This window comes from Pseudomonas sp. RG1, assembly GCF_025910115.1.
GTDB lineage: Bacteria > Pseudomonadota > Gammaproteobacteria > Pseudomonadales > Pseudomonadaceae > Aquipseudomonas > Aquipseudomonas atacamensis.
This window is the reverse complement of record NZ_JAPCIK010000012.1, coordinates 1-183,349: the sequence shown is the minus strand read 5'-3', so window position 1 is coordinate 183,349 and position 183,349 is coordinate 1. Positions and strand designations below refer to the sequence as shown.

Genomic DNA, 183,349 nt, shown 5'->3' with positions numbered 1-183,349 from the left:
CAGGAAGCCTTGCAGACCCCATTAGCTTGACCATAAAAAAGACAATCGGAGACACGCCATCATGGCTTTGGATTTATTCGTCGTACTCATTTATGCCGCTGCGATGCTGATTCTCGGCTACTACGGCATGCGCAAGGCCAAGACCCACGAAGACTATCTGGTTGCCGGGCGTAATCTGGGGCCGTCGCTGTACATGGGCACCATGGCGGCGACCGTTCTCGGCGGCGCGTCCACCGTCGGCACCGTGCGTCTGGGTTACGTGCATGGCATCTCCGGATTCTGGCTGTGCGCGGCACTGGGCTGCGGCATCGTCGCGCTGAACCTGTTCCTCGCCAAGCCCTTGCTGAAACTCAAGGTATTCACCGTCACCCAGGTCCTGGAGAAGCGCTACAACCCGATGGCGCGCACCGCCAGTGCGACGATCATGCTCGCTTACGCGCTGATGATCGGCGTGACCTCGATTCTGGCGATCGGCACCGTGCTGCAAGTGTTGTTCGGTCTGCCCTTCTGGATTTCCGTACTGCTGGGCGGCGGTATCGTGGTGACTTATTCAACGATCGGCGGCATGTGGTCGCTGACCCTGACGGACATCGTCCAGTTCGGCATCCAGACAGTGGGCCTGATGTTCGTGTTGTTGCCGATCTGCCTGTACCGCGTAGGCGGCTGGGATCAATTGGTCGCGCAACTGCCGGCGGCCAGCTTCAACTTCACCAGCATCGGCTGGGACACGATCATTACCTACTTCATGATCTACTTTTTCGGCATCCTGATCGGCCAGGACATCTGGCAGCGGGTGTTCACCGCCAAAAGCGAAAAAGTCGCCAAGTACGCCGGCACCTCGGCCGGGATCTACTGCATCATTTACGGTCTGGTCTGCGCCTTGATCGGCATGGCTGCGCATGTACTGATTCCGGATCTGGACAACGTCAACAACGCTTTTGCCGCCATCGTCAAAGTCTCGCTGCCTGACGGCATCCGTGGCCTGGTGATCGCTGCCGCACTGGCGGCGATGATGTCCACCGCCAGCGCCGGCCTGCTCGCCGCGTCCACCACCCTGACCGAAGACCTGCTGCCGAAACTGCGCGGCGGCAAACAATCCAACGTCGCGGTCAGCCGTCTGTTTACGCTGCTGACGGGGATCGCGGTGTTGGGCATTGCTCTGGTCGTCAATGACGTTATCAGCGCGCTGACCCTGGCTTACAACCTCTTGGTCGGCGGCATGCTGATTCCGCTGATGGGCGCGATTTTCTGGAAGCGTGCGACTACCGCCGGGGCGATCAGCGCGATGACGCTGGGCTTTATCACGGCGCTGGTGTTCATGGTCAAGGACGGCATGGACGCGAACTCGCCGATCTATTACAGCCTGGGTGTCAGCCTGGTGAGCTTTGTACTGGTCAGCCTGTTCTCGCCGCGCCCGGCGACCGTGGCAACGGCGGTGTGAATCGACTGTAACGAGGTGATGTTTTCTTCAGCGGGTGTGGCGTCGGTGGCCACACCCGTTTTTTTCGCTTGGCGATAAGCAAAAGATCGCAGCCTTCGGCAGCTCCTACACTTTGTAGAAACTGCCGACGGCTGCGATCTTGAAATCTCTGATCGCAGATATTAACGGCGACGTGGCTGGCGTCGGCGCTGTTCGTCGTCCGTGCGAATCGGTACCGGTTGCAGAGGCGGTTCGATCAAACCGAGGGCAACTCCCAAATCGTGCAGCCAGTTCTGGATTTTCTCTTTCATCGTCATGCCCCCTTCAGGGTGGTGCTGAGCGGCCGGAATTCTGAGGCCGCTTCGCACTGATAATAGTCCGAAGTCCTACGCAATGCTCGGCCAAATCCGCAATGATCTGTTACTGAATTGAACAGAATCTGTTGCGATTGGTTCACGCGGTTTCCCGCACTTCATGCAAAGCCACGGGATAGACCGCTTGCTGCACGTCGATCCAGGCATTCAGGTTGGCCCCGGCCATACCCTTGCGCCACATGAGCCATGTTGTCGCACCCGCGAACGGCTCGGCCAACGGATGCACGGCGACGCTTTCGCGACCCGGCAGGCTGGCCAGCATCGACTCGGCCATCAACGCCACACCACTGCCGGCAATCACACAGGCGAGCATGCCCTGATACGACTCAATCTCCATCGGCCGGCCCATCGCCGCGTGGTAGTGAGAGAACCACGCTTCCAGACGCATGCGATATGAACAGCCCTGGCGAAAAGTGAACACCGAGCGCCCTTCCACGTCCCGCGCGGTGCGTACTGGCGGATGGTCGATTTCAGTGATCAGCACCAGCCGCTCCTCGCACAGCGGCACGCCATCGAGCCCGGCCAGCTCCAACGGTCCGTCGACCAACGCCGCGTCGAGGCGGCCGGTGAGCAACCCTTCGAGCAATTCCCCGGTCGGTGCCGATTGCACCTGCAAATTCACTGTCGGGTATTGCTTGTGATACCGCGCCAGCAGCGCCGGCAGATGGATCGCCGCCGTGCTGTACATGGTGCCCAGCACGAAGTCGCCGACCGGTTGCCCGCCCATCACCGCCGCACTGGCCTGATCGCGCAGAGCGAAAAGTTTGCCGGTGTAGTCGAGCAGCACCTTGCCCGCCGGCGACAGCTGCAAGCGCTGCCGTTCGCGGACGAACAGTTCGACACCCAACTGCTCTTCGAGCTGTTTAAGCCGCGTCGACAGATTTGATGGCACCCGATGCAAGCGCTCGGCGGCGCGGGTGATCGAGCCTTCCTCGGCGACCGCCTGGAATATCCGCAGTTGGCTGAATTCCACTATCTTCTCCTGAACAGAACAAGTTACTCACTATTATTCAATTTTAAAGAAAGTCAATCGATCCTAGCCTGACGGTCATTGCTGCTTTGAAGGAAGCCCGACCATGTCGCCGCTGATACGTTTATCCGCCTGTTTCGTTGCCCTGATGATGGCCATGGGCATTGGCCGTTTCGCCCTGACACCTCAGATGCCCCACCTGCTCAGCGAAGGGCAGATCGACCTCACCGCCGCCGGGCTGATCGCGGCGGCCAACTACTTCGGCTATCTGCTCGGTGCTGTGGACGCGATGTTCGCCCAGCGGCCACAGCAGGTGCAGCGTCGCCTGCATGGCGGGCTGTGGCTGTGCGTGCTGCTGACACTGGCGTCGTTCTGGGCCAACGGTTTCTGGTCGCACCTGCTGCTGCGCTTTGGCACCGGGGTAGCGAGTGCCTGGGTGCTGGTGATGATCACTTCACTCGGTCAGCCGCTGGCGGCGGCAGCGGGTCGCCCGCGCTGGGGTGCTCTGGTTTTTGCCGGGCCGGGTCTGGGGATTTTTCTCACAGGCTTGCTGGCGCTGGTCTCACACCGCTTGCAGCAGACATCGGCAACCCTGTGGCTGATTTACGCAGCCGCCGCGTTGCTGATGATGCTCGGCGTCTGGCGGTTGTTACCGCAGCCCACGGTGGTAGCGAGGCCAGCAACAACCCATGTGAACCCAGCGAATCGCGGCATTGCCCGGCTGGCGCTGGTATATGCGCTGTACGGCATCGGCTACATCATTCCGGCAACGTTCCTGTCGCAGATGGCCAATGCGCAGTTTCATGGCCAGTGGCAGGCGGATCTGTTCTGGCCGTGTTTTGGCCTCGGCGCGGCGATCGGTGTGTGGTTGGTGAGTCTGCGCCGGCATGATCCCGAGACCACGCGGCACTGGCTGATGGCGACGTTGTGGCTGCAAGCGGCCGGAGTGTTCGCCTGTCTGCTGGGCAGCGGCGTCGGCCTGGCGCTGGGGGTGATCCTCTGCGGCACACCGTTTCTGGCGTGCATGCAACTGGTCATGCAGCGTTCGCGAGAGCTGGCGCCCCACGCCACTCAGCGCAACGCCGGGATGCTCACGGCGTGCTTCGCTGTCGGCCAGCTGAGCGGCCCGCTGCTGGCGGCGCTGAGCAGCCATTTCAGCGGCGGCTTGCAGCCGGCGCTGCTGATCGCCGGTGCCGGCCTGTTGCTGGCCGGCGCGCTGGCGATGCAGGCCAGGGCTACTGGCCCAGCGCCTTGCGCAAACGCCGACGCAGCCACTGTTCGGCGCTGACGAAAGTGATGCCGAGCAGCACCAGCACGGCGCCGATGACGAAGTTCAGGCTCAACTGTTCGCCGAGCAGCAGCACGCCGAAGGTCACGCCGAACAACGGCGTCATGAACGAGAACACCGCAAGGTTGGCCGCCAGATAACGGCGCAGCAGCCAGAACCACACCAGGTAGCTGAAGAACGACACCACCAGCCCTTGGAACAGCACACTGGCCACCGCCACGGTAGTCAGGCTGACGTGGGTGATCTGGCCGCTGAACAACGCGATCAACAGCAGACCGATGAAACCGACCAGCAACTGATAGAACAGGGTCAATGTCACCGGCGCTTCCGACAGTCGCGAGGCGCGCACCACCACGGTGGTCGCGCCCCAACAGGCGCCGGCCAATACGCCGAAGGCATCGCCCAGCAGCATGCGCCGATCAAGGTTGTCCCACGACACACCACCGGCGAAGGCAATCGCGATGCCGATGAACGCCAGCAGAATCCCCAGCCATTGCAACGGGCGCAACCGCTCGCTGGCCAGCAGGAAATGCACGCCGAGTGCGGTGAAGATCGGCGCGGTATACAAGAACACCGACATATGCGCGGCGGTAGTCAGTTGCAGGCCTTCGGCGATGAACAGAAATTCCAGACCAAACAGCGCACCGGCCAGCAAGCCGCCGCGCCAGGTGCTGCCGACCTGATCCCAACCGCCCTTCCAGCAGATCAGCAAACCGACCAGCAAGGCAGAAATCCCCGAGCGCCCCGCCGCTTGCATCACTGGCGCGATGTCCGTTGCCGCCCATTTGATCAGGACTTGCTGCACACCCCAGATCAGGCACAGGCCGATCATCACTTGCAGGGCAAAACCGTCGGCATTGCGCCGCTCGGCACTCACCGCAACACCTCGAACACACACAACATGGCAGGCCATCCAATGGTCAGAAAACAGTGTCGGGGATTATCAATCAGTCGCGCGGAAAAAGCCGTCTGGAAAAGACATTAAGTTGGTCAGTGGCGTCAGCGCTGAATGGTTGACGGCTGCGCCGTCATTCGCGAGCAGGCTCGCTCCCACAGAGGGTTCGGTGAACACGTGGGAGCGAGCCTGCTCGCGAAGAGACCAGCATTGCCAACACAACTGCCGGATCAGCTCAGGCAAACCGCTTCGCCACCAAATAGCCCACCGTGCAAGCAACCGCCGTCGCCACTGTCCCCCACGCCCAGTCCATCAAACTCACCTGCACCGACCAGTCGCGCAAGGTCGCCCAATTGGTCAGGTCATAAGTGCCGTAGGCCACCAGCCCCAACAGCGCACCCAGCTTCGCCGCCCTCTGCCAGCTCAGCGCCGGCAACACGACAAACACCACGCAGCCAATAACGTACAGGCAATAAAAAACCGCTGCGGGCAACAGCAGCGGTTTTTCCAGCATCAGCGAACCGAGCAGTTCGCGATAGGTCGGCGCCATCAGCAGCCCGAGCCAGATGCCGTCGAGCAGCAGAAACGTCAGCAGCGTTGCGACGTAAGCGATCAGCGCCTTTTTCATCGATCCAACCTCTTGTGTGGCCTGCAACATGGGCCACTCAAGGCTCAGGTTAGTTCAATGCGATCGGCGTGAATGACGATCTTGCCTTCCTTGTACAGCGAACCGATGGCTTTCTTGAAGTTGCCCTTGCTGACGCCGAACAGGCTGCTGATCAGTGCCGGATCACTCTTGTCACTGACCGCCAGGGTGCCGTCGTTTTCGCGCAACTTGCCGAGGATCTTCGAACTCAGACTGCTCGCCGCTTCCTGACCAACCGGTTGCAGGCTCAGGCTGATCTTGCCGTCGGCGCGCACTTCCTTGATGAAGCCTTTCTCGCGCATGCCCGAACGCATGAACTTGAAGATCTCGTTCTTGTGAATCAGGCCCCAGTGCTTGTTGTTGATGATCGCCTTGAAGCCCATGTCGGTGGCTTCGGCTACCAGCAGATCAACTTCCTGGCCCGGGCTGTAGGTGGCCGGGGTCTTGTCCAGGTAACGATCGAGGCGCGCGGTGGCGGTGATGCGGCGCGTGTGTTTGTCGAGGTAGACGTGCACCACGCAGTATTCGCCGGCAGTCATCTGGCGCTTTTCTTCCGAGTACGGCAGCAGCAGATCTTTCGGCAGGCCCCAGTCGAGGAACACGCCGATGCTGTTGACTTCAACCACTTTCAGACTGGCAAATTCGCCGACCTGAACTTTCGGTTTTTCCGTGGTGGCGAGAAGTTTGTCTTCGCTGTCCAGATAGATGAATACGTTGAGCCAGTCTTCATCTTCGCTGGGAATATCTTTGGGGATATAACGGTTGGGCAAAAGAATTTCGCCATCGGCACCGCCGTCCAGATATAAACCGAAGTTAGTGTGTTTAACCACTTGCAAACTGTTGTAACGCCCGACTAAAGCCATTTCCGAAACCCTCAATACGTGGGCGGCATTCTACCCGTTTTTGCCGCCAACGTCGGGCGCCAGATCCTCGCAGCGGAAAATCTGCGTCAACCTGTCGATTTTGCTTGATCACTGCCCTACGGGGTGCCGCTCGTCAGTCCGGTCCGACGCTTCAAAGCCGCGCTGATTTGCCTCACTTCAATTAAATGTTCTCATTTAAAACAGCAGGTTAGCTGCTTATTACGAGTGAGCGGCCGGTAATAATGCAGCGTTACGGTTGGATAATCCGGGGGATATTTACCAAGCTATTGTCAAGTTATTCCTGTACGATGCCTGGCCGAGTTACTTTTCTAAAGGTTAATGGCCGCCATGCGTGTAAAAGCATCCACCAGCAAAGCAAAGCCAGCTCCAGCCGTTGAAACCAGCGAATCGATCAACGATCAGATCGCAGCATTCCTCAAGTCCGGCGGCGAGATCCAGCAAATTGCCAAAGGCGTCAGCGGCCAGACATTCGGCCCGTCCAAGCAGATCAGCCTGGGCAAGAAGTAATACCGGTTTCACCCCGTCCAGAGGCGCTTTGAGCTTCGAAGCGCCTGGACTGGCACCGTGCAACACCCCTTCGCTTTAAACAAAAATTCCCGAAAATCGACGAACGGCCATCAATGCCGGGCATTCGTCGGTATCCTTGCACGCGTCTAGATCAAGCGTTTCAGCAGGCCTTTGCCCTGCGCTCGCGGTTCATGGAGTGACGCATGCGCCCATTTCCCTGTTTATTGTTCGTCAGCCTGCTGTCAGGCGCGACCGCGCACGCGCAGGTTTTTCAGGGTGAACTGGGTGACTTCGATCTCAAGCTCGGCACTACGCCCAGCCGCAGCATGGCCCAGGGCCTGGTGAAACCGGCGGCGGTCGGCTCGTTCCACGGTGGCCTTGATCTGAGCCACGACAGCGGCGTGTATTTCGGCCAGTACGCGCCGAGCATGGGCATCAGCCCGGGCAAGAACCTCGAGATCGATTCCTATGTCGGCTTCAAGCAGCCGTTCGATCAGGTGCTCGGCTATGAAGTCGGGATGATCCATTACAGCTACCCACGCGTGGACACCCTCGACAGCCAGGAGCTGTTTGGTGGCCTGACTCTGCTCGGCAGTCGCTTCGGCATTGCCCTGAGCAACGACCCGGATAAACAGAACAACACCTTGTTTGCCGACCTCACTGGCAATCAGCCGTTCGGCATTGGCGTGAGCATGAAATACACCACGCACCAGTTGAATACACCGGCGGCGGTGGACGGTGGCTATATCAGCAGTTTCACTGATTGGTCGGTGAAACTGTCGCGGCCGTTCATGGGCGTCGATCTTGATCTGATCTACAGCGACTCCAGCCTCAGCGGCAGTGATTGCTCGGCCTATTCCGGGCACAACAGCGAGTGCGACGGCCTCGTCACCCTCAAGGCTGTACGCACGTTCTATTGATCGGCTGAACTGCCGCGCGCATCCTGCATCACATAAGAATCAGATTTCCGACGCCAGGCTCTCGCAAGGATTTGCCCATGTCTCGCTGGTTCAAACAGATTGCCGCCCTGCTGATCTTCACCCTCGCCCTCGGCGCTTGCAGCCGCGTGGGCCTGGCCTACCGCAACCTCGACGTAATCATCCCGTGGTCGCTGAGCGACTACGTGGACATGAACGGCGAACAGAAAGACTGGTTCAATGAACGCCTCAAGGAACATCTGAGCTGGCACTGCACCACGCAGTTACCGGGTTACCTCGACTGGCTGGACCGTCTGCAGGCCATGGTCGAGAGCAATCAGGTCAGCGACGCCGCGCTGCAGGAGCGCACTGCCGAAGCCAAGCAGGCCATCGCCGATACCGCCCGGGAAATCACCCCTTCGGCCATCGAGCTGCTGCAAGGCCTGGACGATAAACAGGTGGCAGAAATGAACGACGCGTTTGCCAAGGATTTGCGCAAACGTCAGCAGGAATACGTGAAACCGCCGCTAGCCCAGCAGATCAAGGAACGCGGCAAGCGCATGGAAAAACGCTTGAACGACTGGCTGGGTCCGCTCAGTGACACGCAGAAACAACGCGTTGTGGCTTGGACCAATGCCTTGGGCGACCAGAACACCCAATGGATCGCCAACCGCGCGCACTGGCAGCAACAGTTCAGCGCCGCCGTTGCGCAACGCCAAAGCCCCGAATTCCCACAACGCATCGAGACACTTCTGGTCAATCGCGAGCGCTTGTGGACAGCGGACTACCGCAAGGCCTACGCCAACACCGAAGCCCAGGCGCGCTCGCTGTTTGTCGACTTGATGGCCGAGAGCACGCCGCAACAGCGTCAGCGTTTGTTGAAGAAAATCGAGGGAGTGCGCAAGGACTTCAATGACCTCAAGTGCCTGAAGGCCGCGCAGAAACCTTGAAATCACTGGAATCCAATGTGGGAGCGAGCCTGCTCGCGAAAGCGGAATATCAGACAGATCAGATGTCACTGACAGACCGTATTCGCGAGCAGGCTTGCTCCCACAGGGGATTTCACTGGCTCAGGCGATTTGGGCTTTTGAGGCGACCTCATCAAACGTCACCTCGTTCAGCGCATCCTCCTGCTCATCCAGCACCTGACGCGGATGGTCGTTGCCGGGGATGCTGCTGTCGATCAGGCTCAGCAGGCTGGAGCCGCGCGGGGTCAGAATGAAGTTGTTGCCAGTACTGCCCTCGTGATCCGGCCGCGGCTCGATGAATCCGCGCTCCAGCAACATCTTTTCATAATCACAGGCCAGGGTTTTCAAGTGATCGAGATTGTCGATCGGCTCGCCGGCGCTGGCTTTCTCGGCCGCGTGGTCTTCGGCATACGCGCGGGGAGCGAAGCTGTGGCCAGCGCTGTTCTGCACTTCATGCAGCAAACGTTCAATCAAATCCCAGTTATAAGTCGTCATCCTGATCCAACCTCCGGTGCGGGTGATTTTGTGCCGCTTTCAAGGTTGTGACCGAAGCGCTGCGCAGCCGTTCAGCAGTATTTCCGGACCCGACCGACCGGCGGCTGTCGATTCCCTCTCACGATGAACGACTAGGCTGAAACAGCCGGTTCAACCCGCAGGAGACATCGTCATGAACGTTACAAACCATCCGGTGGTATCACGCGAAGAATGGCTCGCCGCCCGTCAGCAGCATCTGGCCCACGAAAAAGCCTTCACCCGAGACCGCGATCGCCTCAGCGCCGAGCGCCGCGCCCTGCCGTGGGTGAAAGTCGACAAGGACTATCATTTTCAAGGGCCGAACGGCGAGCTCAAGCTCAACGACCTGTTTGGCAACAACAGCCAGTTGATCATCTACCATTTCATGTTCGCCAAAGGCTGGGAGCAAGGCTGCCAGGGCTGCTCGTTCCTCAGCGACCACATCGACGGCGCGAACCAGCACCTGACCCATCACGACGTCGCGGTGGTTGCAGTTTCCCATGCGCCATTCAACGAGTTTCAGGACTTCAAAAAGCGGATGGGCTGGAAGTTCGGCTGGGTTTCGTCAGAAGGTTGCGATTTCAATTACGACTTCGGCGTCTGCGCCCGGGCTGAAGACGTGGCCGAGGGCAAGGCTACCTACAACTACGAAAAAACCGACAGCGCCGAGGAAGAAATGCCGGGGCTGAGCGTGTTCTATCGTAATGACGAAGGCGAGATTTTTCACACCTATTCCACATACGCGCGCGGTCTGGACATGCTGGTTGGCGCTTACCACTATCTGGATCTGACGCCCAAGGGCAGGAATGAAGACGAGATCATGGAATGGGTTCGGCATCATGATCGGTATGAAGGCGGCAACCAATCAGACTGCTGCCATCGTCAGTAATCGACAGGGCAGCCGCAACCGGAAGTACCCGGGCTGAGCCCGAGTACTACTACAGGCGACGGTGTCATTGCCTGGCTTCCCGCTTGGTCTGTTCAATCAATGGCCGATACTGGTCATATAGCGCACCATAGTTGACAACCAATGCCGGGGGCATGGTGCCGAGGTTTTCAATCAGCGTCATATCCATGCCACCTTTGGCAATGATCAGCTTATCCATCCAAGTATCATGCAAGGTGGCAAAGGCATTCATCCCCGGTACCGAGTTGGCAATATTACTGATCAAAGTGCCGTGGCAGACAGCCAGCAACGATGCACACTCTTTATTCAGACCAATATTCTTGCCCTCGACCCATTCGCCATTGATCCATTCGCGAGGCACCAGACCATCTTCAAGCTGCGTGAATTCCGGGCCACCTGGGCGATCTTCGCCTGGGCGGATGTCCGGTCCACGACCGGTCCAGTACGCATAGATTTCTGCCAGCGCCCCCGTGCCGGCAATGGTCAGCCAAGACTTGTCGCTGCCGTCGCCAGTCAGCAGCCCCTTGAGTGCGGTATTGACCGCATAAGCCTTGAGTCGCTCGGTGACACTTTGAGTGATCAGGTTGCCCTGCGGCCCGACCACTTTCCCCCAAGTGTTGGTATAGGAACCGGCGCCGGCAATGATCGCCGCCGTGACATAACTCTTGATGTTTTCTTCCGAAAGCACGTCTTTGAGTGTGTCAGCGAGATTGCCCTTGTTGTTGATGGCGCTGACCGCCGCCGTACTGGCCATTGAGGTAATCACCGCAGTCAAGGCAACGTTGCCAACGCCGGCAGCGGTGGTCGCTGTCGCTGCCGCGAAGGTCGATCCGGTACCGGACGCCAGAGTGCCGCCGACTGCCGCGCTCGCTGCGCCCGCCGTCAACACCGTAACAATGATCGCCACGGCAATCGCGGCGCCCATGCCCATGCCGGAACTTTCGTAATCCCACTGGTCATGCACTTCCTTGATCATGCGCCAGTCGATGTCGCCGCGGTTCTGCATGTCCTTGAGCCATGCCAGTTGCGGGTCAGCCTTGACCATCGCATCGATGCTATCGGCCACGGTTTTCTGGGTGACTTCCTTGACGTCGATACGAATGTCGCCGGCCGCCTTGATAACGATGTCACCGGCCGCCAGCAAATGACTCTGGCGAATACTTTCATCGGTCTGCCCGGCGCCTTTGGCCGAGGTCCAGGCCAGACTGCTCTTGCTTTTCTCGTGGCTCTCCTTTTTCAGGTCGGTGACACTCTCGAAGCTCAGGTCACCGCCGCTGCTGATGGTCAGGTCCTTGCCAGCCTTCAGGCTGGCTGCCTGATAGAGCTGATCACCGCCACTGGCGATCGTCAGATCGCCGCCACTGCTGATTTCACTGCCGATGTGGGTAACCGTGGTCACCTCGTCACGCCGGGTTTCCTTGCGTCCCAAACTGCCTTTTTTCTTTTTGTCGTACAGCGAATAGTCATAATCCTCGGCAGCCAGCACGTTGATGTCGTTGCCGGCGAACAGATAGGCTTCGTCGCCTGCGGTGATCCGGCTCGACACCACGGTCAGGTCTTTACCTGAGGTGAACCCGGCCTTGCCACCGGCACTGATTGAACTGGCAATCTGATCGATGTGGTCTTCCTGCGCGGTGACCTTTTTCGATTTGTAATAGGAGTGGGATTCCTCTTCGGCCGAGGCGATCAACAGATCACGGTCGGCGCTCATGCCGATATCACGCTGGGCGCTGATCTGACTGCCAATCACCGACAGATCCCGACCGGCATTGACCGTCAAATCCCGACCGGCCGTTGCAGTCGAACCGACCTGGTGAACGCTGCTGGTAGTGGCGCCGGTAAACGCGGAGTTGTTGCTTTGCGCCGATACGATGCTCGCGTCGCGTCCCGCCTCGATCACGGTATCGCGCCCACTGGTCAGGGCGCTGCCGGTACTGATGAAGTCGCGGCCGGCACTGGCTTTCAGATCATTGCTGGCCTCGATGCGCGATGCATTGTCGAGGTACTCACTATGCTGCGAGTAGCCCTGTGAGGCAAAACCGCTGCTGGTCACCGTGCGCTCGTTGATTATGTCGCCCTTGACCGCGACCAGATTGACATCGCGCCCGGTGATGATGCCGCCCGATTGGTTGACGATGCTGTTACCAGCCAGTAAATCGAGACGGTTGCCCGCCTCGATCAGGCCGCTGTTGACCAAGTCATTGCCAGCGGCTGCGGTCAGGTTATTACTGGCACGCAGGGTGCCGGTGTTATGCAGATCCTCGCCGGCAATCAGTTTCACGTTGGTGCCCTGGATCAACGCGCCATTGGGCGCCAGGCGATTATTGGCCTGCGCCAGATAGAGCACCGGCACCAGCACTTTCTCGCCATTCACTTCGTGTTCTTCGAGCCAGACGATGTCGTGGGTCAGCGCCGCCACCTGCTCGGCGGTGAGTGTCACCCCGACCGACAGATTGAGCTGATCCTTACTGGCAATGGCATTGTTCATCAGGTACTTGAACAAGCCTTCATCGGAAGTCTGACCATCGATGAATCGCTGCCCGGTGCGCTCGACCACCGCCTGCTGGATCAAGCGCTGTTCGTACAAACCATCGCCCAGGCGCTTGGCACTCTGGTCGGGATCGTAACCGAGGTTGGCCAGCAGATAATCGGAACTCATGAACTGCTTAAGCTCGGTCAGGACCGGGTTGGTTTCAATCAGATACTTATGCGCGTTCGAAGGGGCCCGGGTATCGGGCAACCCCTGAACCCGGGCCAGTGTCTGGCTGGCGTTGTCCTTGAGCGAAGTGCTCGGTGTGCCGCCCGACGGGCCGCCGCCGAACTGAACGCTGGTATCAATGGCGCTCTGGCCGCTGCTCGGATCTGCGCTTTTACGATCGACTGTGCTCAGTTGCCGATCAGTCACGCCGACCGGGTTGATCGCGTCGAACGTCAGTGTCCGTCCGCCGCCCGGCACATCAACCTGACGCAGAGTCTGCGTGACCGAGGCGCCGCCAATCGTCCAGTTCTGCGAACCACCGGGCAGCGGCGCCGCGCTTTCTGAACTGGCACCTTGACCGCTCAAGCGGAACAGGCCGTTCTGCCCGCTCGGCAATGCGAACCCGGGGGAGGCCAACGGGTTGACTTGTTGCTGCGCCAGGTCTGGCGGCAACTGGCGGTTGAGGCTGATAACGGTAGGTTTGGCCCCACCCCCCGCGCGCGTGTCGGCTGTCTTTCCCGGGCCTGCCGCGGTTGCACTGAACGACTTCAGCTCGCCATTACTGATGTTGTTGGTCGCGTTGATCGCTACGTTGCCACCGGCCTGCACAATCGCCGGGACGTAGGTCTTGCCCGCCGACTCGGTAATGACCGTCTGGAACGGCGTGGCGTTGATGATTTCCGCCGGCGCCTGCACGCGAACACCCGAAGCATATTGGGAGGCTCCGAAGACGATATCGCCGCCACCCCACACATCATTCGAATACGTGCCGATGTACTGTGTCCGGATTTCCCCAACATGCGGGTTGTTTCTGATCCAGGGTGTCACTTGGGACTCTACGCCACCGGCCGTCCAGAAACGGATGTCCTTGTTGTAGCCCGCGTCATTGTGGCTGTTGTAATTGACGATCTGATCCCACAACTCGGGCTTGGGCGCGCTGTTGGTGATGTACTTGAGCGACGAATAGCTGCCCAGCGAACTTCCGGAGTTGTTGAACGTATCGACATTGATGGTGATGTCGGACGACGCGGACACCGTGGAGTTGGAGTTGATGAATTCTGACCCGGTGACGCTCAGGTTACGTCCGGCGGTGATGCTGGATGCATCGGCATCCCCCGAGACTGTGACGTTGAACGTTTGCTGCCAGACCAGGTGTGAATCAACGTCCTCCATGTGCTTGGGCCGGGCTGAATCACAGTTGAAGCAGCGCACACCGATGGACGAAGAATCGCCCTCGGTGGTGGTGACGCTGAAGTTTTCCATCTTGTTGTTGACGACTGCCGACTTCAGCGACATGTCGCCGGTGGACTCGATGCGCCCGGACAGGTTGTCAACCCGGCCTGCACGGTCGGCGCCGTTGTAACCCAGTACATTGATGTCACCCAGGCTGTAGAGGTCGCTGTAGGTGTTGGTCAGGGTGCCGACCTGCAGATTCATATGACCACCGCTGAACAGCAGTGAACCCTGATTGACGCGGATGCGGTTGTTGCTCAGGTTCTGCGCGTTGATCAACATGTTTTTGGCACTGGCCAGGGTGCCGAGATTAATGACCGTACCGGCTCTGATTTCCATTGCATCGGCGGAGGTGAGCCGGCCCATATTGGTCAACGGGCCGCCCACATTGAGCTTGGTCAAACCGCCTCCAGCCACACTGGCAGCCTCGTTGACAGTCAGTTGCGCCGCGCCAAGCGTCAGGTCACCTACGCTTGAAACCCGGCCATTGCCGCCGTAACTGCCGGTCAGTTGCACATCCAGCGTGCCGTCACTGGCGATCAAGCCGTCGTTGTTCCAGTTGCCACCGCGCCCTTGCAGGTGCGTGGATGCCAATATCTGACCACTGGCAGTCTGGCTGAAATTGTTGACGTTCACGTTCAGCCGGCCTGCCTGAATCACGCTGGAGTTGCTCCAGCTATCAGCATTGAGTGTGAGCCCGCCGCGGGTGACGATGCTGCCGCCTGCGCCGGTGACATTGGCTGTGGAAATGTCAAACGTGCCCTCGCCCAGATGCAGCAGTTGCCCGCCGCTGTTCTGAAAGCTGCCGACGGCCAGCGTCAAATCGGTGTTGCCGGTTTCCACTACGCCGTTGCGATTGTCTAGCAGTCCGCCAATCTGGAACACGGTTTTGCCGCTGTTGCTCAGCGAGCGCAGCTTGCCGGTCTGGTTATCCAGACTGGCCGCCTGGACTGTCAGGATGGTGTCACTTTCGATGACACCGCCGCGGTTGTTCAAATCGTTGAGCAGAGCCAGATCGATACGATTAGCAGCGATTTGACCGACACTGTTGTCCAGTCGGCTACCACTCACGCTGAGCAGGTTTTTTGCGTAAATACCGCCGTTGCTGTTATCCATCGCCGCCGTGGTAATGCTCAAATCCGCGGCCTGCGCCGAAATCCGCCCGCCGCTGTTGCTCAACCCGGCCAGTGCGGTGAGTTTGAGGCCCTGCGCCTGAATGATGCCGCCCTGCCGGTTGTTATTCAGGTCGACGCCGTTGCGCAGGACGCCAACAGTGCGTGCTTCCAACAGGCCTTTTATGCTCGCCAGCACGCCGCCACGGTTGTCAATGCTGGCCGCGTTGACACTGACAGCGCCGGTTTCAGCAATGATTCTGCCGCTCTGGTTATCGAGGTCGGCGATGACATCAAGCGTCAAACCGTTCTGGCTCTGGATCGCGCCTTTGGCGTTGCTCAGACTGTTGGCCTTGAGTACCAGGCCGGCGGTCTGGCTGTAGATCAAGCCATCGGCATGATTGAGCACCGCCCCACTGGCACTGATGGTCAGATCGCCGCTGGCGGCAAGGGTGCCCTTGTCGCTGTTGTCCAGCGACTGCGTCTGCAGGTCCAGCGTGCTCTGGCTGATCAGTTGACCGTTGCGGTTGCCCAGATCGGTAACGCCTTTGATGCTCAAAGGCCCCGCGCCGGCCAGTTTGCCGGCGCTGTTGTTCAGTTGTCCGGAAAGCTTGAGGTTGATCGCCGCATCACTGACGATCTGCCCGCTACGGTTGTCCAGCCCTGTCGCGCTGACCTCGATCGCCTGTTGCGCATTGACCGTACCGCCGACGTTACTCAGTGCACCACTGTTGATATTCAGTGTCGCGCCGCTGTCGATCAGACCGCCCTGAGCGTTACTCAGCGTTCCATCCACTGCCAGTGTCTGGCCCTCGCCACTGCTGATAATGCCTTTGTCGCTATTGTCCAGACTGCCGGCCGAAACGTTCAGCGTGCCATGACTGACCAGCGCGCCAGAACCGCTGTTGAGCAGTTCGCCCTGCAGTGCCACGCGCACATTGCCGTTGCGACTGGAGAGCGTGCCACCGGCGCGGTTATCGAGGCTGGCACCTTTGACGATCAGACCTTCCCAACCTGAAATCAGGCCGTTGCGGTTGACCAGAGCCGTACCGTCGACGGTCAGTTTCTGGCTGCTGATCAATTTGCCAGCGTTGTTGATCACGGTCCGTGCAACCACGTCGAATCCGAGGCTGCTGGAGATTTCGCCACTGTCGTTATTGAGATCACGCAGACGTTCAAGGGTCAGCAAGCCGTTGGCTGTGAGCAAACCGTTGCGGTTGTCGAGGTCACCACCGGCCAGGTTCACCGTGACGGCCTTTTCCCCCAGCAGCCGGCCGCTATTCTGGGTCAACGCGTTCAGCGCGAGATGGATATCGTCCTTGGCCGACACCTCGCCGCCGTTGCTGGAATCCAGAGTGGTTCCGGTCAGTGACAAAGTCCCCCGGCTGTTGATCAAACCGTTGTTACGGTTGTTCATCGCCATGGCATTTAACTTGATGGCGTCCACCGCCAATATCATCCCGCCATCATTATTCAAATCGCCGCTGCTGATGTGCAGCGCCGTATCGGCGTTGATCACGCCACTGGCATCGTTGCGCAACATGCCGTCGACGGCCAGATCAAAATTGCCTCGGCTATCCAGGCTGCCACCGCTGTTGTTCAAACTGCCGCTGCGCACGTCAATCGACGTCGCACCGATGACGCCTTTGACGTTATTCAGCGCATTGGCAATGCGTAACGTCAGACCCTGGCTGCTTAACAGCTTGCCGTTGCTGTTATCCAGACTTTGCGCAGTCAAGGTGAAGGCTTGTTTGCTGGAAATCTCGCCCCCCTGATTAATGACGCCGTTCAGTTGTTTGAGCAGCAAGGCACCGGGCGCGTTGATAAAGCCATTCTGGTTGTTCAACTGGCCATTGTTCATGTCCAGGCTCAGACTGGTTTTGCTGAACAATTGGCCGCCCTGCTGGTCAAGGCCGGTCACCGATGCGGTCAGCGCATCTTCGCTGCCGATACGTCCTCGGTCACCGTTATTGACCAGAGTGGCCTGCAGATCCAGCGTGCTGGCGCTGTTGAGTTGCCCGGACTGACTATTGTCAAACATTCCGGTGTTGACCGTCACCGCGCCCTTGGCGCTGATCGTGCCGTTGTGACTGTTATCCAGACGGGTACTGGCGAGCTTGAGCGCGCCATCGGTCACCAGTGAACCGCCCTGATTATCGACCGCGGCCTGACTGTCGAGCGTCAGATCTTCAGCGCTCGACAAACTGCCCTGGGTGTTGCTCAGTTGCGCCGTTTTGACCGTCAACTGGCGTTCGCTGCTGACCTTGCCGTGGCTGTTGTCGAATGCACCGCTCAGATCCAGGTGCGCCTGCTGCAGGCTGAACAGATTGCCACCGCTGTTATCCAGCACGCGTCCGTGCAAATCGAGCAGGGATCGGGAATTGATCAGACCGCTGTTGCGATTGCGCAGCTGATCGATTGTCAGCGTGAGCGCCTGACCCGAGAAAATCTGTCCGGCATCGCTGTTGTCGACTTTGTCGGCGGCAATCGCCACGGTCGAGTGGCTGGTGATTTCGCCTCCACGATTATCTATATCGCCGCTATTGATAGTCAGGGCCTGCGTGGCCCCCAAAAGACCACCCAGGCGATTATCGAGTGTTTCGGCGGTCAGACCGAGGACGCCGGTGGCAATCAGCTGGCCTTTCTGGTTATTCAGGCTCTTTGCGTTGACGGTGGCATCGGACTTGCCGGCGATGTTGCCACTGGCGTTATCCAGAGTCTGCGCAGTAAGCGTGAGTTGTCCGTCGGCAATGACTGTACCGAGCTGGTTGGCAAGGGTTTTGTCGGTGACCAGCAACAACTCGCCGCGACTGCTGATCAAGCCTTCGTGGTTGTCGAGACTGTCGCTATGACTGTCCAGTGATGCACCGGCCATAATGCCTTTGATGTTGTTCAGCGCTTGCTCGATCCGCAGGGTCAGATCCCGCTGGCTGAGCAGTTTGCCACTGCTGTTATCGAGGTCATGCGCTGCCAGCGTGAAGGCTTGCTGACTGGAAATTTCACCGCCCTGGTTGTTCACGCCGTTGAGGTTTTTCAGCAACAACGCACCGGGTGCGTTGATCAGACCTTTCTGGTTGTTCAACTGGCCGTGGTTCAGATCAAGGGTCAGATCGGCCTTGCTGAACAGTTCACCGCCCTGCTGATCCAGCCCGCTGACAGACATCGTCAAGGCCTGCTGGCTGGCGATTCGTCCTGAGCCGTTGTTGACCTGTTTGGCCTTGATATCCAGCGCAGCACCACTGATCATCTGACCGCTATGGCTGTTATCGAAGTCGCCGCTGTCAAGTCGGGCGCCTGCCTTGCTGGAGATCAAACCTTTCTGGCTGTTATCGAGACGGTCGCTTTTGAGGGTCAAAGTACTGTCAGTGCTGATCGAACCCGCTTGATTGAGCAGATCGCCACGACTGTGCAACAGCAGCTCACCGGCACTGCCCAGACTCCCGGCACTGTTGTCGATACGACCGGCACGAATGGTCAGTGCACCCTCGCTGCTGACGAGGCCCTGGACGTTGAGCAAGGCTTCGTCAAGTGCAATGTCCAAGCCGTTGAGACTGTCAAAATTGCCGTTGCTGTTATCCAGCACGCGGCCCTTCAGCGTCGCCGCCCCTTTGACACTGATCAAGCCTTGGTTCTGGTTGTTGACGGAAGCGACTGCCAGCGTCAGGTTCTTGCCAGCGAGCACCTTGCCGGCGTCGGCGTTGTTCAGATGCTGTCCGGTGATGGTCAATGACTCGCTGGCAGAGAACTCCCCGGCGCGGTTGTCGATCTCTTCGACATTCACCGTCAATGCTTTCGTGGTTCCCACCAACCCGTTGTTGCGGTTATCGAGGGTCTTGCCGGTGAGGCTCAGGTTGCCCTGCGCCACCAGTGCACCGCCCTGCTGTTGCAAAAGACCAATCGTGGCGAGCAGATCACCCTGACTGGAAATACGCCCCAGCGCGTTTTGCACCTCGGCAATCGTGAGCGTGACCGGGCCGACAGCACTGATCAGGCCGCCGCTGTTATCCAGACGTATGCCGGAGTAAGCGATCGCGGCCTTGCCGCTGACCTTGCCTTTGTCGCGGTTGTCGAACTGACCGACACTCAGCGTCACTTGCTGATCAGCCTGAATCGTTCCGACGCGGTTATCCGCCGAATCACTGCGCAGTGCCAAGGTGGTTTTGCCAATGACTTTGCCATCGCGGTTGTCGAGACTACCGGTCTGCGCATCGATGGCGCCTTTGGCAGTAATCTCGCCCTTGTTACGGTTGTCGAGCAATCCGCTGACACGCACGCTCAACCCACCATCGCTGACCAGCGCACCGGCATCTCGGTTATCCAGACTGGCTGCGCTGAAACTCACCCACTTTGCGGAACCGAGCACGCCGTCTCGGTTGTCCATGGCACCGCTGAGGTCGATATCCAGACCCAGATCGCCAAGAACTTGACCGCTGCGGTTGTTCGCCGAACCGGCGTTGAGCCGAGTGGTACCGCTGCTGGCAATCTCGCCGTTACTGTTGTTCAGTGCTGCCGCCGTGATGACGGTGGTTTGCCCACTGAGGCGGCCACCCTGGTTGTTCAGGCTCTGCGCGGCGCTCACCGTCAGGTTACGGCTGGCGGTCAGACTTTTACCGGTGTTGTCGAGGGTCTTTGCGATGAGGCTCAGATCACCAGTTGTGTTACGGCTGCCATCGGCGTTGACACCGGCTTCGATGGCACCGGTGTTGGTCAGTTGGCCGCCGGCGCTGAGGGAGACGTTGTCGCGGGCCGCGAGGGTCTGGCGGTTGGTCAGATTGTCTTGGGTTTGCATGTTGGCGCTGGTGCCGGCGTAAACCGGGCCGCGGGCATCGAGACTGGCGGCTTTGACGTTGACCGCGCCCGTCGCGGACGTATCGGCCAGACTCAACTGACCGTTGGCATCGAGCTGAATATCACCGCCACTGGCGATGAGTTTGCCATCGAGTTTCACCCCGACCCCGGCCTCGGTGCCGACCAGTTTGATCGCCCCGGCGTACATGCCACCGAGTGCCGCAGAGTCGATGGCCAGTTGCGGCTGGGCGCTGCCATCGTCGGCGCGGGCGGTGGCGTCGAGGGTTTGTGCGTTGACGTCGTTGCGCCCGGCAACAATCGTCAAATTCTGTGCCTGAAGTTGCGCGTTGATCTTTGCGCTGCGGGTGATGATTTCGAAATGATCAACGTTGCTCGCATTAAGCCCGGTACCTTCGATGACCACAGAACCTTGATCAACCTGAAAGCGATCCAGCCGACCGTTCTCGAGTACCGGCTTACCAGTGGTCAACGTCACCCGTGGTGCGTTGATAAACCCGCAGCCGTTGCAGGTGATGCCGTACGGGTTGGCGACGATGACCCGCGCTGCCTGCCCCGCCACTTCGGTGTAGCCGCGCAATTGGCTCGGGTTGCCACTGATGACCTCGTTGAGAATCGCCTGCGCCGAACCGCTGCTCTTCAGGTTAGGGTTGCCGATGATGTGCCCGCCCAGTTGGGTGGCGGAAGTCTGTGTCGAGCCGTTGTTGAGGATGACGCCCTGGGCCCCAACGTTGTAATCATGAAACTGGTTGTGCGACAGACCGCTGGCATTGGGCGTGGCAATGTTGATGATCGGCACGCCGTTACCGGCGCGATCCAAAGACGTATTCGGGTTGGCCACTACAATGCCGTCGGCCTGTGCCCACATCGGTTGCCAGAACATGACGTTGGCCAGCAGGAACGCAAGCCCGCGCTTGGGAATCCCGCAGAAATGCGCGCCGTCTTGGAGGGCGTCGCGGCGTGGTTGCACGATAGAGGAGTGGTGGCGGACATCCATGTTGTGGGTCTCATGCAGCGGATTGATCGGCAAAATCGACAGACAAAACGATCCATACCCGGCCATAAATGAACCGGCCGGTAACAACGCATGACAAATTGGGGAGGGTTCGCCTTGGTCAGAACGTCCAAGGCTAGCGAAAACGAACGCAGAATTAGTCTGCGACAAATGCTTTCAGTCCCTCGAAAACACACACTGACATCAATGTGACACCCTGATAGTAGAGTGCCATCATTCTGACGTCAACAAGTCACCAACACGCTTTTTTCAATAACGCTCTAGGACGCGGCTTTTCGCTTGATCGCGGTATTTTTCTGAAGATCACCACTATTTGGTGACACGATTTAATCGTCAAACGTTTCAACAAGGAACTTTTCCGGTGCTTCAGACCTCAACCGTTCAACCCGCCTTAACCGGAACTGAGGCCTGCCCATGAAAACCCTGATCAAGCTGTCCCTCGCCGCCACCCTTGCCTGCGCCCTGCCCGTCTGGGCCTGCACGCCGGAAGAGGCGACGATCAAACGCGAACAACTGGCCAAGGAAGTCTCCAAGCTCACCGAGCAGAATCCGGAAAAGGCCAAGGAGATCAACGCCGAGTTGCAGAAAATGGATCTGGGCACGGCCAGCGCGGATCTGCCGGACAAGTGCCAGTTGATCGATCAGCGTTTGAAGGAACTGGGTTCGGCTGAGAAAAAGGCCGACAGTTGAGGCGAAAAAAAACCGGACAATGTCCGGTTTTTTTATGCGCGGTCTAAAGCTTACTCAGCCGCAGGTTCAGCTGGCTTGCGACGCTTGAGCGGGGCCATGCCGTCGCTGCTCACCAGAGAATCCGGCTTCGGACGGTTGACGCTCTTGCGCTTGGTTGGTGTCTTGGCGGCGGTTTTTTTCTTGTCGCCCTTGGCGTCGGTCTTTTTCTTCTTCACACCAACCGCTTTACCCGAAGCCTTGACCTTTTTAGGGCCGCCGTAGGTGCCTTTGACTTCCTTGATGGTGCGGCGCTCGAAGCTCTGCTTCAGGTAGCGCTCGATGCTCGACATCAGGTTCCAGTCGCCGTGGCAGATCAGCGAGATCGCCAGACCATCGTTGCCGGCGCGGCCGGTACGACCGATGCGGTGTACGTATTCGTCGCCGCTGCGTGGCATGTCGAAGTTGATCACCAGATCCAGACCGTCGACGTCCAGACCACGGGCCGCAACGTCGGTCGCGACGAGGATCTTCACACCGCCCTGCTTCAGACGATCGATCGCCAGTTTGCGATCCTTCTGGTCTTTCTCGCCGTGCAGCACGAACGCTTTGTATTCCTGAGCCACGAGGCGGCCGTAGATGCGGTCGGCCATGGCGCGGGTGTTGGTGAAGACGATGGCCTTCTGGTAGGTCTCGTTGGCCAGCAGCCAGTTCACAATCTGCTCTTTGTGCTGATTGTGGTCGGCGGTGATGATTTGCTGACGAGTCGTCGAGTTGAGCTGGCTGACGGCGTTGAGCTGCAAGTGCTCAGGGTTGTTCAGGACCTTGCCGATCATTTCGCGCAGGCCGGAACCGCCGGTGGTGGCGGAGAACAGCATGGTCTGCTGACGGTTCGGGCACTCGTCGACCAGACGCTGCACGTCCTCGGCGAAACCCATGTCGAGCATGCGGTCGGCTTCGTCGAGCACCAGCACTTCGACTTCTTTCAGGTCGAGGTTGCCGGCATTGAGTTGCTCGATCATCCGCCCCGGGGTGCCAATGAGGATGTCCGGCACTTTGCGCAACATGGCGGCCTGGACTTTGAAGTCTTCGCCGCCAGTGATCAGGCCAGACTTGATGAAGGTGAACTGCGAGAAGCGTTCGACTTCCTTCAAGGTCTGCTGGGCCAGTTCACGGGTCGGCAGCAGGATCAGCGTCTTGATGCTGACGCGGATCTTCGCCGGGCCGATCAGGCGATTGAGGATCGGCAGGACGAAAGCGGCGGTTTTGCCGCTACCGGTTTGCGCCGTCACCCGCAGATCACGCCCCTGGAGCGCCAGCGGGATGGCCGCGGCTTGCACTGGCGTTGGCTCGACAAATTTCAGCTCGGCCACGGCTTTGAGCAGGCGTTCGTGCAGGGCGAATTGGGAAAACACGGGTGCTACCTCGAAGATATGCAAAAAAACAGCTGCATAGGTTACCGGTTTCGAGCGCTCAGGCCGAGTTTCTTTGTGCAAACGCCGACAATCAGTGGTTTTTTGTTGCCCGATTTGTCACTCGCTGCAATACACAGCGTCTTAAATGCTCTAATCGGCCCTCGCGTCTTACAGAAGAAACGTTTCGCTTATGGATATCAAACAGCTCTGGCTCAAAGCCCAAGGCCTCTGGGGCACGCTCGAAGAGCACCCACTTCTGCAATCGGGACTGGCGCTGCTGGTGCTGCTGGTCATTGCGCTGGTGCTCGGACGGGTGGCGCGTTACCTGATCCTGCACGCCAGCCGCATGCTCGGCCGCCAACCGGCGCTGCACTGGATCAATGATTTCCGCCACAACAAGGTGTTTCAGCGTCTGGCGCAGATGACGCCGTCGCTGGTGATCCAGTTCGGCCTGCACCTGGTGCCGGAGCTGAGCAAAACCGCGATGAATTTTCTCGGCAACGTCGCGCTGGCGTTCACCATCCTGTTCCTGCTGCTGGCGGTCAGCGCCCTGCTCAACGCCCTACTCGACATCTACGCGCGCACCGAGCATGCGCGTACACGCTCGATCAAAGGCTACGTGCAACTGGCGAAAATGGTTTTGTACGTGTTCGGCGCGATCATCATCGTCGCCACCCTGATCGACCGCTCGCCGCTGTTGCTGCTGTCGGGTCTGGGTGCGATGTCGGCGGTGATTCTGTTGGTTTACAAGGACACACTGCTGTCGTTCGTCGCCAGCGTGCAGCTGACCAGCAACGACATGCTGCGGGTCGGCGACTGGATCGAAATGCCACAAGTCGGCGCCGATGGCGACGTGGTCGACATCACGTTGCACACGGTCAAAGTGCAGAACTTTGATAAAACCATCGTCTCGATCCCGACCTGGCGGCTGATGTCCGAGTCGTTCAAGAACTGGCGCGGCATGCAGCAGTCCGGCGGTCGGCGGATCAAGCGGAGCCTGTTCATCGATGCCAGCGGCGTGCGCTTCATCCGCGACGACGAGGAAGAAAAGCTCTCGCAGGTGCACCTGCTGACCGACTACATGGGCCGCAAGAAAGCCGAGCTCAAGGCCTGGAATGAGGCCCAGGGCAATGTCGCGGCGATGTCGGCCAACCGCCGCCGCATGACCAACATCGGCACCTTCCGCGCCTATGCGCTGGCGTATCTGAAGAGCCACCCGGAGATTCAGCCGAACATGACCTGCATGGTCCGGCAGATGCAGACCACCGCGCAGGGCATTCCGCTGGAAATCTACTGCTTCACCCGCACCACGGTGTGGGCCGATTACGAGCGGATTCAGGGGGATATTTTCGATTACCTGCTGGCGGTGTTGCCGGAGTTTGGTCTGAGCCTTTATCAGCAGCCGAGTGGCGGGGATTTGCGTGCGGGGTTGCTGCCGGCGGTGCTGGGCTCGGCGAGTATTCCGGAGCCGGAAAAACACCTGATGTAACCCAAAGATCCAATGTGGGAGCGAGCCTGCTCGCTCCCACAAGGGTTATGCGGCGGCCGGGGATTTACGGATGCCCAACCGGCTGATCCACACCGCTGCCAGAATCACACCCCCACCAAGGAACAACCGCCCCAGTTCCTCATGCTGATTCCAGATCAGCAGATTCAACAACAATCCCACCGGCACATGCAGGTTGTTCATCACCGCCAGGGTGCCGCCGTTGACCATGCACGCGCCCTTGTTCCACCAGTACAGACCCAATGCGGTCGAGACCAGACCGAGAAACAGCAACACGCCCCATTGCAGCGGCGCTTCCGGTAGAAAGTTCGACTTGCCGAACAACAGGAACGCTGGCAGCACAACCGCCAATGCACCGAGGTAGAAATAACCGAAGCGACGGTAATGCGGCAGGTCACTCGGATGCTTCGCCACCAGATGCTTGTACAACACTTGCCCGGCGGCATAAGTGAAGTTGGCCAGTTGCAGCAGCAGGAAGCCCATGAAAAAGTCGGGACTGATGCTGTCGAAGCGAATCACCGCCGCACCGCCCACGGCCACCAGCGCAGCAACCAATGCCCACGGATTAAAGCGGCGGTTCAGCGCGTCTTCGATCAACGTCACGTGCAGCGGCGTGAGAATGGTGAACAGCAACACCTCCGGCACCGTCAGCACACGGAAGCTCAGGTAAAGGCAGACGTAAGTCACACCGAACTGCAACGCGCCGATCAGCAACATGCCACGCATGAACGCCGGCTCCACCGAACGCCAGCGCGTCAACGGAATAAACACCAATCCGGCCAGCACCACACGCACCAGCACCGCAAAGTAACTGTCGACATGCCCGGCCAGGTATTCGCCGATCAGACTGAAGGAAAACGCCTGGATCAGCGTCACGAAAAGTAGATAGCCCATGTTCGCCTCGAAAATCGAATGGCGGCGACGATAGCGGGTTTTGCGCCAGACCGCGAACCCTCGAACAACACAAATCCCTGTGGGAGCGGGCTTGCCCGCGATGAGAGAGGGTCAGGCAAGTATTTGTCGACTGACACTCCGCCATCGCGGGCAATCCCGCTCCCACAGGGACTTATGTGAAATTCGGATGTGCAGTGTTCAGAAAAATCGCAGACAAAAAAAAGCCCGATCTCGCTAAAGCGTTCAATCGGGCTACAGCACTCAGGAGCAAAAGTGCAAAGGGAGGTTCGATGCGCGTGGAACCTTGAAGGGGTTGCGCCAGGTCACTAGACCATCCAGCGATTATCTGGCGATTAACCGATCATGCGACCTGAGACAATTTGGCGTTGGCCTGATTCAGGCCCTTCTCCTGGAAGTCACCGCCCAGGTTCATGCCCTCAGCATGGATAAAGGTCACGTCGTTGATCCCGATGAAACCCATCACCTGACGCAGGTACGGTTCCTGATGATCCGCCGGGCCACCGGCATACACACCACCGCGAGCAGTCAGGACAAAGGCGCGCTTGCCGTTGAGCAGACCTTGCGGACCGGTTTCGGTGTACTTGAAGGTCACCCCGGCGCGCAGCACATGATCGAGCCAGGCCTTAAGCGTGCTCGGGATCGCAAAGTTGTACATCGGTGCGGCCATCACCAGCACGTCGGCGGCAAGCAGTTCATCAGTCAATTGGTTGGAACGATCCAGCGACGCCTGTTCGCTGTCGTTGCGCTGCTCGGCGGGCTTCATCCAGCCGCCCAGCAAGTTGGCGTCCAGATGCGACACCGGGTTCGCGGCGAGGTCACGCACGGTGATCTGATCGGCAGGGTGCGCGGCTTTCCACTGAGCGATGAAGGTCTGGGTCAATTGACGGGAAACCGAGTCTTGCTGGCGGGCACTGCTTTCGATGATCAGAACGCGGGACATGGTGTGTAGCCTCCATCCGAATATGTTGTAAGTCGATGGAGTGAAGGTTAAACAGAGTCGAATCGATGAAAAAGCGCAAATATCCGCTGTAATCAATCGATAAATTCGTTTATAAGCTAGACCCATATCCCCTGTGGGAGCGAGCCTGCTCGCGAAAGCGGAATGTCAGTCACATCATCTTTGGATGACACTCCGTCTTCGCGAGCAGGCTCGCTCCCACAGGGAAATAGCGCTATTTCGGGGTGCAGGTCAGTTTGATGCGCAGCTTGATGATCTCGCGGGTGAACTTGGCCGTGGCGTTTTTATGCTTGCCGGCCGGCACATCGATGCTGCGCGTGCGTGGTGCTTCCGGGCCGTTGCTGAACACCGCACGGCAGGTCGCGTCGACATCACCGTAGTTGGCCACGCGGATCGAGCCGATGTCGTTGTCCGTGTCATAAGTCTCGTAGTCGATCTTCATGCCGTTGAGATCCTTTTGCACATCGATCGGATAGGCAAACGCGGTCAACGGCAGCAGCGCCAGCACCACACAACAGAATTTTTTCATTCGGCAGTCTCCATGAGGGACGGCCAGCTTAGGACAAGAGGAGCTATTGATGAAAGCGCCCCGCGTGACCCTTGATCAATGGCGAACGTTGCAGGCCGTGGTCGACCACGGCGGATTCGCCCAGGCCGCCGAGGCCCTGCACCGTTCGCAATCGTCGGTGAGCTACACCGTCGCCCGCATGCAGGATCAGCTCGGTGTCCCATTGCTACGCATCGACGGGCGCAAAGCCGTGCTCACCGAGGCCGGCGGCGTATTGCTGCGCCGTTCGCGGCAATTGGTCAAACAGGCCAGCCAACTGGAAGACCTCGCCCATCACATGGAGCAAGGCTGGGAAGCGGAAGTGCGGCTGGTGGTCGATGCGGCCTACCCGAGCGCGCGGATCGTCCGCGCCCTGACCGCGTTCATGCCGCAGAGTCGCGGCTGCCGCGTGCGACTGCGCGAGGAAGTGTTGTCGGGCGTCGAGGAAGTGCTGCTCGAAGGCGTGGCGGATCTGGCGATCACCGGCCTGAGCATTCCCGGCTACCTGGGTGCGGAATTGAGTGATGTCGAGTTCGTCGCCGTCGCCCACCCTGATCATCCGCTGCATCGGCTCAACCGCGAGCTGAGCTTTCAGGATCTGGAAACCCAGATGCAAGTGGTGATCCGCGACTCCGGCCGCCAGCAGCCGCGCGATGTCGGCTGGCTCGGCGCCGAACAGCGCTGGACCGTCGGCAGCCTCGCCACCGCCGCGACCTTTGTCAGCAGCGGCCTGGGCTTTGCCTGGCTACCGCGGCACATGATCGACCGCGAACTCAAGGATGGTTCGCTCAAGCTGCTACCGTTGGACCGAGGCGGCAGCCGTAATTCGAGTTTCTATCTGTATTCGAACAAGGACAAACCCCTGGGCCCGGCCACGCAAATCCTTATCGAATTGTTGCGCACCTTCGACACCTTGCCGCTGGACGCACCGTTTGCCGCACCTGAACAAGCCTGACACGGAGTTCACCGATGGCGTATTTCGAGCACGAAGGTTGCAACCTGCACTACGAGGAATATGGCCACGGTGCGCCGTTGCTGCTGGTTCACGGGCTCGGCTCGAGCACCCTGGACTGGGAAATGCAGATCCCCGCGCTGGCCGCGCACTACCGGGTGATCGTCCCGGACATTCGCGGCCACGGGCGCTCGGACAAACCCCGCGAGCGCTACAGCATCGCCGCATTCAGCGCGGATCTGCTGGCCTTGATCGAACACCTGCGCCTCGGCCCGGTGCACTACGTCGGGCTGTCGATGGGCGGGATGATCGGCTTTCAGCTGGCCGTCGATCAGCCGCAAGCGCTCAAGAGCCTGACCATCGTCAACAGCGCACCACAGGTCAAATTGCGCAGCCGCGATGATTATTGGCAGTGGTTCAAACGCTGGAGCCTGATGCGCTTGCTCAGCCTGGAAACCATCGGCAAAGCCCTCGGCAGCAAACTTTTCCCCAAGCCGGAACAGGCCGATCTGCGACGGAAAATGGCCGAACGCTGGGCAAAAAACGACAAACGTGCTTATCTCGCCAGCTTCGATGCGATCGTGGGCTGGGGCGTTCAGGAACGACTTTCCCGGGTGTCCTGTCCAACGCTCGTCATCAGCGCCGACCGTGACTACACACCGGTGGCGTTAAAGGAAACCTATGTAAAACTGCTGCCGGATGCGCGGCTGGTGGTCATTGACGACTCGCGCCATGCCACCCCGCTCGATCAACCCGAACGCTTCAATCACACGCTGCTGGATTTTCTCGCCACAGCCGACCTTCACTCTCAGGATCACTGACCCATGCTGAAAAAACTCGCCCTCGCCGCCGGCTCCGTACTGTTTGCCGCCAACCTGATGGCTGCTACCCCGGCCAAGGCGCCCCACGTGCTGCTGGACACCACCAACGGCCAGATCGAAATCGAACTGGACCCGGTCAAGGCACCGATCAGCACGAAGAACTTCCTTGAATACGTCGACAGCGGCTTCTACAACAACACCATTTTCCACCGCGTGATCCCGGGCTTCATGGCTCAGGGCGGCGGCTTCACCCAGCAGATGCAACAGAAAGAAACCAAGGCGCCGATCAAGAACGAGGCCAGCAATGGCCTGCACAACGTTCGTGGCACCCTGTCGATGGCGCGTACTTCCAACCCTGATTCGGCGACCAGCCAGTTCTTCATCAACGTCGCCGACAACGCGTTCCTCGACCCGGGTCGCGACGCCGGTTACGCGGTGTTTGCCAAAGTGGTCAAGGGCATGGACGTCGTGGACATCATCGTCAACTCGCAGACCACCACCAAACAAGGCATGCAGAACGTGCCTGTCGACCCTGTGATCATCAAGTCGGCCAAGCGCATCGACTGAGTTTCGCCGGGCATATCGAGCGGCGCCGGGCTGAGCCTGCGCCGCTCGCACTGATAAAAGGAGAGCCCGAATTCCGGGCGGTTATCTGATGCTCTATCGCCGTTTCGAACAACTGATCGATATCTTCCGCGACGCCCCGACGGCGTCCCCGCCGGACCGCGTCTGGCCCTTCTACGTCTATTACCTGAAGCAGGTCTGGCCGAGTTTCGCTGCCCTGCTCGTGGTTGGCCTGTTCGCCGCGTTGATCGAAGTAGCGCTGTTCAGTTACCTGAGCCGCATCATCGATCTGGCCCAAGGCACGCCCAACCCGAATTTCTTCAGCGACCACGCCCTCGAATTGACCTGGATGCTGGTGGTCGCTCTGGTGCTGCGACCGATCTTCTTTGCCCTGCACGACCTGCTGGTGCATCAGACCCTGAGCCCGGGCATGACCAGCATGATCCGCTGGCAGAACCACAGCTACGTGCTCAAGCAGAGCCTGAATTTCTTCCAGAACGACTTCGCCGGGCGCATCGCCCAGCGCATCATGCAGACCGGCAACTCGCTGCGCGATTCTGCCGTGCAAGCGGTCGACGCGCTGTGGCACGTGGTGATCTATGCGATCAGTTCGCTGGTGCTGTTCGCCGAGGCCGACTGGCGCCTGATGATCCCGTTGCTGACCTGGATCGTCGCTTACATCGGCGCGCTGTATTACTTCGTGCCGCGCGTGAAAGAGCGTTCGGTGGAAGCCTCTGACGCGCGCTCGAAACTGATGGGGCGCATCGTCGATGGCTACACCAACATCGCCACGCTGAAATTGTTTGCCCACACCAACTTCGAACAGCACTACGCCAAGGAAGCCATCGAAGAACAGACCGTCAAAGCGCAAATGGCCGGTCGCGTGGTGACCAGCATGGACGTGGCGATTACTACCATGAACGGCCTGCTGATTGTCGGCACCACCGCGCTGGCATTGTGGCTGTGGACGCAGTCGCTGATCACCGTCGGCGCGATTGCCCTGGCCACCGGCCTGGTGATTCGTATCGTCAACATGTCCGGCTGGATCATGTGGGTGGTCACCGGCATTTTCGAAAACATCGGCATGGTCCAGGACGGTCTGCGCACCATCTCGCAACCGGTCAGCGTCACCGACCGCGAGCAGGCCAAACCGCTGGCCGTGGCCTCGGGCGAAGTGCGTTTCGAGCACGTGGATTTTCACTACGGCAAGAAGCGCGGGATCATCGGCGACCTCAATCTGACGATAAAACCGGGGGAGAAAATCGGCTTGATCGGCCCGTCCGGCGCCGGCAAATCGACCCTGGTCAACCTGTTGCTGCGCCTGTATGACGTCGAGGGCGGGCGCATCCTGATCGATGGGCAGAACATCGCCGAAGTCGGCCAGGAAAGCCTGCGCGCGCGGATCGGCATGATCACTCAGGACACCTCGCTGCTGCACCGCTCGATCCGCGACAACTTGCTTTACGGCAAACCGGATGCGACCGATGCCGAGCTGTGGGAGGCGGTGCACAAGGCTCGCGCTGACGAGTTCATTCCACTGCTGTCCGACGCTGAAGGCCGCAGCGGTTTCGATGCGCATGTCGGCGAGCGCGGGGTGAAATTGTCGGGCGGTCAGCGCCAGCGCATCGCGATTGCGCGGGTGCTGCTCAAGGACGCGCCGATCCTGATCATGGACGAAGCGACCTCGGCACTGGATTCGGAAGTCGAAGCAGCGATTCAGGAAAGCCTCGAGACCTTGATGCAGGGCAAAACCGTGATCGCCATCGCCCACCGTCTCTCGACCATCGCGCGCATGGACCGTCTGGTGGTGCTGGAAAACGGCAAGATCGCCGAGAGCGGCACCCACGCCGAACTGCTTGCGCATCGTGGTTTGTATGCACGGTTGTGGGCGCACCAGACCGGAGGGTTTGTCGGCATCGACTGATCGCGCGATATGATCGTTCCCACGCTCCGCGTGGGAATGCCTCAAGGGACGCTCCGCGTCCAGTGACGCGGAGCGTCACGGCCTGCATTCCCACGCAGAGCGTGGGAACGATCATGGTCAGGTTTGGCGATAGGGCAAAGCGGTGCGGGCCTCTTCGGCATAGGCCAGAACCCCGGCACGCTCTTGCTGGAGGAAATCCTTCACCGCCGCTTTCAGCCCCGGATGGCGCAGGTAATGCCAGGAATGGGTGATCACCGGTTCAAAGCCGCGAATCAACTTGTGCTCGCCCTGCGCCCCGGCATCGAAACGCTGGATGCCTTGAGCAATCGCGTAATCCATGCCCTGATAAAAACACGTCTCGAAATGCAGCCGATCAAACTCGGCCAGGCAGCCCCAATAACGCCCGTAGAAACTGTCGCCACCGACCAGACTGAACGCCATCGCCACCGGCCGGGAGCCCTGTTTGGCCAAGACCACGCGAATCGCTTCGGGCATGCGTTCGGCCAGCAGGCTGAAGAACTCCCGCGTCAGATATGGCGCCTGACGCCGCACCGCGTAGGTGTTGGCATAGCAGGCGTACACGAAATCCCACTGTGCCTCGTCCAGCTCACGCCCCTCCAGCCACTCGAACTCAAAGCCCTGCCCCGCCACCTGCTCGCGTTCCTTGCGCATCTGCTTGCGCTTGCGTGAGCTGAGGGCGTCGAGGAAGTCCTGAAAGTCGCGGTATTCACGGTTCTGCCAGTGATATTGACAGCCGATGCGCTGCAGCCAGCCCGGTTGCTCGGCCATCGCCGCATCAGTAAACGGATCGGTGAAATTGATGTGCGCGCTGGAGAGCTCTTCGATCTGCAAATAGCCGGGCAGACTTTTCAGCAGTTCGAAACCGTCCTCCACTGTTGCCGCCAGCAAGCGCGGGCCGCTGACCGGGCTGAACGGCACGGCAGTCAGGAGTTTGGGGTAGTAATCAATGCCGGCGCGGGCGCAGGCATCGGCCCAGCCGTGATCGAAGACGTACTCGCCGTAGGAATGCCACTTGCGATAACTGGGCAGTGCGGCGATCAGTCGATCATCTTCGATGTGCAGCAAATGCTCGGGCTGCCAGCCTGTATGCGGGCCGACACTGCCGCTGTCTTCCAGCGCGCTGAGGAAGGCGTGGCGCAGGAACGGCTGGTTGTCCGGCACCAGCGCATCCCAGCTTGCCGGGGCGATTTCTGACAGGTCTTGCAGGCGTTGCAACGGCATTCACTGGCACTCCACAGCTTGGCGACAAAGCCCGGCGAGTATCGCTGATCGCGACCCCGTTGCACACGCTCAATCGGCCGACAGCGCTCTAACTCGATAGTTCACGCCTGATCCGCATCGTCATCAACCTGCCATCACTGTGCCACCGCCCTGTCATAAACCATCGCGATACTGGCGCCTGTTTTTAGAGCGCCGGGTTCTAACCCGGACACAGTTTTCCGGCCTTCAGGCCGGTTGTGCCCAGGATGGTTCAGCCATCCCCTTCATCTTCGGAGATTGCTATGCGTCTTGCTTCCACGAAAACTGCAGCGGCCCTGTGCGGCGGCTTGTTGCTGGCCATGAGCGTTCCGGCCAGTGCTGCAGTCGACGCCAAACTGCTCGACATGCTCAAGGCCAACGGGTCGATTTCCCAGGCGCAGTACATCGAGCTGCAAACAGAACTGGCCAAGGATCAGAAGGCTCAGCAAATCGCCCAACAGGCGCAGCAGGAAACCAACGAACAAGTGGCGGCGGTCGCGAAGAAGACCAACGAACAGAGCCTGTTCGATCAGAAACTGGCCTGGGCGGCCAAGACCCAGTTCAAGGGCGACGTACGTATCCGTCAGGAAACCATCAAGATCGACGGCGAGCCGAACAACGGCGGCCGCGACAAGGACCGCCAGCGCATCCGTGCGCGTCTGGGCGCCTATACCGAGATCAACCCGCAAGTCGACACCGGTATCCGTATCGCCACCGGCGGCGGTGACGACGCGCGCTCGACCAACCAGGATCAGGACAACTACTTCGACAAGAAGCAGATCTGGCTCGACCTCGGCTACATCGACTATCACCCGGATCAGATCAAGAACCTGCACGTGATCGGCGGCAAGATGCTGCAACCTTGGGTGAGCATGGGCGACGTGATCTGGGACAGCGATATCAACCCGGAAGGTCTGGCCGTTACTTACAAATACCCACTGGGCGGCAGCGCCGAACTGTTCGGCAGCCTGGGTAACTACAACCTCAAGGACAACGTTGACGGCGACGGCGTGCAATTCCGCCACGACCTGCGCCTGACCGCTGGCCAATTGGGCAGCCGTTTCAACATCACTGACAACCTGAAGATGACCGTCGGCGGCAGCGTTTACGCTTACCAGAATGACGATGACAGCCGCTGCACCGGCACCTCGACGCCGTGCGCGCTGGCAGTCAACGGCAACTCGGCCGACAACGAATTCCGTCTGTATGAAGGGTTCAGCCAGATCGACATCGGCGGCTTGCCAATGCCGCTGTCGTTCTACGGCCAGTACGTGAAGAACAACGATGCCGTGACCGATCAGGACACCGCATGGTTGCTCGGCGCCAAGTCGAAAGTCTTCGGTTTCAACCTCGACTACAACTATCGCGACGTGCAGCGCAACGCCGTGGTCGGCGCCTTCACCGACTCCGACTTCGCCAACGGCACCACCGGTTCGCGCGGGCACAAGTTCAAGGTCGGTTACGACATCGACAAGAACTTCGCCGTCGGCGCCACGTACTTCCTGACCAAGGCCGACTTCGCCAGCCGCAGCCAGCGCGATGCAGATGCCAACACCCTGCAGCTGGATGCTGAAGCGAAGTTCTAAGAAAACAGCTACAAGCTTCGAGCGACAAGCTGCAAGTCACCGCTCCCCTTGCGACTTGTCGTTCGAAGCTGATGTCCTGCAGCCCGGTGCAATGCCAGCGATCCCCATCATCTGTTCGCTGACGCTGCCCCGGGCTGACTCTTTCAAGGACTGTCGTCGCGCCTCTGCGTCGCCAGACGCTCAGCCAAAGCATCCACTCCCTCTTCCGGTTGTTCCGGCAGCGCCTTCAGGGTTGCCTGCATCACGCGCATCTGCCGCATGAAGCGCCGGCAGTTGGGGCAGAACAACAGGTGATGACGCACCATCAGCGTCTCGCGAAAGCTCAGTTGGCCATCGAGATAATCGCTGGATCGTGCCACTTGCTCCTTGCAGGTCAACATTCTCCTGTCTCCTCAAAATGTTCCACGGTCGCGAAGACCTTCAAGCGTGCCCGGTGCAGCAGCACGCGGACATTGGAGAGCGAGATCTCCAGAAGATTACAGATTTCTTCCAGCTCCAGGCCCTGGCGTTCGCGCAACAGCAGGACACTGCTCTGCAACTCGGACAGACTCAGCAACGTGTGTTCGAGGCATTCGCGCAGTTCGTTCTCGGTGAGCAGCGCCTCTGGGGTGTCCTGATGCCAGGCAAATGGCGCGACCAGCCAATGACCGTCGCTCGAGGAAAATCGATCGTCACCGATGGTGCCGTGAGGTGATGGCAGGTCGTCGAGCAGGACTTCCCGGCGATTGAGCTTGTAGCGACTCTTGGCCGAATTGGCGGTAATGGTCAGCAACCAGGTTTTGAGGCTGGAGCGGCCTTCGAAACTGGCCAGATGGCGCACCACCGACAGCCAGGCATCCTGCACCACTTCCTCGACATGACGCTGGCCAACAATCGCGTAAGCCACCGCGCGCATGGCGCTCTGATAGGTGGTGACCAGTTCCTTGAAAGCCTTTTGCTCACCCGCCAGCAGGCGCGTGAGCAGTTGGGTGTCGTCAGCCGCCATCCATCAATCCCCTTGTCCGGACTTCGAAAATGAACGCGGCAGGTGTGCACCTGCCGCGACGTCCGAAAAATTACAGCGTTTCAGCCGCTTCGAATGTAGGAAAGATCGACGCGATTAAGGGGAAATTAACCTATATCAGCGCTTGCGCAGCAACACGCTACCGATCGAATAACCGGCACCAAACGAACTGAGCACCGCCAGCGAACCCGAGGCCAGATCATCCTGGTATTTGTGGAAGGCAATGACCGAACCGGCCGAGCTGGTGTTGGCGTAGCTGTCGAGAATCACCGGGGCTTCTTCTTCGGTGGCTTCGCGGCCGAGCAGCTTGCGCACGATCAGGTGATTCATGCTCAGGTTGGCCTGGTGCAGCCAGAAACGCTTCACGTCGCCGACGTTGAGCTGGTTCTCTTCCAGGTGCTCGCCAATCAGCTCGGCGACCATCGGGCAGACATCCTTGAACACCTTGCGGCCTTCCTGCACGAACAGCTTGTCGCGGGCACCGATGCCCTCTTCCGCCGCACGGTTGAGGAAGCCGAAGTTATTGCGGATGTTGTTGGAGAACTTGGTCAGCAGTTTGGTGCTGACCACGTCGAACTGGTACGGGGAGGTCGCCAGATCCGCGCGCTCGATGATCACCGCAGTCGCGGCATCACCGAAGATGAAATGGCTGTCGCGATCACGGAAGTTCAGGTGCCCGGTGCAGACCTCCGGGTTGACCATCAGGATCGCCCGCGCCTGGCCCAGTTGCACGCTGTTGGCGGCGGCCTGGATGCCGAAGGTGGCCGAAGAACACGCCACGTTCATGTCGAAACCGAAACCTTCAATGCCCAGCGCTTCCTGGACTTCGATGGCGATGGCCGGGTAGGCGCGTTGCAGGTTGGAGCAGGCGACGATCACGCCGTCGATGTCGGCGGCGGTTTTGCCGGCTCGTTGCAGGGCTTGTTCAGCCGCGCCAACCGCCATCTGGCAGAGCACCGACCATTCATCGTTGGAACGCTCGGGCAGGCGCGGGGCCATGCGTTGCGGATCGAGGATGCCGTCCTTGTCCATGACAAAGCGGCTCTTGATGCCAGAGGCTTTTTCGATGAACGCAGCGCTGGATTCAGTCAGGGCCTGGACTTCACCGCTGGCAATCGCCTCGGCGTTATCGGCGTTGAACTGGGCGACGTAGGTATTGAAAGACTGCACCAGCTCTTCGTTGGAGATGCTGTTGGCCGGTGTGTACAGGCCGGTGCCGCTGATGACGACGTTATGCATGGTCGTTTCTCTAATCTGTTCAGGCAGAAAGTGCTGGAACCGTCGTACCAACACGCAAAGGGTCTATTCCCATCCGGGGGACGCAAACCTGGCATCGTTTTATTCCGCAGCGCGACACGGCCGAAGGCTCTGGGTCGCGAAACGGCGGATTATGGTGGCGAAGTTTGCCATAAACCCGAGGTTTTGGCGCCTTTCTCCTGCTCAACTCGATCCCAGCAGGAGCTGCCGAAGGCTGCGATCTTTTGATGATCGTTCCCACGCTCCGCGTGGGAATGCAGCCCGTGACGCTCCGCGTCACTGGACGCGGAGCGTCCCCAGAGGCATTCCCACGCAGAGCGTGGGAACGATCGATGAACCGAGGTCGCAGGTTTTGGGGCGGCTTCGCCACCCAGCGGGGATAAATCCCCTCGCCACAAAGACCGCTTCCTCAGGGGGATTGTGTATGGCTGCAGGTCAGGGCTCGACCTGGCTCCACTGTTTGCTCAGGCGCTTGTCGGAGATCGGCACTTTCGTCCCCAACTGTTGAGCGAACAGCGACACGCGGTATTCCTCCAGCCACCAGCGGTACAACTCCAACTGCGGATCGCGCTTGCCTTCCTGCGCATGCTTGGCCGCGCGGGTCTGGTATTGCGCCCACAGGCCAGCGAGTTCGCCGCTCCAGACCCGATCTTTCTGCACCTGCGCACCGAGTTTCTCGAAACGCTGCTCGACCGCTTTCAGGTAACGCGGCAACTCTTTGAGCCACTGCATCGGCGTTTCGCGAACGAAACCCGGATAGACCAGATTGCCGATCTGTTGCTTGATGTCGTTGAGTGCCACCGCTTGCGCCAGATCGATCTTGCCCTTGAAGCGTTTTTGCAGACCGTGCCAGATCTTGAGAATTTCCAGAGTCAGCCGCGCAACCCGCTCGGCGTGCTCGGTCCAGTTGCCGCGTTTGCGTTCGGCCAATGCCGCCAACCCGGCGCCATCCCGGGGCAACGGGTCTTCACCTTCGAGAATGCAACTGTCGAGGCTGGCCAGCAGAATGTCTTCGACCAGCGCATCGACCCGGCCCAGTTCGCGATACAGCAAGCCCAGTTCAGTCTGCCCGGGCAACTTGCCCCGGAGGAATTTCGCCGGCTCGGCCAGTTGCTGCATGAGCAAACGCTGCAAGGCGCGACGATGCTGGAACTCGGCCTCGGCGGGGGTAGAGAAGCGTCCCTCCTTGACCGTGCCGCCCTCTTCCACCAGCGCCGGGTACACCGTCATCGACAACCCGGCGATCTTTTGCTGGGTCTTTTCTGCTACCGGCGCGAAGACTTTCGCCTCAACCGGTTGCTGACTTTTCGCACTCTGCGGCACCGCCAGCGCGGCCTGGCTGGCTTCGGCGAAGCGCGCGGTCAACTCAGCCAAATCGCGGCCTTCGCCAAGGAACTTGCCCTGGCCATCGACGATTTCCAGGTTCATGCGCAGATGGCTCTCAACCTGCTGCGCCGCTTCCGCCCACGCTTCATCGCTGACCCGCGCGCCGGTCATGCGCAGCAGCTCGCGACCGAGCGCTTGCGGCAGCGAACCTTCGGCGAAAGTCATGCGCTGCAACGCGGCCTTGATGAAGTCCGGCACTGGCACGAAGTTCTTGCGCAGGGCTTTCGGCAGGTTGCGCACGAGGGCAATGCACTTGGCCTCGATCAGCCCCGGCACCAGCCATTCCAGACGCTCCGGCGGCAACATCGGCAGCAGCGGCGCCGGCACGCGCAAGGTCACGCCGTCGCGCGGGTGATTGGGCTCGAAATGATAAGTCAGCGCCAGTTCCAGATCGCCAATGTGCAACGTATCCGGGTAATCACGGGCGGTGACTTCGCTGGCCTCGCGGGCCAACACGTCTTCTTCGCGCATGATCAGCAGTTGCGGATCTTTCTGGCTGTTGACTTTGTACCAACTGTCGAAGGTCGCGGTCTGGTGGATCTCCGCCGGCAGACGCGCATCGTAGAAGGCGTAGAGGGTTTCTTCGTCGGCGAGAATATCGCGACGGCGCGCCTTGGCCTCCAGTTCGTCGAGCTGCTCAAGCAGTTTCTGATTGGCGCTCAGGCATTTGGCCCGCGACTGAATCTCGCCGCGCACCAGACCTTCGCGGATAAACAGCTCACGGGATACCACCGGATCGACCGGGCCGTAATGCACCGGACGACGACCGACGACGATCAGGCCGAACAGGGTGATCTGCTCGTAGGCGACGACCTGGCCGCGCTTCTTTTCCCAATGCGGCTCGAAGTGGTTCTTCTTGATCAGGTGCCCGGCCAGCGGTTCGATCCAGTCGGCGTCGATCTTGGCGACCATGCGCGCGTAAAGCTTTGTGGTTTCCACCAGCTCAGCGGTCATCAGCCACTGCGGGCGCTTCTTGCCGATGCCCGACGACGGATGAATCCAGAAGCGCCGTTGGCGGGCGCCGAGGTAATCGCCGTCTTCGGTTTTCTGGCCGATCTGGCTGAGCAATCCGACCAGTACCGCTTTGTGCAGCTTCGGATAATCCGCCGGCTCTTTGTTCAGGCTCAGCTGCATGTCGCGGCAGATCAGACTTAACTGACGATGAGAATCACGCCACTCGCGCAGGCGCAGGTAATTGAGGAAATTCTTCCGGCACCAGTTGCGCAGCGGGTTGGCGGTCAGCGCTTGGCGTTGTTCTTCAAAACCACGCCACAAATTGACCAGCCCGGCGAAGTCGGAATCCGGATCCTTCCATTGCGCATGGGCCTGATCCGCCGCTTGCTGACGCTCCGGCGGACGCTCGCGCGGGTCCTGAATCGACATGGCGCTGGCGACAATCAGCACTTCCTGCAGACTGCCGAGCTTGGCCGCTTCCAGCAGCATGCGGCCCATGCGTGGGTCGACCGGCAAGCGCGCCAACTGGCGACCGAGCGGCGTCAGCTGACTGTTGCGATCCACCGCCGATAGCTCTTGCAGCAGGTTGAAACCGTCGCTGATCGCCTTGCCGTCCGGCGGCTCGATAAACGGGAACGCGGTGATTTCACCGAGGCGCAGATGGAGCATCTGCAAAATAACGGCGGCGAGGTTGGTGCGCAGAATTTCCGGATCGGTAAATTCCGGGCGCCCAAGGAAGTCCTCTTCGCTGTACAAACGCACGCAGATACCCGGCTCGACCCGGCCGCAACGACCTTTACGCTGATTGGCGCTGGCCTGGGAAATCGCTTCGATCGGCAAGCGCTGCACCTTGGCGCGGTAGCTGTAACGACTGATGCGCGCGGTGCCGCTGTCAATCACATAGCGAATGCCCGGCACGGTCAGCGAGGTCTCGGCGACGTTGGTCGCCAGCACCACGCGGCGGCCCGGATGCGACTGGAAAATCCGCTGCTGTTCAGCCGGCGACAGGCGCGCGTACAGCGGCAGGATTTCGGTGTGTTTGAGCTGGGCCTTGCGCAACATGTCGGCGGCGTCGCGAATCTCGCGCTCGCCGGGCAGGAACACCAGCACATCGCCGGGGCTGCGTCGTTCGCTGCGCTCGTAGGCGGCGATTTCGTCGAGAGTGGCGAGAATCGCCTGATCGACGGTCAGGTCGTCCTCGACCCGGTTGCCCTCTTCGTCCTGCTCCAGGGTCAGCGGCCGGTACCAGGTTTCCACAGGAAAAGTACGGCCCGACACTTCGACGATCGGCGCGTCATCGAAGTGCTTGGAGAAGCGCTCCAGATCGATGGTCGCCGAAGTAATGATGACCTTGAGGTCGGGACGGCGTGGCAGCAGGGTTTTCAGGTAGCCGAGGAGGAAATCGATGTTGAGGCTGCGTTCGTGGGCTTCGTCGACGATGATCGTGTCATAGCGTTCCAGATAACGATCGTTCTGGGTTTCCGCCAGCAGAATGCCGTCGGTCATCAGCTTGATCAGGGTGTTGGCATCGCTCTGATCCTCGAAGCGCACCTGATAGCCGACCAGCGCACCGAGCGGCGTGCCGAGCTCTTCGGCGACACGGCTGGCGACACTGCGCGCGGCGATCCGACGCGGCTGGGTATGGCCGATCAGACCGTGCTGGCCGCGACCGATTTCCAGGCAGATCTTCGGCAACTGGGTGGTTTTGCCCGAACCGGTTTCGCCGGCGATGATCAGCACCTGATGTTGCTCCAGGGCCTTTTTGATCTCGTCGCGCTTGGCCGCGATCGGCAAACTGTCGTCGTAACGAATCACCGGCAGGCTCGCGCGACGCGCCAGTACCTGATCACAGGACGCCTGCATCCGCACCACCCACTGGGCCAGTTTGGCTTCGTCGGGTTTCTTGCGCAGCTCAAGCAACTGCCGCCGCAGCCGGTGACGGTCGGCGAGCATGGCGTGATCAAGGTTTTTCAGCAGTTTGTCGATGGAGGGCGATTCGTCGGTCATCGGGTAGGCAATTCGGTCGTCTATTTATGCAGGGGGCGGATTGTCGCAGATTTGCGGCACCGAACACGACTGTGAGGTGCTCTTGTGGCGAGGGGATTTATCCCCGATCGGCTGCGCAGCAGTCGCCGACTGGATATCAACGTCGATCTGAAGCGTCTGAGTTGAATGGTTTTGGGGGTGCTTCGCACCCCATCGGGGATAAATCCCCTCGCCACAATGTATTCAGGGGGATTTATTCGTTATCGCGGCCCTTGCGCCGGTATGGGAAGACATCGATGACCTTCCCCGCCCGAATCGCCTCCTGCAAGCCCTTCCAGTAATCGGCGTTGTACAACTCGCCATGCAATTGATCGAACAATTTCCGCTGCCCGGCATCGGCAAACAGGAACGGCGGAAACTCCTCGGGAAACACGTCCAGCGGTCCGATCGAGTACCACGGCTCGGAGGCCATTTCATCCTCCGGCGTGCGCGGTTGCGGGATGTGGCGGAAGTTGGCTTCGGTCAGGAAGCAAATTTCGTCATAGTCGTAAAACACCACGCGCCCGTGACGGGTGACGCCGAAGTTTTTCAGCAGCATGTCGCCGGGAAAGATATTCGCCGCCGCCAATTGCTTGATCGCCAGTCCGTAATCTTCCAGCGCTTCGCGCACTTGCGCGTCGTTGGCGTTTTCCAGATACAGGTTGAGTGGGGTCATCCGGCGTTCGGTCCAGCAGTGGCGGATCAGCACGGTTTCGCCTTCGACCGAAACCGTCGACGGCGCCACCTCAAGCAGTTCTTCGAGGCACGCCGGATCGAACTTGCTCAGCGGAAAACGAAAGTCGGCAAATTCCTGGGTATCGGCCATGCGACCGACCCGATCGACGCTTTTCACCAGACGATACTTTTCGATCACCGTGGCGCGATCGACGTTCTTCGACGGTGAGAAACGGTCCTTGATGATTTTGAATACGGTGTTGAAACCCGGCAGGGTGAACACGCTCATGACCATGCCGCGCACGCCCGGGGCCATGATGAACTGATCGTCGGTGTTGGCCAGGTGATTGATCAGCGCGCGGTAAAACTCCGACTTGCCGTGCTTGTAGAAGCCGATCGAGGTGTACAACTCGGCGATGTGCTTGCCCGGCAGAATGCGTCGCAGAAAACCGATGAACTCCGCCGGCACCGGTACATCGACCATGAAATACGAACGGGTGAAAGAGAAGATGATCGACACATCGGCTTCGTCGGTGATCAACGCATCGATCTGAATGCCCCGACCTTCGCGGTGCAACAGCGGAATCACCAGCGGCCATTGCTCATCGCGGGTGTAAATGCGTCCGACCAGATACGCGCCTTTATTGCGGTAGAGCACCGAGGAAAATAGCTCGACGCTCAGCTCCGGGTCCTTGCACACCCAGTCCGGCAGGTTCTCGCGCAGTTGTGCTTCGAGCCGCAGCAGGTCGCCAGGCAAATCGGCGTAATCTTCGCTGAAGCGGTAGTCGGCGAAGATACTGGCGAGCATGGCGGACAACTGGCCCTGCGGCTTATAGATGCGGGTTTGCGCGGCGCGGGCACGGCGCAGGCTCGGGCGCGTGGTGTGGATGAACATGCAGCCGTCGCTGATCAGGTCGTGGCTGAACAGCCCGCAGAAAATCGAGTTGTACCAGGTTTCGGACAGCTCATCGTCGAAGCGCAGGTCGATCACACTGATGTAGGCGCTTTTCACCAGCGGCCAGCAGCTGACGTTCATCAGGGTTTCTTCGTCGAAATACTCGCGCAGGCGAGCGACGGTTTCGCCAACCTTTTCTTCGTACAGACTGATCCGCGCCGCCGAGGCGACCTGCGCCTCCTGCCAGCGCGCCTGTTCGAAGCGCTCGCGCGCGCCGTCGGTGATGCGGCGGAAATGCTCGCGGTAATCGTCGAAGCCGGCGAGGATCATCCGGGCGATCTCGGTGGCTGGCCATTGCTGCGACATAAATGAAACCTCGGCGGGAATTCGGTTGGTCTGAGCTTAGTCACGGAAGCGCTCGCAGGAAAAGCGCAATTTCTGCCAAAACCGATACGGGGTTGACCGTTGACGGGGTTTCTCGTGCCGATGCATCGGCAAGCAGAATTAAAAGCCCGAATAGCGGTTGCCATGATCCGGACGCTCGGCAACACTCTCGTCCCGATCAAGGAAGGAGCCCGCCGTGAGCCCTGTCGATATTTTCCGTATGTTGTCGCTGGCCGCTATCTGGGGCGCGAGTTTTCTGTTCATGCGCATCATTGCCCCGGTGATCGGCACGATCCCGACCGGGTTCTTTCGGGTGTCGATCGCGGCTGCCGGGCTGCTGGTGATCCTTGGGCTGATGCGCATCAGCTGGGATTTCAAGGGCAAGCTGAAGACCGTGATGCTGCTGGGCGTAATCAACTCGGGGATTCCAGCGACGCTGTATTCGGTTGCCGCCCAGGTATTGCCGGCGGGCTATTCGGCGATCTTCAACGCCACGACGCCGCTGATGGGCGTGTTGATTGGCGGTTTGTTCTTCAGCGAAAAGCTCACGGCGGCCAAGCTCAGCGGCGTGTTCCTCGGTCTGTTCGGCGTCGGTGTGCTGACGCGCGCCGGTCCCGTGGCCTTCGATCTGCAACTGCTGATGGGCGCGGTCGCCTGCCTGCTGGCGACCACTTGCTACGGCTTTGCCGGATTCCTCGCACGGCGCTGGCTGGATCACGCCGGTGGGCTGGACAGCCGTTTGTCGGCATTGGGCAGCATGCTCGGGGCGACGTTGTTTTTGCTGCCGCTGTTCGCCTACAGCACCATTACCGCGCCGCCGGTCAGCTGGGGCGGCTGGCATGTCTGGCTGTCGCTGCTCGGCTTGGGCCTGGGCTGCACGGCGTTTGCCTACATCATCTATTTCCGCCTGCTCAGCTCGATCGGCCCGGTGAAGTCGATGACCGTGACCTTCATGATCCCGCCGTTCGGCGTGTTGTGGGGGGCGTTGTTGCTGGATGAGCCGTTGTCGATGGCGCACATTTACGGCGGGGTGCTGATTGCGGCGGCGTTGTGGCTGGTGTTGAAGCCGGCGGTGGTGAAGCCTGCAAAGATGTCAGTCCGTTAGATTTACTGCCGCAGATATTCGCGAGCAGGCTCGCTCCCACAAGAGTACCCATTTCAATGTGGGAGCGAGCCTGCTCGCGAAGGCGATGGATCAACCACCGCCTGTTTTCTGCTAACTGCTTTTTCGGAACACAAACACCAATCCGACAATAATCAGCAGCATCCCCAGCACACTCAACGCCGCCAAGCGATTACCGAAAATAAGGTAATCCATCACCGCCGTCACCGCCGGCACCAGATAGAACAGGCTGGTGACATTCACCAGATTGCCCCGCGCGATCAGTCGATACAGCAACAGCGTCGCCAGCACTGAAACCACCAGGCCCATCCATAACACCGGGACGATGAAGCCCGCGCTGTGCTCGAAGTGAAACGGCTGGAACGGTACGAACACCCCGCACAGCAACAGCCCGGCCAGGTACTGCACTGGTAGCGTACCCAATGGATTTTCGGTGATGCGTTTTTGCATGATCGAGCCGAGCGTCATGCTCGCCAGCGCCAGCAAACCGAACAGCATGCCGGCCCAGGACATTCCAGCCAGACCGATCCCTTGATAAACCACCATGATCAGCCCGGCCAGGCCCAGCGCCAGGCCGAACAGGCGGCTCGCCGAACGCTGCCGTTCCATCAAGACCACGGTAAGGATCGGCTGAACGCCCATGATCGTCGCCATTACCCCCGGCGTGACTTTGCAATTCAGCGCCAGCAGATAAAAGATCTGATAGGCCCCGAGCAACACCAGTCCCGTGGCGATCGCGAACAGCATCGGCTTGCCACCCTTGGGCAGCTTCAATCTCAGCAGCGGCGCCAGCAAGACCAGCCCGCACAGGGCGATGGCGAAGCGAATCAGCAGAAAGGCAAAGGGCGAAGCATGGGCGAGGCCCCACTTGAAGAAAATCGCCCCGCTGCTCCACAGCAGAACGAACAGGCTCGTGGACGTCGCCGCGAGCGCGGATTGTTTCGAAAGGACAAACATGAATATCACCTGTAGTCAGGCAAGAAGCCAACTCAGCCGAAGCTGAAATTCAGTAGGTTGTTCTGGCGGGCGCAGGGGTCAGCAGAAACTGCCGATCAGCCCCGAACGCCAACGCCCGGCGGCGATACGACTGCGCACACCGGCGTGCTACTGACAGGTGGAGGGTAATGACTGATCTGCACAGGCTGCCGATTCCCGCACGGCACGACGCCAGCGTTGACCGCTGAATCGACTACCGCGTTGATGAGGGATGCAGGCATGAATGCTGATCTTTATTGAGGAAATGAACGCGCGAGCCAGGCGGCTCGCGGGCTGACTATAACCAGCCCGGGACATAGATTGCAATGACTTGGGCAATGGGCCGGTAGCGACAGTGCGGCGTCGGGTGATTAGGGTAAATGGCGGTGGCAACGGATTGTCAGGAGACATGGAATGCAAGAGATCACATGCCAAGGGAACGGACGTATTTGCGGTATCAGGTTTATCGGTCGGAGGCGAGGAAGCGGGCGGGTGTTGCGACTGCGCAGATGCGATGCATTTCGGGAGCCGACATGTCTGAAGTCCGCTTTGAGCCTATTGATGCTGAAGCACTCGCAGTTTATCAGTCTTGGGACGACCCGATTTTCTCGTGGGAAGACGTCGTCGTCTGGAAAGCTCGAGAACCTCTGTCTCTGGATATCGCAATCTGGTTTGAACAAGAGCTCTGCGGGCTATGCTTCGCAAATCCCAACAATAGCCGCCAGCGGATTCGCATCGTGCGACTGGAGGGCAAACCCGGAAAGGCTCACCCGCTGAAAAACCGAATAGCCGCTTTGGCATTGCTCGCCATCGACGAATTCGCCCGAATTATTGGCAGCCAAGTCATCGAAGTTCAGGAACCTATGCCGGGAGCCATTCCGGTTTATCAACAACTCGGCTTCACATTTGATGTGCAAGGTCGCCTTGTTCTACCAGTGGAGAGTAAAGTATCGTGACATCTGTTCATTTATTGACCATCGAGGGAGGGAGTATGCGCAAAGTCGTAAGAAAATCCCCAAGCAAGAAGGAATTGCGCGAGCCGGTGGAAAAGCTTGATCGACTGGAGTTATCCGCGAATCAGCGCCGTTTTCTGCAGGTCCTTGAAAACGGAACCGACGTGACCGAGCCCAACCTGCTCGCCGGCCGTCCTTGAACCCATCAATAAAAAACCGCTCCTGAGGAGCGGTTTTTTATTTCTGAGCCAGCGTCAACCAAACAACCAATACCCCAGCAACGTCAGCACCAACACCGCCAGCACCGGGCGCATTACCCTGTAGGCCTTGGGGTGCCGGCGCTTCCACTGCTTGACCACGCCGCTGAAACGGTCGCTGAAGTTCTTGCTCCAGGCATAAGCCTGGTTGATGCCTCCTACGCGTTCGTCATCCAGATTCTGCGGCGCGGTGGCGCGGCCGAGCCAGCCACTGATGAAGCGATTGATGCGGGTCATCAGGCCGTTGCTCAGCGGGCGTTCGATGTCACAGAACAGAATCACTCGAGTCTGAGCGGTTTCATTCTTGACCCAGTGCACGTAGGTCTCGTCGAACATCACGTCATCGCCGTCGCGCCAGGCGTAAACCTGACCGTCGACGAAGATCCGGCAGTCGTCGGAGTTGGGTGTCGACAGGCCGAGGTGATAACGCAGGGAGCCGGCGAACGGGTCACGGTGCGGATTGAGGTGACTGCCGCCCGGCAGCAGCGCGAACATCGCGCCCTTGACGTTGGGTATGGCACTGACCAGTGCCACGGTTTTCGGGCAAAGAGCTTGGGCCGATGGCAGCGGTTTGTCGTACCACTTCAGATAGAAACGCTTCCAGCCCTTCTTGAAGAACGAACCGAAACCGGCATCGTTGTTTTTCTCGGCGGCGCGAATGTAGCCTTCGTCGAACAGGTGCATAGCTTCGTCGCGAATGGTTTCCCAGTTGTCGCGCAGTACATCCAGCTCCGGAAACTTGCTGCGATCCAGATACGGTCTGGATGGCACTGCGGAAAACAGGTACATCAACGCGTTGTACGGAGCAAACAGTGCGGAGTGGTTGACGAACTGGCGCAATACCGGCAAACGCGCCTTGCCGCGCAAATGCACATAGAGCGTGCTGCCCAGAAACAGCAACAGCACAAACGCCTTGGCGGCAAACGAAACGGTCATCAACGACTCCTTGAATAAAGACAACGCTGCGCAATGCCCTTTTCCCGGCATGGCAGCCGGCCATGATAAACACTACCGGCTCCGGGAAAAACCCGCCTGACACAAGATTCAGTGTTAAGCATTACGCAACAAAGCCTTTATTAACATGCAGCGCCTGAACCCTGGCTGACTTGAATCAACAGGCTTACTGCTGGTTATCCTGCTCGGTAAACAGGTCACTGAACAGCATGCTCGACAGGTAACGCTCACCCGAATCCGGCAGCACCACGACGATGGTTTTACCCTGCATCTCTGGTTTCTCCGCCAGACGCACCGCCACCGCCATGGCAGCACCGCAGGAGATGCCGCACAAAATCCCCTCTTCCTGCATCAGGCGCAAAGCCATGGCCTTGGATTCTTCATCGGTCACCTGCTCGACGCGATCGACCATCGACAGATCAAGGTTCTTCGGCACAAAACCGGCGCCAATGCCCTGAATCTTGTGCGGGCTCGGCTTGATTTCGGCACCGGCCAACGCCTGCGTAATCACCGGCGAAGAAGCGGGCTCGACGGCCACCGACAGAATCGGTTTACCGGCGGTGTTCTTGATATACCGCGAGACACCGGTAATGGTTCCGCCGGTGCCGACGCCAGCCACCAGCACATCCACGGCACCGTCGGTGTCGTTCCAGATTTCCGGGCCGGTGGTCTTCTCATGAATCGCCGGGTTGGCCGGGTTATCGAACTGCGCCGGCATGAAGTATTTGTCGGCATCGCTGGCGACGATTTCCGTAGCTTTCTCGATGGCGCCCTTCATGCCCTTGGCCGGCTCGGTCAATACCAGTTCCGCGCCCAAGGCTTTCAGAACCTTGCGGCGTTCGATGCTCATCGATGCCGGCATGGTCAGCATCAATTTATAGCCACGCGCAGCGGCAACGAAGGCCAGACCGATACCGGTGTTACCGGAAGTCGGCTCGACAATGGTCATGCCCGGCTTGAGTCTGCCGCTGCTTTCGGCGTCCCAGATCATGTTGGCGCCGATTCGGCATTTGACCGAGTAACCGGGGTTGCGCCCCTCGATCTTGGCCAGGATCGTGACCCCGCGCGGCGCGATGCGGTTGATCTGGACCAGCGGCGTATTACCGATGGAATGGGCGTTGTCAGCGTAAATACGGCTCATGGCTGGGTCCTTATGCAGCGTTGAATTCAGCCTTCCAAGGTAAGCCCGTTGCCGATCACAGTCCAGTCGGGTCGAACGTCTGCAAACGCGCGGAGTCAATCGCTTTGAATCGTCAAGCCACACTCTTGAAGGAACAATGGCATGAAACGTCGTTACAGCTGGCCGCTCTGGACCCTGACGGGTGTCGTGGTGCTGCTGGTCGCCCTGCATTTCGCCCTGCCCTATCTGGTACGCGACTACCTCAATGAAAAACTTGCGGACATGGGCGATTACCGCGGCCAGATCACCGATGTCGACCTCGCGCTGTGGCGCGGCGCCTACAAAATCAACGGCCTGAAGATCGTCAAGGTCGACGGCAAAGTACCGGTGCCGTTCGTCGATGCGCCTTTGATCGACCTGTCGGTAAGCTGGCATTCACTGTGGTACGACCATGCCGTGGTCGCGCAGGTGCAATTTCTCAACCCCGAAATCAACTTTGTCGACGGCGGCCCCAACAAACAGAACTCGCAGACCGGTCAGGGCACCGACTGGCGTGAGCAGTTGGGCAAGCTGCTGCCGATCACCCTCGATGAAGTGCAGATCAACGACGGTCGTATCACCTTCCGCAACTTCAATTCCAAGCCGCCGGTGAACATGAACGCCAGCAACGTCAACGCCAGCATCTACAACCTGACCAATGTGGTCGACAAGGAAGGCAAACGCGACGCGCGCTTTGAAGGCAAGGCGTTGCTGCTAGGGCACGCGCCATTGGAAACCACCGCCACCTTCGATCCACTGAGCAACTTCGAAGACTTCGAATTCCGCCTGCGCGCCCGTGACATCGAGCTCAAACGCATGAACGACTTCGCCGCCGCCTACGGCAAATTCGATTTCAACGCCGGCCACGGCGATGTGGTTATCGAAGCCAAGGCAGAGAAAGCCCGACTCACCGGCTACATCAAACCCCTGCTGCGCGACGTCGACGTATTCAACTGGCAGCAAGACGTCGAAAACAAGAACAAAGGCCTGTTCCGCTCAATCTGGGAAGCGCTGGTCGGCGGCACCGAGACCGTGCTGAAAAACCAGAACAAAAACCAGTTCGCCACCCGCGTTGAACTCAGCGGCAATGTTCACCAGCAGAACGTCAACGCCTTTGAAGCGTTTTTGCAGATTTTGCGCAATGGCTTCATCCAGGCATTCAATGCGCGGTACGAACGGCCGAAGCCAGATGAGGATTAAGTTTTGCGGTTGACAAAATATTCGGCCACCCGCCGAGACTGAGTCAACATGTGACGCTCCATTCAGAGACTGAATAAGCCGTCTGCGTTCACAGTCGACCGGCGTGCGCGTTATAGTCGGGCATCCGATTATTTCGCCCCGCCCTGCCCGTAAGGTCAGCGTTACCGTTCGAGGATTTGCAGATGAAGTTCGAAGGCACCCAGGCCTACGTCGCCACCGATGACCTGAAGCTGGCGGTCAACGCCGCCATCACCCTGGAACGGCCGCTGCTGGTCAAGGGTGAACCGGGCACCGGCAAGACCATGCTCGCCGAGCAACTGGCCGAGTCGTTCGGTGCCAAGCTGATCACCTGGCATATCAAATCCACCACCAAGGCCCATCAGGGTCTGTACGAGTACGACGCGGTCAGCCGTTTGCGCGACTCGCAGCTGGGCAATGAAAAAGTCCACGATGTGCGCAATTACCTGAAGAAAGGCAAGCTTTGGGAAGCCTTCGAGTCCGAGGAGCGGGTGATTCTGCTGATCGACGAAATCGACAAGGCCGACATCGAGTTCCCTAATGACCTGTTGCAAGAACTCGACAAGATGGAGTTCTACGTTTACGAAATCGACGAGACCATCAAGGCCAAGAAACGCCCGATCATCATCATTACCTCCAACAACGAGAAAGAGCTGCCGGACGCCTTCCTGCGCCGCTGCTTCTTCCACTACATCGCTTTCCCCGACCGCACTACCCTGCAGAAAATCGTCGATGTGCATTACCCGGACATCAAGAAGGACCTGGTCAGCGAAGCGCTCGATGTGTTCTTCGACGTGCGCAAGGTACCGGGCCTGAAGAAAAAGCCTTCGACGTCCGAGCTGGTCGACTGGCTGAAGCTGTTGATGGCCGACAACATCGGCGAAGCGGTGCTGCGCGAGCGCGATCCGACCAAAGCCATTCCGCCACTGGCAGGTGCACTGGTGAAGAACGAACAGGACGTGCAACTGCTTGAGCGCCTGGCGTTCATGAGCCGGCGCGGCACCCGCTAAGAGGCCGCTGCCATGTTGCTCAACCTGTTCAACGAAATGCGTGCAGCCAAGGTACCGGTATCGGTGCGCGAGCTGCTCGACCTGATCAACGCGCTGAAACAGCGCGTGACCTTCGCCGACATGGACGAGTTCTATTATTTGTCGCGGGCGATTCTGGTGAAGGACGAGCGCCATTTCGACAAGTTCGACCGCGCGTTCGGTGCCTACTTCAATGGCCTGGAGAAACTCGACGATCACTTGCAGGCGCTGATTCCCGAGGACTGGCTGCGCAAGGAATTCGAGCGCTCGCTGAGCGACGAAGAACGCGCGCAGATCCAATCCCTTGGCGGGCTGGACAAGCTCATCGAAGAGTTCAAGAAGCGTCTGGAAGAACAGAAGGAACGCCACGCCGGCGGCAACAAGTGGATTGGCACCGGCGGCACCAGCCCGTTCGGCTCCGGCGGTTTCAACCCTGAAGGCATCCGGGTTGGCGACGCCGGCAAGCGTCAGGGCAAAGCGGTCAAGGTCTGGGATCAGCGCGAGTACAAGAACCTCGACGATTCGGTGGAACTGGGCACACGCAATATTAAGGTCGCCCTGCGTCGTCTGCGCAAGTTCGCCCGTCAGGGTGCGGCGGAAGAACTCGACATCGACGGCACCATCGACCACACCGCCAAGGACGCCGGCCTGCTGAACATCCAGATGCGCCCGGAACGGCGCAACACGGTGAAGCTGCTGCTGTTGTTCGACATCGGCGGCTCGATGGACGCGCACGTGAAAATCTGTGAGGAATTGTTCTCGGCCTGCAAGACCGAGTTCAAGCACCTGGAGTACTTCTACTTCCACAACTTCATCTATGAATCGGTGTGGAAAAACAACATGCGCCGCACTTCCGAGCGCACTTCGACCCAGGATCTGCTGCACAAGTACGGCGCCGACTACAAAGTGATCTTTATCGGTGACGCCGCGATGGCGCCCTACGAAATCACCCAGGCTGGCGGCAGCGTCGAGCACTGGAACGAAGAGCCGGGTTACGTGTGGATGCAGCGCTTCATGGAGAAATACAAGAAGCTCATCTGGATCAATCCGTATCCGAAGGACACGTGGGGCTATACCTCGTCGACCAACATCGTCCGCGATCTGATCGAGGATCAGATGTATCCGCTGACGCTGCGCGGGCTTGAAGAAGGGATGCGGTTTCTTTCCAAATGACGACCTGATCGTTCCCATGCTCCGCGTGGGAATGCATCAAGTCACGCTCTGCGTCACAGGGACGCGGAGCGTCCCGGGCTGCATTCCCACGCGGAGCGTGGGAACGATCAACATCTTCGCCAGCAGGCTTTTAGCGATCTTTGAAGCGCTGCAAATATTCGACATGCTCGCGGTGCGCGACGTCCTGCACCACCGGCCTTAACCTCACCTTCGCTCCCGGCAGGCACTGCGCCAATCGCGCCAGCGCCAGCGGTGTCAACGCACCCAGGCGCGGATAGCCACCAATGGTCTGGCGATCGTTGAGCAACACAATCGGCTGTCCGTCCGGCGGTACCTGCACTGCCCCCAACGGAATCCCTTCGGAAATCATCGGCGCGCCCTGATATTGCAACGCCGCGCCCAACAGGCGGATGCCCATGCGGTCGGCGCGACTGTCGATGGTCCAGGCGCTGTTGAACACATCGAACAGGCTCTGCCCGCTGAACTGGCCGATCTGAGCTCCGAGCACCAAGTCCAAAGGCGCATGCGTTTTGAAATCCGGCCGCAGCGCCGAAGGCATTTCGCGCACCGCTGACGCTTCGCCGCTGTAACCGAGCGCCGCCCCTTTGGCGAGCGGAAGGCCCATGCCATCAAGCCCGCCCAACTCTTCTCGCAGCACCGTGGCACTGCTGCCCAGCACCTTAGGCGCAGTAAACCCACCGGGCGCGGCCAGATATGCCCGTGCGCCAAGCAAAGGCTGGGTGAAGCGCAATGTCTGCCCTTTCGCCAACCGGAAACTGCGCCACGGCGCCAGCGGTTGGCCGTCGATCTGCGCGCCGAGATCCGCTCCTGCCAGCGCCAGCAGGCAATCCTCCTCAGCCACCACGGCAAACCCGCCGAGGGTGATTTCAACCACCGCCGCATCCAGTTCATTACCCAACAGCCAATTGGCCCAGCTCATCGAGCACCAATCCGCCGCGCCGCCCTGGGTCACGCCCAGATGTCGCACGCCAAACCGCCCGGCGTCCTGCAACAGGCACAGCGGCGTGCTGGCTTCGATCGTCAATCGACTCATGCCAGCGCCTCCAGTGGGGTGTCGTCGCCGTCCAAGCGTATGAATTCGGCGTGGTCGACCGCTTCGAAGCGCACCGTGTCGCCGGGTTGCATCAGGCTGTAGCCGTCGCGATGGCGATCGAAGAGTTTTGCCGGGGTGCGCCCGATCAGGTTCCAGCCACCGGGTGAGACCACCGGATACGCTGCGGTCTGCCGCTCGGCGATACCGACGCTGCCGGCGGCGACTTTCTTGCGCGGTGTGTTCAAGCGCGGCGCGGCGAGCATTTCTTCGACCAGGCCCATGAAGGCAAAACCCGGCGCAAAGCCAAGGGCGAACACCTGATATTCCCGTGCGCTGTGGCGACGAATCACCTCCTTCACCGCCAGCCCGCTGCGTTCGGCCAACAGGCTCAGTTCCGGGCCGACACTCAAGTCGTACCAGACCGGCAAGACGTGGCGCTGCCCACCGCTTCGCGCATTCCGCGTCAGATCGACCAGCGCTTCGGCGATCAATTCGCGCGCCTGCGCCGGACTCAACAGCGTCAGATCGTAATGCACCATCAACGTCGTATAGGACGGCACCAGATCGATCAGTTGTGCACCAAACGCCGTGCGCAAGCGCTCGCTGGCGGCGAGCATCCACGGCATGTTGGCTTCGGCGATTTCATCGAACAGACGCAGCATCAGGCAATCCAGCGCCACCACTTCAACCCGTGGATTCATGACGCACTCGACTGCTGCAAGGCCTGGCGAATGCGCTGCACGGCGGCCACGGAACTGGCGTTGTCGCCGTGGACGCACAAGGTGTTGGCGCGCAGGATCAAGGCGCTGCCATCGCTGGCGCTGAGTTCGCCGCCACGGGCGATGGTCAACGCTTGCTCGATGATTTTTTCGGCATCGTGATGCACGGCACCGGGCAATTGCCGGGAGACCAGCCGGCCGGCGCTGTCGTAGGCACGGTCGGCGAACGCTTCAAACCAAAGAGTTACGCCGTATTCATCGCCGATCTGCTGCGCGGCAGCGTTGTCTCGGGTCGCCATCAACATCAGCGGCAGGCTGCGGTCATACGCGGCCACAGCCTGCACCACCGCGCGCAACTGCGCCGGGTTGGCCATCATGTCGTTGTACATCGCGCCGTGGGGTTTGACGTAACTCACACGCCCGCCCTGCGCCTTGCAAATGCCGTCGAGGGCGCCGATCTGGTAATGCAGGATGTCCTGCAGCTCTTGCGCGGAATACGCCATGGAGCGTCGGCCGAATCCGACCAGATCCTGATAGGCCGGGTGCGCGCCAATCTGCACGCCGTGTTCGAGCGCCAGCGCCACGGTTTTGCGCATGGTGCTCGGGTCGCCGGCATGGAAACCACAGGCAACATTGGCGCAATCGATGAAGGGCATGACCTCGGCGTCCAGACCCATGGTCCAGCTGCCGAAGCTCTCGCCAATGTCGCAATTCAATAGCAGGCGGCTCACGGTGAACACTCCTGTAGCTGCTGGTCTTTTTATCTGTAGGAGACTTCTGCGCAGGGTATCAGTTACTGCGCGTCGAGTTGCTTGCCACGGGTTTCCGGCAGGCTCAGCGCCGCCAGAATCACCACGCCGTAAGAAACCGCCGCGAAGGCGCCGATGCCCATGCTCAGCGGCACTTTCTGGCTGAGCAGGCCGATCAGCAGCGGAAACAACGCCGCCAGTGCGCGGCCGATGTTGTAGCAGAAACCCTGACCCGAGCCGCGAATCCGCGTGGGGAACAATTCAGTCAGAAACGCGCCCATGCCGCTGAAAATCCCCGAAGCGAAGAAGCCCAGCGGAAAGCCCAGCCACAGCATCACGCCATTGCTGACCGGCATCTGCGTGTAGAGCAGAACGATGGTGAACGAGCCGACCGCGAACAAAATGAAGTTCTTTTTCCGCCCCAGCAGGTCGGTCAGATACGCGCTGATCACATAGCCGACGTAGGAACCGACGATTACCATCGCCAGATAACCGCCGGTGCCGAGCACGCTCAAACCGCGCTCGTTCTTGAGGAAAGTCGGCAGCCAGGAGGTAATCGCGTAGTAGCCGCCCAGCGCACCGGTGGTCAGCAAGGAAGCGCGAAACGTGGTGAAGAGCATTCCCGGTGCGAAGATCTCGTAGAACTTCGCCGGGTTCTCTGGTTTTTGTGCGGCTTTGGCTTCGCGATAAATCTCAGGATCTTTCACCAGGCGACGGACGAAAATCACGAATATCGCCGGCACGATGCCGAGGATGAACAGCGCGCGCCAGGCATCTTCCGCTGGCAATACCGAGAACAGCAACGCGTACAGAATCGCCGTCAGGCCCCAGCCCAACGCCCAACCGGATTGCACCATGCCCACCGCTTTGCCGCGATCCTTGGCGCGGATCACTTCACCGATCAACACCGCGCCGGCGGTCCATTCACCGCCGAAACCGAAGCCCATCAAGGTGCGGGCGATCAGCAATTGTTCGTAGTTTTGCGCGAAGCCGCAGAGGAAGGTGAAGAAGGCGAACCACAGCACCGTCAGTTGCAGGGTGCGCACGCGGCCGATGCGGTCGGAGAGGATCCCGGCGACCCAACCGCCGATCGCCGAAGCGATCAGGGTACTGGTGTGAATCAGCCCCGCTTCGCCCGTGGTGATGCCCCACATCGCGATCAGCGTCGGCACGACGAAGCTGAGCATCTGCGTGTCCATGCCGTCCAGACCGTAGCCGATCTTGCAGCTCCAGAACGTGCGGCGCTCCTGCTGGTTGATGTTGCGGTACCAGTCGAACGGCCCGGGCCGCGTCACAGGCTTGGATAACGGGAGGGTGTCGGGAGCACTCATGGCAAATCTCCGCAGGGCTTTTATTGGTCTTGTTCGAAGCTCCGACGACGCCTATCGTGGGAACCGGATGCGCCGATTTTTCGTCGCCCTGCCCTGCGCCGTCCAACGAATAAAAACCCGCCTTAGGCATAAGAAAAATTTGTCAGCCGAGCCTTGTCCATGAATCTGAAGTTTCTCGAGACCTTTGTCTGGGTCGCGCGCCTGAAGAGTTTTCGCCTGACCGCCGACAAGCTGTTCACCACCCAGGCGTCGATTTCCAGCCGCATTGCGGTGCTCGAAGGCGAGCTGGGCGTGAAGCTGTTTCTGCGCGATTCACGCGGCGTCAGCCTGACCCCGGAAGGCCTGAAAGTGCTCGATTACGCTGAACAGATGCTCGACACCATGGCGGCGCTGAAGCAGTCGATCGAGACCCGTTCGAGCAAGGTCGGGCGGGTGCGGATCGGCGTGATGGACACGGTGATTCATACATGGCTTAGCCCGCTGGTGGCGCAGATGACCGATCTGTACCCACGGGTGGAAATCGAATTGGTCGCGGATACGGCGCTGAACCTCTGCGATCAGCTGCAAAAAGGCTTTCTCGATCTGGTGTTGCAAACCGATCTGATCCGCCACGAAAGCGTGCGCAGCCTGGAGCTGGCCAGCCATCCGCTGGGCTGGATTGTCGCGAGCAATTCGATCTACAACCGCGACTACGCCGACCTCGCCGAACTGGCGCAGGAGCGGATCATCACCTATTCGAAAAACTCACGACCGCATCAGGATATCGTCGCCCTGATGCAGGCCAACGGCGTCATGGCGCCACGTTTGAATTGCGTGAATTCGGTGTCAGCGATCACCCGGTTATTGCGTGACGGCTTTGGTGTCGGCGCCCTGCCGCCGGTGCTGGTGGCCGAGGAGCTGGCGCGTGGCGAATTGATCTTGCTCGACATCGAGCAGCGGCCGGCGAATCTGCCGGTGGTGGTGTCGTGGCGGGTCGGGGTTGAGTGGGTCGAGGAGATTGTGACGTTGTGTCAGCAGGTGCTAGCGGGGTATGCGCACAAGGTCGGCAAGGACTGCATCACCCTCACTGGATGATTAGTGGCGAGGGGATTTATCCCCGCTCGGCTGCGCAGCAGTCGTGATTGCGGCCAACGCGGTCTTTCAGAGGTACCGCATTTGCAGGTTTTGGGGCTGCTGCGCAGCCCAACGGGGATAAATCCCCTCGCCACAGAACCCACTCACCACAGAACTCATTCACCACAGAGCCCACTCGCCACAGAATCCCCCATGCCATAAGGCCTCTGTTGCCAGAGGGGATTGAGCAGGTTTTACAAACCGCGGACGTCGCGATCTTCGATCGGTCGACTCTGGCGCAGGCGGCGGCCGCCGAGGACGACCCAGTCGATCAGGCGGAACAGGCATTCGACACCGAACGACAGCAGCAACGCGCCGCTCATGCCCCAGATCATCGCCTCTGGCGTCAGCAGGATCTGGTAGCTGTAGCCGTTCCATGTTTCCTTGCGAATGTCCGGATCAGCGGCCAGGACCACTTGCAGGAAGCGCACATACCACGGGCCTTGCATCGCCTGGAATTGCTTGTCCAGCGCGACCTGGCGGGTGAGCAAGGTGTTCAGGCTGTCGGCATCGCTGCGGAAAATCGGGTCTTCGCTGGCCCGGTAATGCGCGACCAGCGCCTGCATATCGCCTTTGAAAAACTGATCGGCGGTGCCTTGGAAACCACGCAGGCCGGTCTGCGCTTCGATCAGATGCGCTTCGACACGCTGGGCGTAATCGTTGATAAACCCCGGGACCTGGACACCGATCAACAGGCCCGCCGCAAACAACACCAGCCGTAGATAACTGAGCAACATGGGTGCAAATCCTTATTCGGTCTTGCCCTGGCTGACGCATTCGCCGCGTCGCCACAGGCTCCATTGGCCCGGTTCGTAGCGGGTCCAGGTTTCGTTTTCGGTCAAAGGCTCGGTGGCAATCACCGTGACCACGTCGTTGGGCGTGGTTTCGGCCTGAAAGTCGACAATCACATCGACATCCTTGAGCCGCGCCGGGCCGAACGGTGCGCGGCGGGTGATCTGAGCCAGTTTGGTCGAGCAGTAACAGAACAGCCAGTCACCGTCGCTGAGCAGGCAATTGAACACGCCTTTGCTGCGATATTCGGCGCACGCTGCGACCAGATCCGGCAGCAGCACTTCGATATCGACCGGCTCGGGGAAGGCTGCGCGTACCCGGTTGAGCAGGTCGCAGAATGCCGCTTCGCTGTCGGTATCGCCGACCGGGCGGTAGAAACTCTTGATCGCAGTGAAGTCGGCGAGCTGGCCGTTGTGCGCGAAACACCAGTTGCGCCCCCACAGTTCGCGGACGAACGGGTGGGTGTTGGACAGGCAGACCTTGCCGACGTTGGCCTGGCGGATGTGGCCGATGACCACTTCGCTCTTGATCGGATAACGCTGCACCAGGTTGGCCACTTCCGACTCGCTGCTCGCTGCCGGGTCCTGAAACAGACGCAAACCACGCCCTTCGTAGAAGGCAATGCCCCAGCCGTCGCGGTGCGGGCCGGTGCGTCCGCCGCGCTGCATCAGGCCGGTGAAGCTGAACACGATGTCAGTCGGCACGTTGGCACTCATGCCCAGTAATTCACACATGTGCGGACTCTCGGGTTACAGACGCGGCTCGACCCGCATGCGCTGCGGATTGTTCGGCACTGGCGGGCGGCCGTAGCGGTCATCACCGGCGCCGCCGAACGGTTGATCATCGTCGCGCTCTTCGGCACGGGCCGCGGCCTTGGCGGCCTCGGCGCGTTCACGCCGCGCTGTCGAGGCGCGCTCGATTGGCAGGCGGATCAAGACGAAAACCAGATACACCCCGAAGGCGATCATGCCGTACATGAACAGATCGGAAACCGCGCGCCAGGCGTTGTTGCCGACCTTGAACAGCATGTCCAGGGCGGTGATGGCGATGGCCGGTGCTACTTTGGCCTTCACCGGATCGACGATGGTCGGGCTGAACAGCAACACCGCCATCAGCACACGCAGCGGCTCGCGCAGCCAGCGCCACATCCAGGTGGTCAGGCGCATCCATACCAGCAGGCAGCCCACGGCGGCAAAGGCGTAAAGGCCCCAGGCGATCAGATAGTCGTTCTCGGTCATGGTGTCCATGGCAAGGCAGGCAAATAGGCGCTTATAGTAACGACTTTTCGCCCATGCGGCTTGTCCCAATACCAGACGGCCAGCAGCCGCCCCTGTGGGAGCGAGCCTGCTCGCGAAAGCGGTGTGTCATTGCAGCAAAAGTCATCTGCCAGGACGCCTTCGCGAGCAAGCTCGCTCCCACAGGGCTCTGCGGCGGTTTCAAAATACGCGAAACCTTTATCCGAATATTGTCCGAGAGCCTCCCATGCCCGAATCCGCCAATGTCATGACTGCCCCGATTGCCCAGCGGGCGCCCGGCGCCGACCCGTATGCCTGGCTGCAGGAGCGCGACACCGACGCGGTGCTCGACTACCTCAAGGCTGAAAACGCTTATCAGGAAGCGCAAACCGCCGATCAGGCCGAACTGCGTGAAAGCCTGTTCAATGAGATCAAGGGGCGGATTCTCGAGACCGATCTGTCCCTGCCCTCGCCTTGGGGCCCGTATCTGTATTACACGCGCACCACCGCCGGTGACGAATACGCCCGGCACTACCGCTGCCCGCGTCCTGCCGACGACAGCCTGACCCTCGATGAAAGCCGCGAACAATTGCTGCTCGACCCGAATGCGCTGGCCGATGGCGGCTTCTTCTCGCTCGGTGCGTTCAGCATCAGCCCCGATCACCAGCGCCTGGCCTACAGCGTCGATACTTCGGGCGACGAGGTCTACACGCTGTTCGTCAAAGAGCTGTCCAACGACAGGGTCAGCGAACTGGAATTCGGGGATTGCGACGGCAGCATGACCTGGGCCAACGACAGCCTGACCCTGTTTTTCGGCGTGCTCGACGACACCCATCGCCCGCATAAACTGTTCCGCTATCGCCTCGATGGCACTGCCGCTGAAGAGGTTTTTCACGAGCCGGATGGGCGGTTCTTCCTGCATTGCTACCGCGCCAGCTCCGAACAGCAGTTGCTGCTGTCGCTGGGCAGCAAGACCACCAGTGAAGTCTGGGCGCTGGACGCCAATCAGCCACATCTGCCATTCAGCTGCCTGGCGCCACGGGTCGAAGATCACGAATACGACGTCGACCACGGCCTGCTCGATGGCGTCTGGACCTGGTTTATCCGCACCAACCGCGACGGCATCAACTTCGCTCTGTATCAGGCCCCGGACACTGGCGTGCCGCCAAGCGAGGCCGACTGGCAGAACCTTATCCCGCACAACGAAGAAGTGATGCTCGACGGTGTCAGCCTCAACGCAGAGGCGATGACCTTGAGCCTGCGCGAAGGTGGTCTGCCGATCATCGAGGTTCACCCGCAGGGCCAGGCGTCGTATCGCGTGCAGTTGCCCGATGCGGCCTACAGTCTGCATGTGCAAAACAGCCTGGAATTCGAGAGCGATCGCATTCGCTTGCGCTACGAAGCGTTGAATCGCCCGGCCCAGGTGCGCCAGTTGATTCTTGCCAGCGGCGAACAAACGGTGCTCAAGGAAACCCCGGTACTCGGCCAATTTGATGCCGACGCCTATGTCAGCCAACGTCTATGGGCCACCGCCCCGGACGGCACGCAAGTGCCGATCAGTCTGGTGATGAAACGCGAGATGGTCGGTAAACCTGTGCCGCTGTATCTGTATGGTTACGGCGCTTACGGTTCCAGCCTCGACCCGTGGTTTTCCCACGCACGCCTGAGCCTGCTTGATCGTGGCATGGCCTTCGCCATCGCCCACGTGCGCGGCGGCGGTGAGCTGGGCGAAGCCTGGTATCGCGCCGGCAAGCAGGAGCACAAACACAACACCTTCAGCGACTTCATCGCCTGCGCCGAGTTTCTGATCCTCAACGGCATCACCACGGCGGAGAAACTGGCGATCAGCGGCGGCAGCGCCGGTGGCCTGCTGATCGGCGCGGTGCTCAACCAGCGCCCGGATCTGTTCGGCGTGGCGATTGCCGAAGTGCCGTTCGTTGACGTGCTCAACACCATGCTCGACCCCGAGCTGCCGCTGACCGTCACCGAATACGACGAATGGGGCAACCCGGAAGAACCGGACGTCTATGATCGGATCAAGGCTTACGCGCCGTACGAAAACGTCACCGCGCAGGCTTATCCGCCACTGCTGGTGATCGCCGGTTACAACGACAGCCGTGTGCAGTATTGGGAGGCGGCCAAGTGGGTGGCGAAATTGCGCGCGACCAAGACCGACGACAATGTGCTGCTGCTCAAGACTGAATTGGGTGCTGGGCATGGCGGCATGAGCGGGCGCTATCAGGGATTACGTGACGTAGCGCTCGAATATGCATTTGTGTTCAAGGTTTTGGGAATTGCCTGAGGAACTCTGTGGGTGGCTTGGGTCTTAACTGCAGACCCTTGTGGCGAGGGGATTTATCCCCGTTGGGCTGCGAAGCGGCCCCAAACCCTGCAAACTCAGTATTCCTGAAGCACCGAGTTGGCAGGATTTGCGACTGCTGCGCAGCCGAGCGGGGATAAATCCCCTCGCCACAAAAGCCCATTCCTACGGGATCCGTGTATAGCCTTGAAATGTGATAACAAAAAGACCGCATCGACATGTCTGAACCGACCTTTCTGAACAACGAAATTCGCGACTGGCTGATGGACTGTGGCCTGTTCGATCAATTGCAACTGGCCGACTTTGCGGCCGCTTCCGGTTACTTCAGCATCAGCACCGTGGCTGAGGGCGAGGCGATTTTTCGCGAGGGTGATGCCGGCAGTTTCATGTGCATCATCCACACCGGCCAGGTCGCCGTGCAGAAAACCGGCGCTGACGGCCAGGTGATCACCATGGCCACCCTGCGCAGCGGCCGGGCCTTCGGTGAAATGGCCGTGCTTGATGGCGAACGCCGTTCGGCCACGTGTATCGCGGCGAGCAATTGTCAGTTGCTCAACCTGGGCAAGGACTCGCTGGAGAAAATGCTCAACGACGCACCGAAAATCGCCGCAAAGATCATCCGCGCCCTCGCCGTCTCGCTGTCCAAACGCCTGCGCATGGCCGACGGCCAACTCGCCGCACAACAGGTTTAACCGCCGGGGGACTTGACCTTGTTGCCGTTCGGCTCGATGCCCGGCACCGGTTGATCCTTGCTCGGCGGGCTGGGCATTTCGATCGGTACCAGCGGCGGGCTGCCACTGCCGGCGCCCGACTTGGGCAGGGTGATCGGGGTGATCTGCGGATACGGCGTCGGCGTCGCAGTGCCGGGCGAACCGGGTTGCGGCGTCGGGCTGACCGGAACGCTCTGCTGGGCCTGCACCGCAGTAATCGCGAGCGCGGCCAGGGTAATGACCGTTAGAATGGTGCGCTTCATCAAGGGCTCCGTTTGGCCTTTAGTCTGTGCTCAGGCTACTCCCAACGCGCCTGCTTGCCTTCCCCCTTGTAGAGATTTCCATGAAACGTTTCGTTCTGCTCGACACCACCCCGATCCCTGAAAACGGCGGTGCCCTGTGCCTGTTCGAGTATGGCGAGGACTTCGTCATCAAAATCCAGGGCGGCGACGGCGGGCAGTTGATGAACACGCGCATGCACGGTTCAGAAGACGCACTGGCCGAGATTCCCTGCCGCAGGGTCGCCGGCCGGCCGAATTCGCGGGTGTTGATCGGCGGCCTGGGCATGGGTTTCACCCTCGCCTCGGCACTCAAGCATCTGGGCAAGTCCGCCGAGGTGGTGGTCGCTGAGCTGGTGCCCGGCGTGGTCGAGTGGAATCGCGGCCCGCTCGGGGAGAAATCCGGTCGGCCATTGCTCGATCCGCGAACGGTGATCCGCATGGAAGATGTGGCCAACGTGCTGCAAAGCGAGCCGAACGGTTTCGACGCGATCATGCTCGACGTCGACAACGGCCCTGAAGGTCTGACCCAGAAGGCCAACAGTTGGCTGTACTCCGCCGCTGGTCTGAATGCCTGCGCCAAGGCCCTGCGCCCCAAAGGCGTGCTCGCGGTGTGGTCGGCCAGCGCCGACCGGCAGTTTTCCGACAAATTGAAGAAGGCCGGTTTCAAGGCCGAAGAAGTCCAGGTCTTCGCCCACGGCAACAAGGGCACCCGCCACACGATCTGGATTGCCGAGAAGCTCAAGGGCTGAGCTAAACTCTGCGCATAACCGTCATCAGTCTTTCTGCAAAGGTGAACCCATGAGTTCGTCCACCCCCACCAACACGTCGAAGCTGGACCGCATCCTCGCCGACAACCAGCGCGACAAGGAAATGGGCTACCGCGACAAGGCCCTGAAGATGTACCCGCACGTCTGCGGCCGCTGCGCCCGTGAATTTTCCGGCAAGCGCCTGAGCGAACTGACCGTGCACCACCGCGACCACAACCATGACAACAACCCGCAGGACGGCTCGAACTGGGAGCTGTTGTGCCTGTATTGCCACGACAACGAACACTCGCGTTATACCGATCAGCAGTATTTCGGCGAAGGCTCGCTGAGCACACCAAAGATCGCCAAGGCCACGCATAATCCGTTTGCGGCCCTCGCTGGCTTGATGAAAAAAGAAGACTGAAGATCTTCATCGCCTGAGCTGGCCCTTTCGCGAGCAGGCTCGCTCCCACAGGGGATGTGGGAGCGAGCCTGCTCGCGAAAGCGGCCTGCCATACACCACAAGTCTCGAATCTGCCCGCCCTCCCCCAATCCCCGTATAATCGCGCTCTTTTTCTCGAAGGCACCCCGCTCGTGGCAGACAAACGGTACAGCTGCATTGGTTTGTATAACCCAAAATCACCGGAGAACGTCGGTTCGGTGATGCGCGCCGCAGGCTGTTACGGCGTGGCGTCGGTGTTCTACACCGGCAAGCGTTATGAACGCGCCGCCGACTTCGTCACCGACACCAAACGCGTGCACTACGACATCCCGCTGATCGGCATCGACGACCTGAAAAAAATCCTTCCGCTCAACTGCGTACCCGTGGCGGTGGAGCTGGTCGACGGCGCCCGGCCGCTGCCCGAATACACCCACCCCGACCGAGCCCTGTACATCTTCGGCCCCGAGGACGGTTCGCTGGATAAAGAGATTCGCGACTGGTGCGAAGACGTCGTGTACATCCCGACCACCGGCTGCATGAACCTCGCCGCCACCGTCAACGTCGTGCTCTACGACCGCATGGCCAAAGGCCTGAACACCCGCTCCGGGCCGAAATTCCGCTGAAGCGTCGCACATTCGATGGAACAAGCTGACCGCCCTGGCAGTCAGCTTATCTATCAATCGCACCCTGCCTGGAGATAGACCATGAGCGAGCTCAAACGCGTAGAACGCATCGAATCCACCCCGTTCCAGTCGCCTTCGCACAAGAACGTGCATGGCTGGGAGCGCGTCGGCTCGTTGACCGGCGGCGTGCTGATGGTCGGCAAGGGCCTGCGCCGTGGCGGCGTGTTCGGCCTGATTCAAGTGGCGCTCGGCGGCATGGCCGTGGCCCGTGGCATTACCGGGCACTGCTCGGCGAAAAGCCTGCTGGAAAAAGGCCGTCAGGACATGAGCAACGTGCGGGCGAAGATCGAACGCGCCGGGGAAGAGCTGAGCAAGCTGAAGACCAATGCCGAAGTGGCTACTGAAACAGCCACTGTGACCGGCAATGATTCGCTGACCTCGCCGAAGGCCGGGGTTTGATCCGGGATCTTCAACGCCGCTGATGGCCTCTTCGCTGGCAAGCCAGCTCCCACAGCAAACCTGTGGGAGCTTGCCAACGATTGCGATATACCTGAAGCGAGAAAATTTCAGCCCGCGCGAAAAATCAGATGATCTTCCCAGTCATCCTCCGGCACGCTGCCTTCGGCAAGCATGCGCCCGGACTGGGAAATCCGCTCATGGTGCACCGCATCGCGGTCGCCACACACCAGGTGATGCCATAACGGCAGATCCTTGCCCTCGCTGACCAGACGATAACCGCAGGTCGGCGGCAGCCATTTGAATTCTTCCGCCTGACCCGGCGTGAGCTGGATGCAGTCCGGGACAAACTTGATCCGGTTCGGATAATCGCTGCACTGGCAGGTTTTCAGATCCAGCAGTTTGCAGGCGATGCGCGTGTAATAGACGCTGTTGTCTTCTTCATCCTCGAGCTTTTGCAGGCAGCACAGACCGCAGCCGTCGCACAGCGATTCCCATTCCTCGTGATCGAGTTGATCGAGGGTTTTGCGTTTCCAGAACGGTTCGACTATGGCGGCCATGGCTCAAGCATCAACATCAAGGTGGTGAAAAGGCCGCCAGTCTAGTGCCAGCGGACGCAAGGGCCAAGCGCTGGCGACTGTCGGTAAATCCGCTTGTCAGCGCCAGCGCCGCCCGCTGAGCAAACTGGTGGCTGCACTTTGAAACCAATGTGAGAGCGAGCCTGCTCGCGAAAGCGCTGTGTCAGACACGCTGTTGTCGACTGACACGCCCTCTTCGCGAGCAGGCTCGCTCCCACAGTGAAGTCGGTGGAGAGTCAGTAACCGCGGGTGAAATCCACCTCGCCACGCAACGCTTCACCCGCCTCATACGCTTTCAGGTTCTGCACAAACAAATCCACCATCAGCGCCGGCGAAGTCGGTGCCGAGCTGTGCCCGGTCAGGAGCAAGCCCCACGCGGTCCAGAACGGATGGCGTTGCGGCAATGGTTCCTGACGACAGACGTCGATCACCGCGCCGGCCAGATGCCCTTCCTTCAAAGCTTCAACCAGATCAGCATCGACCACCGCGACACCGCGTCCAGCGTTGATGAACAGTCCGGTCGGTTTGAATTGCTTGAACAGCGCCGCGTCGTAGATATCGTGGGTGTGTTCGGTGTTCGGCAGCAGATTGACCACGTAATCCACCTCCCCCACCAATCGCGGAAGATCGGCCAGCGCGCCGACTTCGACAAACGGCGCCTGTTCGCGGGCGCTGCTGGCGATACCGTACAGCTCGACGCCGAACGGCCGCAGAAACTGCGCAACGCTCTGGCCGATGTCACCGGTGCCGACGATCAGCACCTTGCGCCCGACCAGACTCTGGCCGCTGCGGTTGTCCCACTTGCGCTCGACCTGACTGACCAGCCGCGCCAGCACTTCGCGTTCGTGGCCGAGGATGTAGGTCAGCACGTATTCGGCCATGACCTGACCGAAAATCCCCACGGCGCGGGTCAGGCGATAGTCGCGGCGCAGGCCGTCCGCGAGCAGCGGCGTGATGCCGGCCCAGGTCGATTGCAGCCATTGCGGTTGATGGCCCTGGCGCAGCAGGGTCGCGAGCAGATCCGGCTGGCCCAGCCACACCGGGCAATCGGCGGCCTGCCGCGCCAGTTCGGCGGAGTCGCCGCTGGTCAGGACTTCAAGCTCGGGCAGTGCCTGACGCAGCAGGCGGGCGTATATCGCGTGGTCGTGTTCAGCAATCAGAACGCGCATCTTCAAACCTTTCGCAAACCGTGCAGACAGCCGCCGGGTTGGGGCCGGCCATCGCGGTAAAAACAGTTCCAGGGTTAACCGAGGCCCAGGACAGGGCCTCGCGGGTCAGACCGGGTCGTTGCGTCGCAGCAACTCTTCGGGCAAGTGCTCGATGTACTCGTCCTCGGCCGGTGGCATCTGCAGGTGATAGCCCTGCTTGTCGAGGTTTTCCAGAACCACGGTGATGTCTTCGCTGGCCAGCTTGCGCTCGGGCGACAGCACCAGATCGAAGGAATGCTTCGCTTTGCCGAAAGCCGTCATCAGCGCATCCGGCACGCGCTCGAGCGCATCGCTCTTGAGCACGTAGAGATACATGCCGCTGCGCTTGGAGCTTTGGTAGATGGAGCAAATACGTTTCAAGGCTGTTCTCCGGCGGTGGCCAGGCTGTCGAGCAGCTTCTGGCCGAGCAATTCGCGGCGCCAGCCACGCAGCGAATCGGGCAATTGGTAAGGACCCTCGGGGAAGCCGCTTTTGACCAGGGCTTCGAGGGTTTTCTTGCGCAGCATCAGTTCCGGGGCAATACCCAGGCGTTCGGCCTCGGCCTGACCCAGCGCGCGCAGTTGTTTGATCAACGCAGCGGCTTCGATCGGCAACGGCTCGGGCACTGCCGGCGGCCATTGATCCGGCCCCACACTGCCAGAGCGCTTGATCAGATCAAGCAGAAACTGCCCGTCCTGACGTACGGTACGCGGGTGCATGTCTTCGATCTTGCCCAGCGCCGCGAGGTTATCCGGCTGCGTGCGGGCCAGGGGCCACAGCGAATGTTCCCGGACGATGCGGTTGCGCGGCAGGTCGCGGGCGCGGGCTTCTTTTTCGCGCCAGGCGCACAGTTCACGCAGCACGGCCAGTTGCGCACGGGACAGCTTCCACGCCAGTTTCGCCTCGCGATAGACCTCGTACGGATCGGTCTCGCGGCGCAGGTTGGCAACCAGTTCGGCGCCATCCTCCAGCACCCAGGCGAACTTGTCGGCGGACAGTTTGGGGCGTAACTCGACGAACACCTCGGCCAGATGCACGGCGTCTTCGGCGGCATAGCTGATCTGGGTTTCGGACAGCGGACGCTGCAACCAGTCGGAGCGGGTCTCGCCCTTGGGCAGGTCGATGCCGAGCACTTCCTGCACCAGTCGCGAATAGCCCATCGAAAAACCGAGGTTCAGGTAAGCGGCGGCCAGTTGCGTGTCGAACAACGGCGCCGGCAGGCTGCCGGTCAGGCGCAACAGCACTTCGAGGTCTTCGCTGCAGGCGTGCAGGACTTTGAGCACCGCCGGGTTTTCCAGCAACGCGGCCAGCGGTTGCCAGGCGTTGATGGTCAGCGGATCGATCAGGTAGGCGCGTTTGCCGTCACCGATCTGCAACAGGCCGGCAATCGGGTAGAAGGTGTCGACCCGCATGAATTCGGTGTCGAGGGCAACGAACGGCAGCTGCTGCCACTCGGCGCAAAACTGCGCGAGGCTTTCGTTGTCGCGAATCCAGTGAATATCGATAGCCACACGGCTCTCCCTTGAAGAATGGCGCGCAGTATATATCGCCACCGACGATTTACGCGCCTTTGAAGGGCAAGAGCTGTAAGGAAATGTCTTGCCTGTCAGCAAGAATAGTCTGACAGCAGAAACAGAAAGGCCCGTCGCATTGGCGCGACGGGCAGGAAACACTTCACTGCTTGGCCAACACGCCGTCGATCACCGCGCCGCGACAACCGGCAAACATGTCCAGCGCCGGCTGATACACGCTGCTGCGCACTTCCAGCAGGCCGAGCATCGAGTGAAACAGATTGTCCTGGCTCAGCGGTTTGTCCCGGCTCAGTTGCAGGCAATGGGTGTCGACCGAATAGGCCTTCTGATAGCTGTCAGAGAACCACGCCAGCATCGCTACATGCTTCTGTTGCTCGGGCGCCAGCATGTACGGCGTGCCGTGCAGAAACAGGTTGTACTCGCCCAGCGACTCGCCGTGGTCCGACAGATAGAGCATGGCGGTGTCGACTTTGTCCTGATTGCTGCGCAGCACATCGATCAGGCTCGCCAGCACATGGTCGGTGTAGAACAGCGTGTTGTCGTAACCGTTGACGATACTTTCGCGGCTGCAATTGTTCAGCGCGTTACTTTCACAGACCGGAGTGAAGTGTTCGTACTCCTTGGGATAACGCTTGAAGTAGTCCGGGCCATGACTGCCCATCTGGTGCAGAACCAGCACGGTATCCTTGTCCAGATGATCGATGAAACTTTGCAGGCCTTGCAGGAGAATTTCATCGCGACATTCGCTGTTGGCGCATAACGCAGGGTCCTGCAACTTGCTGACATCCTGCACCGTGACGCGGTCGCAAGTGCCTTTGCAGCCGGACTGGTTATCGCGCCAGATCACATCGATGCCGGCACGCTTGAGCACATCGAGCAAGCCTTCTTCATTCTTGGCCTTGCTGGCGTTGTAATCCTTGCGACCCATATTGGAGAACATGCACGGTACCGAAACTGCGGTTTCCGTGCCGCAGGAATGCACGTCAGTAAAAGCGATCAGGCCAGCCTCTTTGTCCAGTTGCGGGGTGGTGTCGCGGTCATAACCGAGAATGCCGAAGTTCTGCGCCCGCGCACTCTCCCCCACCACCAGCACCGTGAGGGATTTGCGTGGCTGTAGCTGCAGGTCGGGATTGCGCTGGGCATCTTCGCCGATCTTGATGAACGGCTGCTGCGCCGAGACCACTTGCTCTTGCAGATAGCCAATGGATGCGCCGATGTAATTGCTCGGCACCAGCATCAGGCGAATTTCGTGGTGATTGCGAAACAGCGACGACAAGCCTTGGTAGTTGGCCAATGCGACAACACCGATCACCGCCGCCGAGGCAACACTGACAATAACTTTGCTGAACAACTCACGATGCCAGCGGCGATAATTGACCGGTACTTTCCACAACAACAAACACGGCAAAATACCCAGCAAGAGAATATAAGCAAACAACTTCAACGAGAGCAGATCGCGCACTTCCGTGACGTTGGTCTCGGCAAAGTTGCGCAACATGCCGGCATCGATCATCACGCCATATTGGCTCATGAAATAAGCCACGCCGGCGCTGACTAAAAACAACAGGGTCAACAGTGGTTTAAGCAGTGGCCGGAAAGCGAATAACGTCAGCACGATATTGAACGCGGCAAAGATCATCACAGCGAAGGCCACGCGCATGGCGATGCCCTTGCCATCGGCGGCGGTGATCTCGAAGAAATGTTGCCAAAGCACCAGATTGAAACCGAGCAATAAAAAGGCGCTGGCAAACAACGTCACCCATTCCGGGCGCACGGCTTTTAACTTCAACATGATGAGTGACTGTTCCTGAAAGAAGAGCCTCGTCGATTGTGAAAATTTCATTCACCGAGGCATGCCAAACTTTAGGCAGCCATGGATCAATTTTTCGTGAAAAAGATGCTAATGATTAGTTGCCTCGGAGTACGAACGTGAAAGTTTGCGAGTATTTGAGAATGGTTCAGGTTTTATTCAGTTTCAGGCACTTCGCAATGTCCTCTGTGGGAGCGAGCCTGCTCGCGAAAGCGCAGTGTCAGCAAATGAATGTCTGTCTGGAGGAACGCATTCGCGAGCAGGCTCACTCCTACATCGGGACAGGGGTGTTATCGAGTTTTTAGGTCTGGCCCGGGGTTTTCTGATTTGCCGATGCGCGCGACGCGACGCCTAATCATCAGCCTCCCCACTCAAAGGCCTGCTGATGAATCACACCCGCCCCGCCGCTTGGCTGATGCTCGCGATCATCCTTGTCGCACTTAATCTGCGCCCCTCAATGGCAGCCATCGGGCCGCTGCTGTCGGCGATCCGTGGCGATATACCGTTGAGCTTCACGCTTGCCTCTCTGCTGACGATGCTGCCGGTGATGGCCATGGGACTGGCGATGTTTTTCGGCCTGAGCATCAGCCAGCGCCTGGGCGACCGACGCACGGTGCTGCTGTCGCTGTTGATCATCGGGCTGGCGAGCGTGTCACGGCTGTTTATCGATTCGGCGATCGAGCTGATCGTCAGCGCGATGCTGGCCGGCATTGGCATAGCCCTGATTCAGGCATTGATGCCGGCGCTGATCAAATCGCGCTTTGCTGACAACGTGGCGTTATGCATGGGCATCTATGTGACTTCGATCATGGGCGGCGCGGCGATTGCCGCCTCGTTCGCGCCGCTGGTGATGGTACAGGCCGGCAGTTGGCGCGTTGGGTTGGCCGTTTGGGCAGGGCTTGCGTTGCTCGCCTTATTGGTCTGGTGCTTGCAGCCCGCGCCAGCCATATCAAGGGTGACCCGGCGGGAGTCTTTCATCAGCCGCCCTCGCGCCTGGCTGCTGGCGATTTTCTTTGGCCTCGGTACGGCGTCCTACACCTGCGTCCTCGCCTGGCTCGCCCCGTATTACGTGGAAAAAGGCTGGAGTGAACAGAACGCCGGGCTGCTGTTGGGTTTTCTTACAGCGATGGAGGTCATTTCCGGCCTGGCAGTGCCGGCGATCGCCAATCGCAGCCGTGACCGGCGTGGGATATTGGCGGTTCTGCTGTTGCTGATCATCGGCGGTTTCTGCGGGCTGATACTCGTCCCGCAATATTTGGCCCTGCTGTGGCCTTGTCTGTTGGGCCTGGGGATTGGCGGTCTGTTTCCGATGAGCCTGATCGTAGCGCTTGATCACTGCGACGAGCCGCAGCGTGCCGGTGGCCTGACCGCGTTTGTACAGGGGATCGGTTATCTGATCGCCGGCCTCTCGCCGCTGTTGGCAGGGATGATTCGCGATCGGCTGGGCAATTTCGAAGGCGCGTGGTGGGCGTTGACGGCGGTGATGGTGATCATGCTGCTGATGGTGATGCGCTTCGACCCTCGCCACTACGCGCGCCACTTGCCTCGCCCGGGCTAGAGGCCTCTGGCCATCTTTTGCGCACGAGATTGGCAACGTCGTGTTGCTAAAAGTTTCTGTCCCACATGTGTCCGTGAAATGTCCTACAAGGGTTTCTCCTGGCACCATCGTTCCGTTAGGATCGTACGCACACGTTTGCGCGAATTCTGCGCAAGGGGGCACAGCGAGACGGAACTCATGCTGAACAGTAATTTGCTTCGCAAGCTCGACATGCAGGACTTGATGGTATTCGTCGCCGTGTACGAGCAGAGCAGTGTCACCGATGTCTCGGAAACCCTGTTCGTCAGCCAGTCCACCGTCAGTTATTGCCTGAAGAAACTGCGCACCAGTTTCGAAGACGAACTGTTCATCAACACCCGCACCGGCATGCGCCCGACCTACAAAGCCTGCAGCATGTACGGCCATGTGCAGAAAATCCTCGAAAGCATCAACCTCTGCCACGCCGGTGCCCCGGCCTTCGACCCGAGTCGGCAGGCGGTGACTTTCAACATTTGCGCACCGGAATACTTCGAGCAATTGATTCTGCCGCGACTGTTGAAGCGCTTCGACTTCGATGACTTGCCGGTGATGGTCAACATGCACAAGTTTGAAACCGACGTTCCGGCCGAAGAGTTGCGCGACGGCAGCCTCGACCTGGTGATCAGTTTCGGCCCGCACTTTCACCGCCAGCATGCAGATCTGAAATCACGGATGCTGCTGGAAGATGATCTGGTCTGCGTCTTCGACAAACGCGCCACGCCACTGGAGCCGCGCCTGAGCCTGCAAGCATTCACCGAACGTCGGCATGTGTTCCCGACGCCATGGACATCAAGCACCAACATGGTCGACGGCTGGTTGGCGCGGCAGGCGCAGAAACGTCAGATTGTCGCGCGCTCGAACAGCTACAGCGCCGCGTTGAAGATGATCACCGGCACCGATTTCATCCTCACCCTGCCCCGGCGTATCCAGCGTTTGCTGACCAACGATGCGGTGTTCAACCACTGCGAGGCACCCAATGGCTTGCCGGGTTTCACCCTCGACATGCAGTGGAGCCAGAACGCCGATCAGGACAGCGCCAACGTCTGGCTGCGCGAGCAGGTGATTCAGGTGTGCAGCGAGCTGGAAAACGCCTGAGCGTCAGACGCCGATCGCGGCTTTGCTGTAGGACTCGCGATCGATGTCGAGCAGTTCGACACACAGTTGCACTTCGAGCCCGGCCGGCCATTCGCAGAGTTCCTGCAACACCGCCAACAGGCTTTGCGAGAGCTGCTTCTTGATCTCCGCCGAGCGCCCGCTGAGCAAGGCCAGTTTCACATGGACGAAGGCGCGCTCGCCCTGCGCCGTGCCGACCTTGAAGTTGTCGATCTTGATCGCGCGGCTCTTGATGTCGAACTCCGCGCCGAACTGACCGGAACCAACGAGCGTGTTGTTGAGCCGGATCAGGGCGATGTCAGCGTTCAACTGCGTCAGGTTGGCGGTGTATTCCATGTGCAGATGTGGCATTGCGGATCTCCAGTCGGCGGATGCGGGGGCGTACATATAACACAATCACACAGCGTCATTTGTGGGAGCGAGCCTGCTCGCGAAAGCGTCCTTTCAGTTTGCACATCCGCGCCTGCCGAACGGCTTCGCGAGCAGGCTCGCTCCCACAGGGTTGTGTGGTGCTTGTCAGGACGGAATCAGCGGCCGTTCACTCATGAACGCTTCGAGCCGCGAGCGCAGCCAGCGTTCGGCCGGGTCGCTGTCGACGTGGCTTAGCCAGACCATCGACAGGTCCAATGTCGGCGTCTTGAACGGAAACGGTTCCTGGAACAGCGCCCCGGACGCCGCCATCGCCGCTGCGGTGTAATCCGGCAGGCTGGCGATCAGGTCGGTGCCGGCCAGCAACGCCGGCAGTGCGCTGTATTGCGGCACCGACAACACCACCTGCCGCGTGCGGCCCAGTTCCGCCAGCCACTCATCGGCGTAGCCACTGACATTGGCCGTGTGCGACACCAGCACATGCGGGCGAGCGCAATATTCGTCGAGGGTCAGCGGTGTAGCAGAGGCATCGGCGCGCAGGATGCTCGGCTGGATGTGCCGCAGCAGTTTGCGTTTGGCGTTGGCCGGCAGGCCCCGGGTCTGGCTGATGCCGACGGTGATATCGCCGGCGGCCAACAGGTCGGGAATGCGCCAGTAATCGACATGCTGCACCACGAACACCACGCTCGGTGCTTCCTGGCGCAGCGCGCGCAACAGCGGCGGCAGCAGGCCGAATTCGACGTCGTCGGACAGGCCGATGCGAAAGGTCATGGTGCTGGTGGCGGGATCGAAATCGCGGGTCAGGCTCAGCGCCGCCGACAGTGAATCCAGTGCCGGTTTGAGATGGCGGTAAATGTCTTCGGCGCGGGCCGTCGGTTCCATGCGATGGCCGACGCGGATGAAAAGCGGATCATTGAGCATCGTGCGCAAACGGTTGAGTGCCGAACTGATGGTCGGCTGGCCGAGGAACAGCTTCTCCGCCGCACGGGTCACGTTGCGTTCGAGCATCAGGGTCTCGAACACCACCATCAGGTTGATGTCGGCCTTGCGTAGTTCATTGCGGTTCATCCATTGCCCCTGCTCCCCGGAATTGCGGCAGTGTAGAAAGGCCTGGGACCCGACGTCCATCAGCGTTTACGCGATTTACTGCACACTCACGGATTCCACGCCCAGGCCCATAACGCGCGCGTCATCGCTCACTCCGAGACTGCGCGGGCTGACAGCGTCCGGCAAATGCAGCTCGAGTCTCACCGCGCCATCCTCCGGCAGGGTTTGCCTGACCTCTTCATTCAACGGAATTTCCAGCGAATTACCCTGGAAGGCAGTCAGCCGAGTCGACAAAACCTCAACACCGTTGAGCCTGACGACGACTCGCTGGGCGAGCGTTGGCGGCAAGACGAACGCCAACGCTTTGATCGAAATCGATTTCGCTTGCACTGGCACGCGCAGCGCGATTTCCGCATCATGGCCCTCACTCCAGGTACCCCACGCTTCCGGCGCTCCCCAGCCTTTGACCAATTGTCGGCTCTTGCGATCAAACATGTAGATGACGCCAGGCCTGATCAGCGCGATGGATGACAGCGCGCGCCCCTCATCGATCATCGGCGGACATTGCTGACAACGCTTCCAGCCTGGTGCAAGCACAACAAAGTCATCAACCCGGGTCAGCAGATCGCTATCGCTGTGAACGCTTTTGGCCGCCAGAGCCTGCGCTTCATCGTCCAGGATATATAGAGAATCGGCTTCGTACTCTCCGGTTTGCAGCCGATGCCGAGCCACGCGCTGCGCCTTGTCGAGCGCCGAAATGCTCATGCGCCCCATGTACACCGAGTCGGTTTTCAGTCCATGTGCTCCAGCGAAATCAGCGATCGCTTGCCAGCGTTCGGGCTGGTTTTGCGGCAGCAACCCGCGAACATTCCTGTAGTGGCCGGCCGCGCTGTTCCAGAAGGGGTCGCGCATCGGACTGACCCAGTCCGATGCGGGGGCTACCATCCTTGATGCGCGCAGCCCCGCCCAGCCGTTGTGCGTATCTGCCACCTGCACCACCAGCGCCAAGGCGAGTAACCCTATGGCAACTGGCGCGCGAAAGCCCCGCACAAGCAGGTACACGAGGAACAGTTCGATTGCATAAAAGACCGGCCAGAACATGCGCCCTGAAGCGCGAAAAATACTGGCCAGCCGCTCGATGAATGTCGGCAACGGATAGTTGAAAGTCTGCGTCCCAACACCGATGTGATGGGATAACGCGAACAGGGTCAGGCCGATCATTGCGAACACCAGCCACCACCGCTCGCCCAGCGCAGCCCTCGGCGAAATCCCGCCGCGCAACCCTGCCACCGCCGCCAGCGGTAACAGCATCAGCACACCGAGGCCGAAATAATTGAAGCCTTCATAATCGCCGCCGCCGGTGCGGATGTCCGGCAATACCTGCGACCAGCCATCCGAATCGAATGGCGCCAGCAGATTCATCCGGTAAAAACCGAACCCCCCACTGCCGGCGCCGTCGGCAATGCTGAAGTATCCGGCCTGCCAGCAACACACGCTGACCAGTGCGAACAGACCGCCGAACTCGATCAGCCCCTCACGGCGAGTCAATCGGTCAAAAATGACTTTGCCGAGCAGATCGGCAAACCAGATCAACGCCACCATGACCAACAGATACGCATGCACCAGCGCTGTCGCCGCCAACAGACTGCCCCAGGCCAATCGCCGTCGCTGCAGCGCCGGATGCAGCGCCAGATAAAGCGCCGCCAATATCAGAAAGTGGCCGGCAAGCGACAGGTGTCCTCCGGCGCGAACAAACATCGGCGGGGAAAATATCAACAACCCCGTAGCCAGTAGCCGGATGATTACGTTATCGGTGATCAAGCCGAGCAGTTTCCAGCCAAACCAGGCTTGCAGAACGAAGCAGACCAGCAACCACAAGCCAAAATACTGGAACGTCTCGGGCAGCCAGGCGTTGAATGGTTTGAACAGCAATGCCAGCAGCGGATTGGAGTCAGAAAAAATGACTGCGCTGCCCAATTCCATACCGTAGGACGGGTTGAGCCCTAGCGGAAAAGTCCACGGCGACTGGCGGAAAAACACCCAGCCCAGATAATGCGTCGCCGGATCGCCGCTGCTGAGCCAGGCGATGTTTTGCGGATCGAGCGCGCGCTGGCCAATCACCATGAAAAAGGCAAGCACGCCCAGCAGCAACGGTAGAAGCGCCAGCGCTGAAGATCTGTTCCAGGCCTTCATCGATACGTCCAGAAATTATGCAAAACGAAAGTAAATACCGGCACCGTCAGGGCCACGGCGCCGATCCCGAGCAGATAGTGCAACCCAGCCATTTGCGCCGCCCAGGCAACCAGCATCGCCAATAGAAAACCGCCCGCCGAGACCGACACAAAGCGCAGTAACGTGCGCCCGTGCAGGCGAGCTGAAAAGCTCCAGGTGGTGTTGATCACATAAGACACAACGGTCGCCACGGCAAAGGCGAAACCATTGGCCAGCGGCGGTTCGGGCGCGATGAAGCGGATGAACAGCACAGCCACCAGCGCATGCAGCGCAGTGACGAACAGCCCGGTCAGGGCAAAGCGCAGACCACGGCGGACCAACGCTGAACGATCACTGCCGATCACGGTTTCTGCGCCAGCACGAAGACGCTCAAACCGGCCAGCCGGTTTCTGCCCATCAACGGCAACTCCAGTCGGCACAGGGTCTTGAGCACGCTGTTGACCCACGGGTGATGACGCTTGAGTTGCGACTGTGGCTGTGCGATCGGCGAACCTTGAGGCATCAGGCGCAACGCAGCGGCTATAGGAAACACCGCACCGAAATAGTAGGCGCCGCGCTGCACGGTCAAACCGGCATCGCCCGCCAGGGTTTCGAATTGCGCGAGGGTGTAGCGGCGCTTGTGCTCGAGAAAATCATCATGACCGCTCCAGAGAAACTGGAACGCTGGCACCGTCATCAGAAAACGACTGCCCGAAGGCACTTTATCGACATAGCTTTTGAGCAGGCCGAGGTCGTCGTCGACATGCTCGAGCACGTCCATCAGTAACACCAGATCGGCATCGATGCTGTCGATGCTGCGTCGGTAATGCACCGGTTTGCCCGCGCTGGTGGCGCTCGAATCGGCGGGGTAACTGATGTCGACGCACCATGCCTCATGCGCGTCGGTGTGGGTCAGCAGATGGTGCGAGAAAAACCCCGAGCCGGCACCGACATCGAGTATTCGCCGAATCGGCATGTCACCCAGCAATCGCCGGGTCGCCGCCGCTTTGCAGCAGTAATACCAATGCTCATCGATACTGTCGCCGAGGATGTCGGTTTCCTTGAGATCCATCTGTCAGTCCTTGGGGTCGTAGACGCGACGCACCAGAAAAACCGGTCGGCGTTTGGATTCGATATAGGTGCGGCCAAGGTATTCGCCGAGTACGCCAATACCGATCAATTGCAAACCGCCAAGGAACGTGACCGCGACCATCAGCGAGGCATAACCGGGCAAGTCGACGCCGTGGATCAGTGTGCGCAGGACAATGAACATGGCGAACGCAAACGACACCAGCGAAACCGTCGCCCCCAGATAAGTCCAGACCCGCAGCGGCTCGGTGCTGAAACTGGTGATGCCCTCCAGAGCGAAAATCCACAGCCGCCAGCCATTGAATTTGCTTTGCCCGGCCACGCGCTCGGGGCGTTCGTAGTCGACATGAGTGGTGCGGAAACCGACCCAGGCGAACAGGCCTTTCATGAAGCGCCGCGACTCGGGCAGCGTCAGCAAGGCATCGACCACGCAGCGGTCCATCAGGCGGAAGTCGCCAACGTTCTCCGGCAACGGCTGTTCGGCGATGCGGTTGTGCAGGCGATAGAACCAGTGGGCCGAGGTCGACTTGGCCCACGTGTCGCTGCGGCGGCTGACGCGATGCCCCAGCACCACTTCGTAACCTTCGCGCCAGCGCTCGATCATTTGCAAGATGACCTCCGGCGGGTCCTGCAGATCGGCGTCGATCGGTACCACGATCTGCCCGCCGGCCATTTGCAGACCGGCCGACAACGCCGCTTCCTTACCAAAGTTTCGACTCAGGTCGACGATGCGCAGACGCGAGTCTTGCAGCTGCCGTTCAAGCAAGCGCTCAAGGGTCGTGTCGGTGCTGCCATCGTTTATGAAGACCAGTTCAAGATCGATCAGCGCCTGCGCCTGAAAGACCTCGTCGATGCGCGAAAGAAAGCTGTCGAGGCTGTCGGCCTCGTTGAAAACGGGGATCACCAGCGACAACGCCACCTGCCCGGCCTGTTGCGTTCCGTGCTCAGTCAAAGGAGTGCTCTTTTTATAGTTTGTCGGTCATCGAAAGTTTTTCGAGGCCATGAGCCGTCCCGTATTAAGCAGTAGCAGGCACGCACGTGCAAGCATGACACGGCGTCATATCGGCCAATTCGCCGGGCAGTCGCGGCGCTCTGGGCAGGGTCTTTCAGAAACATCCGCGAACGATTGGAAACAAATCCGCGATAGCCAAAAAAACACGCTGCGCTAGGCTTGCGTCGATGCGCCACACAGGTTGGCGCGCACATCCATCGCAGGGAGCGAACCCCATGTATTTCGAAATCTACCGACAAACCCGAGGCACCCCGAGCACTGGCAAAGGCCAATGGCGCTGGCGTCTGCGCGCGCGCAACCACGAGACCGTGGCCAGTGGCGAATCGTATGTGAACAAGGCTGATTGCCTGCATGTGATCAATCTGATCAAAGCCGTACAGGGCGAGACGCCGATCAAGGAAATTTGAGCGACGTCCTGTTCATCTGCAAAGCGGCACCGTCTGTCGCCCTTCAAAGGGTTTATTTGAATGCTTGTCAGCGGTGTTCATCAAAGGTGCATGTACTGCAATTTTTGCTGCCATGCACCCAAGGATTTCAGCCATGTCCCATGAGCACCGCTACCTCGTCAGTTTCATCGTCGACAACCAGCCGCAAAGCCGCACGCTGATCCACGATGGCGACACCCTTGATCCGGGTCTCGCTGAAACCCTGGTCAAGACCGCTTTCCCCGAATTGAAGACCGCTTCACTGAGCGACGTCCAGGTGCAGAAACGCACCAGGCCCGACGAAGGCGACAACGTCCCCGGCCACTATCAGCAGCCATGAGCTGATCCCGGGCCGCCACGATCCATCGATGCTGCGGAGGTTACGCGCCATGAAATCACTCGCCGCGATCTGCCTTGCGGTCTTGGCTATGAGCGTCCAGCCAGGCCATGCAGACACCATCGACGCCTTCATCGAAGAGGCGGCACAGCAAAGCCTGTTCCAGCACAACAGTTCGCGCATCGCTTTGGAAAAGGCAACCTTGCCCGAAGTCAAAGCGTTCGCCAGACAAATGATCGCCGACCATGAGCACTTCGATAAACAAATCAGGCAGCTGGGGCAAAGCCAGCATATGGTGGTTCCCGCCGAACCCTCGGTGGCATCCAAAGCCAAGCAGCTACGCCTTGAATCAAGGGATGACTCGTTCGACCGCATTTACATCGACAGCCAGGCCGAAACCCTTGAGCAAAAGCTGATGCTGTTCAAGAAAGAAGCGCTGTCATCACAAAATCCGCAGCTCAAGGCTTTCGCCCAATCCGCGTTGCCGGACATCGAGAAACAGGCAAAAACTGCCCGCGACCTGCAGGAAAAACTCAAGCCCTCCGCTGGCGCACTGAAACCCGTCAACCCCTGACCAACCGGGGGAACAATCAAAGCTGTAATAGAACCACGGCCACCAGTACGGCAATTACTGCCGATACCGCCAGCACTTGAGTCGAAGTCAAGGCCAGCGCCGCGTCCTTTGAGCGGCCGACAAATCGGCCACGGGTCTGATGCCGATCCGGCTGCGCTTCGAACAGGTTGTCCGGGTGCTCGTTGTCTTCAGGCTCATTGGTCTGCTGACCGGACCATGCACTTCGCGCCATCAAACGGTCGAGCAGACCGGGCATGACCGACTGGCCGACAATCGCTTTGATCGTCGACCACCCCAGCCACAACTCTCGCGGCGGATGCTTTACCACACTGAAGATCGCCCGTGCTGCCACGTCGGGGTCGTGAATCGGCGGCACCGGTTGGGGACGCTTGGGCAATTTGTTGCGTGCCCAATCGAACTGCGGGGTATTGATCGCCGGCAATTGCACCATGCACACGCGAATATGGCTGCGCTCATGCAGCAACTCACAGCGCAATGAATCAGTAAAACCGCGCACAGCGAACTTCGCCCCGCAATAGGCGGCCTGCAACGGAATGGCGCGATAGGCCAGTGCCGAGCCGACCTGGATGATCAGGCCCTTGTTGCGCGGACGCATCAACGACAGCGCCGCCAAGGTGCCATGAACCGTACCGAGATAGGTCACCTGAGTGACGCGCTCGATCTCGGCGGCGGACAATTGTTCTATCGGCGAGAGCACCGTGACCATCGCCGCGTTGACCCACACCGCCAGCGGCCCAAGCGTGGCTTCCAGTTGCTGCGCGGCCTCTTGCACGGCGAGCGCATCGGCGACATCGACGCTAACGGTTTCAACCTGAACGCCATACGCTTGCAGCTCTTCTTGCGTGGCGGCCAGTCCCGCCGGATCACGCGCCAACAGGCCGATACGGTAACCGCCAACGGCAAACCGGTGGGCCACCGCGCGACCCACGCCAGCACTGGCGCCGCTTATCACCACCAAAGGTTGCTCCTGCATGAACCGTTCTCCCTGATGCTCAGTCGATCGGCCCGATATTGATCATCAGGTCATCGCCCAGCCCTTGCACCTTGGCCAGTACGTCCACCGGCGTTTCGCTGGAAAAATGCACAACATAGCCCATGCCGCTGCCGTCCTCTTCGATTGCACTGACCCACGACTCCACCTCGTCAGCATCCAGCCCCAACGCCTGACCGAACTGGCGGTTGCGGTGATCGGAATCGGTTTCGTCCATCGGATAATCACTCATAGCAAACATCTCCTCGGGGATCGTCCCCTCACTGGTTGCTCAATGTGGTATTAAGGATGGACGCCGAACGTTCACTGACAGTTCGTTTTTTCAGCCGAGCATCGAGCGCAGCTTGCGCAGCAGATCCACCGGCGCGTAGGGCTTGGCGATCAATTCGAACTCATTGTCAGCCAGCTCATTGGGCGTCGACTCGTCCGCGCAGTAGCCGGTCGTCAGCAGGATCTGCATGGCCGGATAGCGCTGGCTGATTTCCCGCGCCAGTGCCAGCCCGTTCATCTCACCGGGCATGACCAGATCGGTGAAGACCAGCTCAAAGTCGCTAGTCTGCAACATCGCCAGTGCCTCGCTCGCGTCTGCAGCGATGGTGGTGCGGTAACCCTGTTCGGACAGTACGAAGCGCGCCAGTTCAGCAACTTCGGCGCGATCCTCGACGATCAGGATGCGCTCCGTGCCCTTGAGATTTTCTGCGGTTTCAGCGGAGCCAGGTGCCGATAGCTGACTGTCATCCGCCGGGAAGAACAGGCGCACCGTGGTGCCGAGCCCCGGTGTCGATTCGATTTTGACCACACCGCCGGATTGCTTGACGAAGCCGTAGACCATCGATAGCCCGAGGCCAGCGCCGCTTCCTTCCTCTTTCGTGGTGTAGAACGGCTCCATGACCTTGTCGAGATCGTCGGCGGCAATGCCCACGCCGTTATCGGCGATCGCGATGCAGACGTAACGCCCCGCCGCCAGTCCGCTCTGATGCGGATCGGTCGCGTCCGGGACAACGACGTTGCGCGTCTGCACGGTAATCCCTGGCTGCGGTTGCCCTTGCAGCGCATCGCGGGCATTGGACAGCAGATGATTCAGTGCCATCTCGGCCTGCGCCGGGTCGAGCCGGCAGTTCCACAAATCCTCGGCCAGTTCGAATCGCGGTTCCAGATCGGCGGATTCATGCGTCGGCAGCGTAGAGCGCTCAAGCAAGGCATTGAGATTGATCACCCGGCCTTCGAGCCGTTGTCGGCGGGAGAATGCCAGCAGATGCTGGGTCAGCAAACGTGCTTTTTCCGCCGCCGCGCGAGCGTGGCCGGCGCCGACCACGATGCGTTGCGGATCAATGCTCGGCCGCTTGGCGGTGTGCTGGATCAGCTCGATGTAGCCGATCATCACTTGCAACAGGTTGTTGAAATCGTGAGCGATGCCACCGGTCAACTGGCCCAGCGCTTCCATGTTCTCGCTGTAGCGCAAACCGTCCTCGGCGTCGCGTCGGCGGCTGACGTCCATTTGCGAGGCGAAGAAATACACCAGTTGCCCGCGCTCGTTGAATAGTGGCGCGATGAACAGCTCGTTCCAGAACGACGAGCCATCCTTGCGATAGTTGAGTACCTCCACGCAGGTTTCGTGTTGATGTTTGAGCGCTTGCTTGACCTGTTGCAAGACGGAACGATCAGTCTGCTCGCCTTGCAGAAACCTGCAGTTGCGCCCGAGCACCTCTTCCAGCTCGTAGCCGCTGAGTTCAAGAAACGCATTGTTGGCAAAAATGATGGGATCGTCGGGCTGCGCTGGATCGGTGACAATCATGGCCATGCGGCTGACCTGCACCGCCGCGAAAAACACATCTTTGCGTTCTTGCGAAAGGGTCGCCGCATCGGCGCGGTCGACGATCGGCCTGGATTTTCTGGGCAAGTTGACCTCCGCTAAGTGACTCCGTTTCGCTGTGACCATCATCAGCGAGCGAAGTGCCAAGGCCGGACACCGCAACGGCGGGTGTCCGATGAATCGCCCCGGTACTTCGATGGATCCGAATCGCCTCGCTGATTGTCGAAAGCTCACCGAGAACTGCACGCAAGATCTGAAATCCGATCCGCCAGGGAGAACCACCGTGGATTTGTTGTTTCTGGGCACGTCTGCCGGCGTGCCGACCCGCCAGCGCAACGTCAGCGCAACAGCATTGATCGCCTCTGCCGGCAAGGGCTGGTACCTGATCGATTGCGGTGAAGGCACCCAGCATCAGGTGCTGCGCACGCCGCTGTCACTGAGTGAATTGCGGGCGATTTTCATCACTCATGTGCACGCCGATCACTGCCTGGGCTTGCCGGGTCTGCTGGCGAGCACCGGCATGTCCGGACGCACGCGGCCGCTGGACATTATTCTGCCGGCGGCGCTGCAGCCGTGGCTGAGAATGAGCCTTGAGGTGACGCAATCGCATCTGCCCTTCGAGATCAACCTGCACGCTGTGGAAACGCTTACCGAATGGCGCAACCTCAACGTTCAGGTGCAGACCGTCGAGTTGTCCCACCGTGTGCCGTGTCATGGTTATGTCTTCACCGAGTCCGACCCGGAACCACGTCTCGACGTGCAGCGACTCGACGCTGAAGGCATCGAACGCGGCCCGCTCTGGGGTCAGTTGGCCCATGGTCAGGACGTGGAGGTTGACGGGCGGATGCTGCACGCTCGCGACTATCTGCTGAGCGCGCGACCTGATCGGCGCATCATCGTCTGCGGCGACAACGATCGGCCGGCACTGCTGGCAGAAGTGGCGCAATCGGCGGATGTGCTGGTGCATGAAGCGACATTCGTACAGGCAGCAATCGACCGCGCTCGTGCCAGTTACGGCCACAGTAGCGCCGCCGCTGTCGCCGGTTTCGCCGAATCCGCTGGGGTGCGCAATCTGGTGCTGACGCACTTTAGCGCGCGCTATCAGGCCAACCCGGCGCTGAGTCCATCCATCGAAGATGTGCGCAGTGAAGCGGCGGCGCTGTATAACGGCCAACTGATTCTGGCGCGGGATCTGCAGCGCTATCACTTGGACCGGCTAGGTCATTTGCAACCGGTGGAGATCGAGCGCAAGCCGCTGCAGATCGCACCGTAATTTGATAGCGCGTCCGCCCGTCTGACAGGCGGACGCCGGTGGCAAGGGTTACTTCTTGGCTTCTTTGTCCGGATCCGCCGAGCGTTCCAGAAACGCGTCGGTCAGTTGCGGCAAATGCTTGAGCAGCCATTCAGCCATGGCCACTTCCTGCGGCAGAATCTGTTCGCAGGCCTTCTGCGTCTGCGTGTCCCCCGCCGCTTTCGCCGCTGCGATCAGCACGGTATAGCTGGCGACCTCCATGTTTTCGAAAACGTAGCCGGCCATGGCGCCCTTGATCACTTCATCGCTCATCAAGGAGCCGCCAACAGCCTGACCGAACGCCATCAATTTGCCGCCCAGGTCTTTCATCGTCGAGGATTCACCGCCCAGACGTTGCAGGCATTCGTCGATGAGTTTCTGCTGGCCGAGGGTTTCTTCGATGTGCTGATCGATGCGCGCCTTGAGCTGCGGGTAATGTTCCAGACGCTTGGATTGTGCCTTGAGCATTTGCTCGGCCTGTTGCTCCATGGCATGGGCGTCACGCAGCCAGTCGAGCAGGTTTTCCTGTGGAGTAGCCATTGTCGAGTCCTCTTCTGGATGATTTCACAGTGATCAACCGGGGCGCGCCGCCTGATGTCCGGCGCGCCCCACGTGCCTTACAAACCAGGCTTGGCCTGCGCGCCGGAGCCCAGATCCGCACCGGTGACCGGCTCGCTGTTGGGGTCGGACATAGTGCGCATTTTCATGTTTTCCAGCAGCGCTTCGTCGGCGCTGTCCAGTTGCACGGTGGCCAGGCCATCGCCGCCGTCGACCGCCGGCGTTGGGCTTTCGACGAACTCCCAATCGTCGCCCTGATTCCACGGGCCGCGCATGCTTTCGGTACCTTGCGACATGTTGAAGAAGACGTTGGTGAACTCAGGCATGCCGGGCAGCTTGCCTTGCGGGAAGTTTGGCTGAATCGAATGCAGGGCTTTTTCGAACGACAACTGGTGGGCGATCTCACGGGTCATCAGAAAGCCCAGAGCCTCTTTCACGCCGGGGTCATCGGTCACGTTCATCAAGCGCTCATAGACGATCTTCGCCCGTGCCTCAGCAGCAATATTGGAGCGCATGTCGGCGGTCGGCTCACCGATGGTATCGACGTACGCCGCCGTCCAGGGCACACCGGCAGAGTTGGTCAGCGGCGAACCGGCACCGTAGAGCAGGCTGGTGATGTGCGAGTCATTGCCGTTGCCATTGAGCGAGCGATACAGCTCGCCCTCCTGCTCGACACCTTCCGCCATCCGGCCTTTCGCGCCCTTGTTGAGCATGACGATGATCGAGCCAATGATTTCCAGGTGGCTGAGTTCTTCAGTGGCGATATCCATCAGCAAGTCCTTGCGTCCCGGATCGTCCTCGGCCAGGGCTTGAGTGAAATAGCGCGAAGCCGCCGCCAGTTCACCTTGTGCGCCGCCAAACTGCTCGAGCAACAGATTGGCCAGCCCCGGATTGGGCTCGGCGACACGAACGGTGTATTGAAGTCGCTTGTTATGTAGAAACATGACAAATCTCCTCAGTCGGGTAAGCGTGGCAAGTTCTGGGTAAAAGTTTGCCTACCCTTTTGTGAAGCATTGTCGTTGCGGAAATTTCAAAAAATTTGCGGCGACAGGACAAATGGTTTGAACCGCGCCAACAAGCGAAACGGGGCTATACCGCTGGGGATATTCGCACTGGAATGCCCGGAACTTATTGCCGGAATCGAGTCTCCAGCGCGCGATTCGATTTCCAACGCCGCGATCACTAACGCAGCAAATGCACCACCAACCCAACCAACGCACAGCCCAGCAACACCTGAATCACTCCGCGCTTGAAGCGAAACAGCGCAATGGCCGCCGCAATGGCGATCAACGCCGAGGGCCAATCCAGGCTGCCGCTGAAGCCTTGCGGCCAGAGCACGTGGTAGCCGAAGAAACACGCCAGATTGAGAATCACCCCAACCACCGCAGCGGTGATCGCGGTCAGTGGGGCGGTGAATTTGAGTTCGTCGTGCGTCGACTCCACCAGCGGACCGCCGGCGAGGATGAACAGGAAGGAAGGCAGAAAGGTGAACCACGTCACCAGCGCGGCGGCGACCGCTCCGGCGAGGAACACCTGATCGGCGCCGAACACCTGCGACACATAAGCCCCGACAAAACCGACAAACGCCACCACCATGATCAGCGGCCCCGGTGTGGTTTCGCCCAGCGCCAAGCCGTCGATCATCTGCGTCGGGGTCAGCCAGCCGTAGTGCCCGACCGCACCTTGATAGACATAGGGCAGCACCGCATAAGCTCCACCGAAGGTGAGCAGCGCTGCCTTGGTGAAGAACCAGCTCATTTGCGTCAACGTGCCCTGCCAGCCGAATAGCGCGGTCAATACTCCCATCGGCAACGCCCAAAGCGCGGCACCGATCACGGCGATCAAGGCCAGTTTCGTCCAGCTGAAACGGGCATGGGCCGGGGTTGGCGTGTCGTCGTCGATCAACGCCGCGCCGAAAGACTTCTTCGCTGCGCTATGCCCGCCGGCCCTGAATTTCTCCGGCGCCAGGCGACCGCCGAAATAGCCAATCACCGCCGCGCCCAGCACGATCAACGGGAACGGCACATTGAACGCAAAAATCGCCGTAAACGACGCCGCCGCAATCGCCCACAGCCAATTGTTCTTCAGCGCCCGCGAACCGATGCGATGCGCCGCCTGCACGACGATGGCCGTCACCGCAGGCTTGATCCCGTAAAACAGCCCGGCGACCACCGGCACTTCACCGAAGGCGATATAGAGCCACGACAGGAAAATCAGGATGAACAGCGAAGGCAACACGAACAACGCCCCGGCCACAATCCCGCCCCAGCTCCGATGCATCAGCCAGCCAATGTAAGTCGCCAACTGCTGCGCCTCAGGCCCGGGCAGCAACATGCAATAGTTCAAGGCATGCAGAAAACGCCGCTCGGAAATCCAGCGCCGCCGCTCGACCAACTCCTGGTGCATGATCGAAATCTGCCCGGCCGGCCCGCCGAAACTGATAAAGCCCAGCTTCAACCAGAACCAGAACGCCACGCGCAGACTCACGGCCTGCGGCCTAACGTCGTCATCACTCACCAACGGCTGAACTTCACTCATCGAGCTGTTCCTTTTATGCAGTCGGCAGGTTGTACCCGAAAAGCGCAACGAACAAAACGCCAGAAACGAAAAAGCCCCCGTAATCAGCAATGATTACGGGGGCTTTGTCTTGTTCAATAATGGCGGAGAGATAGGGATTCGAACCCCTTCTGGAGTCTTTGTAGGCCGCTTTAGCCCACCAAAAACGGCGCTTTCGCCCTTCGCCGTTGGCGTACAGTGGGCTCAAGCGGCCTTCCATATGCCCTAATTTTGCCCTAAACAGGTATGACGGCTTTCGGCCATAAGCGGACCTTTAAGACTTGTGGCTTCTGGGCGAAGCCAGTCATTCGCATTCGCCAGAAATTGGTCGATCACACCCCGTCCCAGTTGCTTGCTATCTAAGTCTTGAAGGAGGCCAAATTCCTGCGCCTGTTAGATTCTGGAACCTTCGTTTTTCCGAGAATTCTTCCTGCATCCTTCGCAGGTGAAAGCCCAAATACCTTCGTATAGTCTCGACTAAACTGCGTTGGGCTTTCGTAGCCCACCTCGAAAGCTGCCGCCATGACGCTCTTGCCGCTGGCTACCATGAGCATCCGCGCCTGAAGTAAGCGCACTCGTTTTTGATACTGCAATGGACTCAACGTCGTCACCGCTTTGAAGTGGCGATGGAATGCCGAGACGCTCATTGCCGCTTTCTGAGCCAGGCTTTCCACCCTGATCGGCTCCGCAAAATCTCGACGGATCCATTGAATTGCTGTGTTCACTCTGGCCATGGCGGTATCGGGCGCTGCGATCTCTCGCAGCATCCAGCCGTGGGGGCCTTGCAGCACGCGAAACAGTATCTCGCGCTCATAAGCAGGAGCCAGCGCTGCGATAGCTTCCGGGTTGCCCATCAATCGCAACATGCGCACCCATGCGTCCATTAATTCGGTCGTAACGGCCGCCACTGAAAAGCCCGGGTCGCTTTCATGGCGGCCGACAGGTTTGGGCAGGTCAGCCAGCAAGGTTGATAACACGGTGGGATCAAGCGTGAGGCTCATGGCCAGATAGGGTTCGCCCGTTGCCGCAGGGTGCACCGTGCCCACCGCAGGCAACTGAATCGACATGACGAAATAGGTCGCCGGGTCGTATCGCAGCGTGCGGTCGCCCACGGTCATGGTTTTGCTGCCCTGCAGAATCACGTTGATCATCGGGTCATAGACTGCCGCCAGCATATGCTCAGGGATTTTGCCCTGAACCATAGCGACGCGGGGAATGCCCGTCTCTGTGCGCCGGTTTTCGGCCTTGGCGGCGAGGATGCGGAGTTCGTTCAGTTGTTCGTTCATGCTGGTCATGCTGGATGTAACAGCAGGAGCAGAGCAAGCAAAAAGTAGAAACAGGCAGATTTCGAGTAGGAACGGCTGCGCCCGCAATGACCAGCGCTCTTAATGTGGAGGCTCATTTAATTAGTCAAGGAACACGTCATGAGCGTTATCGTCATTACCGGAGGCAGTCGAGGGATTGGTGCAAGTGCAGCTGAACACGCCGCCCGGCGCGGTATGGGTGTCATCATTACGTATAACCAGCATCCCGACGAAGCGGATGATGTGGTGCGACGCATTGAACGAGCGGGCGCCAAGGGCGTTGCGCTTAATCTCGACGTGGCGGATGTGGGAAGTTTCAAAGGGTTCCGCGATGCCATCCTGTTAGTGCTCCGGGAGACATGGGGCACAAGCACCCTCTCAGGTTTAGTTAATAACGCCGGCTACGGCCTGTTCAACCCGCTGGCGTCGGTCAGCGAGGCTCAGTTTGATGGTCTGTTCAAAGTCCATCTGAAAGGCCCTTTCTTCCTGACGCAGACCTTGCTGCCATTACTGGAGGAGAACGCCAGCATCGTCAATCTGACCAGCGCTACTACACGCGTGGCCACCGCCGGGGTGGCGCCGTATGCGGCGTTCAAAGGTGGACTGGAAGTGCTCACGCGCTACATGGCCAAAGAGTTCAGTGATCGGCGCATACGTGTCAATGCGGTTTCACCTGGGGCGATTCGAACCGAGTTAGGTGGCGGGCTCAATGATGAGTTTGAAGCGATGCTGGCTGAGCAAACGGCGCTAGGCAGAGTCGGTGAGCCCGAAGATGTGGCCCGCGTCATTGCCATGTTGCTGTCCCAAGACGGGGCCTGGATCAATGCCCAGACCATCGAAGTCGCGGGCGGCTACATCATCTGAACGATCGGGAGACGTTGCCATGCTGGATCATATTTTTCTGTCTGTGAGTGACATTGAGCGCTCTATCCGTTTCTACGAAGCTACGTTGGCGCCGCTGGGTATCACCGCGCGCTTGGACTACGATGGCAAGGACGGTCCGCCTGGGCATCCGGACCTGAAAGGTTTCGGCGCCAAGGGCCGGATGTTTTTCTGGCTGCGTCAGGGTGAAGTCGAAGGCCGAGCGGTACATGTCGGTTTCGTCGCAGACAGTAAAGCTCAGGTTGCGGCGGCCTATGCGGCAGCGTTGGCTCAGGGCGCCGTTGATCAAGGCGCACCGGGGGCGCGTCTGCACTACGACCCCAACTACTACGCGGCCAATGTTCTGGATCCTGACGGATACAGCCTGGAATTCGTTTACAAGAACTGGCAGCACGCACAATGAAGAAATTGATGATTTATGGCGCAACCGGCTATGTCGGGCGCATGGCGACCGACTATGCAGTGGCGCAGGGACTGGACGTTGTCATCGCCGGGCGCAGCCACGACAAGCTGCGCGCTCTGGCTGCACAGTTGGACGTTCCTTATCGTGTGTTTTCCCCTCATGCCCCGACGACACAATGCCTGGAAGGCATTGGCGTGCTGGTGAACTTTGCCGGCCCCTTCGCGCGGACAGCTGACGCCTTGATGTGGCTCTGTATCAAGGCTGGAGTCGATTATCTGGATATCACGGCCGAGATCAACGTATATCGGTTGGCCGAGCAATTGGGCGATGAGGCGGTAGGGGCAAGGGTCATGCTCCTACCTGGCGTCGGTTGGGACGTAGTGCCGACCGACTGCCTGGCGGTGCATGTCGCTCGTCGGGTGAAATATCCGCAGTCGTTGAACATTGCACTACAGGTCGCGGGTTCCATGTCACGTGGGTCAGCACTGAGTGTTAGCGAAATTGTTGGAGCGGGGCTGCTGGCCCGGATTGATGGAGCGCTTCTTTCAACTCCCGATGCGCAACCGCGACACTTCGATTTTGGCGACGGCCAGGAGCTGTGCGTACCTTTGTCGTTCGGTGATCTGGTCACCGGCTGGCACTCCACCGGCATTCCCAATATTGCAATGTTTGTACATTTTTCCGGTGATCCATTACCTGACGGAGATCTTTCAAAAATTCCCGAGGGGCCGAACGCGCAACAGCGCGAAGCTCATCGCGCTCGGGCAGTGGCCGAGGTGACTGGCGCTGACGGCACTGTGGCACGTTCAGTGATCGAAACCGTCAACGGTTACACCTATACGCCGATTGCTGCCATGGAGGCGGCACGCCAAGTATTGAACGGCGTGCGACGACCGGGTTTTGAGACACCGGCAAAGCTGCTGGGGGGCTCATTCGCCGAGAGCATCGGCGGTACGACCATCACTGATTACTGATTGATCGGACGATAGTGCAGATGTTGTTTACTCAGGATTCCACTGCGCTGTCGTCTGCCTCGAACTCATGGGCAAGCAACCTGCCGGCAATCCGTGCGACGTTCACCAAGCGCTCGCTGGACATCCCACTGCATGCCGCTGCAGACAGCCCCCGCAGGGTGACCAGGATGTAGTCAGCCCGGGTCTGCGCAGCGTCCGGGCAGACTTGGTCCAGATACCGGCGGATCGCCTGGATTCCAGCGTCACCGAATTTCTCCGCCATGTTTCGAGCGACCGGATCGTCCGCACGCAGGCCTTCGGTGATCAGGCAACCACGCAAAGCGCTATCTCGCCCGTACTGCTGCGCAGCGGCAATCAGCAGCGAGGTTAGCGCTTCGGCGGGAGGTCGATCCGGTGCCAGCAGTCTGTCCATTGGCAGCGCGTTTTCTGCGGCATAGCGATGCATTGCTCGTTCGAACAATTCGGCCTTGCTTCCATAGGCGGCGTAAAAGCTCGGCGGCTTGATATTCATTGCCTCGGTCAGGTCGGTCAGGCTGACAGCGTCGTATCCACGCTGGTGAAACAGTGCTTGTGCGATGGCTATCCCTTGCTCCCGGTCAAAGGCGGAACGGCGCTGTCTAGGTTTTTCGTTCATAGCTATTTCTCTAGGTGATACGCCACTGTAGTGATCGCTACATGCAAGTTCAACCGCTTCGGTTGTGCCTTTTATTTAGTAGTCACTAAATAACTTGCAGAGGACACCCTCTTTATGTAGTGTTCACTACATATTCGACAATTGAGGTTCATCCCATGCAATTCCAAAACAAGGTTGTGCTGGTTACTGGCGGTTCTTCGGGCCTCGGCTTCGCAATCGCCGAAGCATTCGTCAGCCAGGGTGCGGATCTGATCATTACCGGGCGCCGCCAGCCTCAGCTAGACGAAGCAGCAAGTCGCCTCGGTGGGAATGTTTCTGCGGTGCGGACTAATATCTCGGACCCAGCCTCCCTAGGGGAACTGTTCAAGCATATCGGTGCGGTCCACGGTCGTATCGATGTATTGATCGCTAACGCCGGGATGGGTGAAATCGAGCCTCTAGGTGCAATCACCGACGCGGGCTTCGATCGGGTGTTCGCGACCAACGTCAAAGGCACCACCTTTACGGTTCAGGGGGCGTTACCGCTGATGAGCGAGGGGAGCAGCGTTGTCATTATCGGCTCGACTTCTTCGATCAACCCTGGACCTGGTATGAGCGTGTACGGAGCAACCAAGGCCGCACTCCGCGCGTTGGTGAGGAGCTGGATTCTCGACATCAAAGGATCGGGTGTACGCATTAACTTACTCAGCCCCGGGCCGGTGGACACCCCGTCCCTACGGGCCGTGCTTGGTGAAAACGCGCCACAGGTAATCGATTTGCTAAATGAGAAGAGCACCCTCGGCCGGATCGGCCAGGCACACGAGATCGGCCAAGCTGCGCTCTTTCTGGCGAGCGAGGCGTCGAGCTATGTCAATGGTGCCGAGCTGTTCGCCGACGGTGGAGCTTCTCAGGTTTGAACGCCCATGGATCGGTCGACTCGCCAAATGCTTACCTTCCGCTGAACGACGACAATGCCTTAACGGGCAATCCGCAACGGGAATATCATTTGTTTATAGCTGACGAGTGCAACCATCCTGCCGAGTGAATCGGGGATGCAAGGAGTTACCAAATGAGTAAGTTTGCTGGATCAGTAATCGATCATGTTGGCATTGGTGTCTCGGACATTTTGCGCGCTCGCGCCTTTTACGAGCGGTCGCTCGAGCCGTTAGGGATCACATTGCTAATGAGCATCGAGACGGACCATCCGCATTCGACGCCTCGCAGACTTGGGTTCGGCTCCGCAGGCAAGCCGTTCCTGTGGCTGCACGATGCACCAGTTCCCAGCTACGGGGCTCATATCGCGCTGATGGCGCAGAGTCATGGGGCCGTCGACGCATTCCATGCGGCTGCCATCGCCGTTGGCGGACAGGACAATGGCGCACCAGGGATCAGGCCTCAGTACCACTCCGATTATTACGCAGCCTATGTACTGGGCCCTGACGGAGTGAATCTGGAGTGTGTTTGCCAACTGACGCCTTAGGTGCCTGGGCTCTCATTAGGTATCTGTTGGGTGGCATTCTTCGTCAGCTTTTCAACCGCATCGAGCTGTTAGCCAAGGAGGTTTTCCCAGAATTGAATGTGTTCCTGTTTAGCTATGGAGCAATTCTTATAGCCGATAGCAGCGCCAACTCAAGATGTCTCGTGGCACGGCTGTAATGAGGCTCCTCCTCTGGCCTGTTGCTGTGGCTGCTCCTGGCCGAAAGCGGCCATTGGCGTAAGGCATTTGAGGTTATTAGAAGGGTTGGTTCAGGCCCATAGTGTTGTGAGTTCGAATCTCTCCTTCACCGCCATATTCAGTAAACGCAAGCCCCTGATTTTCCTAGAGAAAGTCGGGGGTTTGTGGTTTTTGGTGTCCGAAAAATGGGCATATGGGACAGATCTGGGACAGATGCGCCATTTCGGTGCGGAAATGAGCCTCTAGGATTGAGTGGCTGAGCTACGCTGTATTAGGGGCGCAAATCAGTCTTTCCGAATCTTTGATCCAAGGACGATCAGCATGCCAAATAATGCAGATTCCAATATCACCACTGCCGATGCGCTGACACTGTTGTTGCACAACCAGCATGCGCTGGGTGCGGCGATAGAAGAGATTACCCAGTGGATATCGGGAGCTGGTGCAGATGATGTTGCCGATAACGCAATCGTGGCCTTGGCAACGCTGGACACTAACGCAGCAGCGATCACAGACGCGATCATGCGGCTACGGAAGTCTTAAGGGGAGGTCTTGGCTGGCGGCGCGCGGGCTAAATGCAAGGTCAGCCCCACGAGCTTCAGTAGCGCAGCTCAGCGTACACCGTCGCAATCTAGACATGAATCCGGCTGGCCAGCTTTTCTGGCCTTAGAGTCACACTACGTGCTTACGTGACGACGTGAAATAAGCCGTTCCATCGCTGATCGCCGGGATGACCCCAGCGCACACTGCGTCGACGATGAGCTGTCGGGTAGCCTTCACGTCGAGCGTCTTTCCTACATTCTCTTGCATGAGTTGCCTGCTAATGAAATAGCGGCCACAGGCAGAACAGTCGATAACCTGCCAGTCTCCCACTTCATATTGAAGCTTTGCACTTTCCCAACAAATCCAGCACATACATTTCATAAATTGCCCTCCGTGACCAATGGATTGCACCAGAAAAAGGCTGGTTCAATTCAGAGGGGCGACTGGAATGACCGTCGGTCGGGTTGAAGTGCGCAAATGCGCGAGACACTAATTATGACCTATTGCGGCTATTGGCCACTAGTGGATAGAACGCCGCTTATGTTCAACAGGCCCCCACACCCGTGCCAGGTACGGGGGCCTTTTGTTGGTACCTCGGAAACCAGGCGTGCCAAGACTGGTCTACCATCCTCCTACCGCGTGGCTTGCTGCGGCCACTCATTATTTAAAGGATGCCCATGTGCGTTTATGAAGGTCTGGCCACTGTCACGGTGTTGGCCCGCTATCAAGGGCAGGAGCCGGCCGAGCTCACCAGTCTTGAATGCCCGGTGCGCCTCATTAACGTGGGCTCCGGTCGCGTCCGCGTTGAACTGCAGCATTACCTGCAGGGCCCCAAAGAGGCCAACGCGCTGCGGGTGATGCTGCCGCATGGAACCATGATGCAGGGGCTCATAATCGATGGGTCTAACGAACCGACTGGCGGCTGGCTGCTTATCGACGTCGAGCAGCACGACCTGGCGCTCGAGCAACCGGATACCCCGCATGGATGGCACTGGCAATGATTGACCACGACGAATTTTCCGCACTTAACCTGCCGCGTTCTGTGCACGCGCAAGCGCTGAAGTTGCTCGCTGGCATCGTCCAGGCAAGCACCTTGGCCGACACGCTGCACGCCGCCGACCGAGCCGAAGGTTTCACCCTGGGCATTGAAACGGTGAAAGCACTCAACCTCGGGGCCATCGAAGGGATGTACCTGATTTTCGACCGCGCTTTGCAGGCGCGTCAGCGGGAACTGAATAGATGATCGGCGAAGGCATTCATGAAGAGGTGCTGCGCGCCCTGGTCGAGCAACACGCGGTGCGCGAATGCCTTGTGACCAGGATCGATGGCGGCTCCGACTGGGGCCTGTCGATCCGCCTGGACGGCAGCGGCGCACGCTGGGTGCCGGTGCGCTCGCGGCGTGAGCGGCTGCGCACCTGGGCCAGCCTGACAGCGGTGGGCCGTTTCGCCGACAGCATCGGTCTCAAGGGTTTCACCGTGGAGTTATGAGCGGTTTTTGGCTGTGTAATCGGCCCATCGGTGGCAGCAAAGCGGACACCGAGAATCACTCACCTATGATCTGAGACATCGTCACCCTGCTGTCTTGCAATTCTTTCACCCGCAAATTCTCGCCGCAGTCTGGAACATTTGGCCGACGCTGTTGATCCACTCATAAAGACAGAGCGTACGAGTGACATGGATACCGTGAGAGATATCGTAGTGATCGGTGGATCGGAGGGCAGCTTCGGCCCTCTTCGTCAGATCCTTTCAGGATTGCCTGCAGACTTCCCTGCTACCGTATTGATCGTTGTGCACACAGGCTCCTCCAGCCCCAGATTGCTTGCATCGATATTCGATTCTTGGTCAGCCCTGCCCGTTGCCTACGCAGACGAAGGCGTCCGCGTCGAAGCGGGTCGTGTCTACGTGGCCCCGCCAGGACGACATCTTGAAGTGGTTGAACCGGGGCTTATGCATCTCAGTGATGGACCAAAACTGCATTTCTCCAAGCCTGTCGTGGATCGGTTGTTTGGCACTGCCGCGGCGGTGTTTGGAAGAAGAGTCATCAGCATGATCCTTTCCGGCAATGACGGAGACGGCGCCGCCGGGGCGGCCGCTGTGCGGGCGGCCGGTGGGGTGAGCCTGGTGCAAGACCCCGGCGATGCGCTGGTGTCCAGCATGCCGATCAGGGCAATTGAGAAAGATCATCCGAACAGCTTGGTTCGCACCGACGCGCTACTGGAAGCACTGATCCATTGCGTCACGCCTCTCGAACTGGAGCGAACGGCCGCGGGTGATAGAACTTCGTCTGTCGACTGCTGACTCGTCGCAATCTTGCTCACCGCGAACACTGACCTACCGATGGCGTTAATGATCGTCGGACAATTTCTCTGAATTTTCTTCACCGCGCAAAATCACTTATTCATGAGCAATAGGAGGTCTCGTGAAGCCAGCTGATTTGTACGTCATCGATTATCAACTCCACGGTGAGCCAAAAAGCTTCGTCATCAGAACGAAGCTGATGAACAACGCGGAGGCCTGGCAGTGGGCGAGCTGTGATGCGGGCCTTGCTCCGATACCCAAGCCGGGGCGTCCACCACTGAAGCGTTTTTCTAAACCGATGGCGGAGCGTTTCGGCGTGACCGACGTGAAATGGCGGGCGTCCGTCACAGTCGTCTGGGAGGAAGATCATGCGTAAATGATCGAAGTTGAGTTTGTCACTCAGCTACGGTGGTGATCCCGTCAGCCGCTCGGCCGTCGAGCACAGGCATCGGGTCGATCTGAATGCCTGGAAGGATGGAGACCCACGCGGCATAGGCTCGCTGCTGTCGAACCAACGCTTCTTCCCATCGACTGCCACTGACTTCGTGCGATACGACCAGCATCATGAGGTGATTGGTGGTTGCATCGAGGTCGAGCAACAAGTGATGGGCATTGAATCGAAAATCATCGGTCGAGAGCATGGAGTCACACTGTATGGATGGAGGAAGCACACATCTCTGCTCCCACATGACATCATTATGACACTATTCAAAATATACGACTGCTCGGACCGACAACCGGTTGCTAGGGTAACTGACTGTCAATCCAGCGTTCTGCGGCCGCCATCGCGTCAGCAAGTGCACAAGGATAATCCGGCCATGGTCCTGGCAGCTCGGCGACCGTGTCGGCGAGACCATGTACTCCGCTCTCCGCCAGCACATGCGCCGCTGTCGGCGATGGATCGTTTGGCCTATTCCAATCAAATTTTACGACCAGCTTATGGCCGCGATATTCATGCGTGATGGGAACGTCTAAGCCATGGGACATCTGTCGAACCCTTTGCCACTGATCAATGCCTTCGAGTTTTAACGCAATTGAGCCAGCAGCACTATCGTGGCGCTTCGCTATCGGAGCGGAGTGCGCCACCCCGCTCCGGACGGAGTAAGTAAGCCCGAGACTCCTCAAAACAAGCCGCCCAACGATTCTGGCGCCCAGTTCATGATCACCAGCTCACCGCTCACCTCGGCTTTGCCTTGCCGCTGGTTGGATGTGGTGTAGCGGATGTCCAGTGTCTCGAAGTGGAAACCGTCGAACACACGGCGGATGTCCGGATGGTCATTGATGCTGACCATCACCTTGCCTTTGCAGCGGCGCATGAAGTCGGCCATCCGCTCGTAGTTCTCGAACGGAAAGTCCACCCCATAACCCGCGGTCTGCCAGTAAGGCGGGTCCATGTAATGGAAGGTGTGAGCACGGTCATAGCGTTCTGCGCATTCAAGCCAGGGGAGGTTTTCGACGTAGGTGCCGGACAAGCGCTGCCACGCAGCCGAGAGGTTTTCCTCGATGCGCAACAGGTTGATGGCCGGGGCAGTGGTCGCCGTGCCGAACGTTTGACCCGAGACCTTGCCAGCAAAGGCATGGTGCTGCAGGTAAAAGAATCGGGCGGCGCGCTGGATGTCGGTGAGGGTTTCGGGGCGGGTCATTTTCTGCCATTCGAACACCTGTCGCGAACTGAGCGCCCATTTGAACTGGCGCACAAATTCTTCGAGGTGGTTCTGTACGACGCGGTAAAGCGTGACCAGGTCGCCGTTGATGTCGTTGAGGACTTCGACCGGCGATGGCTGGGGCTTCATGAAGTAGAGTGCGGCACCGCCGGCAAAGACTTCGACGTAGCATTCGTGTGGCGGAAAAAGCGGAATGAGGCGGTCGGCCAGGCGGCGCTTGCCGCCCATCCAAGGGATGATGGGTGTAGACATGAAAGCAAGACCTTTACTGTATGGATAAACAGGTGCTAGGCTCGCCGCGCTTTGTGCACGGAGCAAGAGCCTTGGCTGGACTTGCAGGGACAATCTGCAGGGACGGCGGTCGGTCTGGATGTTGACGCATACAGACCGGCCGCTCTTTTTTCACTTCGGTGTTGAGACTTCTTTGGCGTATGCCTGACAGGCCGCGAGGGCAATCAGCCCCCGGTCGCCGTCATCGGTGACGCCGATAATTCGTTGAGCATGCGCTGGGTCAAGTTCGGCTTTTGTGGGGCCATGAACCAGGCCGCCGGTGGCGGTGGTGGCTGACACCGATCTGTTGCCGGCGTCGGTGGTGGCGTCGAGTAGGACTGACAGGCGCAGATCAGCAGTGGCAAGGCGGTCGCGCAGGCGACCTTGATCACGTTGGGCATCACTCAAGGCTCGGTAATGGGTTTGTTCACTGGTGGCCAGGCGCTGCTCGAGCGCGAGGCGTTTGTCCTGTTCGGCACGCTGCTGTGCGGCCGAGGCCAGATTCAGTTGGTTGAGGGTTTCGGTGTGGAGTCGGGCCTGCTCTGCCAGCTGTTTACCGTAGCGCCAATCCTGTACTTGCCAGGTAATGGACGCAGAACCACTGACCAAGACGACCAGCAGCACACCTTTGGCCAGCAGCCGATACGGCGCCGGGATCAGTTCGCCGAGACGCATAGCACCGCCCTCGCCCGCCCCCACAACTCCAACCGATCCTGCAGGCCATTGAGACCGCCATTGATCCTGCGGGTGATCGTGTTGAATTCGTTTTGATCGGCCAGCGCGTTCAGCCCATTCACGGACCAGAACCACGCGGCCGACTCGGCGGCCCACTGCGGCAGCTCCAGCAGTTCAGGCGTGCGCAGCAATCGCTCGTCACCGAACAGCGCCAAGCTGCAGCGCAGATAATTGTCGTGGCCGGTGACCTGGATCAGACCGCGACCGCGGTAGCGCTGACCATCACCATCCGCTGACGGCGTATTGCCCAGTTTCGCAGCCAAGTTGCCGGTGTCGTATTTGCTCAGGTACTGCTCGCCGCCCAGTTCCCGGACGTACTGCAGCTGACCCGACTCGTGACCGACTTGCGCCAGGAACGCGGCTTGGCGTTTCGGCGTGTTGATCTGCCGATGGGCCATGGCTGCGTTGAGGGCGGAAACAAAAACGCCCGCTTGGCGGCGGGCGTTGGGCATGATGCTTTGCAGCTGTTGTTCAGTGATGGACATACAAACTCCAGACGTAAAAAAACCGCACTCAGGCGGCGATGGGATGCAACTACTGCTTCTCGATGTTCACTACCTTGAGGGGTGATTTCGGTCCTTTCTTTTTCTTGCCCTTGGATTTACCGGCTTTGCCGGCATTGCATTCGACCGTGGTGGACCAGCCGGACTGGGTGAATACCTGCTCGACCGAATCCGCCAGGTATTCACCATCAAGCCCGACCTTGAAACCCTGAGCGATGATGGGGCGCTCGGCGAAGATGTCCGTCCGGCCGGGCATCTCAAGCCGCACATCAGCGGTCGAGCGGTTGAACGCTGAAAGACGGGCCTTGGCCGCCGCTTCTGCAGCCGTTTTGTTCGGGTAGATATGGCGGTCGGTATGGACTGCCGGCAGGCCATCCGGTGCGTCATCGTTGTCGATAGTGACCACCGCGAGCATGCCGTTCTTTTTGTCCTGATGCTTGGTGGCCACCGCCTTGTGCGAGTTGCGATCGCCGAGACTGAATTGCCATCGGCTGAGGTCGCGTCGGGTCAGGGTAATGGCGCCGAACGCCTTGCCGCTGGCTGTCTGCCCACCCTGGCGTGGCATCACCAACAGCTTGCCGTCGGCGACCTTGGCCGTGCAGTCGTATTGTTTTGCCAGCCGGGTGATGAAATTGAAATCGGACTCGTTGAGCTGGTCGACCCGGGCGACCTTGGTGGACACCGGACACACCGGCGTCCAGCCATTACGCGCGGCCACGTCAGCCACGATCTTCGACAACGGCACGTCTTCCCAGCTTCCGCTGCGGATGGTCTTGCCGCTGCCACGCATGTCGCTGGCCTTGCCCTTGATCACGATCGTATCGGGTGGGCCTGACACCTCGACCGTGTCCACGGTATAGCTGCCCATGCGCGCCAAGGTCGTTTCGGCGTACCCCAGGTAAATCTCGATTGAGCTGCCGCGACGAGGCAATTGCACTTGCCCATCACGGTCGTCGATACGCAACTCAAACTCGTCGGACTCCATGCCCGGTTTGTCCGAGGTACGCAGTTGCAACAGCCGATCATTGATTTTTGCCGTGACGTCAGCCCCATCGGCGACGATTCGAAATACGGGTGTCATATATTTTTTCCATAAAAAAACCCGCCGAAGCGGGTTTTGAAGGGGTTGTAGCTGCAGGTGTAACAAGGGCTACACATCGACTATAGCTCATCAATTCCAAAGCGAGATGCCTTCTTCAGTTGGCATCGGCAGATCCGGCAGGACGATAATCACGCCCGACCGGAACGGCTGAGGCTCATCGGCCAGTCCCTGATTGGCATCGAGCACGGCCTCGACGCTGCCATTCAGATGGCCGTAAACGTTGTTGCAAATGACATCGAGCATGTCGCCGTCAGACGTCCTGCATGTCGTCGCCATAGCGTTCAAACTCCAAAGTAAAACCCTGTTTGCGCGCAATCCCGCCGTGCAGCAACGCGGACTGTTCCTCGTTGATGTTTTTCAGGCACCACGTCCCGATCACTTCGCCATACCCCGTGGTCAGGGTCAGCGGTTGCAGCCTGGCCCCGATGGAACGCAGCGTGTCGAGCTGCTTTAAACCGCCTTTGAAGCCCGGATAGATCGTGCCCTTGAGCGTCAACTTTTCATCGCCCATACCGATGGCCTGCTTCGCCGGCCGGCGCGTCAGCCGCTCCTGCGAAGCCCAGCGGAATTCGGTCGAACGGCTCAGCTCGTCGAAAGCTGCCGTGTCCAGGTTGAAGTAATACGGCTCAATTTTCGGTTCGCGCGGCTGAATGATCATCAAGTGCGGGAATGGCTTCACCGCCTCCGGCGCCGGCGTGGCCTCCCCGGCAAAGGAACTGGTGGGCACGATGTTGGCCAGCGACGGGCTGACCTTGCCGGCGACATTGTTGATCGCCGTAGCCGCCTTGCCCGCCTGTTCTTTCAACGTGCCCAGCCGATCCTGCACTTCAGCCGCCGCCCGGGTGGCACGGCCGTACACCGCCACCACCTGACCGACCTTGGCCTGAGCCGCGTCGACGCCACGCATCACCCGCTGAAGTTTGGCGCCGATGGCCGGACCAACAAACGGGATGTTCTCCAGCTCGGACGCAGCGCCAGTCAGTTCACGGATCGCGCCGTTGACCGGGGTCAGCATGCCGTCAGCACTGCGCCGCCCGGTTTCCGCAGCCTCTACCAGGTACTTCAGGCTCGATTGCATCTGCTCCATGTAAGCCATGAAACCTCCTTAGACATGGGGTTCGTCGTACAGCTTGGCGGCATTCTGCTTCGCAGCGCCTTCCATCATTCGCTGCATGTGCGGCATCAGATCCTGCGCCAAGGTTTGCGGGTCTTTGACGTCGCCCTGCACCGTGACCGGCATGTTCAGCGAGTACTGAAACTGCTGATCCACCTTGGCCGGCACCGGCTTCGCCGGCTCCTTGGGTTGAATGGCCAGCGCCGCCGACTTGAGCGGCGCCGTCACTGCCATCGAGCGCGCGACATCCCCCAACACCGGGCCTTGCTGCGCTGCTGCCGCCATCATGAGCGGCGTGGCTGGCACCGGCGCCTTTGCCGCTTGTTCGGGCTCTTCATCCTCACCGCCGAACAGCGACTTACCCAGCGACCCGCCCAGCGCCGCACCGCCCTGACTGCCCAGGTAAGCACCGATCATGCCGCCGATCGCGGTGCCGATGATCGGCACAACCGAACCGATGGCGGCGCCTGCTGCAGCACCGGCCATGGTGCCGGCCAGGTTGCCAGCGGCCGCACCGTAGCCCTCGGCTTTTTCGTCCTTGGTCTTGGCGTTTTGAAAGGTTTCAAAAGCCATCGCGCCGGACTCCAGCAGCGTGCCGCCAGGAATGACCTTAGCCGCCTTGCCGACCTTACCGACGGTTCCTGCGACGACGCCGAGTTTGGACAATGCCCCACTTGGAACGGACGGGACTGATGGCGATGGGAACGAAACAGGGGAACGAGGCACAGACGGGCGAGGACCTCTCGAACTCGGCAACGTCCGGCGCCGAGCGCTACGGCTTGATCCACGTCCGCGTCGGCGCGATTCGCCCGGCGCATCCACACCGCCACCCATAGCGCCGGCATTAACGACGAAAACCTTCTTTACGCCGTCGTTACTTGCACCACTTTCAGTACCAAGGCCACCGCCTATTGCCGCTTCCTTCACCCGTGAAACAACATCCAGGCCAGTCGCTACCAGATCAAGTTCTCCTGAGTTTTTATTTGGGGCTTCGCTCCCACTCCTGCCACCGCGCGACCCACGCGCAAGGTTTAGCAGCCCCCTGCTGATCTTGATCGTGCTGAAGATACCTTTTAAGGCGATCAGCCCCGCTCCGACCGTGGCGATACCGGCAACCACCCCGGGCGCGCTATCAGTCAGCGACGTAATGCCTTTAGTAACCTTGGTCAACGACTCGGCCACTGTGTCCGTCACCGGGCGCAGCGCATCACCGATGCTGCGCATGGCGTCATCCATCGACTGGGCCATTTCCGCCCATTTCTGCGATGACGACTCGCGCCGCTCGGCGAGGTTCTTGTCGAGGATCCCGGTGGCGTCACGCGAATCGTTTTTGAGCTGGCTGTACAGCGCCTTGTTCTGCATGTAGGCCGACAGTGCGGCCTTGACCTGCATGTCGGCGAACAGGTCGCCGGTGCGCAAGGATTCTTCCAGCGAGGCCATCATGGCCTTGGCCTTCTCCGGGTCGGCTTCCTTGCTGATTTTTGACGTGGCTTCGGCCATGGCCGCCGCACGCTTCGGATCGGTCGCCTGAATGTACTTCTGAGCCAGCGCCATACTGGTCTCAAGCGTCGACATACCGTTTTGCAAACCGGTCTGCATCGATCCCTTGTAATCGATCCCGGCTTTTTCGTAAGCCTTGACCGTATCGGTCGAACCGATTTTGCCCATCCAGTTTTTCAGGTTGTTGGCCGCTTCGTCTGAACTACCGGCCTGCTTCATCTGCACCTGCAACATGGCGCCCAATTGCGTCACTGCATCCAAGCCAGTGATGCCGTTGCTGGCCATGTTGGCCAACAGCTCCGGAAACCACTTGGCCATGTCGGCCGCTTCAAAGCTGCCCGCCTGCCCTTGGTAGGCGATCGCCTCCAGCGCCTGCTGCATCTGCTTGGGGTCGGTGATCTTGGCGTTCTGCCCCAGGGCGTTGATCATCTTCGCCGTGTCGACACCGCTGGATCCCTGCCCCACGACAAACTTGGCCGCGACAGGCGCGTACTCCAGCGCCTTGCTCAGATCCATGCCGGCGCCGACCAACTGATTGACCACGTCGGCCACATCGTTGCGTGCCATGCCGGTGTCGCGTGAAGTGTCGATGATCTTGCGCGACATCTCCTGTTCTTGCGGCTTGTTGGCAATGCCAGCCTTGATCGCGATGTCACGCACAATCGCGCCAAAATCAGCGCTGACCTTGGTCGGTACCGCCATGGCACCGACACCGACCACCGCCGCACCGACGGCGCCCTTCATGCCCTTTACGCCAGAATCGATTTGCTGATGCCCCTTGGCTTTCAGCTCGGCTTTGTTGGCCGTCTGTCCCATCGAGCGATAGGCTTTTTCCAGCCGGCCAACCTCGATCCCCTGCTTTTTCAGGCTGTCGAGGTTCGAGTTCAAACGGTTGAGTAATTTGGACGCACCAGCCGCGCCGGTGTCGTGAGCCTTTTTCCATTCTTCGCGCAGGCGGATGGTGTCGCCAATCGTGCGCTGCAGCACCCGCGCTTTGTTGCCTTCTGCCTCGAGGCGCTTGATGCGCCCGGTCACGTCCTTGAACGCGGCGCCGACCGTGGAACTGACGGCGCCGCCAATCACTAGCCCGAGGGCGAGCTTGTTTGCCATGTCATGGCCCCCATGTGCCCAGCACTACCGATGGCGGCTCAATCCGTGAGCCACCACACCATTTCCGCAAACGGCATCGACTGGATCTCGGCGGCGGAAAATCCGGTTTCCGCCGCCAGACGTTTCGCCGCCGACTTGATCACGCTGGGGTTAAAGCCCGTCGTCGTTGTCCATGCGAAAATAGCCGGCCTGCAAGCGGTTAAAATCCACCAGCTTCAGCCCCTCCAGATCCGCAACCGACGCGCCGGACAACGCAGCAAACAACACCAGCTCGCGCTGCTCATCATCGCCACCCACCTCACGGTTGGCCGCTCGCACGTCGCCCACGGTCGGTGAACGCAAGGCCAGCTTGTCGACGGTCACGCCGTTGATTTCGCTCGGGCACGACAGGGTTACCAGCACCTGATCGGTGGTCAGCGACAGCCATGCCGGCATCGAGTCCGAATAATCGGTTTTCGGTACCAGGTGCGAATACGCCGTTTGTACGCGGCGATAATCCGTCAGCTTGAGGCCTTCCAGATCCTTCAGTCCGACTTCGGCGAGACCGGCGAACAGCATCAGTTCACGCTGTTCATCATCACCGTTGGCAGCACGATCAGCCGCGCGCACTTCACGCACCGTCGGGTTACGCAGGTTCAACGTCTCGACGTCAATGCTATTGGCTTGGCTTGGGCGGGTCAGCGTTACGACGGCACCGGCTGCACTGAGCGACAGCCAGGCCGGCAGGTTTTTAGCGATTGCTTGAGTCATCTGGATCTATTCCTTACAGGCCGAGCGCGTTGCGCACTTCGAGCAGTTGGTCTTTGCCGTCGATCACCTGAATGCCGGCGACCATGTCGATCTCGTACATCAGGCGCCCGTCGATTTCGAGCTTGTAGTACGTGACCGCAACGGCGTGTTTGATCTCGGCCGCATCACCGGCTTTCCAGTCACCGAGATCGACCTCTTTGAGGCGACCACGCAGGGTGGCAACGACCGCTGTCACCGCGCCCTTTTGACCCTTGAAGGCACCTCGGAACGTGGCGTTAAACGCCGTGCCATCGGCCAGACCGAAGTATTTGAGCGACTCACGACGCACGCCTTTGGTGACAAACGAGGCTTCCATTTTCTCAAGCCCCTGATCCATCTCGATGGGGCCGGCCATGCCGCCGCCACGGTATTCGTCGGTCTTGGTGGTTAGCTTGGGCAACGTCAGGCTGGGCACGTCGCCGGAGAAGTTCACGCCGTCGACGAACAGGTTGGTGTTGTACAAAGTCTGAGGAATCATTGGTTACGCCCCCTTAGGCTGCTTCAAGCACTTCGGTCATCCATTGATCGGTGACTTCGAAAAGGAAATTCGGGTTTTCTGCCGGCGGCACGTCGGTGAAACGGATGCGCCAATACACCTTGCCCTGGGCGATCTGGCTGGCCGTGTTCAGTTCGGTGTCGGGGAACACTTCAAAGTTGATGATTGCGCCCTGAGCTTTCAGGTCGCGCATGAACGCATCCAGACCGTTGGTGACATCGGTCACGTAGGTCTTGGTGATCGAGCGGTCGACCGCCCATTTGTGCCCCGCCTGCACCGCGTCCATGAGGATGAACAACGTGCGAACGCGGGTAACGAATGCCCACTTCGGATCACTCGACAGCGTGCGGTTACCCCACAGTCGATAACCGTCGTCGCGAATGATCGTGGTGATATTGGCGTTGTTGAGCAGGTTGGCCCGGCAGGTCTCGTCGCCGTCCAGGTACTCGACCGCGCGACCGGTACCGGTGATGCCGGTCAACTCCTTGTTCGATGGCGAAGCCCAGAAGCCGTATTCAGCATCCGTCCAGGCAAACAGCCCCGCCGCCCAAGCCGAACCGGGCGCGTCGACGGTCTTGCTGGTGATGGTGTCCCAATACTTGACGCCCGGGTCGACCATGAACAGGTTGCGACTGCCGAAGTTATCGGCGTAGGCCATGGCGGCCTCGTCGGTCGTGCCCGGGCCGTCGATGATGCCAATGGCGCGCAGTTTCTGCGCCAAGCTATCGAGCGCCGTGGCCACCGCCTGCGTCGCGGTGTGACCCGGCGCGATCAACAAACGCGGCTGGGCGTTGAACAGGCTTTTACCGTCGAGCAGTGCCTGCAAGCCGGTGCGCTGACCCGAGGCCAGAACGCCGCCGATGATCGCCGAGGTCTGCAGCGCGGCGTCTTCCAGTTTGGGCACACCAATGGCGACGATCACCGCCTTGGCTTTGACGTAAATAGCCTGACAGGCCTTGGTGATCGCCGAATCTGCGCCGAAGGCGGCGATGGCTTCGCGCTCGGTGGTGATCAACTTCAGTTCGCCGGCCTTGGCCGTACCGCCGCCGAGGCCGCCCGGGGTGAAGGTGTCACACAGACCGATAATCGACGACGACGGCAGCGAGATGGTGCGTGCGCCAGTGTCGACCGACGTGGTCGTGACGCCGTGGAAAAAACTCATAAGGGTCAGTCTCCAGAAACTAAAAAGCCCCGCATTAGCGAGGCTGTGAGGGTGTTCGTGTAATGCGTAACGGAAAAGAAAACGCCCCGTCAGTGCGGGGCGTTTATTGCAGCTCTACCGGCTCAGGTGGTGAGGAATCCGGCCAGCCTTGCGTCAGCATGTCGTCGTGATACTCGCCGGCCTCAATCGCTCGCAAGAGCGTCAGCTCGCGGTCAAAACAGGCTTGAACGTGTGCTCGTACAGCCTTGGCGATGGTGATGATTTGCGCCGATCCGATTTCGACAAACCCGTCGACCGTTTTGAAGTTGCAGCGGTATTCGGGATCGAGGACGGCGGACAATCCCGTACTGGCAATCAACGCCTGGCTGTCACGGGTCGTTTCGATTTGCAGGCCATCTACGTTTACGCCAGTGGCCTCGCGAGCGAAACGCTCCTGAGCCACGATCGCCTTGTAATCTTTGGCGACCGGCTCAGGCTCTACCAGCAGCGGCATACCTTCGCCGCCCCAAGCGATTGATTTACCTTCCGAAAGCCCCCGCAACAGAGTTGCGTATTGGTCAGGCGTGATTTGCACGGCATCTTCGGGGATGTTGTTGTTCCCTGGCTGATGAAAAAAGCCGCCCACTGTAGGAGACACAAAAATTTTCATAGGTTACTTCCCGAACGATATCCAAACACAGTTGTACCCGCCCCCTGCCTTGGCAGCGGTAGAAGGGACATAGTGCGGAATCACAGCACCCGACAAACTGAGACCCGTGTAGGCGACAGCCATGCCACTGATAGAACCGGCAATCGACAGAATTTGAAAGTGCTGCGTGTTGTAGTTGGTCGGAAGAGTGATGACACAGTCACCGTTAGGACCAACCGTGTTAATCCCCCACTGAATAGTGAAGCCACCTAGCCAGCGTGGAAGTCGAATAAATCCATTCTGAGCGATGGTCATACCGTAGCCACCCAAAAGCTTTTTCGCGGTTACAAATTTAGTGTCATCGACACCGGCCTCTACCTCAGCCTGAGTTGCAACCTTAGCCGTGCCCAGCTTGACTTCCGTGGCCTGCGTGGCAAGAGCCGCGAGCGCGGCAATGTCGATATTTCCCTGATTGATTGGCGCGTTCCATGCCTTGATACACCACATTACCGCCAAGTTACGGCCGCGCGTTTCGTCAGCAGTTCGCGCCACCTTGGAGGCGTCAAAATTCATATTGATTACGCCGGATGAGGCAGTTCCGTTCGGAAGCTGCGTCCCGCCACTCGCCGTCGCAGTGAAAGCACCAAGCACCGTTCCTGTAGCCGCGAGCTGTACGCCGTTGTTAGCAGCATATTGGCCGGTAATGTTCTGCAAGGCATCAAGCTGACTACTACCGATTGCACGGCCAGCATCCACACCGCGGCCATGATCCCAGCCGCGCAGGAATTCGCCGCGCGACTCCGGCAGACGGAAATCGCCGGCGCCCTCGCCACCTTTGTTGAAGGCCGTACCGAGGAACGCCGCCAGATCTGGATAAACAGCAATGCTCTTAACGCTGCCATCAAGCTCCAGAAAACCCGGCGCCACCTTGTCCAGCGGAAATGCCACTGTCGCGCCGACCGGCAACGCCGAGGCTTGAGCAATCATCGCCTCGATTTCGGCCTTGGTGTAGCTGTCCTTGATACCCATGTCGGCGAGCGTTTCCGGGTTGTCACCCGACACGACAATACCGCGATCATTGACCTTGACCCGCGTGTATTCGCCCGGGACCTTGTTCTTCGGCAGCACTTCCAGAATGGCCGCGTCGACGTAGGCACGCGAGGCCAACACAATCGCCGGATCAATCTTGAGCTGAATGTTCCCGGTGCTGGTGACGATGAAGTTCATCCGCACGATTTGCGTGCGGCCTGAGCCTTGCGACAGCAGCGGCTTGAAGCTCGGCGCGCAGTTGGCCACCGCCACCAGATCGCCGTCGGCATCGTAGAGTCCGATTTCGCGGATCCACTTACCACCCTCGTCGGCCGGAATGATCTGCTCGGCGATGATCACCGCCGGGTTGACCGGGTCAATCTTCAGTTGGTTGAGCGGCTTGCGGCGCCACTCGTTGAGCAGCTTGGTTTGACTGGCCGACGGCACCGGATTGGGCGGATCGGCCAGCCCGTTCGGGTTGGCATCACCCACGCCCATTTGTGTGATCAGCCAGGGAATGCCGAGCGCGTCGGCGTTCGCCTGCTTGGCCATCCCCACATTCGTAAGGATCGCGAAAAACTGCGAGTTCGCATCAATCATAAATAAACGTCCAGGGTGTCTATGGTGTGTTCGCGGCCGACCGCGCCAAAGCTGCCAGTGACCTCAATGTCACGCATGACGGGCGGGTAAACGTCGATTTCGTCGCTTTCGTAGACAGACACGGCGATATTCAAATCGCCCTGAGTTTCAAGGCTGATCGCCAGCCCGGTCAGTTGCCGGGTGACGGGCTTGGCGTCGTCAATCAGGCGCTCAAGCTCCTGATACATTTCCTCTGTGATGCCGGTATCGAGAACCCCGACCTTCAGCGCGAAGGTGCCCGGCACGCCCTCGGGCACGGTCTGGAACCACTCAACAATCTCGATCAGGTAGCCGAGCGGCTCGACCACCCGGCGCAGCGCGCCAATGGTGCCTTTGTGCTTGTGGATGTAGTACGACGCCTTGATGGCCGCGCGTTTGGTCGCCTCAGTCCACCGGTAATCCCAGCGATCCACCGACCATGCCCATGCTAGGTGCGGCAGCAAATGCACCGGGCAGGTATCAGCGTTGTAGAGGTCGCGCAGAGGGACAATCGTTTTTTCGAAGAACGCAGCCTCCATGGCCCGTTCCAGTTGTGTGCTGTTGAGCGGCAGGAGACTTTTCATATCAGCTCGCCAGCCTCACGTTGTATCGCGTACAGAACGCCGCTTGCGCCTTGGTCGGGGCCAGATCCTGCCATCCGACCAACTCAACCCGGGCAACGCCTGCAACGTGCAACTGGGCGTCAACAGCGGAGCGGGCGACCTCGACGCCGAGCCGCTTGCGTGGATTGATCCAGGCTGCCAAGCGGCTTTTGGCCTCGGCCAGACTGGCATCCGCTTCCGGGCCGGCGCTGGCCATGTGCAAGATGGCATCAATCTCGTAACGGATCACCTCTGCGCTCTGCACAGTCACCCGATCACCCACCGGGCGCACGTCGTCGTCGTTCAGAGCAGCGGCTACAGCGGCCAGCAGCTCCGGCGGCGCTTCGCCTTCTCCGTCCAACCCCAGCACCGTGACCGTGACGTAACAGGGCGCCGGGCTTTCGGCCGTTGCATCAGCCACCAGCCCAGAGGCATTACGCGCATGCAGGATGTAGCTGTTACGCGGGCCGGCCGTGGTCAAGCCCTCATAGGCCAGTTGGATACGCTCGCGAAACGGGTCGTCGTCTTCCATGACCTTGGGCACCGGCGGCACCGCCAGCCGATCCTCGGCCTGAATGACCAGGCGCTGCAGATTGACGTTGGCCCCCAAGTGATCGAGGTCGCCGCGAATGGCGTGGGCCAACAACAGCGCCTTGCCAGCGTCATTGACTCGGGCACGGTTGCCGACCTTGTTGTAAGCCCCGACCTCAAGCACTTTGACCACTGGATCGCTTTCCAGCGCGGCCGTCCAGTTGCCGCCCATGTACCCGCGAAACACGCTCAGCCCGTCCTGATAAACCTCTTCGAAGTCCAGAGGCTCCAGCACCGTCGGCGCTGGCAGCGATGACAGATCTACGGCACTCATGCAGCCACCTCCAACGTGACGCTGTCGCCCAGGTACTTCCCGACGATTTGCAAATTGATTTGCCCGCCAATGATGGAAATGACGCGCACCTGATCCAACTTCAAACGCGGCTCCCAACGCCCGAGAGCGCGGGCAACCTCAGCCTGTACGGCACTTTTCCAGCCTTCGTTGATGGGTAAATCGACAAACCGCCGTAGCTTGCTGCCGTATTCCATACGGTGCCGGCGACTGCCCAGCGGCGTGCTCAAGATGTCGGCAATGGATTGCCGCAGGTGCTCGGTGCCGGATATGGGTAGGCCGGTGTGGCGATCCATTCCGATCATCGATGTCACTCCTTGAACGGCTCGTATTCGTCGCTGGCTTTCAGGAACTTGACCGCCTCGAGGTCGGAGGCTGGCACCAAGACCGTCGCCTTGTCGACCGGATAGGAACGGTCTGTGCCGGGCACGATCAACAGTCGCGACGTGTAGAGCTTGTCGCGATATTTCAAGAGTTCGGGCGATGAGAACGGTGAGGATGCAATTGCCAGTTCCGAGGACGCTTGCACCTCGGTGACGGTCGTATCGATCTTGGCCATGTATTTCTCCAGGCATGAAAAAGCCCGCGCTAGGCGGGCTGTCGTGAATCAATTAATGCGTGTGGTGATTACTGTTGCCGGTGGCGTCAATGATCGCGCCGGCGCTGGTGATGCCCTTGGTGACGTGTAGCGCTCCGTCGATCATCACCGCCGCTTTCAGATTGATGTTGCCGGTGGTCACGCTCACGGCGGCATCGGTTACGACTGCTTCGGTGCTGGCCACCTTGATGGTGACCGTGCCGCTGGGCAGGGTGATGGTGTAGCTCTTGGCCTGCCAGTCGTAGATCAGCGAGCCGCCATCATCGAAGCGCCAGACCTCGACATGGTCGCGGTTGTCGGGCGGCGGTCCAGCATTGCCATACAGGCCCGGGACAAACGTGCCTTGCGACACGTCACCGCTGGGACTGATCAAACTGCCCTGCTCGCCCAAAGACGGTGCCCGCCAGTGCCTGGCCTTGCCGGCTGCGATGCTGTGCCAGCGCACCCAAGCGCTGACCCAATCACTGCCGTCCGACACGCGACATACCGGCGGCGAAGCGGACAGATCCACCGCAACCACATAGCAAGCCTTTATCGCCCCCGCGATCATGCGGTCATGCTGGGCGCTTGCGTAACTCACGGCAAATCCTCGGGCTTGAATGGTCCGTCACCCGGCTCAACGTCAAACACCAACGTTCCCGGCGGTTCGTCCGGCCACGGCCATTGCTCAACGCCGAGATAAACCTGCTGAGTCCACTCCACCAGCCAAACGGTGTATCCATCCAGGTGCGGCTGGGTCCAGTCCTGCAGCGATTGCACAAACTCGGCGGGTTCAACTGCCAACCCCCACGTCTGCGCTCGCAGCAGCACCGCCAACTGCGTCGCTAACTGCACGGCCTGCTGATGATGATTCGGCTTGATCGGGTCGACGATGATGCGCGCCTCGAACTTGCAGACCAGCGAGGTTTCGCCGGTGCCGATATCGGTACCCGGCTCGATCTCGGCCACCTCCAGAAACACAGCTGGCAGCAACACGCGATCCTTAATGTCTGGCCAGGCTGTGACGGCTTGCACGCCAGCCAAGTGGGTACGCAGATGCTGTTCTACCGCCCGATAAAGCTGATCCAGGATGAACGGTTCTTCAGACATTGCCGATCCTCTTGAGGTATTTTTGCAGCTCAAAGTTGAACTCCTGCTTGAGGATCTCCAGCAGGCGCTCGTCCGCTTTTTTTACCCAGCTTTCGAAGTGCGGTCGGGCTTGTTCCAGCGACACTTTGGCCTTGGCCAGTGGGAAACGACTGCCGTTTTCGGCGACCCAACCCGAACTCGGCCCGCGACCAGGTGACACCGTGCTGTCGGGGTAGTCGTCCGCGTTGAAATGCTTGCTGGCCGTGCGGATCCAGATGTCGGGCTTGTTGCCGTAGACCTTCTTGAGGAAAGCCCCTTGGTAACGCCTCCCCGCTACTGACACGCCGCTGCCGCTTTGCCGCGCCCGGCCGATCCGGCTGGACTCGATGGCATTCAAACCGAACCACAGTTTGCCGCTCGCAGCCCCGCCGGAAACCGGATAGCTGCGCAACCGCTGGCGCACCGCCGCAACAGCGATGCGTTGTGACCGACTGACCGCTCGGGCGATGTGCGTGCGCAACCAGCCCAACGTCTTGTTGATCGCGCGCCGATGCGCCGCAGCAGCCGCTTTCGGCACCACCTTGGCAAAGTCCTGGAACGCCTGAAAGTCTGCGGCCGAGGACTGGATGGAGATCATCCCGCCCCCGGCCGAGGGTTTGAAATAGCTGCCGACACTCATGGGCGCAACCTCAGAATCAGAGCGACCAGGCCGTCACCGCTCGGTTCGAGCTGGATCAGATCGTAGTCACCGCCACCATCCAAGGCAGGCAAGTCAACGCTGACCAGCATGCCTTGCTGCAGACCTTGCGAATCGCTGACTCGGATCTCGAAACGCGGCTCGCGCAACCCGGTGTTGAGCTTGCCGAACTTGGGTTGCAGCCAAGGCGCGGCGAACATGCCGAACACTGGATCTTCACGACCCTCGATTCGCGCCGTATCGCCCAGCGTTTCGAACACCACAGCGTCGACCTCGGCGATCAGATCGCGAAAGCCCACGGTCAGAGTTCCAGCAGGACCTGCGCACGCGGTCGGGTGCACAGGTGCAGCGGGTTGGACTGGGCTTCACCGGCCATGCCTTTGTTGAAGGGCAGCGGCTCGATCATGCTGTAGTACGGGATGCCTTGGGTGTTGACCGTTTCCATGTAGTCAGCCGGCGCGAACACCGAGATGTACAGATCCGGCACGCCTTCCGGAACCAGCAACGCCTGATCGTCGTGGACGAAAGAGACACCAGCGACCTTGCCACGGTAGCGCTCCCAAGTAATGCCACCAAACTCGAAGCTTTCCCGTGCATCACCTCGCAGTGCTGCAGCTTGGAGCGTGCCTTCATAAGTTTTAACGACCGACTTGTGAACGATCAGCTTGTTCCAGAAGTTCTTGCCGCAGAAGGCGCGAGAACCGGTGCTGGTCACACTGCCGAGTGCGTCTTCCTGCATGTCCAGCGCTTCACCGCACTTGACCCGCAGTTCGGTACTGGCGTCAGCCAGCCCCATGGGCAACTTCTGACGCTGCACACCGAAGCGTTCATAGAGATCCAGCAGTACGGTTTTGCCATCGGCGTCGAGGATCTGGCCATTCAGTGCGCCCATACGCTGGAATTCGTGTGTGGCGTCCAACTGGCGCCGCGCCTTTGCCAGCCGCGCATTGACCACGTCCTGCACTGCCTGCAGTTCAGTGCGAGTGCCGAAGGCACGGATGCCTTGGATCTCGTCAGCCTTGATCGTGAAGCGCTCAGGCAGGTGCACAGTGTTGAACGGGATCAGGTTGCGCTTGCTGGCAGCAACCACCAAGCCAGAACCACCACGTTCACCAGCGGGCACCAGTGCAAGGGTGTCGCCGTCCTTTTCAATCTGCACGGTCAGCGTAGTAATGCCTTCCTCGCGGAACAGGCCCAGAGCGCTGATGCGCCCTGGCAGGTACGGTTGATCATTGAGTGCAGCGGTGAGCGAAGTAACGGTAAACGCTTCGTCGTCAAAAATGGCGATATCGGCCATGGGTACTCTCCAGAAACGAAAAATCCCGCACGCGGCGGGATGCAAAATAAAGAGGAAAATGCTTTAGCGGACGATCAGCGAATGTGCGGCCAAGGCTTTCTCGGCTGCCAGATCGAGGCCGGTCAGGTGGGCTTCGCTGACTTCGGCCAGCCGGACAACAGCGCGACCGCGACGCACCACGTCGGATTCGCCGAGCGGGCCGTAAAGAATGGCGACAGCGTTTTCTGTGCCGTCCTCTGCCGTTGGGTTGTACGGTGCGAATTCGCCGCTGGCAGTCACCAGCCCGAGAATTTGGCCCGGCCACAATGCTGGACCCGCAGCGACATTGATCGCTTCGCGCGAGATCGTGCCAGCGCCCTCGGACAGCAGGAATTCACCTGCGTGCATCGGTTCCTGTTTGATGGTCATGCTCGTGCTCCTTTCGCGCCGCGCGCGGTTCCAGTTTGAGCCGCTTGGCGAGCAGCCCAAATCGAGTTGGGGTCAGGTTGTTTGGCCAGCACCTTGGGCGCTGGGTCGTCCGCCAGAGGCAGACTATTGTCGATTTCAAAGCCCTTGCCGCTGGTGACAATCTTGTCGAAGAGACGCGCACGCACCGCGGCAGCGTCCAGCCCTGCCGCGACATACTCGGCGCTGAATTCAGGCAGACGCGCGGCCACGCAGAGGTCGTTCACCGCCTTGGCGCGTGCCAGGCCGGCGAGAACGATTTCCTCGCTTTCAAGCTGGGTGGACTTGAGCAGTGGCTCGATCAGGTTGCTGATGCCCGCCGCCGTGCAGCGCTGGGTGATCATCAATGCCAACTTGGCAGAGTCAACAACGGGCGGCACCAGAGGCGGCTCCACAGGTTCCAGTTCAGAATCCAGTTCAGGTGGTTCGTCGAGTTGCGCCACCAACTCAACCGGAGCGTGCTGGAACCGTTGCAGCACCGCGCCTTGACCCAGACAGGCTTTGACCTTGATGCCGTCTCCGACTTCGTCTGCAAGACCAAGAGCCACCGCTTCGTTAGCAGTCAGCCAGGTTTCAGCATCAACCATTCGCCGCAGTTCGACGTCATCGATGTCGGGCGCCTTGGCTTTATAGGCCGCAATGATCGCCTCCAAGGTTTGATCCAATACATCAGCGACCCGGCGGAAGTCCTCAGCGCCACCGCCTGCATACGTATATGGGTTGTGAATCATCAACATGGCGTTCGCCGCGATGACTACGCGGTGTGCACCGCATACGGCGACACTCGCGGCACTGGCAGCAAGCGCATCGATTCGTCCAGTGCAACGCTCGCCCAGACGCGACAGCGCGTTGTGCATGGCGAGACCGTCAAACAGGTCGCCGCCGATACTGTTGAACGCAGCGATCACCGGTGACACACCATCATCCATGGCGCGCAGATCCTGCACGAACTGATTGGCAGTGATGCCCCACGCGCCGATCTCGCCATAGACGAAAACCTCGATCACTCGCTCGGTGGCCTCTCCGCTGGACTGCAGGGCGTACCAGGTTTTGTCCTGAACCTCGACGCGCTTGCCGGCGCGATTGTAAATACGCGGTTTCGCGCTTTTGCTCATGGTTGCTCCTTGTCGTCGGTGTCTTCGACGGCATCAAGGGTGTTGTAGTTGAGGCCCAGTTTTGTGGCCCGTGCCAAATCGGCGGCGTTTTCCAGATCGACAGTCTCGGCGTCGTAGCCGGTGCGCAGCACCATCTCGCTGCGAGAGGAAAAGCCGGCCTGTACTTCCATCCGGCGTGCCTGCACGTCCTGCACTGGCTGGATGTAGGCCCAGCCTTGAGGCACCCAGCGAGTGCGCAGGTACTGGCGGCGTTTCTGTGCGTAATCGTCGAGCACCAGGACGCCAGACAGCACCGCCATATCCATCCACGCTGCCCGTACTGGGCGGCATAGTTGATGCACGTACACGCTGAATTGCAGTTGTTCCAGACGGCGTCGAAATTCGTTGAGCACCACCCGAAGAGCCCGGTCGTTGATACCGCGCATGTCGCCGGTGAGGATCTCGTAAGGCGTACCCGACCCCGCTGCAGCAGCCATCAGTTGCTGCCGCATGAAGTCCGGGTAGTTGTTGCCGGCGTCCGGTGGTTTGGAGAACTCAACCTCTTCGCCCGCGCCCAGTTCCTGCATGGTGCCGGGTTCGAGCGCGACCATCGGGGTGAAGCCGTCGCGATCCAGGTCGAGCGGCTGACCGGTCACCGGATCTCTGGGAAGTGGTCCCGAGTCCGGCGCCGGACGCTTGATGAAACCGGCGAACAGATTGGCCACCTCTTGGCGGAACAACACTGCGTCGTCGTAGTTGTCGAGACTGCGCAGGCGCTTGAGCACCGGCGACAATCGCGGCACACCGCGCAACTGGCCCGGCTCGACCGGTTCGAAGATGTGCAGCACCTGAGTCGCCGGCACGCGAACAAGCTGGTTGTACCCGGCGTTCAGCGAGGCCGCATCACGCGGATGCGACAAATACATCCAGTACGCCACACGCTTGCCGCCTGGGGTGAACTCGATACCGGCGCGGATCACGTTGCCGTTTTTGGTGGATTCGAATTTGTCGTGCGGCACAAATTCCGGTGCGAGGATCTGCAGCTGCAGCGGAACGGCCAAGCCTTCATCAAGCCCGCGCGGACGCAACCGTACGAAGCACTCGCCCGAGGTTTCAACCGTGCGTGCTACCAGCGCCTGCTGGCCATAGAAGTCGGTGCGATCATCCGCGTCCGACTCATCGACCCAATCCCCCCACAGCTCCTGCAGTAGCTTGCGCAAGGCATCGTCATCAGTCGTCGGCCGAGGGGTGATGCCCGTGCCGATCAGGTTACTGACACGCTTGTCGATGACATTGAAGGCATACGGGTCATTGCGAACCGCCGCCCGGGAGCGCGACCGCAGGTTACGCAGTGCCGGGGTGTTGATGCTGTTGATCCCGTTGTCGGGAGCGTCCCAGCCGGTGGAGCGGCGCCCTTCCCCAGCGCCCTCGTAGCTGGCCTTGATGTTGGACGGCAGGACAAATCCGTTACGGGTCAGCGTTGGGAAGTGTCGGGCCATCAGACCCCCTTCCCTGCATGGTACAGCCGGACCACGCGCGAACGTGGCCCGGCAGCGCTGGCAAGCGACGAGCGTATTTCTTCCCGCGCCTTGAGCAGCTCATCGACCGTGCGGTATTCCACGGTACGGTCGGTGTAGCGCACAGTTTTCTCACCGCGAGCAATGGCCGCCTCAACCGCGTCGAGGTGCTTTTTTGTAAAGGACATATCAGCGTCTCTTCAGATAGCCGCTGGCAGAGCTGCGGCGTTGAGGGGGTGGTGCTGCCGGTCGCGCTTGCGTAACCGGTGCAGCGGGTGGTGGTGCGGGCTGGGCTTGGCGTACAGCAGCAGGCGCCGGTGTTTGCTCAACGTCAAGTCGCTCACCCTGAACAGGCTTGATGTTCAAGGCGTCATCGAACAAACCGGACTGGGCCAGGGCTTGTCGCACCCGGTCCCAATCGTGTTCCTGGTAGCGGTTGATGCCGAGGTAATGCGCCATGGCGAGGCAGTACACCATTAAGTCGAGCGCTTCGTTGCGCTCTGCCTTGCCCTTCACCCATTCGATGCGCTTGTGGCCGCGCACGTAGCGCACAACTTTGCGTTCGGCGACGCACTGGGCGAAGAATTCGTCCGGCAGGTCGTTGGCAAAGTGCAGCGATCCCGGTCCGTCCGGGAATGGATAACGGTTGTAGATCCAGTCTTTAGCGGTGTCAGTGCCGACGAACCACAGCTCGGCACCGTTGCGTTCGGTCTGGCCCTTCCATGTCACGTCGACCATGGACGGGCGCTGTGCAATCACCGGCCTACCAGGCTTGCTTGCGCCCTTGATGGCGAAGATGTTGCGCCAGCGGCGAACGCGGCAGAACTGGTAAACCTCATCAGTGTGATGACCACCGGAGTCGACACCCACGGCGAGAATCGCCAGACCTACGCCGCAGGGATGCCGGTAACGGGCCTTGAGTTTCTCATCCAGCACCGCCCAGGTGCGTTCGTCTGCCGGGTCGCCCCAGATGATCTGGTGATCAACAACCCAGCGCTCCATGCCGACGCCGAAGCCCATCACCATCAATTCCAGACGGTTGGCCTGGACGTCGACGGCGCCGGTCAGCATCAGCACACCGACCGGCATCGAACCGAGGGTGTAGTTTTCCAGCCGCGCCCGAGCGATCAGCACTTCTGCTTTGGTCTGTTCGAGCGCACTGTCCCAAACCTTGGCCAGACGCGTGTTGTAGAACACCTGCATCAGGCTCGTATCACCTTGAGCCTGGGCTTTTTTGGCGTCCTCAAATTCGATGGCAAGCGAAGCCCAGTCCATCCACCCGGTCGGCGAGTACAGCGCGTTAAGATGAAAGCCAACGGTCTTGCCGTCGCCAGCCGCATGGGCGCGCCACTCGCCTCGGGCAAGCATGTCGCTCTTGTGGTGTTCCTCAATGAGCACGTCGCATTCAGGGGCAGCGCACTCGTAATGCACAGTGCTGAGGTCCTTGCTGTAATGCAGCCGCTCCCACTCCAGCACCTGCATGTGACCGCAGGTAGGGCATGGCACGTAGTAATAGCGCTGGTCGCTGGACTCGAACAGGTCAGCGATCCGCGAGGCGCCTTTGATCGTCGGCGAGCTGGAGAAGTAGATCTTGGCGTTGCGACCGAAGTTGGTCGCCCGCGTCTCTGCCAGCTTGATGGGGTCACCCTCTTGGCCTACGTCGTTCTCCCAGCGGTCGACTTCGTCGCCGTAGATATAACGCGCCGACAGCTCTGAAAGGTTGGCCGCAGAACCGGCGGTGGTGACGTACAGCGAGCCACCCTCGAACTCCTTGGTGTCCATCGTGTTGCGTGCGTCCCGCGAGCGGGTGGCCGCGACCCGCTCGCGCAGAACGGGAGTGGCCTTGATGGTCTTGCTGATTCGCCCCGAGACCCGCTTGGACAAGCCAAGGCTGGGGAGCAGCGCCAGGATGTTTGACGGCGCCATGTGGATCAGGCCACCCATCCAGTTCAGGGCGATCTGGGTTTTCATCAACTGCGAGGCCACCATGGTGATCACGCGTCTGCAAGGGTGAGCCGGCGACAGGCAGCGCATTGGCTCGCGGGCATAAGGTGTCCGTGAGGTACGGTACTGGCCGGGCTCAGGGGCACCGGTGTCACGCGGGATCCGCATGTACTCATCGGCCCATTCATCGATCCAGAGATCTGGGTCTGGGCGCAGTCCACGGAAATAAGCCTCACGGTACACCTCTGCACCGTCAGGAAATTCCGTGTGCATGGGTTCAGTCCGATGTCATGGCGTGTTCAAGGTCCGCTGCAGAGAGGCGCTCGGCTTCTTCCAGCGTTCGACGGAAGGTCGCCGTCAGGTGTTTTTCAATCAGCCACGGATCGGTCATGGCGGCTAGATCGTGGGACAGTTGCGGCAATGGTCCGAACAACTGATCACGCAGCAAGCGGCCCGCGTTGTAGGCGCCGACTGCGACCGCTTCCTTGGCAACCAGTGAGCCCTGCGCTTTGCCCAGCTCAATCTCGGCCAGCTTGGCCATGTTGTGCTCACGCAGGGCGCGGGCCTTTTGGAAGTCGGGCTGCTTGCCATCGCCAGTGAGAACCTGCGGCGGCGCAGCCGTAGAAGTCGGCTCGGTCTGGGTGGACAGTTGGCTGTAAACGTCACGCTGAATCCGGTCCTGCTGATGTCGTTCGGCGACGGCGACCTTGCTCGGGTCTGCGGTGTCGCGAATCAGCGCTTCGGTGGCATGTACATCAACCTGTTTGCCGTTGGGCGAAAGTACCAAACGGTTGTTATCTTTCAGCCAGGTGATGTAACTCGGCGACCTGCCGAGCCGGGCCGCGAAGGCACTCTTCGACAGGTAGGTTGGTTCTGTCATGAGCCCTCCTTTTTCAACGTATTTCAATGAATCCTTTCAAGATTTCAATGATTGAAATTTCAGTAAGCTGGGGAGCCTGCGGCTAACAGTTTCCCGCGGGTTTCCGACCCCGTACCCTCCGAATAACCCCAGGGTCCCCGGCGGTTTCAGGCTGGTCCGCTGCCATTCGGCGGGACATCGCACACGCCAAGCCGCTTGGCAGCCCAGCGTTCGTACAAGCCAATGGCAACATCTGCACCGGCCATTGCCGTGAGACAACCCAAGGCGCCCGCCGTCCAGAGCGACATACCCGCCGCGATCATCAGCATCATTGCCGAGACTCCGCAGACAATGCAGGCACCGGATCGAAGCGCAAGCCGACGCATCAGCGCCCAGCCACGGGCACCATCCTTGTCTGCTCGCCACATCTCACCGGATACGCCGCCGACCAGAGCCAGGACGATCACCAACCAGATCGGCATTTCTGCCAGCGCTTGCTGCTCATTTGTCATGTTGTGCCTCAAGTGAAGGAGCATGCCGAACACAAAAAAGAAAACCCCGCCGGAGGGCAGGGTTTTCAATGTCGCGGCATACGCCAGGACGAAGTGCACAGCACGTGCTCGGGGAAGCGCCAAGGCGCAGAATCCATATCGTGGGGACTTTTTACCCCCTGAGTACGGAACCGAAAAGGGGGCATTTTCGGTTATCCAACTTGACGCAACTTTGACGCAACTTTGAGGAGACTTTGAGGTAAAGCGCCCCGACCAACGGTCAGCCACTTACGTGCGTCCTTGCGCTCGGCCAGCACCTCAAAGAGTCGGACATGAAGGCGGTGCACAAGATCGTAGTAGGTTTGCTTCGCCTTTGAGACGTAACCAAGTTCATGCATCTGCGCCGCCCATGTCGGCGCAGGGTCAAAGCCATAACGCAAAACTGCCAACTGTTGCAGCCTCTCACCCCGACCATCTTGACGGGCAATCTCGGAAAGAGCGGCACCAACTTCCTGAGCAACTGCATCTGGACCTGCGCCACCGCCAAGAAGGATCCGTGATCCGGGCGTGCCGCGCGGCGCACAGCCGCCCCACTCCATGATCGTGGCCATCGGGCTGCCCATGCCACCAGCCTCACCGCCTTGTCGGCATTGCTCGCCCCAATGTTTCAGCAACAACTCCATTGACTCAATCACAGCCCTGCCCCCCGCAAAACCGAACCCAACACAGAAAAACCACAACCCGACACAAACCCAACACAAATAAATCCCTTTAAATCCAATGCTTTAATCGTACTTGAGTTGAGTGTGTTGGGTTTGTTGGGTTTATTAGTCTTCGCATAAGAAAAAAATCCTTCTATTGAATTCGATGCAAAGAACGTCATGCATGCGCGTGCGCGACACAAAACCCAACACACCCCACACAACACCCGCGAAGGCATGTGATTAGGGCACTCAAATTGTGTGGGGTATTCAAAATCAACCCGACACACACTCAACACACCCAACACACTTTTGAAAATAGTCATGCTGCAAGCGCCTTGATGTGATCCCAGCTGTCCACGTGCCAGCCCGCCAGCTTGGCCTTCGCCCGCCAGTTCTCCACCTGCTTGCCCAGCTCTGCCGCCTTGAGTGATGGGGGCGGGGAAGCATCCAGATCCACAGGAAAGAAAAACGCGCCGAAGCGACGGTTATTGCCGTCAGTCCAAGGTATCGCCCGCGTTTTATCCACTTCGGAACTGATAAATAGAGAGAACTTGGTCTGACTCATCACGTGCTCTTTGTTGCGCTGGCACCATTCGAGAAACAACGAATAGAGGTCGGTCGATAGACACGGTCCCCAAAGCCCATGCCCCAGCTCGCTGTACTTCCACAGATGCAAGAATGTTTGCCAGCCGGCCCGGCTCAAGGCCACCAAACGCTCACGCGCCTCGGTCGATGGCGGCCGCGTACGCTGGTTGAAGTCCCCTAGATCGACCGACAATAACCAACCGTAGAGCGCCGCCACCCCACCCTGCTCCAGTTCACGACCAATCGCCTTTTGCCTTGCGACTGGCAGGGTCTCCATAGGCCACATGACCAGCATTCGTCGATCACTGTCGCTGATTGGCCACGGAAGAATCTCGTTGCTGAGAAACACCGCGTTCATGTGGTTGGCTTCTTCCCAGCCATTAATGAATTTCGACTCCATCCGCACCGTTTTACCAGTGATCAAGTGCTTGATCTTGCCCACCTGGTTGTAACGTTGATCGCGACTGACGACCTCTTCAAATACCGACCACAATTTGCGGCTTTGCCACGCGTTGAAACTGCTTTCCAATTGCGTCTGACCAACAGTCGCCGCGTATTGGCCGTAAAGCATGCCGAGTGCGTCAGCGAACAAAAGGCTCTTGCCCGAACCTTCCATGATCGAATGCATCAACACAGCGGTATCCATCTTGGCGCCGAGGTGTTGCAGCGGATACGCCAGCCAGCGAGTTAGCCAATCGGTTGCAGCTTCATCGTGGTTACAAAGAAAAGAAATCAGCCAACGCAGGTTGGCACACGCTGCATCATCCCTGACTGGCTCAAGCGGCAACCCGTCAAAGGTATTGATGTACACCGCAGGATCCTTCGTCATGGTCGGATCAAACACGATGTGTTCAACATCGACGGTGCGGCGCTCACTGCTGTTCAACCACAGCGGGTAAGTGTCACCCAGCGCCATCTTCACCGCGCCCTCGGCTATACGCCGCTTCTTTTGCCGATCCCAAACGTCTTTGGTGCCATCGATGTAAACGTAGCGATCGGTTGGAGACATCCCGAATGCACCGCCTTTCTTCCCAGCCATGCGGCGCGCCTGCTCGATCTCGCGAACATGGTCGTCAGAAATCAGCCTCTTTCCGGTGTCGTCCAACCAGGCTTTGGCCAGAGGCTTGCCCACGCGAGCTTCGAAGGCGGACTTCTTCATTACCTTCGATTGGTCGCAGTCCCACACGTGCGTGGTGCCCTCGACCAACGCAAAACGACGCAGAATGTGATCCAACGTTATGACCTCCCCCGCCCCCCCGTCAGGAGCAGGAGCGGCCTCGCTGGACGGGCATGTTTCGTCGGAGATCGGCCCGCTCAATTCACCGGATGGGGTGGGGGGAAGATCATTCGGATCTGGACGGGCGGCGTATTGCATGCCCAACATTCGCGCAGCATCCCTCACAGCCTTCGACTGGTCGCCACCGTGCTCGAGTAAGCAGAACACTTCAAAGGCGTCGTTCTGATGCCCGTTCGCGAGAGGGTCAGCACCGTGGTGCGAATAAACCTTGTCCTCACTGATCGTCACCCCTGGCAGACCGGTGCTGCTTTGAGGGTACAGCCACTTATTGCCTCGCTTGATGTATCCATGGGCACGAAGAAGCTCCGCAACATCGTGACAACGGTTGAATTCATCAATTACCGAGGGCTGTTTGCCGCCACCGAGTGCAGGACGCTTTTGGGTTTTGACCGGTGGCTTTGGTGGCACAATCGCCCATGGACACGCAGCTTCAGCATCTCGCTTAAAAAACTCCCAATTCTGCCAAATGGTAAGCAGCTCGTTGGTCAGCCTCGGCAGCCCGTCAGTAGCATTTGGAGCGGTTTTCCAGATGTAAGGTTTGCCGGTACCGGGATGAATTGATGGTGGAAATACGTCTTGCACCAATCCCGCACGTAGTTCAAAGACCGTGAAACGTTTGAACGGCTCGGCTTCGGTTCGTGCAGCAGCTTCTGCGCCAAGATCACCCTGCTCTTTCGCAACCTTAGCCTTGTCCATCAACCGTTTGAAAATAGAACCGTCCGGGTCTTTTTCATTCGGCCATGAAAGTGAATGACGCGTGAGTTCGATGCCTTCCGGCACCTTGAACACCACCCGGAATCGCAGCGGATTCCCGACGATAGTCGGGAACACTACTGCCATCGCATCAAGGTCAAGGCCCAACAGTTCATACAGAACATGTCGCGTCCATTGAACGTCATCAACATCCAGTGAACAAACGCGGCTCGGCCCCAGCACGACGCCAAGGTTGTGATTTGGGTTTCGTTGCCAGAACGCCTCGGCCGTGTTGGCGTCGGTGATATAGCCTCCGGGCTTATTCCACCCTAGGCCTTTCGGAGCCTTTTCACCTGGATCAATCGATACGAGTGCCAAGTCAAAAGTACTGATGTAACGCTTTGCCCATGTAGCGATGGCTGTTCCTTTGCCCGACTCACTCATCGCCGGGCCTCCCGCAACTCCTGACAAGAGACACAGGTCTCGCAACCTTCAACCTTCTGCTGTCTAAGCAACGGGATTGGTTCGTCGCAGTCGTCACAGAACTGCGCGCTAACGCGGCTCGATGGCACGCGGCGACTGCGATGAATAGCAACATCAAGCAGGTATTGCGCCTGCTCGTTTGCGCGGTCGATATCATCAGGCATTGATGCGATCCTCCATCGCCTGACGAGCGCCCGCCATGATTCCAAGGACTTCGCGTATCACATCCATTCCGTGCTTTTCGAGATCCACGACTTCATGAAGCTCCCAGACGTTGTCCGCCGCTCCGTCGTGCATCTTGGCCACGAACTCACCGGTTTCCCCGAGTAGCTTACCAACCGCTTTCAAGGCATCACGGGTTGCCGGTACGGGCACGGGCCGGTACCAAACCGCACCTGCTGGACGCATCAATGCGTCCAGCAAGCGTGGATCAGCGGTCAGCCTGATCACTTCCTCAAGCTCATCTGGATTCAGCCAGCGGCGTTCTTCATCGAGCTTGAGTTTCTTCTGGAGCGTGTCGTTGTCCAACACCATGTCAAAGGCAAGGGCGGTGATTCCGCCCTTGTAGTCACGACCAGCGCGATAAATCGCTTGGCGTAGTGGCAGCACCGGACCAGCGTCCGGCAAAAGATCTGTGCGACTCATAACCGTAAATCCCCTGTTTACGGTGTAGCCATAGCTCAGGGTAAACCCTATCCTACGACTACGACCGATGTGCATGTGCTGTGTATCGTCGTAGCTGGGCTGGGGGATTTTTTGGTGAGAGGCCCCAGCTCAGCACCTTTTAAGCTGCTGACTTTAGATCGGCCGCTTCTTTCTCTTGGGTGTATAGGCATTCGATTGCCTTACCCGTTACGTACCGGACATCTGCTCCTTTCGCGGCGCGATTAATGGTCGGCTGTGTTGTTCCTACGCGATCTGCAATAACTCTCTGGGACAAACCAGACCGCAGCAGCTCCGCAAGCATTTCTTGGATAGTCATATCGTTCACCGATGCGCTTTCGCATTGGTCGCCACAATACACAAACGTATTGAATGATTCAATACACTCGGCGATACGTTTTTGAATCAAGGCAGAGAAAAAGTGATCGGAGACCGCATCGCCCAACGCATGCAGGAATTGGGACTGTCAGAAGGCGAACTCGGCCGGCGCTCCGGCGTTCCGCAACCGACGATTCATAGAATTGTGACGAACGCGGTAACCAGCCCACGCCATGAAAATATCGAAAAGATCAGCAAAGCTTTGAAGGTCAGTAGCAACTGGCTTTGGAAGGGAGGCGAACACAAAGACCCGATGATTGATCAGGGCGCGCCATCTGCGAATGAGACGAACGTTGAACCTGGGCCAGCTATTAAAGGCTACGTCCCTCTCATCTCATGGGTTCAGGCCGGCGCATGGTGTGAGATCGAAGACGTTAGGACCCTTGATGACGCAGAGATATGGCTGCCTTGCGCCGCTTCTCATAGCAGCCAAAGCTATGCCCTGCGAGTACGTGGTCTATCCATGTTCAATCAACATGAACGTCGATCCTTTCGAGACGGAGACATCATCTTTGTTGATCCCGCGAAAGACGCGGAAAATGGTTCTCTTGTGATTGCCAAACTCATGGATAGCCAAGAAGCGACCTTCAAACAATTGGTGATGGAGGGCAGCCGCCGGTTTCTGAAACCGCTGAATCCCGCATGGCCAGAGCCGATCATTGAGTTAGGGGCCGACGCAATCATTTGTGGCGTAGTATTTTCGAAGCTAGAAATTTTCTAATACATAACCCAAAAAAAGGCCCGCAGCGATGTGGGTTTTTTTTGCATCGTGAAAAATTCAATTCAAATACGTATTGACTGAATCAATACGTATTTGTATCGTTTGCACAGTAAATCTCTCACCAAAGAGTACGAACATGCAAACAACACAGCACAGCAACACTCGTTGCCCGGTGTACCTACACCCATCAGCTTGCACTAACCCAGAAGCCGTTAAAGAGATTCAAAAACGCACCGGCCTACTGGTAATCGTCGCTCCTGGCTCTCGCTTAGCACCGGCAAAAGTGAATGTCATCACTCACGAATGCGGACCGTTCGGGGGTGATGCAGCATGAAGCCTCTATTAATTGGTCTCGCTGGCGTCGCCCGCTCTGGTAAAGACACCGCCGCGCAGCATCTGGTAAGCCAGCATGGATTCCAGGCTTACGCGTTCGCTGACCCACTGCGTGACGGTCTGATGCACATCCTCAACTTGAGTCCTTGCGACTTCGACGGTGCGCAGAAGGAACTGCCGCTGCCATGGCTCGGCAAATCCCCTCGCCAGTTAATGCAATCACTTGGCACCGAGTGGGGTCGCAACAACGTGCATCCCGAACTCTGGCTGCTGCTTGCGGAACAGAACCTCGACCTACTCGCTCGCACCCACGACGAAACACGCGGCTTTGTCGTCAGCGACGTGCGGTTCGAAAACGAAGCGGACTTCATCCGTAAGCGTGGCGGCGTGGTGATTCACATGGAGCGGATAGCTGCTCTCACCGTCAACCAGCACAGCAGTGAAAACGGTGTCGTGCGCGCGCCGGGAGATATCTGGCTGCCGAATGATGGGCCGTTCGAAGAGTTGTTCACCAACCTAAACCATATTGTGGACACCCTGCACACCCGTGCTGCGGCGGCCTGAGGCAGCGTTATGACAAACCGCACCCTGGACGAATCCGCCGCATTGCTCGGACTCAAGCCCCGCGCCTTCCGCACCAGGTTGCGCGAGCTGGGCATTCTCAACAGCAGTGGCGATCTAGCCAGCCAGCACCGTGATCGCGGCTATCTGTATTCGGATCCGCGTAGCACCGTGATTCCGTCTCTCAACAAGTGCCGTCATTACTCCGTGGTGATGGTGAAGGAAGAAGGGATCGAATGGCTGGCCAAAAAGCTAGGAATCATCATTACCAAAAAGGACGCCGCTGCATGAAAACCAACAACCTCAATGCCTACACGCAAGCCCTCGGCGCCCTGAAGCTGATCCCGATCTACTTGAACTGCCCGGGGGTAGTCAGCCGCGCAACGCTCGTTGGCGCCTCGACGGAAGCCATCCAATTACTGGAAAGCATGCCCGTACTAAGCACCGAGCTGGCCGAGGTATTCCGCTGCGTCAACAACGTGATCCTTGACGGGCAAGTCGCCTACGTTACGCCGACTAACTCGCCTGAGTACCCATTCGGCGCGGTAGTGGCTGACGCCAAGGGCAACATTTGTGCGGCTGCAATGGGCAAAAGTAAGGAAGGCCTCGCCGAGCTGATTCGCCTCAAGTTGCTGCCCCCATCGGAGGGGTTCGGGGAGAACGCAGCGTGAACAACACACTTGAACAATTGCGACGTCAGTTCGCTACTCCATGCCCGACCTTGGGCGCTGTTCGGGAACAGTACTTCGCACACATTCGCACCGACCGCTACCTACTGGCCGAGATCAAGGCAGGTCGGATCGCGCTGGTCGTGAAGCGGCTGCACGGGTCGGCTCGCGCTCAACGAGTGGTGTACCTGCACGACCTGGCCGAGTTCCTCGACGCCCAAGCGGCGAAGCAAGCGGCTTGATTTCAACGGTCGCCTCTGCCGTCCAGAGGCCAACAAATCGCACATCAATAGGCACAGCACATGAAACCTACGGATACGGCCGAATTCATCGGCGAACTCAACGCAGGCGTCTTCGCCAATCAGATCGGTCACGCCCTTTCTGAAGTGGCATCGGGAGTTGTTGATAACGGCAAGGTCGGCTCGGTCACCCTGACCTTCACCTTGAAGCAGATCGCCAACAGTCATCAAGTTACCGTCAATCACAAGCTCGCCTACAAGGTGCCTACCAAACGCGGCAGCCGTACCGAGGACACCACCCTCGATACCCCGATGCACGTCAATGAGGGAGGTCGCCTGACTTTGTTCGCCGAAGCCCCCCGCGCCGGTCAGCTATTCAACCGCGACGACGCACCGATTCACGCGAAGTCCTAAACCGTTCGATTCCAAACCTCTCACCAAAGGAAGTCGATTCAATGGAAGCCAAAGCAATTCAATTGATTCAGGACACCGCCGTTCTGGCCTATGCCAAGCCGCTGGATACTTTCACCCCAGCGTTGGTATTGCCGTCTGACCAGAAGATCCACAGCATCGAGAAATTTCAAGCCGCTCGTAGCCGGTTCCGCGGCGCGCTCACTACCCACTCGCTGCTGGACTTCGGCAATTACGTAATGACGCAAAGTGCCGAGGTTGTAGCGTCTGGTTTTGTGGACGCCGAAGCAATGTCGTGCACAGTCATTTTCAACCTGGGCGACACCACGTCACCAGGGCACGGCGACTTCACCGCCACCTTGAACTTGAGAAAAACGGCTGCCTTCCGGGCGCTGGAACGTGCAGCCTCCATTCAGTTCGCGCAGAAAGAACTCAGCGACTGGATCGAGGATTGGGCATCGAATCTCCAAGCTCTCGCAGCCGATGACAGCCCCATCGATTTGCGTAAAGCCGCGAGCGCCATCCGCTCCATCAGCATCGAGCAAGCACGCAAGAGCGAACACATCGTCGGCGACCTAAGCGCCTCTCGTTCAGCGATGGACCAGATTGAGGCCAAGTCCTCAGAAGGGTTGCCTGCTGAATTCCTGTTCACCGTCGAGCCATATGAAGGGCTGAAAGTCCAGATCATCCGCCTGCGTGTAGCCGTTCTCACTGGCGGGGACAAACCCCTGCTACGCCTGCGCTGGATTGGAGAAGAACAGCTTCGCGAAGACTTGGCACAAGAGTTCAAGGAAGTCGTGCAGCACGAAGTCGGGGGCGGCGCGCAATTGACTATCGGCAATTTCAACTTGGGCTAACCACCCTTCCCCCCCCTCCGCCGGCCTCTCACCAAGTATCCCGGCGGAGGGATCTACTGAGGTACACAGCACATGACTGCAATTCAAATATACGCACTCATCTCCCTGGTCGTCTTAGCCGGCCTACTTGTCTGGGCCGGTTATTTCATTGGGCATAACGACGGTATGTCCGCAGGCATGAAAGAAAGCGATGCGATCCAGCGTGCCGAAAGCGCAAAGACCATTCGCGAATTGAAGGCTTCCCTTGACTTCATTAAGGCTGACCACGCCCGCCTCGCGCGATTCAGCAAGCTCCTTCAAGGAGGACTGGCCCTCGGCGAAACCGAACGTCAGGCGCTACTCGACATCGCCGAGAAGCTTCGGATTGCCGCCGAGACGTTTGCCGCCTTCCGCACAGGCAAAAAACTCGAAAGAGACACGATTGAGCTACGTGATAAAGCGCTTGCCATGGCAGCTCTTCTCGCTCCGGTGACTTCATGATAGCGCTCCGCCGAACGGTCCGAATTCGCCGAGGGCAAATGCCACCTCTCGACTTACAAACCATCTGCGACAAGTGCAACACCTCGCGGGCACATGGCAACCATCAACAATGCAGCAAGCAGCGCCAAGCCGAAGGTATCGCCCGGCGAGCAGCGGAGAAATCACAATGAGTGCAGCAGAAAAAATCGACTTCCACATCACACCCGGCGCCTGGTTCCGGCAAGACTTGCTGTACCCAGTTTTCGGCCTGAGCACCGAAGCAGTCCGCAAGTACCGCACCCGAGGCCTGTGGCTTGAAGGCAAACACTGGCGTTATGACCCGGCCAACGTAATCGTCTACAACCGCGCAGCCATTGAGCGCTGGATGGAAGGGAAACCATGATCGATAAGATGCCGACCGGCGTTGAGATGAACGGCAAGCAGTTGCGCATCTGGTTCATCTTCAACGGCCAACGGTGCCGGGAACCACTGGAAGGAATCTCAAAAGTAAACAAGGCCGCTATCGCTTATGCGGATAACAAGCGTCGGACCATCCTCGCTGAAATCAAAGAGGGTCGCTTCGACTACGCGGCACATTTTCCGAAATCGCCCAGGGCTGCAATGTTCACAGGCGCTGGCGGCCCTTCGCTAAAGCGTACAGTGAAGGAAGGTATTGATCGCTGGTTAGAGGTTCAGCGCGCGCTTAAAGCTTCAAGCACCGTCGTAAACTACGTGAGCAAAGCAGTACACGTAGAGAAGAAATTCGGTAAGCGTCGGATCGTCGATATCAGCAAGAGCGACATCGAGTTGTTTCAAGCGCAGCTGCTGAAGCAAGGCTTGGCTCCGAAGACAGTGAACGACATTTTCACTGTCGTTCGCGGAGTCTGGGCCGACGCATTCGGTGACGGAATACTAAAAGCCAACCCGCTCGACCGAATCAGCAACGTCGGGGCAGACGTCGACCTTGAGCATGCTGACCCCTTCAGTCGCACCGAGATCGAGTTGATTGGTAAAGCGGACCCCGGCCGGCGAGCTGATGCCCGAATGATTGAGTTCAACTGCTGGGCCGGTCTGTCTCTGTCCGAGCTTATCGGACTGGCTGTTGAAGACGTCGACCTCCAAGCCGGCCTGGTACACATCCGGCGGGCACTGGTCGTAGGAGAATTCAAAGTTCCCAAGGAACGCTCAAGGGTAAGAGTCGTTGAGCTGATAGACCCTGCCCTCGAACTTATGCGGGAGATTGTGGCTGCTGCCAAGGACGCACAAGCCGAAGAGATCACGGTTATCCAACGCGACAACATCACCTCCAAGAAAGTGAAAGTGAAGTTCCTTTTCCGTAGTTCCACCAGCGGCTTACTCTGGAGCGGCAAGACATTGAGCAACTGGTTCACCGCTCATCTCAAAAAGGCGGAAGTCCGTCATCGCGGGGCGAACCAATGTCGCCACACCTTTGCCAGCCAGATGCTTTCGAGCTACGTTCCGGTCGAATGGGTGGCTAGGCAGCTAGGGCACGCCGATACAACGATGGTACGAAAGCACTACGGGAGATGGATACCGAAGGACACGAAGAGCATGGCGGGTATCGTCTCGAAGATGTTGGGATTCAGAACAGATTGAACATAGGCCCGATATGGCCTGCGATAAATTGATGTAATGTTCTGATCTTCGAACGTTGCCAAGGATCGTCGCCATGAGTTCAAGTGAAAATGCTTTTTCTGAAACACACGTATCAGAAGCGTTGAACGATCTGAAAACTTTGGCGCTGAGGTTGCGGCAACTGATTACGACTCAACCTCCCAAGGATTTGCTGGGTTATATCTACGCAGGTCTACTATTTGGCGGAATCACGAGGTCTAACGAAGACGCACCAAACAAGACGGCAAAATCTTTAGCAAAGCTTAACGTTGATGAAGCCCAATTCCTTCTTGAATACGTTCATGCCGTGTTGGCTACGACTCCGCTGCAAGTCGATACCGCACTCAATGAGGCTATCTGCGCGGAGATCATTCTCGTCGCCGCGGAGCTGAGAATGGCATCAATGATCGCTACGATGCTGATCGCCTCGGAAACCTCCGAAACCGAGTATGGACCTGGAACGAAGGATCTCATGTTTCATGCCCTAACCACGTGGGTATTGATTCGAGGAGGACGCTACCAGGTATTGGAGGAAGAGTTTTTTAGCTTCGCCCTTGAACCACACAATGACGCCCTTCTACAGACCTATGGCGTAGGGGCTGACGAGGTAGCAATCGGCATACAAGAGCTAGCCAATTCAATACGCATGGGGCACGACAAGGCCGCTCGTGCAATTGAAAGCTCCATGAATAATGCACAACAGTTTGTGCAATCTCGCGGACAATCAATGGAAGAAGGCATGAAGCATTGGAGAGCCGAGCGTGCGGAAGAGGCCGACTCCGCCAGCGCTGCATTCGTTGATCTTTTTCAAGGGGGCATCTGCAACGCCCGGCAACATACCAAACTCCCGGATATTCTTTTAGATGATCTCTCATACGAGTTGGCTGAAGAAACAGAGTTCTATGCTCCTGGAGATTACTCAGGAACTCCATTTCGTACGCTGCCCGCACGCAAAAAACCGCTGATCAAATTAGATGGAGCTCATTACCTAACCGATCCAAGTTTTGCCCGTGATGCCGCGTACCGAGCGATTCTTTACAACCTTTTAGTTCGAGATCCCGGATATTCCGAAAAATTTAAACAAAACCAGAAGGAATGGAGTGAAAGCTCATTTGTAAAAATTTTTGGTCGCCAGCTAAAAGGCGCAAAAATTTTGAACGAGGTTTATTACCGTCGCAATGGTAAGTGGTTCGAAAACGACACCTTGGTCATGCTCGATGGAGTACTAGCTGTAATTGAGGCGAAGTCAGGCGCAGCCGCGACCATTGCTTCACCCGCCGAGAGTTTCGAGCGCCACGCAAGGGCAGTGCGTGACTTGGTCGTGAAAGCCTACGATCAATGTCAGCGGTTCATTGAGTACCTCGCTTCAGCGGACGAAGTGCCAATATACGAATTCAAGGATGGCCGGTACGAAGAGGTGGCTAGAATCCGTCTTGCCGACTACTGGCTAGTACTACCCATAGGATTGACAGTAGAGTCTTATTCGCCTTTCTCCACTGGCAGCAAACAGCTGACAGGGATAAGCCCCATTTTGGGCAAACATCCATTTATATCTGTAGCCATCGATGAGTTGCTCGTACTCAACCGTTTCCTTCCTGGTACCGGAGCGCTAATCCATTATTTAAGCATTCGTCAGGAAGCTGCAGGGATCAAAGAGGTATTCCTATTTGACGAATTCGATCATCTAGGGTCATACATTGAGAATAATCGCTTCTGCCAAACCGTGCGTCGACAACTGAAAGAAGGTGCAACCCTAATTACCATGGATGGTATGAGCTCCATTGTGGATGATTATTTCAGCACCCACGATTGGGAAAAAAAGCAGCCACCTAGACAAGATATTCCAGACGAACTCCAAAGGTTACTCGCAGCTCTAAATGTGACTCGAGCTTCTGGCTGGATTGAGGCTGATAACCGTCTGCGTGATTTTAGCTTTGAAGGTCGCACAAACTTGGCTCAGCAGCTTGAACCTTTGAGAAGGAGCCTTCGTCAGCATAAATACCGTTATTTTGCAGTACGCGTTGACGTGGGAATGCTGTTTTGGATGCATCGCAGTGGCGATACTCCTGACATCTCAGCCGCTCAGTTCAAAGCACAAGTCGCAGCCGAATCCCTCGATGTCGAGAAGGTCATGCTGATCGTTTTTGGAGTAAGTGATCAGGGCCAGTACTCCCATGCAACGACGTACTGGATTCAGCGTGAGCAGATGACTTCGGATGCAATAAAAGCGGACGCGGCAGCACTGAGCTGCCGGACTATTGAACTGACGACCTCATCGTCCGCGTTAGCTCAACGCCCGGCACGAACTCCGGGTCGCAATGAGCCCTGCTGGTGCGGCAGCGGAACAAAATTCAAGAAGTGCCACGGCCGTTAAACGGATGGCCTATAGCCGCCTGAGACGGCTTCACAGAAGCCTTTTATGCCCTAAATTTGCCCTAACCAAAACTTGATAAACGAAAAAGCCCCCGTAATCATCAATGATTACGGGGGCTTCGTCTTGTTCAATAATGGCGGAGAGATAGGGATTCGAACCCTAGGTACCGGTGAAGGTACAACGGATTTCGAATCCGTCCCATTCGGCCACTCTGGCATCTCTCCAACGGCGCGCATCATAACAACACTTTCGTTGGTTGCGAACCCCCCAAACGAAATTTTTTCCGTGCTATCAGATGCTTGCGTCGATTAAAGCGGTACGCCCAGACGAGCGGCGACTTCTTCGTAGGCTTCGATGACGTCACCGAGGCCCTGGCGGAAGCGGTCCTTGTCCATCTTCTTCTTGGTGTCCTTGTCCCACAGACGGCAGCCGTCCGGGCTGAACTCGTCGCCGAGGACGATGGAACCGTCGCTGAACACGCCGAACTCAAGCTTGAAGTCGACCAGCAGCAGGCCGGCGTCGTCGAACAGTTTGCTCAGGACTTCGTTGACCTTGAGCGACAGTTCCTTCATGCGCGCCAGTTGCTCGGCGGTGCCCCAACCGAACGCCACGACGTGGGATTCGTTGATGAACGGGTCGCCCTTGGCGTCGTCCTTCAAGAACAGTTCGAAGGTGTACGGGTTGAGCTTCATGCCCTCCTCGACGCCCAGACGCTTGACCAGGCTGCCGGCGGCGTAGTTACGCACGACGCATTCCACCGGGATCATGTCGAGCTTCTTCACCAGGCATTCGTTGTCGCCCAGCAGTTTGTCGAACTGGGTCGGCACGCCGGCCGCTTCGAGTTTCTGCATGATGAAGGCGTTGAACTTGTTGTTCACCATACCTTTGCGATCAAGCTGTTCGATGCGCTTGCCGTCGAACGCCGAAGTGTCGTTGCGAAACAGCAGGATCAAGCGGTCAGCGTCGTCGGTCTTGTAAACCGATTTGGCTTTGCCGCGGTAGAGTTCTTCACGTTTTTCCATGATGGGCTCCGCTTGCTAAGTAGGTGGGCTAGGCGATGTGGCGCCAGTCGAGCCCTGAATCTTGATCGGCCAGTTGCAGCCAGTCCGGGTCGCACCCGAGGGTGTCGACAAAACATTGCCGGGCCAGCTGCGGCAGGTTGTTCTTGCTGCTCAGATGGGCCAGCACCAGGTGTTGCAAACCCTGCCAGCCCAACTCGGCCACCAGGAATGCCGCCTGATGGTTGTTCAGATGTCCGCGTTCGCCGCCCACCCGTTGCTTGAGAAAGTACGGGTAGTGACCACGGGCCAGCATGTCGCGACAATGGTTCGACTCGATCATCAATGCATCGAGGTCCCGATAGCCATCCAGCACCCGCTCGCAGAACGATCCCAGGTCGGTCAACAGGCCGAAGCGCCGCTGTTCCTGATCGCTGAAGACGTACTGGGTCGGCTCCTGCGCGTCATGGGCCACGGCAATGACCCCGACGTTCAGTGCGCCGATCTGCAGTTGCTCGCCGCCGGCCAGAAAGCCTGCCGGTTCAAGCGGTTTGCGCATCCCGCGCAACGTGCCACGACTGAGGTAGACCGGCAGATTGTAGCGCCGAGACAGTAAACCCACGCCATGCACGTGGTCGGCATGTTCGTGGGTCACGAGTATCGCGCTCAGTTGCGCCGGGTGAACACCCAGGCGCAACAGACGTCTTTCGGTTTCCCGCAGGGAAAAACCACAATCCACCAGCACGTACGTATCAGCACTGGCGATCAGCGTGCCGTTCCCTTGGCTACCGCTGCCGAGAACGGCAAAACGCATATCGGATCAGCCCAGGTTGTCCTGAATCACGCTCAACACTTTACGCGCGACATCGGCCGGCGCGACGGTGTTGATGTTCTTTTCGACGGTGACCTGGATGTTCTCGCCCACCTTGCTCAGGCGAACCTGATAACGCTCGGCGCGGGCTTCGACTTCTTCCTTGCTCGGCGCACTGCGGAACAGGCTGCTGAAGAAGCCAGGCTTGTCGTCTTTCTTCTCGGCTTTTTCGGCCAGGTTGATGTAGTACAGGCCCAGGCTGCGGTTGATGTCTTCAACGCGCCATTCGCCCTGTTCCAGCGCACGGCCGACGCTCGACCAGGCGCGGTCCAGATCGGTACCGACGTTCAACACCGGGTTGCCGCTGCCGTCTTCGTTCAGGCTGACACGGCTCGGCGCGTCGAAATCACGCGAGGCCAGCATCGACACCGAACCGCCCTTCTCGGACGTGCGGCTCATGCTCGCGAGCATGTCGTCGACCAGCGCAGCGTCCAGGCCAGTGTTGACCGAACGGTTGGTAAAGGCCACGTCCGCCGTGCTGCCGGCAGGACGCTCGGCGCTGACCACGTAGATTTCACTGGTGTTGCGCTGCACGCCCGGCTCGATGCGCACACGCACGCGGGTTTCGCTGTCGCTGGCGATACCGGCCGCACTCAGGCGCTTGGCCATCGAAGCGGACAACTCGTCGGAGTGCTGCCAGGTGGTGGTGAACTCACCGGTCTGCGGACGCTGTTCATCCAGACGGAAACCGTTGTCCTGGAAGAACTGCAGCGCCACTGGCCAGACTTCGGCCGGCGGGTGCTGAGCCACGACCCAACGCGAATCACCGCTCTTCTGCAGCGAGTAATCGGTGGCATCGGCAACCGCCGAAAGCGGCTGAGGACGCGGCACGACGTATTCGCCCGTCGCGGTGTCATCGGCCACGTTGCGCGGGATCGGCAACAGCGGATCGAGGCGCTTGGCAGTGCTCACATCCGGTGGCAATTGCATCGGTGCAGTCTGTTGCGCTTGCAGGTAATCGCTTCCACGGTCGCGGAAATAACCTTCCGGCCCCCAGACCCATCCGCAGCCACTGGTGCTGGAGATAATCAAGGCAAGTGCGGAAAGTCCGGCCATTCGCTTCATGCGTTGTACTTCCTCAATTAAACCAGGACGTTGCACTGGCGCAGGGCCGAGCGCAGCGTTTCATGACAAGGGGTGCTCAGCCAGGTCAGTGGCAGGCGGATGCCTTCGTGCATCAGGCCCATTTCGACCAAAGCCCACTTCACCGGAATCGGGTTGGCTTCGATGAACAGGTCCTTGTGCAGCGGCATCAGTTTTTCGTTGATTGCGCGTGCGGTATCGGCGTCGCCCTTGAGCGCGGCCTCGCACAGGTCAGCCATTTCGCGCGGGGCGACGTTGGCGGTGACCGAAATGTTGCCTTTGCCGCCCAGCAGGATCAGCTCGACAGCGGTCGGATCATCGCCGGACAGCACGATGAAATCCTTGCTCACGCCATCGATGATCGCTTTGGCGCGCTTGAGGTCGCCGGTGGCTTCCTTGATGCCGATGATGTTCGGCACGGTGGACAGGCGAATCACCGTCTCGGCCTGCATGTCGCAGGAAGTGCGGCCGGGAACGTTGTAGAGAATCTGCGGAATGTCGACCGCTTCAGCGATGTGCTTGAAGTGCTGGTACAGGCCTTCCTGGGTCGGCTTGTTGTAATAAGGAACCACCAGCAGGCAGGCATCGGCGCCGGCGGCCTTGGCGTTGCGGGTCAGCTCGACGGCTTCGCGGGTCGAGTTGGCGCCGGTGCCGGCGATGACCGGAATGCGCCCGGCAACCTGTTTGACCACGGCTTTGATGACGGCGATGTGCTCTTCTACATCAAGGGTGGCCGACTCGCCGGTAGTACCGACGGCGACGATGGCATGGGTGCCGTTCTTGAGGTGGAAGTCCACGAGTTTGCTGAGGCTGTCCCAGTCAAGACGCCCTTGTGCATCCATGGGAGTGACCAGTGCCACCATACTGCCCGCAATCATGAAACCGCTCCTGCCGGAAAAAGAGAGCGGTAATGGTACTGGCGCCAAGATGCTTGCACAAGCGAAGTACTGCGCCGCCGCCATTCCCCTTGGCGCCGCTTTTCGCTACCCTTCAGACTTTGATCGGTACAGATCAGCTTGTACGCCGGGTTTCAGCCTCCCCTTTCGGCCTCCCAGGCCCCGTTCCTGCGTCGCATCGACGCGCTCCCGCACAGTGGAGCGAGCCGCGAACGCTGGTCGGGGCTCTTTATACGGACCGCCAGAACAGGCATGCCCGGCCACCAACGCCCGTCAACCTACCGACCGCTCATCGCTTTAGGAATGCTGCATGTCCACCCCCACAGTTCGCGAACAATTCCTTGTCATCAGTGCCCTCGGCGCCAACCCCATGGAGCTGACCAACGTCCTGTGCCGCGCCAGCCATGAAAACCGCTGCGCCGTCGTCACCTCTCGCCTGACCCGCCACGGCGAGTGCAGCGCCCTGGTGCTGGAAATTTCCGGCAGCTGGGACGCCCTCGCGCGCCTCGAAGGCAGCCTGCCATTGCTGGCCAAGCGTCACGCTTTCACCGTCAACGTGGTGCGCAGCGCCGCTCTGGAAAATCGCCCGCAGGCGCTGCCTTACGTGGCTTACGTCAGCTCGGCGTATCGCCCGGACATTATCAATGAGCTGTGCCAGTTCTTCATGGACCACAACGTCGAGCTGGAAAACCTCACCTGCGACACCTATCAGGCGCCCCAGACCGGCGGCACCATGCTCAACGCTACGTTCACCGTGACCCTGCCGGCCAACACCCAGATCAGCTGGCTGCGCGATCAGTTCCTCGATTTCGCCGATGCGATGAACCTGGATGCCCTGATCGAGCCTTGGCGCCCACAAAACCCAATGTAAGGAAGCTTTCATGGCCGTTGCCATCGACCAACCGGTTGCGGATTTCACCGCACCTGCGACCAGCGGGCAGACCGTCAGCCTGTCCGAACTCAAGGGCAAGCAAGTGGTGATCTACTTCTACCCGAAGGACAGCACCCCGGGCTGCACCACTCAGGGCCAGGGCTTTCGCGATCAATATGCGGCATTCAAGGCTGCCAACACCGAAGTCTTCGGCATTTCCCGCGACAGCTTGAAGTCGCACGAAAACTTCAAAGGCAAACAGGAATTTCCGTTCGAGCTGATCAGCGACAAGGACGAAGCGGTTTGCCAGTTGTTCGACGTGATCAAGCTGAAAAAGCTGTATGGCAAGGAATACCTGGGCGTTGATCGCAGCACTTTCCTGATTGATAAGGACGGTGTGCTGCGTCAGGAATGGCGTGGCGTGAAAGTGCCGGGGCATGTTGATGCCGTGCTGGCGGCGGCTGAGGCTCTGAATAAAGCCTGATGTTTTTGCTGCGTCTGTAAAGACGCCTTCGCGAGCAGGCTCGCTCCCACAATTGAAATCTAATCACCGTGGGAGCGAGCCTGCTCGCGAATAGCCTCTCTGTAAAATCCGGATCAACCGCTAAAGCAACGGCGCCACCACCGGCTCCTTGCGCGGCCACGCATCCAGCACTGCCTTGAACAGCGTCGCCAGCGGGATCGCGAAGAACACACCCCAGAATCCCCACAACCCGCCAAACAACAGCACCGCGCAGATGATTGCCACCGGATGTAGATTCACTGCTTCCGAAAACAGCAACGGCACCAGCACGTTGCCGTCCAGCGTCTGAATGATCCCGTAGACCGCCATCAGGTAGATGAACTGATCGCTCCAGCCCCACTGGAACAGCGCAATCAGCAGCACCGGCACGGTCACCACTACCGCACCGACATACGGCACCACCACCGACAAGCCGACCAGCAACGCCAGCAGCGCCGCGTAATTCAGGCCCAGCGCGATGAAGGCGATGTAGGTCACGCCGCCGCAAATCACGATCTCGATGCCTTTGCCACGTATGTAATTGGCGATCTGCCGGTTCATTTCCTGGGCGACGCGGGTGATCAGCGCGCGTTCGCGAGGCAGATAGCCGCGCACCCACTCGCCGATCATCGCCCGATCCTTGAGGAAGAAGAACACCAGAATCGGTACCAACACCAGATAGATCATGATGTTCACCAGCAGTGGCAAACTCGACAACGAGAAAGTCAGTGCCCACTGACCGAACTTGCCAATCTCGCCCCGCGCCGCTTCGATCGCTTGCAGGACTTGCTCGTCAGACACCAGATGCGGATAGCGCTCGGGCAATAGAAGCAGCAGCGATTGCCACTTGGCGAGCATGCCCGGCAACTCGTTGAACAGCGTGATCAACTGATGCCACAGCAATGGCAGCACTACGACGATAAACAGCATCAGCGCGCCCATGAACAGCGCAAACACCAGCCCCACCGCCACCCCGCCCGGCACGCGCAGCCGCTCGAGCGTCACCACCAGGCCTTGCATCAGATACGCCAGCACCATCCCGGCCAACACCGGCGCAAGCATGCCGCCGAGGGTGAGCACGGCGGTGAAGGCGAGAAACAGCAGCACTGCCAGCACCACGGCTTCTTCATCGGAGAAGTAGCGCTGAATCCAGTCGCGTAACACTTTGAACATCAATAATCCCTTCGATTTTAGGCGCGGTGCTTCAGGCTTTTTTCAACCAGTAACGGTAGACGCCAGCCTCGTCTTCTTCGCGCAACAGCGCATGACCGGCGAGTTTGGCAAAGGTACGGAAGTCGCGTTGCGAGCCGGCATCGGTAGCGATCACCTTGAGCACAGCGCCACTTTGCAGTTTGTTGAGTTCCATTTTTGCCTTGAGCAACGGCAACGGACAGTTCAGGCCACTGGCGTCCAGTTCCACGTCATGGGCTACAGCGTCAGTCATTGCGTCACTCCGGTTCGGGTTGTCGAGCTGCCTAGAATATCTGGTCGCGGCTTCGGTGTCCGGCTACAGTAAGGTCTTTGTCCTCCAAGGCTTTGTGCATGACTTTTCTGCGCCCTACCCTGCTGACGCTCGCTTGCCTGCTCGCCTCACCAGGCTTTGCCGACGATCTGCCGTCACTCGGCGACGCCAGCTCTGCCATTGTCTCGCCGCAACAGGAATACCAGCTCGGCCGCGCCTGGCTGGCCATGCTGCGCAGTCAGGTTTCCCAGCTCAACGATCCGCAGCTCAAGGATTACGTCGAATCCAGCGTGTACAAGCTGGTCGAGACCAGCCAGGTCTCCGACAGGCGCCTGGAATTCATCCTGATCAACAGCCCACAACTCAACGCCTTCGCAGCGCCGGGCGGCGTGGTCGGGGTCAACGGCGGCCTGTTCCTCAACGCCCAGACCGAAGGTGAATACGCCTCGGTGCTCGCTCACGAACTGGCGCACTTGTCGCAACGTCACTTCGCTCGCGGCGTCGAAGCCTCACAAAGAATGCAGGTGCCGATGATGGCCGCGTTGCTGGCAGGTATCGTCATCGCGGCGGCAGGCGGCGGTGATGCCGGCATCGCCACCATCGCCGGCACCCAGGCTGCGGCGTTACAGGAACAACGGCGCTTCTCGCGGCAGAACGAACAGGAAGCGGACCGCATCGGCATCCTTAACCTGGAAAAGGCCGGTTACGACCCGCGTTCGATGCCAACCATGTTCGAACGCCTGATGCGCCAGTACCGCTTTGACGCCAAGCCGCCGGAATTCCTCCTGACTCACCCGGTTACCGAATCGCGTATCGCCGACACCCGCAACCGCGCCGAGCAGGCGAAACCGGGCGGCATCGAAGACAGCATGCGCTACCAGTTGATCCGCGCGCGAGTGCAGTTGATCTACGAAGAAACCCCGGGGCTGGGCGCCAAGCGTTTCCGCGCCCTGCTCGATGAAAACCCGAAAAATGATGTCGCGCGATACGGCCTCGCCATCGCGCAAATCAAGGGTGGCCAGCTCAACGAAGCGCGAGAGAACCTCAAGCAATTGTTGGCCAAGTCGCCGAACGAGATCATCTACAACCTCGCGCAGGTCGATCTGGACATCACCAACAATCGTCTGCCTGATGCGCAGTCACGGGTCGACCGCATGCTTACGCAGTTCCCGGGCAACTATCCGCTGAATCAGGTGCGTGTCGATCTGCTGTTGAAACAGAATCGCGCCGCCGATGCCGAGAAGGCACTCGACAGCCTGCTCAAGTCACGCCCGGATGATCCGGACGTCTGGTATCAGGTTGCTGAAACCCGCGGCTTGTCGGGCAACATCATCGGCCTGCATCAGGCGCGCGCCGAGTATTTTGCACTGGTCGGCGATTACCGCCAGGCCATTCAGCAGCTGGACTTCGCCAAGCGCAAGGCGGGCAACAACTTCCCGCTGTCCTCGCGCATCGATGCCCGCCAGCGCGAGCTGATGGAGCAGGAGCGTATGGTCAAGGACATGATGGGCTGAGTCTTTCCAGAAAAAAAATTGCAGACACAAAAAAACCGCCTCTTTCGAGGCGGTTTCTTTTTACCTGCCTGCTGGCTTATTCAGCCAGTTTGAAGGTGATGAAGCTGGCACGGCCCTGACGCAGCACGCGCATCGACACCGAACGGTTCTTCGGCAACGCCTTGGCGATGTCGGTGAACTCCTTGGCCGAGCCGATGGCTTGATTGTTCAGGTGGGTGATCACGTCACCCGGTTGCAGACCGATCAGGGCCGCAGGACCGTCCTGCACTTCCTTGATCACCACACCACCTTTGAGGTCGTAGGTTTTCTTCTGCTCGGCGGTCAATTCACCGACCGCAACACCGAGGCGGTTGCTGCTGCTTTCAGCACCGGATTTCGGCAGCGCGTCCAGCTCTTTGTCCTCGTCCGGGATCGCGCCGACGGTCAACTCGACGTTCTTGCGCTTGCCTTCACGAATCACTTCCAGATTGGCTTTGGCGCCAGCCTTCAGCGCGCCGACCAGATGCGGCAGATCGGCGGACATGACGATCGGCTGACCGTTCATGCTCAGGATCACGTCGCCAACCTGCAGGCCGCCCTTGGCCGCAGGGCCGTCATCCTGGATCTGCGCTACCAGCGCGCCGGCTGGCTTGTCCAGGCCGAACGACTCGGCCAGATCCTTGTTCACTTCCTGAATGACCACGCCCAGCCAGCCACGGCTGACCTTGCCACCGCTCTTGAGCTGGTTGGAAACATCCATCGCCACGTCGATCGGAATGGCGAACGACACGCCCATGAAGCCACCGGAGCGGGTGTAGATCTGCGAGTTGATGCCGACCACTTCACCGTTCAGGTTGAACAGCGGGCCACCGGAGTTGCCCGGGTTGATCGGCACGTCGGTCTGAATGAACGGCACATAGTTTTCGTTTGGCAGGCTACGACCGACGGCGCTGACGATGCCTTGGGTCACGGTGTGGTCAAAGCCGAATGGCGAACCGATCGCGACGACCCACTGGCCGGCCTTCAGGTCCTGGGACTTGCCGAGCTTGAGCACCGGCAGATCCTTGCCTTCGATTTTCAGCAACGCCACGTCAGAGCGGGGGTCGGTGCCGACCAGCTTGGCTTTCATCTCACTGCGGTCAGCCAGACGGACGAGGATTTCGTCAGCATCGGCGATCACGTGGTTGTTGGTGAGGATGTAGCCATCCGGCGAAATGATGAAACCCGAACCCAGCGATTGCGCTTCACGCTGGCGTCCATCGCCACGTGGCGAGCGCTGCTGAGGCGGCATGCCGCGCTCGAAGAATTCGCGCAGCATCGGTGGCAGGCCTTCCAGATCCGGCATCTGCTGGTTGACCCGACGGTCCGGCAGTTTCTGCGTGGTACTGATGTTCACCACCGCTGGCGACGCTTGTTCGACCAACTGGGTGAAATCAGGCAGATCGGCCGCTTGCGCAGCAGGCACCGCCTGACCGAGCAACAGTACGGTGGCGAGGATGGAAAGATAAGACTTCAAACTTGGTATCGACATACAGCTCCCGTTACGACGAGCAGGGTTAAGCGATATGGAGCAAAGGAACACCGGAAACCACAGACCGGCATTTTTGTTCCGGGAACAACAAACAAGGCCAGAGCCGTGAGGCTCTGACCTATAAAAAATTTTCAGGGGTTTTGCAAATGAAAATGCTCAGCAAACATTTCGACGTCTCGACGACGAAGTGGAAATGACTGAAATCAGCTCACTGCTTGCTGGTCGCAGCGCCATCGTTGTTACGCATCGATAGAGCGATTCGTTCGGCGGTGCCAATCGGGATTTCGCCGACCACCGTGACCATCATTTCGCCTTGCGGCGTGGTCAGGCGACGGGATACCGCGACGGTCGGGCCCAACTGAGTGCGGGTGTCAGTGACCGTTGCGCCATTCAACGGTTCAAGGAACACCGAGAAACGCGCCAGACCATCGTCATACATCAAGCTGCTGACTTGGGTCTTGGTTTGCGCATCCTTGTGCGAACTGCTGCTGGTCAGCTCAAAGCCTGGCGGGAGCCAGTCCGAACGCCAGTTTTGCACGGTTTTAGCTGCAGAAGCCTTGTCGCTTGCGATGTTGATCGGCTTACAATCCGGGTCCGCCAACAAGTCCTTGTCCGACGGGATTTCATCCGTGTCGAGGCTGGTGAACTGGAAACGCTCGAGCAACTGCCCTTTGTCGTTCAACAGTAACGACTTGAGCGGCAGCCCGGTTTTCTTGTCCAGGTGCAGCTCGAAACCGTAACGGTGCTGATCACGAGGCGTCAGCGACACGATCACTGCGTCACGGCCGGCCACGCGCGACTTGCCAATGACGGCAAGGTCATACCAATTCTTCAGCTTTTTGGGGTCCAGCGCACGGGCGGCAGCGTTGGGTGAATCACCCAATCCCGCAATCAGGGTGCCGCTGACGCATTGAGTACGTCCATCAATGCGCACGACTTCCTGAGCCGAACCGTCGAGCTGCAATAACCGCTCGCGGACCTGGCCATTCTGGACGCGATGCCAGATGTTGTGCGTGGAAAAACTGCCGTTGCGCTCGTAAACGAAAGTACCGTGAAAGCTTTGCTGCTGCTCGGCCTGGCCCAGACGGGTCAACCAGTCCTGGGCCTCGTCAGCGTGGGCTGGAACTATGAACCAGCCACTGAGCAGAAGCGAAAGTAGAGGGATGGCGCGCATGATCCTCCTTAACGGTTTTCCAGGCTTGCGGCACGTGCGTATGGCAGCGCGCTTTCAGTTCCTTTGAGTGCAGCCTGCTGAGCATGCTGACGCAGGTAGCCTGGCAGACGCTGATCATGCCAGCCTGGCTGACCTTGCAGAACGCCGTTGGCCATAGGGCCAGTCGCTTCCGAGCTTTCGCTATAACCAGCCAGAACTGCCGGACCCTTGACCTGTGGAGTAGCCAGAGTAGGCTGATTCGACTGCTGCGCCAGCTCAACACCAGCGATTTCGTCCTGGTTGTACAGGCGAACACCGGCCAGAACGGCCACGGTTACCGAAGCGGCAACAGCGAGGCGACCCAGGTTACGCCATGGGCTGCGGGATACTTTGGCCGGGGCCGTTTCGTCTTCCAGCGCAGCGGACACTGCCGCAGCGATATCCAGACGCGGAAGCAGCAGATCCTTGTGCATGGCTGCCCGAGCGATCTGGTAACGAGCCCAGGTCTCACGGGTATCAACATCATCCAGTGCGCTGAGCACTCGACGCAATTCCAGTTCGTCCGCTTCGTTATCCATCACTGCGGACAGCGATTCCTGCAGGGCTTCACGACTCATGGCGTTCCTCTCTTGGCTGTCGCCGCTGTCTCAGTTTTCCTGCAACAACGGTTGCAGGGCTTTGTCGATGGCCTCCCGAGCGCGGAAAATCCGGGAGCGCACGGTACCCACCGGACACTGCATGACGCTCGCAATGTCCTCGTAACTCAGACCATCGAATTCACGTAAAGTTAAAGCCGTACGCAAATCCTCTGGCAGTTGCTGGATGGTCCGATGGACAGTGCCTTCGATCTCATCCCGCAGCAATGCACGTTCCGGTGATTCGAGATCCTTGAGGCCGTGATCGCCATCGTAGAACTCTGCATCCTCTGAACTTACATCGCTATCCGGCGGCCGACGGCCGCGGGAAACCAGGTAGTTCTTTGCCGTGTTAATGGCAATACGGTACAGCCACGTATAAAACGCACTGTCACCGCGGAAATTTCCAAGTGCCCGATACGCCTTGATAAAGGCTTCCTGAGCAACGTCCTGGGCTTCATGGGTGTCGTGCACAAAACGCACGATCAACCCGAGAATTTTGTGCTGATATTTCAGCACCAGCAGATCGAAAGCTCGCTTGTCGCCACGCTGAACGCGTTCGACCAGCTGCTGATCCTCTTCCTGGGTTAGCATGAACACTCCTCGATAAGCCCGGAGGAGACTTGCATTACTAAACGACCAGACTTGCAAACATAGACTCGGGCTTTTCGCAAAAGTTCTCCCCCTCCAAGCAAGTTTCCTGCGGGCTCTGATTTGGCACGCACGAAAAACGCAGCGCGGGATAAACCGGCTGCGCGAATAATCTTGTTATCGGTTTCGCCGGCAGGAATCCAAACGCAGATTCCGCACTGAAGCCGACACTGTCCCTGGTTTCTGGCACCGTCTATTGATCTTGGGCCTTTGGCAAAAGTTCCAATTATTTATAGCCGTACCCACCTGACATTGCGCAACCCTGCTCGGAAAAGACTGTTTCAGCGCCGATACAGGTGTCATTTTTCAAAACCGATGAAAAAAACTTCCGACGAAGCACAGCGCTTTTTACTGCGCAGTAGTCTCACAATGCCATCTGGGCCCGGCTATTGTGCCGCCCAACCCCTCTATATACTAGTGGGCTGTGTGGCTGTCTTGACTCGCCGATCCAGCTGTCTTGCGCCAACCCCGACCCGGGTCGCTTTGAGCGGAATCCTGAAATGAGCCAACAGTTCCAACACGATGTTCTGGTGATTGGCAGCGGTGCTGCCGGTTTGACTCTCGCTTTGACCTTGCCCGGTCATCTGCGCATTGCCGTATTGAGCAAAGGCGATCTCGCCAACGGTTCGACCTTCTGGGCCCAAGGCGGCGTCGCTGCGGTGCTCGACGATACCGACACTGTCGAATCCCATGTCGACGACACCCTAAATGCGGGCGGCGGCTTGTGCCATGAAGACGCCGTACGCTTCACCGTCGAGCACAGCCGCGAAGCCATTCAATGGCTGATCGACCAGGGCGTGCCGTTCACCCGCGACGAACAGTCCGGCACTGAAGACGGTGGTTTCGAATTTCACCTGACCCGCGAAGGTGGCCACAGCCATCGACGGATTATCCATGCTGCCGACGCCACCGGCGCTGCGATCTTCAAGACCTTGCTGGCCCAGGCCAAAGAGCGCGATAACATCGAATTGCTGGAACAGCGCGTCGCCGTCGATTTGATCACCGAACGCCGCTTGGGCATGGAAGGCGATCGTTGCCTGGGCGCTTACGTGCTGAACCGCGCCACGGGCGAAGTCGACACCTACGGCGCACGTTTCGTGATTCTGGCCTCGGGCGGCGCAGCCAAGGTCTACCTTTATACCAGCAACCCCGACGGCGCCTGCGGTGACGGCATCGCCATGGCCTGGCGTTCCGGTTGCCGGGTGGCGAACCTGGAATTCAACCAGTTCCATCCGACCTGTCTGTATCACCCGCAAGCCAAAAGCTTCCTCATCACCGAGGCCCTGCGTGGCGAAGGCGCGCATTTGAAGCTGCCCAACGGCGAGCGCTTCATGTATCGCTTCGACAAACGCGCGGAGTTGGCGCCTCGCGACATTGTCGCGCGGGCCATCGACCATGAAATGAAGCGCCTAGGTGTCGACTGCGTTTATCTCGACATCAGCCACAAGCCTGAATCGTTCGTCAAAAGCCACTTCCCTACTGTTTATGAGCGCTGCCTGGGCTTCGGCATAGACATCACCAAACAACCGATCCCGGTGGTCCCCGCTGCGCACTACACCTGTGGCGGGGTGATGGTCGATCAGCACGGTCGCACCGATGTACCGGGGCTCTACGCCATCGGCGAAACCAGTTTCACCGGTCTGCACGGCGCCAACCGCATGGCCAGCAACTCGCTGTTGGAATGCTTCGTTTATGCCCGTTCGGCAGCAGCGGATATTCTTGCGCAACTCGATGACGTCGCGGCGCCAACCGCCCTGCCCGTCTGGGATGCCAGCCAGGTGACCGACTCGGATGAAGACGTAATCATTGCGCACAACTGGGACGAATTGCGCCGATTCATGTGGGACTACGTCGGCATCGTGCGCACCAACAAACGCCTGCAACGGGCGCAGCACCGGGTGCGTCTGCTGCTGGATGAGATCGATGAGTTTTACAGCAACTATAAAGTCAGCCGCGACCTGATCGAGCTGCGCAACCTGGCACAAGTCGCCGAGTTGATGATCAGCTCAGCCATGGAACGCAAGGAAAGTCGCGGGCTGCATTACACCCTCGACTATCCGGATATGCTGCCCGAAGCGCTCGACACTATTCTGGTGCCGCCCACCTACGCCGGCTGAACTTGAGCCGCACTCGCAGGCGTCGGTGCAGATCCGCCGCTTGCGAGTCACGTGGCACGCAGATTGACCTGACCCGCCACTCTCCGCGCAAACGAAAGCGCAGCACCACGATCAATGGCAGCGCCAGACTGTCCGGGCGCAGTTGCACCGCTTGCCAGCCATCAGCCTGATTCCACACCTGCCAGCCATCGCCATTGCGGCGCAACCCGCAAAATGCTTTCGGATGACTCAGCAAAATCTGCCGTGGCAGCATCCAAAAACCGTGCAGCGCACAAGCGCAAGCGCCGAGCAGACTGGCCCAGAGCGGAATCGACAGCAGACACAGCGAACCCATGGCGAACGCCTGGGCCAACAGATACGCCGCCAGCAACTGCCGTGAGGCATGCCAGCGGCATTCGAACGTATTACTTGGGCTGGACACGATCCAGAATCATCCGGACCATGCGTTGCAGCTCGGGATCTTCCGACTCGCTGCGCTCCATGAACCAGCCGAACATGTCCTGATCCTCACAGGTCAGCAAACGCACGTACAGATCGCGATCCACTTGATTCAACGTCGCGTAAACCTCCTGCACGAACGGCACCAGCAGCACGTCAAGCTCAAGCATGCCGCGACGGCTGTGCCAAAAGAGGCGATTCAGTTCAACTTGTTCGACCATGGAGCCCTCCTCGAATTTGCCGGGCAGTATACAGCCCCGGCGCGGGCCGCACAGTCGGCTTTGGTCGGGCACCCGTGATCCTTTATCAACTACCCATTTCAACCCTGCCCCCTTATGATGTGCCCCAGTCTATTTACCCTGCGATGACCCATGGCCGATTCTGCTTTTTTCTGCACCCTGTCTCATGAAGGCGTACTCGCGGTTCGCGGTGCGGACGCCGGAAAATTCCTGCAAGGCCAGTTGACCTGCAATATCAATTACCTGAGCGACACCCGCGCCAGCCTCGGCGCCCGCTGCACGCAGAAAGGCCGGATGCAGTCGAGCTTCCGCATCCTGCTTGAGGGCGACGGCGTGGTGATGGCGATGGCCAGCGCGCTGCTCGAGCCGCAACTGGCCGACCTGAAAAAGTACGCGGTGTTCTCCAAATCGAAACTGACCGATGAAAGCGCCGCCTGGGTGCGCTTCGGTCTGGCGCATGGCGATGCAGCCCTGACCAGCCTCGGTCTGGCACTGCCCGCCGAAACCGACAGCGTTGTGCGCAATGAAGGCCTGATCGCAATTCGCGTCTCGCCCGAGCGCGCCGAACTCTGGGTGCCTGCCGCTCAGGCGCCAAACATTCAAAGCCAACTGTCCGCCACGCTGGCTGAGGGTGAACTGAATCAATGGCTGCTGGGCCAGATCCGCGCCGGTATCGGCCAGGTCATGCCTTCCACTCGCGAACTGTTTATCCCGCAGATGCTCAATCTGCAGGCGGTCGGCGGGGTGAGTTTCAAGAAAGGCTGCTACACCGGCCAGGAAATCGTTGCGCGCATGCAGTACCTGGGCAAGCTCAAGCGTCGGCTGTACCGCTTGCGCCTCGACGCGGCCGAGTTGCCGGAGCCCGGCACTCAACTGTTCACCCCCAGCCACAACAGCTCAATCGGCGAAGTGGTGCTGGCGGCCAATGCCGAGGGAAACATTGAACTCCTGGCCGTGTTGCAGGCCGAAGCTGCCGAAGCCGGTGATTTGCGTCTGGGCGCCCTCGAAGGCCCCGCGTTGCACGTGCTCGACCTGCCTTACGAACTGGATCGCGACCGCGAAATCCAGCGTTGATCGCAGCATTGTTGCAACACCCTAGAGAGTCCAAATGAGCGAACTGGCGGAAAAGGTCCAACAGGATTTGGTTGCGGCCATCGATAACGATGACCTGGTTCTGCCAACGTTGCCGGAAGTGGCCCTGCAGATTCGCAAGGCTGCCGAGGATCCGGAAATCAGCGTCAGCGACCTGAGCAAAGTTATCGGCCGCGACACCGCGCTGTCGGCGCGCCTGATCAAAGTGGTCAACAGTCCGCTGCTGCGCGCCGCGCAGGAAGTCACCGACCTGCACACCGCCATCACCCGTTTGGGCATCAACTACAGCAGCAACCTGGCGATCGGTCTGGTGATGGAGCAGATCTTCAATGCCCGCTCCGAAGTGGTCGAACAGAAAATGCGCGAAGTCTGGCGCAGCAGTCTGGAAATCGCTGGCGTCAGCTATGCGCTGTGTCGTCGTCACACTCAGCTCAAACCCGATCAGGCGGCACTCGGCGGGTTGGTGCATCAGATTGGCGTGTTGCCGATTCTGACTTACGCCGAAGACCACAATGAACTGCTCTCGGATGCGGTCAGCCTGACCCATGTGATTGAGCAGATTCACCCATTGCTCGGCGAGAAATTGCTGCGGGTCTGGGAGTTTCCCGAGCGCCTGGTGCATTTGCCGTTGCTGTATCAAGACTTCAGCCGCGACTCGGCGCGCATCGATTACGTCGATATCGTGCAAGTGGCCAATTTGTATTGCCGCAAGGACACCGATCATCCGTTTGCGCGGATTGATCCGTTTAGCGTGCCGGCGTTCAGGAAGCTGGGGATTGATCCGGAGAACAAGCAGTTTTGCGCGGATCTGGAAGAATCGCGGTCGATGTTCTACTGACCTGTGGTGAGGGGATTTATCCCCGTTGGGTTGCGAAGCGACCCTAGACTCTGCGATCCGAACCGCGACTGCTGCGCAGCCGAGCGGGGATAAATCCCCTCGCCACAAAAAACCCTTGCCACAAAAGTATTACCCGGCAATAAAACTGACCCGCACCTTCAACCCTGCCTGCTCGCCATCATGCAAGGTGATCTGCGCCAGATGCGCGCGACAGATCTCGCCGACAATCGCCAAGCCCAGACCTGAACCGGCAACCTGCTGATTGCGCCGATAAAACCGTTCGAACACTCGATCACGCTCGTGCAGCGGGATGCCCGGCCCGTCGTCCTCAACCTCAAGCACTGCCGGGGCCGTCACCCGCAGAATCACATTGCCGCCCGATGGCGTATGCGCCAGCGCGTTGTCGACCAGATTGCTCAGCAGCTCATTGAGCAGCGTCGGCTCACCGCGCAGCCACACCGGCTCATCCGCTTCAAGCGCCAGCGCCACGCCGCGCTTGTGCGCCAATGGCGCCATGGCCATGCCCAGCTCTCGGGCCAATTGACTCAGATCGAGCAACTGCGCGCCGCCCTCGGCAATCGCCCGCGCGCCGTTTTCGACCCGGGCCAGCGATAGCAGCTGATTGGCCAGATGGGTCAAGCGATCGGTGCTTTGCGCGGACGATTCAAGGGTGGTGCGCCAGGTCTCCGGCTCGTTCGAGCGCAGGCCCAGTTCCAGGCGTGCCTTGAGTGCGGCCAGCGGCGTACGCAACTCGTGAGCAGCATCGGCGATGAACTGCGCCTGCCGCTCGAACTGGCCGCGCAGACGCTCGGTGAAATGATTGAGCGCGCGCACCAACGGCCCCAATTCATGCTGCACTTCCACCAGCGGCAGCGGCCGCAAATCGTCGGGCTGGCGTTCCTCAACAGCGGTTCTTAACCGCTCCAGCGGGCGCAGCGCCGCACTCACCGCGAACCACACCAGCAGCAATGCACCCACGGCCAGCATGCCCAAGCGCAACAGGGTGTCAGCCGCCAGACTGCGCGCCATGCTGACCCGCGCTTCGTCGGTTTCAGCCACGCGGATTTCCGCCATGCCGTTCATGTTCGGCTCGCTTACCGCTTTGAGCAGGCTGACCACACGCACGTTCTGGCCGTTGTACTTCGCGTTGTAGAAGCGCGCGAGCGCAGGATAGCTGTCGGTACGCGGCGTGCCGGGCGGTGGCCCGGGAAGATTTTCGTAGCCGGAAATCAGCTTCTGGTGAATGTCGTTGACCTGGTAATAGATGCGCCCGGCACTGTCGTAGGCGAAGGTGTCCAGCGCCACGTAAGGCACGTCGGCGCTGAGACTGCCGTCGCGCTGCGACAACCCGGCAGCGATGGTGCGTGCCGAGGCCAGCAGCGTGCGGTCATACGCGGTGTCGGCGGCTTCGCGACCGTTCCAGTAAGCGCTCAAGCCGCTGGCGAGCATCAGCACCACCAGCAACCATCCAAGGTTCCACAGCAACCGCCAGCGCAGGCTGCTGGGCTTATGCATCGCGGCTTTCCAGCAGATAGCCGAGGCCACGGAAGGTGACAATGGCCACGGGCTGGCCATCGAGCTTCTTGCGCAAGCGGTGCACGTAGATTTCGATGGCGTCGGGGCTGGCTTCTTCGTCGAGGCCGAACACCTGCGCGGCCAGTTGTTCCTTGCTCATCACTCGCCCCGGCCGCGCGATCAACGCTTCCAGGACGGCCTGCTCGCGGGAGGTGAGGGTCAGCAGTTCGTCGCCGAGGGTGAAGCGCCGCGTATCGAGGTCGTAAGCCAGCACACCACAGCGCTGCTGACGCTCGCCGCCCAGCACACTGCGGCGCAGCAAGGCTTTGACCCGCGCTTCCAGTTCCGTCAGTTCGAACGGCTTGGCCAGGTAGTCGTCAGCACCGAGATTGAGGCCGTGCACGCGATCTTTCACGTCACTGCGCGCGGTCAGCATCAACACCGGCAGGTTCTTGCCGCGAGCACGCAGCCGCGCCAGCACCTCGAAACCGTCCATGCGCGGCAGGCCGACATCGAGGATCGCCACGGCGTATTCCTCACTGCCCAGCGCCAGGTCGGCGGCCACGCCATCGTGCAACACATCCACCGTCAGACCGGTGCTCTTGAGCGCCTGAGCCACGCTTTCGGCCAGTTGCAGATGGTCTTCGACGAGCAGGACACGCATGGATTTTTACCTCGTTCAGGGTTGGCCGACGCCACGCTTTGTCGCGGAGTTTACAGCCGCAACCGCCGCTGTGAAGCCCGAAAACCGTGAAAGACAATTGAAAGGTTGTTGAAAGGTTAGCCGGTTAGAGTCGGCCCACGGACAGTTTCGACTGTCGCCGCTGCCGCCACACAGCGCAACGAAAAACGCCATGAAGCGTTTTCGACTCATAAGAACAATAACGGAGTACCCCAGCATGCCCTCCATGCGCACCATGGCTGTAATGCCTGCTCGCCTTGCTCGATTCCACCGTTGCGCCGTCGGCTTCTCGCCGCAGTCCTTTATCCCCTCCGTTGTTTCAGTCGTTGCGCGCGCGCCGCGAGAAAACTGCGCCTGCCGCTAGGTTTTCGCGTTGCCCTTTGGTCATTCGGTCCATCCATAACAACAACTTCTCTGGAGACTCAAATGAACGTATCACTGCGTAAAGTTGCTCTCGCCGCTGGCGCGATGCTGTTTGCCGGCCAACTCATGGCCGAGCCGAAACGTCCGGAATGCATCGCCCCCGCCTCCCCCGGCGGTGGTTTCGACCTGACCTGCAAACTGGTGCAGAGCGCACTGGTCAACCAGAAGCTGTTGAGCAAACCGATGCGCGTGACCTACATGCCCGGCGGTGTCGGCGCGGTGGCATACAACGCAGTAGTGGCGCAACGTCCGGCGGATGCCGGAACGCTGGTGGCGTGGTCGAGCGGTTCGCTGTTGAACCTGGCCCAGGGCAAGTTCGGCCGCTTCGATGAAACCAACGTGCGCTGGCTCGCGGCCGTCGGCACCAGCTACGGCGCCATCGCAGTGAAAAGCGATTCGCCCTACAAGACCCTCGACGATCTCGTCCAGGCGTTGAAGAAAGATCCAGGCTCGGTGGTCATCGGCTCCGGCGGCACCGTCGGCAGCCAGGACTGGATGCAGACCGCACTGATCGCCAAGGCTGCCGGGATCAACCCGCGCGAGCTGCGTTACGTGGCACTCGAAGGCGGTGGTGAGATCGCCACGGCCCTGCTCGGCGGCCACATCCAGGTCGGCAGTACCGACATCTCCGACTCCATGCCGCACATCCAGAGCGGCGACATGCGTCTGCTCGCGGTGTTCTCGGACAAGCGTCTCGACGAACCGGAAATGAAAGACATCCCGACCGCTCGCGAGCAAGGCTATGACATCGTCTGGCCAGTGGTGCGCGGCTTCTACCTCGGGCCAAAAGTCAGCGACGAAGACTACGCCTGGTGGAAAGACGCGTTCGACAAACTGCTGGCTTCCGACGAGTTCGCCAAGCTGCGCGATCAGCGTGAGCTGTTCCCGTTCGCCATGACCGGCCCGGAACTGGACACCTACGTGAAGAAGCAGGTCGCCGACTACAAAGTGCTGGCCAAAGAGTTCGGCCTGATCCAGTGATCGTCTCTGTCTAGTGGCTGCGTCTCCTACGCGGGGACGCAGCACAGGAGCTCCCATGCTTATTCAACGCATTTTCGCCTCGGTGTTGCTGCTGGTGTGTGCCGGCCTGGCACTGATGGCGTGGCCGTACCAAGCGGCTTTTTCCTATGAACCGGTCGGCCCACGCGCCTTTCCGCTGCTGATGCTCGGCCTGATGGGCCTGGCGCTGCTGTACATGGTGTTTCGCCCGGCGCCGATCAAACACAACCCGGATGAGCCGCCGCTGGATCGCGAAACCCTGACCAAGATCGGTCTGTGCGTGGTGTTGTTGCTGGTGTTTGCCGGCACCTTCGAACCCCTTGGCTTCATCGTGGCCAGCATCATTACCGGCGTACCGATGGCCCGTCTCTATGGCGGCCGCTGGCTGCCGAGCGTGGTGATCATCAGCCTGATGGCGGTTGGTCTCTATCTGCTGTTCGATCGCTTGATGGATGTTCCGCTGCCCCTCGGCCTGCTCAGCGTCCTGGAGAACTGATATGGATACCCTTGGCTATTTGGGTCAGGGCTTCGGCGTCGCGCTGAGCCCTTACAACCTGGTGACCGCACTGTGCGGCACCCTGATCGGCACCGTCGTCGGTCTGCTGCCGGGCCTTGGTCCGATCAACGGCGTGGCGTTGCTGATTCCGATCGCGTTCGCGCTCGGCCTGCCGCCGGAGTCGGCGCTGATCCTGCTCGCGGCGGTGTATCTGGGCTGCGAATACGGCGGCCGGATCAGCTCGATCCTGCTGAACATTCCGGGTGAAGCTTCCACCGTCATGACCACTCTCGACGGCTACCCGATGGCGCGCAAAGGTATGGCCGGTGTCGCGCTGTCACTGTCGGCGTGGAGTTCGTTCATCGGCGCGTTCATCGCCACCTGCGGCATGGTCCTGTTTGCGCCGCTGCTGGCGAAATGGGCGATTGCCTTCGGACCGGCGGAATACTTCGTGCTGATGGTGTTCGCGATTGTCTGTCTCGGCGGCATGGCCGGTGATCGACCGTTGAAGACCTTTATTGCGGCTCTGATCGGTCTGTTCCTTTCCACCGTCGGCATCGACGCCAACAGTGGCGTGTACCGTTTCACCGGCGACAACATTCACCTGACCGACGGCATTCAGTTCGTTGTGCTGGTGCTGGGTCTGTTCTCGATCAGCGAAATCCTTCTGCTGCTGGAAAAAACCCACCACGGCCAGGAAGCGGTGAAAGCCACCGGCCGGATGATGTTCAACTTCAAGGAAGCGGCGTCGGTGTTCGTCGTCAACGTGCGCTGCGGCGTGCTCGGTTTCATCATGGGCGTGCTGCCCGGTGCCGGCGCAACGCTAGCCAGTGCCGTGGCCTACATGACCGAGAAGCGCATCGCCGGCACCAGCGGCAAATTCGGTGAAGGCGATCCCCGTGGTCTGGCCGCGCCGGAAACCGCTATCGGCGGCGCGGCGTGCGGCGCTCTCGTTCCGATGCTGACCCTCGGCGTTCCGGGTTCGGGCACCACGGCGGTGATGATCGGCGCGCTGTCGCTGTACAACATTACCCCGGGTCCACTGCTGTTCCAACAGCAACCGGACATCGTCTGGGGTTTGATCGCTTCGTTGTTCATTGCCAACGTGATGCTGGTGATCCTCAACATCCCGATGATCCGCGTATTCACCCGCATCCTCGCCGTGCCGAACTGGGCGCTGGTGCCGATCATCGCGATCATCACCGGGATCGGCGTTTACGCGGTGCACGCGACCACCTTCGATCTGTTCCTGATGATCGGTATCGGCATCTTCGGTTACATCCTGCGCAAGCTGGATTTCCCGCTGTCGCCACTGCTGCTGGGCTTCATCCTCGGTGGCCTGATGGAGCAGAACCTGCGTCGCGCCCTGTCGATCTCCAATGGCGCGCTGGAGATTCTCTGGTCGAGTCCGATCACCTTCGGTTGCTGGATCCTCACCGCGATCATGCTGCTGATGCCGCTGATCCGCATCTGGCGTAAACGTTCGGCGGCACGGCGCGTCATTGCCGATGTTTGATCGCTTGTCCCTGAAAGCCTGGTGGGGCACCCCGCTGGTCGGTCTGCTTGGCGGTTTCATCGCCAGCCAGATCGGCTGGCCGCTTCCGTGGATGGTCGGCTCGTTGCTGGCGATCATCCTGGTGCGCTGCCTGACGCCGTGGCAACTGGCGGAAATCCCTGGCGGGCGCAAGTGCGGCCAGTGGATCGTCGGCATCGGCATCGGCCTGCACTTCACCCCGCTGGTGATGGAACAGGTGCTCAGTCATTTCGGTTTGATCTTCTTCGGTGCATTGGTCACCAGCCTTTCGGCGGTGGTCGGCGTGTGGCTGATGCGCCGCACCGGCGAGGATCGCGCCACGGCTTTTTTCTCAAGCATGCCCGGTGGTTCCGGGGAGATGGTCAACCTCGGCGCTCGTAACGGTGCACTGCTCAGCCATGTCGCGGCCGGGCAGAGTCTGCGGGTGTTGGTGGTGGTGTTGTGCGTGCCGGCGGCGTTCAAGTATCTGCTCGGTGACGGTACGCCGATTTCTCATGCAGGCAGCGTCGATTGGCGCTGGCTGGCGATTCTGTTTCCGGCGGGCGCCCTGCTCGCCTGGCTCTGGCAGCGTCTGCGCCAACCCAATCCATGGCTGTTCGGGCCGTTATTGGTCAGTGCGGCGGTCAGCATCACCTGGGATCTGCACATCGGTTTGCCCAATGGCGGCAGTCAGATCGGCCAATGGCTGATTGGCAGCGGTCTGGGCTGTCACTTCAATCGGCAGTTCTTCCGCCGCGCGCCGTCGTTCATGGGCCGGACGTTGATCGGCACCGCGCTGACCATGTTGATCGCGTCGCTGGCGGCGCTGGGCTTGAGTGCATTGACCCATCTGGATCTGCGTTCGCTTACCCTGGGCATGATGCCCGGCGGGATCGCCGAGATGAGCCTGACGGCGGAGACCCTGCAACTGTCGGTGCCGCTGGTGACGGCGATGCAGGTGATGCGGCTGTTGTTTGTGCTGTTTCTGGCGGAGCCGTTGTTCAGGTATTGGAATCGTATTCCAGAGTCCTGACTGACTAATCGTTCCCACGCTCTGCGTGGGAATGCCTCAATGGACGCTCCGCGTCCGCTTTGGGACGCAGAGCGTCCCGGGCTGCATTCCCACGAGGAGCGTGGGAACGATCTCAGGCGAGAGGTGGCAAGCGCCAGTCGATCGGCGTTTCGCCATTCTGTTCGAGAAACTTGTTGGTCCGGCTGAAATGCCCACAGCCTAAAAACCCGCGATAGGCCGACAACGGCGACGGATGCACCGAGGTCAGCACCAGGTGCTTGGTCGCGTCGATCAGCTTCTGCTTGCTCTGCGCATGGGCGCCCCAGAGCATGAACACCAGATGCGGCTGCCGTTCGCTGACCACTTCAATGATGCGGTCGGTGAAGTGTTGCCAGCCCTTGTCCTTGTGCGCGTTGGCGTTGGCGCGCTCAACCGTCATGGTGGTGTTGAGCAGCAGCACGCCCTGTTCGGCCCAGCTCTGCAGGTAGCCGTGGTTGGGAATGTCGATATTGAGGTCGCGTTTCAACTCTTTATAGATGTTGACCAGCGACGGCGGTGCCGGCACGCCCGGTTGCACCGAGAAACACAGACCGTGGGCCTGGCCCGGGCCGTGGTAAGGGTCCTGGCCGAGAATCACCACTTTCACCTTGTCCAGGGGCGTTGAGTTCAGTGCGTTGAAAATCATCGGTCCCGGCGGATAGATCTCCTTGCCGGCGGCCCGCTCCTGCTGCAGAAAGCTGCGCAACTCTGCCATGTAAGGCTGGTCGAACTCAGCACGCAGTGCCTCCTTCCAGCTCGGTTCGAGTTTGATACGGTCGTCAGCAGTCATGGTCATTTCCGGCAAAAACAATGGGGCGAACCCTAGGAAAGCCGACCACGCTTGTCAATTGATCTGACGCAGATCCGGCACTTTCCCCCATAGCGATCATACTGTTCGCTCAAATTCCCGATCGAGGTCACGATGAATCTGCACTTCGAAGAACTTACCGGCACTGACGGCGCCCGCATCGGCATCGCCAGCCTGGATGCCGAAAAATCGCTGAACGCGCTGTCCCTGCCGATGATCAACGCGCTCAGCGAAAAATTGAACGCCTGGGCCAATGACCCGCAAATCGTCTGCGTGCTGCTGCGCGGCAACAGCAGCAAAGCTTTCTGCGCCGGTGGCGAGGTGCGCAGCCTGGTCGAAGCCTGCCGCGCTCACCCCGGCGAAGTGCCGCCGTTGGCCGCGCAGTTTTTCAGCGCGGAATATCGCCTCGATTACAGCCTGCATACCTATCCAAAGCCGCTGATCTGCTGGGGTCACGGTTATGTGCTCGGTGGCGGCATGGGCCTGTTGCAGGGCGCCAGCACGCGGATCGTCACGCCGAGCAGCCGTCTGGCGATGCCGGAAATCACCATTGGCCTGTATCCGGACGTTGGCGCCAGTTGGTTTCTCGCCCGATTGCCGGGCAAGCTCGGCTTGTTTCTCGGCCTGACCGGCGCGCACATCAACGGCCGTGATGCGCTGGATCTGGATCTGGCCGACCGCTTCCTGCTCGACGAACAGCAACCGCAATTGATCGAAGGCTTGCTGCAATTGAACTGGCAGGAACAGACCGCCATGCAGCTCAACAGCCTGCTCAAGGCTCTGCAGCAGGAGGCACTTGAGCAAATGCCCGAAGCGCAGTGGCTGCCGCGTCGTCCGCAGATCGACGAACTGCTCGATGTCAGCGACGTTGCCTGTGCGTGGAAAGCCATCAGCCTGCACCGCGACAGCAGCGATCCGTTGATTGCCCGCGCGGCGAAAACCATGACCGAGGGTTCACCGCTGACCGCGCATCTGGTCTGGGAACAGATCAGCCGCGCGCGGCACATGTCGCTGGCCGAAGTATTCCAGATGGAATACACCCTGAGCCTCAATTGCTGCCGTCATCCGGAATTCAGCGAAGGCGTGCGCGCGCGGCTGATCGACAAGGATCAGAAACCGCACTGGCACTGGCCGGACATCAATAACGTGCCGGATGCGGTGGTCGAGGCGCACTTTCATAAAGTCTGGGAGGGGCGGCATCCCTTGGCGGATCTGACCCAGTATTGAGGTGACGCGTGGCCCGCGATGGCAACAGGATTTCCATCGCGGGCCGGCTCAATCGGTCGTCTTGTTACTCAGACATTCAGTTCGTAGAACTCTATTATTTCCATCATCGCCCGCTGCGCTTCATCGTCGCCCTTTATCAAAATATCCTCGACATCCCTCAGTGGCGGAAGCGGGTGCAGACGTTCGGCAATTTGCGTCGCGCTGTAGTCCTGCGTCGCTGTTCCTTCGCTGACTCTTATGAAGCCAATAGCGCTTTCACCAGCGGCAAAATGACTGGAAACCCGGATTTTCGGCGCCATGCCGTAATCCACCACGATCACCAGATCATCGCGCTCACGATGAAACTTGAGGTTGTCGATCGTCAGCCTGCGCTCGGAAAAATCGATCCCGTCCAGGCCGCCTCCGTTGTTGATGATCACGTCTCTGCCGAGGCCATCGTATCGGTAGAGATCATTTCCAGCGCCGCCGGTCAGCGTGTCATTGCCCGGCCCACCCACCAGCAGGTCGTCACCGAGGCTGCCGGTGAGCACGTCATCCCCTTGCATGCCTCGGATCTCTCCCGCGCCGCTTATGGTGTCGTTGCCGCGACCGCCCACGAGTGGCAGCGCTCGTCCGTCTCGCAGGGAGGTTGAACGGCTGGGATTGTTGACGATGACACCCGTATGAAAAGTCTCGGGCGCAGGGCCGAGCTGACTCGATTCCAGGAGCTGCTTCAAACTTGCGACCGACCCATCGGCGAACTTGACGAGCTCAATACCGGCGCCCTCAAGTTCACCTTTGTGGGGCAAGACGATGCGGACTTTTTGCGTCCCGCCCCATTGGATATCGAGTGTCGGATGAAGCATTTTCGCTCTCGGCGGGTTGCGGTAAGCCGCGCGATCCGGGTTGGGCTCCAGCCCGACATGGGTGGTCTCTATCAGCGCAGCACCCCAGCTCAATTGCAGTGCATCGCGCTGCGCGCCTGCTGGAAGAACGACCGTGTCCTGATCGATCAATCCGTACTCGTCTTTCCACCCCGCTACGCCGACTTCTGCACGATGGAAAACAGGGTTGAGCACGTCCGCAATCGTGGTTGTCGCCCCGGCATGCGCTTGCACGATGTAAGTGTCGGCGCCGTCTTCGCCGTAGAGCCAGTCATCACCCGATCCGCTGAGCAGATAGTCGGCGCCCTCGGAGCCGAGCAAGGTATCGTCACCTGCCCCGGCGGATAAAAACGTGCCCGGTGTTCTGTCGCCGACAGTGCCGTAGTCAAGTGGGGAGCCTGCATAAGCGACGATCAGATCATCACCCGCGCCGCCGTGGAAAACGTTTTCCACTTCGACGTTGACTCGCCCGCCGGCATCGTCGCCATGGACGATTTTGCGTTTGATCGTTTCAGTTGTGACATCCCAGCGAAACGCCTTGGGCACTGTTGCGCCCGAACTGAAGCTTGCCGCCGGATAGACGTACCAGCCTTCAAGCGCGCCGGATTGCTTTCGGTCCTCAACCAATACGTCGCCCGTATTGAAGGAAAACCCGTTGGCCGAGCCGGATCGATAATAGCGAGGCGCCTGACTTGAGGAGGCGACTGCTCCCTCGGCTTTCACCGGTTTATGTTCGACACGGGTTGTGGTTGTCGACTGCCTTTCACTGACTACGGCTTGCCCTGCATCCGCCTTCATCCATGGCGGCGTTTCAGACAGTGTCCCCGCTTCGACGCTGCCATTGATCAGCTCGGTGTGAGTGGTGTAACCGGTGTCGCTGGTGGTGACATGACTGCGCACCCAGACGCCTTGCTCATTCAAGGTAAAACCTGTGGCGTGTTTGCGGGCGGAGCGTTTTGACTGGATTTGCGCGAGGAACTCATCGGTCCAGTTGACCGCTTGAACAGACGCCACCGGGCCTTGCGCCGCAGCGGTGACATCGTCTGGCTGAACCGGATCCTCAACTTTGCTTTCAGGGGTTGCCGAGGCGGTGACAGGTTCCGGTACGGGTGGCTCGGCCGTCTCTATCGGTGGCAATGTTTTGCGCAGGACATCTGCGTAATCAAGTACCACGCCGTCGTTGAAACTGAATGTGGAAGACTTCCACTTCTCGTGATTCTTGATGAGTATCGCGTCGCCCGTGCCATTGGCCAGTCGCAACACCGTACCGACGGAAACTTCGATAACGTCGGCCTTCAGACTTTGCGCGGAAAACCCTGCACCGAACCTGATGATGTTGCGGCCGCCGGCATCGGTGACGATATCCAGGCCGTCGTCAGCGCCGAAATAGTAGATGTCGGCGCCATCCATGCCATCCAGCACGTCAGCACCGGGACCGCCATCAAACACGTTGTCGCCAGAATCGCCGCGAAGGTAGTCCGTCCCTTCCCCGCCCAGCAGGGTGTCGTTGCCACCACCTCCGAACAGCGTGTCGTTACCTGAGCCACCGTGCAAATAATCGGCATTGTGCTCGGCCTCAGCGCTGTTTTCGTAATCGCCGGCAAGAATGTCGTCACCCGCACCGCCGTCCAGCGTGTCGGCACCGAAACCACCCTGTAACGTATCGTTTCCTTCGCCGCCCTGAACCACGTCATTGTTGCTTCCGCCCGGCTGCAGGTCAGACACATCGCCATCGAGAAAATCAGCCCCTGCGCCACCCGCCAGCGTATCCGCGCCGCCCATGCCGCGCAGGGTGTCATCCCCCGCGCCGCCATCGAGAAAGTCGTTGCCGTGATAGCGAACCGGATGCTCAGGGCTATCGCCGATCAGATCGTCATTACCTTCGCCGCCGAAGAGCAAATCATCGCCACCGCCGCCCCAGAGCGTGTCATCGCCGGAGCCACCGTCCAGCAGATCATCGCCAAAAAAATGCGCGGCATCGCCTTCGACGCCGTCCAGTACGCCGTCATCACCCTGCAAAATGTCGTTGCCAGGGCCGCCATACAGCGCGTCGCTGCCACCGTTACCGGCGAGCCGGTCATCACCGCTACCGCCGTCCAGCACATCGTTGCCATGGTGTTTGCTGGGTAGCCCACCGCCCCAATCGAGGTTGTCGCCGAGCATTACGTCGTTGCCGCTGCCACCGGTCAGGGTGTCGTCACCTTGATCGCCTTTGAGAAAATCGTCGTCAGCTCCGCCGTCAAGCAGGTCCTCACCCCAGCCGCCGTTGATAATGTCCTTGCCGCCCTGCCCATACAGCACGTCACTACCGCCCTCGGGCGCACTGTTTATCGAGGCCTTTGAATAGACCGCTCGGTGACTGGTTACACCGCGAGCTATGGGGACGTCAGCGCGTTTGACCGCCCAACCTTGTTCCAGTGCACCGGTGGTTTCGTCTCCGGATAACACATCGTCGCCAGCACCGCCGATCAAGGTATCCCGGTCATTACCACCGAGCAGAACATCTCGGGATGCCGTACCGATAAGCAAATCGTCACCTTGCCCGCCGTCGAGCCAGTCTCCGCGACTTGCCTTGCCCTTGGCGTCACCGTCGGCCATAGCTTTTTCGAGCGTCGTCTGCTTGTCGCCGAATAACCGATCGTCTCCAGCCTTACCGAACAATCGATCAGAACCACCCAGGCCGAGAATGACGTCGTCTGCGGCGGAACCGTACAGTACGTCGGCCTTGTTGCGCTGTTTGACCTTGGGCAGCAGCACCACGTTGCCCAGCTCATCAAAGGAGGGCTGATCGCCAGGGACGGTGGGATCAGCGTCTTTGGCTTTCCAGTCGCCCTGAAGCGTCAAATCCGCAGCAGTGAGCGGCTGCCCCTCGTATTCAGGGAGGCGGATGCCAAGCATCCCGGGCTGAAAGTTCTTGATGACCACCAGATCGCCCTGGCCATATTTGATGTTGAGGGTGTGTTCAACAAGCGTCAGGGTGATGGACCGATCCTCGGTAGACCAGATATTGCTCAGAGGCGCGCGGCGTTTGAGTTGGGGAATCGGCGCGCCGTTGATCCACAGTTGCCCATCGGCGTTGGCATCAAGAATCTCGTCGATGCCATCGCCGCTGGCGAATTCATAACGGTCGTTGCCTTCGCCCCCGATCAAAGAATCGTTACCCTTTCCTCCGTGCAGAACATCGTCACCGGCCATCCCGTACAACTCATCATTGCCGTCACCTCCGGTTAGCGAGTCGTTACCGCGACCGCCTTCAATGACATCGTGACCGGCCATCCCATGGATCGAGTCATTGCCCACGCCGCCATACAGATGATCGGCATTTGCGCCACCAGCGAAAGATCGCCCGCCGTCATCACCGAACAGGGCCAGCGGGTTCAGCACTCCGGTGGTCATCGGCGCCTGTTTGCTTGAGGCGAGATCGGAGTAGGAGAACTGCTGCAGCGAGTGTTCGCCAAACGAGCCCTGGGTTCGGGCAATCAAACGGGCGAGCATCTGCGCACGATCCGTCAGCCACTGCGCGGTGATAAAGCCTTCGCCAGTATGCGGATCGTAAAGCTCGAGGTTGCGATCGGGATAACCGTCGGCTCGTTCTATGACGACTTCACTGAGTTGCTGCAAAGAGTTGCGCAACGCCAGACCGAGCGGCGTCGCCTCGCCTGCCAGTTTCGCCCATGCATTGGCATTGCCGAACTCGCTTATTGTCCGGGTGACGATGCTTTGCGACTGCTCTGGGGAGAATGCCGAGAAGAAGGCGTAAGCGTTGCTGGCGAAGGTGTCGTTGGTGGTGGGTATGGCAGCAGAATCGCCGTCGTACGTGCGCTTGAACATGTCGAGAAATTCGTTCTGGCCGTAGCGCAATATCAGCTCGACCACGGCGGCAACAGGCGTGCCTTTGACTACATGCTGAATCAGCGGATTCACACTGCCACTGGCCAGCGCGATGTTGATTTGCTCGGGTACGACCGAGAGCAGACTTTGCAGTGGATTGATGCCGAAATTGCTGATCGCCGCTTGCAGGCCGACGCTATAGGCGTCGATGGCGAAGAGAATGTTTTTATAGTCGTCGAGCCGGTGGGGCTTTGCCTGAGTGGGTGGGCCGTCATCTTCCGCATTCGGGTCGCCAGCAGAGATCAGTCTCCACGTTTCATAGGGAGGTTTACCGCCCAACAGGCTGAACCCGACTGTTCCAGACCAACCGGAGTTACGTTTCACGGCGGTGTCGTCCTCCCCGCAAACCTCCTTGAATAGGGCCTCGCCAATCGCGCTGGCGTCGATTTCGGCGATCTGGCTGATTGACGGAACAGTCCAGGGTGCCAGTTGACCGGCAAGGGATCCGTTGATCAGGGTATTGATGAAGTTGACGGCAACCTGGTTGGATGAAAGCTGCATCAGGTCTTCACTGAAAATTGTATTCAGTCTCAGTTCACCCTGGCGTGAGGTGTAACCACGAATCAGGGCAGAGTAGGCACCGTTTCCACCGTTGGCATCAATGGCCACGGCAAGCCAGAGTCTGGCGCTTTTCAGCACCTCTCCAGCCTCTTTATCGGCAGCTGCAACGTCAGAAACTTTTTCACCAATAATGTCGAATAGCTTTTGGTACAGGGGGGCGCAGCTTGCCCCTGCTAATTTCAGTGCATCGTACTGAAGTTGTTTTGAGCGCAGCCTCATTCCTTTGCAAATATTTGCTGCGTTGAAAATCTCTGATTTTTCCATATCGCTGAATACATAACTCATTGTTACTTCCTTGTAATAACAGAGCGTGAAAGATAGTCACTGAGATATCTGAGCATCTCAGGTGCTTCGCGTAATGACGCTAATCCGAGACCTACGCTACCGTGCCCCCCGGCAAAGTCGAAGTTATCCAGATTGATATTGCAGAAGAAATTCAGTTTGCCGAAATCAAGATTTTCCAATTCAGTTCTGCTGAACCTTGCCAGTTTCTCGTCAGTCAGCCTTTCCTCCGAAGCCGGGCGAATCAAGCCGTCACAGTTGATCAACCGAGGGGTTCCATCTCGCCGCGGCCAGCCAGTAATGACAAACGTTCTAACCGAATCTTCATTCTTGAAATGCGGCGGAGGTGCATCGAGCCAAATCTCCAGCCCCGGATAATTCTTTAGTTTCACAATCAACTCATCCGGCCAGTTGACGTGTCGATAACCCCGCTCATGGGGCTCGGTAGTTTCCTTTCTGGTAAAAAGCCCGGCATTCAATTTATAGAGCCGCCAGCTTTCGGGGATCGGTTCCAGGCGCTGATTCTGGTGCCGGCGCAGCCCCGTCCCGGTCCACCAGAAAAGCCCCTTCAGAGCAATCGCCAGACACGCTTTCTTGTTCACCATCTCAGGCATGCCAACGTAAAACTCAGGGACTAGCGTCTTATCTATATAGGCGCCGCCTAATATCGGCACTTGCTGCATGCTCGCCAGCTTGTTTTGACAGGCCTTCTCGTCTGCCTGGTGAATAATCGCCGATTGGGCGGATTGTTCTTTGTGAATATAAAATTCTGCTACGCAATAACAGACATAAAAAAACAAACCATACTTCAACAGCCTTTTAAACCACTTGATCGCTTGCTTACGCGACTTCCTGGACATTCAAACCTCCCGCTCAAACTGCGGAACGGTTGGTATGTCGTTATGCCCGGATATCGCGCTTGCAAAAACCTCAAAGTATTGGCTCTCGCCCGATTCCACACTGAACCGACCTGCCGTCAACTTCGCGGCGCTGGCAAGACCCTCGTACTCACCTGCCGACTTCAAAACCTTGCTTACACTTCTGGCAATTCCTTGATGGTCGAAGAAATCCACCAACACGCCATTAGCCCCATCGACAATGACTTCCCTTACCGGAGCCGTATCCGACGCAACAACCACACAACCAGACGCCATCGCCTCCAGTAACGACCACGACAAGACAAACGGATACGTCAAATAAACATGGACTTTGGAGCATGTCAGAACCGCGCGGTAAGTCTGGTAAGGAAGTTTCCCTGTGAAATGCACTCTGGAGTGATCGAAACTGACCTCCGCCTCCATCCTGCTGCGCCAATCCGGGTACCCGACCGGCTTACTCCCATAACTGACACCATCACCGCCAACCACGATGATCTGCGCATCAGGACACTCGGCCTGAATAAGCGGGATCGCTCGCATGAAACTGTGAAAGCCGCGATAAGGCTCAAGGTTTCTGGCGACATAGGTAACGATCGGCTGTCCGGCTTTGAGCTCGATTCCATTGGGCAATCTGACTGCCCCGACTTTCGCCAGGTCAGAACTTTGAATCACACCTTCGTGAATGACCCGAATCGCCGACAGGTAAGCGGCCGGAAACAGGCTGCGCTGCCACTGGGTAGGCGCGATTGCGATATCACATTGTTGAAGATTCAACAGATGCAGCGAGTTGAGCACGCGCAGCCGTGACGACTCTCTTGCGGCTCGCCGGAATTCGGGGTCGAACCCGCAGTCGGCGCCCTGCGCTCGATAGTAATACTCGCAATAGTGAATCAGCGGCGTATCGGCATAGACATCCTTGGCAAACAGCGTTTCCCCCCATCCGGGATGAGCAAGGATGACGTCTGGCTGGTAACCCGAACGTTTCAGCCTGCCCAGGATTTCAAAAACCTTCTGCCCGTCGATCACCGCTTGCTCATAGCGGATCAGATAGGGGTGAATATTGCCGGGCGCTCGGCTGGTCGCTCGATATCGATGGATTTGCACACCGGCGACGCCCGGTGCCGTGTCCCGGCCGATCGCCACAACCTCATCACCGCGCTCCAGCGCTGCCAGTACCACATGACGGAACTGACCGGGAAAATTTTGATGAATAACCAGTAGCTTCATAGCGCTGAACGTCCATTTTTCGCCGCTATCGAGCTGAGGATTGCTCGCCTCGTTCGGCATCCACGAACGCTAACAAACACCACGAAATGAAACTGTAGGACGCTTCCGGGATTGTCCTAGGAGATGGCCAACGGAAGGACTTTTCGACGGGCAAAAAAAAGCGGCGCATCATGCGCCGCTTTTTTATTTACGGTCAGTTACCAGCGGTTACCACGGCCGTTGTAGTCACGGCGACCGCTGTGACGATCATAGTTGCCGCGACCCCGGTGGTCATTGTCCCAGCCGCCGCGACGGTGACCGTCCCAGCGTCCGCGATCGTTGCCGTGCCAGCGACGGCTTTCGTAGTAACGAGGGGCCGGTTGATAGTGCCGCGGCGCCTGGTAATAACGCGGTTGCTGGTAGTACCGCGGCGCTGGCTGGTAGTAGCGCGGCTGAGTGTAATAAGTGCCGCCGCTGCGGTAATAGGAGCCGCCACCGCTGTAATAGGCCGGTGCGGGTGATGTGTAGACCTCTGACCTGTAGTAGCTGTCTCCATAGGAATAAGGAACGCATCCGCCAAGGGAAAAAAGCATCACGGCAAGCAGTACGATTCGGCGATACATGGCGGCCTCCTGGACCGCGGGTTGGCCACACCAGCGACGCTGGCAGGCGACCGTCAGCAATTGCTGACTGTCGAAGAATCAGACAGCGATTTCAGAATCTGGTGCGTTCCTGCAACAAGTTGAAACAAGTGATTATGAAATCTTGTTTATCCGCAAAATCAGCGACCAGTGATGCGTAAACGCGCTGCATGACGGTGCAACCGCGCACCACCACGATGCGCTGTCGCTCGCCACGCTCACCTCGGCAATCCAGCAGATCCCCGCCGCAGAGGCCTCGGCGCGACTTGGCACGCCTCTCGCTTTAGCAAACCCGTGCAGGAGTCATCACAGGTTCGCGGCACCACAATTTGCAATGGCTGACTAGGGTTCCGGCTCGCAATCGCGAGTGGCTGGTCCGAGAGTTGGCGACCTCCAGTTGAGGTTACACGGCGGGACAAAAGCCCGGGAGACAAGCCACCGTTCGCGGTGCCGCGTTGCCTTCCTGTCCGCCCTCGATCAACTGGAGAATCCGCAATGATCCGACTACGTTTCCCCGCCCTGCTCGCCGCCGCCTTCGCCGCGCTTATCAGCACGCAATCTTCCGCCGCCCAGAAAGACCACTTCAGCGTGTGCTGGACGATCTACGCCGGCTGGATGCCATGGGAATACGCCGGCAGCCAGGGCATCGTCGACAAATGGGCGAAGAAATACGGGATCAAGATCGACGTCGTGCAGCTCAACGACTACGTCGAATCGATCAACCAGTACACCGCCGGCCAGTTCGACGGCTGCACCATGACCAACATGGATGCGCTGACCATTCCCGCTGCCGGTGGCGTCGACAGCACCGCGCTGATCGTCAGCGATTTCTCCAACGGCAACGACGGCATCGTGCTCAAAGGCGAAGGTAAAAAAGTCGCTGATCTGAAAGGCATGGACGTCAATCTGGTCGAGCTGTCGGTCTCCCATTACCTGCTGGCTCGCGCGCTGGACTCGGTGGACCTGACCGAGAAAGACCTGAAGGTGGTCAACACCTCCGACGCCGACATTGCCGCCGCATTCAACACCGACGACGTCAACGCCGTGACCACCTGGAACCCGATGCTCTCGGATATCAAAGCCAAACCCGGCGTCACCGAAGTGTTCAATTCCAGCCAGATTCCCGGCGAGATCATGGACATGATGGTGGTCAACAGCGCCACCCTCAAAGACAACCCGGCGCTGGGCAAAGCGCTGACCGGCGCGTGGTTCGAAGTGGTCGCTTTGATGAACGCGAAAACCGCCGCGAGCAAAGCTGCGCTGGAACACATGGCCAAGGCCTCTGGCACCGATCTGGCAGGCTTCCAGGCGCAACTGGACACCACAAAACTGTTCGCCACGCCGAGCGAAGCGCTGAATTTCGCCACCAGCAAACAACTGCCGGACACCATGCGCAAGGTCGCTGAGTTCTCCTTCGAGCACGGCCTGCTCGGCGAAGGCGCGAAAGACCCGAGCGCGGTGGGCATGTCCTTCGCCAACGGCGTGACCAGCGGCGACACCGCCAACCTCAAGCTGCGTTTCGATCCGACCTACGTGCAGATGGCCGCCGACGCCAAGCTGTAAGCCACGGAGGATTTGGCCATGCGCCTGATCAATCGCCACCCCGATCGCCCGAGTCGCCTGTTGCTGGTGATCCTGCCGTTCGCGCTGGTGCTGTTCGCCTACTTCACAGGCTCGGCCGAGCGCCTGGCGGACAACCCCAACGACAAACTGCTGCCCAGCGCCGTGCAGATGAGCGACGCGGTAAAACGCCTGGCCTTCAACGCCGACAGCCGCACCGGTGAATATCTGTTGTGGCAAGACACCGCGTCGAGTCTGCGCCGTTTGGCCATCGGCCTCGGCATCGCGGCGCTGGCGGGTCTTTGCCTCGGTATCGCGGCGGGCACCCTGCCGCTGTTCGGCGCGCCGTTGTCGCCGTTGCTGACGGTGCTGTCGATGGTGCCACCGCTGGCGATCCTGCCGATTCTGTTCATCGTCTTCGGCCTGGGCGAGTTATCGAAAGTCATGCTGATCGTGATTGGCATCACCCCGGCGCTGGCCCGGGATCTGGAACAGCGTGCCCGTGACATTCCGGTCGAACTGCTGATCAAGGCGCAGACCCTCGGCGCCTCGACCTGGACGCTGATGCTGCGCGTGGTCTTGCCGCAGTTGTTGCCGCGCTTGCTGATCTCGCTGCGCTTGATGCTCGGTTCGGCGTGGCTGTTCCTGATTGCCGCCGAAGCGATCGCCTCCACCGATGGCCTCGGCTACCGGATCTTTCTGGTGCGGCGCTACCTGGCGATGGATGTGATCCTGCCCTACGTGGTGTGGATCACCCTGCTCGCCTGGCTGATGGACTGGGGCTTGAAACAGCTGACCCAGCGCGCTTTCCCTTGGTACGAGGGTGCGGCGAAATGAGCTTCATCACAGTAAAGAACGTCTGGCAGCAGTACGCCGATCAAGTGGTTCTGGAAGGCTTGAACCTGAACGTCAACGAAGGCGAGTTCTGCACCTTGGTCGGCGCCTCCGGTTGCGGCAAATCGACCTTCCTGCGCCTGTTGCTCGGCCAGGAAACCGCCAGTCGCGGGGAGATTCTGCTCGACGGCCAGCCCTTGGCCAGCGAGCCGGATGCCAGCCGTGGCGTGGTCTTTCAACGCTACTCGGTGTTCCCGCATCTGAGCGTGCTCGACAACGTCGCCCTCGGTCTCGAATTGCCGCGCGCGCCCTTGCTTGGCCGGCTGTTCGGCAACGCCAAACGCGAGGCGCGCGAACAGGCGGCAGCACTGCTGAGCAAAGTCGGCCTCGGCCATGCGCTGGACAAGTACCCGGCACAGCTGTCCGGCGGCATGCAGCAACGCTTGGCCATCGCTCAGGCGCTGATCATGAAGCCGCGCGTGTTGCTGCTCGACGAGCCGTTCGGCGCACTCGATCCGGGCATTCGCAAAGACATGCACGCGCTGCTGCTGGAGCTGTGGCGCGAGACGCAACTGACGGTGTTCATGGTCACCCACGACCTGTCGGAAGGCTTCAGCCTGGGCACGCGCCTGCTGGTGTTCGACAAGGTGCGCCTCGACCCGCACGCCCCCGGCGCCTATGGCGCCCGCATCACCTACGACATCCCGTTGAACAGCGACCGCCGCGCCCAGCGCGCCGCCGTCGAGGCCCTGCCGCTGCCGCTGGCGGGCACCCTTCGCACTGCTTGAGAGGACTGCTGCAATGACTGATTCAATCCAACTATTCCCACCCTTCGCTGAAGAACTGCTGCCGGGCGGCGGCCACCGTTCCTTCGTACTGAAGCGCGGCCAATTGCTGCGCCTGACCGACCTGCGCGGTGGCGCTAACGTCAGCCTGACCTTGCTCAATGCCAATGAAAAAACCGAGCGATTGAACCTGCCCGACAGCCTCAAATGCCAACACACCGCCAAGCTCACCGCCGGCCACTGCCTGTACTCGGACATGGGCCGCGTACTCGCCGCGATCACCGCCGACACCTGCGGCTGGAGCGACAGCCTCGGCGGTGTGCTGTGCGCACAGGAAGTCGCCGAAAAGTACGGTCAGGGCCGCTACCAGGAACTGCGCAACGGCTTCTTTCGCAATGGCACCGACAACCTGCTGGTGGAGCTCGGCAAGTGGGGCCTGGGCCTGTCCGACCTGCTGATGACCCTGAATCTGTTCAGCCGCGTGAACGTCGATGAGGCCGGGCGTTTCCACTTCGTCGAAGGCAACTCGAAGGCCGGTGACTACATCGAGTTGTACGCGCCGATGGACACCCTGATGGTGCTCACCGCCCTGCAACATCCGATGGACCCGTCCCCCGAATACGCTCCGAAACCCTTGAAGCTGAGCTGGATGAACGCCGACGCCAGCGTCGCCGAACACTGCCGCACTTCGCGCCCGGAAAACGAGCGCGGCTTCATCAACACCGACCGTTTGTTCGCCTGAGGATCGCCGCCATGTCACTCGCAATCGCCACTTCGCACAAGCAAGCCGACAGCGCGATCTACCGCGCGACCATTCCCGCCGGCGAGCCCTGGCTGATGGAAGTCAAGGCCGGGCAGACCCTGCGCATCCTCGATCTGGAAGGCAATCAGGCCGTCGACACTTTGTTCTACAGCCTCGCCAACCCCAAGGAACGCTACGACGTGCAACGCACCTTGCACCGACAGAATAGCGTCTACCTGAGCACCGGCAGCGTGCTGTATTCCAACCTCGGCCAGCCGATGCTGACCATCGTTGCCGACACCTGCGGGCGCCACGACACCCTCGGCGGCGCCTGCGCGCAAGAGAGCAACACCGTGCGCTACGCCCTGGAAAAACGCTACATGCACAGCTGCCGCGACAACTACCTGCGCGCCTGCGCCCACGACGGCCGATTGAGCAAGAGCGACATCGGGCCGAACATCAATTTCTTCATGAACGTGCCAGTGACGGCGGATGGCGGGCTGACCTTCGAGGACGGTATTTCCGCGCCGGGCAAGTACGTTGATTTGCGCGCGGAGATGGACGTCATCGTGCTGATTTCCAACTGCCCGCAGTTGAACAACCCGTGCAATGCCTACAACCCGACCCCGGCGGAGTTGCTGGTATGGAATTGACCATCAGCCGTTTACGCCGTTGGCTTTTTGCCCTGTGCCAGGCGCGTTCCGGGCAGTGCCTGAAACCTTCAAGGCACTGATAGTCCTGTGGGAGCTGGCTTGCAGCGATTGCGATGTTTCAGTCACCAACAATGTTGGATGTGCCGACCTCATCGCTGGCAAGCCAGCTCCCACAGGGGGTTTGTGGTGGGTTTGAGTGAAGTGTGTTTTTTCCATCCGGGACGGCCCGGATGTCTGTCGAAAAACAGCGGGACGGCCCGCTCCCCCTTCAGGGGTTATGCCATGTTCGAAAAAATCCTGATCGCCAACCGAGGCGCGATTGCCTGTCGCATCCTGCGCACGATCAATGTGCTCAAGGCCAAAGGCATCGCGGTGTACTCCGAAGCCGACGCGGCCAGCCTGCATATTTCCCAGGCCGCTGAAGCGCACAGCCTCGGCGAAGGCGCGGCGTCCGCGACCTATCTGGCCGTCGACAAAATCCTCACGATCGCCAAACAAAGCGGCGCCACCGCCATTCATCCCGGCTACGGATTTCTTTCCGAGAACGCAGCGTTCGCCGAAGCCTGCGAAGCGCAGGGCATCGCCTTCATCGGCCCGACGCCGGAGCAATTGCGGGTGTTCGGCCTCAAGCACACTGCTCGCGCGTTGGCCAAACAGCACGGCGTACCCATGCTCGAAGGCACCGACCTGCTCGACAGCCTCGATTGCGCGCTGAGTGCCGCCGAACAGGTCGGCTACCCGGTGATGCTGAAAAGCACCGCTGGCGGCGGTGGCATCGGCATGCGCGTGTGCCGCAGCGCCAGTGAATTGAGCGAATCATTCGAAGCGGTGAAACGCCTCGGTCAGAACAACTTCAGCGACGCCGGGGTGTTCATCGAGAAGTACATCGAACGCGCGCGGCATCTGGAAGTGCAGGTGTTCGGCGACGGCTGCGGTGAAGTCGTCGCTCTCGGCGTGCGCGACTGTTCGGTGCAGCGGCGCAACCAGAAAGTCCTCGAAGAAACCCCGGCGCCGAACCTGCCCGAAGGCATGGCCGATGAGCTGTGCGCAGCGGCGATCAAACTGGCGCAAGCGGTGAATTACCGCAGCGCCGGCACCGTCGAATTCGTCTTCGACAGCGAAGCCCAGCGCTTCTATTTTCTCGAAGTGAACACGCGCTTGCAGGTCGAGCACGGCGTTACCGAACAGGTGTGGGACGTGGATCTGGTGCGCTGGATGATCGAGCTGGCCGCTGGTGATCTGCCGCCGCTGAACGAGTTGTATCAAGGCCTGGAACCGCAGGGCCATGCGATTCAGGCACGTCTGTACGCGGAAGATCCGGGGCGTGATTTCCAGCCGAGCCCGGGCCTGCTGACCGCTGTGCAATTTCCGCCCGCCAACGGCGTTGAGTTGCGCATCGACACCTGGGTCGAGGCCGGCGTGGAAATCCCGCCGTATTTCGATCCGATGATTGCCAAGCTCATCGCGTGGGCGCCGAGTCGCGAACAGGCTCGCGCCGAACTCCATCAGGCATTGGGCGATAGCCTGTTGTACGGCGTGGAAACCAACCGCGACTATCTGCGGCAGATTCTGCTCGATGCTCCATTCGCCAGCGGTCAGCCGTGGACCCGTTGTCTGGAAAATCTGCTGTATCACGCCAACACCTTCGAAGTGCTCAGCGCCGGCACGCAGACCAGCGTGCAGGACTATCCCGGACGCCTCGGCTATTGGGCCGTCGGCGTGCCACCCTCGGGGCCGATGGACAGCCGAGCGCTGCGCCTGGGCAATCGTCTGCTCGGCAATGAACAAGGCGCCGCCGCACTGGAAATCACCATGAGCGGGCCGATCCTGCGCTTCAATTGTGACGCGGTGGTCGCGGTGACCGGCGCGCCGATTGCCTTGACCCTTGACGCTGAACCGGTGCCAATGAACACCGCGTTGCTGATCCCGGCCGGCGCGACGTTGCAGCTGGGCAGCATCAGCGGCGCCGGCGCGCGCAGTTATCTGTGCCTGCGCGGCGGCGTGCAGGTGCCGGATTATCTGGGCAGCAAAAGTACCTTCACCCTCGGCCAGTTTGGCGGGCATGGCGGTCGCGCGTTGAGGGCCGGTGATGTCTTGCATGTGCCGGCATTGACCGACCACAGCGCCGACCAACAACTGGCCGAACAGCACATCACCGCGCTGCCGAGCGTGCGCCAGATCCGGGTGATCTACGGCCCGCACGGCGCGCCGGAATACTTCAGCGAAAACTACATCGCCACATTCTTCGCGACCCAGTGGGAAGTGCATTTCAACTCCAGCCGCACCGGCGTGCGCCTGATCGGGCCGAAGCCTGAGTGGGTGCGTGAGGATGGCGGTGAAGCAGGTCTGCACCCGTCGAACATCCATGACAATCCGTATGCGATTGGTGCGGTGGATTTCACCGGGGACATGCCGGTGATCCTCGGCCCGGATGGCCCGAGCCTGGGTGGGTTTGTCTGCCCGGTGACGGTGATCGAGGCGGACCTGTGGCAGCTGGGGCAGCTCAAGGCGGGCGATAAAATTCAGTTCATTCCCGTCGACCTCAAGACCGCCCGCGATCTCGCCCTGAAATGGGATGCCCCCTGTGGGAGCGAGCCTGCTCGCGAAAGCGTCGGCAAAGACAAATCGATATTGACTGACACGGCCTCTTCGCGAGCAGGCTCGCTCCCACAGGGTTTGATGTCGCCTGTGGTGTTGGAGTTGGGTCAAGGCGATCAGCGACTGGTTGCACGGGTTTCTGGCGACACTCATTTACTGCTGGAAATCGGCGCGCCGGAGCTCGATCTGGTCCTGCGCTTCCGCGCCCACGCGCTGATGCAGGCGCTGGAAAGCCAAGCCCTGCATGGCGTGATCGACCTCACCCCGGGCATTCGCTCGCTGCAAGTGCACTACCAGCCGGAGCAACTGCCGCTGGCCGATCTGCTCGGCATCATCGCCGGCGAATGGGACGCGGTGTGCGCCGCCAAGGACTTGCAAGTGCCGTCGCGCATCGTGCACTTGCCGCTGTCGTGGGACGACCCGGCCTGCCAGTTGGCGATCGACAAATACATGACCACCGTGCGCAAGGACGCGCCGTGGTGCCCGAGCAATCTGGAGTTCATCCGGCGCATCAACGACCTGCCGAACCTCGACGAAGTGCAGCGTACGGTGTTCGATGCGAGCTATCTGGTGATGGGCCTTGGCGACGTTTACCTCGGCGCGCCGGTGGCCACGCCGCTCGACCCGCGTCATCGTCTGGTGACCACCAAGTACAACCCTGCACGCACCTGGACCGCCGAAAATTCGGTCGGCATCGGCGGGGCCTACATGTGCGTGTACGGCATGGAAGGCCCGGGCGGTTATCAGTTTGTCGGGCGCACTCTGCAGATGTGGAATCGCTATCGCGAAGTCGCCGCGTTCGACGGCAAACCGTGGCTGCTGCGCTTCTTCGATCAGATCCGCTTCTACCCGGTCAGCGCCGAAGAACTGCTGCGTATCCGCCGTGATTTCCCGCTGGGGCGCTTTGATCTGAACATCGAACACAGCCAGCTCAACCTCGCCGACTATCAGGCATTTCTCAGCCAGGAAGCCGAGGGCATCAGCGCCTTCCGTGCGCAGCAACAGGGCGCGTTCAAGGCTGAACGCGAGCGCTGGATCGCCAGCGGCCAGGCGCATTTCGACAGCGAAGAAGCCGTGCCTGACGCCAGCGAAGAAGCACCGCTGCAAAACAGTGAACACAGCGTCGACAGCCACATCGCCGGCAATCTCTGGCAGGTGCAGGTCGAGGCTGGTCAGCGTGTCGCGGCGGGCGACGTGCTGGTGATTCTCGAGTCGATGAAGATGGAAATCCCTGTGCTCGCGCCGCTGGCCGGTGTGGTGCGAGAGATCCGCGTGCAACCCGGTTCGGCGGTGCGCGCCGGACAACGGGTGGTGGTGCTGGAACTCGACTGAAGCCATTTTTTATAAGGATCAACCGATGAATCTGCAACTCGATGCACTGCGCCAGGCCTATCGCAATGGCGATACCACACCGCGCCAACTGCTGCTGCAACTGCGCGAAAAAGCCGCTGCGCTGAACCCCGACTATCACTTGTTCATCCACCTGCTCAGCGTCGATGAACTGGAGCCGTATCTGGCCGCCCTCGACGGTCGTGACCTCGACAGTCTGCCGCTGTACGGCGTGCCATTCGCGATCAAGGACAACATCGATCTGGCCGGCATTCCGACCACCGCCGCGTGCCCGGCGTTCGCCTATGTGCCGCAGCAGTCGGCGACCATCGTCGAGCAGCTGTTGGCGCTGGGGGCGATTCCGCTGGGCAAGACCAATCTTGATCAGTTTGCCACCGGCCTCAATGGCAGCCGCTCGCCCTACGGCGCGTGCCCGAACAGTGTGCTGGCGGAATATCCGTCCGGCGGTTCCAGCGCGGGTTCATCCCTGGCGGTAGCGCTGGGTGTGGCGAGTTTCGCCTTGGGCACTGACACCGCCGGTTCCGGGCGAGTGCCGGCGGCGCTGAATAATCTGGTGGGATTGAAGGCCAGCAAGGGCCTGATTTCCACCGCTGGCGTGCTGCCGGCGTGCCGCACGCTGGACTGCGTGACCACCTTCACCGCCACTGCTCGCGAGGCCAGTCAGTTGCTGGCGCTGACGGCCAAACACGATCCTCGCGATGAATACAGCCGAGGCAACCCGGCCTGGAACGACGGCTCGGCGTTCGGCGCGCCACGACCGTTTCGCTTTGGTGTGCCACGGGCGCAGGACCTTGAATTTTTCGGCTGCAACGAGGGGCCGCAACTGTTCGCAGCGGCCATCGAACGGCTCAAGGCTCTGGGTGGCGAAGCGGTCGAACTGGACCTGTCGCCATTTCTCGAAGCAGCGCGTCTGCTCTACGACGGACCGTGGGTCGCCGAGCGTTACAGCGTCGCCGGTGAGCTGATGGAGCAGACCCCCGAAGCGGTGCTGCCGGTGATCCGTGCGGTGCTGGCCAAGGCTCCGGCAGTGACCGGCGTGCAGACCTTCCGCGCGCAATATCGATTGCAGGCGCTGAAGGTCCTCTGCGACGAGGCCCTGGAAAATCTCGACTGCGTACTGACGCCGACCATCGGCCGTCCAGTGACCCTGGCCGAGCTTGCGGCCGAGCCGGTGCTGCGCAATTCCGAACTGGGCTATTACACCAACTTCATGAACCTGCTCGACTACGCCGCCGTCGCCGTGCCGACCGCGTTCATGAGCAATGGTTTGCCGTGGGGCGTGACGTTGTTCGGGCGGGCATTTACCGATCAGTATCTGTTGGGCGTGGCCGATGCCTTGCAGCGCCAGCAGGACAGCGCCCTGTCAGCTCCGGCGAACCCTGCGCGCAATGACCGCGCTCGATTGGTGGTATGCGGCGCGCACCTGCAAGGGCTGGCGCTGAACTGGCAACTGACCCAGCGTGGCGGGCGCTTGCTGGAAACCACGTTCAGTTCGCCGGACTATCGACTGCACGCCCTCGCCGGCGGCCCGCCATTGCGCCCGGGCATGGTGCGGGTCAAGGACGGCGGCGTGGCGATTGCCGTGGAGGTTTGGGAGTTGCCGAGCAGCGAATTGGGCTCGTTTCTCACCGGGATTCCGGCGCCGCTGGGGTTGGGCAAGGTGCAACTGGCGGATGGGCGCTGGGAGAGCGGGTTTATCTGTGAGCCGTATGGGTTGGAGGGTGCGGTGGATATCAGTCATTTGGGGGGATGGCGGGCGTATCTGGCATCCCGGGGCTGATCCGAAAGCTCGCCCTCACCCTGGCCCTCTCCCCCAGGAGAGGGCCAGGGTGAGGTGACTGTCCATCGGTTGCCATTGGCTGATACCGAGTCGATCACAGATTTTCCATCACCCACAATCCAGCTCCCCTCCCCCGGGAGAGGGCTGGGGTGAGGGGCTGCGATTTCCCTGACACACCGCTACGTCATATCCCCCGCCATTTCAGGCACAAATCCCGCAGTGTTTTCCCGACCATCCCACTAGAATGCATCCCATCGGGCCACTGCCAACGGATCTGCCATGCCGCTTCGTTCTCCCTTGTACTCGCAACGTTCACTGGTGCTCACCCTGGTCGCCCTGCTCGGCGCCGGGTTTCTCGCCACCTCACTGTTGAGCTACTTCGCGTCCCGCGAGTCGATCCGCGACAACATCGTCAACACTGAACTGCCACTGACCTCCGACACGGTCTATTCGGAAATCCAGAAAGACCTGGTCCGGCCGATCCTGATTTCCTCAATGATGTCTCGTGACACGTTCATGCGCGACTGGGTGGTCAACGGCGAGCAGAATCCCGAGCAGATGACCCGCTATCTCGACGAGGTCATGACCCATTACGGCGCCTACACGGCGTTCTTCGTTTCCAATGCCACGCTCACCTACTACCACGCCAAAGGCGTGCTCAAGCAGGTCAAAGTCAACGAGCCGCGCGACACCTGGTACTTCCGCGTGCGCGACATGCAGGACCCGTACGAGATCAACGTCGACCCGGATCTGGCCAACAAGGACAACCTGACGTTCTTCATCAACTACAAGGTCTACGACTACCACAACCGCTTCATCGGCGCCGCGGGCGTGGGCCTCACCGTGGACGCGGTGATCAAGCTGATCGACAAGTATCAACAGCGCTATCAACGCAGCGTGTACTTCGTCGATACCTTCGGCCGCCTCGTATTGACCGGTGCCGAGGGTGGCCCGGAAGGCGCGCACATCGGCCAGAGTCTTGGCGAACTGGAGAGCATGAAAAGTCTGGTCAGCCAGTTGCCCAAGCCGCACAGCGGCAGCTACGAATATTCCACTCAGGGCCAGGGGCACTTTCTCAACGTGCGGTTTATCCCCGAGTTGAACTGGTACCTGTTCGTCGATAAACGCGAGGACGGCGCGCTGAGCGAGATCCGCCAGTCGCTGTACCTCAATCTGCTGATCTGCCTGCTGGTGACGTTGATCGTGCTGGCCTTGCTCAATCGAGTGATCAAGCGCTTCCAGGCGAAGATTCAGGCGCACGCCACCCTCGACAGTCTCACCGAACTGCCGAACCGACGCGGCTTCGACATCCTCGCCGCGCAAGCGCTGCACGAGGCCCAACGGGAAACCAAGCCGCTGACCGCGTTGTTGCTCGACCTCGACCACTTCAAAGCCTTGAACGACACCTACGGCCACATGGCCGGCGATCAGGTGTTGATCGGTTTCGCCCGCGACCTGCAAAGTTGCCTGCGTCACGCCGACATCGTCTGCCGCTGGGGCGGTGAAGAGTTCATCGTTCTGTTGAAAGACACCGACGGCGAGACCGGGCAGAAAATTGCCGAGAAGATCCGCCAGCACGTCGAACAACACGAATATGCCTACGATGGCCACAGCCTGCATCTGACCGTGAGCATCGGCGCCACCACCGTGCAACGCGATGACACCTTGCACACTCTGCTGTCGCGGGCCGATCATGCGATGTACCGCGCCAAGCAAACCGGGCGCAACCGCACCTGCATGGAAATGCCGCACTCGACCTATGCCTGATAACGACGTCAAACCCGACCACTGCCCGGCCTGCGGTGCGCGCAACGATTGCAGCCTCGCCGACCCGCGCACCGCCGACCGCGAATGCTGGTGCTATGGCGTGACCATCGACCCGGCGGTGCTCGAAGCGCTGCCGGCCGCGCTGCGCAATCAAGCCTGCCTGTGCCCGCGCTGCGCACAGGTCGAAGCGCAACTGCAAGCAGGCCGGCGGCCGATCCCGTAAGATGCGCGGCCCTTCGTCCGTTGAATTCTGACCATGCGCGTCGACCGCTTCCTCAGCAATCTGCCCCGCTACAACCGTCAGCAGGTGCGCCTGTTGCTGGTGGAAAAGCGCGTGCGGATTGACGGAAAAGTCGTCAGCGACCCGCACAGTGAGGTGCTGGAATTCAGCCGGGTCGAAGTCGACGATGAGGTGCTGCAGAGCGGCAAACCGGCGCGCTATTTCATGCTGCACAAACCCCCGGGCTGCGTCAGTGCCACCCGCGATCCGCAGCATGCGACCGTGCTCGACCTGCTCGATGAACCGCACAAGGACGATCTGCACATCGCCGGACGTCTGGATTTCAATACCACCGGGCTGCTGCTGATCACCAATGACGGCGCCTGGTCGCGACGCCTGACGCAGCCGCAAACCAAACTGGCGAAGGTCTATTACGTCGAAACCGAACAGCACATCGACCCGAGCTACGCGCTGAAATTTGCCGAGGGCATCTACTTCGCTTTCGAAGATCTGACCACGCAACCGGCGCAGCTTGAGCTGCTCGGCCCACGCTCGGCGCGACTGAGCATCGTTGAAGGCCGCTACCATCAGGTCAAGCGCATGTTTGGCTTCTTCAACAACAAAGTCCTGCGCCTGCACCGCGAATCCATCGGCGAACTGACCCTCGATCACGCGCTAAAACCGGGCGAGTACCGCGCTTTGCGCACCGAAGAGATTCATTTGTTCTAAGCCGGCGACCGCTCAGCCGAAGTTGTCGAACAATTCGCCGACGGCACTTGCGTGATCCTGAGTCCCCTGCTTGAATCAGGACGTCGGCCGAAATGTGACCGATGAGTCACCACATACTTCCAAGAAACTTTTTGTCGGTCGTTTGCCCTCAAGGGCTGCGCCTCAGCCGGCAATCTGCCCGCCAATAACAACACCCGTCGACCTGCCGTACCGGATCGACATGGGCCAGCAAATTTCAGGCGTATGCCTACCTGTCACAAAGCTCGTGCAATCTCGATTGCGCGCATACCCGCTTGCTTGCCAGGAGTCTTATGACATGAGGCCAGAAATCGCTGTGCTGGATATACAGGGTCAGTATCGGGTTTACACGGAGTTCTATCGCGCAGACGCCGCAGAAAAGACCATCATTCTGGTCAACGGCTCGATGGCCACGACTGCGTCGTTTGCACAGACCGTGAAAAACCTGCACCCGCAATTCAACGTGGTCTGTTATGACCAGCCCTACGCGGGCCGCTCAAAAGCCCACAACCGGCATGAGAAACATCTGACGAAGGAAGTCGAAGGGCAGATTCTGCTGGAGCTGATCGATCACTTCGCCGCCGAACACGTGCTGTCGTTCTCCTGGGGCGGCGCCGCCACTCTGGTCGCCCTCGCCCAGCAACCGCGGCGCATCGAAAAAGCCGTGATCAGCTCGTTCTCCCCGGTGATCAATGCGCACATGCTCGATTACCTTGAGCGCGGCGTCGATTACCTCGGCAGCCGAGACGGCGATCGGGTCGGTCATCTGGTCAACAACACGATTGGCAAACACCTGCCGTCGCTGTTCAAGCGCTTCAACTATCGCCATGTCAGCAGCCTCGCCGAGCATGAGTACGGGCAGATGCACTTTCACATCAACGACGTACTGCACAGCGATCGCCAGTGCTATCTGAATGCGGCGAAAAAGATCAGCGTGCCGGTACTGTTCCTGAATGGCGAATGGGACGAATACACCGCTGCTGAAGACGCACGCCTGTTTGGCAATCACGTAGCGCACAGCAGCTTCACCACCCTGCAAGCCACCGGGCACTTCCTCGACATGGAGCACAAGGCCGCCTGCCGCGACAGCCAGAACGCTCTGCTGGGCTTTCTGAAACCTGCGCCGCAAGCCAGCCGAACGCGCTACTCGTTTGTGCAGGATCACCATGCCCTGGCCATTTGAAACAGCGTCATCGCGGGCAAGGCTGCAAGCTTGAAGTGCCTGTTGCACCGGCGCAGCCCTTGCTCGCGATCGACCGATTTCTGCGTGGCAAAGCCCTCGCAGAGAAAAGAAAACTTCAAATCCGTGGCCGAGTCTGGTACAAAGTCAGCCGCTCTGAGCGGGTATAGTTTAGTGGTAGAACGAAAGCTTCCCAAGCTTTAGATGAGGGTTCGATTCCCTCTACCCGCTCCACCGAATATTGATCTCGCGTTGTGTTGTCCGACGAGGGATGCAGGAATAGAAAAGACCGGCCTTGATGGCCGGTTTTTTTGTGCGTGGGATTTGAGATCTGGTTACCAGCGCAGACCAATTCAGAAACAAACCGTAGATTGTAGATCCGCCAATTCCGCATACGCTTCGCTCATTCCAACAATATCAAGCAGAGCCATCGCCGGGGCGCACACCGGAGTCTCCACCAGCGAAAACGCAGCTGTCACGGCACCTTCTCCGACACGCCAATCCTGCGAATTGATCCCGACGAACTCAGGAACGAGTTCGAAGCCTATCAAGGTGGTAATGCCTGGCTATTCCAAGGCGCAGTCTCGATTCTCGTCGGCAAGTTGATAGACCTTGCGTTGGACCGAAAGCAATCCTTTCTGTTGGATGGAACACTGTCCAATATCGAGATCGCAAGGAACAATGTGCAACGTTGCCTTAATAAAGGGAGATTCGTTCAAATTCTCTACGTTTATCAGGATCCAAGACTTGCTTGGTCTTTCGTTCGGAATCGAGAGGAAGCCGAAGGACGGAGAATCCGGCCAGAGCATTTCGTCGACCAGTACTTCGCAGCCCGTGACGTGGTGAACACGCTTAAGATAGGCAAAGACCTGCATGTCGATCTCCTTGTGAAGCATATTGATAATTCCGGGCGTCTCTACAAGGCTGGAATTGACAAGATCGACTACCATATCCCCGAGAAGCATACGAGACCTGATTTGATGGCTACGCTTGGGATCACAGACGGAGCAATCACATGAAATTCGGATCCGAAAAGGAATCCACCAGTCCGTTCGCAGACTTCATCCGAAATGCTAAATTGGAGGAGAAAAAGCGTGTTTACAGCGAAGTGCTGACCGAAGCTACCAAAAAGCAGATTGAAGTGATGCTGGCGGCACGTGAGAAGCAAGCGTGACGGTGCTGAGAGAGTAAAGTAGAGCCTGGCACGCGCCGGGCTTTTTATTGGGCAGTTGTCACGGCGTGTTGGAATTGCCTTGCTGGTCGCTTTTTAGCGGCTGGGATTTGAAATGTCAGCGTCAACATCTATCAGAACGAACAATGCTGCCCACCCGTCTGCAGCTTGCTTCCTCGAAATCCAGATGCAGCCTCGCCAGTACATTGAAGATCGGCTCCCCGGCTTTGTGCGGGACATTCAATCGAGTTAATACTTTCTTCCAGTTGGCGAGCGCAGCGAGAGTCTGCTCGATATATTCCTCGGCCTTGAGGAACCGACCGGATTGCTTTCAAGGGATGCGCCGACCTGAGATAACGTGGCGAACTCCAGAAAGTTAGAGGCGTGATTCAGCGAGTCGCAACAATAAACAAACGTGGAAACGGCAACAGCACCGAGCCGTCAGCCAAGGCCGGATAAGCCTTGGCAACCTCCGCCAGATACCGCTGCAGATACTGCGCCCGCTCCTCCTCGGTCAATGGGCTCAGGAATGGAATCAACCCGCTACCCTTGAACCACTCCACCACCCCCGCCGCCCCGTCCCGAAGTTGGTGGTGATAGGTGGTGCGCCACACATCGACCCGCGCGCAATGCGGGCGCAGCATCGAAAAATACTCACTGGCACTGGCCATGTCGGTACGCTGCCCGGCAGCGTCTGCGAGCTTGCTCGCCCACGGCCCGTTGGCGGCGACTTCACGCATCAAGCGGTGGGACGGTTCGTTGAGGTTGTCCGGCATCTGGATCGCCAGGCTGCCACCATCTGAAAGCTTGCTCGCCAAGGCTGGCAGCAACGAAGCGTGATCAGGCACCCATTGCAACACTGCATTGGCGAAGATCACATCGAACGGGCCTTCATCGGCCCACTTGTCGATCTCGGCCACCTCGAACTGCACATCGGGCAAGCGCTTGCGCGCGGCGGCGATCATGTCCGCCGAACTGTCCAGGCCACTGACCCTGGCCTCGGGAAAACGCTGCACCAGCAACTCGGAGGAATTGCCCGGCCCGCAACCGATATCCACCACCGCCCGGGCGTGCGCCGTGGGTATCGCCGCCAACAGATCACGGGCCGGACGGGTGCGTTCATCTTCGAAAGCGACGTACTGCTTGGCAGACCAACTCATTGCGTTCTCCTGTTGGGGTTTTCTGTCGACTGTCGACACGATACCGCGATCTGCGCCGTACGCCTTCCCTACCAAAGTCCTGCACCGAAACTTGTAAACAGAATTTTCAGCGCAACGCCGATGTCTGAATTTCAAGCTCCCAAAACAAGGACTCCCATCATGAAATTCGCAAAAATTGCCCAAAAACTTGCCCTGTGGGCCGGTAGCCCGAAGACGTTCATGGGGGCGTTGATCCTGATCGGGTTGTGGGGGTTGAGCGGGCCGATTTTTGGTTACAACGACACTTGGCAACTGATCATCAATACATCGACGACGATCATCACGTTCCTGATGGTGTTCCTGATTCAGAACACGCAGAACCGCGATACCGACATTCTGCACTTGAAACTCGATGAGCTGCTGCGGGTGAACAAGGAAGCGCAGAACGCGATGCTCGGGCTGGAGGCGCTGGATCTGAAACAGCTTGAAGCGCTGCGCCGGCATTACCGCGCGCTGGGTGAGAATCAGGTGTTTGATCTTGAGGGGCTTGGCGACAAGAGCAAGCCAAAGCAGGATTTGAATGAGTGCTGAGCAAGTAAACACAC

Annotated in this window: 180 protein-coding genes, 2 tRNA genes, 1 pseudogene and 1 riboswitch; of the genes and pseudogenes, 80 read left to right on the top strand and 103 right to left on the bottom strand. The window is 59.5% G+C overall.

Annotation, left to right across the window (positions count from 1 at the left end):
- Positions 1-61: 61 nt before the first annotated feature.
- On the top strand, positions 62-1,441 hold the full coding sequence (locus tag OK411_RS08430) for a sodium:solute symporter (RefSeq protein WP_110601986.1): 1,380 nt from the start codon (positions 62-64) through the stop codon (positions 1,439-1,441).
- Between the two features lie 161 nt (positions 1,442-1,602).
- Here OK411_RS08430 and OK411_RS08425 read toward each other — a convergent pair whose 3' ends face one another.
- Both OK411_RS08425 and ptrR read right to left on the bottom strand, forming a co-directional pair.
- Entirely contained in the window at positions 1,603-1,731 is a 129-nt protein-coding gene (locus OK411_RS08425; protein WP_003184145.1) for a PA1414 family protein, read from the bottom strand.
- A 142-nt stretch (positions 1,732-1,873) separates the two neighbouring features.
- A complete protein-coding gene (gene ptrR, locus OK411_RS08420; RefSeq protein WP_264364730.1) occupies positions 1,874-2,767 on the bottom strand; it encodes a putrescine utilization regulator PtrR in 894 nt (297 codons plus the stop codon).
- Between the two features lie 103 nt (positions 2,768-2,870).
- On the opposite strand from ptrR, the gene OK411_RS08415 reads away from it, so the two are divergent.
- Entirely contained in the window at positions 2,871-4,052 is a 1,182-nt protein-coding gene (locus OK411_RS08415; protein WP_264364729.1) for an MFS transporter, read from the top strand.
- Here OK411_RS08415 and OK411_RS08410 read toward each other — a convergent pair.
- The 3 genes from OK411_RS08410 to OK411_RS08400 all read right to left on the bottom strand — a co-directional run bounded on the left by OK411_RS08410 (position 4,000) and on the right by OK411_RS08400 (position 6,456).
- Complete coding sequence (locus tag OK411_RS08410) at positions 4,000-4,929, bottom strand: DMT family transporter (RefSeq protein WP_041478962.1); 930 nt, start codon at positions 4,927-4,929, stop codon at positions 4,000-4,002. The genes OK411_RS08415 and OK411_RS08410 overlap by 53 nt on opposite strands.
- 253 nt (positions 4,930-5,182) lie before the next feature.
- A complete protein-coding gene (locus tag OK411_RS08405) occupies positions 5,183-5,575 on the bottom strand; it encodes a DUF2177 family protein (protein ID WP_122506025.1) in 393 nt (130 codons plus the stop codon).
- Positions 5,576-5,619: 44 nt separating this feature from the next.
- On the bottom strand, positions 5,620-6,456 hold the full coding sequence (locus tag OK411_RS08400) for a S1 RNA-binding domain-containing protein (protein WP_016771157.1): 837 nt from the start codon (positions 6,454-6,456) through the stop codon (positions 5,620-5,622).
- Positions 6,457-6,795: 339 nt separating this feature from the next.
- Between OK411_RS08400 and OK411_RS08395 the strand changes: the two genes are divergently transcribed.
- The 3 genes from OK411_RS08395 (at position 6,796) to OK411_RS08385 (ending at position 8,851) form a co-directional block, all read left to right on the top strand.
- Positions 6,796-6,984: a hypothetical protein gene (locus OK411_RS08395; RefSeq protein WP_016985943.1), complete on the top strand. Its 189-nt coding sequence runs from the start codon at positions 6,796-6,798 to the stop codon at positions 6,982-6,984.
- A gap of 203 nt (positions 6,985-7,187) precedes the next feature.
- Entirely contained in the window at positions 7,188-7,904 is a 717-nt protein-coding gene (locus OK411_RS08390) for a TorF family putative porin (RefSeq protein ID WP_016771158.1), read from the top strand.
- Positions 7,905-7,981: 77 nt separating this feature from the next.
- The gene (locus OK411_RS08385; protein WP_264364728.1) at positions 7,982-8,851 is read left to right on the top strand and encodes a DUF6279 family lipoprotein; all 870 of its coding nucleotides are present in this window, start codon (positions 7,982-7,984) and stop codon (positions 8,849-8,851) included.
- A 120-nt stretch (positions 8,852-8,971) separates the two neighbouring features.
- On the opposite strand, the gene OK411_RS08380 is transcribed toward OK411_RS08385, so the two are convergent.
- Positions 8,972-9,364, bottom strand: coding sequence for a transcriptional regulator (locus OK411_RS08380; RefSeq protein WP_217879513.1), 393 nt, complete (start codon positions 9,362-9,364; stop codon positions 8,972-8,974).
- 172 nt (positions 9,365-9,536) lie between these two features.
- Between OK411_RS08380 and OK411_RS08375 the strand changes: the two genes are divergently transcribed.
- Positions 9,537-10,271, top strand: coding sequence for a DUF899 domain-containing protein (locus tag OK411_RS08375; RefSeq protein ID WP_264364727.1), 735 nt, complete (start codon positions 9,537-9,539; stop codon positions 10,269-10,271).
- A 64-nt stretch (positions 10,272-10,335) separates the two neighbouring features.
- Here the strand turns inward: OK411_RS08375 and OK411_RS08370 are convergent, their stop codons facing one another.
- A complete protein-coding gene (locus tag OK411_RS08370; RefSeq protein ID WP_264364726.1) occupies positions 10,336-21,135 on the bottom strand; it encodes a filamentous hemagglutinin N-terminal domain-containing protein in 10,800 nt (3,599 codons plus the stop codon).
- A 432-nt stretch (positions 21,136-21,567) separates the two neighbouring features.
- Here OK411_RS08370 and OK411_RS08365 point away from each other — a divergent pair, with 432 nt between their 5' ends.
- On the top strand, positions 21,568-21,843 hold the full coding sequence (locus OK411_RS08365; RefSeq protein WP_039761007.1) for a hypothetical protein: 276 nt from the start codon (positions 21,568-21,570) through the stop codon (positions 21,841-21,843).
- A gap of 50 nt (positions 21,844-21,893) precedes the next feature.
- On the opposite strand, the gene OK411_RS08360 is transcribed toward OK411_RS08365, so the two are convergent.
- Positions 21,894-23,234: a DEAD/DEAH box helicase gene (locus tag OK411_RS08360; protein WP_264364725.1), complete on the bottom strand. Its 1,341-nt coding sequence runs from the start codon at positions 23,232-23,234 to the stop codon at positions 21,894-21,896.
- A 190-nt stretch (positions 23,235-23,424) separates the two neighbouring features.
- Between OK411_RS08360 and OK411_RS08355 the strand changes: the two genes are divergently transcribed.
- Entirely contained in the window at positions 23,425-24,723 is a 1,299-nt protein-coding gene (locus OK411_RS08355; protein WP_056783642.1) for a mechanosensitive ion channel family protein, read from the top strand.
- Between the two features lie 45 nt (positions 24,724-24,768).
- Here the strand turns inward: OK411_RS08355 and OK411_RS08350 are convergent, their stop codons facing one another.
- The 3 genes from OK411_RS08350 to OK411_RS08340 all read right to left on the bottom strand — a co-directional run bounded on the left by OK411_RS08350 (position 24,769) and on the right by OK411_RS08340 (position 27,143).
- Positions 24,769-25,635, bottom strand: a complete 867-nt coding sequence (locus OK411_RS08350) for a carboxylate/amino acid/amine transporter (RefSeq protein ID WP_136492163.1) — start codon at positions 25,633-25,635, stop codon at positions 24,769-24,771.
- 361 nt (positions 25,636-25,996) lie between these two features.
- A complete protein-coding gene (locus OK411_RS08345) occupies positions 25,997-26,596 on the bottom strand; it encodes an FMN-dependent NADH-azoreductase (RefSeq protein WP_264364724.1) in 600 nt (199 codons plus the stop codon).
- A gap of 232 nt (positions 26,597-26,828) precedes the next feature.
- Positions 26,829-27,143 carry a hypothetical protein gene (locus tag OK411_RS08340; protein ID WP_016771198.1) on the bottom strand — a complete coding sequence of 105 codons (315 nt, stop codon included), beginning with the start codon at positions 27,141-27,143 and terminating at the stop codon, positions 26,829-26,831.
- 49 nt (positions 27,144-27,192) lie between these two features.
- Between OK411_RS08340 and OK411_RS08335 the strand changes: the two genes are divergently transcribed.
- From OK411_RS08335 to OK411_RS08320, 4 genes are all read left to right on the top strand, one after another.
- Positions 27,193-28,116: a LysR family transcriptional regulator gene (locus tag OK411_RS08335; RefSeq protein ID WP_016771199.1), complete on the top strand. Its 924-nt coding sequence runs from the start codon at positions 27,193-27,195 to the stop codon at positions 28,114-28,116.
- A gap of 14 nt (positions 28,117-28,130) precedes the next feature.
- A complete protein-coding gene (locus OK411_RS08330; protein WP_160768216.1) occupies positions 28,131-28,934 on the top strand; it encodes an alpha/beta fold hydrolase in 804 nt (267 codons plus the stop codon).
- Between the two features lie 3 nt (positions 28,935-28,937).
- Positions 28,938-29,501 (top strand): peptidylprolyl isomerase, encoded by a 564-nt coding sequence (locus OK411_RS08325; protein ID WP_016771201.1) that lies wholly within the window; start codon positions 28,938-28,940, stop codon positions 29,499-29,501.
- An 88-nt stretch (positions 29,502-29,589) separates the two neighbouring features.
- Positions 29,590-31,422 (top strand): ABC transporter ATP-binding protein, encoded by a 1,833-nt coding sequence (locus tag OK411_RS08320; RefSeq protein ID WP_264364723.1) that lies wholly within the window; start codon positions 29,590-29,592, stop codon positions 31,420-31,422.
- 117 nt (positions 31,423-31,539) lie between these two features.
- Here OK411_RS08320 and OK411_RS08315 read toward each other — a convergent pair whose 3' ends face one another.
- Entirely contained in the window at positions 31,540-32,664 is a 1,125-nt protein-coding gene (locus OK411_RS08315) for a GNAT family N-acetyltransferase (protein ID WP_264364722.1), read from the bottom strand.
- Between the two features lie 281 nt (positions 32,665-32,945).
- On the opposite strand from OK411_RS08315, the gene OK411_RS08310 reads away from it, so the two are divergent.
- Positions 32,946-34,268: a putative porin gene (locus tag OK411_RS08310; RefSeq protein WP_016771204.1), complete on the top strand. Its 1,323-nt coding sequence runs from the start codon at positions 32,946-32,948 to the stop codon at positions 34,266-34,268.
- 143 nt (positions 34,269-34,411) lie between these two features.
- On the opposite strand, the gene OK411_RS08305 is transcribed toward OK411_RS08310, so the two are convergent.
- The 5 genes from OK411_RS08305 to aceK form a co-directional block, all read right to left on the bottom strand.
- Positions 34,412-34,648: an anti-sigma factor family protein gene (locus OK411_RS08305; protein WP_016771205.1), complete on the bottom strand. Its 237-nt coding sequence runs from the start codon at positions 34,646-34,648 to the stop codon at positions 34,412-34,414.
- Positions 34,642-35,253, bottom strand: a complete 612-nt coding sequence (locus OK411_RS08300) for an RNA polymerase sigma factor (protein ID WP_041478829.1) — start codon at positions 35,251-35,253, stop codon at positions 34,642-34,644. Before OK411_RS08300 ends, OK411_RS08305 begins: the two co-directional genes overlap by 7 nt.
- Positions 35,254-35,388: 135 nt before the next feature.
- Entirely contained in the window at positions 35,389-36,510 is a 1,122-nt protein-coding gene (locus OK411_RS08295) for a beta-ketoacyl-ACP synthase III (RefSeq protein WP_016771207.1), read from the bottom strand.
- Positions 36,511-36,963: 453 nt separating this feature from the next.
- Positions 36,964-40,875, bottom strand: coding sequence for an ATP-dependent RNA helicase HrpA (hrpA, locus tag OK411_RS08290; protein WP_258605437.1), 3,912 nt, complete (start codon positions 40,873-40,875; stop codon positions 36,964-36,966).
- 232 nt (positions 40,876-41,107) lie between these two features.
- Positions 41,108-42,829 carry a bifunctional isocitrate dehydrogenase kinase/phosphatase gene (gene aceK / locus OK411_RS08285; RefSeq protein ID WP_264364721.1) on the bottom strand — a complete coding sequence of 574 codons (1,722 nt, stop codon included), beginning with the start codon at positions 42,827-42,829 and terminating at the stop codon, positions 41,108-41,110.
- A gap of 214 nt (positions 42,830-43,043) precedes the next feature.
- Between aceK and OK411_RS08280 the strand changes: the two genes are divergently transcribed.
- On the top strand, positions 43,044-43,952 hold the full coding sequence (locus OK411_RS08280; RefSeq protein WP_264364720.1) for a DMT family transporter: 909 nt from the start codon (positions 43,044-43,046) through the stop codon (positions 43,950-43,952).
- A 111-nt stretch (positions 43,953-44,063) separates the two neighbouring features.
- On the opposite strand, the gene OK411_RS08275 is transcribed toward OK411_RS08280, so the two are convergent.
- A complete protein-coding gene (locus tag OK411_RS08275; protein ID WP_264364719.1) occupies positions 44,064-44,927 on the bottom strand; it encodes a DMT family transporter in 864 nt (287 codons plus the stop codon).
- A 551-nt stretch (positions 44,928-45,478) separates the two neighbouring features.
- Here OK411_RS08275 and OK411_RS08270 point away from each other — a divergent pair.
- Together OK411_RS08270 and OK411_RS08265 are read left to right on the top strand one after the other, a co-directional pair.
- Entirely contained in the window at positions 45,479-45,901 is a 423-nt protein-coding gene (locus tag OK411_RS08270) for a hypothetical protein (RefSeq protein WP_319636907.1), read from the top strand.
- Between the two features lie 35 nt (positions 45,902-45,936).
- Positions 45,937-46,098, top strand: coding sequence for a hypothetical protein (locus OK411_RS08265; RefSeq protein WP_016771212.1), 162 nt, complete (start codon positions 45,937-45,939; stop codon positions 46,096-46,098).
- A gap of 54 nt (positions 46,099-46,152) precedes the next feature.
- On the opposite strand, the gene OK411_RS08260 is transcribed toward OK411_RS08265, so the two are convergent.
- Together OK411_RS08260 and cysK are read right to left on the bottom strand one after the other, a co-directional pair.
- Positions 46,153-47,091, bottom strand: coding sequence for an aspartyl/asparaginyl beta-hydroxylase domain-containing protein (locus OK411_RS08260; protein ID WP_264364718.1), 939 nt, complete (start codon positions 47,089-47,091; stop codon positions 46,153-46,155).
- A gap of 184 nt (positions 47,092-47,275) precedes the next feature.
- Positions 47,276-48,250, bottom strand: a complete 975-nt coding sequence (cysK, locus tag OK411_RS08255; protein WP_264364717.1) for a cysteine synthase A — start codon at positions 48,248-48,250, stop codon at positions 47,276-47,278.
- A 141-nt stretch (positions 48,251-48,391) separates the two neighbouring features.
- On the opposite strand from cysK, the gene OK411_RS08250 reads away from it, so the two are divergent.
- The 3 genes from OK411_RS08250 (at position 48,392) to OK411_RS08240 (ending at position 51,687) form a co-directional block, all read left to right on the top strand.
- Positions 48,392-49,468, top strand: a complete 1,077-nt coding sequence (locus OK411_RS08250) for a DUF748 domain-containing protein (protein ID WP_264364716.1) — start codon at positions 48,392-48,394, stop codon at positions 49,466-49,468.
- A gap of 182 nt (positions 49,469-49,650) precedes the next feature.
- The gene (locus OK411_RS08245) at positions 49,651-50,496 is read left to right on the top strand and encodes an AAA family ATPase (protein ID WP_007911294.1); all 846 of its coding nucleotides are present in this window, start codon (positions 49,651-49,653) and stop codon (positions 50,494-50,496) included.
- Between the two features lie 12 nt (positions 50,497-50,508).
- Positions 50,509-51,687, top strand: a complete 1,179-nt coding sequence (locus OK411_RS08240) for a vWA domain-containing protein (RefSeq protein WP_016771218.1) — start codon at positions 50,509-50,511, stop codon at positions 51,685-51,687.
- Positions 51,688-51,817: 130 nt separating this feature from the next.
- Here the strand turns inward: OK411_RS08240 and OK411_RS08235 are convergent, their stop codons facing one another.
- The 4 genes from OK411_RS08235 to OK411_RS08220 all read right to left on the bottom strand — a co-directional run bounded on the left by OK411_RS08235 (position 51,818) and on the right by OK411_RS08220 (position 55,540).
- Positions 51,818-52,741 carry a biotin-dependent carboxyltransferase family protein gene (locus OK411_RS08235; RefSeq protein ID WP_264364715.1) on the bottom strand — a complete coding sequence of 308 codons (924 nt, stop codon included), beginning with the start codon at positions 52,739-52,741 and terminating at the stop codon, positions 51,818-51,820.
- Positions 52,738-53,442, bottom strand: a complete 705-nt coding sequence (pxpB, locus tag OK411_RS08230; RefSeq protein WP_264364714.1) for a 5-oxoprolinase subunit PxpB — start codon at positions 53,440-53,442, stop codon at positions 52,738-52,740. The genes OK411_RS08235 and pxpB overlap by 4 nt, the downstream gene beginning before the upstream one ends.
- Positions 53,439-54,191 carry a 5-oxoprolinase subunit PxpA gene (locus OK411_RS08225; RefSeq protein ID WP_264364713.1) on the bottom strand — a complete coding sequence of 251 codons (753 nt, stop codon included), beginning with the start codon at positions 54,189-54,191 and terminating at the stop codon, positions 53,439-53,441. Before OK411_RS08225 ends, pxpB begins: the two co-directional genes overlap by 4 nt.
- 62 nt (positions 54,192-54,253) lie before the next feature.
- On the bottom strand, positions 54,254-55,540 hold the full coding sequence (locus tag OK411_RS08220; protein ID WP_136492153.1) for an MFS transporter: 1,287 nt from the start codon (positions 55,538-55,540) through the stop codon (positions 54,254-54,256).
- 159 nt (positions 55,541-55,699) lie between these two features.
- On the opposite strand from OK411_RS08220, the gene OK411_RS08215 reads away from it, so the two are divergent.
- Positions 55,700-56,614: a LysR family transcriptional regulator gene (locus OK411_RS08215; RefSeq protein ID WP_264364712.1), complete on the top strand. Its 915-nt coding sequence runs from the start codon at positions 55,700-55,702 to the stop codon at positions 56,612-56,614.
- Between the two features lie 233 nt (positions 56,615-56,847).
- Here the strand turns inward: OK411_RS08215 and OK411_RS08210 are convergent, their stop codons facing one another.
- From OK411_RS08210 to OK411_RS08200, 3 genes are read right to left on the bottom strand one after another with little or no spacing between them, the layout of a single operon-like run.
- The gene (locus tag OK411_RS08210; RefSeq protein ID WP_024012023.1) at positions 56,848-57,390 is read right to left on the bottom strand and encodes a DUF2937 family protein; all 543 of its coding nucleotides are present in this window, start codon (positions 57,388-57,390) and stop codon (positions 56,848-56,850) included.
- A 12-nt stretch (positions 57,391-57,402) separates the two neighbouring features.
- Positions 57,403-58,179, bottom strand: a complete 777-nt coding sequence (locus tag OK411_RS08205; protein WP_041478844.1) for a class II glutamine amidotransferase — start codon at positions 58,177-58,179, stop codon at positions 57,403-57,405.
- 15 nt (positions 58,180-58,194) lie between these two features.
- A complete protein-coding gene (locus OK411_RS08200; RefSeq protein ID WP_016771225.1) occupies positions 58,195-58,692 on the bottom strand; it encodes a hypothetical protein in 498 nt (165 codons plus the stop codon).
- Positions 58,693-58,927: 235 nt separating this feature from the next.
- Here OK411_RS08200 and OK411_RS08195 point away from each other — a divergent pair, with 235 nt between their 5' ends.
- Both OK411_RS08195 and OK411_RS08190 read left to right on the top strand, forming a co-directional pair.
- The gene (locus tag OK411_RS08195) at positions 58,928-60,982 is read left to right on the top strand and encodes a S9 family peptidase (RefSeq protein ID WP_264364711.1); all 2,055 of its coding nucleotides are present in this window, start codon (positions 58,928-58,930) and stop codon (positions 60,980-60,982) included.
- Positions 60,983-61,218: 236 nt separating this feature from the next.
- Positions 61,219-61,692 (top strand): cyclic nucleotide-binding domain-containing protein, encoded by a 474-nt coding sequence (locus OK411_RS08190; RefSeq protein WP_016771227.1) that lies wholly within the window; start codon positions 61,219-61,221, stop codon positions 61,690-61,692.
- Here the strand turns inward: OK411_RS08190 and OK411_RS08185 are convergent.
- The gene (locus OK411_RS08185) at positions 61,689-61,973 is read right to left on the bottom strand and encodes a hypothetical protein (protein WP_016771228.1); all 285 of its coding nucleotides are present in this window, start codon (positions 61,971-61,973) and stop codon (positions 61,689-61,691) included. The genes OK411_RS08190 and OK411_RS08185 overlap by 4 nt on opposite strands.
- Before the next feature lie 80 nt (positions 61,974-62,053).
- Between OK411_RS08185 and OK411_RS08180 the strand changes: the two genes are divergently transcribed.
- From OK411_RS08180 to OK411_RS08165, 4 genes are all read left to right on the top strand, one after another.
- Positions 62,054-62,740: a spermidine synthase gene (locus tag OK411_RS08180; protein WP_258711193.1), complete on the top strand. Its 687-nt coding sequence runs from the start codon at positions 62,054-62,056 to the stop codon at positions 62,738-62,740.
- Between the two features lie 49 nt (positions 62,741-62,789).
- Positions 62,790-63,161, top strand: coding sequence for a YajD family HNH nuclease (locus tag OK411_RS08175; protein WP_007944009.1), 372 nt, complete (start codon positions 62,790-62,792; stop codon positions 63,159-63,161).
- 170 nt (positions 63,162-63,331) lie between these two features.
- A complete protein-coding gene (locus OK411_RS08170; RefSeq protein ID WP_046816778.1) occupies positions 63,332-63,802 on the top strand; it encodes an RNA methyltransferase in 471 nt (156 codons plus the stop codon).
- Positions 63,803-63,883: 81 nt separating this feature from the next.
- Positions 63,884-64,261, top strand: a complete 378-nt coding sequence (locus OK411_RS08165; RefSeq protein ID WP_110645006.1) for a DUF2892 domain-containing protein — start codon at positions 63,884-63,886, stop codon at positions 64,259-64,261.
- Positions 64,262-64,368: 107 nt separating this feature from the next.
- On the opposite strand, the gene OK411_RS08160 is transcribed toward OK411_RS08165, so the two are convergent.
- From OK411_RS08160 to OK411_RS08140, 5 genes are all read right to left on the bottom strand, one after another.
- Positions 64,369-64,818: a YcgN family cysteine cluster protein gene (locus OK411_RS08160; protein ID WP_016771232.1), complete on the bottom strand. Its 450-nt coding sequence runs from the start codon at positions 64,816-64,818 to the stop codon at positions 64,369-64,371.
- A gap of 254 nt (positions 64,819-65,072) precedes the next feature.
- On the bottom strand, positions 65,073-66,005 hold the full coding sequence (locus OK411_RS08155) for a D-2-hydroxyacid dehydrogenase (protein WP_073472920.1): 933 nt from the start codon (positions 66,003-66,005) through the stop codon (positions 65,073-65,075).
- A gap of 105 nt (positions 66,006-66,110) precedes the next feature.
- A complete protein-coding gene (locus OK411_RS08150; protein ID WP_016771234.1) occupies positions 66,111-66,404 on the bottom strand; it encodes a YcgL domain-containing protein in 294 nt (97 codons plus the stop codon).
- Positions 66,401-67,534: a ribonuclease D gene (gene rnd / locus OK411_RS08145; protein ID WP_071174688.1), complete on the bottom strand. Its 1,134-nt coding sequence runs from the start codon at positions 67,532-67,534 to the stop codon at positions 66,401-66,403. The genes OK411_RS08150 and rnd overlap by 4 nt, the downstream gene beginning before the upstream one ends.
- 163 nt (positions 67,535-67,697) lie before the next feature.
- Positions 67,698-69,347: a phosphoethanolamine transferase gene (locus OK411_RS08140; protein WP_264364710.1), complete on the bottom strand. Its 1,650-nt coding sequence runs from the start codon at positions 69,345-69,347 to the stop codon at positions 67,698-67,700.
- Positions 69,348-69,750: 403 nt separating this feature from the next.
- On the opposite strand from OK411_RS08140, the gene OK411_RS08135 reads away from it, so the two are divergent.
- Together OK411_RS08135 and OK411_RS08130 are read left to right on the top strand one after the other, a co-directional pair.
- Positions 69,751-70,923 carry a cyanate transporter gene (locus OK411_RS08135; RefSeq protein ID WP_264364709.1) on the top strand — a complete coding sequence of 391 codons (1,173 nt, stop codon included), beginning with the start codon at positions 69,751-69,753 and terminating at the stop codon, positions 70,921-70,923.
- Positions 70,924-71,100: 177 nt separating this feature from the next.
- Positions 71,101-72,036: a LysR family transcriptional regulator gene (locus OK411_RS08130; protein WP_024012014.1), complete on the top strand. Its 936-nt coding sequence runs from the start codon at positions 71,101-71,103 to the stop codon at positions 72,034-72,036.
- Positions 72,037-72,039: 3 nt separating this feature from the next.
- On the opposite strand, the gene OK411_RS08125 is transcribed toward OK411_RS08130, so the two are convergent.
- The 6 genes from OK411_RS08125 to OK411_RS08100 all read right to left on the bottom strand — a co-directional run bounded on the left by OK411_RS08125 (position 72,040) and on the right by OK411_RS08100 (position 77,722).
- Positions 72,040-72,405, bottom strand: a complete 366-nt coding sequence (locus OK411_RS08125; RefSeq protein ID WP_016771238.1) for a 5-carboxymethyl-2-hydroxymuconate Delta-isomerase — start codon at positions 72,403-72,405, stop codon at positions 72,040-72,042.
- Positions 72,406-72,570: 165 nt separating this feature from the next.
- Complete coding sequence (locus OK411_RS08120; protein ID WP_123442913.1) at positions 72,571-73,491, bottom strand: LysR substrate-binding domain-containing protein; 921 nt, start codon at positions 73,489-73,491, stop codon at positions 72,571-72,573.
- A gap of 75 nt (positions 73,492-73,566) precedes the next feature.
- The gene (locus tag OK411_RS08115) at positions 73,567-75,663 is read right to left on the bottom strand and encodes a DUF6311 domain-containing protein (RefSeq protein WP_264364708.1); all 2,097 of its coding nucleotides are present in this window, start codon (positions 75,661-75,663) and stop codon (positions 73,567-73,569) included.
- A complete protein-coding gene (locus tag OK411_RS08110) occupies positions 75,660-76,046 on the bottom strand; it encodes a GtrA family protein (RefSeq protein WP_016771241.1) in 387 nt (128 codons plus the stop codon). The genes OK411_RS08115 and OK411_RS08110 overlap by 4 nt, the downstream gene beginning before the upstream one ends.
- Positions 76,043-76,753, bottom strand: coding sequence for a class I SAM-dependent methyltransferase (locus OK411_RS08105; RefSeq protein ID WP_264364707.1), 711 nt, complete (start codon positions 76,751-76,753; stop codon positions 76,043-76,045). Before OK411_RS08105 ends, OK411_RS08110 begins: the two co-directional genes overlap by 4 nt.
- Before the next feature lie 3 nt (positions 76,754-76,756).
- Positions 76,757-77,722, bottom strand: a complete 966-nt coding sequence (locus OK411_RS08100; RefSeq protein WP_264364706.1) for a glycosyltransferase family 2 protein — start codon at positions 77,720-77,722, stop codon at positions 76,757-76,759.
- A 275-nt stretch (positions 77,723-77,997) separates the two neighbouring features.
- Between OK411_RS08100 and OK411_RS08095 the strand changes: the two genes are divergently transcribed.
- The 3 genes from OK411_RS08095 (at position 77,998) to OK411_RS08085 (ending at position 79,118) form a co-directional block, all read left to right on the top strand.
- A complete protein-coding gene (locus OK411_RS08095; RefSeq protein ID WP_016771242.1) occupies positions 77,998-78,189 on the top strand; it encodes a YegP family protein in 192 nt (63 codons plus the stop codon).
- Between the two features lie 133 nt (positions 78,190-78,322).
- The gene (locus OK411_RS08090) at positions 78,323-78,547 is read left to right on the top strand and encodes a hypothetical protein (protein ID WP_125917770.1); all 225 of its coding nucleotides are present in this window, start codon (positions 78,323-78,325) and stop codon (positions 78,545-78,547) included.
- Positions 78,548-78,596: 49 nt separating this feature from the next.
- Positions 78,597-79,118: a DUF4142 domain-containing protein gene (locus OK411_RS08085; RefSeq protein WP_163012316.1), complete on the top strand. Its 522-nt coding sequence runs from the start codon at positions 78,597-78,599 to the stop codon at positions 79,116-79,118.
- A 16-nt stretch (positions 79,119-79,134) separates the two neighbouring features.
- Here the strand turns inward: OK411_RS08085 and OK411_RS08080 are convergent, their stop codons facing one another.
- The 3 genes from OK411_RS08080 to OK411_RS08070 form a co-directional block, all read right to left on the bottom strand.
- Positions 79,135-80,112, bottom strand: coding sequence for an SDR family oxidoreductase (locus tag OK411_RS08080; protein ID WP_264364705.1), 978 nt, complete (start codon positions 80,110-80,112; stop codon positions 79,135-79,137).
- Positions 80,113-80,131: 19 nt separating this feature from the next.
- The gene (locus OK411_RS08075) at positions 80,132-80,362 is read right to left on the bottom strand and encodes a hypothetical protein (RefSeq protein ID WP_071174678.1); all 231 of its coding nucleotides are present in this window, start codon (positions 80,360-80,362) and stop codon (positions 80,132-80,134) included.
- Positions 80,363-80,452: 90 nt separating this feature from the next.
- The gene (locus tag OK411_RS08070; RefSeq protein WP_264364704.1) at positions 80,453-82,030 is read right to left on the bottom strand and encodes a histidine kinase famiy protein; all 1,578 of its coding nucleotides are present in this window, start codon (positions 82,028-82,030) and stop codon (positions 80,453-80,455) included.
- 196 nt (positions 82,031-82,226) lie between these two features.
- On the opposite strand from OK411_RS08070, the gene OK411_RS08065 reads away from it, so the two are divergent.
- Positions 82,227-83,216, top strand: coding sequence for a ribonuclease Z (locus OK411_RS08065; protein ID WP_217879490.1), 990 nt, complete (start codon positions 82,227-82,229; stop codon positions 83,214-83,216).
- Between the two features lie 48 nt (positions 83,217-83,264).
- Here the strand turns inward: OK411_RS08065 and OK411_RS08060 are convergent, their stop codons facing one another.
- The 5 genes from OK411_RS08060 to OK411_RS08040 form a co-directional block, all read right to left on the bottom strand.
- Entirely contained in the window at positions 83,265-83,774 is a 510-nt protein-coding gene (locus tag OK411_RS08060) for a ferritin-like domain-containing protein (RefSeq protein WP_024012005.1), read from the bottom strand.
- Between the two features lie 77 nt (positions 83,775-83,851).
- Complete coding sequence (locus OK411_RS08055) at positions 83,852-84,736, bottom strand: manganese catalase family protein (protein ID WP_264364703.1); 885 nt, start codon at positions 84,734-84,736, stop codon at positions 83,852-83,854.
- A gap of 238 nt (positions 84,737-84,974) precedes the next feature.
- The gene (gene chrA / locus OK411_RS08050; protein ID WP_264364702.1) at positions 84,975-86,330 is read right to left on the bottom strand and encodes a chromate efflux transporter; all 1,356 of its coding nucleotides are present in this window, start codon (positions 86,328-86,330) and stop codon (positions 84,975-84,977) included.
- A 13-nt stretch (positions 86,331-86,343) separates the two neighbouring features.
- Positions 86,344-86,556 (bottom strand): hypothetical protein, encoded by a 213-nt coding sequence (locus OK411_RS08045; RefSeq protein WP_264364701.1) that lies wholly within the window; start codon positions 86,554-86,556, stop codon positions 86,344-86,346.
- Positions 86,557-86,707: 151 nt separating this feature from the next.
- Entirely contained in the window at positions 86,708-87,634 is a 927-nt protein-coding gene (locus tag OK411_RS08040; protein ID WP_264364700.1) for an AraC family transcriptional regulator, read from the bottom strand.
- 138 nt (positions 87,635-87,772) lie between these two features.
- Here OK411_RS08040 and OK411_RS08035 point away from each other — a divergent pair, with 138 nt between their 5' ends.
- Genes OK411_RS08035 through OK411_RS08025 form a run of 3 tightly spaced genes read left to right on the top strand, consistent with a single transcriptional unit; the run spans position 87,773 to position 89,911 of the window.
- Complete coding sequence (locus OK411_RS08035; RefSeq protein WP_264364699.1) at positions 87,773-88,516, top strand: SDR family NAD(P)-dependent oxidoreductase; 744 nt, start codon at positions 87,773-87,775, stop codon at positions 88,514-88,516.
- 19 nt (positions 88,517-88,535) lie between these two features.
- Positions 88,536-88,937 carry a VOC family protein gene (locus OK411_RS08030; protein ID WP_133337999.1) on the top strand — a complete coding sequence of 134 codons (402 nt, stop codon included), beginning with the start codon at positions 88,536-88,538 and terminating at the stop codon, positions 88,935-88,937.
- A complete protein-coding gene (locus OK411_RS08025; protein WP_264364698.1) occupies positions 88,934-89,911 on the top strand; it encodes a saccharopine dehydrogenase family protein in 978 nt (325 codons plus the stop codon). Before OK411_RS08030 ends, OK411_RS08025 begins: the two co-directional genes overlap by 4 nt.
- A gap of 31 nt (positions 89,912-89,942) precedes the next feature.
- Here OK411_RS08025 and OK411_RS08020 read toward each other — a convergent pair whose 3' ends face one another.
- Entirely contained in the window at positions 89,943-90,545 is a 603-nt protein-coding gene (locus OK411_RS08020; protein WP_133337995.1) for a TetR/AcrR family transcriptional regulator, read from the bottom strand.
- Between the two features lie 155 nt (positions 90,546-90,700).
- Between OK411_RS08020 and OK411_RS08015 the strand changes: the two genes are divergently transcribed.
- The 8 genes from OK411_RS08015 to OK411_RS07980 all read left to right on the top strand — a co-directional run bounded on the left by OK411_RS08015 (position 90,701) and on the right by OK411_RS07980 (position 95,413).
- The gene (locus tag OK411_RS08015) at positions 90,701-91,441 is read left to right on the top strand and encodes an SDR family NAD(P)-dependent oxidoreductase (RefSeq protein ID WP_264364697.1); all 741 of its coding nucleotides are present in this window, start codon (positions 90,701-90,703) and stop codon (positions 91,439-91,441) included.
- A 152-nt stretch (positions 91,442-91,593) separates the two neighbouring features.
- Positions 91,594-92,004, top strand: a complete 411-nt coding sequence (locus tag OK411_RS08010) for a VOC family protein (protein ID WP_093101792.1) — start codon at positions 91,594-91,596, stop codon at positions 92,002-92,004.
- A 516-nt stretch (positions 92,005-92,520) separates the two neighbouring features.
- On the top strand, positions 92,521-92,739 hold the full coding sequence (locus tag OK411_RS08005; protein ID WP_101158520.1) for a hypothetical protein: 219 nt from the start codon (positions 92,521-92,523) through the stop codon (positions 92,737-92,739).
- Positions 92,740-93,416: 677 nt separating this feature from the next.
- Complete coding sequence (locus tag OK411_RS08000; protein WP_101158518.1) at positions 93,417-93,740, top strand: hypothetical protein; 324 nt, start codon at positions 93,417-93,419, stop codon at positions 93,738-93,740.
- Positions 93,737-93,982 carry a hypothetical protein gene (locus tag OK411_RS07995; protein WP_101158517.1) on the top strand — a complete coding sequence of 82 codons (246 nt, stop codon included), beginning with the start codon at positions 93,737-93,739 and terminating at the stop codon, positions 93,980-93,982. The genes OK411_RS08000 and OK411_RS07995 overlap by 4 nt, the downstream gene beginning before the upstream one ends.
- Entirely contained in the window at positions 93,979-94,227 is a 249-nt protein-coding gene (locus OK411_RS07990; RefSeq protein WP_101158516.1) for a hypothetical protein, read from the top strand. The genes OK411_RS07995 and OK411_RS07990 overlap by 4 nt, the downstream gene beginning before the upstream one ends.
- 186 nt (positions 94,228-94,413) lie before the next feature.
- Positions 94,414-95,037 carry a chemotaxis protein CheB gene (locus tag OK411_RS07985; RefSeq protein ID WP_264364696.1) on the top strand — a complete coding sequence of 208 codons (624 nt, stop codon included), beginning with the start codon at positions 94,414-94,416 and terminating at the stop codon, positions 95,035-95,037.
- Between the two features lie 121 nt (positions 95,038-95,158).
- Positions 95,159-95,413 (top strand): DUF6555 family protein, encoded by a 255-nt coding sequence (locus OK411_RS07980; protein WP_073472985.1) that lies wholly within the window; start codon positions 95,159-95,161, stop codon positions 95,411-95,413.
- 19 nt (positions 95,414-95,432) lie between these two features.
- Here the strand turns inward: OK411_RS07980 and OK411_RS07975 are convergent, their stop codons facing one another.
- From OK411_RS07975 to OK411_RS07805, 34 genes are all read right to left on the bottom strand, one after another.
- The gene (locus OK411_RS07975; RefSeq protein ID WP_095180631.1) at positions 95,433-95,678 is read right to left on the bottom strand and encodes a hypothetical protein; all 246 of its coding nucleotides are present in this window, start codon (positions 95,676-95,678) and stop codon (positions 95,433-95,435) included.
- Between the two features lie 480 nt (positions 95,679-96,158).
- A complete protein-coding gene (locus OK411_RS07970; RefSeq protein WP_264364695.1) occupies positions 96,159-96,953 on the bottom strand; it encodes a DNA adenine methylase in 795 nt (264 codons plus the stop codon).
- A 150-nt stretch (positions 96,954-97,103) separates the two neighbouring features.
- A complete protein-coding gene (locus tag OK411_RS07965; protein WP_101158513.1) occupies positions 97,104-97,646 on the bottom strand; it encodes a lysis system i-spanin subunit Rz in 543 nt (180 codons plus the stop codon).
- Positions 97,628-98,191, bottom strand: a complete 564-nt coding sequence (locus tag OK411_RS07960; protein ID WP_101158512.1) for a glycoside hydrolase family 19 protein — start codon at positions 98,189-98,191, stop codon at positions 97,628-97,630. Before OK411_RS07960 ends, OK411_RS07965 begins: the two co-directional genes overlap by 19 nt.
- Before the next feature lie 49 nt (positions 98,192-98,240).
- A complete protein-coding gene (locus OK411_RS07955; RefSeq protein ID WP_101158511.1) occupies positions 98,241-99,290 on the bottom strand; it encodes a phage late control D family protein in 1,050 nt (349 codons plus the stop codon).
- Between the two features lie 90 nt (positions 99,291-99,380).
- Entirely contained in the window at positions 99,381-99,587 is a 207-nt protein-coding gene (locus OK411_RS07950; RefSeq protein WP_073472996.1) for a tail protein X, read from the bottom strand.
- Complete coding sequence (locus OK411_RS07945) at positions 99,562-100,407, bottom strand: phage tail protein (protein ID WP_264364694.1); 846 nt, start codon at positions 100,405-100,407, stop codon at positions 99,562-99,564. The genes OK411_RS07950 and OK411_RS07945 overlap by 26 nt, the downstream gene beginning before the upstream one ends.
- Before the next feature lie 9 nt (positions 100,408-100,416).
- Positions 100,417-103,035 carry a phage tail tape measure protein gene (locus tag OK411_RS07940; RefSeq protein WP_264364693.1) on the bottom strand — a complete coding sequence of 873 codons (2,619 nt, stop codon included), beginning with the start codon at positions 103,033-103,035 and terminating at the stop codon, positions 100,417-100,419.
- A gap of 150 nt (positions 103,036-103,185) precedes the next feature.
- On the bottom strand, positions 103,186-103,785 hold the full coding sequence (locus tag OK411_RS27035; RefSeq protein ID WP_319636906.1) for a phage tail assembly protein: 600 nt from the start codon (positions 103,783-103,785) through the stop codon (positions 103,186-103,188).
- A gap of 13 nt (positions 103,786-103,798) precedes the next feature.
- Positions 103,799-104,302, bottom strand: coding sequence for a phage major tail tube protein (locus OK411_RS07925; protein WP_064364595.1), 504 nt, complete (start codon positions 104,300-104,302; stop codon positions 103,799-103,801).
- A gap of 13 nt (positions 104,303-104,315) precedes the next feature.
- Entirely contained in the window at positions 104,316-105,482 is a 1,167-nt protein-coding gene (locus OK411_RS07920) for a phage tail sheath family protein (protein ID WP_264364692.1), read from the bottom strand.
- A 103-nt stretch (positions 105,483-105,585) separates the two neighbouring features.
- Positions 105,586-106,131: a DUF4376 domain-containing protein gene (locus OK411_RS07915; RefSeq protein ID WP_264364691.1), complete on the bottom strand. Its 546-nt coding sequence runs from the start codon at positions 106,129-106,131 to the stop codon at positions 105,586-105,588.
- 3 nt (positions 106,132-106,134) lie between these two features.
- On the bottom strand, positions 106,135-107,739 hold the full coding sequence (locus OK411_RS07910) for a phage tail protein (RefSeq protein WP_264364690.1): 1,605 nt from the start codon (positions 107,737-107,739) through the stop codon (positions 106,135-106,137).
- Positions 107,736-108,341, bottom strand: coding sequence for a phage tail protein I (locus tag OK411_RS07905; protein WP_264364689.1), 606 nt, complete (start codon positions 108,339-108,341; stop codon positions 107,736-107,738). The genes OK411_RS07910 and OK411_RS07905 overlap by 4 nt, the downstream gene beginning before the upstream one ends.
- A 1-nt stretch (position 108,342) precedes the next feature.
- Positions 108,343-109,224 (bottom strand): baseplate J/gp47 family protein, encoded by an 882-nt coding sequence (locus tag OK411_RS07900; protein WP_264364688.1) that lies wholly within the window; start codon positions 109,222-109,224, stop codon positions 108,343-108,345.
- Complete coding sequence (locus OK411_RS07895; RefSeq protein WP_264364687.1) at positions 109,221-109,547, bottom strand: GPW/gp25 family protein; 327 nt, start codon at positions 109,545-109,547, stop codon at positions 109,221-109,223. The genes OK411_RS07900 and OK411_RS07895 overlap by 4 nt, the downstream gene beginning before the upstream one ends.
- 5 nt (positions 109,548-109,552) lie before the next feature.
- Entirely contained in the window at positions 109,553-109,801 is a 249-nt protein-coding gene (locus OK411_RS07890) for a hypothetical protein (RefSeq protein ID WP_264364686.1), read from the bottom strand.
- 52 nt (positions 109,802-109,853) lie between these two features.
- Positions 109,854-110,420 (bottom strand): phage baseplate assembly protein V, encoded by a 567-nt coding sequence (locus tag OK411_RS07885; RefSeq protein ID WP_264364685.1) that lies wholly within the window; start codon positions 110,418-110,420, stop codon positions 109,854-109,856.
- Positions 110,417-110,929 (bottom strand): hypothetical protein, encoded by a 513-nt coding sequence (locus tag OK411_RS07880; RefSeq protein ID WP_264364684.1) that lies wholly within the window; start codon positions 110,927-110,929, stop codon positions 110,417-110,419. Before OK411_RS07880 ends, OK411_RS07885 begins: the two co-directional genes overlap by 4 nt.
- On the bottom strand, positions 110,922-111,587 hold the full coding sequence (locus tag OK411_RS07875; RefSeq protein ID WP_264364683.1) for a hypothetical protein: 666 nt from the start codon (positions 111,585-111,587) through the stop codon (positions 110,922-110,924). Before OK411_RS07875 ends, OK411_RS07880 begins: the two co-directional genes overlap by 8 nt.
- Positions 111,584-111,904 (bottom strand): hypothetical protein, encoded by a 321-nt coding sequence (locus OK411_RS07870; RefSeq protein ID WP_264364682.1) that lies wholly within the window; start codon positions 111,902-111,904, stop codon positions 111,584-111,586. Before OK411_RS07870 ends, OK411_RS07875 begins: the two co-directional genes overlap by 4 nt.
- Before the next feature lie 2 nt (positions 111,905-111,906).
- Positions 111,907-112,902: a major capsid protein gene (locus OK411_RS07865; RefSeq protein WP_264364681.1), complete on the bottom strand. Its 996-nt coding sequence runs from the start codon at positions 112,900-112,902 to the stop codon at positions 111,907-111,909.
- A gap of 63 nt (positions 112,903-112,965) precedes the next feature.
- Positions 112,966-113,310: a head decoration protein gene (locus OK411_RS07860; RefSeq protein ID WP_102902291.1), complete on the bottom strand. Its 345-nt coding sequence runs from the start codon at positions 113,308-113,310 to the stop codon at positions 112,966-112,968.
- Positions 113,307-114,461 carry a head maturation protease, ClpP-related gene (locus OK411_RS07855; RefSeq protein WP_264364680.1) on the bottom strand — a complete coding sequence of 385 codons (1,155 nt, stop codon included), beginning with the start codon at positions 114,459-114,461 and terminating at the stop codon, positions 113,307-113,309. Before OK411_RS07855 ends, OK411_RS07860 begins: the two co-directional genes overlap by 4 nt.
- Positions 114,458-115,939 (bottom strand): phage portal protein, encoded by a 1,482-nt coding sequence (locus OK411_RS07850; RefSeq protein ID WP_264364679.1) that lies wholly within the window; start codon positions 115,937-115,939, stop codon positions 114,458-114,460. Before OK411_RS07850 ends, OK411_RS07855 begins: the two co-directional genes overlap by 4 nt.
- Positions 115,939-116,145 (bottom strand): phage head-tail joining protein, encoded by a 207-nt coding sequence (locus tag OK411_RS07845; protein WP_008087653.1) that lies wholly within the window; start codon positions 116,143-116,145, stop codon positions 115,939-115,941. Before OK411_RS07845 ends, OK411_RS07850 begins: the two co-directional genes overlap by 1 nt.
- 1 nt (position 116,146) lies before the next feature.
- Complete coding sequence (locus OK411_RS07840; RefSeq protein ID WP_264364678.1) at positions 116,147-118,174, bottom strand: phage terminase large subunit family protein; 2,028 nt, start codon at positions 118,172-118,174, stop codon at positions 116,147-116,149.
- A 4-nt stretch (positions 118,175-118,178) separates the two neighbouring features.
- Positions 118,179-118,781 carry a terminase small subunit gene (locus tag OK411_RS07835; RefSeq protein WP_264364677.1) on the bottom strand — a complete coding sequence of 201 codons (603 nt, stop codon included), beginning with the start codon at positions 118,779-118,781 and terminating at the stop codon, positions 118,179-118,181.
- 146 nt (positions 118,782-118,927) lie between these two features.
- A complete protein-coding gene (locus tag OK411_RS07830) occupies positions 118,928-119,272 on the bottom strand; it encodes a phage holin family protein (RefSeq protein WP_064364626.1) in 345 nt (114 codons plus the stop codon).
- Between the two features lie 191 nt (positions 119,273-119,463).
- Positions 119,464-119,934, bottom strand: coding sequence for a hypothetical protein (locus OK411_RS07825; protein ID WP_241662889.1), 471 nt, complete (start codon positions 119,932-119,934; stop codon positions 119,464-119,466).
- An 8-nt stretch (positions 119,935-119,942) separates the two neighbouring features.
- Positions 119,943-120,278 (bottom strand): hypothetical protein, encoded by a 336-nt coding sequence (locus OK411_RS07820; RefSeq protein ID WP_264364676.1) that lies wholly within the window; start codon positions 120,276-120,278, stop codon positions 119,943-119,945.
- Positions 120,275-122,974 carry a bifunctional DNA primase/polymerase gene (locus OK411_RS07815; RefSeq protein ID WP_264364675.1) on the bottom strand — a complete coding sequence of 900 codons (2,700 nt, stop codon included), beginning with the start codon at positions 122,972-122,974 and terminating at the stop codon, positions 120,275-120,277. The genes OK411_RS07820 and OK411_RS07815 overlap by 4 nt, the downstream gene beginning before the upstream one ends.
- Positions 122,971-123,177, bottom strand: coding sequence for a TraR/DksA C4-type zinc finger protein (locus OK411_RS07810; RefSeq protein WP_264364674.1), 207 nt, complete (start codon positions 123,175-123,177; stop codon positions 122,971-122,973). The genes OK411_RS07815 and OK411_RS07810 overlap by 4 nt, the downstream gene beginning before the upstream one ends.
- Positions 123,170-123,658 carry a phage regulatory CII family protein gene (locus tag OK411_RS07805; protein WP_264364673.1) on the bottom strand — a complete coding sequence of 163 codons (489 nt, stop codon included), beginning with the start codon at positions 123,656-123,658 and terminating at the stop codon, positions 123,170-123,172. The genes OK411_RS07810 and OK411_RS07805 overlap by 8 nt, the downstream gene beginning before the upstream one ends.
- A gap of 418 nt (positions 123,659-124,076) precedes the next feature.
- Between OK411_RS07805 and OK411_RS07800 the strand changes: the two genes are divergently transcribed.
- From OK411_RS07800 to OK411_RS07750, 11 genes are all read left to right on the top strand, one after another.
- Positions 124,077-124,775: a LexA family protein gene (locus OK411_RS07800; RefSeq protein WP_241662888.1), complete on the top strand. Its 699-nt coding sequence runs from the start codon at positions 124,077-124,079 to the stop codon at positions 124,773-124,775.
- A 330-nt stretch (positions 124,776-125,105) separates the two neighbouring features.
- Positions 125,106-125,672 carry a deoxynucleotide monophosphate kinase gene (locus tag OK411_RS07795; protein ID WP_264364672.1) on the top strand — a complete coding sequence of 189 codons (567 nt, stop codon included), beginning with the start codon at positions 125,106-125,108 and terminating at the stop codon, positions 125,670-125,672.
- A 9-nt stretch (positions 125,673-125,681) separates the two neighbouring features.
- Positions 125,682-125,960, top strand: coding sequence for a hypothetical protein (locus OK411_RS07790; protein WP_095667284.1), 279 nt, complete (start codon positions 125,682-125,684; stop codon positions 125,958-125,960).
- Positions 125,957-126,340 (top strand): hypothetical protein, encoded by a 384-nt coding sequence (locus OK411_RS07785; protein WP_101158488.1) that lies wholly within the window; start codon positions 125,957-125,959, stop codon positions 126,338-126,340. Before OK411_RS07790 ends, OK411_RS07785 begins: the two co-directional genes overlap by 4 nt.
- Positions 126,337-126,579, top strand: a complete 243-nt coding sequence (locus tag OK411_RS07780; protein WP_101158487.1) for a pyocin activator PrtN family protein — start codon at positions 126,337-126,339, stop codon at positions 126,577-126,579. The genes OK411_RS07785 and OK411_RS07780 overlap by 4 nt, the downstream gene beginning before the upstream one ends.
- Before the next feature lie 60 nt (positions 126,580-126,639).
- Positions 126,640-126,990 carry a hypothetical protein gene (locus OK411_RS07775; RefSeq protein ID WP_073473053.1) on the top strand — a complete coding sequence of 117 codons (351 nt, stop codon included), beginning with the start codon at positions 126,640-126,642 and terminating at the stop codon, positions 126,988-126,990.
- Between the two features lie 41 nt (positions 126,991-127,031).
- The gene (locus OK411_RS07770) at positions 127,032-127,844 is read left to right on the top strand and encodes a DUF2303 family protein (RefSeq protein WP_101158486.1); all 813 of its coding nucleotides are present in this window, start codon (positions 127,032-127,034) and stop codon (positions 127,842-127,844) included.
- Positions 127,845-127,916: 72 nt separating this feature from the next.
- Positions 127,917-128,324 (top strand): hypothetical protein, encoded by a 408-nt coding sequence (locus tag OK411_RS07765; RefSeq protein ID WP_101158485.1) that lies wholly within the window; start codon positions 127,917-127,919, stop codon positions 128,322-128,324.
- A gap of 166 nt (positions 128,325-128,490) precedes the next feature.
- Positions 128,491-128,706 (top strand): excisionase family protein, encoded by a 216-nt coding sequence (xisR, locus tag OK411_RS07760; RefSeq protein ID WP_073473060.1) that lies wholly within the window; start codon positions 128,491-128,493, stop codon positions 128,704-128,706.
- On the top strand, positions 128,703-129,920 hold the full coding sequence (locus OK411_RS07755; protein WP_101158484.1) for an Arm DNA-binding domain-containing protein: 1,218 nt from the start codon (positions 128,703-128,705) through the stop codon (positions 129,918-129,920). Before xisR ends, OK411_RS07755 begins: the two co-directional genes overlap by 4 nt.
- Positions 129,921-129,993: 73 nt before the next feature.
- The gene (locus tag OK411_RS07750) at positions 129,994-132,312 is read left to right on the top strand and encodes a YecA family protein (RefSeq protein ID WP_218239546.1); all 2,319 of its coding nucleotides are present in this window, start codon (positions 129,994-129,996) and stop codon (positions 132,310-132,312) included.
- Between the two features lie 134 nt (positions 132,313-132,446).
- Here the strand turns inward: OK411_RS07750 and OK411_RS07745 are convergent.
- From OK411_RS07745 to dapA, 5 genes are all read right to left on the bottom strand, one after another.
- A tRNA-Ser gene (locus tag OK411_RS07745) sits at positions 132,447-132,536 on the bottom strand.
- Positions 132,537-132,620: 84 nt separating this feature from the next.
- Positions 132,621-133,334 carry a phosphoribosylaminoimidazolesuccinocarboxamide synthase gene (purC, locus tag OK411_RS07740; protein ID WP_016771262.1) on the bottom strand — a complete coding sequence of 238 codons (714 nt, stop codon included), beginning with the start codon at positions 133,332-133,334 and terminating at the stop codon, positions 132,621-132,623.
- Between the two features lie 28 nt (positions 133,335-133,362).
- Positions 133,363-134,124 (bottom strand): MBL fold metallo-hydrolase, encoded by a 762-nt coding sequence (locus OK411_RS07735; RefSeq protein WP_024012002.1) that lies wholly within the window; start codon positions 134,122-134,124, stop codon positions 133,363-133,365.
- A gap of 6 nt (positions 134,125-134,130) precedes the next feature.
- Positions 134,131-135,246, bottom strand: a complete 1,116-nt coding sequence (gene bamC / locus OK411_RS07730; RefSeq protein ID WP_264364671.1) for an outer membrane protein assembly factor BamC — start codon at positions 135,244-135,246, stop codon at positions 134,131-134,133.
- Positions 135,247-135,263: 17 nt separating this feature from the next.
- Positions 135,264-136,142 carry a 4-hydroxy-tetrahydrodipicolinate synthase gene (gene dapA / locus OK411_RS07725; RefSeq protein ID WP_016771265.1) on the bottom strand — a complete coding sequence of 293 codons (879 nt, stop codon included), beginning with the start codon at positions 136,140-136,142 and terminating at the stop codon, positions 135,264-135,266.
- Positions 136,143-136,470: 328 nt separating this feature from the next.
- Here dapA and OK411_RS07720 point away from each other — a divergent pair, with 328 nt between their 5' ends.
- Positions 136,471-137,031: a glycine cleavage system protein R gene (locus OK411_RS07720; protein WP_071174673.1), complete on the top strand. Its 561-nt coding sequence runs from the start codon at positions 136,471-136,473 to the stop codon at positions 137,029-137,031.
- Between the two features lie 10 nt (positions 137,032-137,041).
- The gene (locus tag OK411_RS07715) at positions 137,042-137,515 is read left to right on the top strand and encodes a peroxiredoxin (protein ID WP_016771267.1); all 474 of its coding nucleotides are present in this window, start codon (positions 137,042-137,044) and stop codon (positions 137,513-137,515) included.
- Positions 137,516-137,635: 120 nt separating this feature from the next.
- Here the strand turns inward: OK411_RS07715 and OK411_RS07710 are convergent, their stop codons facing one another.
- Together OK411_RS07710 and OK411_RS07705 are read right to left on the bottom strand one after the other, a co-directional pair.
- Entirely contained in the window at positions 137,636-138,706 is a 1,071-nt protein-coding gene (locus tag OK411_RS07710; protein WP_016771268.1) for an AI-2E family transporter, read from the bottom strand.
- A 31-nt stretch (positions 138,707-138,737) separates the two neighbouring features.
- A complete protein-coding gene (locus OK411_RS07705) occupies positions 138,738-138,977 on the bottom strand; it encodes a sulfurtransferase TusA family protein (RefSeq protein ID WP_016771269.1) in 240 nt (79 codons plus the stop codon).
- Positions 138,978-139,075: 98 nt separating this feature from the next.
- Here OK411_RS07705 and OK411_RS07700 point away from each other — a divergent pair, with 98 nt between their 5' ends.
- Positions 139,076-140,509 carry a M48 family metalloprotease gene (locus tag OK411_RS07700; RefSeq protein ID WP_024011999.1) on the top strand — a complete coding sequence of 478 codons (1,434 nt, stop codon included), beginning with the start codon at positions 139,076-139,078 and terminating at the stop codon, positions 140,507-140,509.
- A gap of 76 nt (positions 140,510-140,585) precedes the next feature.
- Here the strand turns inward: OK411_RS07700 and OK411_RS07695 are convergent, their stop codons facing one another.
- The 4 genes from OK411_RS07695 to rpoE form a co-directional block, all read right to left on the bottom strand.
- Complete coding sequence (locus OK411_RS07695) at positions 140,586-142,019, bottom strand: DegQ family serine endoprotease (protein ID WP_264364670.1); 1,434 nt, start codon at positions 142,017-142,019, stop codon at positions 140,586-140,588.
- 208 nt (positions 142,020-142,227) lie between these two features.
- Positions 142,228-143,193, bottom strand: coding sequence for a MucB/RseB C-terminal domain-containing protein (locus OK411_RS07690; protein WP_016771272.1), 966 nt, complete (start codon positions 143,191-143,193; stop codon positions 142,228-142,230).
- An 8-nt stretch (positions 143,194-143,201) separates the two neighbouring features.
- Entirely contained in the window at positions 143,202-143,789 is a 588-nt protein-coding gene (locus OK411_RS07685) for a sigma-E factor negative regulatory protein (protein ID WP_008077804.1), read from the bottom strand.
- A gap of 30 nt (positions 143,790-143,819) precedes the next feature.
- The gene (gene rpoE / locus OK411_RS07680; protein WP_003172477.1) at positions 143,820-144,401 is read right to left on the bottom strand and encodes an RNA polymerase sigma factor RpoE; all 582 of its coding nucleotides are present in this window, start codon (positions 144,399-144,401) and stop codon (positions 143,820-143,822) included.
- A 557-nt stretch (positions 144,402-144,958) separates the two neighbouring features.
- Between rpoE and nadB the strand changes: the two genes are divergently transcribed.
- Positions 144,959-146,575: an L-aspartate oxidase gene (gene nadB, locus OK411_RS07675; protein ID WP_264364669.1), complete on the top strand. Its 1,617-nt coding sequence runs from the start codon at positions 144,959-144,961 to the stop codon at positions 146,573-146,575.
- On the opposite strand, the gene OK411_RS07670 is transcribed toward nadB, so the two are convergent.
- Positions 146,544-146,996, bottom strand: coding sequence for a protein YgfX (locus OK411_RS07670; protein ID WP_264364668.1), 453 nt, complete (start codon positions 146,994-146,996; stop codon positions 146,544-146,546). The two genes, nadB and OK411_RS07670, sit on opposite strands and share 32 nt — an antisense overlap.
- Positions 146,980-147,234 (bottom strand): succinate dehydrogenase assembly factor 2, encoded by a 255-nt coding sequence (locus OK411_RS07665; protein ID WP_007911418.1) that lies wholly within the window; start codon positions 147,232-147,234, stop codon positions 146,980-146,982. The genes OK411_RS07670 and OK411_RS07665 overlap by 17 nt, the downstream gene beginning before the upstream one ends.
- 150 nt (positions 147,235-147,384) lie before the next feature.
- On the opposite strand from OK411_RS07665, the gene OK411_RS07660 reads away from it, so the two are divergent.
- Both OK411_RS07660 and OK411_RS07655 read left to right on the top strand, forming a co-directional pair.
- Complete coding sequence (locus OK411_RS07660) at positions 147,385-148,326, top strand: YgfZ/GcvT domain-containing protein (RefSeq protein ID WP_264364667.1); 942 nt, start codon at positions 147,385-147,387, stop codon at positions 148,324-148,326.
- Positions 148,327-148,360: 34 nt separating this feature from the next.
- Positions 148,361-149,182, top strand: a complete 822-nt coding sequence (locus tag OK411_RS07655; RefSeq protein WP_056783523.1) for an HDOD domain-containing protein — start codon at positions 148,361-148,363, stop codon at positions 149,180-149,182.
- A gap of 129 nt (positions 149,183-149,311) precedes the next feature.
- On the opposite strand, the gene OK411_RS07650 is transcribed toward OK411_RS07655, so the two are convergent.
- Together OK411_RS07650 and OK411_RS07645 are read right to left on the bottom strand one after the other, a co-directional pair.
- The gene (locus tag OK411_RS07650) at positions 149,312-150,697 is read right to left on the bottom strand and encodes a sensor histidine kinase (RefSeq protein ID WP_024011993.1); all 1,386 of its coding nucleotides are present in this window, start codon (positions 150,695-150,697) and stop codon (positions 149,312-149,314) included.
- Positions 150,690-151,361, bottom strand: a complete 672-nt coding sequence (locus tag OK411_RS07645; RefSeq protein ID WP_024011992.1) for a response regulator — start codon at positions 151,359-151,361, stop codon at positions 150,690-150,692. Before OK411_RS07645 ends, OK411_RS07650 begins: the two co-directional genes overlap by 8 nt.
- A 444-nt stretch (positions 151,362-151,805) precedes the next feature.
- On the opposite strand from OK411_RS07645, the gene OK411_RS07640 reads away from it, so the two are divergent.
- The 4 genes from OK411_RS07640 to OK411_RS07625 are packed head-to-tail and all read left to right on the top strand — an operon-like array spanning position 151,806 to position 155,843.
- Complete coding sequence (locus tag OK411_RS07640) at positions 151,806-152,783, top strand: Bug family tripartite tricarboxylate transporter substrate binding protein (protein WP_016771275.1); 978 nt, start codon at positions 151,806-151,808, stop codon at positions 152,781-152,783.
- Positions 152,784-152,838: 55 nt separating this feature from the next.
- A complete protein-coding gene (locus tag OK411_RS07635) occupies positions 152,839-153,297 on the top strand; it encodes a tripartite tricarboxylate transporter TctB family protein (RefSeq protein ID WP_016771276.1) in 459 nt (152 codons plus the stop codon).
- Between the two features lies 1 nt (position 153,298).
- Positions 153,299-154,813 carry a tripartite tricarboxylate transporter permease gene (locus tag OK411_RS07630; RefSeq protein ID WP_016771277.1) on the top strand — a complete coding sequence of 505 codons (1,515 nt, stop codon included), beginning with the start codon at positions 153,299-153,301 and terminating at the stop codon, positions 154,811-154,813.
- Entirely contained in the window at positions 154,806-155,843 is a 1,038-nt protein-coding gene (locus OK411_RS07625) for an AbrB family transcriptional regulator (protein ID WP_123442926.1), read from the top strand. The genes OK411_RS07630 and OK411_RS07625 overlap by 8 nt, the downstream gene beginning before the upstream one ends.
- Before the next feature lie 112 nt (positions 155,844-155,955).
- Here OK411_RS07625 and ung read toward each other — a convergent pair whose 3' ends face one another.
- Positions 155,956-156,651, bottom strand: coding sequence for a uracil-DNA glycosylase (gene ung / locus OK411_RS07620; protein ID WP_073473079.1), 696 nt, complete (start codon positions 156,649-156,651; stop codon positions 155,956-155,958).
- Positions 156,652-156,783: 132 nt separating this feature from the next.
- On the opposite strand from ung, the gene OK411_RS07615 reads away from it, so the two are divergent.
- The gene (locus OK411_RS07615; RefSeq protein WP_264364666.1) at positions 156,784-157,896 is read left to right on the top strand and encodes an enoyl-CoA hydratase/isomerase family protein; all 1,113 of its coding nucleotides are present in this window, start codon (positions 156,784-156,786) and stop codon (positions 157,894-157,896) included.
- Positions 157,897-157,964: 68 nt separating this feature from the next.
- On the opposite strand, the gene OK411_RS07610 is transcribed toward OK411_RS07615, so the two are convergent.
- From OK411_RS07610 to OK411_RS07595, 4 genes are all read right to left on the bottom strand, one after another.
- Positions 157,965-163,496 (bottom strand): calcium-binding protein, encoded by a 5,532-nt coding sequence (locus tag OK411_RS07610; RefSeq protein ID WP_264364665.1) that lies wholly within the window; start codon positions 163,494-163,496, stop codon positions 157,965-157,967.
- A 2-nt stretch (positions 163,497-163,498) separates the two neighbouring features.
- A complete protein-coding gene (locus OK411_RS07605) occupies positions 163,499-164,353 on the bottom strand; it encodes a hypothetical protein (RefSeq protein ID WP_264364664.1) in 855 nt (284 codons plus the stop codon).
- A complete protein-coding gene (locus tag OK411_RS07600; protein WP_264364663.1) occupies positions 164,354-165,598 on the bottom strand; it encodes a glycosyltransferase family 4 protein in 1,245 nt (414 codons plus the stop codon).
- Between the two features lie 197 nt (positions 165,599-165,795).
- Positions 165,796-166,200: a hypothetical protein gene (locus OK411_RS07595; RefSeq protein ID WP_039760873.1), complete on the bottom strand. Its 405-nt coding sequence runs from the start codon at positions 166,198-166,200 to the stop codon at positions 165,796-165,798.
- 349 nt (positions 166,201-166,549) lie between these two features.
- Positions 166,550-166,650: riboswitch (guanidine-I (ykkC/yxkD leader) on the top strand.
- 63 nt (positions 166,651-166,713) lie between these two features.
- On the opposite strand from OK411_RS07595, the gene OK411_RS07590 reads away from it, so the two are divergent.
- The 14 genes and pseudogenes from OK411_RS07590 to OK411_RS07525 all read left to right on the top strand — a co-directional run bounded on the left by OK411_RS07590 (position 166,714) and on the right by OK411_RS07525 (position 181,608).
- On the top strand, positions 166,714-167,781 hold the full coding sequence (locus tag OK411_RS07590) for a putative urea ABC transporter substrate-binding protein (protein ID WP_130900088.1): 1,068 nt from the start codon (positions 166,714-166,716) through the stop codon (positions 167,779-167,781).
- An 18-nt stretch (positions 167,782-167,799) separates the two neighbouring features.
- Positions 167,800-168,615, top strand: coding sequence for an ABC transporter permease (locus tag OK411_RS07585; protein ID WP_024011982.1), 816 nt, complete (start codon positions 167,800-167,802; stop codon positions 168,613-168,615).
- The gene (locus tag OK411_RS07580) at positions 168,612-169,400 is read left to right on the top strand and encodes an ABC transporter ATP-binding protein (protein WP_038860550.1); all 789 of its coding nucleotides are present in this window, start codon (positions 168,612-168,614) and stop codon (positions 169,398-169,400) included. Before OK411_RS07585 ends, OK411_RS07580 begins: the two co-directional genes overlap by 4 nt.
- Positions 169,401-169,413: 13 nt before the next feature.
- Positions 169,414-170,139, top strand: coding sequence for an urea amidolyase associated protein UAAP1 (locus OK411_RS07575; RefSeq protein ID WP_110644979.1), 726 nt, complete (start codon positions 169,414-169,416; stop codon positions 170,137-170,139).
- Positions 170,140-170,150: 11 nt separating this feature from the next.
- The gene (locus OK411_RS07570; RefSeq protein ID WP_264364662.1) at positions 170,151-170,792 is read left to right on the top strand and encodes an urea amidolyase associated protein UAAP2; all 642 of its coding nucleotides are present in this window, start codon (positions 170,151-170,153) and stop codon (positions 170,790-170,792) included.
- A gap of 282 nt (positions 170,793-171,074) precedes the next feature.
- Positions 171,075-174,722, top strand: a complete 3,648-nt coding sequence (gene uca, locus OK411_RS07565) for an urea carboxylase (RefSeq protein ID WP_264364661.1) — start codon at positions 171,075-171,077, stop codon at positions 174,720-174,722.
- A gap of 25 nt (positions 174,723-174,747) precedes the next feature.
- Positions 174,748-176,520: an allophanate hydrolase gene (atzF, locus tag OK411_RS07560; protein WP_264364660.1), complete on the top strand. Its 1,773-nt coding sequence runs from the start codon at positions 174,748-174,750 to the stop codon at positions 176,518-176,520.
- 279 nt (positions 176,521-176,799) lie between these two features.
- Positions 176,800-178,287: a sensor domain-containing diguanylate cyclase gene (locus OK411_RS07555; protein ID WP_264364659.1), complete on the top strand. Its 1,488-nt coding sequence runs from the start codon at positions 176,800-176,802 to the stop codon at positions 178,285-178,287.
- The gene (locus tag OK411_RS07550; RefSeq protein WP_024011976.1) at positions 178,280-178,510 is read left to right on the top strand and encodes a cysteine-rich CWC family protein; all 231 of its coding nucleotides are present in this window, start codon (positions 178,280-178,282) and stop codon (positions 178,508-178,510) included. Before OK411_RS07555 ends, OK411_RS07550 begins: the two co-directional genes overlap by 8 nt.
- 33 nt (positions 178,511-178,543) lie before the next feature.
- Positions 178,544-179,236, top strand: a complete 693-nt coding sequence (locus tag OK411_RS07545; protein WP_264364658.1) for a pseudouridine synthase — start codon at positions 178,544-178,546, stop codon at positions 179,234-179,236.
- 316 nt (positions 179,237-179,552) lie between these two features.
- A complete protein-coding gene (locus OK411_RS07540; RefSeq protein WP_016771295.1) occupies positions 179,553-180,437 on the top strand; it encodes an alpha/beta fold hydrolase in 885 nt (294 codons plus the stop codon).
- A gap of 157 nt (positions 180,438-180,594) precedes the next feature.
- Positions 180,595-180,668: transfer RNA gene (locus OK411_RS07535), tRNA-Gly, on the top strand.
- Positions 180,669-180,919: 251 nt separating this feature from the next.
- Positions 180,920-181,453: pseudogene (locus OK411_RS07530) on the top strand (zeta toxin family protein); the annotation flags it as partial.
- A complete protein-coding gene (locus tag OK411_RS07525) occupies positions 181,450-181,608 on the top strand; it encodes a hypothetical protein (RefSeq protein WP_264364657.1) in 159 nt (52 codons plus the stop codon). The pseudogene OK411_RS07530 and the gene OK411_RS07525, both read left to right, overlap by 4 nt.
- A 386-nt stretch (positions 181,609-181,994) precedes the next feature.
- On the opposite strand, the gene tam is transcribed toward OK411_RS07525, so the two are convergent.
- On the bottom strand, positions 181,995-182,765 hold the full coding sequence (gene tam / locus OK411_RS07520) for a trans-aconitate 2-methyltransferase (protein ID WP_264364656.1): 771 nt from the start codon (positions 182,763-182,765) through the stop codon (positions 181,995-181,997).
- Positions 182,766-182,924: 159 nt separating this feature from the next.
- Between tam and OK411_RS07515 the strand changes: the two genes are divergently transcribed.
- Positions 182,925-183,335 carry a low affinity iron permease family protein gene (locus OK411_RS07515; RefSeq protein WP_016771301.1) on the top strand — a complete coding sequence of 137 codons (411 nt, stop codon included), beginning with the start codon at positions 182,925-182,927 and terminating at the stop codon, positions 183,333-183,335.
- Positions 183,336-183,349: the final 14 nt, after the last annotated feature.

Excerpts from the sequence above, each read along its gene's own strand:
- OK411_RS08060 (WP_024012005.1), bottom strand. The coding sequence starts at position 83,774 with ATGGCTACTCCACAGGAAAACCTGCTCGACTGGCTGCGTGACGCCCAT.
- OK411_RS07815 (WP_264364675.1), bottom strand. The coding sequence starts at position 122,974 with ATGAGTGAGTCGGGCAAAGGAACAGCCATCGCTACATGGGCAAAGCGT.
- OK411_RS07995 (WP_101158517.1), top strand. The coding sequence starts at position 93,737 with ATGATTGACCACGACGAATTTTCCGCACTTAACCTGCCGCGTTCTGTG.
- OK411_RS07580 (WP_038860550.1), top strand. The coding sequence starts at position 168,612 with ATGAGCTTCATCACAGTAAAGAACGTCTGGCAGCAGTACGCCGATCAA.
- OK411_RS08235 (WP_264364715.1), bottom strand. The coding sequence starts at position 52,741 with ATGAGTCGATTGACGATCGAAGCCAGCACGCCGCTGTGCCTGTTGCAG.
- OK411_RS07985 (WP_264364696.1), top strand. The coding sequence starts at position 94,414 with ATGGATACCGTGAGAGATATCGTAGTGATCGGTGGATCGGAGGGCAGC.
- OK411_RS08195 (WP_264364711.1), top strand. The coding sequence starts at position 58,928 with ATGCCCGAATCCGCCAATGTCATGACTGCCCCGATTGCCCAGCGGGCG.
- OK411_RS07825 (WP_241662889.1), bottom strand. The coding sequence starts at position 119,934 with ATGGAGTTGTTGCTGAAACATTGGGGCGAGCAATGCCGACAAGGCGGT.
- OK411_RS08330 (WP_160768216.1), top strand. The coding sequence starts at position 28,131 with ATGGCGTATTTCGAGCACGAAGGTTGCAACCTGCACTACGAGGAATAT.
- OK411_RS07895 (WP_264364687.1), bottom strand. The coding sequence starts at position 109,547 with ATGATCGGAATGGATCGCCACACCGGCCTACCCATATCCGGCACCGAG.
- OK411_RS07545 (WP_264364658.1), top strand. The coding sequence starts at position 178,544 with ATGCGCGTCGACCGCTTCCTCAGCAATCTGCCCCGCTACAACCGTCAG.
- OK411_RS08400 (WP_016771157.1), bottom strand. The coding sequence starts at position 6,456 with ATGGCTTTAGTCGGGCGTTACAACAGTTTGCAAGTGGTTAAACACACT.
- OK411_RS08270 (WP_319636907.1), top strand. The coding sequence starts at position 45,479 with ATGTCTGAAGTCCGCTTTGAGCCTATTGATGCTGAAGCACTCGCAGTT.
- OK411_RS08245 (WP_007911294.1), top strand. The coding sequence starts at position 49,651 with ATGAAGTTCGAAGGCACCCAGGCCTACGTCGCCACCGATGACCTGAAG.
- OK411_RS08185 (WP_016771228.1), bottom strand. The coding sequence starts at position 61,973 with ATGAAGCGCACCATTCTAACGGTCATTACCCTGGCCGCGCTCGCGATT.
- OK411_RS07900 (WP_264364688.1), bottom strand. The coding sequence starts at position 109,224 with ATGAGTGCCGTAGATCTGTCATCGCTGCCAGCGCCGACGGTGCTGGAG.
- OK411_RS08000 (WP_101158518.1), top strand. The coding sequence starts at position 93,417 with ATGTGCGTTTATGAAGGTCTGGCCACTGTCACGGTGTTGGCCCGCTAT.
- OK411_RS07950 (WP_073472996.1), bottom strand. The coding sequence starts at position 99,587 with ATGGCGACGACATGCAGGACGTCTGACGGCGACATGCTCGATGTCATT.
- OK411_RS08390 (WP_016771158.1), top strand. The coding sequence starts at position 7,188 with ATGCGCCCATTTCCCTGTTTATTGTTCGTCAGCCTGCTGTCAGGCGCG.
- OK411_RS07965 (WP_101158513.1), bottom strand. The coding sequence starts at position 97,646 with ATGCGTCTCGGCGAACTGATCCCGGCGCCGTATCGGCTGCTGGCCAAA.
- OK411_RS07865 (WP_264364681.1), bottom strand. The coding sequence starts at position 112,902 with ATGGCCGATATCGCCATTTTTGACGACGAAGCGTTTACCGTTACTTCG.
- OK411_RS07855 (WP_264364680.1), bottom strand. The coding sequence starts at position 114,461 with ATGAGCAAAAGCGCGAAACCGCGTATTTACAATCGCGCCGGCAAGCGC.
- OK411_RS07990 (WP_101158516.1), top strand. The coding sequence starts at position 93,979 with ATGATCGGCGAAGGCATTCATGAAGAGGTGCTGCGCGCCCTGGTCGAG.
- OK411_RS07875 (WP_264364683.1), bottom strand. The coding sequence starts at position 111,587 with ATGAGTGTCGGCAGCTATTTCAAACCCTCGGCCGGGGGCGGGATGATC.
- OK411_RS07515 (WP_016771301.1), top strand. The coding sequence starts at position 182,925 with ATGAAATTCGCAAAAATTGCCCAAAAACTTGCCCTGTGGGCCGGTAGC.
- OK411_RS08140 (WP_264364710.1), bottom strand. The coding sequence starts at position 69,347 with ATGTTGAAGTTAAAAGCCGTGCGCCCGGAATGGGTGACGTTGTTTGCC.
- bamC (WP_264364671.1), bottom strand. The coding sequence starts at position 135,246 with ATGAAGCGAATGGCCGGACTTTCCGCACTTGCCTTGATTATCTCCAGC.
- OK411_RS07845 (WP_008087653.1), bottom strand. The coding sequence starts at position 116,145 with ATGTCCTTTACAAAAAAGCACCTCGACGCGGTTGAGGCGGCCATTGCT.
- OK411_RS07555 (WP_264364659.1), top strand. The coding sequence starts at position 176,800 with ATGCCGCTTCGTTCTCCCTTGTACTCGCAACGTTCACTGGTGCTCACC.
- OK411_RS08135 (WP_264364709.1), top strand. The coding sequence starts at position 69,751 with ATGAATCACACCCGCCCCGCCGCTTGGCTGATGCTCGCGATCATCCTT.
- OK411_RS08310 (WP_016771204.1), top strand. The coding sequence starts at position 32,946 with ATGCGTCTTGCTTCCACGAAAACTGCAGCGGCCCTGTGCGGCGGCTTG.
- OK411_RS08015 (WP_264364697.1), top strand. The coding sequence starts at position 90,701 with ATGCAATTCCAAAACAAGGTTGTGCTGGTTACTGGCGGTTCTTCGGGC.
- OK411_RS08055 (WP_264364703.1), bottom strand. The coding sequence starts at position 84,736 with ATGTTTCTACATAACAAGCGACTTCAATACACCGTTCGTGTCGCCGAG.
- OK411_RS08345 (WP_264364724.1), bottom strand. The coding sequence starts at position 26,596 with ATGTCCCGCGTTCTGATCATCGAAAGCAGTGCCCGCCAGCAAGACTCG.
- OK411_RS07755 (WP_101158484.1), top strand. The coding sequence starts at position 128,703 with ATGATCGATAAGATGCCGACCGGCGTTGAGATGAACGGCAAGCAGTTG.
- OK411_RS08200 (WP_016771225.1), bottom strand. The coding sequence starts at position 58,692 with ATGGACACCATGACCGAGAACGACTATCTGATCGCCTGGGGCCTTTAC.
- OK411_RS08095 (WP_016771242.1), top strand. The coding sequence starts at position 77,998 with ATGTATTTCGAAATCTACCGACAAACCCGAGGCACCCCGAGCACTGGC.
- OK411_RS07600 (WP_264364663.1), bottom strand. The coding sequence starts at position 165,598 with ATGAAGCTACTGGTTATTCATCAAAATTTTCCCGGTCAGTTCCGTCAT.
- OK411_RS07975 (WP_095180631.1), bottom strand. The coding sequence starts at position 95,678 with ATGCTCTCGACCGATGATTTTCGATTCAATGCCCATCACTTGTTGCTC.
- OK411_RS08175 (WP_007944009.1), top strand. The coding sequence starts at position 62,790 with ATGAGTTCGTCCACCCCCACCAACACGTCGAAGCTGGACCGCATCCTC.
- OK411_RS07810 (WP_264364674.1), bottom strand. The coding sequence starts at position 123,177 with ATGCCTGATGATATCGACCGCGCAAACGAGCAGGCGCAATACCTGCTT.
- OK411_RS08305 (WP_016771205.1), bottom strand. The coding sequence starts at position 34,648 with ATGTTGACCTGCAAGGAGCAAGTGGCACGATCCAGCGATTATCTCGAT.
- OK411_RS07585 (WP_024011982.1), top strand. The coding sequence starts at position 167,800 with ATGCGCCTGATCAATCGCCACCCCGATCGCCCGAGTCGCCTGTTGCTG.
- pxpB (WP_264364714.1), bottom strand. The coding sequence starts at position 53,442 with ATGAATCCACGGGTTGAAGTGGTGGCGCTGGATTGCCTGATGCTGCGT.
- OK411_RS07625 (WP_123442926.1), top strand. The coding sequence starts at position 154,806 with ATGTTTGATCGCTTGTCCCTGAAAGCCTGGTGGGGCACCCCGCTGGTC.
- OK411_RS07695 (WP_264364670.1), bottom strand. The coding sequence starts at position 142,019 with ATGTCGATACCAAGTTTGAAGTCTTATCTTTCCATCCTCGCCACCGTA.
- OK411_RS08240 (WP_016771218.1), top strand. The coding sequence starts at position 50,509 with ATGTTGCTCAACCTGTTCAACGAAATGCGTGCAGCCAAGGTACCGGTA.
- tam (WP_264364656.1), bottom strand. The coding sequence starts at position 182,765 with ATGAGTTGGTCTGCCAAGCAGTACGTCGCTTTCGAAGATGAACGCACC.
- OK411_RS07590 (WP_130900088.1), top strand. The coding sequence starts at position 166,714 with ATGATCCGACTACGTTTCCCCGCCCTGCTCGCCGCCGCCTTCGCCGCG.
- OK411_RS08395 (WP_016985943.1), top strand. The coding sequence starts at position 6,796 with ATGGCCGCCATGCGTGTAAAAGCATCCACCAGCAAAGCAAAGCCAGCT.
- OK411_RS08265 (WP_016771212.1), top strand. The coding sequence starts at position 45,937 with ATGCGCAAAGTCGTAAGAAAATCCCCAAGCAAGAAGGAATTGCGCGAG.
- OK411_RS07645 (WP_024011992.1), bottom strand. The coding sequence starts at position 151,361 with ATGCGTGTCCTGCTCGTCGAAGACCATCTGCAACTGGCCGAAAGCGTG.
- ung (WP_073473079.1), bottom strand. The coding sequence starts at position 156,651 with ATGACTGCTGACGACCGTATCAAACTCGAACCGAGCTGGAAGGAGGCA.
- OK411_RS08105 (WP_264364707.1), bottom strand. The coding sequence starts at position 76,753 with ATGGATCTCAAGGAAACCGACATCCTCGGCGACAGTATCGATGAGCAT.
- OK411_RS07775 (WP_073473053.1), top strand. The coding sequence starts at position 126,640 with ATGAAACCTACGGATACGGCCGAATTCATCGGCGAACTCAACGCAGGC.
- OK411_RS08205 (WP_041478844.1), bottom strand. The coding sequence starts at position 58,179 with ATGTGTGAATTACTGGGCATGAGTGCCAACGTGCCGACTGACATCGTG.
- cysK (WP_264364717.1), bottom strand. The coding sequence starts at position 48,250 with ATGAGCCGTATTTACGCTGACAACGCCCATTCCATCGGTAATACGCCG.
- OK411_RS08085 (WP_163012316.1), top strand. The coding sequence starts at position 78,597 with ATGAAATCACTCGCCGCGATCTGCCTTGCGGTCTTGGCTATGAGCGTC.
- OK411_RS08315 (WP_264364722.1), bottom strand. The coding sequence starts at position 32,664 with ATGCCGTTGCAACGCCTGCAAGACCTGTCAGAAATCGCCCCGGCAAGC.
- OK411_RS07570 (WP_264364662.1), top strand. The coding sequence starts at position 170,151 with ATGTCACTCGCAATCGCCACTTCGCACAAGCAAGCCGACAGCGCGATC.
- OK411_RS08250 (WP_264364716.1), top strand. The coding sequence starts at position 48,392 with ATGAAACGTCGTTACAGCTGGCCGCTCTGGACCCTGACGGGTGTCGTG.
- OK411_RS07960 (WP_101158512.1), bottom strand. The coding sequence starts at position 98,191 with ATGTCCATCACTGAACAACAGCTGCAAAGCATCATGCCCAACGCCCGC.
- OK411_RS07700 (WP_024011999.1), top strand. The coding sequence starts at position 139,076 with ATGACTTTTCTGCGCCCTACCCTGCTGACGCTCGCTTGCCTGCTCGCC.
- OK411_RS07970 (WP_264364695.1), bottom strand. The coding sequence starts at position 96,953 with ATGTCTACACCCATCATCCCTTGGATGGGCGGCAAGCGCCGCCTGGCC.
- OK411_RS07790 (WP_095667284.1), top strand. The coding sequence starts at position 125,682 with ATGACAAACCGCACCCTGGACGAATCCGCCGCATTGCTCGGACTCAAG.
- OK411_RS07660 (WP_264364667.1), top strand. The coding sequence starts at position 147,385 with ATGGCCGATTCTGCTTTTTTCTGCACCCTGTCTCATGAAGGCGTACTC.
- OK411_RS07610 (WP_264364665.1), bottom strand. The coding sequence starts at position 163,496 with ATGAGTTATGTATTCAGCGATATGGAAAAATCAGAGATTTTCAACGCA.
- aceK (WP_264364721.1), bottom strand. The coding sequence starts at position 42,829 with ATGTCGCAGCAATGGCCAGCCACCGAGATCGCCCGGATGATCCTCGCC.
- OK411_RS08220 (WP_136492153.1), bottom strand. The coding sequence starts at position 55,540 with ATGAGTGCTCCCGACACCCTCCCGTTATCCAAGCCTGTGACGCGGCCC.
- OK411_RS07770 (WP_101158486.1), top strand. The coding sequence starts at position 127,032 with ATGGAAGCCAAAGCAATTCAATTGATTCAGGACACCGCCGTTCTGGCC.
- OK411_RS08210 (WP_024012023.1), bottom strand. The coding sequence starts at position 57,390 with ATGTTGCTCAGTTATCTACGGCTGGTGTTGTTTGCGGCGGGCCTGTTG.
- OK411_RS08370 (WP_264364726.1), bottom strand. The coding sequence starts at position 21,135 with ATGGATGTCCGCCACCACTCCTCTATCGTGCAACCACGCCGCGACGCC.
- OK411_RS07795 (WP_264364672.1), top strand. The coding sequence starts at position 125,106 with ATGAAGCCTCTATTAATTGGTCTCGCTGGCGTCGCCCGCTCTGGTAAA.
- OK411_RS07650 (WP_024011993.1), bottom strand. The coding sequence starts at position 150,697 with ATGCATAAGCCCAGCAGCCTGCGCTGGCGGTTGCTGTGGAACCTTGGA.
- OK411_RS08380 (WP_217879513.1), bottom strand. The coding sequence starts at position 9,364 with ATGACGACTTATAACTGGGATTTGATTGAACGTTTGCTGCATGAAGTG.
- OK411_RS07635 (WP_016771276.1), top strand. The coding sequence starts at position 152,839 with ATGCTTATTCAACGCATTTTCGCCTCGGTGTTGCTGCTGGTGTGTGCC.
- OK411_RS08005 (WP_101158520.1), top strand. The coding sequence starts at position 92,521 with ATGCCAAATAATGCAGATTCCAATATCACCACTGCCGATGCGCTGACA.
- OK411_RS08350 (WP_136492163.1), bottom strand. The coding sequence starts at position 25,635 with ATGGGCTATCTACTTTTCGTGACGCTGATCCAGGCGTTTTCCTTCAGT.
- OK411_RS08035 (WP_264364699.1), top strand. The coding sequence starts at position 87,773 with ATGAGCGTTATCGTCATTACCGGAGGCAGTCGAGGGATTGGTGCAAGT.
- OK411_RS08425 (WP_003184145.1), bottom strand. The coding sequence starts at position 1,731 with ATGAAAGAGAAAATCCAGAACTGGCTGCACGATTTGGGAGTTGCCCTC.
- OK411_RS08040 (WP_264364700.1), bottom strand. The coding sequence starts at position 87,634 with ATGAACGAACAACTGAACGAACTCCGCATCCTCGCCGCCAAGGCCGAA.
- OK411_RS08025 (WP_264364698.1), top strand. The coding sequence starts at position 88,934 with ATGAAGAAATTGATGATTTATGGCGCAACCGGCTATGTCGGGCGCATG.
- OK411_RS08075 (WP_071174678.1), bottom strand. The coding sequence starts at position 80,362 with ATGAGTGATTATCCGATGGACGAAACCGATTCCGATCACCGCAACCGC.
- OK411_RS07735 (WP_024012002.1), bottom strand. The coding sequence starts at position 134,124 with ATGCGTTTTGCCGTTCTCGGCAGCGGTAGCCAAGGGAACGGCACGCTG.
- OK411_RS08180 (WP_258711193.1), top strand. The coding sequence starts at position 62,054 with ATGAAACGTTTCGTTCTGCTCGACACCACCCCGATCCCTGAAAACGGC.
- OK411_RS08080 (WP_264364705.1), bottom strand. The coding sequence starts at position 80,112 with ATGCAGGAGCAACCTTTGGTGGTGATAAGCGGCGCCAGTGCTGGCGTG.
- OK411_RS07685 (WP_008077804.1), bottom strand. The coding sequence starts at position 143,789 with ATGAGTCGTGAAGCCCTGCAGGAATCGCTGTCCGCAGTGATGGATAAC.
- OK411_RS07765 (WP_101158485.1), top strand. The coding sequence starts at position 127,917 with ATGACTGCAATTCAAATATACGCACTCATCTCCCTGGTCGTCTTAGCC.
- OK411_RS07575 (WP_110644979.1), top strand. The coding sequence starts at position 169,414 with ATGACTGATTCAATCCAACTATTCCCACCCTTCGCTGAAGAACTGCTG.
- OK411_RS08375 (WP_264364727.1), top strand. The coding sequence starts at position 9,537 with ATGAACGTTACAAACCATCCGGTGGTATCACGCGAAGAATGGCTCGCC.
- OK411_RS07920 (WP_264364692.1), bottom strand. The coding sequence starts at position 105,482 with ATGAGTTTTTTCCACGGCGTCACGACCACGTCGGTCGACACTGGCGCA.
- OK411_RS07550 (WP_024011976.1), top strand. The coding sequence starts at position 178,280 with ATGCCTGATAACGACGTCAAACCCGACCACTGCCCGGCCTGCGGTGCG.
- OK411_RS07945 (WP_264364694.1), bottom strand. The coding sequence starts at position 100,407 with ATGGCTTACATGGAGCAGATGCAATCGAGCCTGAAGTACCTGGTAGAG.
- OK411_RS07640 (WP_016771275.1), top strand. The coding sequence starts at position 151,806 with ATGAACGTATCACTGCGTAAAGTTGCTCTCGCCGCTGGCGCGATGCTG.
- OK411_RS07665 (WP_007911418.1), bottom strand. The coding sequence starts at position 147,234 with ATGGTCGAACAAGTTGAACTGAATCGCCTCTTTTGGCACAGCCGTCGC.
- OK411_RS07860 (WP_102902291.1), bottom strand. The coding sequence starts at position 113,310 with ATGACCATCAAACAGGAACCGATGCACGCAGGTGAATTCCTGCTGTCC.
- OK411_RS08215 (WP_264364712.1), top strand. The coding sequence starts at position 55,700 with ATGAATCTGAAGTTTCTCGAGACCTTTGTCTGGGTCGCGCGCCTGAAG.
- OK411_RS07830 (WP_064364626.1), bottom strand. The coding sequence starts at position 119,272 with ATGACAAATGAGCAGCAAGCGCTGGCAGAAATGCCGATCTGGTTGGTG.
- OK411_RS08020 (WP_133337995.1), bottom strand. The coding sequence starts at position 90,545 with ATGAACGAAAAACCTAGACAGCGCCGTTCCGCCTTTGACCGGGAGCAA.
- OK411_RS27035 (WP_319636906.1), bottom strand. The coding sequence starts at position 103,785 with ATGACTCAAGCAATCGCTAAAAACCTGCCGGCCTGGCTGTCGCTCAGT.
- uca (WP_264364661.1), top strand. The coding sequence starts at position 171,075 with ATGTTCGAAAAAATCCTGATCGCCAACCGAGGCGCGATTGCCTGTCGC.
- chrA (WP_264364702.1), bottom strand. The coding sequence starts at position 86,330 with ATGAGTGAAGTTCAGCCGTTGGTGAGTGATGACGACGTTAGGCCGCAG.
- OK411_RS07820 (WP_264364676.1), bottom strand. The coding sequence starts at position 120,278 with ATGACTATTTTCAAAAGTGTGTTGGGTGTGTTGAGTGTGTGTCGGGTT.
- OK411_RS08260 (WP_264364718.1), bottom strand. The coding sequence starts at position 47,091 with ATGACCGTTTCGTTTGCCGCCAAGGCGTTTGTGCTGTTGCTGTTTCTG.
- OK411_RS08430 (WP_110601986.1), top strand. The coding sequence starts at position 62 with ATGGCTTTGGATTTATTCGTCGTACTCATTTATGCCGCTGCGATGCTG.
- OK411_RS07890 (WP_264364686.1), bottom strand. The coding sequence starts at position 109,801 with ATGGCCAAGATCGATACGACCGTCACCGAGGTGCAAGCGTCCTCGGAA.
- OK411_RS07655 (WP_056783523.1), top strand. The coding sequence starts at position 148,361 with ATGAGCGAACTGGCGGAAAAGGTCCAACAGGATTTGGTTGCGGCCATC.
- OK411_RS08320 (WP_264364723.1), top strand. The coding sequence starts at position 29,590 with ATGCTCTATCGCCGTTTCGAACAACTGATCGATATCTTCCGCGACGCC.
- OK411_RS07750 (WP_218239546.1), top strand. The coding sequence starts at position 129,994 with ATGAGTTCAAGTGAAAATGCTTTTTCTGAAACACACGTATCAGAAGCG.
- dapA (WP_016771265.1), bottom strand. The coding sequence starts at position 136,142 with ATGATTGCGGGCAGTATGGTGGCACTGGTCACTCCCATGGATGCACAA.
- OK411_RS08300 (WP_041478829.1), bottom strand. The coding sequence starts at position 35,253 with ATGGCGGCTGACGACACCCAACTGCTCACGCGCCTGCTGGCGGGTGAG.
- OK411_RS07915 (WP_264364691.1), bottom strand. The coding sequence starts at position 106,131 with ATGAAAATTTTTGTGTCTCCTACAGTGGGCGGCTTTTTTCATCAGCCA.
- OK411_RS08120 (WP_123442913.1), bottom strand. The coding sequence starts at position 73,491 with ATGAACCGCAATGAACTACGCAAGGCCGACATCAACCTGATGGTGGTG.
- OK411_RS08295 (WP_016771207.1), bottom strand. The coding sequence starts at position 36,510 with ATGCATAACGTCGTCATCAGCGGCACCGGCCTGTACACACCGGCCAAC.
- OK411_RS07805 (WP_264364673.1), bottom strand. The coding sequence starts at position 123,658 with ATGAGTCGCACAGATCTTTTGCCGGACGCTGGTCCGGTGCTGCCACTA.
- OK411_RS07690 (WP_016771272.1), bottom strand. The coding sequence starts at position 143,193 with ATGCGCGCCATCCCTCTACTTTCGCTTCTGCTCAGTGGCTGGTTCATA.
- OK411_RS07540 (WP_016771295.1), top strand. The coding sequence starts at position 179,553 with ATGAGGCCAGAAATCGCTGTGCTGGATATACAGGGTCAGTATCGGGTT.
- OK411_RS08325 (WP_016771201.1), top strand. The coding sequence starts at position 28,938 with ATGCTGAAAAAACTCGCCCTCGCCGCCGGCTCCGTACTGTTTGCCGCC.
- OK411_RS07905 (WP_264364689.1), bottom strand. The coding sequence starts at position 108,341 with ATGAAAAGTCTCCTGCCGCTCAACAGCACACAACTGGAACGGGCCATG.
- OK411_RS08335 (WP_016771199.1), top strand. The coding sequence starts at position 27,193 with ATGAAAGCGCCCCGCGTGACCCTTGATCAATGGCGAACGTTGCAGGCC.
- OK411_RS07720 (WP_071174673.1), top strand. The coding sequence starts at position 136,471 with ATGTCCACCCCCACAGTTCGCGAACAATTCCTTGTCATCAGTGCCCTC.
- OK411_RS07710 (WP_016771268.1), bottom strand. The coding sequence starts at position 138,706 with ATGTTCAAAGTGTTACGCGACTGGATTCAGCGCTACTTCTCCGATGAA.
- OK411_RS08340 (WP_016771198.1), bottom strand. The coding sequence starts at position 27,143 with ATGAAAAAATTCTGTTGTGTGGTGCTGGCGCTGCTGCCGTTGACCGCG.
- OK411_RS08385 (WP_264364728.1), top strand. The coding sequence starts at position 7,982 with ATGTCTCGCTGGTTCAAACAGATTGCCGCCCTGCTGATCTTCACCCTC.
- purC (WP_016771262.1), bottom strand. The coding sequence starts at position 133,334 with ATGGAAAAACGTGAAGAACTCTACCGCGGCAAAGCCAAATCGGTTTAC.
- OK411_RS08365 (WP_039761007.1), top strand. The coding sequence starts at position 21,568 with ATGAAAACCCTGATCAAGCTGTCCCTCGCCGCCACCCTTGCCTGCGCC.
- OK411_RS08130 (WP_024012014.1), top strand. The coding sequence starts at position 71,101 with ATGCTGAACAGTAATTTGCTTCGCAAGCTCGACATGCAGGACTTGATG.
- OK411_RS07840 (WP_264364678.1), bottom strand. The coding sequence starts at position 118,174 with ATGCACACGGAATTTCCTGACGGTGCAGAGGTGTACCGTGAGGCTTAT.
- xisR (WP_073473060.1), top strand. The coding sequence starts at position 128,491 with ATGAGTGCAGCAGAAAAAATCGACTTCCACATCACACCCGGCGCCTGG.
- OK411_RS08125 (WP_016771238.1), bottom strand. The coding sequence starts at position 72,405 with ATGCCACATCTGCACATGGAATACACCGCCAACCTGACGCAGTTGAAC.
- OK411_RS07835 (WP_264364677.1), bottom strand. The coding sequence starts at position 118,781 with ATGACAGAACCAACCTACCTGTCGAAGAGTGCCTTCGCGGCCCGGCTC.
- OK411_RS08010 (WP_093101792.1), top strand. The coding sequence starts at position 91,594 with ATGAGTAAGTTTGCTGGATCAGTAATCGATCATGTTGGCATTGGTGTC.
- OK411_RS08155 (WP_073472920.1), bottom strand. The coding sequence starts at position 66,005 with ATGCGCGTTCTGATTGCTGAACACGACCACGCGATATACGCCCGCCTG.
- atzF (WP_264364660.1), top strand. The coding sequence starts at position 174,748 with ATGAATCTGCAACTCGATGCACTGCGCCAGGCCTATCGCAATGGCGAT.
- OK411_RS08030 (WP_133337999.1), top strand. The coding sequence starts at position 88,536 with ATGCTGGATCATATTTTTCTGTCTGTGAGTGACATTGAGCGCTCTATC.
- OK411_RS07910 (WP_264364690.1), bottom strand. The coding sequence starts at position 107,739 with ATGATTGATGCGAACTCGCAGTTTTTCGCGATCCTTACGAATGTGGGG.
- OK411_RS07525 (WP_264364657.1), top strand. The coding sequence starts at position 181,450 with ATGAAATTCGGATCCGAAAAGGAATCCACCAGTCCGTTCGCAGACTTC.
- OK411_RS08405 (WP_122506025.1), bottom strand. The coding sequence starts at position 5,575 with ATGAAAAAGGCGCTGATCGCTTACGTCGCAACGCTGCTGACGTTTCTG.
- OK411_RS07715 (WP_016771267.1), top strand. The coding sequence starts at position 137,042 with ATGGCCGTTGCCATCGACCAACCGGTTGCGGATTTCACCGCACCTGCG.
- OK411_RS07630 (WP_016771277.1), top strand. The coding sequence starts at position 153,299 with ATGGATACCCTTGGCTATTTGGGTCAGGGCTTCGGCGTCGCGCTGAGC.
- nadB (WP_264364669.1), top strand. The coding sequence starts at position 144,959 with ATGAGCCAACAGTTCCAACACGATGTTCTGGTGATTGGCAGCGGTGCT.
- OK411_RS08115 (WP_264364708.1), bottom strand. The coding sequence starts at position 75,663 with ATGAAGGCCTGGAACAGATCTTCAGCGCTGGCGCTTCTACCGTTGCTG.
- OK411_RS07940 (WP_264364693.1), bottom strand. The coding sequence starts at position 103,035 with ATGGCAAACAAGCTCGCCCTCGGGCTAGTGATTGGCGGCGCCGTCAGT.
- OK411_RS08275 (WP_264364719.1), bottom strand. The coding sequence starts at position 44,927 with ATGTTTGTCCTTTCGAAACAATCCGCGCTCGCGGCGACGTCCACGAGC.
- OK411_RS07925 (WP_064364595.1), bottom strand. The coding sequence starts at position 104,302 with ATGATTCCTCAGACTTTGTACAACACCAACCTGTTCGTCGACGGCGTG.
- OK411_RS07785 (WP_101158488.1), top strand. The coding sequence starts at position 125,957 with ATGAAAACCAACAACCTCAATGCCTACACGCAAGCCCTCGGCGCCCTG.
- hrpA (WP_258605437.1), bottom strand. The coding sequence starts at position 40,875 with ATGACCGACGAATCGCCCTCCATCGACAAACTGCTGAAAAACCTTGAT.
- OK411_RS07595 (WP_039760873.1), bottom strand. The coding sequence starts at position 166,200 with ATGTATCGCCGAATCGTACTGCTTGCCGTGATGCTTTTTTCCCTTGGC.
- OK411_RS08355 (WP_056783642.1), top strand. The coding sequence starts at position 23,425 with ATGGATATCAAACAGCTCTGGCTCAAAGCCCAAGGCCTCTGGGGCACG.
- OK411_RS08090 (WP_125917770.1), top strand. The coding sequence starts at position 78,323 with ATGTCCCATGAGCACCGCTACCTCGTCAGTTTCATCGTCGACAACCAG.
- OK411_RS08160 (WP_016771232.1), bottom strand. The coding sequence starts at position 64,818 with ATGGCCGCCATAGTCGAACCGTTCTGGAAACGCAAAACCCTCGATCAA.
- OK411_RS07850 (WP_264364679.1), bottom strand. The coding sequence starts at position 115,939 with ATGGCCCGACACTTCCCAACGCTGACCCGTAACGGATTTGTCCTGCCG.
- OK411_RS08415 (WP_264364729.1), top strand. The coding sequence starts at position 2,871 with ATGTCGCCGCTGATACGTTTATCCGCCTGTTTCGTTGCCCTGATGATG.
- OK411_RS07615 (WP_264364666.1), top strand. The coding sequence starts at position 156,784 with ATGAATCTGCACTTCGAAGAACTTACCGGCACTGACGGCGCCCGCATC.
- OK411_RS07605 (WP_264364664.1), bottom strand. The coding sequence starts at position 164,353 with ATGTCCAGGAAGTCGCGTAAGCAAGCGATCAAGTGGTTTAAAAGGCTG.
- rpoE (WP_003172477.1), bottom strand. The coding sequence starts at position 144,401 with ATGCTAACCCAGGAAGAGGATCAGCAGCTGGTCGAACGCGTTCAGCGT.
- OK411_RS07705 (WP_016771269.1), bottom strand. The coding sequence starts at position 138,977 with ATGACTGACGCTGTAGCCCATGACGTGGAACTGGACGCCAGTGGCCTG.
- OK411_RS07955 (WP_101158511.1), bottom strand. The coding sequence starts at position 99,290 with ATGACACCCGTATTTCGAATCGTCGCCGATGGGGCTGACGTCACGGCA.
- OK411_RS08190 (WP_016771227.1), top strand. The coding sequence starts at position 61,219 with ATGTCTGAACCGACCTTTCTGAACAACGAAATTCGCGACTGGCTGATG.
- OK411_RS07880 (WP_264364684.1), bottom strand. The coding sequence starts at position 110,929 with ATGTCTGAAGAACCGTTCATCCTGGATCAGCTTTATCGGGCGGTAGAA.
- OK411_RS08165 (WP_110645006.1), top strand. The coding sequence starts at position 63,884 with ATGAGCGAGCTCAAACGCGTAGAACGCATCGAATCCACCCCGTTCCAG.